178 protein-coding genes, 1 tRNA gene and 2 pseudogenes (1 of these 181 only partly in view) are annotated in these 212315 nt (G+C 64.4%); 99 read left to right on the forward strand and 82 right to left on the reverse strand.

What is annotated here, in order from left to right:
- Positions 1–99, reverse strand: partial view of a 3-oxoadipate enol-lactonase gene (pcaD, locus tag AC4FWB_RS07815; protein ID WP_491025372.1) — the 5' end (the start) only. It extends 714 nt beyond the left edge of the window; the window shows 99 of its 813 coding nt (coding positions 1–99); it begins with the start codon at positions 97–99; its stop codon lies beyond the left edge, outside the window.
- Between the two features lie 119 nt (positions 100–218).
- Between pcaD and AC4FWB_RS07820 the strand changes: the two genes are divergently transcribed.
- Positions 219–1880: a sulfatase-like hydrolase/transferase gene (locus AC4FWB_RS07820; RefSeq protein WP_491025373.1), complete on the forward strand. Its 1662-nt coding sequence runs from the start codon at positions 219–221 to the stop codon at positions 1878–1880.
- Positions 1881–1888: 8 nt separating this feature from the next.
- Here AC4FWB_RS07820 and AC4FWB_RS07825 read toward each other — a convergent pair whose 3' ends face one another.
- From AC4FWB_RS07825 to AC4FWB_RS07845, 5 genes are all read right to left on the reverse strand, one after another.
- Entirely contained in the window at positions 1889–2743 is an 855-nt protein-coding gene (locus tag AC4FWB_RS07825; RefSeq protein ID WP_491025374.1) for a sugar phosphate isomerase/epimerase family protein, read from the reverse strand.
- Between the two features lie 4 nt (positions 2744–2747).
- The gene (locus tag AC4FWB_RS07830) at positions 2748–3524 is read right to left on the reverse strand and encodes an ATP-binding cassette domain-containing protein (protein ID WP_491025375.1); all 777 of its coding nucleotides are present in this window, start codon (positions 3522–3524) and stop codon (positions 2748–2750) included.
- Positions 3521–4513 carry an ABC transporter permease gene (locus tag AC4FWB_RS07835; protein ID WP_491025376.1) on the reverse strand — a complete coding sequence of 331 codons (993 nt, stop codon included), beginning with the start codon at positions 4511–4513 and terminating at the stop codon, positions 3521–3523. Before AC4FWB_RS07835 ends, AC4FWB_RS07830 begins: the two co-directional genes overlap by 4 nt.
- A 134-nt stretch (positions 4514–4647) precedes the next feature.
- A complete protein-coding gene (locus AC4FWB_RS07840; protein ID WP_491025377.1) occupies positions 4648–5637 on the reverse strand; it encodes a sugar ABC transporter substrate-binding protein in 990 nt (329 codons plus the stop codon).
- A gap of 76 nt (positions 5638–5713) precedes the next feature.
- Complete coding sequence (locus AC4FWB_RS07845; RefSeq protein ID WP_491025378.1) at positions 5714–6787, reverse strand: LacI family DNA-binding transcriptional regulator; 1074 nt, start codon at positions 6785–6787, stop codon at positions 5714–5716.
- Positions 6788–6931: 144 nt separating this feature from the next.
- On the opposite strand from AC4FWB_RS07845, the gene AC4FWB_RS07850 reads away from it, so the two are divergent.
- A complete protein-coding gene (locus tag AC4FWB_RS07850) occupies positions 6932–7963 on the forward strand; it encodes a hydroxyacid dehydrogenase (protein WP_491025379.1) in 1032 nt (343 codons plus the stop codon).
- Between the two features lie 61 nt (positions 7964–8024).
- Here AC4FWB_RS07850 and AC4FWB_RS07855 read toward each other — a convergent pair whose 3' ends face one another.
- The 7 genes from AC4FWB_RS07855 to AC4FWB_RS07885 form a co-directional block, all read right to left on the reverse strand.
- Positions 8025–8993 carry a homocysteine S-methyltransferase family protein gene (locus AC4FWB_RS07855; RefSeq protein ID WP_491025380.1) on the reverse strand — a complete coding sequence of 323 codons (969 nt, stop codon included), beginning with the start codon at positions 8991–8993 and terminating at the stop codon, positions 8025–8027.
- A 10-nt stretch (positions 8994–9003) separates the two neighbouring features.
- Positions 9004–9852, reverse strand: a complete 849-nt coding sequence (locus AC4FWB_RS07860; RefSeq protein WP_491025381.1) for an amino acid ABC transporter permease — start codon at positions 9850–9852, stop codon at positions 9004–9006.
- Complete coding sequence (locus tag AC4FWB_RS07865; RefSeq protein WP_491025382.1) at positions 9842–10669, reverse strand: transporter substrate-binding domain-containing protein; 828 nt, start codon at positions 10667–10669, stop codon at positions 9842–9844. Before AC4FWB_RS07865 ends, AC4FWB_RS07860 begins: the two co-directional genes overlap by 11 nt.
- A 289-nt stretch (positions 10670–10958) precedes the next feature.
- A complete protein-coding gene (gene otsB, locus AC4FWB_RS07870; protein WP_491025383.1) occupies positions 10959–11738 on the reverse strand; it encodes a trehalose-phosphatase in 780 nt (259 codons plus the stop codon).
- Positions 11735–13528, reverse strand: a complete 1794-nt coding sequence (locus AC4FWB_RS07875) for an alpha,alpha-trehalose-phosphate synthase (UDP-forming) (RefSeq protein ID WP_491025384.1) — start codon at positions 13526–13528, stop codon at positions 11735–11737. The genes otsB and AC4FWB_RS07875 overlap by 4 nt, the downstream gene beginning before the upstream one ends.
- A gap of 240 nt (positions 13529–13768) precedes the next feature.
- Positions 13769–15931 (reverse strand): amylo-alpha-1,6-glucosidase, encoded by a 2163-nt coding sequence (locus AC4FWB_RS07880; RefSeq protein ID WP_491025385.1) that lies wholly within the window; start codon positions 15929–15931, stop codon positions 13769–13771.
- 40 nt (positions 15932–15971) lie between these two features.
- Positions 15972–17030 carry a glycosyltransferase family 4 protein gene (locus tag AC4FWB_RS07885; protein ID WP_491025386.1) on the reverse strand — a complete coding sequence of 353 codons (1059 nt, stop codon included), beginning with the start codon at positions 17028–17030 and terminating at the stop codon, positions 15972–15974.
- 431 nt (positions 17031–17461) lie between these two features.
- Here AC4FWB_RS07885 and AC4FWB_RS07890 point away from each other — a divergent pair, with 431 nt between their 5' ends.
- From AC4FWB_RS07890 to AC4FWB_RS07900, 3 genes are read left to right on the forward strand one after another with little or no spacing between them, the layout of a single operon-like run.
- On the forward strand, positions 17462–19171 hold the full coding sequence (locus tag AC4FWB_RS07890; protein WP_491025387.1) for a thiamine pyrophosphate-binding protein: 1710 nt from the start codon (positions 17462–17464) through the stop codon (positions 19169–19171).
- 44 nt (positions 19172–19215) lie between these two features.
- Positions 19216–22062 (forward strand): peroxidase family protein, encoded by a 2847-nt coding sequence (locus AC4FWB_RS07895; protein ID WP_491025388.1) that lies wholly within the window; start codon positions 19216–19218, stop codon positions 22060–22062.
- A complete protein-coding gene (locus AC4FWB_RS07900) occupies positions 22059–23462 on the forward strand; it encodes a hypothetical protein (protein WP_491025390.1) in 1404 nt (467 codons plus the stop codon). Before AC4FWB_RS07895 ends, AC4FWB_RS07900 begins: the two co-directional genes overlap by 4 nt.
- A gap of 59 nt (positions 23463–23521) precedes the next feature.
- Here the strand turns inward: AC4FWB_RS07900 and AC4FWB_RS07905 are convergent, their stop codons facing one another.
- The 7 genes from AC4FWB_RS07905 to AC4FWB_RS07935 all read right to left on the reverse strand — a co-directional run bounded on the left by AC4FWB_RS07905 (position 23522) and on the right by AC4FWB_RS07935 (position 30327).
- A complete protein-coding gene (locus tag AC4FWB_RS07905) occupies positions 23522–24292 on the reverse strand; it encodes an L-iditol 2-dehydrogenase (RefSeq protein WP_491025391.1) in 771 nt (256 codons plus the stop codon).
- A gap of 41 nt (positions 24293–24333) precedes the next feature.
- A complete protein-coding gene (locus AC4FWB_RS07910; protein ID WP_491025392.1) occupies positions 24334–25092 on the reverse strand; it encodes an SDR family NAD(P)-dependent oxidoreductase in 759 nt (252 codons plus the stop codon).
- A gap of 36 nt (positions 25093–25128) precedes the next feature.
- The gene (locus AC4FWB_RS07915) at positions 25129–25857 is read right to left on the reverse strand and encodes an SDR family oxidoreductase (protein ID WP_491025393.1); all 729 of its coding nucleotides are present in this window, start codon (positions 25855–25857) and stop codon (positions 25129–25131) included.
- A 39-nt stretch (positions 25858–25896) separates the two neighbouring features.
- Positions 25897–27150, reverse strand: coding sequence for a sugar ABC transporter permease (locus tag AC4FWB_RS07920; protein ID WP_491025394.1), 1254 nt, complete (start codon positions 27148–27150; stop codon positions 25897–25899).
- The gene (locus AC4FWB_RS07925) at positions 27147–27959 is read right to left on the reverse strand and encodes an ATP-binding cassette domain-containing protein (protein WP_491025395.1); all 813 of its coding nucleotides are present in this window, start codon (positions 27957–27959) and stop codon (positions 27147–27149) included. Before AC4FWB_RS07925 ends, AC4FWB_RS07920 begins: the two co-directional genes overlap by 4 nt.
- 195 nt (positions 27960–28154) lie before the next feature.
- The gene (locus AC4FWB_RS07930; RefSeq protein WP_491025396.1) at positions 28155–29222 is read right to left on the reverse strand and encodes an ABC transporter substrate-binding protein; all 1068 of its coding nucleotides are present in this window, start codon (positions 29220–29222) and stop codon (positions 28155–28157) included.
- Positions 29223–29448: 226 nt separating this feature from the next.
- Positions 29449–30327 (reverse strand): helix-turn-helix domain-containing protein, encoded by an 879-nt coding sequence (locus AC4FWB_RS07935; protein ID WP_491025397.1) that lies wholly within the window; start codon positions 30325–30327, stop codon positions 29449–29451.
- Between the two features lie 279 nt (positions 30328–30606).
- Between AC4FWB_RS07935 and AC4FWB_RS07940 the strand changes: the two genes are divergently transcribed.
- From AC4FWB_RS07940 to AC4FWB_RS07985, 10 genes are all read left to right on the forward strand, one after another.
- Positions 30607–31209, forward strand: a complete 603-nt coding sequence (locus AC4FWB_RS07940; RefSeq protein ID WP_491025399.1) for an ANTAR domain-containing response regulator — start codon at positions 30607–30609, stop codon at positions 31207–31209.
- A gap of 2 nt (positions 31210–31211) precedes the next feature.
- A complete protein-coding gene (locus AC4FWB_RS07945) occupies positions 31212–32450 on the forward strand; it encodes a CmpA/NrtA family ABC transporter substrate-binding protein (protein WP_491025574.1) in 1239 nt (412 codons plus the stop codon).
- A 347-nt stretch (positions 32451–32797) separates the two neighbouring features.
- On the forward strand, positions 32798–34114 hold the full coding sequence (locus AC4FWB_RS07950) for a CmpA/NrtA family ABC transporter substrate-binding protein (RefSeq protein ID WP_491025400.1): 1317 nt from the start codon (positions 32798–32800) through the stop codon (positions 34112–34114).
- Positions 34115–34229: 115 nt separating this feature from the next.
- On the forward strand, positions 34230–35120 hold the full coding sequence (ntrB, locus tag AC4FWB_RS07955; RefSeq protein ID WP_491025402.1) for a nitrate ABC transporter permease: 891 nt from the start codon (positions 34230–34232) through the stop codon (positions 35118–35120).
- Positions 35121–35130: 10 nt separating this feature from the next.
- Positions 35131–35928 (forward strand): ABC transporter ATP-binding protein, encoded by a 798-nt coding sequence (locus AC4FWB_RS07960; protein ID WP_491025403.1) that lies wholly within the window; start codon positions 35131–35133, stop codon positions 35926–35928.
- Between the two features lie 428 nt (positions 35929–36356).
- Positions 36357–36530: a twin-arginine translocation signal domain-containing protein gene (locus AC4FWB_RS07965; RefSeq protein WP_491025404.1), complete on the forward strand. Its 174-nt coding sequence runs from the start codon at positions 36357–36359 to the stop codon at positions 36528–36530.
- Positions 36531–36594: 64 nt separating this feature from the next.
- A complete protein-coding gene (locus AC4FWB_RS07970; RefSeq protein ID WP_491025405.1) occupies positions 36595–37896 on the forward strand; it encodes an MFS transporter in 1302 nt (433 codons plus the stop codon).
- Positions 37897–37913: 17 nt separating this feature from the next.
- On the forward strand, positions 37914–40364 hold the full coding sequence (gene nirB / locus AC4FWB_RS07975) for a nitrite reductase large subunit NirB (protein ID WP_491025406.1): 2451 nt from the start codon (positions 37914–37916) through the stop codon (positions 40362–40364).
- A gap of 232 nt (positions 40365–40596) precedes the next feature.
- Complete coding sequence (gene nirD / locus AC4FWB_RS07980; RefSeq protein WP_491025407.1) at positions 40597–40926, forward strand: nitrite reductase small subunit NirD; 330 nt, start codon at positions 40597–40599, stop codon at positions 40924–40926.
- A gap of 3 nt (positions 40927–40929) precedes the next feature.
- Positions 40930–43599 carry a nitrate reductase gene (locus tag AC4FWB_RS07985; protein ID WP_491025408.1) on the forward strand — a complete coding sequence of 890 codons (2670 nt, stop codon included), beginning with the start codon at positions 40930–40932 and terminating at the stop codon, positions 43597–43599.
- Here the strand turns inward: AC4FWB_RS07985 and AC4FWB_RS07990 are convergent.
- The 6 genes from AC4FWB_RS07990 to AC4FWB_RS08015 form a co-directional block, all read right to left on the reverse strand.
- The gene (locus AC4FWB_RS07990; protein WP_491025409.1) at positions 43584–44333 is read right to left on the reverse strand and encodes an ABC transporter ATP-binding protein; all 750 of its coding nucleotides are present in this window, start codon (positions 44331–44333) and stop codon (positions 43584–43586) included. The two genes, AC4FWB_RS07985 and AC4FWB_RS07990, sit on opposite strands and share 16 nt — an antisense overlap.
- The gene (locus AC4FWB_RS07995; protein ID WP_491025410.1) at positions 44333–45097 is read right to left on the reverse strand and encodes an ABC transporter ATP-binding protein; all 765 of its coding nucleotides are present in this window, start codon (positions 45095–45097) and stop codon (positions 44333–44335) included. The genes AC4FWB_RS07990 and AC4FWB_RS07995 overlap by 1 nt, the downstream gene beginning before the upstream one ends.
- Before the next feature lie 2 nt (positions 45098–45099).
- Positions 45100–46059 (reverse strand): branched-chain amino acid ABC transporter permease, encoded by a 960-nt coding sequence (locus tag AC4FWB_RS08000; protein WP_491025411.1) that lies wholly within the window; start codon positions 46057–46059, stop codon positions 45100–45102.
- Positions 46059–46970, reverse strand: a complete 912-nt coding sequence (locus AC4FWB_RS08005) for a branched-chain amino acid ABC transporter permease (RefSeq protein WP_491025412.1) — start codon at positions 46968–46970, stop codon at positions 46059–46061. Before AC4FWB_RS08005 ends, AC4FWB_RS08000 begins: the two co-directional genes overlap by 1 nt.
- Positions 46971–47102: 132 nt before the next feature.
- Positions 47103–48215 carry a branched-chain amino acid ABC transporter substrate-binding protein gene (locus AC4FWB_RS08010; protein ID WP_491025413.1) on the reverse strand — a complete coding sequence of 371 codons (1113 nt, stop codon included), beginning with the start codon at positions 48213–48215 and terminating at the stop codon, positions 47103–47105.
- A 156-nt stretch (positions 48216–48371) separates the two neighbouring features.
- Complete coding sequence (locus AC4FWB_RS08015) at positions 48372–49007, reverse strand: RraA family protein (RefSeq protein WP_491025414.1); 636 nt, start codon at positions 49005–49007, stop codon at positions 48372–48374.
- A gap of 234 nt (positions 49008–49241) precedes the next feature.
- Between AC4FWB_RS08015 and AC4FWB_RS08020 the strand changes: the two genes are divergently transcribed.
- The 5 genes from AC4FWB_RS08020 (at position 49242) to AC4FWB_RS08040 (ending at position 54092) form a co-directional block, all read left to right on the forward strand.
- Entirely contained in the window at positions 49242–50018 is a 777-nt protein-coding gene (locus AC4FWB_RS08020; protein WP_491025415.1) for an SDR family NAD(P)-dependent oxidoreductase, read from the forward strand.
- 5 nt (positions 50019–50023) lie between these two features.
- A complete protein-coding gene (gene pxpB, locus AC4FWB_RS08025; RefSeq protein ID WP_491025416.1) occupies positions 50024–50689 on the forward strand; it encodes a 5-oxoprolinase subunit PxpB in 666 nt (221 codons plus the stop codon).
- Positions 50686–51666 carry a 5-oxoprolinase subunit C family protein gene (locus AC4FWB_RS08030; RefSeq protein WP_491025418.1) on the forward strand — a complete coding sequence of 327 codons (981 nt, stop codon included), beginning with the start codon at positions 50686–50688 and terminating at the stop codon, positions 51664–51666. The genes pxpB and AC4FWB_RS08030 overlap by 4 nt, the downstream gene beginning before the upstream one ends.
- 174 nt (positions 51667–51840) lie before the next feature.
- On the forward strand, positions 51841–53013 hold the full coding sequence (locus tag AC4FWB_RS08035; protein ID WP_491025419.1) for an epoxide hydrolase family protein: 1173 nt from the start codon (positions 51841–51843) through the stop codon (positions 53011–53013).
- Between the two features lie 44 nt (positions 53014–53057).
- Entirely contained in the window at positions 53058–54092 is a 1035-nt protein-coding gene (locus tag AC4FWB_RS08040) for an Ldh family oxidoreductase (protein ID WP_491025421.1), read from the forward strand.
- 39 nt (positions 54093–54131) lie between these two features.
- Here the strand turns inward: AC4FWB_RS08040 and AC4FWB_RS08045 are convergent, their stop codons facing one another.
- Genes AC4FWB_RS08045 through AC4FWB_RS08065 form a run of 5 tightly spaced genes read right to left on the reverse strand, consistent with a single transcriptional unit; the run spans position 54132 to position 58362 of the window.
- Entirely contained in the window at positions 54132–54911 is a 780-nt protein-coding gene (locus AC4FWB_RS08045) for a LamB/YcsF family protein (protein ID WP_491025422.1), read from the reverse strand.
- A gap of 38 nt (positions 54912–54949) precedes the next feature.
- Positions 54950–55345, reverse strand: a complete 396-nt coding sequence (locus AC4FWB_RS08050) for a biotin attachment protein (protein ID WP_491025424.1) — start codon at positions 55343–55345, stop codon at positions 54950–54952.
- The gene (gene accC, locus AC4FWB_RS08055) at positions 55342–56709 is read right to left on the reverse strand and encodes an acetyl-CoA carboxylase biotin carboxylase subunit (RefSeq protein ID WP_491025425.1); all 1368 of its coding nucleotides are present in this window, start codon (positions 56707–56709) and stop codon (positions 55342–55344) included. Before accC ends, AC4FWB_RS08050 begins: the two co-directional genes overlap by 4 nt.
- A 5-nt stretch (positions 56710–56714) precedes the next feature.
- A complete protein-coding gene (locus tag AC4FWB_RS08060; protein WP_491025426.1) occupies positions 56715–57155 on the reverse strand; it encodes an acetyl-CoA carboxylase biotin carboxyl carrier protein in 441 nt (146 codons plus the stop codon).
- Positions 57156–57159: 4 nt separating this feature from the next.
- Positions 57160–58362, reverse strand: coding sequence for a pyridoxal phosphate-dependent aminotransferase (locus tag AC4FWB_RS08065; RefSeq protein ID WP_491025427.1), 1203 nt, complete (start codon positions 58360–58362; stop codon positions 57160–57162).
- A gap of 200 nt (positions 58363–58562) precedes the next feature.
- Between AC4FWB_RS08065 and AC4FWB_RS08070 the strand changes: the two genes are divergently transcribed.
- Both AC4FWB_RS08070 and AC4FWB_RS08075 read left to right on the forward strand, forming a co-directional pair.
- Positions 58563–59741, forward strand: coding sequence for an NAD(P)/FAD-dependent oxidoreductase (locus AC4FWB_RS08070; RefSeq protein WP_491025428.1), 1179 nt, complete (start codon positions 58563–58565; stop codon positions 59739–59741).
- Positions 59742–59862: 121 nt separating this feature from the next.
- Positions 59863–60516, forward strand: a complete 654-nt coding sequence (locus AC4FWB_RS08075; RefSeq protein WP_217578740.1) for a GntR family transcriptional regulator — start codon at positions 59863–59865, stop codon at positions 60514–60516.
- A gap of 106 nt (positions 60517–60622) precedes the next feature.
- Here the strand turns inward: AC4FWB_RS08075 and AC4FWB_RS08080 are convergent, their stop codons facing one another.
- Genes AC4FWB_RS08080 through AC4FWB_RS08100 form a run of 5 tightly spaced genes read right to left on the reverse strand, consistent with a single transcriptional unit; the run spans position 60623 to position 64581 of the window.
- Positions 60623–61087 carry a VOC family protein gene (locus AC4FWB_RS08080; protein WP_491025429.1) on the reverse strand — a complete coding sequence of 155 codons (465 nt, stop codon included), beginning with the start codon at positions 61085–61087 and terminating at the stop codon, positions 60623–60625.
- 2 nt (positions 61088–61089) lie between these two features.
- A complete protein-coding gene (locus AC4FWB_RS08085; RefSeq protein ID WP_491025430.1) occupies positions 61090–61869 on the reverse strand; it encodes an SDR family NAD(P)-dependent oxidoreductase in 780 nt (259 codons plus the stop codon).
- 56 nt (positions 61870–61925) lie between these two features.
- The gene (locus AC4FWB_RS08090) at positions 61926–63404 is read right to left on the reverse strand and encodes an aldehyde dehydrogenase (protein ID WP_491025431.1); all 1479 of its coding nucleotides are present in this window, start codon (positions 63402–63404) and stop codon (positions 61926–61928) included.
- Between the two features lie 8 nt (positions 63405–63412).
- Positions 63413–64000 carry a thiamine pyrophosphate-dependent enzyme gene (locus AC4FWB_RS08095; RefSeq protein WP_491025432.1) on the reverse strand — a complete coding sequence of 196 codons (588 nt, stop codon included), beginning with the start codon at positions 63998–64000 and terminating at the stop codon, positions 63413–63415.
- A gap of 5 nt (positions 64001–64005) precedes the next feature.
- Positions 64006–64581: a thiamine pyrophosphate-binding protein gene (locus AC4FWB_RS08100; protein ID WP_491025433.1), complete on the reverse strand. Its 576-nt coding sequence runs from the start codon at positions 64579–64581 to the stop codon at positions 64006–64008.
- A 101-nt stretch (positions 64582–64682) separates the two neighbouring features.
- Between AC4FWB_RS08100 and AC4FWB_RS08105 the strand changes: the two genes are divergently transcribed.
- From AC4FWB_RS08105 to AC4FWB_RS08135, 7 genes are all read left to right on the forward strand, one after another.
- Entirely contained in the window at positions 64683–65618 is a 936-nt protein-coding gene (locus AC4FWB_RS08105) for a LysR family transcriptional regulator (RefSeq protein WP_491025435.1), read from the forward strand.
- A gap of 105 nt (positions 65619–65723) precedes the next feature.
- Positions 65724–66872: an acyl-CoA dehydrogenase family protein gene (locus AC4FWB_RS08110; protein ID WP_491025436.1), complete on the forward strand. Its 1149-nt coding sequence runs from the start codon at positions 65724–65726 to the stop codon at positions 66870–66872.
- An 11-nt stretch (positions 66873–66883) separates the two neighbouring features.
- Positions 66884–67624 carry an NAD(P)H-dependent oxidoreductase gene (locus tag AC4FWB_RS08115; protein ID WP_491025437.1) on the forward strand — a complete coding sequence of 247 codons (741 nt, stop codon included), beginning with the start codon at positions 66884–66886 and terminating at the stop codon, positions 67622–67624.
- Positions 67617–68747: a CaiB/BaiF CoA transferase family protein gene (locus AC4FWB_RS08120; RefSeq protein WP_491025438.1), complete on the forward strand. Its 1131-nt coding sequence runs from the start codon at positions 67617–67619 to the stop codon at positions 68745–68747. The genes AC4FWB_RS08115 and AC4FWB_RS08120 overlap by 8 nt, the downstream gene beginning before the upstream one ends.
- 12 nt (positions 68748–68759) lie before the next feature.
- Positions 68760–69599, forward strand: a complete 840-nt coding sequence (locus AC4FWB_RS08125) for an HTD2 family dehydratase (protein WP_491025439.1) — start codon at positions 68760–68762, stop codon at positions 69597–69599.
- Entirely contained in the window at positions 69593–70405 is an 813-nt protein-coding gene (locus AC4FWB_RS08130) for an HpcH/HpaI aldolase/citrate lyase family protein (RefSeq protein WP_491025441.1), read from the forward strand. Before AC4FWB_RS08125 ends, AC4FWB_RS08130 begins: the two co-directional genes overlap by 7 nt.
- 14 nt (positions 70406–70419) lie before the next feature.
- Positions 70420–71802, forward strand: coding sequence for an MmgE/PrpD family protein (locus AC4FWB_RS08135; RefSeq protein WP_491025443.1), 1383 nt, complete (start codon positions 70420–70422; stop codon positions 71800–71802).
- 32 nt (positions 71803–71834) lie between these two features.
- Here AC4FWB_RS08135 and AC4FWB_RS08140 read toward each other — a convergent pair whose 3' ends face one another.
- Both AC4FWB_RS08140 and AC4FWB_RS08145 read right to left on the reverse strand, forming a co-directional pair.
- Positions 71835–73052: an NAD(P)/FAD-dependent oxidoreductase gene (locus tag AC4FWB_RS08140; protein ID WP_491025444.1), complete on the reverse strand. Its 1218-nt coding sequence runs from the start codon at positions 73050–73052 to the stop codon at positions 71835–71837.
- Positions 73053–73060: 8 nt separating this feature from the next.
- Positions 73061–73825, reverse strand: coding sequence for an HpcH/HpaI aldolase family protein (locus tag AC4FWB_RS08145; protein ID WP_491025446.1), 765 nt, complete (start codon positions 73823–73825; stop codon positions 73061–73063).
- A 111-nt stretch (positions 73826–73936) separates the two neighbouring features.
- Here AC4FWB_RS08145 and AC4FWB_RS08150 point away from each other — a divergent pair, with 111 nt between their 5' ends.
- From AC4FWB_RS08150 to AC4FWB_RS08235, 18 genes are all read left to right on the forward strand, one after another.
- Positions 73937–74827: a 2-hydroxy-3-oxopropionate reductase gene (locus AC4FWB_RS08150; protein WP_491025447.1), complete on the forward strand. Its 891-nt coding sequence runs from the start codon at positions 73937–73939 to the stop codon at positions 74825–74827.
- A 4-nt stretch (positions 74828–74831) separates the two neighbouring features.
- Positions 74832–75644, forward strand: coding sequence for a shikimate dehydrogenase family protein (locus AC4FWB_RS08155; protein WP_491025448.1), 813 nt, complete (start codon positions 74832–74834; stop codon positions 75642–75644).
- A complete protein-coding gene (locus AC4FWB_RS08160; protein ID WP_491025449.1) occupies positions 75637–76443 on the forward strand; it encodes an SDR family NAD(P)-dependent oxidoreductase in 807 nt (268 codons plus the stop codon). Before AC4FWB_RS08155 ends, AC4FWB_RS08160 begins: the two co-directional genes overlap by 8 nt.
- A 13-nt stretch (positions 76444–76456) precedes the next feature.
- Entirely contained in the window at positions 76457–76804 is a 348-nt protein-coding gene (locus tag AC4FWB_RS08165) for a RidA family protein (protein WP_491025450.1), read from the forward strand.
- A gap of 77 nt (positions 76805–76881) precedes the next feature.
- Positions 76882–77670, forward strand: coding sequence for a FadR/GntR family transcriptional regulator (locus AC4FWB_RS08170; protein ID WP_491025451.1), 789 nt, complete (start codon positions 76882–76884; stop codon positions 77668–77670).
- A gap of 291 nt (positions 77671–77961) precedes the next feature.
- A complete protein-coding gene (locus tag AC4FWB_RS08175; protein ID WP_491025452.1) occupies positions 77962–78684 on the forward strand; it encodes an SDR family oxidoreductase in 723 nt (240 codons plus the stop codon).
- Between the two features lies 1 nt (position 78685).
- A complete protein-coding gene (locus AC4FWB_RS08180) occupies positions 78686–79435 on the forward strand; it encodes an SDR family NAD(P)-dependent oxidoreductase (RefSeq protein WP_491025454.1) in 750 nt (249 codons plus the stop codon).
- 83 nt (positions 79436–79518) lie between these two features.
- Positions 79519–80469 (forward strand): LysR substrate-binding domain-containing protein, encoded by a 951-nt coding sequence (locus tag AC4FWB_RS08185; RefSeq protein WP_491025455.1) that lies wholly within the window; start codon positions 79519–79521, stop codon positions 80467–80469.
- Positions 80470–80555: 86 nt separating this feature from the next.
- Positions 80556–81590, forward strand: a complete 1035-nt coding sequence (locus AC4FWB_RS08190; protein WP_491025456.1) for an amino acid ABC transporter substrate-binding protein — start codon at positions 80556–80558, stop codon at positions 81588–81590.
- Positions 81591–81728: 138 nt separating this feature from the next.
- On the forward strand, positions 81729–82892 hold the full coding sequence (locus AC4FWB_RS08195) for an ABC transporter permease subunit (protein ID WP_491025457.1): 1164 nt from the start codon (positions 81729–81731) through the stop codon (positions 82890–82892).
- Positions 82893–82895: 3 nt separating this feature from the next.
- Positions 82896–83975: an amino acid ABC transporter permease gene (locus AC4FWB_RS08200; RefSeq protein WP_491025458.1), complete on the forward strand. Its 1080-nt coding sequence runs from the start codon at positions 82896–82898 to the stop codon at positions 83973–83975.
- Between the two features lie 13 nt (positions 83976–83988).
- Positions 83989–84744, forward strand: a complete 756-nt coding sequence (locus AC4FWB_RS08205; protein ID WP_491025459.1) for an amino acid ABC transporter ATP-binding protein — start codon at positions 83989–83991, stop codon at positions 84742–84744.
- Between the two features lie 53 nt (positions 84745–84797).
- Positions 84798–86207: an FAD-binding oxidoreductase gene (locus AC4FWB_RS08210; protein WP_491025460.1), complete on the forward strand. Its 1410-nt coding sequence runs from the start codon at positions 84798–84800 to the stop codon at positions 86205–86207.
- Between the two features lie 254 nt (positions 86208–86461).
- Positions 86462–88132 carry a thiamine pyrophosphate-binding protein gene (locus tag AC4FWB_RS08215; RefSeq protein WP_491025461.1) on the forward strand — a complete coding sequence of 557 codons (1671 nt, stop codon included), beginning with the start codon at positions 86462–86464 and terminating at the stop codon, positions 88130–88132.
- Positions 88129–90225, forward strand: a complete 2097-nt coding sequence (locus AC4FWB_RS08220; protein ID WP_491025462.1) for a hydantoinase/oxoprolinase family protein — start codon at positions 88129–88131, stop codon at positions 90223–90225. The genes AC4FWB_RS08215 and AC4FWB_RS08220 overlap by 4 nt, the downstream gene beginning before the upstream one ends.
- Positions 90222–91838: a hydantoinase B/oxoprolinase family protein gene (locus tag AC4FWB_RS08225; protein WP_491025464.1), complete on the forward strand. Its 1617-nt coding sequence runs from the start codon at positions 90222–90224 to the stop codon at positions 91836–91838. Before AC4FWB_RS08220 ends, AC4FWB_RS08225 begins: the two co-directional genes overlap by 4 nt.
- Positions 91838–93040, forward strand: coding sequence for a pyridoxal phosphate-dependent aminotransferase (locus AC4FWB_RS08230; protein ID WP_491025465.1), 1203 nt, complete (start codon positions 91838–91840; stop codon positions 93038–93040). Before AC4FWB_RS08225 ends, AC4FWB_RS08230 begins: the two co-directional genes overlap by 1 nt.
- A gap of 3 nt (positions 93041–93043) precedes the next feature.
- Complete coding sequence (locus AC4FWB_RS08235) at positions 93044–93856, forward strand: NAD-dependent epimerase/dehydratase family protein (RefSeq protein ID WP_491025466.1); 813 nt, start codon at positions 93044–93046, stop codon at positions 93854–93856.
- Positions 93857–93998: 142 nt separating this feature from the next.
- On the opposite strand, the gene AC4FWB_RS08240 is transcribed toward AC4FWB_RS08235, so the two are convergent.
- Positions 93999–94982 (reverse strand): GlxA family transcriptional regulator, encoded by a 984-nt coding sequence (locus tag AC4FWB_RS08240; protein WP_320272327.1) that lies wholly within the window; start codon positions 94980–94982, stop codon positions 93999–94001.
- A 225-nt stretch (positions 94983–95207) separates the two neighbouring features.
- On the reverse strand, positions 95208–96584 hold the full coding sequence (locus AC4FWB_RS08245; protein ID WP_491025468.1) for an aspartate aminotransferase family protein: 1377 nt from the start codon (positions 96582–96584) through the stop codon (positions 95208–95210).
- Positions 96585–96807: 223 nt separating this feature from the next.
- Here AC4FWB_RS08245 and AC4FWB_RS08250 point away from each other — a divergent pair, with 223 nt between their 5' ends.
- Positions 96808–97929: an NAD(P)/FAD-dependent oxidoreductase gene (locus tag AC4FWB_RS08250; RefSeq protein WP_491025469.1), complete on the forward strand. Its 1122-nt coding sequence runs from the start codon at positions 96808–96810 to the stop codon at positions 97927–97929.
- Positions 97930–98228: 299 nt separating this feature from the next.
- On the opposite strand, the gene AC4FWB_RS08255 is transcribed toward AC4FWB_RS08250, so the two are convergent.
- Together AC4FWB_RS08255 and AC4FWB_RS08260 are read right to left on the reverse strand one after the other, a co-directional pair.
- Entirely contained in the window at positions 98229–98774 is a 546-nt protein-coding gene (locus AC4FWB_RS08255; RefSeq protein WP_491025470.1) for a Crp/Fnr family transcriptional regulator, read from the reverse strand.
- 752 nt (positions 98775–99526) lie between these two features.
- Entirely contained in the window at positions 99527–100120 is a 594-nt protein-coding gene (locus tag AC4FWB_RS08260; protein ID WP_491025471.1) for a hypothetical protein, read from the reverse strand.
- Positions 100121–100562: 442 nt separating this feature from the next.
- Between AC4FWB_RS08260 and AC4FWB_RS08265 the strand changes: the two genes are divergently transcribed.
- The 11 genes from AC4FWB_RS08265 to AC4FWB_RS08315 all read left to right on the forward strand — a co-directional run bounded on the left by AC4FWB_RS08265 (position 100563) and on the right by AC4FWB_RS08315 (position 120708).
- A complete protein-coding gene (locus AC4FWB_RS08265; protein ID WP_491025473.1) occupies positions 100563–102659 on the forward strand; it encodes a GumC family protein in 2097 nt (698 codons plus the stop codon).
- A 20-nt stretch (positions 102660–102679) separates the two neighbouring features.
- Positions 102680–103243: a transcription termination/antitermination protein NusG gene (gene nusG / locus AC4FWB_RS08270; protein ID WP_491025474.1), complete on the forward strand. Its 564-nt coding sequence runs from the start codon at positions 102680–102682 to the stop codon at positions 103241–103243.
- Positions 103244–103752: 509 nt separating this feature from the next.
- On the forward strand, positions 103753–105240 hold the full coding sequence (locus AC4FWB_RS08275; RefSeq protein WP_491025475.1) for a hypothetical protein: 1488 nt from the start codon (positions 103753–103755) through the stop codon (positions 105238–105240).
- A 176-nt stretch (positions 105241–105416) separates the two neighbouring features.
- Positions 105417–106637, forward strand: a complete 1221-nt coding sequence (locus AC4FWB_RS08280) for a glycosyltransferase (RefSeq protein ID WP_491025477.1) — start codon at positions 105417–105419, stop codon at positions 106635–106637.
- A 239-nt stretch (positions 106638–106876) separates the two neighbouring features.
- A complete protein-coding gene (locus tag AC4FWB_RS08285) occupies positions 106877–108139 on the forward strand; it encodes a polysaccharide biosynthesis/export family protein (protein WP_491025478.1) in 1263 nt (420 codons plus the stop codon).
- Between the two features lie 553 nt (positions 108140–108692).
- The gene (locus AC4FWB_RS08290; RefSeq protein ID WP_491025575.1) at positions 108693–110474 is read left to right on the forward strand and encodes a type I secretion system permease/ATPase; all 1782 of its coding nucleotides are present in this window, start codon (positions 108693–108695) and stop codon (positions 110472–110474) included.
- A gap of 31 nt (positions 110475–110505) precedes the next feature.
- Complete coding sequence (locus tag AC4FWB_RS08295; protein WP_491025479.1) at positions 110506–111810, forward strand: HlyD family type I secretion periplasmic adaptor subunit; 1305 nt, start codon at positions 110506–110508, stop codon at positions 111808–111810.
- Between the two features lie 61 nt (positions 111811–111871).
- Positions 111872–112750, forward strand: a complete 879-nt coding sequence (locus AC4FWB_RS08300) for a sulfotransferase family protein (protein ID WP_491025480.1) — start codon at positions 111872–111874, stop codon at positions 112748–112750.
- 121 nt (positions 112751–112871) lie between these two features.
- Entirely contained in the window at positions 112872–114377 is a 1506-nt protein-coding gene (locus tag AC4FWB_RS08305) for a lipopolysaccharide biosynthesis protein (protein WP_491025481.1), read from the forward strand.
- Between the two features lie 133 nt (positions 114378–114510).
- Positions 114511–117627 (forward strand): RTX toxin, encoded by a 3117-nt coding sequence (locus AC4FWB_RS08310; RefSeq protein ID WP_491025482.1) that lies wholly within the window; start codon positions 114511–114513, stop codon positions 117625–117627.
- 201 nt (positions 117628–117828) lie between these two features.
- Positions 117829–120708: a metallophosphoesterase gene (locus AC4FWB_RS08315; RefSeq protein ID WP_491025483.1), complete on the forward strand. Its 2880-nt coding sequence runs from the start codon at positions 117829–117831 to the stop codon at positions 120706–120708.
- Between the two features lie 207 nt (positions 120709–120915).
- Here the strand turns inward: AC4FWB_RS08315 and AC4FWB_RS08320 are convergent, their stop codons facing one another.
- The 6 genes from AC4FWB_RS08320 to AC4FWB_RS08345 all read right to left on the reverse strand — a co-directional run bounded on the left by AC4FWB_RS08320 (position 120916) and on the right by AC4FWB_RS08345 (position 126795).
- Positions 120916–121158, reverse strand: a complete 243-nt coding sequence (locus AC4FWB_RS08320; RefSeq protein WP_491025484.1) for a hypothetical protein — start codon at positions 121156–121158, stop codon at positions 120916–120918.
- Between the two features lie 82 nt (positions 121159–121240).
- On the reverse strand, positions 121241–122236 hold the full coding sequence (locus AC4FWB_RS08325) for a nucleotidyltransferase family protein (RefSeq protein ID WP_491025485.1): 996 nt from the start codon (positions 122234–122236) through the stop codon (positions 121241–121243).
- Positions 122233–123387, reverse strand: a complete 1155-nt coding sequence (locus AC4FWB_RS08330; RefSeq protein WP_491025486.1) for a PqqD family peptide modification chaperone — start codon at positions 123385–123387, stop codon at positions 122233–122235. Before AC4FWB_RS08330 ends, AC4FWB_RS08325 begins: the two co-directional genes overlap by 4 nt.
- A gap of 65 nt (positions 123388–123452) precedes the next feature.
- Positions 123453–124457, reverse strand: a complete 1005-nt coding sequence (locus tag AC4FWB_RS08335; protein ID WP_491025487.1) for a hypothetical protein — start codon at positions 124455–124457, stop codon at positions 123453–123455.
- Positions 124458–124465: 8 nt separating this feature from the next.
- A complete protein-coding gene (locus tag AC4FWB_RS08340) occupies positions 124466–125299 on the reverse strand; it encodes a hypothetical protein (protein ID WP_491025489.1) in 834 nt (277 codons plus the stop codon).
- A gap of 68 nt (positions 125300–125367) precedes the next feature.
- On the reverse strand, positions 125368–126795 hold the full coding sequence (locus AC4FWB_RS08345; protein ID WP_491025491.1) for an O-antigen ligase family protein: 1428 nt from the start codon (positions 126793–126795) through the stop codon (positions 125368–125370).
- A 256-nt stretch (positions 126796–127051) separates the two neighbouring features.
- Here AC4FWB_RS08345 and AC4FWB_RS08350 point away from each other — a divergent pair, with 256 nt between their 5' ends.
- Positions 127052–127300, forward strand: coding sequence for a hypothetical protein (locus AC4FWB_RS08350; protein WP_491025492.1), 249 nt, complete (start codon positions 127052–127054; stop codon positions 127298–127300).
- A gap of 100 nt (positions 127301–127400) precedes the next feature.
- Here the strand turns inward: AC4FWB_RS08350 and AC4FWB_RS08355 are convergent, their stop codons facing one another.
- Positions 127401–128081 carry a sugar transferase gene (locus tag AC4FWB_RS08355; protein WP_491025493.1) on the reverse strand — a complete coding sequence of 227 codons (681 nt, stop codon included), beginning with the start codon at positions 128079–128081 and terminating at the stop codon, positions 127401–127403.
- Between the two features lie 362 nt (positions 128082–128443).
- Between AC4FWB_RS08355 and AC4FWB_RS08360 the strand changes: the two genes are divergently transcribed.
- Complete coding sequence (locus tag AC4FWB_RS08360; protein ID WP_491025494.1) at positions 128444–129526, forward strand: DNA-directed RNA polymerase subunit omega; 1083 nt, start codon at positions 128444–128446, stop codon at positions 129524–129526.
- Between the two features lie 131 nt (positions 129527–129657).
- Here the strand turns inward: AC4FWB_RS08360 and AC4FWB_RS08365 are convergent, their stop codons facing one another.
- The 3 genes from AC4FWB_RS08365 to AC4FWB_RS08375 all read right to left on the reverse strand — a co-directional run bounded on the left by AC4FWB_RS08365 (position 129658) and on the right by AC4FWB_RS08375 (position 133664).
- Positions 129658–130413: a helix-turn-helix transcriptional regulator gene (locus AC4FWB_RS08365; RefSeq protein ID WP_491025495.1), complete on the reverse strand. Its 756-nt coding sequence runs from the start codon at positions 130411–130413 to the stop codon at positions 129658–129660.
- A 628-nt stretch (positions 130414–131041) separates the two neighbouring features.
- Complete coding sequence (locus AC4FWB_RS08370) at positions 131042–132577, reverse strand: FAD-dependent oxidoreductase (RefSeq protein ID WP_491025496.1); 1536 nt, start codon at positions 132575–132577, stop codon at positions 131042–131044.
- A 202-nt stretch (positions 132578–132779) separates the two neighbouring features.
- The gene (locus AC4FWB_RS08375) at positions 132780–133664 is read right to left on the reverse strand and encodes a GNAT family N-acetyltransferase (protein ID WP_491025497.1); all 885 of its coding nucleotides are present in this window, start codon (positions 133662–133664) and stop codon (positions 132780–132782) included.
- Positions 133665–133900: 236 nt separating this feature from the next.
- On the opposite strand from AC4FWB_RS08375, the gene argE reads away from it, so the two are divergent.
- The 6 genes from argE to AC4FWB_RS08405 all read left to right on the forward strand — a co-directional run bounded on the left by argE (position 133901) and on the right by AC4FWB_RS08405 (position 140499).
- Entirely contained in the window at positions 133901–135025 is a 1125-nt protein-coding gene (gene argE / locus AC4FWB_RS08380) for an acetylornithine deacetylase (protein WP_491025498.1), read from the forward strand.
- A 13-nt stretch (positions 135026–135038) separates the two neighbouring features.
- Positions 135039–135962: a 2-hydroxyacid dehydrogenase gene (locus AC4FWB_RS08385; RefSeq protein ID WP_491025499.1), complete on the forward strand. Its 924-nt coding sequence runs from the start codon at positions 135039–135041 to the stop codon at positions 135960–135962.
- Between the two features lie 22 nt (positions 135963–135984).
- Positions 135985–136338 (forward strand): cupin domain-containing protein, encoded by a 354-nt coding sequence (locus AC4FWB_RS08390; RefSeq protein ID WP_491025500.1) that lies wholly within the window; start codon positions 135985–135987, stop codon positions 136336–136338.
- 167 nt (positions 136339–136505) lie between these two features.
- Positions 136506–137969, forward strand: a complete 1464-nt coding sequence (locus AC4FWB_RS08395) for an aldehyde dehydrogenase family protein (RefSeq protein ID WP_491025502.1) — start codon at positions 136506–136508, stop codon at positions 137967–137969.
- Between the two features lie 10 nt (positions 137970–137979).
- Positions 137980–139023 (forward strand): tartrate dehydrogenase, encoded by a 1044-nt coding sequence (locus AC4FWB_RS08400; RefSeq protein ID WP_491025503.1) that lies wholly within the window; start codon positions 137980–137982, stop codon positions 139021–139023.
- An 18-nt stretch (positions 139024–139041) separates the two neighbouring features.
- Complete coding sequence (locus AC4FWB_RS08405) at positions 139042–140499, forward strand: NAD-dependent succinate-semialdehyde dehydrogenase (RefSeq protein ID WP_491025504.1); 1458 nt, start codon at positions 139042–139044, stop codon at positions 140497–140499.
- A 65-nt stretch (positions 140500–140564) separates the two neighbouring features.
- On the opposite strand, the gene AC4FWB_RS08410 is transcribed toward AC4FWB_RS08405, so the two are convergent.
- Positions 140565–141839, reverse strand: a complete 1275-nt coding sequence (locus AC4FWB_RS08410; RefSeq protein WP_491025505.1) for an NAD(P)/FAD-dependent oxidoreductase — start codon at positions 141837–141839, stop codon at positions 140565–140567.
- Between the two features lie 16 nt (positions 141840–141855).
- Complete coding sequence (locus AC4FWB_RS08415) at positions 141856–142524, reverse strand: haloacid dehalogenase type II (RefSeq protein WP_491025506.1); 669 nt, start codon at positions 142522–142524, stop codon at positions 141856–141858.
- 318 nt (positions 142525–142842) lie between these two features.
- Here AC4FWB_RS08415 and AC4FWB_RS08420 point away from each other — a divergent pair, with 318 nt between their 5' ends.
- The 7 genes from AC4FWB_RS08420 to AC4FWB_RS08450 all read left to right on the forward strand — a co-directional run bounded on the left by AC4FWB_RS08420 (position 142843) and on the right by AC4FWB_RS08450 (position 151244).
- Positions 142843–143682, forward strand: a complete 840-nt coding sequence (locus AC4FWB_RS08420; protein ID WP_491025577.1) for a GNAT family N-acetyltransferase — start codon at positions 142843–142845, stop codon at positions 143680–143682.
- A gap of 14 nt (positions 143683–143696) precedes the next feature.
- Positions 143697–145070 carry an aspartate aminotransferase family protein gene (locus AC4FWB_RS08425; protein ID WP_491025508.1) on the forward strand — a complete coding sequence of 458 codons (1374 nt, stop codon included), beginning with the start codon at positions 143697–143699 and terminating at the stop codon, positions 145068–145070.
- A 240-nt stretch (positions 145071–145310) separates the two neighbouring features.
- Positions 145311–146033 (forward strand): HAD-IA family hydrolase, encoded by a 723-nt coding sequence (locus tag AC4FWB_RS08430; RefSeq protein ID WP_491025509.1) that lies wholly within the window; start codon positions 145311–145313, stop codon positions 146031–146033.
- 63 nt (positions 146034–146096) lie between these two features.
- Positions 146097–147707, forward strand: a complete 1611-nt coding sequence (locus AC4FWB_RS08435) for an ABC transporter substrate-binding protein (RefSeq protein ID WP_491025510.1) — start codon at positions 146097–146099, stop codon at positions 147705–147707.
- A gap of 86 nt (positions 147708–147793) precedes the next feature.
- Positions 147794–148744: an ABC transporter permease gene (locus tag AC4FWB_RS08440; RefSeq protein WP_126099041.1), complete on the forward strand. Its 951-nt coding sequence runs from the start codon at positions 147794–147796 to the stop codon at positions 148742–148744.
- Positions 148741–149592: an ABC transporter permease gene (locus AC4FWB_RS08445; RefSeq protein WP_491025511.1), complete on the forward strand. Its 852-nt coding sequence runs from the start codon at positions 148741–148743 to the stop codon at positions 149590–149592. Before AC4FWB_RS08440 ends, AC4FWB_RS08445 begins: the two co-directional genes overlap by 4 nt.
- Complete coding sequence (locus AC4FWB_RS08450) at positions 149589–151244, forward strand: ABC transporter ATP-binding protein (protein ID WP_491025513.1); 1656 nt, start codon at positions 149589–149591, stop codon at positions 151242–151244. The genes AC4FWB_RS08445 and AC4FWB_RS08450 overlap by 4 nt, the downstream gene beginning before the upstream one ends.
- A gap of 90 nt (positions 151245–151334) precedes the next feature.
- Here AC4FWB_RS08450 and AC4FWB_RS08455 read toward each other — a convergent pair whose 3' ends face one another.
- Positions 151335–151811, reverse strand: a complete 477-nt coding sequence (locus tag AC4FWB_RS08455) for an Lrp/AsnC family transcriptional regulator (RefSeq protein ID WP_491025514.1) — start codon at positions 151809–151811, stop codon at positions 151335–151337.
- 223 nt (positions 151812–152034) lie between these two features.
- On the opposite strand from AC4FWB_RS08455, the gene AC4FWB_RS08460 reads away from it, so the two are divergent.
- The gene (locus AC4FWB_RS08460; protein WP_491025578.1) at positions 152035–153360 is read left to right on the forward strand and encodes an NAD(P)/FAD-dependent oxidoreductase; all 1326 of its coding nucleotides are present in this window, start codon (positions 152035–152037) and stop codon (positions 153358–153360) included.
- A 23-nt stretch (positions 153361–153383) separates the two neighbouring features.
- Here the strand turns inward: AC4FWB_RS08460 and AC4FWB_RS08465 are convergent, their stop codons facing one another.
- The 5 genes from AC4FWB_RS08465 to AC4FWB_RS08485 all read right to left on the reverse strand — a co-directional run bounded on the left by AC4FWB_RS08465 (position 153384) and on the right by AC4FWB_RS08485 (position 160111).
- Positions 153384–154751 (reverse strand): FAD/NAD(P)-dependent oxidoreductase, encoded by a 1368-nt coding sequence (locus AC4FWB_RS08465; RefSeq protein ID WP_491025515.1) that lies wholly within the window; start codon positions 154749–154751, stop codon positions 153384–153386.
- The gene (locus AC4FWB_RS08470; protein WP_491025516.1) at positions 154748–155050 is read right to left on the reverse strand and encodes a (2Fe-2S)-binding protein; all 303 of its coding nucleotides are present in this window, start codon (positions 155048–155050) and stop codon (positions 154748–154750) included. Before AC4FWB_RS08470 ends, AC4FWB_RS08465 begins: the two co-directional genes overlap by 4 nt.
- Positions 155047–157032, reverse strand: a complete 1986-nt coding sequence (locus AC4FWB_RS08475) for a hydantoinase B/oxoprolinase family protein (RefSeq protein WP_491025517.1) — start codon at positions 157030–157032, stop codon at positions 155047–155049. The genes AC4FWB_RS08470 and AC4FWB_RS08475 overlap by 4 nt, the downstream gene beginning before the upstream one ends.
- A 4-nt stretch (positions 157033–157036) precedes the next feature.
- Complete coding sequence (locus AC4FWB_RS08480; protein ID WP_491025518.1) at positions 157037–159115, reverse strand: hydantoinase/oxoprolinase family protein; 2079 nt, start codon at positions 159113–159115, stop codon at positions 157037–157039.
- Between the two features lie 90 nt (positions 159116–159205).
- Positions 159206–160111, reverse strand: a complete 906-nt coding sequence (locus AC4FWB_RS08485; RefSeq protein ID WP_491025519.1) for a LysR family transcriptional regulator — start codon at positions 160109–160111, stop codon at positions 159206–159208.
- Positions 160112–160330: 219 nt separating this feature from the next.
- Here AC4FWB_RS08485 and AC4FWB_RS08490 point away from each other — a divergent pair, with 219 nt between their 5' ends.
- On the forward strand, positions 160331–161449 hold the full coding sequence (locus tag AC4FWB_RS08490; RefSeq protein ID WP_491025520.1) for an NAD(P)/FAD-dependent oxidoreductase: 1119 nt from the start codon (positions 160331–160333) through the stop codon (positions 161447–161449).
- A gap of 46 nt (positions 161450–161495) precedes the next feature.
- Here the strand turns inward: AC4FWB_RS08490 and AC4FWB_RS08495 are convergent, their stop codons facing one another.
- The gene (locus tag AC4FWB_RS08495; protein ID WP_491025521.1) at positions 161496–162596 is read right to left on the reverse strand and encodes a tartrate dehydrogenase; all 1101 of its coding nucleotides are present in this window, start codon (positions 162594–162596) and stop codon (positions 161496–161498) included.
- On the reverse strand, positions 162583–162816 hold the full coding sequence (locus AC4FWB_RS08500) for a hypothetical protein (RefSeq protein WP_491025522.1): 234 nt from the start codon (positions 162814–162816) through the stop codon (positions 162583–162585). The genes AC4FWB_RS08495 and AC4FWB_RS08500 overlap by 14 nt, the downstream gene beginning before the upstream one ends.
- 54 nt (positions 162817–162870) lie before the next feature.
- Between AC4FWB_RS08500 and AC4FWB_RS08505 the strand changes: the two genes are divergently transcribed.
- On the forward strand, positions 162871–163068 hold the full coding sequence (locus AC4FWB_RS08505; RefSeq protein WP_491025524.1) for a hypothetical protein: 198 nt from the start codon (positions 162871–162873) through the stop codon (positions 163066–163068).
- On the opposite strand, the gene AC4FWB_RS08510 is transcribed toward AC4FWB_RS08505, so the two are convergent.
- On the reverse strand, positions 163044–165125 hold the full coding sequence (locus AC4FWB_RS08510) for an oxidoreductase (RefSeq protein ID WP_491025525.1): 2082 nt from the start codon (positions 165123–165125) through the stop codon (positions 163044–163046). The two genes, AC4FWB_RS08505 and AC4FWB_RS08510, sit on opposite strands and share 25 nt — an antisense overlap.
- 72 nt (positions 165126–165197) lie before the next feature.
- On the opposite strand from AC4FWB_RS08510, the gene AC4FWB_RS08515 reads away from it, so the two are divergent.
- Positions 165198–166019 carry a LysR family transcriptional regulator gene (locus tag AC4FWB_RS08515; protein WP_491025526.1) on the forward strand — a complete coding sequence of 274 codons (822 nt, stop codon included), beginning with the start codon at positions 165198–165200 and terminating at the stop codon, positions 166017–166019.
- Between the two features lie 211 nt (positions 166020–166230).
- Here the strand turns inward: AC4FWB_RS08515 and AC4FWB_RS08520 are convergent, their stop codons facing one another.
- The gene (locus AC4FWB_RS08520) at positions 166231–167574 is read right to left on the reverse strand and encodes an IS701 family transposase (RefSeq protein WP_491025527.1); all 1344 of its coding nucleotides are present in this window, start codon (positions 167572–167574) and stop codon (positions 166231–166233) included.
- A gap of 362 nt (positions 167575–167936) precedes the next feature.
- Between AC4FWB_RS08520 and AC4FWB_RS08525 the strand changes: the two genes are divergently transcribed.
- The 10 genes from AC4FWB_RS08525 to apnL all read left to right on the forward strand — a co-directional run bounded on the left by AC4FWB_RS08525 (position 167937) and on the right by apnL (position 180898).
- Positions 167937–168959 carry an ABC transporter substrate-binding protein gene (locus AC4FWB_RS08525; RefSeq protein WP_491025528.1) on the forward strand — a complete coding sequence of 341 codons (1023 nt, stop codon included), beginning with the start codon at positions 167937–167939 and terminating at the stop codon, positions 168957–168959.
- A 74-nt stretch (positions 168960–169033) separates the two neighbouring features.
- Positions 169034–171517 (forward strand): ATP-binding cassette domain-containing protein, encoded by a 2484-nt coding sequence (locus tag AC4FWB_RS08530; protein WP_491025529.1) that lies wholly within the window; start codon positions 169034–169036, stop codon positions 171515–171517.
- On the forward strand, positions 171514–172542 hold the full coding sequence (locus tag AC4FWB_RS08535; RefSeq protein WP_491025530.1) for an ABC transporter permease: 1029 nt from the start codon (positions 171514–171516) through the stop codon (positions 172540–172542). The genes AC4FWB_RS08530 and AC4FWB_RS08535 overlap by 4 nt, the downstream gene beginning before the upstream one ends.
- A 105-nt stretch (positions 172543–172647) precedes the next feature.
- Positions 172648–173475: a phosphogluconate dehydrogenase C-terminal domain-containing protein gene (locus AC4FWB_RS08540; RefSeq protein ID WP_491025531.1), complete on the forward strand. Its 828-nt coding sequence runs from the start codon at positions 172648–172650 to the stop codon at positions 173473–173475.
- 258 nt (positions 173476–173733) lie between these two features.
- On the forward strand, positions 173734–174675 hold the full coding sequence (locus tag AC4FWB_RS08545) for a D-ribose ABC transporter substrate-binding protein (RefSeq protein WP_491025532.1): 942 nt from the start codon (positions 173734–173736) through the stop codon (positions 174673–174675).
- An 80-nt stretch (positions 174676–174755) separates the two neighbouring features.
- Positions 174756–175421 (forward strand): DUF2291 family protein, encoded by a 666-nt coding sequence (locus AC4FWB_RS08550; RefSeq protein WP_491025533.1) that lies wholly within the window; start codon positions 174756–174758, stop codon positions 175419–175421.
- Positions 175418–176962, forward strand: a complete 1545-nt coding sequence (locus AC4FWB_RS08555; protein WP_491025535.1) for a sugar ABC transporter ATP-binding protein — start codon at positions 175418–175420, stop codon at positions 176960–176962. The genes AC4FWB_RS08550 and AC4FWB_RS08555 overlap by 4 nt, the downstream gene beginning before the upstream one ends.
- Positions 176962–178026, forward strand: a complete 1065-nt coding sequence (locus tag AC4FWB_RS08560; protein ID WP_491025536.1) for an ABC transporter permease — start codon at positions 176962–176964, stop codon at positions 178024–178026. The genes AC4FWB_RS08555 and AC4FWB_RS08560 overlap by 1 nt, the downstream gene beginning before the upstream one ends.
- 2 nt (positions 178027–178028) lie before the next feature.
- Complete coding sequence (locus AC4FWB_RS08565; protein ID WP_491025537.1) at positions 178029–179063, forward strand: Gfo/Idh/MocA family protein; 1035 nt, start codon at positions 178029–178031, stop codon at positions 179061–179063.
- Entirely contained in the window at positions 179060–180898 is a 1839-nt protein-coding gene (gene apnL / locus AC4FWB_RS08570) for a D-apionate lactonase (protein ID WP_491025538.1), read from the forward strand. The genes AC4FWB_RS08565 and apnL overlap by 4 nt, the downstream gene beginning before the upstream one ends.
- A 106-nt stretch (positions 180899–181004) precedes the next feature.
- Here the strand turns inward: apnL and AC4FWB_RS08575 are convergent, their stop codons facing one another.
- Positions 181005–181718 (reverse strand): transcriptional regulator NanR, encoded by a 714-nt coding sequence (locus tag AC4FWB_RS08575; protein ID WP_491025539.1) that lies wholly within the window; start codon positions 181716–181718, stop codon positions 181005–181007.
- A 184-nt stretch (positions 181719–181902) separates the two neighbouring features.
- On the opposite strand from AC4FWB_RS08575, the gene oiaX reads away from it, so the two are divergent.
- The 6 genes from oiaX to dhaL all read left to right on the forward strand — a co-directional run bounded on the left by oiaX (position 181903) and on the right by dhaL (position 187562).
- Positions 181903–183153 carry a 3-oxo-isoapionate-4-phosphate decarboxylase OiaX gene (oiaX, locus tag AC4FWB_RS08580; protein WP_491025541.1) on the forward strand — a complete coding sequence of 417 codons (1251 nt, stop codon included), beginning with the start codon at positions 181903–181905 and terminating at the stop codon, positions 183151–183153.
- 2 nt (positions 183154–183155) lie between these two features.
- Positions 183156–184481, forward strand: a complete 1326-nt coding sequence (locus AC4FWB_RS08585; protein WP_491025542.1) for a four-carbon acid sugar kinase family protein — start codon at positions 183156–183158, stop codon at positions 184479–184481.
- A gap of 64 nt (positions 184482–184545) precedes the next feature.
- Entirely contained in the window at positions 184546–185304 is a 759-nt protein-coding gene (locus tag AC4FWB_RS08590; RefSeq protein WP_491025579.1) for a triose-phosphate isomerase, read from the forward strand.
- 11 nt (positions 185305–185315) lie between these two features.
- The gene (derI, locus tag AC4FWB_RS08595) at positions 185316–185771 is read left to right on the forward strand and encodes a D-erythrulose-4-phosphate isomerase (RefSeq protein WP_491025544.1); all 456 of its coding nucleotides are present in this window, start codon (positions 185316–185318) and stop codon (positions 185769–185771) included.
- A gap of 169 nt (positions 185772–185940) precedes the next feature.
- On the forward strand, positions 185941–186948 hold the full coding sequence (locus AC4FWB_RS08600; RefSeq protein WP_491025546.1) for a dihydroxyacetone kinase subunit DhaK: 1008 nt from the start codon (positions 185941–185943) through the stop codon (positions 186946–186948).
- Between the two features lie 5 nt (positions 186949–186953).
- The gene (gene dhaL / locus AC4FWB_RS08605; protein ID WP_491025548.1) at positions 186954–187562 is read left to right on the forward strand and encodes a dihydroxyacetone kinase subunit DhaL; all 609 of its coding nucleotides are present in this window, start codon (positions 186954–186956) and stop codon (positions 187560–187562) included.
- A 135-nt stretch (positions 187563–187697) separates the two neighbouring features.
- Here the strand turns inward: dhaL and AC4FWB_RS08610 are convergent, their stop codons facing one another.
- From AC4FWB_RS08610 to AC4FWB_RS08620, 3 genes and pseudogenes are all read right to left on the reverse strand, one after another.
- Complete coding sequence (locus tag AC4FWB_RS08610) at positions 187698–187997, reverse strand: hypothetical protein (protein WP_491025550.1); 300 nt, start codon at positions 187995–187997, stop codon at positions 187698–187700.
- Between the two features lie 288 nt (positions 187998–188285).
- Positions 188286–188378, reverse strand: a tRNA-Sec gene (locus AC4FWB_RS08615).
- Between the two features lie 129 nt (positions 188379–188507).
- Positions 188508–188942, reverse strand: a pseudogene (locus AC4FWB_RS08620) (selenocysteine-specific translation factor); the annotation flags it as partial.
- Between AC4FWB_RS08620 and AC4FWB_RS08625 the strand changes: the two are divergent.
- Positions 188826–189245, forward strand: coding sequence for a hypothetical protein (locus AC4FWB_RS08625; protein WP_491025551.1), 420 nt, complete (start codon positions 188826–188828; stop codon positions 189243–189245). The pseudogene AC4FWB_RS08620 and the gene AC4FWB_RS08625 overlap by 117 nt on opposite strands.
- 42 nt (positions 189246–189287) lie before the next feature.
- Here AC4FWB_RS08625 and selB read toward each other — a convergent pair.
- The 7 genes and pseudogenes from selB to fdnG all read right to left on the reverse strand — a co-directional run.
- Positions 189288–190334 (reverse strand): annotated as a pseudogene (selB, locus tag AC4FWB_RS08630) (selenocysteine-specific translation elongation factor); the annotation flags it as partial.
- Complete coding sequence (locus tag AC4FWB_RS08635; RefSeq protein ID WP_491025552.1) at positions 190331–191119, reverse strand: tetratricopeptide repeat protein; 789 nt, start codon at positions 191117–191119, stop codon at positions 190331–190333. The gene AC4FWB_RS08635 and the pseudogene selB, both read right to left, overlap by 4 nt.
- Complete coding sequence (gene selA / locus AC4FWB_RS08640; protein ID WP_491025553.1) at positions 191106–192527, reverse strand: L-seryl-tRNA(Sec) selenium transferase; 1422 nt, start codon at positions 192525–192527, stop codon at positions 191106–191108. The genes AC4FWB_RS08635 and selA overlap by 14 nt, the downstream gene beginning before the upstream one ends.
- A 7-nt stretch (positions 192528–192534) precedes the next feature.
- On the reverse strand, positions 192535–193452 hold the full coding sequence (fdhE, locus tag AC4FWB_RS08645) for a formate dehydrogenase accessory protein FdhE (protein ID WP_491025554.1): 918 nt from the start codon (positions 193450–193452) through the stop codon (positions 192535–192537).
- A 103-nt stretch (positions 193453–193555) separates the two neighbouring features.
- Positions 193556–194260, reverse strand: coding sequence for a formate dehydrogenase subunit gamma (locus AC4FWB_RS08650; protein ID WP_491025555.1), 705 nt, complete (start codon positions 194258–194260; stop codon positions 193556–193558).
- Complete coding sequence (gene fdxH / locus AC4FWB_RS08655; RefSeq protein ID WP_491025556.1) at positions 194247–195197, reverse strand: formate dehydrogenase subunit beta; 951 nt, start codon at positions 195195–195197, stop codon at positions 194247–194249. Before fdxH ends, AC4FWB_RS08650 begins: the two co-directional genes overlap by 14 nt.
- A 12-nt stretch (positions 195198–195209) precedes the next feature.
- On the reverse strand, positions 195210–198296 hold the full coding sequence (gene fdnG, locus AC4FWB_RS08660) for a formate dehydrogenase-N subunit alpha (RefSeq protein WP_491025557.1): 3087 nt from the start codon (positions 198294–198296) through the stop codon (positions 195210–195212).
- 213 nt (positions 198297–198509) lie between these two features.
- Between fdnG and selD the strand changes: the two genes are divergently transcribed.
- Positions 198510–199559, forward strand: a complete 1050-nt coding sequence (selD, locus tag AC4FWB_RS08665) for a selenide, water dikinase SelD (RefSeq protein WP_491025581.1) — start codon at positions 198510–198512, stop codon at positions 199557–199559.
- A gap of 107 nt (positions 199560–199666) precedes the next feature.
- Here selD and AC4FWB_RS08670 read toward each other — a convergent pair whose 3' ends face one another.
- The 6 genes from AC4FWB_RS08670 to AC4FWB_RS08695 all read right to left on the reverse strand — a co-directional run bounded on the left by AC4FWB_RS08670 (position 199667) and on the right by AC4FWB_RS08695 (position 207406).
- Positions 199667–201457, reverse strand: a complete 1791-nt coding sequence (locus AC4FWB_RS08670; RefSeq protein WP_491025558.1) for an alpha/beta fold hydrolase — start codon at positions 201455–201457, stop codon at positions 199667–199669.
- Positions 201454–203991 (reverse strand): glycoside hydrolase family 2 protein, encoded by a 2538-nt coding sequence (locus AC4FWB_RS08675; RefSeq protein ID WP_491025559.1) that lies wholly within the window; start codon positions 203989–203991, stop codon positions 201454–201456. The genes AC4FWB_RS08670 and AC4FWB_RS08675 overlap by 4 nt, the downstream gene beginning before the upstream one ends.
- Positions 203992–204025: 34 nt before the next feature.
- Positions 204026–205024: a DUF1839 family protein gene (locus tag AC4FWB_RS08680; RefSeq protein ID WP_491025560.1), complete on the reverse strand. Its 999-nt coding sequence runs from the start codon at positions 205022–205024 to the stop codon at positions 204026–204028.
- A 1-nt stretch (position 205025) separates the two neighbouring features.
- Positions 205026–205949: an amino acid--[acyl-carrier-protein] ligase gene (locus AC4FWB_RS08685; RefSeq protein WP_491025562.1), complete on the reverse strand. Its 924-nt coding sequence runs from the start codon at positions 205947–205949 to the stop codon at positions 205026–205028.
- Between the two features lies 1 nt (position 205950).
- Positions 205951–207090 carry an acyl-CoA dehydrogenase family protein gene (locus tag AC4FWB_RS08690; RefSeq protein WP_491025582.1) on the reverse strand — a complete coding sequence of 380 codons (1140 nt, stop codon included), beginning with the start codon at positions 207088–207090 and terminating at the stop codon, positions 205951–205953.
- 70 nt (positions 207091–207160) lie between these two features.
- A complete protein-coding gene (locus tag AC4FWB_RS08695; RefSeq protein ID WP_491025563.1) occupies positions 207161–207406 on the reverse strand; it encodes an acyl carrier protein in 246 nt (81 codons plus the stop codon).
- A gap of 442 nt (positions 207407–207848) precedes the next feature.
- On the opposite strand from AC4FWB_RS08695, the gene AC4FWB_RS08700 reads away from it, so the two are divergent.
- From AC4FWB_RS08700 to AC4FWB_RS08710, 3 genes are all read left to right on the forward strand, one after another.
- Positions 207849–210509, forward strand: a complete 2661-nt coding sequence (locus AC4FWB_RS08700; RefSeq protein ID WP_491025564.1) for an ATP-binding protein — start codon at positions 207849–207851, stop codon at positions 210507–210509.
- Between the two features lie 202 nt (positions 210510–210711).
- Positions 210712–211113, forward strand: a complete 402-nt coding sequence (locus AC4FWB_RS08705; RefSeq protein WP_491025565.1) for a hypothetical protein — start codon at positions 210712–210714, stop codon at positions 211111–211113.
- Between the two features lie 279 nt (positions 211114–211392).
- The gene (locus AC4FWB_RS08710) at positions 211393–211800 is read left to right on the forward strand and encodes a c-type cytochrome (protein WP_491025566.1); all 408 of its coding nucleotides are present in this window, start codon (positions 211393–211395) and stop codon (positions 211798–211800) included.
- A gap of 72 nt (positions 211801–211872) precedes the next feature.
- Here the strand turns inward: AC4FWB_RS08710 and gfa are convergent.
- On the reverse strand, positions 211873–212315 hold a 443-nt coding region (gene gfa / locus AC4FWB_RS08715; RefSeq protein ID WP_491025567.1), incomplete at its 5' end, for an S-(hydroxymethyl)glutathione synthase.

Below are 212315 nucleotides of genomic sequence, written 5' to 3' on the forward strand. Positions count from 1 at the left end.
GGTGCCGAGCGAATTGATGAAGACGATCGGACGCGCGGCACCCGTCGCTTCGAAGGTGCGGTAGTGAAGCGTGACGCCGCCTATGCTGACGAATGGCACGATTTCAATCCTCCACGGCGACATTGCACCAGTTGGCGGTTCAAGAAAATGATATTTGGCCGCGTTTCATTCACTTCGCCGTTCTGGCATTACCGTTCTTCCGAGAGCCACGCATAGCAATGACTTCAAAGCGCAACGTCCTTTTCATCATGTGCGACCAGTTGCGGTTCGACTATCTGAGCTGCGCCGGGCACAAGAGCCTGCAGACGCCGAACATCGACCGGCTCGCCGGCCGCGGCGTGCGCTTCACCAATGCCTATGCGCAGTCGACGGTGTGCGGTCCCTCGCGCATGAGCGCCTACACCGGCCGCTATGTCCGCTCGCACGGCTCGACCCATAACGGCGTGCCGCTGAGGGTCGGCGAGCCGACGCTGGGCGACCATCTGCGCGAGGTCGGCGTGCGCTGCGCGCTCATAGGCAAGACGCATATGGCCGCCGACGAGGAAGGCATGGAGCGCCTCGGCATCGCCAGAGATTCAATCATCGGCGTGCGCGTCGCCGAATGCGGCTTCGAGCCGTTCGAGCGCGACGACGGCCTGCATCCCTCGACCAGCTACGATCCCGATCCGGGCTACGACACCTATCTGCGCGAGCATGGCTTCGACGCCGAAAATCCCTGGGAGCATTGGGCGAATTCGGGCGAAGGCGAGAACGGCGAGAACTTCAACGGCTGGCTGCTCGTCCATGCTGACAAGCCGGCACGCATACCGGAGGAGCATTCCGAGACGCCCTACATGACGCGCCGCGCCATGCGCTTCATCGAGGAGGCCGAAGCCAAGGACGAGGCCTGGTGCGCCCATCTTTCCTACATCAAGCCGCACTGGCCCTATATCGTGCCGGCGCCCTATCACGACATGTACGGCAAGGCGGACATCCAGCCGCCGATCCGCAGCGAGGCGGAGCGCGTCTCGCCAAATCCGATTTTCGAGGCTTTCCAGCAGGAGCGCTACTCGAAGAACTTCGCGCGCGACGAGGTCCGCGAGACGGTCATCCCTTGCTATATGGGCCTGATCAAGCAGATCGACGACCAGCTCGGCCATCTGTTCGACTTCATGGAAAAACGCGGCCTGTTCGAGAAGACGCTGATCGTGTTCACGTCGGACCACGGCGACTATCTCGGCGACCATTGGCTCGGCGAAAAATACCTGTTCCACGATGTCGCGGCGAAAGTGCCGATGATCGTCTACGATCCGCGCCCGGAGGCCGAAGCCACGCGCGGAACGACTTCGGACGCGCTGGTCGAGATGATCGACCTCGCGCCAACCTTCCTCGACTATTTGGGCGGCAAGGCCAAACCGCACATCCTCGAAGGCCGCTCGCTGCTGCCTTTGCTTTCCGGCGAACGGAAGAGCCTGCGCAACTTTGCTGTCAGCGAATACGACTACAGCGGCGATGCCGCGCGGTTGAAGCTCGCCATACCGGTGTCGGATTGCAAGCTCTACATGGTGACCGACGGCCGCTTCAAACTCGTCCATGGCGAGGGCGTGGAGCCGATGTTCTTCGATCTGCGCGACGATCCCGGCGAGTTGCGTGATCTCGGCCGGGAGCCTTCCGCCGCCGGCGACATCGAGCGGCTGCGGAAGATGCTGATGCGCTGGCTGGCGCTGCCCAACAACCGCATCACCGTATCAGACGACTGGCTGACCGAGATCGACGACAAGATCGGGCATTTCGATCCGATCATCGGCTCCGGCGTGCTCATCGGCTACTGGGACGAGGCCGAGCTTGCCGAGCAACAGGAGGCGCGCCGCCGCTGGCTGGCGCGCCAAGGCAGCAAGTAGGTCCTCACCTATCCGAGGGTCAGCCCCGCCTTGCGCGCTTCCTCGCGCAGAAAAGGCAGCCCGACCTCGATGACGTCGCGCGGGTCTTCCGCCACCGGCCGCCACACGGCGAGCCCGCCGGCGATGTCGACATCGACATGGTTCATGCTTTCCAGCGTGATCGCGCCCTCGTAGCCGATATCGGCGATCGCCTTCATGCAGGCCGCCCAGTTGAGCATGCCGCGCCCCGGCACGCCGCGATTGGCCTCCGACACATGCACATAGCCGAGGTACGGCGCTGCCGCATCGAAACCGGAAGCAAAGCTCTCTTCCTCGATATGCATGTGGTAGGTATCGAGGTGGATGAAGATGTTGTCGGCGCCGACGCGCTCGATGATGCGCGCCGCGTCGATGCCGCGGTTGATGAGATGCGTCTCGTAGCGGTTGCACGGCTCGATGCCGAGCTTCAGGCTGCGGGACTTCGCCGATTTCGCCGCGCGCTCGAGGAAGCGGCACATGCCGTCGATCTCCCTCTGGGTCGGCGCCCGGCCGGTGGTCTTGCCGATCGTGCCGTAGGTGACGCCGCCGAGCGCCTCGGCACCCACCTCGTTGCAGACCTTGAAGGCCGGTTGCAGGAAATCGAGCGCTTCCTCCGGCCGCTCGACCACGTCGAGCGCGCGCGGCAGGCCGAGCGACGGGATCAGCTGCACGCCATAATGGTTGGCGAAGCCGCGCGTGCGCTTGGTGTCGATCTCCTCGGGGCGCAGCAGCGGGATCTCCATCAGGCCGATGCCGAGTTCCTTCAGCCTATCCATCTGCGGCTCGATGCGGGCCAGGTCCCAGACCGGGGCGATGGCGAAAGTGTGCAGTCCAAAGGTATTCATAAGCTCAGCCTCGTTGTTCATGCGCCGCCGCGGCGGCCGTGTCGCCACCGCCGACGATGCGGCTGACGACTTCGTTCATATTGGTCCTGGCGGTGACGAGATCGGCATCGGCGCGGCCATGCCTCAGCACGACGATGCGGTCGGTGACCGACAGCACGTCATTCAGCCGGTGCGAGATCAGGATGACGGCGATGCCTTCCGATTTCAGACGCCGGATGAGATCGAGCACGCTCTGCACCTCGCGCACGGCGAGCGCCGCCGTCGGCTCGTCCATGATGACGAGCTTCGGATTGAAGGTGAGCGCGCGGGCGATCGCCACCGTCTGCTGCTGGCCGCCGGAGAAGGAGCCGACCGAGCGGTTGATCGACGGCAAGTGCGCGCCGAGTCGCTCGACCATCCGCGCCGCCTGACGATCCATCTCCGCTTTGTCGACGAAGCCCGGAAACAGGCCGAACAGCCTTTTCGTCGGCTCGCGGCCAAGGAAGATGTTCGACGCGACGTCCTGCTGCTTGGCCAAAGACAGATCCTGGTAGATCATCTCGATGCCGAGGCGGCGGCGCTGGCCGGGGTCGAGGGCGAGGATATCCTTGCCGTCGAACTCGATCGAGCCGGTGTCGGCGCGGTAGATGCCGGTGATGGTCTTCATCAGCGTCGATTTGCCGGCGCCATTGTCGCCGACCAGCCCGACCACCTCGCCGGCAGCGACCGACAGGTCGACGCCATGCAGTACGTCGACCGCGCCGAAGCTTTTGCGGATTTTGTGCAGCGAAAGCAGGGTCATACGCGCGACTCCTTCCGCACCTGGTACTGGTCGATAAACACCGCGAGGATCAGCACCGCGCCGATCGCCATCTGCTGGTAGTAGGACTGCACGGCAAGCAGCGTCAGCCCGTTCTGCAGCACGCCCATGATCAGCGCCCCGATCATCGTGCCGAGGATCGAGGCGCGGCCGCCGAACAGATTGGTGCCGCCGATTATTGCCGCCGTGATGGCGGTGAGCTCGTAATTGATGCCGGCGGTCGGATCACCGGCATTGACGCGGGCGGTGAAGAGCAAACCGGCAAGGCCGGCAAGCGCGCCGGAAAGCGTGTAGATGATGCGTCGGTGATTCTCGACGCGGATGCCGGCGGCGCGCGCGGCACCCTCGCTGTCGCCGAGCGCCAGCGTGTGGCGGCCGAAGCGCGTATAGGCGAGCACGCAATGCGCGACGATCGCGGTCAGCACGAAGATGATCACCGGCATCGGAATGCCGAGCGGCCTCCCTTGCCCGATATAGACGATCTCGGCCGGCAGGCCGTAGATCGCCCTGCCCTGCGAGATGACCAGCGCCAGCCCGCGCGCCAGGCCGAGCATGCCGAGCGTGACGATAAAGGCGGGCACAAAGGCGCGGGTGACCAGTTGTCCGTTGATATAGCCGGCGATGCTACCTGCCAGAATGCAGGCGATCACCGCGAAGATCGAGGGCCAGCCGAGATTGACGGCGACGAAGGCGCCCGCCACGCCGGCGAGGCCCATGACCGAGCCGAGCGAAAGGTCGAGCCCGCCCGAGCCGATGACGAAGGTGGCGGCGATCGCCAGCACGCCGATCGTCGAGGTCGCGAGCAGGATGTTGAGGAAATTGCTGACCGACAGGAAGAAGGGCGACAGCAACGCCATCGCAGTGCTCAGCAAGACAAGCACCAGCAGCGACTCCAGCCTGATGTGGAGCCTCTCGACGGATGCGCGCTGCACCCGAGCCCAGAAACCGGGCTGCGCCGTTTCGGAAGCCATGTTTTTCACCCTTTGGGTAGGGAGTAGGTCAGTAGGGGAGTAGGGGAATGAGGTGGCTCGGACCAAGTCGGACGAGCGCAAACCGTCGCTCCCCCTACTCCCCTACTGACCTACTCCCCTACTCCCTTCTTTTCCTACTTCACATATTGCAGCATCGGCTCCTTGCCCGCGTCGAACACGTCCTTGGTCAGCACCAGGGTGGGCACGGCGATGCTTTCCTCGACCTTCTCGCCGGCCAGCGCCTTCTTGACGTTCTCCACCGCCTGCTTGCCGACCAGATACGGAAGCTGGGCGACGGAGGCGTTGAGGCGGCCTTCCTTGATCGACTTGACTGCATCAACATTGCCGTCGACACCGATCATCGTCACCTGCTGGCCCTTGCCGGCCGCGTAGACCGCTTCCACGGCGCCCAGCGCCATGGTGTCATTGGCGGAGAAAATGGCGACGAGGTCAGGATGGGCGGTCAGCGTGTCGGTGGCGATCGAAGCCGCCTTGCCGCGGTCCCAGTCGCCGGGCAGCGAAGCAACGACCTCGAGCCCCGGTGCCAATTCCTTGAGCTTGTCGGCAAAGCCCTTGGCGCGCTTCTGACCAGTGATGTTGCCAGACAGGCCCTCGATCACCAGCACCGGCCCCTTGGCGTCCTTGCCAAGCTTGGAAACGAGATATTCGGCCCCTTGGGCGCCGGCGGCGACATTGTCGGAACCGATATGGAAGGTCACCTTGACGCCTTCCTTGTCGAGCACCGCCTGGTCGAGATTGTTGTCGAGGTCGACGATCTTCATGCCCGCGGCCTGCGCCGACTTCAGGCAAGGCAGCAGGTTGGTCGAGTTGATCGCGGCGGTGATCATCGCCACCGGCTTGCGTTCCAGCATCGTGTTGCAGAGGTTGAGCTGCGGCTCGGCCGCCTGGTCGCTTTCAGCCGCCTGCTGGAAATATTTCACGCCGGCTTCCTTGGCGCCGTCCGCGACGCCCTGGGCCATCGCGCCCCAGAACGGATTGGCCAGCGTCTTCATCAGCACGCCATATTCGCCGTCCTCGGCCTTGGCCACGCCAATGGCTGAAAATGCCAGCGCCACGCCCAAGGCCAGCGTAAATCGATTTATCTTGGTGAAAAACGATGTCATTCCTTCCTCCGTTGATCTTGTACGCCGGATGCCTCGGCCAGGGCCGGCGCCTTTGCTCCGTTTTCGACAATGGGGGCTATTGTCGGTCTCCTCCCCCGGAATGCGGGACGCTGCCTGGCGAGCCAACGGATTCCCGCATCAACACCTTGCAGGGTTCGAGCCGCGCCGTTGGCGGGCCGCCCTCGCCTTCGATCCTGCGAAACAGAACCTCCATCGCATTGCTGGCGATCTCGCGCACCGGCTGCACCACGGCGGCGATCGCCGGCCAGGTCACCTGCATCCATTCGGCGTCGTCGAAGCCGACCAGCGAGATGTCATTCGGGCAATGCCAGCCGCGCCGCCGGAATTCCGACAGCGCCACCAGCGTGCCCTTGAGGAACAGCGAATAGACCGCCGTCGGCCGGTCGCTGCCTGCTTCCCGCTTGCTGAAATAGTCGCGAAGCAGCGTCCGCAAAGGCTCGACGTCGCTTTCGCAAAGCACGACGTCGATGCGGATGTCTGGCGCGAGCTCGAGCGCGGTGTTGCGAAACCCTTCGAGACGGGCGCGCACCGTCGCCGCCTGCTGGCCGAGGCCGACGACGAGGATATGGCGATGGCCCTCGCCGACCAGCGCGCGCGCCACTTCAGCGCTTGCGGCCGCGCTGTCGGCCGAAACCGTATCGAAGGCATCGTCGGCAAGCACCCGGTCGATCAGCACGCCGGTCATGCCGTTCGCCTTCATGAAACCGGCGGCCGGCCCGTGCTCGTTGCGCACCGGCGCCAGCACCACGCCGGCGACGCGCCAGTCATGCATACGGGCAAGGATCTCCTTCTCGCGCGCTTCCGATTCACGGCTGGAGGCGGCGACCAGCGTATAGCCGCGCTGCTCGGCCAGACCTTCGAGCTCGCTGACCATCTGGCCGAAGAACTCACTTTCGAATTCGGGCATGATCGCGCCGATGATGCGGCGCTTGGCCCGCCGCATGTCGGAGGCTAAAGGATCGACGCGATAGCCGAGCAGTTCGACCGCATCGAAAACGCGTTGTGCGTTTTCCGGCTTCACCGTGGTGACGCCGGCCAACACCTTGGAGACGGTGGCTGCCGACACGCCGGCATGGCTTGCCACGTCGTGGATCGACGGACGTCGCTGCCGGCCTTCCTGTTGCGCCATCAATCTCCTCCCGAGGGCAGCCGGCTGGCCTCCCTCTCATCAATGTAACCGATAAATCGATTTTTCTCTGTTGTAAATCGTTTCATCGGGAGTAAAAAACGCATATGTGATTGACGCGATCCAATCGCGCCGGGAGGAAACATCATGTCCAACAAAGCCTCGCCGCTGGTGATCAGCGCGCCCGAACCGCGCACGCTCGACCTGATCTTCACGCCGCCGCAGCTGGCGCTGTTTCGCAAAAAATATCGCATCGTCGAGACAACGCCCGAAGGCGTGGCGAAGTTGCCACCGGATGTGCTGGCCGAAGCGCGCTACATCGTCGGCCAGCCGCCGATCACGCCGGAAACGCTGGAGAAATTGAAGGCGCTGCGCTGCGTCTTCAATGTCGAGACCAACCTCATCAACAACATGCCCTATGAGACGCTGTTTGCCCGCGGCATCCACGTCGTCACCACCGGCCTGGTGTTCGCCGAGCCGGTCGCCGAGCTGGGCCTTGCCATGGCGCTCAACCTGGCGCGCGACATCGTCGATGCCGACCTCGCCTTCCGGCACGGCAAGGAACTGTGGGGCGGCGACGGCAACCAGACCGCCCGCCTTCTTTCCGGCGCCGATGTCGGTATCATCGGCTTCGGCGATCTCGGCCGCGCGCTCAATCGCCTGCTGACCGGCTTCCGCACCCGCACCAGGGTCTATGATCCCTGGCTGCCGCCTTCCGTGCTCACCGAACATGGCGTCGAGCCGGCCTCGCTCGACAAGGTGCTCTCGGAAAGCGATTTCGTCTTCGTCGTCGCTTCGGTGACCAGCGAGAACCAGGGTTTTCTGGGCGCGGACGCCTTTGCCAAAATGCGAAAAGGCGCCGCCTTCATCCTGCTCAGCCGCGCCGGTGTCGTCGATTTCCCGGCGCTGATGACGGCGGTGAAGAGCGGCCATATCGTTGCCGCCAGCGACGTTTTCCCGGAAGAACCGCTGGCCAAGGATCATCCCGTCCGTTCCCTCCCCGGCTTCCTGCGCTCGGCCCACCGCGCTGGCGCGCTTGACGTCGCCTTCAAACGCATGGGCGACATGGTGCTGGAGGACATGGACCTCGTCAACCGCGGCTTGCCGCCGATACGCTCCAAACGCGCCGAGCGCGAGACCGTTTCGCGGATGCGCTCCAAGCCTGTCGACAGGAACTGAGCCGGTAATCCGGCTTCAGGTCGAGAGTGCTGCCCTCATCGGTTAAGTGTTGGGCCTGTCATCAATGCGCATGATCCTGGCAGTGATCGTGGCCGGCATGGTTTTCCTTGCGGACAACGCCGTCGCGGCTGTCCCTGATCGCGGAGATGTGCTCTGGACCTATCCCGCAACAGCCGCCAACGATGGTCGCTCCCTCGCCGACCCACCGGCTGACCCATTTCAGGTAGTTCGGCGGATCGAGGTCCGCCCGGATCTGCGATATGCCGGCATAGGGCTCGTCCGAAGGCGGTTCCGGCACGAAGGCATTGGCGTAGACGCCAAGCCCGGTCGACGGATTGGCGGAAGCGTCGATTACCTGGCGGGCGGCAAGAATAGCCTCGCTCATCACTTCCGGCTGGCTGCAATTGAACAGGATCGCGCTTGCTCCTGCGTAAAGCGTCACCGCTACCGCATCGGTCACCGCTTCGCCCGAGCGCAGTTCCGGCGGGCCGGTGCGGCCATCCTCGTCCTTCAACGTGTAGGACACGAAGATTGGCAATCCGCTGCCCCGAACCGCATCGAGTGCAGTCAGCGCCTCGATGGTCGAACTTTGCGTCTCGATCAGCCAGACATCGATATGCGGCGCCAGTCCCGCAACCAGGCTTTCCAGGATGCCAGGCGCCTTGTCGGCGATGAAATTGGCCGGCCGGTAGCTCTCGAAAAGCGGCGGCAGGGAACCGGCGACCAGAACCTTGCGTGGCGACTTGTCCGCGACCTCCCGCGCTATGCGCCCTGCCCGGTCCGCCAGCACACGGCCTTCGGTTTTAAAGCGATGCTCGCCGATCATATGCGGCACCAGGCCATAGGAATTCGTGGTGATGATCTCGGCGCCGCTCTCCACGTAAGCCGCATGAGCCCGGGCCACGAAGTCCGGCGCTTCGATCAGGGACAGCGCCGACCATTCGGGTAGCCGGAACGGCGCCCCGAGGCGTTCGAGCAGACGCCCCATGCCGCCGTCCAGGACGGAGAAATTTTTTCGCTGGTCAGTCATGGTTTCTCCGTCAAGAGCGCGAGGATGCGTAGCCGCGGCCGAAGGTGCGTTCAAGTCGGTGCTGCACTAGCTCGAGGCCGATCGAAAGCACCCAATAAATCATCGCCGCGGTCAGCAGCATTTCCATATAGTGATAGGTGGAGCGCCCGTAGGACTGGGCGAGGAAGTTCAGTTCCCACAAGCCCATGATCGACACCAGCGAGGAATCCTTCAGCATCGAGATGAACTGGGCGCCGGCCGGCGGTATGATGAAGCGCATGGCCTGGGGCGCCACGATCTTCCAGGCGATCACCCTTCCCGACAGCCCGAGCGCCATGGCCGCCTCCCGTTGCCCGTTCGGCACTGAGGAAATTCCCGCTCTGATCGTTTCCGCCAGGTAGGCGCCGTAGTTGAGCGACAGGGCAAGGATCCCCGAGGTCAGGCCCGACAGGATTATGCCGAACTGCGGCAAAGCCAGATAGATCAGCAGCACTTGCACGAGAAGCGGCGTGCCGCGGAAAAAGGAAGCGTAGAAGGTCGCCACCCCGAAGGCCACGGGATTGGGCGACAGGCGGCCGAGCGCCGTCAGCACGGCCAGCAGCAGCGCGAGCACCATCGAGGCGACGGTTATCAGCAACGTCAGCATCACCCCTTGCAGAAAGCCGTCGGGCGACAGGTGCAAGCCCAGCATGAACGGAAGCTTGCTGCCGATGAGGCCGAAGTCGAGGCCGAAATGGTAGAGGGCCAGGCCAAGCAGGGCAAACAGCGAGGCCCAGGTCAGCCAGACCTTGACCCTGAAATCGCCCAGGCCGGCGGCCGGCACCGCCCGCGCCGCCTCTGCTCCGCCGGTTACCGCAGCGGCGCCGGTCTCAGTTGGCATATTTGGTGATGTCCACGCCGAACCACTTCTGGGATATCTTGGCGAGCGATCCATCGGCCTTGAGTTCCGTGATCACCCGCTTCACCTCGGCGTCCCATTCCGAATCGCCCTTGTCGGTGACGACGGCGTTCGGCTCGGCAAAGAGCGGCTCGCCCACCTGCTTCAGTTTCCCCGTGGCGTCGATCTGGCCCTTCGCCGTCCCCAGCGACGCCACGATGGCATCGAGGCGCACGCCGGGACCAAGGGCAAGGTTCTGGAAGTTGACGGTTTCGTCGCCGGGAACCGCCTGGACGTCCTTGAAGGGGAATTCGATTGCAGGCTGGCCCGGAATCGCGAAATTGCGGTTCACATAGGCCTCGTAGGAAGAGCCTGTGCCGACCCCAACGCGCTTGCCGGAGATATCGGCGACCGACTTGATCTTCTCTTCGTCCTTGTTGACGACGAGCACCGCCGGAACGCTATAGTAGATCGCCGGAAAATTCACGACCTTGGCGCGCTCCTCGGTCGGGGTCGCGGAGGAAATCGCGACGTCCCAGCGACCCGCCCATTTGCCGCCGATGATGGTTTCCCAGCCCGGCGTCTCCAGCTTGAGCTTCACGCCGAGCTTCTCTGCGACGGCTTTCGCGACATCCACGTCAAAACCGTCGAGCTCGTTCTTGTCGTTGATGAAGCCGAAAGGGGGATAGTCGTTGACCAGCGCATCGACAACGACGCCATCCTTGCGGACACGGTCGAGCGTCTCGCCCGCCAGAACGGCCGAGATCGAAAAACCTGCGATGAGGATCCCGAGCGGCAGTGCATATCCAAATTTGCGCATTGTCCCCACTTCTCCTTGGTTGGGTCGAAAAGCCGTCGCGCGACGGCCGAGAATTGGGTGATATGCGCTTGGCAAACCCATCAAAAGCATGGATTTTCCAGATATTTAGAGGATTCTGAAAAAACCGGCCAGGCCTGCCGTAAGCCAAAGCTCGACCGAGGGCCGTCAGTGCGACCGGCTTTCCGCCAGACCTCCGATGGGTTTGAAGCAGGTCAAGAACGACCGGGAAGGATTCAGAATCTCTCCGGGTCCGTTCGATGGGATTATCGCCAACTCAAAACCCGCAATTCTAGGCAATGAGAGTGCTGCGGTCCGCCTGTTCAGCATCACTGAAATTCGCCTCGAGCCAGGCGATCGCGCTTGCGACATCGGCGATGGCGAAGCGTGCCGCGGTTTCGCCCTGCGGCTTCACGCGGATCGAAATCCCGCCCGCGGCATTGACGGTCTCAAAACCGTTTTCGTCGGAAGTGTCGTCGCCGAGGAATACCGGACGCCTGCCGGTGAACGGATCGAGCTGCATGAAGCGCCGGATCGCCGCGCCCTTGGCCGCTTCGAGCGGCATCAGCTCGACGCCGGCATTGCCGGCAATCAAGCGGTAGCCTTTCGGCAGCCGGGCAAGTGCCGCCTCGACCATCTCGGTCGCGCGGACCAGCAAATGCGGCGCGGCCCTTGTATGAATGGCGAGCACCGGGCCCTTGCGCTCGACATAGACGGCCTTGCTTGCCAGCTCCAGCTCGATTTCGTCGGCAAGTGCCGCCATGTCCGCCGGTTCGTCGGCGGCCTCGATCTGCCCGTCCGGCGTCAGCCTGTGCTCCAGCCCGTAGAGGCCGGCGATCCGCAGCTTCAAGGGATCAAACAGGTGATCGACGGCGGCGATCGAGCGGCCGGTGATGAAGGCGAGCGCGCCATCCAACCGGCTTTCGATTGTCTCCAACAGCTGGCGAAGGTCGTCGCTGACCGAAACGCTGTCCGGATGGGCGGCGTGCTCCAGCAGGGTGCCGTCAATGTCTAGGAAGAGCGCCCACCGGCCGTCGGCAAGGCGCGGCGCCAAATCTGTCTGGATATTCATCGGTACCCGGCTGCCTGTCTGCGTTCGAATATGGAGACGACATTGTCGCCGTTGGTGTTCGCGGGCCGTTCGGATAATGCGGTGACGCGGTCGAGCTCGCCGCGCTTCCTCAGCCGCGCCGCGTCGAGCAGCATGCTGCCGGCCCAGCGATAGACATTGTTGTCGCGAACGATTTCGCGCATGCGCCGCATGCGCTCGCGCTGTTCGTCCGGCCCCATGATCAGCGCCTGCAGCATGACCTCGCTCATCATCGCCGCGTCGTAAGGATTGACGATCAGCGCCTCCAGCAGCTCGCGCGACGCGCCGGCGAAGGTGCTGAGCAAGAGCACGCCTTGCTCGTCGTCGCGCGCGGAGACGAACTCCTTTGCAACCAGGTTCATGCCGTCGTGCAGGCTGGTGACGAGGCAGATGTCCGCGGCGCGATAGAGTTCATAGACTGCGGCCTGCGGGTGATGCTCGGCCACCAGCACGACAGGGCGGTAATTCTCGTTGCCATAGCGCTCGTTGAGCTCGTCGGCCAAACGCAGGCATTCCTCATGCAGATGTTTGTAGGCCGGCAACGAGCCTCGGCTGGGCGCGGCGATCTGCAGGAATACCACCTTGCCGATCATTTCGGGGTGACGAATGAACAGCTCCTCCAGCGCGTGGAAGCGGTCGAGGATGCCTTTGGTGTAGTCGAGGCGTTCGACGCCGACGCACAGCTTGGCATCGGCTGGAATGCCGAACCGCTCGCGGACGTGTTGTCGGGATTCCTCGATCGAAGGCAGGGCCTTCAAAAGCTCGACCGGCCACTCGATCGAGATCGGATAGGCGTGCACCAGCGTCACCTGGCCGCCATAGGAGACGGCGGCATCGGCACGCTCGATGCGGCTCTCCATGAAGCGGTCGACGCTTTCGGTGAAGTTGTTGGCGTGGAACTGCGTATGGAAGCCGATGATCGAGCTGCCGAGCAGGCCATCGAGGATGCGCTCGCGCCAAGGGCAGATGCTGAACACCTCCGAATTCGGCCACGGGATGTGCCAGAAGGTGATGACGATCGCCTCTGGCAGCCGCTCGCGGATCATGCGCGGCAAAAGCGCGAAGTGGTAATCCTGAACGAGCACGATCGGCCGCTCGTTGCGCGCCTCCGCGACCACCGTATCGGCGAATTTGCGGTTGACCGCCTCGTAGGCGTCCCAGTCGGAATCGCGGAAGGTCGGTCGCGTGAAGGCGATATGGCAGAGCGGCCACAGACCCTCATTGGCGAAGCCGAGATAGTAGCCCTGATATTGCTCGTCGGTCAGCCAGACCCGGCGCAGCGTGTAGGAGGGATTGCGGGGCGGCACCTGCACCCGGTCGTCCGCGTCGACCACGGTATGGTCGGCGCTGCCGCCGCCATAGGCGATCCATGTGCCGGCGCAAGCGCGCGTGATCGGCTCCAGTGCCGAGACCAGTCCGCTCGCCGGCACGACGAGTTCGACATCGCCGTTTTTGTCCTCGTTATGGATGTAGGGCTCGCGGTTGGAAACAACGATGACCTGCGCATCGGGCAGATCCTCTGTGAGGATCTTGCGCAGCGTCTCCGGCGACCAGGTGACGAGGGCGGCGTCGACCGACTGTCCGTTCTTCTCGAATTCGCGCAACACCTTGCGCGCGGTTTCCGAGGCAACGTCGTCGCCCGAAGCAGGCATGCCCGCCGCGCTCTGATGCTGACTGCGGTGCCGGAATATTGAAACAAAGATCGCGAGAGCGGAAAGTCCGAGACTTGCTAGAATGAGGACCCACAAGAGGTCGACGTCATATTGTGTCATTGAATGCCAGGCTGCCTCCGGATGTCCGCTATTTTGTTTTTCGTTCTTGCCGGCTGCGGACCGGAAGGCCGGTTCGAGTTTGCAAACGCACAAACCGGCCATCGGTTCCGACATTTTCCGATTGTTGAACGCGTGGTTGCAGAACTCTGCTCAAGTGCAATTCCAGGAACGGGATGCAGCGGCTTTCTGCCCGGAACTGCATAAAAACAAATAGTTAGATAGCTTACCAATCCTGCTGCTCTAAGTCCGCACAATCAGCGGCACCATGCCCTCGTGCCGGTCCGAAAGGAAGGCAACGACCCTGTCGCCGACCCGCTGGAAGGTGAGGTCGACCGATTTGTCGCCGACGGTCAGGTGCCGGAGCATGAGGGTGTCGATACCGATCGGCAGCCTTGGGCGGGTGACGTGCAACTCGCCTTCCCAGCCATCGATTTCCAGGCCGAGGCAGGCCTGCATCAGCATGAAGGTGGAGCCTGCCGACCAGGCCTGCGGCAGGCAGGCGACCGGATAGGCGATCGGCGCCTCGCCCGGCGCCCGGGTGAAGCCGCAGAACAATTCAGGCAACCGCATGTTGAAATGCACGGCGGACTCGAAAGTGCCGCTCATCAGCCGCACCACGCTGTCGCGCTCGCCATAGCGCGCCAGGCCTACGCCGCAGAGCGCGGTGTCGTGCGGCCAGATCGAGCCGTTGTGATATGACATCGGGTTGAAGAAGATCGCGTCGTCGGCGAGCGTCCTCAGCCCCCAGCCGGAATGGAAGGAGGCCGACTGCAATTGCTCGGCGACGATCTTGGCGCGCTCCGGCTGCGGCAGCCCGACATAAAGCAGATGCCCGGCGTTTGACGTTCGCACCTTGCAAGGCTGGCCTTCGCCGTCGATGGCCAAAGCGTAGAAGTTGAGATCCTCCATCCAGAAGTCGCGCTCGACGGCCAGTCGCATTTCTTCGGCGCGGTTTTCCCAATGCTCGGCATCGGCGAACTCGCCACGGCGGCGCGCCAGCGCGGCAAGGCCCCGGTAGGCGGCGAAGACATAGCCCTGCACCTCGACCAGGGCGATCGGCCCTTTCGGAATCCGTCCATCGGCGTGGAAGACAGAGTCGATACTGTCCTTCCAGCCCTGGTTGGCGAGGCCTGACTCGGCCGCGCGCTGATAGGTGACGAAGCCCGTCGCCCGGCTGGCCTCTTCCGTCCATTCGGCCGCCGCTTTGAGCGACGGCCAGAGCGTGTCGAGAAAGGCCATGTCGCCGGTGCGGTCGGCATAGGCGCAGGCGAGATGAATGTAGAGCGGGGTGGTGTCGACACCGCCATAATAGCGGCCGAAGGGAAGCTCCCGCAGCGCCGCCATCTCGCCCTTGCGTGTCTCGTGCATGATCTTGCCCGGCTGGGAATCGATGAAGGGCGACGTCTCCGTCGCCTGGTGTTCGGCAAGAAACGCCAGCACGCCGCGCGCCAGGCCCGGATTGAGCCACAGCATCTGCAGCCCGGAGATCACGCCGTCGCGGCCGAAGGCCGTCGAGAACCAGGGGATGCCCGCGTAGGGATAGGGCCCGGTCGGCAGCTCGGTGGTGAGCAGGGCGACATCGGCGCGCGCGCGCTCGACCCAATCGTTGAAGACACGGCCGGAACTGCGCATCGTGGCGCCATGCCGGCGCTTGGCCCGCATGCCGAAACGCGCGCGGGCGGCGGCGGCCCGGAAGCGGTCGCGGTCGGGTGTGTCGGCGATCTCCGGACCGACTTCGACATAAAGCACCTTGCTGCTGCGCTTGGTGACCGCGACCAGGAAGTCGGCGCGATTGTCGCTCAGCTGGTCAGGCGTCTGCGAGAAGGAGATCGCCGACAGGCGCGGCAAGCCGTCGAGGCCGTCATAGCCGAGCAGCACCGATGCCTTGTCGGTCCTGGCGACATGGACCGTTCCGCGCTTCGGCCGCGTCGTGCCGCGCACCTCGAACATGTCGCGGAAATCGGCGGCGAAATGCAACGAGACGGTGATGGTGGAATGCTCGCGGCTGTAGTTGGAGAGCGTGATGCGCTCGAACAGCCTATCCTGCCAGATCAGCCTGACACGTTCGATGTGGATCGCGCCTTGCGGGATATCGCGGCCGGCGGCACTGTGGATCGGCAGATTGGTCAGGTTGCTGATGAACAGCACATTGTCCTGGCTGAGCGAGGCGCCGAGCAACGACATCTGCCTGCCACCGATGGTCAGCCGGAATTCGGACAGCACACGCGTATCGTCGCGGAAGAAACCGTCGCCGGCGCCCCTGATGTCGCCATAGGCGTCCGTGACGGCAAAACAGTCGCCCTGCTTGAGCGCGAACAGCCGGTGTGGCTCCCGCGGCGCCGTTTCGTCGAGCGAGGCAAGAGCCACCGCGGGATCGAGCTTGCGCTCGTCGAGCTCCATCATTCGTCACCTCTCGTTTGTCCCGCCCGTAAGACAATGCCGATCAGGAGGCTCTCGCCTCCCGGATGCCGATCAGCCGCATATAGGCGGCTTGATAGTCGCGCGCCATCCTGGCGACAGAAAAACGCTTTTCGAAGACTGCCCTCACCTGCCTCCGGTCAAGCTTCAGAAGCGCGGGCACCGCCGCGACCGCATCGTCAACCGTATCGACGACAAAGCCTGTCACGCCCCGATCGATGATCTCCGGCAAGGCACCGCAGTTCCAGGCGATCACCGGCGTGCCGCAAGCCATGGCCTCGACCGGAGCGAGCCCGAACGGCTCCGGCCAGTCGATGGGAAACAGGAGGCCCGCGGCCTTCCCGAGAAACTCGGCCTTCTCGTCCTCCGCGATCTCGCCAACATAGTCGACGCGGTCGCCGTCGATGAGCGCCTCGATCTCGTCGTGAAAGTAGGCGCGGTCGTCGTCGCCGATCTTGGCCGCCAGCTTCAGCTTCAATCCAGAACGCCGCGCGATCTCGATCGCCCGATCCGGCCGCTTGTCGCGCGACAGGCGCCCGAGGAAGGCGAGGTAAGGCTCCTCGGACGACGGGCCATATATGGGCGGATAGGCGTCGACCGGTATCCCGTGATGGATCGTCGCCAGCCAGTTGGCGTCGGGCAATCCTCGCTTCTGGCTGTGCGAGATGGAGATCATCGGAAAGCGCGGGAAGCGCTTGTAGGCCGGCGCCAGGTCGACATAGTCGAGCCTGCCATGCGGCGTCGTCACCGTTCGTCCCGCGATGTGCTCGAAGAACGGAAAATGCACGAAATGGCTGAGATGGAAATGGATGACATCGAACTCGCCGGCCCGCTCGCGCACATCGCAGAGCATCGCCAGATGCGCCGCGATCTCCGACTTCTTCGGCCGCGGGTCGAGACGGATCGCCTGGTCGCGGCCGGGCACCAGCCGCGCCGAGGTCGCGCTGTCACCGCTCGCGAACAGCGTCACATCGTGCCCCAGTTCCACCAGCGCTTCGGTGAGATAGGAGACGATGCGCTCGGTGCCGCCATAAAATCTCGGGGGGACGGATTCATAGAGCGGCGCGACATGGGCAATGCGCATGGATTCCCTCAAACTGTTGACGGGAACCAAAATGCGTGAGCCGCGAGATCGTTCCTCTCGATCGGCTGCAGGCGGCAGGCCGACCCGCTGCGACAGGCGATCGACGTGCTCGAAATGGCGCTCGACCCTGAGACCATGATGCTCGGCGCGGCCGCCCTGCCGGTCTCATCGGAGACCAATTCGCATTCGAAGCGCCAGAGATCGGTCGACTGAAGCGCACCTTTCTTTCGCGTCGGAGATACTTGGCTTCTCTGCCTTGAGCTTCGCCTCCATTTTCCACGAATGTTAGCTGCTTCACAGTCAACGCCCGGACCGCAGGACAAATTACCGGGGTCTGTTTGATTTCATTTGCAAATACTTTTGCCCATACCGGCTGACCGGCATCGAGGCCGCTCGATTGATGGGCCGCGAGGGCAATGGGGGCGTTGCCGATGAGGGTCTACGAGGCAATCGTCAAAGGGCTGGAAGGGATCGGCGTCGGCGCCGCGTTCGGCGGCGCTGGCGAGAATGCCGCCGGACTGATGCTGGCGCTGAAACACTCCAAGTCGATACGGCCGGTGATCACCCGGCATGAGCAGGCGGCATCCTTCATGGCCTGCGGCTATGCCATGTTTTCAGGCCAACTTGGCGTCTGTTTTGCAACCGCCGGGCCTGGCGCCTTCAACCTGTTCTCCGGCCTTGCGGTCGCGATGTCGGACTCCTATCCGGTCCTTGCGATCTCCGGTTTTGCCTCGCGCAAATGGACCGGCAAGGGTGCGCTGAACGAGACGTCAGGCGCAAGCCGCACCCCGGACTCGCCGGCGATGTTTGCCGCGACGACGAAGAAGTCCTTCCTGCTCACCGATGCCGCGAAAACCTGCGACGTGCTGGAAGAAGCCGTCAACATCGCCTTCGCAGGCAGGCCGGGTCCCGTGCATATCCATGTCCCGGAAGACCTCACCGATCACGGTGTCTCGGTCGACAATTTTCGCCCGATCGACCTCCAGGTGAAACCTTTCCTCCCGGACCCAGCGCGGGTGCAGGACGTGGCTGAAACGCTCGTGGAGGCACTCCAGAAGGGCAAGAAAATCCTGGCGCTGATCGGCTTCGGCGCGGTGAAGAGCGGCGCCGGCCACGAGCTGAAGCAGCTCATCGAGCGCTACCAGATCCCGTTCGCCACCACACTTGACGGCAAGGGCATCATTTCCGAGCGCCATCCGCTTTGCGTCGGCGTCTTCTGCGACAGCGGCCACAGCGCCGCCTGGCAAGCTTTCCTCGATGCCGACCTCATTCTCGCCGTCGGCAATTCCTTTGCCCAGCATGCGACGTTCGGCTTCCGCGACGATCTGTTCACGGACCGCAAGCTCCTCCACATCAACGTCGACATCGGCGAGATCGACAAGGTCTACAAGGTCGACGGAGCCATCATCGCCGATGCGAAACTGGCGGTCGGCGCGCTGCTCAACAGGATGTCGGACATGCTCGAGCCGAGCGTCCCGGCGGACCGCGAGGCGACCGACTACAGCGACGAGCCCATCCATCACCTTACCGGCAAAATCCATCCTGGACAGATGACGCAGTCGCTGTCGAAGCGCCTGCCAGACAATGCCATCGTGCTTGCCGACGCCGGCGCGCATCTCGCCTGGCTCGGCTACTATCTGCAGATCGCGCCGGGCCAGAATTTCCGCAAACCCGGCGGCTTCGGGCCGATGGCGGGCAACGTCAACGGCGCGCTCGGCGTCAAGCTTGCCCATCCCGAGCGACCGGTGATCGTCGGCTGCGGCGACGGCTGCTACCTGCTCTCGGGCTTCGAACTGCTCACCGCCGTCCAATACGACATCCCGGTGATCTGGATCGTCTTCAACAATGCCGAGTTCCAGCTGATCAAGCTCTATCAGCTGCAGTCCTATCACGAATACGGGCTGGTCGATTTCGGCAACCCCGACTACGTCGCCTACGCCCAATCCTGCGGCGCGAAGGGTTATCGCGTCGAGACGCTGGACGAATTCGAAGCCGCGCTCGACAAGGCGCTGGCGCTCGGCAAGCCCGCAATCATCGACGCCCACATAACGCGGCTGGCGCTGCCGCATTACAGCGCCTCGCCCGAGGGGGTGGTTGCGGGCGTCGCCGAAATGATCGCGGAACGCATCCGCTCTGACTGATCCGGAGGCACATCGTGTTGATGCAAGCTGGCAAGCAAGCAACAGTGAGTTGGCGCGAAATACCTCAGGGCTCCGCGGAGGAGGAGCGCCTGCTGTTCGAAAAGCTGGCGCAGGACATGATGCATGTCCAGTTGAAGACCAGGCAGCGCTCCAAGGCAGCGAGCATCCAGCGCGCCTTCCACGCCAAGCCGATCTTCGCCTCCATCGACGCGATGCTGCGCTTCAATGACGACCTTCCGGCCGATTTTCGCGCCGGCTTCGCCCAGCCCGGCAAGTCCTATCCGGCGATCGTTCGCTTCTCCAACGCGAACGGCTCGGGCCAGGCCGACTACAAGCCTGACCTGCGCGGCGTAGCGCTGCGCATCAAGGTCTCGGACAAGGAGCAGCACGACCTGCTCGCCACCAACTTCCCGGTTTCGCATGCCCGCGATGCCGCCCAGTTCGTCGCCTTCGCCAAGGCAACCGCCGGCGGCACGATCGGCAAGATCGTCGGACTTGTCGGCCTCGCCTTCCGCTTCGGTCCGGCTGAAGTGATCCGCATGCTGAGGAACATCTCCGCGGGCCGCAATCGCAAGGTGCGCGGCGTCGCGTTGGAGACCTTCTGGAGCCGCGGCGCCATACGCTGGGGCGAGACGCTCGCCGTGCGCTATCTACTGCGGCCGGTGCCGAGCGCCGCGCCCGCGCCGGATCCCTCACAAACGGATGCGAGCTATCTGTCGAACGAGTTCGCCGCGCGGCTTGTGGCGGGCGACATCCGTTTCGAGCTTTGCGTCCAGCCCTTCATCGACGAGCGCTCGACGCCGATCGAGGATACCGCGGTCGAATGGACCGAAACCGTCTCGCCGCCGGTCAAGGTGGCGGAGCTGACCATCACCCAGCCTTCGGCCGGCACCGCTGAAGCCCTCACCAACACCAGGGTGATCGACGAGCTCGCCTTCAACCCGTGGAACACGACGGACGAATTCCGTCCGCTCGGCAATCTCAACCGGGCGCGCAAGGTCGTCTATGACGCAAGCGCCGCCCATCGCCTCGCCTATCGCTGGCGCACGGAAGCGCCGCTGCGCAACCGCGTACTGGGCGCCATCGCGCGCCAAGCCTTCGTCGCCATCAACCGCCGCGTCGAATGGCACAAGCTGCCGCTTCGCCTCAGCCTGCTCAATCTCGACGCCTTCCGCTACGTGCTGCGGCAGAAGAACCTGATTGGCACCGAAGTTGTCGAGGCGCCGCCGCAGGCGCGACCGGAGCCGCAGGCGCCGATCCCTGAGATGGTGCGCCAGACGCGCACCTATGATGGCACCTATAACGACCTCTCGGCGCCGCAGATGGGCGCGGTCGGCGCACCATTCGGCCGCAACCTGGCACCGGCCTACGCGCCCGATCTGTTCGACACGCCGAACCCGGTCGTCGTCGCCGAACAGTTGCTGCATCGCGAGACTTTCATCCCGGCGCGCTCGCTAAATATTCTTGCCGCCGCGTGGATCCAGTTCCAGGTGCATGACTGGGTGAACCATGCCCGCAATCCGCTCGGCAAAAACGATATCGTGGTGCCGCTGCCTCCTGGCATGAAGTGGACGAATTCGGTCGGCGGCAAGCCGGAAGAGATCATGCGCATTGCCGACAACCAGGCACTGGACCGAGGCCCCGGCTGGCCGCCGATCTATTTCAGCAATGCCGCCTCGCACTGGTGGGACGGATCGGAAGTCTACGGTCCGAACAGCGCCAAGGCGAGCATGCTGCGCGAGGGCGCCAAGATCAGGCTGGTCGACAACCACCTGCCGGTCGACATCAAGGGCTTCGAGGTCACCGGCTTCAACGAGAGCTGGTGGCTCGGCCTCAGCGCCATGCACACGCTGTTCGCGCGCGAGCACAACCTGCTCTGCGACGAATTGCGGTCGCGCTACAGGAACTGGGACGACGAGCGCATCTATCAGACCGCGCGCCTTATCGTGTCGGCGCTCATCGCCAAGATCCATACTGTGGAATGGACGCCGGCAATCCTCGCCACAAGGGCGATCGAGGTCGGCTTGTCCAGCAACTGGAACGGCCCGCCGGCCAATGACTGGGTGACCAAATTCGGTCTGTGGCTGCTCGACGAGCATGCGTCGACCGGCATCCCGAAGACGATGCCGGACCACCACACCGCGCCCTATTCGCTGACCGAGGATTTCACCACCGTCTACCGCATGCATCCGCTGCTGCCGGACGACTATTGCTTCTATCACCACCGGTCAGGCGAGAAGATCACCGAGAAAGGTTTCCTCGACATCCAGGGCGCCGACGCCGACGACATCATGCGCTCCTTCGGCCTGCGCAACACGCTCTATTCCTTCGGCGTCGCGCATCCGGGCGCCATCGCCTTGCACAACTTCCCGAGGTCGCTGCTGAAGCTTGAGCGCGACAACGAAATCATCGACCTCTCGGTGGTCGACATCGTGCGCACCAGGCGGCGCGGCGTGCCGCGCTACAATGATTTTCGCGCAGGCCTGCACCGGCCACGCATCAGGAGCTTCGAGGAGGTCACGGCGAGCCCCGAGGACGCGCGGCTGCTCAAGCAGATATATGGCGACGTCGACAAGATCGATACCGTCGTCGGCCTGCTCTCCGAGCCGGCGCCGGCGGGCTTCGGCTTCAGCGACACCGCCTTCCGCATCTTCATCCTGATGGCGTCGCGGCGGCTGCAGAGCGACCGATTCCTCACCATAGACTACCGGCCGGAAATCTACTCGCCTTTCGGCATCGACTGGATCGCCAACAACGGCATGACCAGTCTCATCCTGCGCCACTGCCCCGACCTCGCCTCGGTGCTGCCGAGGACGCAAAGCGCCTTCGCGCCCTGGCGGCCGATCGTGCCGGCCAGCACCGATCCGGCCATGGCGGGAGCAAAGCCATGACGGCGCCGCTCAAGCCGACCACGGCCGTGAATGGGAGCGTCGCCTCGGAGCTCGATGTGTTGCTGAAACGGCCGCTCGTCGAGACGATCTTCCGCCGCCGCACGCATCGCGTCAGCCAGGGCAGCTCGGTGCTTGCCGGTAGCATGAGCTACGAGTCGCAAGAGCCGCGCGAGCCGCTGTCGGAACTCGAGGAAGCGGTGCTGATCGCCATGACCGGCTGCACCGGCCTCACCATGCCCGACCGGCCCTTCGAGGATCCGGCGACCAAGCAACCGATCATGGCAAAGCCCAACCTCACCATGGCCGGCCGCACCGCGGGCAGCCCTGACAACGCGCAAGGCACGCACTTCTTCCTGATCAACGACAGCGGCACCTATTTCCTGCGCAAGCTGCTGCCTCCCGCCGACGGCAACATCGCTTTTACCTCTGACCGACTGTTGGAGCGAGCGCGCGAAGCCAAGGTGAAAATCCTCGACAGGCGTCTCGACGTCGCCGAAGGCCAGCGCGACTTTCCCGCCTATCTCGATTCCAACCGTTTTCTCTCGAACCTGCCGGGCACGACGATCCTTTTGCCGGTCGTCGATCTCTCGCGCCAGTACATCAACGGTATGATGTACCTGCTGACCCAGCCCGACGGCGCGCGGCCGAACATCGTCGACGACCGCAATTTCTATCGCTCGGCCGGCGTCAAGCGCTGGGTCAAGAACGGCTTCCTCAACAAGGACCTGAAGATCCCGCTCGGCGCCATCGGCTCGCTGCGCACGCAGATCGAGGCGGATCTCTTGCTGCAAAACGTCTTTCTCGTCGCAGACGCCATGGGGCTCGGTGCCTGGATCCACGGTTCGATCAGCCCGCCGGTGCTGCTCGGCGATCCGAAATTCTCGAAGACCTATGGCGCCATGCTCGGCTTCGACGTGGCGGTGCCGCGCTGGCGCCTGATGGACCTGTTGCGCTGGCACGTTCCGCTGCCCAAATACTCCAACCTGCGCAGCAACCCGATCGGCCTGCGCTTCAAGGGCGAGCACCTGATCAAGGGCATGTCGCCGCCCTATTACGACTCGATGGCAGACGCCGTCGCCGAAGTGGTCGAGGAAAAGTTCGGCAAAGACGGCCTCTACGCGGACGAAAAGCTGTTCTCGGAAATCTACAAGGGCGACTATGGCCACCGTTATCTCAGCGAGGCGGCGGTCTACACGCAGGACGTCATCGACTGCGTGCGCGACATCTGCACCTACATCTACGAAACCCACGGTCGCTTCCCGGCGCATTGCGACGCCATCCACGTGCCCGGCATCTGGCTGCAGGTGCATCATATCGATGTTGGCTACTACCAGCGCTTCTTCCGCAACGGCCTGACCGACGCGCATCTCAACCACGCGCGCGACTGGCACCGATCGTGACGGCATGCACCGTAGCGCTCGCCAGTGGTCTTAGGGGCAACCAGCGTCGAGGGCGTTGATCAACTCATCCAGTTGCCGCCGTCGACATTGAGCGTCTGCGCCACGACATAGTCGGCATCGCTCGACGCCAGGAAGACGGCCGCGCCCCGATAGTCGTCGGGATCGCCCATGCGTCCCGCCGGCACCGCCAGCCCGACCTGCCGCTTCTTCTCGCCGACCGGCAGCTTCTCGTAGCGTGCGAACAGCGCGTCGACCTGGTCCCACATCGGCGTGTCGACCACGCCCGGCGCAATGCCGTTGACGTTGATGCCGTGCTTGATGAGCGCAAGGCCCGCCGATTGCGTGATGCTGATCACCGCGGCCTTGGTCGCGCAGTAGACGGCGACCAGCGCTTCGCCGCGCCGTCCGGCCTGCGAAGCCATGTTGATGATCTTGCCGCGGCGCCCTTGCGCGACCATGCGCTTGGCCACCGCCTGCAACGTGAACAACAGGCCTTTCACATTGACCGAGAATTGCAGGTCGAAACTCTTCTCCGATATTTCCAGAAGCGGCCCCATGTCGAAGACGGCGGCGTTGTTGACCAGGATGTCGATGCCGCCATGCGTCCGTGTTACCTGATCGACCATCGCTTCGATCGAGGCGAGATCGCGCACGTCGAGCCGGACGGCAGTCGCCTTGCCGCCCAGTTCGCCTGCCAGCGCGTCCGCTTTGTCGACAGCCATATCGGCGATGACGACCTGGGCGCCCTCGGCAACGAAGCCGCGCACGATGGCCGCCCCGATGCCTTGCGCGCCGCCGGTGACGACGGCGACCTTGTCTTTGAGTTTCATGCCGGTTCTCCTGTCTAAGCGCCCTGTCTTAGCGCCCCATCTCAGCGCGTTGTATAGCCGCCATCGATGACCAGCACCTCGCCGGTCACATAGCTCGATGCTGGAGAGCACAGGAAAAGTGCGGCCGCCGCAACCTCTTCGGGCTGGCCGACGCGGCCCATCGGCGTCATGCCGCGCCAGATCGGGAACCATTCCGGATTTTCGATGCCGCCGCGCGAAAGATCCGTTTCGATATAGCCGGGCGCGACCGCGTTGACGCGGATATTCTCGGCCGCGACCTCGCTGGCGAGGCTCCTGGTCATCATATGAACCGCCGCCTTGGAGCTGTTGTAGGCGACCTGGTTCTGCGGAATGTTGGAGACGATGCCGGAGATCGAGCCGACATTGAGGATCGCGCCGCCGCCCTGACGCCGCATCGGCGCCAACGCCGCCCGGCAACACCGGAACACGGCATCGACATTGATCGCCATCGTCTGGCGCCAGATGTCCTCGGGATAGTCGCCGCTGTCGCCGTGGACTGCGATGCCGGCGCTATTGACCAGGATGTCGAGCCGGCCGGTCTTGGAAAGCGTATCGGCGACCAGCCTGTCCGGCGCTTTCTCGTCCAGCATTTCCGCGGCGAGGAAATCGAAGGCGAGGCCCGCGAGCTCCTGCCGTGCGTCATCCTTCATGGTCCGGCCCGCGACGACGACGCGCGCGCCGGCCTCGCCGAGCGCCTTGGCGATGGCGAGGCCGATGCCACGCGTGCCGCCGCTCACCAGCGCAACCTTGCCGTCCAGTCGGAAGCGGTCGAGGATCATGGTTGTCGTTCCATCGTTCGGAGTTGGAGGGACAGCTCAGATGTCCACGCTCTGCGGCAGGATGACGAGGTCGCGGATAGTGACGTTGCGCGGCCGCGTCAGCATGAAGAGCACGGCGTCGGCCACCTCCTTGGGCTCCATCAGGCTGCCGGCGGCCAGCGCTTCTTCCATCTTGGCCTTCGGCCAGTCGCTGAGCAGCGCCGTCACCACCGGACCGGGCGCGACGGCGCCGACGCGGATGCCGTGCTTCAGCACCTGGCGGCGAAGCGTATGGACGAAGGCCTGCACGGCGAATTTCGACGCGGTGTAGATCGGCTCCCAGACCACGGGAACGAAACCGGCGACGGAGCTGGTGACGATGATGTCGCCGCTTTTCTTCTCGATCATATGCGGCAGCACGGCGTGCACCGTGCGGAACACGGCGTTGATATTGAGGTTGAGCATCTTGTCCCACTGGTCGGGATCGCCGGACGCCACCTCGCCGCCGACATAGGCGCCGGCATTGGCATGGAAGATGTCGAGCCGGCCGGCCTTTTCCAGGATCTCGGGCATCATGCGATCGACGCTCGCCGGGTCGAGCAAGTCGGTGACCACGGCGCAAGCATTGTCGCCGAGCTCGGCGACGAGCGCCTTCAGCCGATCCTCGGCCCGATCGACCAGCACGACTTTTGCGCCGGCGGCGAGCATGGCTCGGGCGCATTCCAGCCCGATGCCGGAGGCAGCACCAGTGATTGCGGCAACCTTGCCGGAGAGACTTTCAGACATTGCGATCCTCTTCGATGAGCCGTCTTCTTGATGAAGCCGTTAGGCGCGGCCGTGTGAGACACGCGAGCGGCGGGCGAGAGAATCGACGATGACCGCGATCGCCAGCACGCAGCCGGTGATCATGTACCGGAGCGAGGACGACAGATCGAGCAGCGTCAGGCCGCTTGCGATGGATTGGATGACGATGATGCCGAGCAGCGCCGAATAGGCGCTGCCGCGGCCGCCGAACAGGCTGGTGCCGCCGATGACGGCCGCCGCGATGGCGTTGAGGTTGACGTCGCCTGTGCCGGCCTGCTGGCTGGCGGTGGCGAGACGTGCGGCGGACAGCAGGCCGCCGGTCGCCGCCAGCGTGGCGCAGAGCGCGAAGGCGCTTGCGTAGATCAGCCGCACATTGATGCCGGCGCGGCGCGCCGCCTCGCGGTTGCCGCCCACGGCGGTCATCGAGCGGCCCCATTGGGTCCGCTTCAGCGCATAGTTCATCGCCACGACCAGGCCGACGAACAGCGCGAACATCCAGGGCACGCCGCGCGACTGGTTGAGGTAATAAGTCACCAGCTCGAGCGCGATGGTGATCACAACGGCCTGGAGCAGAAGTCCCCCGAACGAACGCGACGACAATCCGGCGGCCTGACGGCGCTGCGCCTTGCGGTAGCCGAGAACTAAGGCGAGCACGCCGGGCACAACGGCCAAAGTGTGCGACACCCAATGCGGCATCACCAGGAGCTGGCCGAAGTTCACCAGCGGTGAATCGTAAGGCAGGTTGATCGAGCCGGTCGGGCCGAGGATGTAGAGCTGCAGCCCGAGGAAGGCGAGCAGGCCCGAAAGCGTCGACACGAAGCTCGGCATTCCGAGCCGGTTGAGCAGCAGCGCATAGACGCAGCCGGTCACGAACCCGACCGCCATGGCCGCCACGATGGCAAGCGCCACCGGCCAGCCCCACTGGACCCAAAGCACGCCGAGCAGCGCGGAAGACAGGCCGCTGACGGAGCCGACGGACAGGTCGATCTCGCCGACCATCAGAACGCAGACGATGCCGAGTGAGATGATGCCGACCGTCGAACAGTCGAACAGCAGGTTGACCAGGTTGTTCGGCTGCAGGAATACCGGGTTCAGCGTCTGGAAGATCGCGCAGATCAGCACCAGCCCGACAACCACGGGCAGCGAACCGAGATCGCCGGACCGGACGCGGTCGAGAAAGCCCCTGATGGCGCCCTTCGCGCCGCTGCGGTCCTTCAGCCGCTCGTCGCTGCGGTCGAGCAGCGCGCCGGAATTGCGGTCGGAAGCCGTCGTCATGGCTGATCTCCTTGCGCCTTCTCGGCGGCACGCCTGCCGCGCCGCGAGACCGCGTTGTCGTCGGCGCCGGTTATCGCGGTCACCAGTTCCTGGTTGGATGCGCCGGGCAGGAAGATGCCGTTGTTGCGGCCGAGCCTCAGCACCACGATGCGGTCAGCGACGGCGCGCACATCCTCCATATTGTGGCTGATCATGACGACGCCGAGCCCGCGGTCGCGCACGCGCTCGATGAGGTTGAGCACCTCGGCGGTCTGCGCGACGCCGAGCGCGGCGGTCGGCTCGTCGAGGAGAATGACCCTCGGCTCCATCAGCAGCGAGCGGGCGATCGCAACCGTCTGCCGCTGGCCGCCCGACAGCGACGCCACCGGCTCGCGCACGCTGGGTATGCGCGCCGACAGCTCTTTGAGCAGCGTCCAGGCGCGGACCTCCATCGAGACTTCGTCCAGGCGGAGCGGATGGAGCTCGCGGCCGAGGAAGATGTTGGCCACGACATCCAGATTTTCGCAGAGCGCGAGATCCTGGAAAACGGTGGCAATGCCGAGTTTTAATGCCGCGGCCGGATTGGCCAATGTCACCGGCTGGCCGTCGAAGGTGATCGAGCCGGAGCTCGGCATGTGCGCACCGGCAAGGATCTTCACCAGCGTCGATTTGCCTGCGCCGTTGTCGCCGACCAGGGCGACGATCTCTCCGGCGTTGATGTCGAGATCGACATCGGTGAGCGCCGACACCGCGCCGAAATTCTTCGAGATGCCGCGCAGGCTGAGCACCGGCTGGCGGCTAGTCGTGGACGGCGTGTCGGGTATTGCCATGGCCTGTTTCTCTTCCCGCGTTTTGGTCGGTATGTCCGGCCGCCAGGAGGGTAGCGGCCGGACACGCCCGGCTGTGGCTTTGGCAACGTGCCGAGCATATCGCAGACGACGCGGTTTGTGCCGTGTCGCTTTAGAGGGACGATGCGCTTGAGCCGCATCGCTTCTGGAGACGACGCGGCCGCGCCGCGTCGCTCCTTATTCAATGCCGAGCTTCTTGCAGCCTTCGGCGTAGCGGTCGGTGCAGAGCTGGGCTGCGGTCTGGATCTTCTTGTCGATGATCTCGGCCTTGAGGTTCTCCTGCGTCACGACGGCCGGCACGAACAGCTGCGATGGCGTGTCGTAGAGCGTCGTCTCGGCTTTCGGAGCATCGCCCTTGAGGAGCTGCACCGCAACGTTCGCGGCTGCCGCGGCGACAATCTCGCTCGGCTTGGAGATAGTATTGTACTGGTCGCCGGCAATGATGAGCTGCAATGCGGCGATCGTGGCGTCGTTGCCCGTCACCGTCGGCACCGGATCGACGCCGGCGGCCTTGAACGCGGCGATAGCGCCGCCGCCCGTGCCGTCATTGGCGGCGACCACGCCGACGATCTTGTTGCCGAAGCGCGAGATCTGCCCCGCCGCCCATTGCTGGGCATTCGACGGCGCCCAGTTCGGCGTGTCGAACTCGGCGAGCGTCTTGTAGCTGCCGGTCTTGAGGCCTTCATGGATGCCGTCCTTGATCAGGCCCGCCGCGGCGTCGGTCGGCGAGCCGTTGATCTGCAGCACGCCGACATCGCCGTCGCTCGAAACGCCCTTGGCCTTGAGGTGCTCGACCAGCGAGGCGGCGATCGCCTTGCCGATGGCCTTGTTGTCGAACGACACGTAGAAATCGGCCTTGGCGTCCGGGATCGGACGGTCATAGGCGATGACCTTGACGCCTTGCGCCTGCGCGTTGTGCACCAGCGAGGCTGCCGCCGCGGAGTCGACCGGATCGAGTACGACCACCTTGGCGCCCTGGGTGATCACCGAATTGAACTGCTGCTGCTGCTTGGTGACGTCGGCGTCGGCGTTGAGGTAGAGCACCTTGCAGCTGTCGCAGAGCTTCTTCATCTCGGCGACGAAGCCGGGATGATCGTGCTCCTCGTAGCGGGTCGAGCCCTGGTCGGGCATCAGGAACGCGACCGTGGAACCGGCAATATCTTGCGCATTGGCAAAAGTCGCGCCGAGTGCGAGGCCCGAGACGGCCAATGCGGCCGCAGTCAATCTGGACATGTATCTGGACATAAGGTCTTCTCCATTCCCGTTGTTTGAAGTAATAGACCTCGACATCAGGCTGCGGATGTCTTGATTCCGCTGCCGGTCGGAAGTCTAGCGAACTCGTGCACCAACCTCACGGCGTCCTCCCGCTGGCATGACACGAGGAAATACTCATCCGTCGCTGGCTCGCATGCGCGACCCATCGCTTCGTCTTGGTTCTTAGCTAGGCTTGTTTTTCCTCCCGAGCTCCTTTCTATGCGGCGCGCGCGGCCGCGAAATTGTCCGCAACCAATCGCCTGAACTGCGAAGGCGGCATGCCCTTCTCCGCCAGGAACTGGCGGTTGAAGTTCGACAGATTGTTGAAGCCGACCTCGAAGCAGATGTCCGAAATCTGCGCTTGCTCGTCGCTCATCAGGATCTGGCAGGCGAGATTGATGCGCAGGCGCTTGATGTATTGCAGCAGCGACATGCCGGTGTGCTTGCGAAACGATCGCGAGAAGGCGCTCGGCGTCTGCCCGGCGATCGCGGCGAGATCGCCTTCGTTGAATTGCTGCGTCAGGTTCTCGCGGATATAGGCCAGCGCCTGGTTCATGCCCGCCGACATGTATCCCGACGGGTCCGGCAAATAATTTTCGCTGGCGAGCACGCGCGGCGCGCTCTCGCGGCTCAGCGCTTCCATGATCGACATGAACAGGCTGATCCGGTGCACGCCATAGGCGTGCGTGATCTCCGCCAGCAACGGCATGACCTGCCTGCTCACGCCCTTGCCGAACAGGACGCCGCGCCGCGCCAGGTCGAGCAGCGGAGAAACGGCGCCGAGCTCCGGAAAGGTGGTGATCGCGCCGCCGATGAATTCTTCGCTGAACTGGATCAGCCTGCAGCGCAGCGGAACCGACTCCGGAACCTCGCTGATCCAGTTGTGCGGCAGGTTCGGACCGGTGAGCACGAGATTGCCGATCTCGAACTCGCCGATGAAGTCGCCGACGAAATAGCGGCCTTTGGTCGCGACGATCTGGTGCAGCTCGTATTCCGGATGAAAGTGCCAACGGACCGTATGGTACGGATAGCCATGCCATTTCACCGCGAACGACTCGCCAGGCCTTATCTGTATGACTTCCAGATCGGGTCCCATTGCTTCCTCCCGGAGGCTGTCGGGTGTTTCAGCCTTCGAACCGCGGCCGTTGTTTTGGCTCATCTAGGGTCAGGATAACGGCGGCCAAGCATGTCCGCCACCTCGCCACGCCGCGCCGACTGATACGTTTTTGACCATTTTGGCCCAGCGAAAAACGTGTCTTCGAAAATTAGAGACCTCGAATATCCGGGATTGGCCAACAGCGCCTATGCGCAGGAAAGTTCGCTTCGGACCACGCTACCGCATTGCACAATTCCGGTCGGACTGCACAATAGGCGCATGTCCGCCGGTTCGTTGACCATCCTTGTTATCGACGAGAACCGCATCCGTGCCTCGATCATCGAGGCCGGATTGCGGGACGCCGGCCATCGGCATGTAACGGTGGTCCACGATGTCGCCGGCATCGCCCGGCGCATCGCCGAACTCGAGCCGGATGTCATCGTCATCGATCTCGAAAACCCCAACCGCGACATGCTGGAGAACATGTTCCAGCTTTCGCGCGCGGTGAAACGGCCGATCGCCATGTTCGTCGACCGCTCCGACCAGGCTTCGATCGAAGCGGCGGTCGATGCCGGCGTGTCTGCCTATGTCGTGGATGGGCTGAAGAAGGAGCGCATCAAGCCGATCCTCGACATGGCGATCAGCCGCTTCAACGCTTTCTCGCGTATGGCGCGCGAGTTGGAAGAGGCGCGCAGCGAGCTCGAGAACCGCAAGGTCATCGATCGGGCCAAGGGCATCTTGATGAAGTCGCGCGGCCTGAGCGAGGAGGCCGCCTACGCGCTTCTGCGCAAGACCGCCATGAACCAGAACCGCAAGATCGCCGACATCGCCCAGAGCCTGGTGACGGCGGCGGGATTGCTGGGTCCGCTGGAGGGCGAATGAGCATGACTGCTGCGCATCAGATCACCGCCGGCTTCATGCCGCTCTTCGACAGCGCCGTTCTGGTCGCGGCCAGCGAGATGGGCTTTGCCGCCCGTGAGGGCATCGAGCTCAAGCTGCAGCGCGAGACCTCCTGGGCCAATATCCGCGACCGCATCGCCATCGGCCATTTCGATGTCGCCCATATGCTGGGACCGATGCCGCTCGCCTGCAGCCTCGGCCTCACGCCGCTTGCCTCCGAGACCATCGTGCCCTTCTCGCTCGGACTCGGCGGCAACTGCGTCACGGTCTCCAATGCGATGTGGGAAGGCATGGCTGCGCATGGCGCCGCGCCCGATCTCGATCCGGCTCGTGCGGGGGCGTCACTTAACGCGCTGATCCGTGAGCGGGCGACAACCGGCCGCGAGCCGCTGCGCTTTGCGGTCGTGCACCCGCATTCCGGGCACAATTACGAGCTGCGCTACTGGCTCGCCGCCTGCGGCATCGATCCCGACCGCGATATCGAGATCGTCATCGTGCCGCCGCCCTTCATGGCCGACGCACTCGCCGCCGGCCGCATCGACGGCTATTGCGTCGGCGAGCCCTGGAACAGCGCCGCTGCTGCTGCCGGCACCGGCCGCATCGTCACCGTCAAGGCGCTGTTGTGGCGCAACAGCCCGGAAAAGGTGATCGGCGCGCGCCGGGCGTGGGCCGAGGAAAACCCGGAGGCGCTGGCGGCGCTGCTGAGGGCGCTGCATCATTCCGCCCGCTGGTGCCAGGACCCGACCAATCGCGACGAACTGGCAGCGCTGATGGCCCGGCCCGCCTTCCTCGGGCAGCCCGAGGCGATCCAGATGCCGATCCTCACCGGACTGCTTCAACTCGGCGGCGGCGTAGAGCGGCACGTCGAGGATTTCTTCCTTCCCTTCGACAAGGCGGCGAACTTTCCCTGGAAGAGCCACGCGCTCTGGTTCTATACGCAAATGGTACGCTGGGGGCAGTTGCCGCACACGCCGCAAAACCTCGCCATCGCCCGCGACTGCTACCGGCCCGACCTTTATCGCTCGGCGCTGAAGCCGCTTGGCGTGGCGCTCCCCGGCGCCAATGCCAAGGTCGAGGGCGCGCTGAAGGTCGCGACGCCGGTCGGTTCCGCGGGGGCAAGTCTTGTGCTTGGCCCAGACGGATTCTTCGACGGCCAGATCTTCGATCCGGACCAAGTCGACGCCTACATCGCAAGCCAAAAATCGGCCCGAGCATCGGCCTGATCATTTCCGCGCCATTCTTGTGCATTGCACAAAAATTGTGCCTGCAATTGCTCTAATGAACCATCTTTGGCCCGCTCGCCTTGCCGCCTTGTGTGGCTATGGCGGGCGTAGACCACTGATTTAATTTATATTTTTCTTCCAACACAAAAACTGGCACGCTTCGTGCTTTGGAATAGTCAATAGAACAGGCGTCCAATGGCGGGCGCCACAGGCAAAGCTGCCGCTCAGGTCAACACGCGATCCCGGATGGACGGACGCGAGAGGGCCTGGACGGCGGCTTTTTGTTTTTGGACCCGAACACGCAATCGACAGCGCCGATCGCAAGCGGCGCCCAACCGGAGACGACGATGACGAAACGGATCGCAACTGCCACAACGCTCAAGGGTTTCACCCGCCGCGATTTTCTGGCCAGCAGCGCCCTGACGGCGGGGCTGTTCGTCGCCGCGCGCACGCTGTTTCCCGTCGGCGCCCAGGCCGAAGGCAATGGTCCCGAAGTGACCGGCGCCAAGCTCGGCTTCATCGCGCTGACCGACGCTGCACCGCTGATGATCGCCAAGGAGAAGGGTCTGTTCGCCAAATACGGGATGCCCGATGTCGAGGTAATCAAGCAGGCTTCCTGGGGCGCGACGCGTGACAACCTCGTGCTCGGCGGCGAAGCCAACGGTATCGACGGCGCCCACATCCTGACGCCGATGCCTTACCTGATGCATACCGGCAAGGTGACGCAGAACAACCAGCCCTTGCCAATGGCGATCGTGGCGCGGCTGAACTACGACTGCCAGGGCATTTCGGTCGCTCAGGAATATGCCGCCACCGGCGTCGGTCTCGATGCCTCCAAGCTGAAGGAGGTCTTTGCCGCCAAGAAGGCCGCGGGCAACGAGGTCAAGGCCGCCATGACCTTCCCGGGCGGCACGCATGATCTGTGGCTGCGCTACTGGCTGGCCGCCGGCGGCATCGATCCAGACAAGGACGTCTCGACCATCGTCGTGCCGCCGCCGCAGATGGTCGCCAACATGAAGGTCGGCAACATGGACGTGTTCTGCGTCGGCGAGCCGTGGAACGAGCAGCTCGTCCACCAGGGCATCGGCTTCACGGCCGCCACCACCGGCGAGCTGTGGAAGGGCCATCCGGAAAAGGCGCTCGGCCTGCGTGCCGAATTCATCGAGAAGTATCCGAGAGCCGCCAAGGCGATCGTGATGGCCGTCATGGAAGCCCAACAATGGTGCGAGGCCATGGAGAACAAGGAGGAAATGGCCGCCATCATCGGCAAGCGGCAGTGGATGAACGTGCCCGTCGCCGACATCGTCGGCCGCCTCAAGGGCGACATCAATTACGGCAACGGCCGCGTCGCCAACGGCTCCGACCTCTACATGAAGTTCTGGAAGGGCGGCGTCTCCTATCCGTTCAAGAGCCACGACGCATGGTTCCTCACCGAGAACATCCGCTGGGGCAAGCTCGCGCCGACCACCGACGTCAAGGCGCTGGTCGACCAGGTCAATCGCGAGGATCTGTGGCGGGAGGCAGCCAAGGAGCTCGGCGTCGCCGCAGGCGACATCCCGGCCTCGTCCTCGCGCGGCGTCGAAACCTTCTTCGACGGCAAAACCTTCGATCCGGCCAACCCGTCGGCCTATCTCGACAGCCTGAAGATCAAGGCTTCGGCTTAGGCGCAAACGGCGCCAAGGACGCCGTTTGTCGCTCGCAACGCAAACGACGCCCCCCCAAGCGCAGCGGCACTTGTGCCGTTGTCGCTCAGAACCGACCACGAAGGTTTTCGAAGATATGTCCACCCAGACCATTGAAGGCACCAAGGTGAAGGCGTTTCCGGCCAAGCCCGCTGAAGTCATCGCCTTCACCGCCAAGGCGAGACGCCGTATCGATGTGCTCGCCATCGCCGGCAAACTGGCGACGGCGCTCACCCCGCCGGTCGTTGTCATCGCCATCCTGCTTATCGTCTGGCAGGTTGCATGCTCGTCGCCGACCGCCAGCCTGCCGCCGCCGAGCCAGGTGTGGAACGAGGCCTATGACCTGATTGCGCATCCCTTCTTCGACAACGGCCCGCAGGACATCGGCCTTGCCTGGCGGGTGCTGATCTCGCTGCAGCGCGTCGCCATCGGCTTCGGCATGGCGGCGGTGGTCGGCGTGGCGTTGGGCGCGCTGGTCGGGCAGTCGGTCTGGGCGATGCGCGGCCTCGATCCGGTCTTCCAGATCCTGCGCACCGTGCCGCCGCTGGCCTGGCTGCCGCTGTCGCTGGCGGCGTTCCGCGATTCGAACCCATCGGCGCTGTTCGTGATCTTCATCACCTCGATCTGGCCGGTGATCATCAACACCGCCGTTGGCGTGCGCAATATCCCCGAGGACTACCGCAACGTCGCCCGCATCCTCCGGCTCAACCAGCTCGAATTCTTCATCAAGATCATGGTGCCGGCTGCCGCGCCCTACATCTTCACCGGCCTCAGAATCGGCATCGGGCTCTCCTGGCTGGCCATCGTCGCCGCCGAGATGCTGACCGGCGGCGTCGGCATCGGTTTCTTCATCTGGGACGCTTGGAACTCGTCCAGACTGCCCGACATCATCGTCGCGCTCGCCTATATCGGCGTCACCGGCTTCTGCCTCGACCGCCTGGTCGCGGCGGTCGGCGCCTTCGTCACCCGCGGCACAACGGCAAAGTGAGGAGTGCAAGATGACGGCCTATCTCAAGCTCGACCATATCGACAAATCCTTCGCCCGCGGCGGCAAGGTCAGCGAAGTGCTGAAGGACGTCAAGCTGACCATCGACAAGGGCGAATTCGTCTCCATCATCGGCCATTCCGGCTGCGGCAAGTCGACCTTGCTCAACCTGATCGCCGGCCTGACCAAGGTTTGCTCGGGCGCCGTGCTGCTCGAGGACAAGGAAGTCGACAGCCCCGGACCCGAACGCGCCGTGGTGTTCCAGAACCACTCGCTGCTGCCGTGGCTCACCGTCTACGAGAACGTCAATCTTGCGGTGTCGAAAGTCTTCGGCCGCAGCAAGGGCAAGGCCGAGCGGCATGACTGGATCATCCGCAACCTCGACCTCGTGCAGATGGCGCATGCCAGGGACAAGCGCCCGGCCGAGATTTCCGGCGGCATGAAGCAGCGCGTCGGCATCGCGCGCGCGCTCGCCATGCAGCCGAAGATCCTGCTGCTCGACGAGCCGTTCGGCGCGCTCGACGCGTTGACACGAGCGCATCTGCAGGACGCGGTGATGGACATTCATTCGCGGCTGGGGTCGACGATGATCATGATCACCCACGACGTCGACGAGGCGGTGCTGCTCTCCAACCGCATCGTCATGATGACCAACGGCCCGGCGGCGACAATCGGCGAAGTGCTTACGGTGCCGTTGGCGCGCCCGCGCCGGCGCATCGAGCTGGCGTCGGACCGCACGTTCCTGCGCTGCCGCGAGGCGGTGTTGAAATTCCTCTACGAACGCCACCAGTTCGTCGAAGCCGCGGAGTAGTGTCATGACCCGGGAAACTCGTCATCATCGGCAACGGCATGGCCGTTGCCGGCCAAAAACGCGCCTGATCATTTGCGCGCCATTCTTGTGCATTGCACAAAATTTATGCGCGCTGCCTATGGTCATTGATTAACGTTTGATCGCGACCCCACTCGGCCGGGTCAGCACTCGATGTGCCTATCGCGCTGATTTTCCTTGAAATTCACCTTCTACGCAAAACTGGCACGCTTCGTGCTTTGAAATAGGCGAGCCCTTCGTGGGCAATAGAACAGGCGTCCAATGACGGGCGCCACAGGCAAAGCTGCCGCTCAGGTCAACACGCGATCCCGGATGTACGGACGCGAGACGCCTGAACGGCGGCTTTTTTGTTTTTGGACCCGAACGCAATCGACGGCGCCGATCCCAGGCGGCGCCACCCGGAGACGACGATGACGAAACGGATCGGACCTTCGCTCAAGGACTTCACCCGCCGCGACTTCCTGGCAAGCAGCGCGCTGACGGCAGCGCTGTTCATCGCTGCACTCCTGTTGTTTCCCATCAGTCACGAAACAGAGGGCAACGGTCCGCAAGTGACCGCGCAAGCCCCGGCCTCGTCGCGCTGACCGATGCCGTGCCTCTGATCAACCCAACACGCGGTGCCTCCCACGCCGCAAACCGGAGCTGACCATGACCTCAAACCTCCCAGCCGAGCCCAGCCAGGACAATGCTCCCCGGCAGGCGCTCGTCATGTCCACCATCGCCTTCACCGTCTGCTTCGCGGTGTGGACGATCTTTTCCATCATCGGCGTTCGCATAAAGCAGGAGCTTGGGCTGAACGAGACCGAGTTCGGCCTGCTCGTCGGCACACCGATCCTCACCGGCTCGCTCGTGCGCATGGTGCTCGGCGTCTGGACCGACCGCTATGGCGGCCGGCTGGTCTACACCGTGACCATGCTCGCCGCGGCGGTCGCGACCTTCCTGCTCGCCTTCGCGCACACCTATGAGCAGATGCTGGTCGCGGCCCTCGGCGTCGGGCTTGCCGGCGGTTCCTTCGCGGTCGGCGTCGCCTATGTTTCGCGCTTCTTCCCCGCCGGCAAACAAGGCACCGCGCTCGGCATCTTCGGCGTCGGCAATGTCGGCGCCGCGGTCACCAAGTTCCTGGCGCCGTTCGTGCTGCTTTCCTGGGGCTGGCAGTCGGTCGCGCTGATCTGGGCGGCGGCATTGGTCATCATGGCAGTCGTCTTCTGGTTCACGACCGGCGACGACCCGGTCATCCGCGAGCGCCGCGCCGGCAAGGCCGCACCCGTGAGAAGCTTCTGGCAGGAATTCGCGCCGCTGAAGAACCTGCAGGTCTGGCGCTTCGCCTTCTACTATTTCTTCTCCTTCGGGGCGTTCGTGGCGCTGTCGCTCTGGCTGCCGCGCTACCTGATCGGCGTCTACGGCTTCGGCATCGCCACCGCCGGCATGATCGGCGCCGCCTATTCGATTCCCGCGAGCGTCTTCCGCGCCTATGGCGGCGTGCTTTCCGACCGCGTCGGCGCCCGTACAGTGCTCTACTCGACCTTCAGCGTCTGTGCCGTCGCGACCCTCGTTCTGTCTCTCCCCTCGGCAGACTACGTCGTGCGCGGCATCAGCGGGCCGATCCCGTTCCATTTCGAGATCGGCCCGATCGCCTTCATCGGCGTCGCCTTCGTGCTCGGCTTCTTCATGAGCCTCGGCAAGGCCGCCGTCTACAAGCACATCCCCGTCTATTATCCGCAGAGCGTCGGCGCGGTCGGCGGCGTGGTCGGCATGATCGGCGGCCTCGGCGGCTTCATCCTGCCCATCGCTTTCGGCGCGCTGAACGACCTCACCGGCGTATGGTCGAGCTGCTTCATGCTGCTGTTCCTGATCGTCGTCTCCGGCCTGGTCTGGATGCATCTCGCCATCCGCCGGATGGAGCGCGCGGCCGGAGTCAAGACCTCAGCCCTCTCCTACGCCGCCGAATAGATCGGAGCAGACCGGATATGAGCGAAAAACTTGTCATCATCGGCAACGGCATGGCGCCGGGCAGGATGCTCGAGCACCTGCTGGAAGCGGCGCCCGACCGCTACGCCGTCACCATCTTCAACGCCGAGCCGCGCGTGAACTACGACCGCATCATGCTGTCGCCAGTGCTTTCCGGCGAGAAGGCGTTCGAGGAAATCGTCATCCACGGCGACGGCTGGTACATCAAGCACGGCATCACCCTCTACAAGGGCCACAGGATCGTCGCCATCGATCGGGAGGCAAAGACCGTCACCTCCGACCACGGCGTGACCGAGAGCTACGATCAACTCGTCATCGCCACCGGCTCGGTGCCTTTCATCATTCCGGTGCCCGGCAAGGATCTGCCCGGTGTGCTCACCTATCGCGATCTCGACGACGTCAACGCCATGCTGCTTGCCGCCCAGTCGCGCGCCAAGGCCATCGTCATCGGCGGTGGCCTGCTCGGCCTCGAGGCCGCCGCCGGCTTGAAGGAACGCGGCATGGACGTCACCGTGCTCCATGTCATGCCGACGCTGATGGAGCGTCAGCTCGATCCGGCCGCCGGCTACCTGCTGCAGAAGGCCGTCGAGGCGCGCGGCATCAAGGTCATGACCAAGGCCAACACCAAGACCATTTTCGGCAACGGCAAGGTCGAGGGCGTCGAGCTCATGGACGGCACGATCATCCCGGCAACGCTGGTGGTGATGGCGGTCGGCATCCGGCCAAGCAGCGCCCTGGCAAAGGAGGCCGGGCTGGAGGTCAATCGCGGCATCGTCGTCGACGACCGCATGCGAACCTCCGATCCGGCGATCATGGCGCTCGGCGAATGCGCCGAGGTCGGCGGCCATGTCTACGGGCTGGTCGCCCCTCTCTATGAGATGGCGCGGGTCGCGGCAGCCGGGCTCGCGGACGGCGAGGACAAGCGCTTCGTCCACTCCGACACGCCGACCAAGCTCAAGGTCACCGGCATCGACCTCTACTCGCTGGGCGACTTCGCCGACGGCGACGATCGCGAGGAGATCATCCTGCGCGATGCATCCGCCGGCATCTACAAGCGCGTCGTGCTGCAGGACAACCGCATCATCGGCACTGTTCTGTTCGGCGAGACGGCCGACGGCGCCTGGTTCAACGACCTGAAGAAGAAGGCGACCGATATCTCGGAGATGCGCGACACGCTGATCTTCGGCCAGGCGTTCCAGGGAGGCGCTTCCTCGGACCCTTTGGCGGCCGTTGCGGCACTGGCGGATGATGCGGAAATCTGCGGCTGCAACGGCGTCTGCAAGGGCAAGATCACCGGCGCGATCACGGCTAAGGGGCTGACCGGCCTTGACGACGTGCGCGCTCACACCAAGGCCTCGGCCTCGTGCGGCTCGTGTACGGGTCTCGTCGAGCAGCTGCTGAAACTCACGCTGGGCGACGCCTACAATCCGGCGGCGGTGCAGCCCATGTGCGGCTGCACCAGCCTCGGCCATGACGATGTGCGACGCCTGATCAAGGCGAAGGGCCTGAAGACTATCCCCGCCGTCATGCAGGAACTCGAATGGAAGACCTCCTGCGGCTGCGCCAAGTGCCGGCCGGCGCTCAACTACTATCTCGTCTGCGACTGGCCGGACCAATATGCCGACGACTACCAGTCGCGCTTCATCAACGAACGCGTGCACGCCAACATCCAGAAGAACGGCACCTATTCGGTGGTGCCGCGCATGTGGGGCGGGGTCACCAGCGCCAATGAATTGCGTGCCATCGCCGATGTGGTCGACAAATTCCGCATCCCGACGGTGAAGGTCACCGGCGGCCAGCGCATCGACATGCTGGGCATCCGCAAGGAGGACCTGCCGGCGGTGTGGGCCGATCTCGGCAAGGCCGGCTTCGTCTCCGGCCATGCCTATGCCAAGGGCCTGCGCACGGTGAAGACCTGCGTCGGCTCGGACTGGTGCCGTTTCGGCACCCAGGATTCGACCGGGCTGGGCATCCGCATCGAGAAGTTCATGTGGGGCTCCTGGACGCCGGCCAAGGTGAAGATGGCGGTGTCGGGATGCCCACGCAACTGTGCGGAAGCGACCTGCAAGGATGTCGGCGTGGTCTGCGTCGACAGCGGCTACGAGATCCATTTCGCGGGTGCTGCCGGCCTCGACATCAAGGGCACCGAAGTGCTCGGCCTGGTGAAGACCGAGGACGAGGCGCTGGAGGTGATCGTCGCGCTCGTCCAGATGTATCGCGAGCAGGCCCGCTACCTGGAGCGTATCTACAAATGGGCCAAGCGGATCGGCACCGCCGAGATCAAGCGGCAGATCCTGGACGATGCCGAGCGCCGCCGGAGCCTCTTCGACCGCTTCGTCTTTTCCCAGAAATTCGCGCAGGTCGATCCCTGGTCCGAGCGCGTCTCCGGCAAGGACAAGCACGAGTTCCGGCCGATGGCGTCGGTGGGTTTTGCCGAGGCGGCGGAGTGATGGAGATGCATCTCACTTTGGCGCCCAGTCGTACCGACCCCCTCTGGCCTGCCGGCCATCTCCCCCTCAAGGGGGGAGATTCGCGGTTTCGGCCTTGCCGCTCGTCCTGCAACCTTGGCGATTGGCGAAAGCGTAGCCGCGCGGGAATCTCCCCCCTCGAGGGGGAGATGGCCGTCAGGCTAGAGGGGGTCGGTACGACCGGGCTCGATTCACAACAAAAGGGTGTCGCCACATGAATTGGATCGCCATCGGCTCCATCACCGACATTCCGCTGCGCGGCGCGCGTTGTGTTGCGACTCCGCAAGGCAAGATCGCTGTCTTCCGCACCGCCGACGACCAGGTCTTCGCCATTGACGACCACTGCCCGCACAAGGGCGGCCCGCTCAGCCAGGGCATCGTCCATGGCGCGGCGGTGACCTGCCCGCTCCACAACTGGGTGATCTCGCTGGAGACCGGCAAGGCGCTGGGCGCGGATGAAGGCTCGGTCCGGACGATACCGGTCAAGGTCGAGGGCGAAAGGCTCTTCATCGCGCTTGAAGCATCTGCGGCGAAAGCGGCCTGAGGCATGGAAGAAGCACGCGAGGTGAGGACCACCTGCCCCTATTGCGGGGTAGGCTGCGGCGTGCTGGCCGAGATCGCCGCGGACGGCAAGACAACCGTCCGCGGCGATCCCGAGCATCCGGCCAATTTCGGCCGGCTCTGCTCGAAGGGGTCTGCCCTCGGCGAGACGCTTGGCCTTGAGGGCCGCCTGCTCCAGCCGGAAATCCAAGGCAGGCAGGCGAGTTGGGATGAAGCGCTCGATCTTGTCGCCGCGAAATTCTCGCAGGTGATTGCCGAGCATGGGCCGGACTCTGTCGCCTTCTACGTCTCTGGCCAGTTACTCACCGAGGACTATTATGTCGCCAACAAGCTGATGAAGGGCTTCATCGGCTCGGCCAACATCGACACCAATTCGCGGCTCTGCATGGCTTCGTCCGTCGCCGGCCATCGCCGCGCCTTCGGCGAGGACATCGTTCCCGGCGTCTACGAGGATTTCGAGCACGCCGATCTGATCGTGCTCACCGGCTCCAACACCGCATGGTGCCATCCCGTACTCCACCAGCGCATGCTTGCGACGCGGAGCGAACGTGGAACCAGGATCGTGGTCATTGATCCTCGCCGCACCGCGACCGCCGACGAGTGCGATCTGCATCTGGCGCTCGATCCCGGCACCGATGTGCTGTTGTTCAATGGGCTGCTCGCGCATCTGGTGCAAACCGGAAAGATCGATGCCGATTTCATCCGCGACAGCACGACCGGCTTCGACGCCGCAGCTGCGCTGGCCAGCGCCGATGCGCCGTCGATCGCACGCGTTGCGAAAGGCTGCGGGCTGGCGGCCGCCGATGTCCAGGCCTTCTACGACCTCTTCGCCGGCACCGAGCGGACCGTCACCGTCTATAGCCAGGGTGTCAACCAGTCCGCGCACGGCACCGACAAGGTCAACGCCATCATCAACTGCCACCTCGTCACCGGGCGCATCGGCAAGCCCGGCATGGGACCGTTCTCGGTCACCGGACAGCCAAACGCCATGGGCGGCCGCGAGGTCGGCGGTCTGGCCAACCAGCTTGCCGCGCATATGGACTTTGCAAATGAGGCCAACATCGACCGGGTCTCCCGCTTCTGGAAGGCGCCCAACATCGCGCGCCGCGGCGGCCTGAAGGCGGTAGACATGTTCCAGGCGGTCGCCGACGGCCGCATCAAGGCGCTGTGGGTCATGGGCACCAATCCCGCCGTCAGCATGCCGGATGCTTCGCGTGTGCGCGCCGCTATGTCCAAATGCGATTTCGTCGCCGTCTCGGATGTGACCCGCACCGACACCACGCGCTATGCCGACGTGCTGCTGCCGGCCGCCGCCTGGGGCGAGAAGGACGGCACGGTCACCAATTCGGAGCGGCGCGTCTCGCGTCAGCGGCCATTCCTGCCGCCGCCGGGCGAAGCGATGGCCGACTGGCGCATCATCTGCGAGGTCGCCGCGCGCATGGGCTTCGGCGATGCCTTCGCCTTCCAGACGCCGGCAGAAATCTTTCGCGAGCATGCCGCGCTTTCCGCCTTCGAGAACGATGGCGAGCGCCTCTTCGATCTCGGCGGCCTCGCCGATCTCAGTGACACGGACTACGCCGCCTTCCCTCCGCGCCATTGGCCTGCGCCTGAGCGGCGCGAGCGGCAGACAAGACTGTTTGCCGATGGTCGCTTCCCGACGCCCGACAGCCGCGCGCGTTTCGTGCCGGTGCGGCAAGAGGCGACGGCTTTCGCGGTCGATGCCGACTATCCGCTTGCCCTGAATACCGGCCGGTTGCGCGACCAGTGGCACACCATGACGCGCACCGGAAACGTGCCGCGCCTGATGGCGAACGCGCCAGAGCCCGCCGTCGACCTCAATCCGGCGGATGCGGCCGCGCACCATCTCAAGGACGGCGACCTGGCGCATCTTTCGACACGCTTCGGCTTCGTCCGCGCCAGAGTGCGCGTGGCCGACGCGCAGCGGCGCGGCCAGGCCTTCATGCCCATGCATTGGAGCGGCCAGTTCGCAGCCAAGGCCGCGGCCGGCCTGCTGTCCTCGCCGGTCACCGATCCGCATTCCGGCCAGCCGGAGCTCAAGCATGTCCCGGCGAGAATCGTGCGGGAAGACACCGGCTGGGCCGGCGTGCTGATCACACGACGCGATCTCAGGCCGACAGGTTTCGTCCATTGGAGCCGACATGCGGTCGAGGGTGGCTGGGTCTACGAACTCACCGGAACCGAGCCGCCGGACCAGGGCATTCTCCTGGCGCGCAAGCTGCTCGGCGTCCAGCGGCAGGATCAGCTCCTGGAATACACCGACCGCCGCGGACTCGCCTATCGGGCAGCGGCCATCGACGAAAGCGGCGCCATGGCCGAGGCCCTGCTGGTCGCCGCTCCCGACCAACTGCCGACGCAGGACTGGCTGGTGTCGCTTCTTGCCACCCGCCAACCGCTGTCGGCCGCCGACCGCCATGCGCTCCTGTCCGGACGCTCGCCAGTGCCCATGCCAGCGATCGGGCGGGTCGTGTGCTCGTGCTTCCATATCGGCGCCAACCAGCTCGCTTTGGCGGTCGCTTCGGGATGCGACAGTCTGGAAGCGATCGGCGCGACGCTGCGCGCCGGCACCAACTGCGGCTCATGCCGCTCCGAGATAAGGGCAATCATCGACGCCCGCCAGGTTCAGGCCGCCGAGTGAGCGGCCGCGGAATCGACGCCGCCCAAATAGGCGCCGATGACCGCATCGTTGCTCGCAAGATCGCTGCCTGAGCCCTCCAGCACGATGCGCCCGGCCTTCAGGACATAGCCGTAGTCGGCGAACTTCAGGGCGACCTTGCTGTTCTGCTCCACCAGCAGGATCGTCACGCCCTCGCGATTGAGGCGCTGCACGATATTCATGACCTCCTTGATCAATTGCGGCGCCAGCCCCATTGAAGGTTCATCGAGCAACAGCACTTTCGGGGCCGCCATGAGGGCCCTGCCGATCGCCAGCATCTGCTGCTCTCCGCCGGACAGGTTCCTTGCGTCGCCATTCTGCCTGCGCGCCAGGATCGGGAACAGCTCGAACACATGATCAAGCCGCCGGCGGCGCTTGACATCGTCGGCCAGCGTGAATGAACCCAGGTCGAGATTCTCCCTGATCGTCATGTCGCCGAAAATGCGCCGGCCCTCGGGAACATGAACGAGACCGCGGTGCGGCAGGCGATGGGCCGGGACCCTGGTTATGTCCTCGCCCAGGAAGCGGACACTCCCGGAGGAGGCCGCGACGAGACCGGACAGCGTGCGCAACGTCGTGCTCTTGCCGGCGCCGTTCGCGCCGAGCAGCGCCACGATCTGACCGCGCCTGACCGAAAGGCTGACGCCATGGAGCGCTTCGATGCCGCCATAGCGGGTGACGATCCGGTCGGCCGAAAGGACAATATCGGTGTCCATCAATCCTCCGTGCCGAGATAGGCTTCGATGACTTTTGGATCGGCGCGTACGGCCTCCGGCGGCCCATCGGCGATCTTCTGGCCGTAGTCGAACACCACGATCCTTTCCGACACCTGCATGACCAGGCCCATATCGTGCTCGATCAGCAGCACGGTGACGCCGGTCTCGTCGCGAATGCGGCGGATCAGATGCACCAGATCGAGCTTCTCACGCTCGTTCAGGCCGGCGGCGGGCTCATCCAGCAGGATGAGCTCCGGCGTCGAGGCCAGGGCTCTTGCAAGCTCGAGCCGTCGCTGGTCGCCGTAGGAGAGCCCGCCGGCAAGACGATGCGCGTGCTCCGCGATGCCTACGAAATCGAGCCAGCGCATTCCCGCCACGCGTATTCGCTCTTCCTCGCGCCGCTGCGACGGCAAATGCAGGATTGCCGAGACAAGGCCGTGACGGCTGCGGCAATGCTGGCCGGACATGGCATTCTCCAGCACCGACATTTCCTTGAACAGCCGGATGTTCTGGAATGTGCGGGCAAGGCCGAGCGCGGTGATGCGATGCGGCGGCAAGCCGGTGATCGGCCGGCCGCCCAGCCTGATCGAGCCGCCCTTCGGCTTGTAGAAGCCGGTGAGGCAGTTGAAGAGCGACGTCTTGCCGGCGCCATTGGGCCCGATGAGGCTGTTGATGGCGCCCTTCTCCACCGAGAAGGAAATGTCCTGGAGTACTTTCAACCCCCCGAAACTGAGACGCAGGTGGCGGACTTCGAGCAAGGCCATGGTCACACCCGCTTGTCCGGCCACAGGCCGTTCGGCCTGAACAGCATGATCGCCAGCAGCGCGACAGCCGTGACCAGCGGACGATAGGTGCCCGCGCCGCGCAGCACCTCCGGCAAAAGGGCCACGAGGACGGCGCCCAGCACGACGCCGGGAATGCGCCCCATGCCACCGAGGACGACGCCGAGCAGGATCAGCAGCGACTGGTTGAAGGTGAAGCTTTCAGGCGAGATGGCAGTCATCTTCGCGGCATAGAGGCACCCCGCCACCGAAGCGATCACCGCCCCCATCATATAGGCCTGCAGCTTTGCCGAGACGCGATTGATGCCGATACCGGCGGCGGCGTCCTCGTCATAGCGGACATAGAACCAGGCCCGCCCCATACGCGAGCGCTCGACGCTCAGGCAGACGAAGACGGTGAGCAGCGCGAGCGCCAGGAACGCGTAGTAGAAATGCTGCACCTGCATCAGCCGAAAACCGAAGATCTCCGGCCGCTCGATGCCGACGAGACCGCTGGCGCCGCCTGTGATATCGAGGTTGCGGGCGATGATGCGCACGATCTCGCCGAAGCCCAGCGTCACGATCGCCAGATAGTCGCTGCGCAGCCTCAAGGTCGGCGCGCCGATGATAATGCCGGCGACGCATGCCGCCGCCATGGCGACCGGAATGGTGAGCCAGAAGTTGAACCCGAATTCCGCGGTCAGAATGCCGGTCGTGTAGGCGCCGACCGCGAAGAAGGCGGCATAGCCGAGATCAAGCAGGCCGGCGTAGCCGACCACGATGTTGAGGCCGAGACAAAGCACGACGTAGAGCAGCGCCGTGGTCGCCACCTCCGTCACATAGGCATTGGCGAATTGCGGCAGAACCAGCGCGCAAGCGAGCGCGGCGAGACCCGGCAGCAGAAGAGACCAACGCAGCAATGGCGGCTGCGCGGCGGCGGGCAAGATCCTCACTCCGTCGCTCATCACACCCGCTCCACGACCGAGCGTCCGAGGATGCCGGTGGGCTTGAAGACCAGAAACAGGATCAGCGCGCCGAACACGAAGACGTCGCGCCATTCCGATCCGACGAAGGGCAAGGACGACCCGTAGGCCTCGAGCAGGCCGAGCAGCAGGCCGCCGAGCATGGCGCCGGGCACGCTGCCGATGCCGCCGATGACGGCCGCGGTGAAGGCCTTGAGCCCCATGATGAAGCCCATGAAGAAATGCACGCTGCCATAATAGGCGCCGGCCATGACGCCGCCGCCGGCCGCGAGCGTCGACCCCATGAAGAAGGTTAGCGCGATCACCTGGTCGACATCGATGCCCATCAGGCGGCTCGCCCCCATGTCGATCGAGACGGCGCGCATCGCCTTGCCGTACATGGTGCGCGAGACAAAGGCCTGCATGCCGGCCATCAGCAGGATCGAGGCGGCGACGAGCACGATTTGCGTGTAGGTGATGTGAACCGCCGAAACGTCGACGCCAGCAAAACCAAGGTCGGTGTTGAACGCGAAATGCCGCCCGCCGGTGAGCGCGAGCGCGGCGCCGTTCAGCACCATCGAGGCGCCGAGCGCCGTGATCAGGATCGAGAGGCGCGGCGCGGCGCGCATCGGCCGATAGGCGAAGCGCTCGATAACGACGCCGAGCAGGCCGACGGCCAGCATAGAGACCAGCAAAGCGCAGACGACGCCCAGCCAGCCATTGCCGACCCATATGCCGACGAAGGAAAACACGATGAGGCCGACGAAGGCGCCGCTCATATAGATATCGCCATGGGCGAAATTCAGCAGCTTGATGACGCCGAAGACCATGCTGTAGCCGAGCGCGATCAAGGCATAGAACGAGCCGACGATGAGGCCGTTCACCAGTTGCTGAATGACAAGGTCGAGCGTCATTGATGCTCCGGTTGCAGGTATTGAAAAAGTCGTGCCTGGGCAGCATCGATGCGCGCCAGACAACAGGCCCAGACAGCAGACAACGACGCCGCGGCTGGCGCGGAGCCGCCGCGGCGTCAGCCTGTTTCGCCGTTACTCGGCGGCGACCCATTTGCCGCCCTTGGCAACCACCGGGCGGAAGTTCGACGTCTGCAGCGTGTTCTTGTCGGTGAACTTGATCTCGCCGGCCAGGCCCTTGAAATCGCTGGCCTTGAGCGCTGTCACGATGGCCTTTTGATCCGTCGACTTGGCCCGCGCGATGGCATCGACGATCAGATCGCCGACATCATGCGAGAGAGCCGCATAGGCGCCGGCGTCGCGGCCATAGGCTTCCTTGTACTTGGCCTTGAAGTCGGCCGCGCCGGAGAGTAGGTCGACGGTCGGCGGGGACAGGAGATAGACGCCCTCGCCGGCCGAACCGGCGATCTCCAGATATTCCGGCGAATTGTTGCCGTCGCCGAGCACGATGCCGCCCTGGAACCCGGCCTGGCGGAGCTGCTTGGTAAGCAGCGCGCCGCCGGCATGGTAGGCGGTCCAGAAGACCGCGTCCGCGCCGCTTGATTTCACCTTGGTGACGACCGCCGAATAGTCCTGCTCGCCGGCGGTGGTGGTTTCCCTGGCGGCGATCTCGCCGCCCGCGTTCTTGAAGGCTTCGGCGGTCAGTTTCGCGAGGTCAGACGAATAGGCGTCGCCTTCGTCTATGACGGCGATTTTCTTGTAGCCGTTCTTCTTGAAGAGCTCGACGGCCGTCGTCGCCTGCATGTCGCCGGTCGAGTTGGCAAGGAAGGCGTTGCCCTGATTGGCGGCGACCAGCTTGGTCGAATTCGCCCCGATGATGACGAAGGGAACGCCGGCGTCGCCATAGATCTTCAACGTCGGAAGGACCGCGCCCGAGCAGTAGCCGCCGACGATCGCCGTCACCCCTTCCGAGACGAGCTTGCTGCCGGCGGTGACGGCCTGCTGCGGATCGCAGGCGTCATCCGCGGTGGTCGTGGTGATCTTGTCGCCATTGACGCCGCCCTTCGCATTGGCGGCATCGATCGCCATCTTCACCGCGTTCTCCATGTCCTGTCCTTCGCTGGCCAACTGGCCGGTCATCGGCGCGACGATGCCGATCTTGATGTCGGCAGCAGCCGCCGTCGTGGTCATGGCCAGCCCGGCAAGGGCGGTGGCGCAGGCAAGCCTCTTGAAGGAAACAACCATCATTCTCTCCATTTTCCCCTGTTGGCGCATCCGGGTCACTCCCCGGAATGCATTCTGCTTAGTTGCCGCCAGACCGCCCGAGAGCGGTCTGGGCTGGTTACGCTCCCCTTGGACGCGGAGTGCTTGAAAGCGATCGCTCAGCAGGACCGACCATGCAGATCAATGGCTGCCGGCCGAGGCCTGGGCATAGGCTCCCCGGTAACGGTTCTCCCTGATGCTTTGCATGATGTTGGCCTCGCGGGCTTCCTGCGCCTTGACGGCGGCCAGCAAGGCCGCGGCCCCGTCGAGCGGAAACGCCACCACGCCGTCCTCGTCGCCGACGACGATGTCGCCGGGACCGACGACCATGCCGCCCACCGAGACCGGAACGTTGATGGCTCCGGGACCGTCCTTGTAGGGGCCGAGATGGATGGCCGACCGCGCGAAACAGGGAAATGCGTTACGGCCGATGGCGCCAACATCGCGGATGGCGCCGTCGATGACAATGCCCGTGGCGCCGCGCGAGGCCGCAACGCTCGTCATGATCTCGCCGACCAGCGCCCGCCCCTCGTAGCCGCCCCCGTCGACGACAATGACGTCGCCGGGCTGCACCAGGTCGAGCGCGCGATGGATGAACTGATTGTCGCCGGGGCGCGTCCTGACCGTCAGCGCCCTCCCCGCCATGACGCCACTCACCTTGTGGAACGGCCGCAGCCCGACCGCGCCGGGCACGCGGCCAAGGTTGTCGCTGATCAGCGGCGTGGCAAAGGCGCGGAACGCGTCGATCAGTTCGCTTTCGCGAGCCCCACCTGCCATCTTCCGTCCTCCAGCGGCTCGATTTGTGAATATATTATCCAATCATCATTCGATTGGAAAAGTCAACCGGCTTGCGGCAGGCCTGCCGGAAAAAGCAAAAACCTTGAGAATTAGGCGATATGCCGTCCCGCCGGGCCGCTTCGCAGCTCCTTGTCCGGGCTTGCAATGGATCGGAAAGTCGCGATAAGTTGGATAACATATCCATAAATAGCGCGATCGTGAAAAGGATTCCTCGTGAAGCATGCAGGCAAAGTCGTGATCATAACCGGGGCGGCGCAAGGCCTGGGCCTTGCCTGCGCCGAGCGCTTTCATGCGGACGGAGCCAATGTCGTGCTTGTGGATGTGAAAGCCGATCGTGGCCGCGAGCTTGCCGAGCGTTTTGGCGAGCGCGCCGTCTGGCTCACAGCGGACCTCTCCGAATGCACGGCGGACATGGCTGCCGGCATCATTGCCGAGGCCACGGAGGCTTTCGGCGGCGTCGACGTCCTGATCAACAATGCCGGCGTCATTCATCTCGACGATTTCGTCGACTTCCCCGAAGAGGCCTTCGACTGGGTCCAGCGCGTCAATCTCAAGGCGCCCTTCCTTCTCGGCCAGGCGGCGGCGCGGGCCATGATCGCTCAGGGGCGCGGTGGCTCGATCATCAACATGTCGTCGATCAACGCCATCCTGGCCATTCCCAACTCCGTCGCCTACGCAGTGTCCAAGGGCGGCATCAAGCAGCTGACCGCGGTGATGGCGGTCGGGCTCATCCCGCACAATATCCGCGTCAACGCCATCGGCCCCGGCACCATCCTGACCGACATGGTCAAGAGCTCGGTGATGGCCAGCGAGGCGCAGCGCCAGACCATCCTGTCGCGCACGCCGAGCGGACGCTGCGGCGAACCGTCGGAGATCGCCAGCGTCGCCTCCTTCCTCGCCAGCGACGACGCCTCCTACATCGTCGGCCAGACCATTTATCCCGACGGCGGCCGCCTGATCCTGAATTATACGGTGCCGGTAAAGGACTGACGTCCATGGCCGTCGCTCGAGCGCCGCGCATCAGCCTTGCGGGATCAGGCGCGCTGCTTCTCGATGGCGCGCAGGCAAGCTTCGACGAAGCCACCCAGGAACTGATCTGGGCTGTGGCCAACGCGGCACGGACCCTCGAAGGCGTGCGCGAGACTGTCCCCGGCATGAACAACCTGCTGGTGCTGTTCGACCCGCTCGCCACGGACGCGCTGAGCATCGGCGAGCAGCTGAAATCGCTCTGGGCCGACACCGACGCCCAGGCGGTTGCCGGCACGCTGCATAAAATCCCCGTCTGCTATGGCGGCTCGCGCGGCGAGGATCTCGCCGGCTGGGCCACGCATTGCGGTTTGTCCCAGGAGGAAATCGTCAGCCGCCACGCAGCCGCCACCTACACCGTCGCCGCGATCGGCGCCATGCCGGGCTTTCCCTATCTCTCGGGTCTCGATCCGCAACTCGCCTGGCCCCGGCGCGGCAGCCCTCGCCTGAAAGTGGCCGAAGGCGCCGTCATCATCGGCGGCGCGCAGGCAGGCATCATGCCGATGACCGCGCCATCCGGATGGCACATCATCGGCCACACGGATGCCAGGCTCTTCGACGTCGAGGCGCAATCGCCGGTGCTGCTGAGGCCCGGAGACAAGATTCGGTTCCAGATCGTTGGGATCGAGAGATGATCGAAATCCTCACCACCGGCCTTCCGAACACGGTCCAGGACCTCGGCCGGCCCGGCTATCTGGCGCTGGGGATCAGCCATGGCGGCGCCATGGACGGCCAAGCGCTGGCGATCGCCAACCTGATGCTGGGCAACGCTGCATCGGCCGCGGGAATCGAGGTCGCGCTTTATCCTTTTCGGTTGAAAGCACATGTCGACATTTCTCTCGCCATCACCGGCGCCGACTGCCCGATCAGCATCGGCGGCCGGCGCTGTCCATCCTGGTGGGCAACCACCGTCCATGCCGGCGAGACGCTTCTCCTCGAAGCGCCGCGGGCGGGCGCGCGGTCCTATGTCGCCGTCGCCGGCGGGCTCGACCTGCCGCCCGTCTTGGGTTCGCGCGCGACGGATGTGAAGGGCGGTTTCGGCGGGCTCGCCGGGCGCGGCCTTTCCCGCGGCGACCGGCTCCGGCTCAACGCCGCGGAGTGCCCTCTGCCCGCGGGCGGCCTTGGCGCGGCACTGGAAGAGCGGCAGGCCACGAGCAACGGCGCCGCCTCCCCGATCGAGCTCAGGGTGCTCCCGGCCGCCGAGTTCCATGCCTTCACACCGGAGGCGCATGCGGCCTTCACCGGCAGCGACTGGAGTATCACCAGCGACGCCAACCGCATGGGCTATCGCCTGTCCGGAGAAACGCTCTCGCTCGTCTCGCCCTTGGAATTGCTCTCGCATGGCATCGTGCCGGGTACGGTTCAGGTGCCGCCGTCCGGCCAGCCGATCATCCAGCTTGCCGATGCCAACACCTGCGGCGGCTACCCGAAGATCGCGACCGTGATCGACGCGGATCTATGGCGGCTGGCGCAGGCGCCGGTCGGCGCACGCCTGCTTTTTGTGCCGGTCTCGATCGAAACGGCGACCGAAGCGCTGCAGGTGGCCCGACAACAGCTTGACGCGTTTGCCGCCACGCGGAACATCAGGGCTGGCCGCCTCCGAACAGGGTGACGGCCGGCGCGGCCACGGAGCCGCAACGATACCCACGTCCGGCTTGGAGCAATTCCAGGAAAAGTGTGAGACGGTTTTCCGTCCGGAATTGCGTCCCAACAAAGAGGTAGAGCGGTTCGGCGTTTCCGTGAAACGGTGAACAGCTCTACGTTCAACTCATATCGGCGAGCGAACATGTCCACGGATATCCGCCCCTTCACGATCCAGATTCCCCAGGCCGAAATCGACGACCTGAAGCGGCGCATCTCGACTTGGCGCGAGCCGGACCAATTGCCGGGCATAGGCTGGGCCCAGGGAACGGAGCAGGAGGAGCTGAGACGATTTGTGCAGCGCTGGCGCACGGGCTTCGACTGGCGCGAGCAGGAGGCCGCCTGGAACGCCCTTCCGCACTATCAGACGGACATCGGCGGCCAGACCATCCACTTCATCCATGTCCGCGCCGCTGTTCCGACCGCCAGGACGGTCATACTCACCCATGGCTGGCCGGGCAGTTTTTGCGAATTCATCAAGCTAATTCCGCTGCTCGCCGATCCGGTTCCCCATGGCGGGGAACAAGAGGACGCCTTCAACGTCGTCATCCCGTCGATCCCTGGATACGGCTTCTCGAGCCGACCGAGCACGCCCGGTCTCAACCTGTTTGCCGTCGCCGACCTCTGGTCCGAATTGATGAGCCGCCTCGGCTACGAGCGCTACCTGGCTCAGGGCGGTGATCTGGGCGCCAGCGTGGCGACAATTCTGGCGCACGCCCATCCAGATCATCTCGCCGGGGTGCATCTGAATTTCATCCCCGGCTCATACTCGCCCCCACATGACGCAGGCCCCGCTGGCGACCTCACGGCGGAAGAACGCGCCTTCCTTGCGAGGAAAGCCATGTGGGCGGACCTTCATGGCGCCTACGGCCATGTTCAGGGAACACGCCCCCAGACGCTTGCCTACGGGCTGACCGATTCGCCGGTCGGACTGGCGGCGTGGATGATCGAGAAATTCCGCGACTGGAGCGATTGCGACGGCGACCTGGACAATGCCGCGTTCTCGCGCGACGACATCCTCGCCAACATATCGCTTTATTGGTTCACTCGAACGGTCGCCTCGTCCATGCGTCTCTATTGGGAAACGCGCGCTCGGCCGCTGGCATTCCCACCTGGCGCGAAGATCGACGTTCCGCTTGCGGTGGCGCTTTTCCCGAAGGAGCTGCCGATGCCCCCGAGGAGCTGGGTCGAGCGGGTTTTTCGCGACGTTCGCCGGTGGACAACGATGCCACGCGGTGGGCATTTTGCAGCCTTCGAGCAACCCGGCCTGCTCGCGCAGGATCTGAGAGCCTTCGCGAGCGAGCTGAAATTTTCTTGACGCTGCGGAGACTCGCCCCCGCAGCCAGATCGCGAAGGCCGCAAATGAGCGACACCATTATCCTCACCATCGATGCCCTCCATCAGCGCGTCGAGGCGATTTTCAGCAAAGCGGGGCTGAACTCCGTCCAGGCCGCCGCCATCACGCGGGTGGTCGTCGCGGGGGAACGCGATGCCTGCAAGTCGCACGGGATCTATCGTATCGAAGGCGCATTGCGGACCATCAAGGCCGGAAAAGCCGACCCAAAGGCGGTGCCCGAATTGCTGCCGCAGGATGCTCCGGCGATCGTCAAAGTGGATGCGAAAGGCGGCTTCGCCAATCCGGCCTTCGAATTGGGCCTGCCCGTGCTGGTCGAGCGGGCGCGCTCGAGCGGCATAGCGGCGCTGGCGATCAACAATGCCGTCCATTTTTCGGCCCTTTGGGTCGAGGTCGAGGCGTTGGCCCGCGCCGGCCTTGCCGGCCTGGCCATGTGCCCGAGCTACGCGACGGTGGCGCCGACCGGAGGCTCCAGACCGCTGCTCGGCACCAATCCCTTCGCCTTTGGCTGGCCGCGCCAGGACCAACCGCCCTATGTCTTCGACTTCGCGACCTCGGTCGCGGCGCGGGGCGAAATCGAGCTCCATCGCCGTGCCGGCAAACAATTGCCGGAAGGCTGGGCCATAGATTCGCACGGCAAGCCGACGACCGATCCCGAAGCGGCGCTTGCCGGCGCCATGCTTTCCTTCGGCGGGCACAAGGGCTCCGCCATCGGCACCATGATCGAGCTGCTCGCAGGCGCCATGCTCGGCGATCTGACGAGCCGCGAGGCCCTCGATCAGCTCGGCACCACCACGCTGTATCCGAAGCACGGAGAGCTGATCATCGCCCTGCCGCCGGAAGCCTTCGCGGCGGGCCGCCCTAGAAGTCCGTTCTCTCGTGCCGAAACGTTGTTCGAGGCGATCATCGGCCAGGGGGCACGCCTGCCCTCGCAGAGGCGGTTCCTCGCCCGCGCCCAATCGGAGCGGGACGGCATCAGCCTCTCGCGCCAGGAGATGGAGCAGCTCGATCGTTTCCTCGAACAGGGGCTCGACGCCGTCTGAGCTGCCCCATTCCCGCCATCGCTCAATCTCTGAAGGCGTTCAGACCATCGCGGCGAACGCCTTCACGCTGACGCCGCTCTCTTCCAGCCGCGCCCGCACGCGGGCGGCAATGGCGACTGCCGCCGGCGTGTCGCTATGGACGCAGATCGAGTCGATCGGCGTCTTCAGCAATTGTCCAGAGATCGTCTCAATGGCCCCTTGCCTGACCATGCGGACGACCCGCTCCGCCGCCTGCTCCGCGTCATGGATGACAGCGCCCGCCAGCGTGCGCGGGACCAAGAGCCCCTCTTCCGTATAGGCGCGATCGGCGAAGATCTCGGACTTGACCGTCAGGCCCGCATCGCGCGCGATCCTGTCCTGGGAACCAAGCGCGATCACCAGGCAGATCAGGCCGGGATCGACGGCCTTGACCGCGCGCGTCACGGCTTCGGCGACAGCGCGATCGGTCTGGGTCAGGTTGCCCAATGCGCCATGCGCCTTCACATAGCGGATCGGATGCCCCGCATAGGCGGAAAGCGCCTGCGCCGCGCCGATCTGGTATGCGACCGACCTTTCGATCTCGTCCGCCGAATGCGGAATGGTGCGGCGTCCGAACCCCCAGAGATCAGCGAAGCTCGGATGCGCGCCGACGGCGACGCCTTTCGCCCGCGCCATCGAGAAGGTGGCCGCCATGATCTCCGGGTCGCCGGCGTGAAAGCCGCAGGCGACATTGGCCGAGCTCACGATATCGAGGATCGCCGCGTCGTCGCCGAGCCTGTAGGCGCCAAAACCTTCGCCCATGTCCGAATTGATATCGATTTCCAGTCCCCGGTCCGCCATGGCGTCTTCCTCAAAGTCTCAGCGATCGCATCTTGTCGTCACAGCAACTCGTAGAGCGGCGTGCCGTAACCGACGACCACGCCGTCCTCGACCAGCGCCTGGCCCAGCACCCCGTGAGCGGGGGTGACAACGGCCTTCAGGCACGGCCCGATCTGCAGGACGCCGACCGTCTCGCCCTTCCGCACCGGCTGGCCTGGCTCCACGACCGGATGGCCGGTCGTCGGGTGAGCGAGACGGAACACCCCGACGCCCGGCGCACGCACGCCCTTGAAGGCTGCCTCGGCCTTCGGCGCTTCGGCCACGGTCGCGCCTGGCTCGGCATTGCCGGCTTGAATGCGCAGGCGAAGCGAGAAGCCGGTCTCCGCCAGCTCGATCTCACTGACGCCCGCGGCCGCGCACCAGGCGGCCAATCTCTCGATCTCTTCGGCCGTCATCGCTGCCCTCGCCCTTCGAGCAGGCCGCCTTCGATCAGGCGCTCGAGATGGTGGATATCGAAGCCTCCCGCCGCGAAGCCAGGCTCCTCCATCAGCATGCGGTGCAGCGGCGCGTTGGTGGCGATACCGGCCGTTTCCATCTCGGCCAGCGCCCCGCTCATGCGCCGGATCGCCTCAGCCCGCGTCGCGCCATGCGCGAGCAGCTTGGCGACCAGGGAATCGTAGTGTGGCGGCACGCTGTAGCCGGAATAGAGATGCGACTCGACCCGGATCCCCGGACCGCCCGGCGGCGTCCAGCGTTCGACCCGCCCCGGATGCGGCCGAAAGCTGTAAGGGTCCTCGGCGTTGATGCGGCATTCGACAGCGTGGCCCTCGAGGCGGATGTCTTCCTGCTTGAAGGACAGATGCTCGCCCTGGGCGATCCGGATCTGCTCGCGCACGATGTCGATGCCGGTCACCAGTTCGGTGACCGGATGCTCCACCTGCACGCGGGTGTTCATCTCGATGAAATAGAAGCGCCCGTCCTCGTAGAGGAACTCGAACGTGCCGGCGCCGGTGTAGCCGATCGCCAGGCAGGCGCGGGCGCAGAGGTCGCCGACCTCGGCGATCGCCTCGCGGGCGATGCCCAGTGCCGGCGCCTCCTCGATGATCTTCTGGTGGCGACGCTGCATGGAGCAGTCGCGCTCTCCGAGCCAGATGGCATTGCCATGCCGATCGGCGAGAATCTGGATCTCGACGTGGCGGGGGTGCTCGAGGAATTTTTCCAGATAGACCTGCGGGTTGCCGAAAGCCCGCCCGGCTTCCTCGCGCGCCAGCGCCACGGCTTCCGCCAGCGCGCCTTCCGCCCGCACGATGCGCATGCCGCGCCCGCCGCCGCCGCCCGCCGCCTTGACGATGACCGGATAGCCGATGGCTTCAGCGATGGTACGCACCGATTGCTCGCCCTGCGGCAGCGCACCTTCCGAGCCCGGAACGCAGGGAACGCTGGCAGCCATCATCGCCCGCTTGGCCGCAACCTTGTCGCCCATGGTGCGGATCGCTGCCGCGGATGGCCCAATGAAGGCGAGGCCGGCATTTTCCACCGCCTCGGCGAAAGCGGCATTCTCCGACAGGAAGCCGTAGCCGGGATGGATCGCGCCCGCGCCGGTGAGCTGCGCTGCCGTGATGATCTCGGCAATGTTGAGATAGCTGTCGGCCGAGGCCGCCGGCCCGATGCAGATCGCCTTGTCGGCCAGTGCGACATGGCGAAGGCTCGCATCGGCTTCCGAATGGGCAGCCACCGTCTTCAATCCGAGGTCGCGGCAGGCGCGCAGGATGCGCAGCGCGATCTCACCCCGGTTGGCGATAAGCACGGTGTCGAACATCGCGCTCAGCCCGCCTCTTCCAGGACGAACAGCACGTCGCCGGACTGCACGGCTGCGTGGTCACCGAAAGCGATCTCGACGATCCTTCCAGCGCGATCGGCTTCCACGACGTTGAATGTCTTCATGGCTTCGAGGACGCCGATCTTCCGCCCCTCCTCCACCACGTCGCCCACAGAGACGAGCGGCGGTTCGCCCTCGCCGGCGGAGCGATAGAACACACCTGTGAGCGGCGCGCGGATCGAATGCCGTGGAGTGGTCGAGCTCGCACCCGGAGGGACGGCCGCGCTGGAAGCCGACACAGGTTGCGGCGACGATCCGGTCTGCAATGCGGGTGACGACACCTGCTTGGCAATGCGGACGCGAAGTCCATCGCGCTCGATCTGCAATTCGCCGATGGGCGAACGCGAGACGATATCGATCAGCGTCCGGACAAAGTTCAGGTCCATCGCTTCACCGCAGCGCCTGGACTGCCTCGGCGATGCGCCCGATCGCTTTCTCGATCAAGTCCATCGACGTGGCTATGGAGATGCGGAAATGCGGCGACAGGCCATAAGCCGAACCCTGCACCACCGCCACGCGCGCCCGATCGAGCAAATAGAGCGAGAGATCGTCGTCGCTGCCGACAACGGAACCGTCAGGGCGCTGGCGGCCGATCAGGGCCGAACAGTTTGGATAGAGATAAAAAGCCCCTTCCGGCGTCCGGCAGGTAAGGCCGGGGATTGCCCGCAGCAGTTCCAATGCGCGATCGCGTCTGGCCTGGAACTCGAGCGCCCGCGGGCGCAGGAAATCCTGCGGGCCGCAGAGTGCTGCTATGGTCGCGGCCTGCGAGATCGATGACGGGTTCGACGTGCTCTGGCTCTGCACGGTCGCCATGGCGCGGATCAGCGGTTCCGGCCCGCCGGCATAGCCGATCCGCCAGCCTGTCATGGCATAGGCCTTCGACACGCCGTTGACCGTCAGCGTGCGTTCCTTCAGCCGCGGCTCGACGCCGGCGATCGTGTGGAAGCCGCGCCCGTCGAACAGGATGTGCTCATAGATGTCGTCGGTGAGCACATGAACATGCGGATGGTCGAGCAGCACCGCAGCCAGCGCAGCGAGCTCGTCGCGGCTGTAGACGGCGCCTGTCGGGTTGGAGGGTGTGTTCAGGAGCAGCCATTTCGTGCGCCCGGTGATGGCTCCTCGCAAAGCTTGCGGCGAAAGTTTGAAGCCAAGCTCCTCTCCACAGGGCACGACCACGGGCCTGCCTTCGCCCAGAAGCACGATATCGGTGTAGGAAACCCAATAGGGCGCGGGGACGATCACCTCGTCGCCAGGCGCGAGCGTTGCCAGCAAGGCGTTGTAGATGATCTGCTTCGCCCCGCCCGCGACGCTTACTTCGGACGGCCCATAGTCGAGGCCGTTCTCGCGCCGGAACTTGTCGGCCACCGCCTTCTTCAGCGCCGCCGTGCCGTCCACCGCCGTGTAACGCGTCTCTCCCCTGCGCATCGCTTCATAGGCCGCCTCGACGACATGCGGGGGCGTCGGGAAATCCGGCTCGCCGGCGCTCAGGCTGATAACGTCGATGCCGGCCGCCCGCATTTCGATCGCGCGAGCGGTGACCGCCATGCTCGGGCTTGGCTTGATGACATCGAGACGGGGAGCGATGAGGCCCACGGAACATTCCTCGGGATGACTGCGCGGCCATGCCGGCAAGCGATACGCAAAATTGGATAATGTATTCTGTTTTTCGCGTCAAACCCCTTTTTCTCGCGAGAATGCTGGAGTATGTCTCCTGAAAGAGGTGGATCGATGGAGAAAAGTATCCAATTTCCACAGGAAGCACGAGATTTTTGAGACAGGGAACGCGACTTGAAATGAGCGCAAATTACGATGTGGTGATCGTCGGCGGAGGCGTCGTCGGCAGCGCGATCGCCTATTTTCTGTCCGCCAATCCGGATTTCGATGGCAGCATCGCCGTGATCGAACGCGACCCCTATTACACGGCTTCCTCGTCCTCATTGTCGACCAGCGCCATACGCCAGCAGTTCGGCACTCCGCCGAACATCGCCATGTCGAAGTTCAGCCTCGACTTCCTGCGCGAGGTGGGCACGCGGCTCGCCGTCGGCGACGAGCCGGCGGACATCGGACTGCACGAGCCCGGTTACCTTGTGCTGGCGACGCCCGAACGGGCCGAGGCGCAGCGTGCCAAGAACCGCGTTCAGCGCGACATGGGTGTCGATATCGAGCTGATCGAGCGGGCCGACCTGGCGCGACGCTTCCCCTGGCTCAACACGGACGACCTGGCGCTCGGCTCATTCGGCCACGGCTGCGAAGGCTGGTTCGACGGCCCGGGACTGATGCAGGCGTTCCGCCGAAAGGCGCGCGTCCAGAAGGTCGACTACCGTGCCGCGACCGTGACCGGACTGACCATGGCTTCCCGCGACAAGGTCGGCGAAGTCGTGCTGGACAATGGCGAGAAGCTTTCCGCCGGCACGGTGATCAACGCGGCCGGACCGTGGAGCGCGGGCATTGCCCGGATGGCCGGCGCCGACCTGCCGGTCGTCCCCAGCAAGCGATGCGTGTTCGTTTTCGAAAGCCCGGCGCGGATCGACAATTGTCCCTTCGTCTTCGACAGCAGCGGCTTCTGGCTGCGGCCGGAGGGTCAGCTCTTCCTGTGCGGCATCCCGCCGGTCCGGGAGAACGATCCGGACGATTTTGGTCTCGATGTCGACTACGACCTGTTCGACGAATTGATCTGGCCGGCGCTGGCGCATCGCGTGCCCGGCTTCGAACAATTGCGCATGCTGCGCGCCTGGGCGGGGCTCTATGAGTACAACACCTTCGACCGCAGCGGCATCATAGGGCGTCACCCAGAGATTTCGAACTTCGTGCTGGCCACCGGCTTCAGCGGCCATGGCATGATGCACGCGGCGGCAACCGGCTCGGGCGTCAGCGACTTGATTGCCTATGGCGAATACCGCTCCATCGACCTCTCGGCCTTCCGCTATGAGCGTATCGCCGGCAACCAACCCATCGAGGAACATGTCTACTGAAGCGGAGACGATGGGCATGGCATCGGAGTGACAACAACCTGCGAGCGATGCTATGCGTCGGTTTCTTCAATCAAAATGGCGCCGCAAGCAAGATAAAGGCGCCGTCGCCCTAGGCTGATCCATGCTCGTACAGAAGAAAACCATATCGGCCCAGGTCGCCGACGCCATCAGGCAGAAGATCCTGGTCGGCGAATACGAGGCCAACGCTCAGCTGCGGCAGGAGCATCTGGCGACCGAGTTCGGCGTCAGCCGGATACCGGTGCGCGAGGCATTGCACCAGCTTCATTCGGAAGGCTTCGTCACGCTGGTCTCCCACAAGGGCGCCGTCGTCTCCTCGATTTCGCTCGACGAAATTCTCGAGCTTTATGAATTGCGCGCCCGCATCGAGACGTGGCTGCTTGCCCTCGCCATCCCGAGAATGACCGACGACGATCTTGCGCTTGCCCGGGAACGGGCAAAGCAGCATCAGGAACAGGGCAAGACCGGCGAATACTCCAACCAGCTCAATTGGAACTTCCACGCCGCCCTCTACGCGCCGTCCGGCCGCAAGGCGACGATCGAGCTGGTGGGACGCATCTACCAGCAGCTGGAGCGCTATACCCGCATGATGGTGTCGCTCACCGAAATCCAGGTGAAGTCCGATCGCGACCACTGGCAGCTCATCGAGCTGTGCGAGGCCAAGGATACGCTGCGCGCCGTCAGCCTGCTGGAAATGCACATCATCACCAGCGGCAGATTCCTGGTCGACAGGCTCCAGGAATTGCGCGGCGACTGACGCATGTCGCCCAAAAGTGCGCAGCGGTTTTGGGAGAACGACATGCATCAAAACAAAGACTAGGCCGCATCAGTCTGCCCACGCGGCGCTTCATATCCTCGGTGGATCATTTGCCCGGCAAATTGGTCGCCCGGGTCAACAGGATCACGCCCGCCTTGTCGGCGGTGTCGTAATAGGTGAAGCCGGTGCGATTTTCCCGGCGCCCACGCATCAGCACGGAAAGGCCGTCGCCCTCGGCCTTGGTTTCGGCTGCGTCCGCGTCACGGACTTCAAAGCCGATGTGGAAGACGCCCTCGCCTTTGGTGTCCAGGTGGATCCGCTGCGGTGAAGGATCGTGGCTCGGCTGGCAGAGCTGCATCTGGACATTCGGCAAATTGCAGATCCGGTATTGCATCGTCATGAAGCCCTTTGGGCTCGGCACCTGCAGCTCCTCATATTCGGCCAGCGGCGGATAGGCTTCCCATGGGCCGATACCGATGGAGTCGTAATAGGCCTGCGCCTTGTCGATATCGTGCACGACGATGCAGATGTGATGCAGCTTGTCGAAATTGCCCATTACCTTGTTTCCCATTCTCACTCCTTGACCGGGACCGTGTAGTTGAGCACGCGGCGTCCGCCGTCGGGGTAGATCGTCTCGCCGGTGATGTAGGATGCGTCGTCGCTGGCGAGGAACGCGACGACGGAGGCGATCTCGGCTGCCGTGCCGAGACGCCCGAGCGGCGTGCGCGAAAGGATCGCGCGCCGCATTTCCTCGGAATCGATGAACGTGCCGTCCATCACCATCTCCGTGGCGATGGTGCCCGGCCCGACCCCGACCACGCGGATGCCGTAAGGTGCGAAGGCGACGGCGGCGGTGCCGGTGACCTGGTTCATGCCGCCCTTGGAGATCGCGTAAGTGGCGACGCGCGGGTTGGCGAGCCTCGAATTGATCGACGACATGTTTATGATGACGCCGCCTTCGCCCTGGGCGATCATCTGGCGGGCCGCCGCCTGGGTGCCCATGAAGGCGCCCTTGAGATTGACGGCGAGAACCCGGTCGTAGTCGGCCTCGCTGATGTCGAGAAAGTCTTGGACCGGAGCAATGCCGGCATTGTTGACCATGATGTCGACACGGCCGAACTCGGTGACCGCCGCCGCGACCAGCGCGTCGACCTGATCCTTCCGGCTGACATCCGTGACCACGGCCAGCACGGTCTCCGGCGTGCCGATTTGAGCAGCACACTTCCTCAGCTCCCCGGCATCGATATCACCGAGCACGACCTTCGCGCCCTCTGCCAGGAAACGTTCCGCGCATGCGCGCCCGATGCCGCGTGCCGCGCCGGTGACGACAGCCACCTTACCTGCCTGTCTCATGTCCAGTTCCCTCGTCGTTTTGAAATGGGCCATTGCCTTCAGGCCCCTTTCTTAGCTTAGCGGATCACGAAGGGATTTGCGGTTTTGCCGGCCGTGTCTATCCACACCGTCTTGGTCTGCAGATAGGCGTTTATCGCCTCTTGCCCGCTCTCGCGGCCGATGCCGCTTCGCTTGTAGCCGCCGAAGGGCGCCATGTAGGAGACCGCGCGGTATGAATTGATCCAGACCATGCCCGCTTCCATCGCCGCCGCGCCGCGCAGCGCCCGGCCCATATCGCCAGTCCACAGCCCTGCCGCCAGCCCGTAGGGACTGTCATTGGCAATCGCGAAGGCTTCTTCCTCGTCGTCGAAGGGAATAACCGACAGGATCGGCCCGAACACTTCTTCGCGCGCGATGCGCATTGCGTTGTTCACGCCGGTGAAGATGGTGGGCTCGACGAACCACCCTTCCGCCAGCTTGTCCGAGGCAGGCTTGCCGCCGCCCAGCACGCACAACGCGCCTTCGCGGCGCGCGATGCCAAGATAGGAAAGCACCTTCTCGCGCTGCGCCTGCGTGGTGATCGGCCCGACTTGCGTCTCCGGCAGCGCCGGATTGCCCATTCGGGCGCCGGCGGCAAGCGTGATCACATCCTCCACGAACTGGTCGTGGATCTTGCGCTGGACCAGCAGCCGCGAGCCTGCGATGCAAGTCTGGCCGCTGGCGGCGAAGATGCCAGAGATCGCGCCGTTGACCGCGCTGTCGAGATCGGCGTCGTCGAAGACGATGTTGGCCGACTTGCCGCCGAGCTCCAGGGTGACCGTCTTCAACCCTTCGGCGGCGGCGCGGTAGACCGCGAGCCCGCCCGGCTCGCCGCCCGTGAAGGCGATCTTGGCGACATCGGGATGGGCGACGAGCGGCACGCCGACGTCCTGCGGCATGCCGGTGACGGTGTTGACAACGCCCGGCGGAAAGCCCGCCTGCGCGAACAGCTTGACGAATTCCAGCGTCGAGGCCGAAGCGTGTTCCGAGGGCTTGATGACGACGGTGTTGCCTGCCGCCAGCAGCGGCGCGAGCTTCCAGGTCAGGAGCAGCAGCGGCGAGTTCCAGGGCACGATCGCCGCGATGACGCCGAGCGGCTCATGGCGGGTGAAGGCGAACATGCCCGCCTTGTCGATCGGCAACACCGACCCTTCGATCTTGTCCGCAAGGCCGCCGAAATAGCGGAACCACTCCGGGATGTAGCGCAGCTGCGCCGTCATCTCGGTGATCAGCTTGCCGTTGTCGCGCGTCTCGATCGCGGCGATGCGCTCGGCACTCTCGGCGATCAGCTCGGCCACCCGCACCAGCAGCTTGCCGCGCGCGGTGGGCGTGATGCCGGCCCAGTCCTTCGACCGGAATGCCGCTTTGGCGGAGGCCACGGCCGCATCCACTTCGGCCCTGCCGCAGCGTGGGATCAGAGCCCATGGCCTGCCGGTGAACGGATCGTAGCTCTCGAACGTGTCGGCGCCCGATTGCAGCCGACCGCCGACCGTGTTCTGGAAGCTGACCAGCGGCATGTCGGTCCTCAACAGGTGGCAAAGCCCAGATGGGCGCGAAAGCGGTTCTTGACCGCGACGGCGTCGCGCGGCGGCAGCGAGCGCGGCAGGTTCTCGGCGGCGATCTTCAGCACGAACAGGCGCGGGCCCTCGGCGGGGCGGCGCAGCCTTTCGCACAGCGCGTCGACCTCCTCCGGCGAGCGCAGCTCGGCGACCTCGGCGAAACCGCAGGCGGCGGCGACCTTGTCGAAGCCGATGCCGCGGCCGGTATGGCTGGACTGCATGCCGGTCTCGCCGAAATGCTGGTTGTCGAGCACGATCAGGTCGAGGTTTTTCGGCCGCGCCACCGAGATCGTCGCTAATGAGCCGAAAGCCATGAGCTGTTCGCCGTCCCCGGTGATGACCATCACCCTCCTCTCGGGCTGCGCCTGGGCAAGCCCGAGACCGACCAGCGCCGCGCCGCCCATCGCGCCCCAGAGATAGTAGTTGCCGTCGTGGTCGCCCGCGGCATGCACGTCGTAGCTCGGCGAGCCGAGCCCGGTCACCACCAATGCGCCGTCGCGGGCATCGAGCAATCTCTTCACCGCCTCACGGCGGTCCATTGTCGGCAAGCTCATGTCGTTCACCACTTCTTCTTGCCGAGCAGGCGCTGCCCGATCAGCACGGCGATCTGCTGATCGGCGTCGAAGGCCATCGCGGCCGCTTGCGCCACAGTCTCCACCAGATCCGGACCGGTCTCGGCCCGCAGCACCCTGAGGCCGATCGCCTTCAGCGAGGCCTCCGTCGCCTGTCCCATCGGCACTTGCCATGGGTTGAACTCGGCCCATTCGCCGCGCATCGTCACCAGGACGAGCAAGGGAAAGCGCGCCTGCACCGGCAGCGACAGCATGTTGATGCAGTTGCCGACACCTGAGGACTGCATGAGCACGACGCTGCGCTTGCCGCCGAGCCAGGAGCCGGCCGCAATGGCGATGCCCTCTTCCTCGGTGGTGAGCACATTGGTGACGACCTCGGGATCGGCGCTGAAGCGGCGGATCAGCGTGGTGTGGCCGGCGTCGGGGACATAGGACATCTGGCTGATGCCCGCGACTTTGAGTACGTCATAGACCTGATCAGGCCACTGTGTTTCAGATGCCGCCGGAAGAGCTGCTGGAGCAGCGGTTTCCGGATGTTTCGCCTGTAGGCTGCTCGCCGTCACTTTGGACCCCCGAGGGTTGGATATGGCAGCAGACTACCCCGGTTCTCCGATCCAATCTTCGTCTCTTTCTTGTGATCAGATATAATGATATTCGATAGCTTATGGAGCTATCGCAGCTGCGCACCCTGATCCATGTCGCCGAACTCGGCAGCCTCAGCAAGGCTGCCGACCGGCTGCACATCGCGCAGCCGGCGCTGAGCCGCCAGGTGCGCATGCTGGAGGAGGAACTGGGCTTTGCCCTGTTCCTGCGCCACGGGCGCGGCATGGTGCTGTCCGAGCAGGGCAATCAGGTGCTGGCGCATGCCATCCGCGTCCTTGCCGAGATCGACGAGATCCGCGCCACCGCCACGCCGGCCGACGCGCCGCTGACCGGCGAGGTGGCGATCGGCCTGCCGCCTACGGTCGCCGACATCATCTCGCTGCCGCTGGCGGCTGCCTTCGGCAAGGCACATCCCAAGGCAAAGCTCAGGCTGGTCAGCGCCTATACCGGTTATTTGCTGGACTGGCTGCATCGGGGCGAAATAGACGTCGCGGTTCTCTATGATCCACGCATGGCGCGGTCGCTCCGCTCCCGGCCACTGCTTCTGGAAAACCTCTTCCTCATCGGCCCGCCCGACGCCGGCTTCTCGACCGTGCGCGCGGTGCCGTTCGCCTCGCTCGCCGGCAAGCGGCTGCTGCTGCCCAGCATAAAGCACGGACTGCGCATCATCGTCGAACGCTGCGCCGCCGAGACCGGCATCTCGCTCGATGTCGGCATCGAGGCCGACACCTACTATGTGCTGAAGGACCTCGTCCGCAATGGTCATGGCTGGACGATCCTGCCGCTCGCTCCCATCCATGCCCATGTCGCCGCCGGCCTGCTCACCGCCGCGCCGTTGATCGATCCTGTGCCCGTGCGCCGCCTCATCCTTGCCTATCCGGCGGACCGGCCGGCTTCGCGGCTGGCGCGGTTTGCCGGCGAGGCGATCGAGGATACCGCGCGGGATCTTGTCGAGCGGGCCGTATGGGTCGGGCAGCTTCTCGGCCCGGCGCCATGAGGATTTTAATTCCGGCATAGCTGATCACGCCAGACTTGCATTGCTGCCAAGGCGTGCCCGCGTGATAATGCACGCCGGAGCGAGACGAAAGGCCGGGCAACCTTCATGGAACTCTATCAGGACATTCGGGACGCCGTCGCAAAGCTCTGCGCGCGCTTTCCCGGCGAATACTGGCGGGCGCTCGACCGGGATATGGCCTATCCTCGCGAATTTGTCGAAGCGCTGACGGAGGCGGGCTGGCTCTCGATCCTGATCCCCGAGGAGTATGGCGGCTCCGGCCTGCCGCTTTCGGCCGCGGCGGCCGTGCTGGAGGAGATCCAGCGCGCCGGCTGCAATGGCGGCGCCTGTCATGCGCAGATGTACACGATGGGCACACTGCTTCGCCACGGCTCGCAAGCGCAGAAGCAGCGCTATCTGCCGAAGATCGCCACAGGCGAATTGCGCCTGCAGGCTTTCGGCGTCACCGAGCCGACCAGCGGCACCGATACCGGCGCGCTCAAGACCACCGCCCGGCTCGACGGCGACCATTACGTGGTCAAGGGTCAGAAGATCTGGACCAGCCGCGCCGAGCACTCCGATCTGATGCTGCTTCTGGCGCGCACCACGCCGCTGAAGGACGGCATGAAGAAGACAGACGGTCTTTCCGTCCTTGTGGTCGACATGCGCGAAGCCCTCGGCAACGGCCTGACCACCCGGCCGATCCGCACCATGATGAACCACGCCACCACCGAGGTCTTCTTCGATGACTTGCGCGTGCCCGCCGAAAACCTCATCGGCGAGGAAGGAAAGGGTTTCCGCTACATCCTCTCCGGCATGAACGCCGAGCGCATCCTGATTGCCTCCGAATGCGTCGGCGATGCCAAATGGTTCATCGAAAAGGCGAGCGGCTACGCGAAGGAACGCCATGTGTTCGGCCGGGCGATCGGCCAGAACCAGGGCATCCAGTTTCCGATCGCCAGGGCCTACGCCAACATGCGCGCGGCCGAGTTGATGGTGCGTGAGGCGCTGACCCTCTACGAAGCCGGCAAGAACCCCGGCGCCGAAGCGAACATGGCCAAGATGCTGGCGGCGGACGCCTCGAACGAAGCCGCCAATGTCTGCATCCAGACGCATGGCGGCTTCGGTTTCGCCGAAGAATATGACGTCGAGCGCAAGTTCCGCGAGACGCGCCTCTATCAGGTCGCGCCGATCTCCACCAACCTCATCCTATCGTTCCTGGCCGAGCATGTGCTTGGCCTGCCGCGTTCCTACTAGCAGGGGTCTTCGTGAACATCCTCATCGTCTATGCGCACCCGGAACCAAAATCCTTCAACGGGGCCATGCGGGATCTCGCCGTCGAGACCTTGGCGGGCGCGGGCCATGAAGTCGTGGTCAGCGACCTCTACGCCATGGGTTTCAACCCGGTCGCCGGCCCGGGCGACATGACCGGCGGGCGCAACGATCCGGATTTCTTCAGCCTGCAGCGCGAGCAGACCGCCGCCTATGAGGCAGGCCGGCTGTCGGCCGACATCAATGCCGAGATCGAAAAAGTGAGATGGGCGGCCTTCGTGCTCTTCCAGTTTCCGGTCTGGTGGTTCGGCATGCCGGCGATGCTCAAGGGTTGGGCCGATCGCGTCTTCGCGCGCGGCTTCGCTTATCTGCCGGGCCGCAAATACGACACCGGCATGTTCAAGGGAAAGCTTGCCATGGTGGCCGCCACCACCGGCACCTCGTCCGACACCTACGCGCCCGACGGCATCGACGGCGACATCCTCACGGTGCTGTGGCCCGTCCACAACGGCCTGTTGCGCTATGCCGGCTTCGACGTGCTGCCGCCCTTCGTCGCCTACATGCCCGGCCGTGTCGGCGAGGAAGGCCGCAAGGCCTACCTGGAAGCCTACCGCAAGCGGCTCGAGGAAATCGACGACACCCCGCGGCTGTTTTTCCATCCGGCCGAAGACTACGGCGGCAACGAGCGGCTGAAGCCGGGCGTACTCGCCCGTTCCGGGGTGCAGCGCAATGTCTGACACCGCCCGTCCGCTGGAAGGCTTGCTTGTCGTTTCCATCGAGCAGGCGGTCGCCGCGCCCTTGTGCACGGTCCGCCTCGCCGACGCCGGCGCGCGTGTCGTGAAGATCGAGCGCCCCGAAGGCGAGACCGCGCGCCACTACGATAGCGCCGTGGAAGGCATGTCGGCCTATTTCGTCTGGCTGAACCGCGGCAAGGAAAGCGTGGCGCTCGACCTGAAGGCCGACGAGGACCTTGCGCTGTTGCACCGCATGGTGGCGCGGGCGGATGTGCTGGTGCAGAACCTCGCGCCCGGCGCGATTGATCGGCTCGGCCTCTCCGCCGAAATGATTGCAGAGAAATTTCCCCGGCTGATCGCCGTCAACATTGTCGGCTATGGGCAGGACACGCCCTACGCGTCAATGCGCGCCTACGACATGCTGGTGCAGGCCGAAAGCGGCATCTGCGCGGTGACCGGCACTGCCGAGACGCCGTGCAAGATCGGTGTTTCCGCCGCCGACATCGCGACCGGGATGAACGCCCATGCGGCGATCCTCGAGGCGCTTCTGGCGCGCGGCAAGACCGGGCGCGGCCGCATAGTCGAGATCGCTATGTTCGACGGTATGGCCGACTGGATGGCGGTGCCGCTGCTACATTACGAATATGCCGGACGCGAAACCGGCCGCTACGGCTTGGCGCATGCCTCGATCTATCCCTACCGGCCCTATGCCTGCCGCGACGGCGCCGTGGTGGTCTCGATCCAGCAGAACAGCGAGTGGAAGCGCTTCTGCGCCATCGTGCTGCAAAGACAGGATCTGTTCGCCGACGAGCGCTTCGCCACCAATGCCTGGCGGGTGGCCAATCGCACCGCGCTCGACGCCGAGATCGAGCCGGTTTTCGCGGCGATCGATTGCGAGGAAGCCATTCGCCGTCTTGGCGAGGCGCAGATCGCCTGGGGTCGCGTCAGTGAGATGCACGACCTTCCGCGCCACAAGGCATTGCGCCGGACGGAGATCGAGTTGCCGGACGGCAAGCGCATCGCCCTGCCGATGCCTGCGGGGCGGCCGGAAGGCTTCGATAAAATCCCCACGGTTCCTGCCCTTGGCGCCGATACGGATCGGATCCGGTCCGAATTCGCGGCCTGAGGAGGACGTCACATGAGCCTGGATTCGGGCGCGACGCTGCAGAAATGGATCGGACGCACCCGCGAGGTCGAAGACATCGTGACCCCTCGCCTGCTCGCCAGCTTGGAGGCCACGCTCGGCCCTCACGCGATGCGCCGCGACGAGACCCCGCCCGGCCTGCATTGGTGCCTGGCGCCCGACATCGCCGATGCAAGCGAACTGGGTCCGGACGGACATGCCGCCAAGGGCGGGTTCCTGCCGCCGGTGCCGCTTCCGCGCCGCATGTGGGCGGGCAGCGACGTGCGTTTTCTGGCGTCCATCCGCAGCGGCGACACGATCCGCCGCCGCTCGAGGATAAGCGCCGTCGAAGACAAGCACGGCCGCACCGGACCGCTCACTTTCGTCACCGTCCGTCACGAATTCGCCAATGCCGCCGGCCCGGTGGTCGAGGAGGACCAGATCATCGTCTACCGAGCGCCGGAAGTCGGCGCTGCACCCCCGACGCAGCCGGCCGGTCCTAAGCCGACCGCCTCGCACGAGCGCATCGTCGACGTCGATCCGGTGCTGCTCTTTCGTTACTCCGCGCTGACCTTCAACGGGCATCGCATCCACTACGACGCGCCCTATGCAACGGGCGTCGAGCACTATACCGGGCTCGTCATCCATGGGCCGCTCCAGGCGACGCTGCTCATGAACTTCGCCGCCGTCATTGCCGGGCAGGCGCCGCGCCGTTTCTCCTTTCGCGGGGTGCGTCCGGCGATCGGCCCGCAGACCCTGCTTCTGAGCGCAACGGCCCGCGGAAAGGACGAGATGGAAATGGAAGCGCGGGCGTCCGACGGGCGTGTGACGGTGAAGGCCACGGCGCAATGGTAAGCTTCGTCACGCCCGTCGTACCGCTTTTGGTGCCGGGCTTGCGGCCGGAGAGGTTTGCAAAGGCCGACGCCAGCGGTGCGGACGCGGTCATTCTCGACCTCGAGGATGCCGTCGCGCCGACCGACAAGGACCAGGCCAGGGAAGCTGTCGCTGCGCGCGCCGGCGCGCTGAAATCTCCTGTGATGGTGCGCGTCAACGCCGCCGGCACACCCTGGCATGCCGCCGATATCGACGCCGTGCGAGGCCTCGACGGCATCGCCGTCATGCTGCCCAAGGCCGAGCGCCCCGAAGACATCGCCGGCATGACCAGGCGCATCGGGCGCGACGTCAATGTCATCGCCCTGGTCGAGAGCGCCGCCGGACTGGCAAATCTGTCGGACATCCTGGCCTCGCACGGCGTCGTTGCCGTTGCCTTCGGTTCGCTCGACTTCGCGCTCGATCTCGGTTGCGCGCACGACCGGTTGACACTGCTCGCGGCGCGCAGCGAAATCGTCTGGCGCTCGCGCGCGGCAAACCGCTCCGCCCCGATCGATGGCATAACCGCCGATCTCGGCAGTCCCGAAGTCGCGGAAGACGACGCGCGCCATGCGATGAAGATGGGTTTCGGCGGCAAGATGGCGATCCACCCGAAGCAGGTCGAGCCGATCGGACGCGCCTTTCGTCCGAGCGGGAAGGAAATTACCTGGGCTCGCGGCATCGTCGAGGCCACCTCTTCCGTCGGGGCCGTCCAGGTGAACGGCGAAATGGTCGACAGGCCGGTCATCGAACGGGCAAGGCGCATACTTCGTCTTGCCGCCGCGGCTTAAGGGAGAAAAAGCAGATGGCGACGGAGAGAAATGATTGGCCGACCGCCAGACTTTGCGCCTTCGTCGCCGAGCTCGACTTCGAGCAAATTCCGCCGCGCGTCGTTCAGTTTGCAAAGGGACTGATGATCGACTGGCTGGGCTCTGCCCTCGCAGGTAAGGGCGCCCCGCAGGTCGAGATCATCGAAGGTTTCGCTTGTGCGATGGGGCCGGCCGACGGCCCGAGCACCGTTATCCCGACCAGGCGGCGCACCAGCCCCTATTTCGCGGCGATGGTCAACGCCGCCGCCTCGCATGTCGTGGAGCAGGACGACGTCCACAACGGCTCCGTCTTCCATCCGGCGGCCGTGATTTTTCCAGCCGTTCTGGCCGTTGCCGAGGCGGAGGGAAAGACCGGGCGCGAGATGCTGACGGCCTGCGTCGCGGGCTATGAGGTGGGCATCCGCGTCGGCGAGTTTCTGGGCCGCTCGCATTACGAGATTTTCCACACGACGGGCACGGCCGGCACGGTGGCCGCGGCAGCGGCCGTCGGAAAGCTGATCGGGCTGGATGCTGCGCATCTCAACCATGCGCTCGGCTCCGCCGGCACCCAGGCCGCGGGCCTCTGGGAATTCCTGCGCGATGCCGCCGACTCCAAGCAACTCCATACAGCGCGCGCCGCCGCCAACGGCCTGACCGCAGCCTATCTGGCGCGCGATGGTTTCAAGGGCGCCGCGAGAATCCTCGAAGGGAAAAAGGGCATGGCGGCCGGCATGTCGAGCGATGCCGATCCGGCGCGGCTGACGGATGGTCTCGGCAGCCGCTGGGCAACGGAAGAGACGTCTTTCAAATGGCATGCCTCCTGCCGGCACACCCATCCCGCCGCCGATGCCCTTCAGTCTCTCATGCGCCGCGAAGGGCTTGGCGCCGGCGACATCGCGGAGGTGGTGACCCATGTCCATCAGGGAGCGATCGATGTCCTTGGCGCGGTGGACATTCCGCAGACTGTCCATCAGGCGAAGTTTTCCATGGGCACGGTGCTGGGCCTGATCGCCATGCACGGCGTCGCCGATCTCGACGCCTTCGAACGCCACGCGCTTGCCGACAATGGGGTTGCGGCTTTCCGCTCGAAGGTGCGCATGGAATTCGACCGAGAGGTCGACACGCTCTATCCGAAGCAATGGGTCGGGAAGGTAAGCGTCACGACCGTTGACGGTCGCAAGTTTTCCGCCCGCATCGACGAACCCAAGGGCGATCCGGGCAATACGCTCGCCAGGCAGGAGCTGGAAGCCAAGGCTATAAGGCTTGCGGAATTTCGGGGCGGCGCCACCGCCGACGAGATGCGCGCCGCAATAGCGCGCATCTGGGCTCTGGACCATCCCGAAAGCACGGCGGATATCGTCGCGCGCCTCCCGGCTTGAGCCGATCGACAGCCGGGATCCGCTGGAGCCGCTCAGATAACCGCTTCTTCGAGGAACGGTTCGTTGCGCTGGATGCGCTCGTAGCAGAACGGCGACAGGTCGAGCGTCTGGAAGGCGCCGTGGACGATCAGCTCCGACACGGCCCGGCCGACCGCAGGCGACTGCTGCAGGCCGTGCCCGGAAAAACCATTGGCGAACATGAAGTTCTTCACCTCGGGGTGGAAGCCGACGATGCCGTTGTGGTCGAGCATGTTGTATTCGTAATGGCCGGTCCAACTGGTCTGGACCTTCAAGGCGTCGAAGGCCGGGATGCGGTGCCACAGCGCCGGCCAGATATACTCGTCGAACTCCTCGAAATGCATTTCGAAGTCGTCGTAATCGGCCGGCCCGTCACCTTGCGGCGTGTTGCCGGTGAGGAAAAGCTCGCCCTCGGGGCGCACGAACGTGCCTGAAAGATCGATGACATTGGGCATTCGCCCGGGGATCGGATTGGCGCTGGCGAAGACGAAACTGTAGCGCTTGTAGGGCGCGACCGGGATCGAGAGTCCGGCCATGGCCGCGACCTGCTGCGCCCGCGGGCCAGCGGCGTTGACCAGTGTACCGCACGCTACCGTCTCGCCGGTCGCGAGGCGGGCCGAGACGACGCGCCCATCTGCGAGATCAAGTCCAGTCACGGCGTTGTCGATATATTCCACGCCGCTGGCGCGCGCCGCGCGGCGGAAGCCGTTCATCATGCCCATGGAATCGAACCAGCCCTCTTCGCGGGAACCCCACGAACCGCCGCCGAGATCGTCCACATTGAGCCACGGGAAGCGTTCCTTCAGCGCGCCCGGGTCGAGGAAGACGGTGTGCGCGCCGAGGCTGCGCTGCAGTTCGACCCGCTCCTTGGCCGCTTCCACGCCCTCGGGCGAGCAGCAATAGAGATATCCGTGCTCCTTGAAGCCGAGATCGGGCGCCGGCTCGTCCTTGTAGAAAGGCGCCATCCGCTCCTGGAAGCCGCGGATGATCTCTATGCCGAACTGGCTGATCTTCACATTGATCGGATTGGAATATTGCTGACGAATGGCGCTGGTGGAAAGCGCCGTCGAGGAAAACTCGTAGCTGCTGTCGCGCTCGACGACGAGGATCGACGCGCCGCTGCCCAATGCCTGGCTTAGCCAGTAGGCCGTCGACGAACCGATGACCGCACCGCCGACGATGACGATGTCGTACGCGCTGTGCGAAGGGGCCTTGTAAGGAGGGATCGCCATGACTTTTCCTACTGATTGAACGAGGCGATCAGGGCATCCGAGCCCCGTGCCAACAGGCCGAGGTCCGATCCGACGGCCACCATGGTGAAGCCGTCGGCGAGATAGCGGTCGGCGTCGGCCTTTACAGGCGCCAGGATGCCGCTGGCCTTGCCTGCCTCCGCCGCGGCCTTGCGAACGGATGCGATCGCCTCCTGCACATGCGTCGCGCCGGGGTTGCCCATCGCGCCCATGTTGGTGGAGAGGTCGCCCGGGCCGACGAAGAGAACATCGACGCCGTCAACCGACGCGATCGCCGCCGCGTTGGCGACGCCGGTTTCATCCTCGATCTGCACGGCCAGCAATTGCTGCTCGCGCGCCTTGGCATGATAGCCGGCGATGCGGCCGAAGGCGTTGGCGCGATGGCCGACCGAGAAGCCACGGAAACCGCCCGGCGCATAGGTCATCGCCGCGACGATGCTGCGTGCCTGATCCGCAGTCCGCACATTCGGGATCATCAGGCTGCGGGCGCCTACGTCCAGCGCCTGCTTCATCAGATTCGCGTCGTCCGACGGCAGACGCACCACGGCTTCGCAAGGAAACGCCGCCGCGACCTGAAGCTGCGCCATGATGCTGCGCAGATCGTTCGGACTATGCTCGCCGTCGATCAGCAGCCAGCCCGTTCCGGAGCCGGCGACGACCTCGGTGGTGAGCGCTGAAGCCAGCGAACACCAGATGCCGATATGAGCCTGGCCAGCCGTCACGGCTGCCTTCAGCGAATTGACGCGCTCCTGCATTTTGCGATCGGCCTCCAGTCGGAAAGAAGATGCATTGAAATTTGTATGATGTCCTATATCATACGCCTTACTTGAGCTGCAAGGCGCTCTGATGCCGAACGGGAGTTGCGCATGAAAATTGGCTTCATCGGGCTTGGTGTCATGGGTGCGCCGATGGCGCGGCATCTAGCCGACGCTGGGCACGAGATCGTCACGGTCCTTAATCGCTCTCCTCTGCCGAAGGATCTCAGAGCATCGGTCGCCGCCTCCCCCGCCGAGGTGGCAAGGACGTCCGAAATCGTCATCACCATGCTGCCGGACACACCCGACGTCGAGCGCGTCCTGCTCGGCTCGAGCGGCGTGCTCGAAGGCATTTCGGCCGGCAAGCTGGTCATCGACATGAGCTCGATCAGCCCGATCGCCACGGCCGAATTCGCGGCGAAGTTTAGGGAAGCCGGAGCAGGCTATCTCGATGCGCCGGTTTCCGGCGGCGAGGTCGGCGCCAAGGCCGCGAGCCTCACCATCATGGCCGGCGGGCCGGCCGCCGCGTTCGAACGCGCGTTGCCGATTTTTGAGAAGCTCGGCAAGAACATCACCCTGATCGGCGAACAGAACGGCGCCGGCCAGACCTGCAAGATCGCCAACCAGATCATCGTCGCGCTCAACATCGAGGCCGTCGCCGAAGCGCTCGTCTTCGCCAGCAAGGCCGGCTGCGACCCAGCGAAGGTGCGCGCCGCGCTGATGGGCGGCTTCGCCTCGTCGCGCGTGCTCGAAGTGCATGGCGAGCGCATGATTGCTCGTACCTTTGCGCCAGGCTTCCGCATCAAGCTGCACCAGAAGGATCTCAATCTCGCGCTCGAAAGCGGCCGCGCGCTCGGCGTCTCGCTGCCGAACACGGCGACGGCGCAGCAACTGATGAACGCCTGCTCGGCTCGAGCAGGTGGCGCGGACGCCGACCATTCGTCCCTCGTTCGGGCTCTCGAGGTGCTGAGCGATCATGAACTGTCAAAGGAAAAGGAGTGAACCGATGCGCGGAACCGGTAAGGCCGAAATCTTCGTGATGCTGGCCCATCCAGTCGGGCATGCCAAGAGCCCCGGAATCTTCAACGAAATCTTCGAGCAGAAGGGGCTCGACAGCCTGATGGTGCCGCTGAGCTGCCGTCCGGAAGATTTCGACACTTTTTGGGCTGGCATCACCGCGGCGGAGAACATCCGGGGCGTGATCATCTCGGTGCCTTACAAGACGGCGGTCTTTCATAAATGCGCCGCCGCCCATGACCGCGCCGCGCGCGTCCAGAGCGCCAACTCGGTGCGCAGGCAGGCGGACGGGACCTGGTATGCCGACAATTTCGACGGCGTCGGCTTCATCGACGGGCTGAAGGCGGGCGGACATCAGATCGCCGGCAAGCGCATCCTCCAGGTCGGCGCCGGCGGCGCCGGTTCATCGCTGACCTATTGCCTGGCCGAAGAAGGCGCGGCGGAAATCCGCCTGGCCGACATTGACAGAGACCGCGCCGCTCAGCTTGCCTCGCTGGTCAACAAGTCGTTCCCCAATTGCCGCATCGAGGTCGGAGAACCCGACCCGTCCGGAATGGACATGGCGATCAACGCCACGCCGTCAGGGCTGAAAGCCAGCGACCCGCTGCCGATGGACGTGAGCAAGCTGGCGCCTGAGATGACGGTGGTCGACATCATCATGGAGCCGGCCGAGACGGCGCTGCTCGAGGCGGCGAAGAAGATCGGCTGTCGCATCCAGCCCGGGCGCCCGATGATGGATTTCCAGGTCGAGGCCATGTCCGAATTCTTCGACATCGAGCGGAAGGATCGCGGCCATGGCTGATGCAACAACCGCCGTCGTCATCGGCGGCACGTCCGGCATCGGCCGCGCGATCGCGCTGCGCTTCGCCGAGGATGGCTACCAGGTGGTCGTCGCAGGCCGGGATGCGGTTCGAGGCAAGGAGGCGGCCGGCGCTTGCGAAAGTACCGGCGCCCCGCGCGCCCTCTTCATCCAGACCGACGTCGCCGATCCCGCCTCCGTCGAGGCGCTGGCGCAAGCTGCGGGCGATGCGTTCGGTACGCCCCACGTAGTGGTCAACTGCGCCGGCATCCTGCAGAGCGGCAAGCACGTGCTCGATCAGGATCTCGACGAGGACGAGAAGATGTGGCGGATCAACTATCGCGGCACGCTGCTTGGCTGCCAGGTGTTCGGCCGGCTGATGTCGGCCGCCGGGCGCGGCGCCATCCTGAATGTCGGGTCCCTCGCCTCCTTCGCGCCGCTTTCGCTGCCGGCCTACACGCCAGGCAAGCACGCGGTCCTGGCCCTGACGCAGATGTTGGCGGCCGAGCTCGGCCCGCATGGGGTTCGGGTCAACGCCGTGGCGCCGGGCTACACGCTCTCCGACGGGCTGAAAGCGAAGATCGCCAAGGGCGAACGCAACCCGGAAGCCATACAGGCCACCACCGCATTGCGCCGTTTCGTCGAGCCGCGCGATGTCGCCGAGGCGGCCTTGTTCCTCTGCTCCGACCGTGCCGCGTCGATCACCGGCGTCACCCTGCCCGTCGATGCCGGCTGGCTCGTCCAGGCGCCTTACGCGCAGTACCTGCAGGGCAACCCCATCCGGCAGACGCCGGCAATCTGACAAGGAAAATCCAGTGAGCGATATCCAGCGCTTCGACTTCGACACCCGCATCCATCACGGCGTCATCCACAACGGCACGCTCTACCTCACCGGCCAGGTCGCGAGACCCGGCCAGTCCGCGACCGACCAGATGCGCGAGGTGCTCGGCAAGATCGACGCGCTGCTCGCCAAGGCCGGCACCGACAAGACCCGCATCCTTCACGTCCAGATGTGGCTGGACGACGTACGGGATTTCGACGAGGTCAACACGGTCTGGGACGCCTGGATGCCGAAGGAGCACGCACCGGCGCGCTCTTCCGGCGAGGGTCGGATGGCCAAGCCTGGAATGCTGGTTGAATTGATCGTCACCGCGGCGGTTTGAATGGTCTTGCCGGTTCGGGCATCATCCCGAATCTCAACTTGAACGGCCCGAATCTGGACTTGAACGGAAGGACCTAAATGACGAAGCGCAAGCCGCTTTCCACCGTCGTGGCGGAGAGCCTGGCCGAAAAGATCCGCTCCGGACAGTTGCAGCCCGGCGCGCAACTGCCGACCGAGGCGGAGCTCTGCGCCGAATATGATGTCAGCCGCACCGTCGTGCGCGAAGCGGTGGCGCGGCTGCGCTCGGAGGGCATGGTGGTGCCGCAGCAGGGCCGCGGCATGTTCGTCAGCGAAACGCCCGTGCCGCGCAATTTTTCGATTCCGGACGAGGCTTTGAGGACGCTGCCGGAAACCATCGCTTTGCTCGAACTCAGGTTGAGCGTGGAGGTGGAGTCCGCCGGGCTCTGCGCCGAACGGCGCACCGACAAGGAAGCGCGCGATATCCGCGCCATGATGGAACAGGTTGACGCCCAGCAGGCGGATCCTGCCGTCGTCCAGATCCACTACGACTACGACTTCCACCTCGCGATCGCCAAGGCCGCGCGCAACGAGTTCATCCACGGCTTCCTGAGCTATCTCGGGCCGATGATCGTGCCGCGTTTCCAGCTCGGCTACGTGGTCGAACCTGCGCTCAAGGACAGCTATTACGCGCGCATCCACAGCGAGCACAAAGCCATCGTCGATGCCATTGAAAGGCAGGACGGTGGCAAGGCTCGCCAGGCCATGCGCAAGCACCTGCACAACAGCCTGGGGCGCGTACGCGCCCTGGCCCGGGCTTCAGGCGTAGAGGCGACGGATGTCGATCAGAAAGCGGCCGCGGCCTCTCTTTTCAAAGGCATGAAGAGGCCTGCCTCGACAGGTGCGTAAGGGGCTCCACGTTCGGGGACTTTTTGCGTGATCGGCTTCGCGGCCTACCAAGCATTGCGAAAGCCATGTTTTTGCTCCGCTTGCCGGCAGCGACCGTTGCATCGCGGCTGAGCCCGTCGCTTTCCCGCCGTTTCTTGGGATTTGCGGCTTTTCTCAATCGCGCTGCCAGCTCGAAAAATTCCGAACGCAGGAACCAATTACGAAAGTTTATCTTTCCTTTTTGCTGGTTTTCTTGGTTTCGCGGCATCGGCCAAGGCCGCAAACTGACGCCAGGCAATTGGGGAAGCCCACATGACGACAGCCTTCATCACAGGAGCGACGAGCGGCATAGGGCGAGCCATCGCCATCGCGCTGAGCGATGCGGGCTATGACGTCTATGCCGTCGGCCGCAGCCAGGCGGCGCTGAAAGAGCTGCAGGCCGAGCGTCCAGGCATCGTCCCGATTGCCGTCGACGTCACCGACCGCGAGGCGCTGGAAGCGGTGGTGGCGGATCTCACCATCGACGTGCTGATCAACAACGCCGGCATCATGCCGCCGCTCGGCAACTTCGCCGACATGAAGATCGCCGACATCGACACCGCGCTGGAGATCAACCTCAGCGCCGCGATCCTGCTCACCCGGCTCGTCGTGCCGCAGATGCGCGAGCGGCAGTCGGGGCACATCCTGTTCACCGGCTCTTCCGCCGCCCACGCGGCCTTCCCCAATGTCGCCGTCTATTCGGCGACGAAGGCGGCCATCGCCGGCTTTGCCGCCGCGTTGCGCGCCGATCTCTCGCAATACGGCATTCGCGTCACCGAGATCGTACCCGGCCGCGTCGAGACGCAGCTCTACAAAGACATACTCGACGCCGAGGCGCGCGCGGCGATGTACGCCGGCAATGTCGCCGTGCAGCCGGACGACGTGGCCAAGATGGTCGTTGCCCTGCTCGGCCTGCCCGCATGGGCCGACGTAACCCGTTTCGACATCATGCCGACCCGGCCGACCAGCCCAAGCGGCAGCAAGCAAGGAAAATAGGATGAAAGACCTTTCCGTTCTGATCGTTGGTGGCGGCGCCGGCCTCGGCGCCCTTCTCGCCCGCATGGCCGTCGAGGCCGGCGCGGCCAAGATCGGCATCATCGACATCAACCAGGAAGCCGCCGAGAGCGCGCTCGAACCGGCAAGGGCCAAGGGGCTGCCGACCGCCGCCGCGGCTTGCGACATCCAGGTCGGCCCGCAGTGCCATGCGGCCTTCGACGCCATCGCCTCGAAGCTCGGGCGCGTCGACACGCTGATCAACTGCGCCGCGATCTACCCCCGCCGACCCCTCCTCGAGATCACCGACGCCGAGTGGGACGCCTCCAACGGCATCAACATCAAGGGCACCTACCACATGATGGTGGCGGCCGTTCGCCACATGCAGGCGCAGGAGCCGAAAGCCCATGTGCGCGGGCGCATCGTCAACCTGACCTCGGTCGACGCCTTCAAGGCGCACCCGCAGAACGCTCATTACGCGGCGACCAAGGCCGCCGTCGTCAGCCTGACCCGCTCCTTCGCCCACCATGTCGCCAAGGACGGCATCCTGGTGAACTCGGTGGCGCCGGCCGGCATGGCCACGGAGAAGGCAAAGGCCCTCGGCTTCCTTGAGGAGCTGGCCAAGGCGAGCCCGCTCGGCCGCGGCGCCGAGCCGACCGAGATCGCCGAATGGGTGCTGATGACCGGCGGCCCGAAGAACACCTACATGACCGGCGAAAACGTAATTGTCTCAGGCGGTTACATTTACGCGTGAATCAATCTTCAGAAGCCGGCGGCGACTGAAATACGGCAGTGCATGATCAACGGAGTCGCGAACGAAAGGAGGCGGACTTCACCATGACCGGCAAGCTTCGCCTTCCTTCGCTGAATGCGCTTCGGGTCTTCCACGCCGTCGCGCAGCACAAGAGCTTCCGGCAGGCGGCCGACGAGCTTCTGGTCACGCCCCAGGCCGTCGGACAGCAGATCAAGCTCCTGGAAGACACGCTTCAGGTGACGCTGTTCGAGCGCAAGGGCCGGTCGATCGAACTGACGGAGTCGGCGATCCTTCTGTCGCACTACGTGAAAGCCGGTTTCGACGAATTCTCCGAAGGCGTTCGCCGTGTCACCAAGTCGAACTACCGCGACCGCATCAACCTGAATGCCAGCCCCTACTTCGCCACGCACTATCTGCTGCCCAGGCTTTCGCTGTTCCGCGAGATCCTGCCGGGCGCCGACCTGCGCCTGACGACGATGGTCGACCTCCCCGATTTCGGGCGTGACGACATCGATATGACGGTGCAGTGGGGCTACGGCAACTGGCCGGACTACGAGACCACGCTGCTGGTGCCGGACCCGAAGATCATCTGCTGCACGCCGGCGATCGGCGAGAAGATCAAGTCGGCGCAGGACCTGACGCGGTTCACCCTGCTCGACACCGTCAAGTCCAAGCGGCTGTGGCCCGACATATTGCGCCACCTCGCCGTCGAGAAGACTGAGGGCGACCGCAGCATCGGCTTCGACGACGCCGCGACCATGCGCCGGGCGACCCTGCAAGGCATCGGCATCGGACTGGTCTCGGTCATCGATGCCGAGGAGGACTTCAGGTCCGGCGCGTTGGTGGCGCCGCTTGGCCGTGATGCCCTCTCGGACATGAAGCCCGAGGAAGTCCCAGGCTTCTACCTGATCGTCCCGCGCGGGCATCTGCGCGTGAAGGCGGTGGCCGCCCTGCACCGATGGCTCGTCCAGCAGGACTGGGGAAGCGACCTGAAGATTTCCTCCGTGCCGAAACCGACCCCGCTCTCCGACTAGGAGCGGCTTCGCGACCGAGGTCCGAAAGCCTTCTTTCGGAACTCCAAAAACAAGAACCAAACAACCTCAACAGTGGAGACAACAACATGAACATGATGAAATGGGGGGCCGCGGCCATGGCCCTGGGCCTGGTGCATTTCGCGGCGCCTGCGGAAGCCGCGGGCGGCAAGACGCTGGAGGCCGTGAAGGCGCGCGGCGTGCTCAACTGCACCGGCCATGACGGCTCCTATCTCGGCTTCGCCGAGGTGGACGACAAGGGCAACTGGAAAGGCATGGACATCGACCTTTGCAAGGCGGTGGCGACCGCCGTGTTCGGCGATCCGGCGAAGCTCAAGATCGTGCCGATCAGTTGGGCGCAGCGTTGGCCGTCGCTGCAGTCGGGCGACGTCGACATCATCATCAAGGCCTCGGGCGGCACGCTCAGCCGCGACACCGAGCTCGGCCTGCAATTCTCCATGTCCTATTACCTCGGCACGACCAAGGTAATGGGGCACAAGGAGCTCAACCTGAAGTCCCTCAAGGATGCCAATGGCGGCACGATCTGCATCCCGGCAGGCACAACCATCGAACAGCAGGTCGCGGCCTACAGCCAGAAGATTGGAATCAAGCTCGAGCCGGTCGTCATCGAAAAGACCGAAGAGCTCGAACAGGCTTACTTCTCCGGCCGTTGTGACCTCTATGCGCAATGGGGTCCCGTCCTCGCCATCGCGCGCGTGGCCAAGGGCAAGGTCGAAGACCACGTGATCCTGCCTGACGTGATCGCCGTCGAGCCGGAGGTCATGATCGTGCGGCAGGGTGACGACAATTGGGTCGACGTCGCCAACTGGACGCTCAGCGCCCTGCTCTTCGCGGAACAGGAAGGCATCACCTCCAAGAATGTCGACGAGATCAAGGCCAAGCCGACGTCGCCGGCGGTGGCGAAATTCCTCGGCGCCACGCCGGGCATGGGCAAAGGTCTCGGCCTTGCCGACGACTGGGCCTACAACGTGATCAAGAAGGTCGGCAATTACAGCGAGATCTTCGATCGCGATCTCGGCAAGGAGTCGCCATACAAGATGGATCGCGAGCTGACCAACCTCTGGAACAACGGCGGCGTCCTGTTCCCGCTGGTGATCGACTGATCCGCCTAAGCGTTTGTTTTTACGCAATTCCGGGCGGAAAGCCGCTGCACACTTTTCCGGAATTGCTTAACGCACCCCGCTTTGAGCTCCGCCCGGCGCCTGCCGGGTGGGGCCGGCGACAATTCGGGAAAGATCCTGATGATCAGCCTGCTGAGAAATCAGAGGGTCCGCAACGCGCTGTTGCAGGTCCTTTACGTCGGCTCGCTTGCCGGGATGGTTCTTGCCTGCGTGATGATCGCCAGGCGGAACCTGGCGGAGCAAGGCATCACCTCCGGATTCGACTTCCTCTTCAAGTCGACCGGCTGGGACGTGAACTTCTCGCTCCTGCCCGCCACGGCCAATGATCCCTACTGGTGGTATTTCCTGATCGGCATCATCAACACGCTGTTTCTGGGAAGCACCGGGCTGATCCTGGCGACGATCGTCGGCACGATCGTCGGCCTGGCGCGAACCTCATCGAACGAGTTGGCGCGGCTGCTTGGCCGGACCTATGTGGACATCTTCCGCAACATCCCGCTGATCCTCCAGGTCTTCTTCTGGTACGCCGTCATCACACACCTGCCGACGCCGCGCGCCGCCCATGAGGCATTTGGCGTGTTGCTGACCAGCCGCGGCCTCTACGTGCCGATCCCCAATGTCGGCGGCGTTGCGTTTGCGGCGGCGGCAATCGCCTTGATCGCGGCAATCGCACTTCCGGCTTGGCTCGGACGGACATCGCGCCTCAATCAACCGGTCGGCGAGCGTCTCGGCATCCAGCTGACCGGCGCGGCGGCGGCGCTGGCCTGCGCCGCCGTGATCCTGACGGTCGGTAGGTTGCCAAACCTGCCGCTGCTCGACTTTCCTGCTTTGCAGGGCCTCAACCTCAAGGGCGGCCTGCGCATTCCACCCGAGTTTTCCGCACTGGCGGTCGCCATCGCCATCTATGGCGGCTCCTACATCGCCGAGATCGTGCGCGGCGGCTTCAAGGCTGTCGGCAAGGGCCAGGTGGAGGCGGCACTTTCGCTGGGGCTCAGCCCTTGGCGAGTCTTCACGCTGGTGCGTCTGCCGCTGGCGCTGCGCGCCATGCTGCCGATCCTCGCCAACCAGTATGTCTGGCTGATGAAGGCGACGACCATGGGCATCGCGGTGGGCTTCACCGACTTCTTCATGATCGTGGCGTTGACGATCAACCATTCCGGCCAGACCCTCGAGGCGATCGGCATCCTGATGGCGGGCTTCCTCGCCATCAATCTCAGCCTGGCCGCGATCTTCAACCGCATCAACAAAGCCATTGCCCTCAAGGGCAATCAATTGAGGGGGTGAGAGATGGAGATGGTCGTTGTCGCTCCTCCTGCTCCGGGAAAGATCGAGGATCTGAAGCGGCGCTTCTTCGCGACGCCGCTTCAGGCGCTGTTGTCGCTGATATCCCTGGTGATCATGGTTTTCGTCGTCTGGAAGCTGCTCAACTGGGCGATCTTCTCGGCCGTGTTCACGACGAGCGGCGGGCCCGAGGCCTGCCAGGCCGCGGCCGGAGCCTGCTGGTCGGTCATCGCTGCCCGGTGGCGCATCATCCTCTTCGGCCTCTACCCCTTCGAGGAGCAATGGCGCTCGGCGCTGGCCTGCCTTGCCGTGGTGGTGATGACGGTGCTGAGCTGCATCCCGGCCTTCTGGACGGGACGGCGCATTGCGCTGGTCTGGGGGGCCGGGACAGGCCTCTATTACGTGCTGATGAAAGGTGGCGTGCTTGGTCTTCCCTATGTCGGTGAGGAAGCATGGGGCGGGCTGGCGCTGACCCTCTTCATCTTCGTCACCACCTGCCTGATCGGCTTCCCCCTGGCGATCTGCCTGGCATTGTTGCGAAGATCTGACCTCCCTTGGATATCGAGGACCACCGGCCTGATCATCGACGGAGTGCGCTCGCTGCCGCTGATCTCGATCCTGTTCACCTTCGCCATCGTCCTGCCCTTCGCGCTGCCGCAATGGCTGGTGGGCGACAAGCTCTACCGCGTGATCCTGGGCTCCGCCCTGTTCTTCTCGGCCTATCAGGCGGAGATCGTCCGGGGCGGCATGCAGGGTGTTCCCGGCGGGCAGGAAGAGGCCGCCATGGCCCTCGGCATGGGCTACTGGCAGCGCATCGGCCGCATCCTTCTGCCTCAGGCCATGCGCAACGCGTTGCCGGCGACGATCAACCAGTTCGTGGTCGCGTTCAAGGAGACTTCGCTGGTGGTGATCGTCGGCTTCTTCGAGATTCTGGCCTCGGGCAACGCCGCCTACGGCACCGGCGAATGGCGCTTCGCCTATGTCGAGGTCTATGCCTTCATCGCCATGATCTATTTCGTCTTCGTCTTCAGCCTGTCCCGCTACGGCGCCTTCCTCGAGCGGCGCATGTCGGTCGGCGAACGATAGGGAGGTCCGCCAAGTGAATTCGACGCAGTCACCCGGGCCCGCGGTTCGTATCGAGAACCTCGACAAATACTACGGCTCGTTCCACGCGCTGCGGAAGATAAACCTGTCCGTGGATCGCGGCGAAAAGATCGTCGTCTGCGGTCCGTCCGGCTCCGGCAAGTCCACCATGATCCGCTGCATCAACCGGCTCGAGCAGCACAATGGCGGCCGCATCACCGTGCTCGGTACCGAGCTCAACGACGATGTCGGCAACATCGACGGGATCAGGCGCGAAGTCGGCATGGTGTTCCAGCACTTCAACCTGTTTCCGCACATGAACGTGCTGGAGAACTGCATGATCGCGCCGATGATCGTGCGCAAAAAGCCGCGCGCGGAAGCCGAGGCGACGGCCCGGCGCTATCTTGAGAAGGTCCGCATCCCCGAGCAGGCGATGAAGTTTCCCGGGCAGCTCTCTGGCGGCCAGCAGCAACGGGTGGCGATCGCGCGCGCCCTTTGCATGCAGCCGCAGATCATGCTGTTCGACGAGCCGACCTCGGCGCTCGATCCGGAAATGATCGCCGAGGTACTGGACGTCATGGTCACGCTTGCCTCGGAAGGCATGACGATGATCTGCGTCACCCACGAGATGGGCTTCGCGCGCCGCGTCGCCGACCGGGTGGTTTTCATGGACGGAGGCGAGATCGTCGAAGAAGCGCCGCCGGAGGAATTCTTCACCTCTTGCCGGAACGTGCGCACGCGGCAATTCCTGTCGCAGGTCCTGGGTCATTGAGCCGGGCGCCGCTACTGTCTATACGCGGCGTGCCACACATTGCAGGTATCCCGATGACCGATCCCGTCACCACTCTGAGTGAGAGTCTCGGACCGAAAGGCTGGCTTTCGGGCACCGATGCCGAGCCCTACCAGCGCGACTGGCTGAACCGATATGGTGTCGCCCCGCTGGGCGTTGCCAGGCCCGCGAACACCGCTGAAGTAGCGGCAGTCGTCAAGGCATGCCGGGAGGCGAGCGTGGCGGTGATCCCGCAAGGCGGCAACACGGGCCTGTGCGGCGGCGCCGTCGCCGATCGGCCGAACGCTGTGATCGTCTCGCTTTCGCGCATGACGGCGATCGGCGAACCGGATCCGGAGAGCGGGTCGATCCTCGTCGACGCGGGCGTCGTGCTTGCCGCGCTGCACGACGCGGTTGAGCCGCATGGCCTGATGTTCCCGATGCATCTCGGCGCCGAAGGCAGCGCCAGGATCGGCGGCCTGATCGGCACCAATGCCGGCGGCAGCCAGGCTTTCCGATACGGGATGATGCAAGACCTTGTGCTTGGCCTCGAGGTCGTGACGCCGGACGGTACGGTGTGGGACGGGCTGCGCGCGGTGCAGAAGGACAATGCCGGCTACCAGTTGCGCAAGCTTTACTGCGGCGCCGAAGGCACGCTGGGTGTCGTGACGCGCGCGGTGTTGCGGCTCTATCCCACGCCAAAGCAGCAGGCGAGCGCGCTGCTGGTCATGTCCGACTTCGCCGCCGCCGTGTCGTTCGGCGCCTACCTGCGCGGCGAGGCGGGCGAGTTCCTCGCCGGCCTCGAATTCTTCTCCGATGTCGGCCTTGCGCTGGCGCTCAAGCACCTGCCCGACCTCGCCTATCAATTGGAGACGCGGGGCGACGTCTATCTGCTCGTCGAAATGGCATCGGGCTCGACGCGCGTTCCCCTCGACGAGATCCTGGCTTCGGCGCTGGAGTGGGGCATGGAGCAAGGCCTGGTCGCGGACGGAGCCTTAGCCAATTCAGGCGCGCAGCGGGCGCAGTTCTGGCGCCTGCGCGAGGAACAGCCCGAGGGCCAGCGGCTGGAAGGCGAGCAGCTCAAGCACGACATCTCCGTGCCGCCGGGCGCGATCGCCCGCTTCATCGAGGCCGGTGCAAAGATCTGTGACGACATCCTGCCCGGCGTGCGGATCAACCCGTTCGGGCATCTCGGCGACGGCAACATCCACTACAATCTGTCGCCGCCGGAAGGCCGCACCGATTTCGACGGCAAGGCAGGACAGTTCGCCGAGGCGCTGGCTGCACTTGCCACGGAGATGGGCGGCAGTTTTGCGGCCGAGCATGGGCTCGGGCGGGCCAAGATCGCCATAGCGGAGCGAAACCGCAGCATCGTGGAGCGGGAACTGATGGCAAGGTTGAAGCGTGCGTTCGATCCATCGGGCACGATGAATCCCGGCGTTCTGGTGCGCCCCAAGGCGTGTTGAGATTCAGGTCAGGCCGAGACGAAATTGACGGTTACCGAGAACCGGAGCGGAGCGTACTCAAAGTACGTGAGCACCGGAAGCGCAGGAAAGCGGCATTTGCAGGCCGGCCTCACCTGAATATCAGCACGCCTGCTCAGTAAAGAAAAACTTTCGATTAGACCGCATTTCTTGATTTCGTCGCGGTCCGCCAGCGTGCAGGTATAGATCGAAGGGCAGGCTCAGTCCGCTTGCCGACACAGCGGGGTGTTCGAAGCATGATGCGCAATGGCGGTCGCCTTCTTGTCGAGTGCCTGATCGCGCTCGGCGCGACCAAGAGCTTCGGCGTTCCCGGCGAAAGCTATCTGGCCGTTCTCGACGCGCTGCACGACACCCACGGCAAACTGGATTATGTGCTCTGCCGCAACGAGGGCGGCGCGTCATTCATGGCGTCGGCCTATGGCAAGCTGACCGGCACACCGGGCATTTGCTTCGTCACCCGTGGGCCGGGCGTCACCAACGCCAGCATCGGCGTGCATACCGCGATGCAGGACAGTTCGCCGATGATCCTGTTCGTCGGCCAGGTCGGCACCGACATGAAGGGCCGTGAGGCCTTCCAGGAAATCGACTACCGCGCGGTATACGGTACGGTCGCCAAATGGGCGGTTGAGATCGATGACGTCGAGCGTCTTCCCGAGATCGTGGCGCGGGCCTGGACCACCGCCTTGACCGGACGGCCCGGCCCCGTCGTGGTCGCGCTGCCGGAAGACATGCTGACGACCGCGACCGAAGCCGCTCCGCTCAGCGGGCCGGCAGCCATTTTCGAAGCCGCGCCGGCGCAGGATGCGATTGCCGCGACCCTCGGTATGCTGGCGTCGGCCGAGAGGCCGGTCCTGCTGATGGGCGGCGCTAATTGGACGGCCAAAGGACGCACCGCGCTCCAGGCCTTCGCCGAGGCTTCGGACATCCCGGTCGTGGCGGCCTTCCGCTACCAGGACCAGTTCGACAACCACTCGCCGGTCTTCGTCGGCGAGGCCGGCGTCGGCATGGTGCCGCATGTCAAGAACCTGATCCGCGACGCCGACGTGATCCTGGCCGTCAATGTTCGCTTCGGCGAGATGACGACGGACGGCTACACGCTGCTCTCCGTGCCCGTGCCGCATCAGAAGCTGATCCATGTCCACGGTTCCGATCGCGAGATCGGCAAGATCTATGTGCCCGCGATCGGCATCCATGCCGGCCCGAATGCCTTCGCCGGGGCGCTGACACCCGTCAAGGGCGGCTGGGCCGACTGGCGCGCGGCGGCGCGCAAGGCCTATGAAGGGACCTTCGCGGCCCCCGTCCAGCCCGGCCCGGTCGACATGGTCGCCGTCAGCGCCTGGCTGCGCGAGACCTTGCCGGCCGACGTCATCCTCACCAATGGCGCCGGCAATTTCACGGTATGGCCGAATAAGTTCTTCAAGTTCGGGCCGGACGCGCGGCTGCTTGCCCCGCAATCCGGCGCCATGGGCTACGGCTTGCCGGCCGCGGTCGCCGCCAAGGTCGCCCACCCGAAGCGAACGGTCGTCTGCTTTGCCGGCGACGGTGACTTCCAAATGAATTGCCAGGAACTCGGAACTGCCATGCAAGCGGGCGCGCAGCCGATCGTGCTGATCATCAACAACGGCATCTACGGCACGATCCGCGCGCATCAGGAGCGCAACTATCCGGCCCGCGTCTCTGGAACCTCACTCGAAAATCCGGATTTCGTAACGCTGGCAAAGGCCTACGGTTTCCACGCCGAGCGGGTCGAAGCCACGCAGGATTTCGCGGCTGCGTTCGAGCGGGCACTGAAGTCCGAAACAGGCGCCGTCCTCGACATCGCCGTCTCGCCCGAAGCGCTGACGCCCCGGCAGACCCTCTCCCAGATGCGCGACGCCGCGCTCGCTTCCCAGAAGGCCAAGGCATGACCTCCAGAACTGACGACATCCGCCTCGGCGCGGACATCGGCGGCACCTTCACCGACATCGCCCTCGACGTCAGGGGAACGATGTTTTCGACCAAGGTGCTCACCAACTATTCGGCGCCCGAACAGGCGATCCTCGACGGCATCGCCATTGTCATCCGCGATGCCGGGATCTCGCCCGCCGAAATCGGCATCATCATCCACGGCACGACGCTCGCCACCAACGCGCTCATCGAGCGCCGCGGCGCCAGGACCGCGCTGGTCACGACGGAAGGGTTCCGCGATGTCATCGAGATGCGCACGGAAAACCGCTTCGAGCAATATGACCTCAACTTGCAACTGCCGACGCCGCTGATCCCGCGAGAGGATCGCTTCACGGTCAAGGGCCGTATCGGCGCCGAAGGGCAGGAGCTGCAGCCGCTCGACGAAGCCGCCCTGGAGGAAATAGCCGAACGGATCGCCACCGGCGGCTTCGGCTCGGTGGCGATCGGCTTCATCCATGCCTACGCCAATCCCGACCACGAGCGCCGGGCGCGCGAGATCCTTGCACGAAAACTCAGCATCCCGATTTCGATCAGCGCCGAAGTCTCGCCGCAGATGCGCGAGTTCGAGCGCTTCAATACGGTCTGCGCCAACGCCTATGTGCGGCCGCAGATGGCCGACTATCTCGCCCGCCTGCAGACGCGCCTGAAGGACATGGGCGCCGACTGCCCGGTCTTCATGATCCATTCCGGCGGCGGCCTGATTTCGGTGGAAACCGCGTCTGAGTTTCCGGTGCGGCTGGTCGAATCCGGCCCGGCCGGCGGCGCCATCTTTGCGGCCGACATCGCCAGGCGCTTCGGTCTGGAAAAGGTCGTCTCCTATGACATGGGCGGAACCACCGCCAAGATCTGCCTGATCGAGGATTACGCGCCGCGCACTGCGAGAACCTTCGAGGTGGCGCGCACCTATCGCTTCTCGAAAGGCTCCGGCATGCCGATCTCGATACCAGTGATCGAGATGATCGAGATCGGCGCCGGCGGCGGCTCCATCGCCTGGGTCGACGCCATGGGCCGCATCCAGACCGGACCCGAAAGCGCCGGCTCGGAACCCGGCCCTGCTTGCTACGGCCGCGGCGGCAAGCGTCCGGCCATCACCGACGCCGACCTGGTGCTCGGCAAGCTTGATCCCGACAATTTCGCCGGCGGCGCGATCAGGCTCGACACGTCCGCTTCCGAACAGGCCATCCTGCGCGATGTCGGCGAGCGGCTTTCGTTGAATGCCATGTCGACGGCCTTCGGCATCTGCGAGGTGGTGGACGAGAACATGGCCAACGCCGCCCGCGTCCATGCCGTCGAGAACGGCAAGAACATTTCCGACAATCTGATGATCGCCTTCGGCGGCGCGGCCCCGCTCCACGCCGCAAGGCTCTGTGAAAAACTCGGCATCGACCAATGCATCGTCCCGAAGGGCGCCGGCGTCGGATCGGCGATCGGCTTCCTCAAGGCGCCGTTCGGTTACGAAGCGCTGGCCTCGAAGCTGACGCGCCTGTCGCGGTTCCAGCCGGCCGAGGTCAACGCGCTGCTCGCCGACCTCAAGGCCTCCGCCGAGGGCTTTGTGCGCACCGGCGCCAGCGGCAGGATCGTCTGCGAGATCACCGCCTTCATGCGCTATGCCGGCCAGGGCTGGGAAATCCCCGTGCCGCTGGCGGATGAGCCGTTCGGCGACTATGCCGTCGCCAAGCTCAAGGATCTGTTCGAGGAGAACTACCAGCGCTTTTTCGGCCGCGCCATCGAAGGGCTCGACGGGCTGGAAATCGAGATCGTCACCTGGTCGGTCAAGGCAACCGATGTTCGTCCCGCCGTCGTCAGGCACGAACTCGCCGCCGGCAAGAAATCGAATGAACCCACAGCGACGCGAGAGGTCTTCGATCCGGTCAGCGGCGCGCCGCGCAGCTACGGCATCGTCGAGCGCGACACACTTTGCGCCGGCGATCGCGTCGCGGGTCCGGCAGTCATCGTCGAACGCGAGACGTCCACCGTCGTCACCACCAGCTTCGACGCCGTCATCCAGAGCGACGGCGCCATCCTCCTGATTCGCAAAGGCAGCCAGGCATGAGCGATATTGGCGAAATCCGCATGCAGGTCATGTGGAACCGGTTGATCTCGGTGGTCGAGGAACAGGCGCTCACCTTGCTGCGCACGGCCTTCTCGACCTCGGTGCGCGAATCCGGCGACCTGTCGGCCGGCGTGTTCGACCCGCGCGGCCAGATGCTGGCGCAGGCGGTGACCGGCACGCCCGGCCACGTCAACACCATGGCCGAGGCCGTGCTGCATTTCATGAACGAGATCCCGCGCGAGAACATGTTCGAGGGCGACACTTACGTCACCAACGATCCCTGGCAGGGCACGGGCCATCTGCACGACATCACCATGGTGTCACCGTCCTTCCTGAACGGCGAGCTCGTGGCCTTCTTCGCCTGCACGGCGCATGTCGTCGATGTCGGCGGTCGCGGCTTCGGCGCCGACGGCAAGTCGGTCTACGAGGAAGGCATCCAGATCCCGATCATGAAGTTCGCGGAAAAGGGCAAGGTCAATCTCGACTTGGTCAGGATCCTGCGCGCCAATGTCCGCGAGCCCAATCAGGTGGTCGGCGACTTCTATTCGCTCGCCGCCTGCAACGAGGTCGGCCATCGACGCCTCGTCGACATGATGAAGGAGATCGGCCTGACCTCGCTCGACGGGCTCGGCGAGTTCATCTTCTCGCGCACCCGCGACGCCATGCTCGAACGCATCGAGGCGCTGCCGAAGGGAAGCTGGTCGAACGAGCTGGTGACCGACGGCTACGACGAGCCGGTCAAACTCGCGGCCACGGTTTCGGTGCGCGACGACCATGTCGAGGTCGATTTCACCGGCACCGACCCGATGAGCCGCTGGGGCATCAACTGCCCGATCATCTACAGCAAGGCCTATGCCTGCTATGCGCTGAAATGCATGGTGGCGCCCGACATCCCGAACAATGCCGCCTCGCTCGCCTTCTTCACCGTGTCGTCGCCGGTCAACATCCTGAACGCCGTGCGGCCGGCGCCGGTGGCGCTGAGGCACATTTTCGGCCACATGGTTCCCGATCTGGTGCTGGGGGCGTTTTCCAAGGCGCTACCCGGCAAGATTCTCGCCGAAGGCGCGGGCGCGCTGTGGAACATTCACATTTCGGCGCGGCCTGTCGCCGGCGCATCCGGCCGCCGCGCCGAAGTGCTGATGTTCAACTCCGGCGGCATGGGCGCCCGCCCCGAACTCGACGGCTTGTCGGCGACGGCTTTTCCGTCCGGCGTGCACACGATGCCGATCGAGGCGACGGAGCACACCGGGCCGATCGTCATCTGGCGCAAGGAGCTGCGCCCGGACTCGGGCGGCGACGGCGAATTCCGCGGCGGCCTGGGTCAAATCATCGAAATCGCCGCGACCGAGGGCCATGAGTTCGATTTCTCCGCCATGTTCGATCGCGTCAACCACCCGCCGCGCGGGCGCAATGGCGGCAAGCCCGGCGTCGCCGGCGTGGTCAAGCTCGATGACGGCACCAAGATGCGACCGAAGGGCTGGCAGCACGTTCCTGCAGGGCGTCGGCTGATCCTGGAGCTGCCGGGCGGTGGCGGCTATGGCGATCCGGCCAGGCGCAGCGCCGAAGCGAGAGCCAACGACCGGTCCAAGGGCTATATTTCGGAGAACGACTGATGAGCTATGTTGCCTCGCGTCTGTCGGTGGTGAAGCCTTCGGCTTCGATGGCGGCTTCGCAAGCCGCCAAGGCGCTGCGCGCCAAGGGCGTCGACGTGATCGACCTCGGGCTCGGCGAGCCGGATTTCCCGACGCCCCTCCACATCATCGATGCCGCCCATTTCGCGGCGAAAGCAGGACAAACCCTCTACACCGCCGCTGCCGGCACGGCCGAGGTGCGCGAGGCGGTGGCCGGCAAATTCCGCCGCGAGAACGGACTCGACTATACGGCCGACGATATTGTCGTGGCCAACGGCGCCAAGCAGATCATCTTCAACGCGCTGATGGCGACGCTGGAGACCGGCGACGAGGCGATCCTGCCGGCGCCCTATTTCGTCTCCTATCCCGAGATGGTGAAGCTGCTCGGCGGCACGCCCGTCGTCGTCGAATGCCCGGAGACCACGGGGTTCCGGCTGACGCCGGCCCTGCTGGAAAAGGCAATCACGCCAAGGACAAAGTGGCTTTTCCTCAACATGCCCGGCAACCCGTCCGGCGCGGTCTACTCGCAATCCGATCTCACGGCGCTGGGCGCGGTGCTGGCAAAGCACCCGCAGGTGCTTATCCTCTCCGACGAGATCTACGAGCACATCCTGTTCGACGGGCGCGAATTCGTTTCTTTCGGCAAGGCGTGTCCCGAACTCAAGGAGCGCACGCTGATCGTCAACGGCGTATCGAAGTCCTATGCGATGACCGGTTGGCGCGTCGGCTATGCGGCGGGACCCGCGCCGCTCGTCAAGGCGATGTCGACGATCCAGAGCCAGTCCTGCACCTCGGTGTGCTCGATCGCGCAGGCCGCAACCGTCGCCGCGCTCAACGGCCCGCAGGACGAGGTCGCGCGCTTTCGGCAGGCTTTCGAGGCGCGCCGCAATCTGGTCGTGGACGGCATCAGGAAGATCAATGGATTGACGCTGTCGCCGCCTGAAGGCGCCTTCTACGCCTATATCGGCTGCGCCAGCCTGATCGGCCGCAAGACACCCAAAGGTGTTACGCTGGAGGACGATGCGGCTGTGGCAAACTATCTTCTGAACGAAGGACGCGTGGCCTCGGTGCCGGGCGTCGCCTATGGACTATCACCCTATTTCCGCATCTCGACGGCGACCAGCGAAGAGGTGCTGACCGAAGCGATCGCGCGGATCAACGCCGCCGTCGCGCAAGTGGAGTAAAGAATGCCGCACTACGAACGAATCCTCATCACCGGCGCCGCCGGCCGGCTTGGCTCGGAACTGCGCAAAGGGCTTGTGCCGCTGGCAAAGACGATCCGCCTGGCGGGGCGTCACCCGTTCGGCGATCTTGCGCCTCACGAGGAGGAAGCGGTCTTCGACCTCGCCGACATGGAGGCGACGATCGCCGCCACCAAGGATTGCGACGCGATCGTGCATTTCGGCGGCGCGCCGCTCGAATGCGAGTGGCAGACCATCCTCGATTCCAGCATCCGCGGCTCCTACCACATCTACGAAGGCGCCCGGAAACACGGCGTGAAGCGTGTCATCTACGCCTCCTCTGTGCATGCCATCGGCTATCACGAGATCGAGGCGCATATCGGCGTCGACGCGCCGGTGCGCCCCGACAGCCTGTACGGCGTTTCGAAGAATTTCGTCGAAAGCCTCAGCCGGCTCTATTGGGACAAGTTCGGCATTGAGACCGTGTGCCTGCGCATCTTCTCGTCCTTCCCGGAACCCGCAGACCGCCGCATGCTGTGGTCCTATCTCTCCTTCGCCGACTGCGTGCGCCTGGTCGAGGCGTCGCTCACCGCCCCGCGCGTCGGCCACACGATCTCGTTCGGCCTCTCCAACAATAAGCTGAAGATGGTCGACAACAGCGGCGCCGACCACCTCGGCTTCATTCCGCAGGACAGCGCCGAACCGTTCCGCGCCGCCGTCGAGGCGAAGACGCCCGTCCCCGACCCGACGAAGCCGTCGGTGAAATATCTCGGCGGCTGGTTCTGCGAGCTTGGCCACCCGGACGACAAGCCTGCGTGACCTTTCTTTCCGGCTGCCGCAATTCCAGGAAAAGTGTGGAGCGGTTGGGCTCGGCGCCTTCGCCCTAGCCTTCCGTCCGGAATTGCGTGAAAACAAAGAGATAGAGCGGTTCGGCGTTTCCGTGAAACGGTGAACCGCTCTGTCAGTTTGGCATTGCCGACCTGACCTTGCTGGGCGGCACGCCGAACGTCTCGCGAAACGCCCTGGAGAAATGCGAGGCGTTCTCGAAGCCGACTTCGATGGCGATCTCGACCATCGGAACGCTGGTCTCGAGCAGCAGCTGCTTCGCCCTCTCGAGGCGCACTCTCTTGTAGACGAGTGCCGGGGAGCTCTTCGTTTGCTCCATGAACAAACGCTCGAGTTGCCTTCGCGATAAGCCGACCGATGCCGCCAGTTGGGGAATGGAGATCGTGTTCTCGATATGGCTCTCCATCATGATGAGCGCCGCCTGGAGCCGCGGATCGTCGCATTCGATGGCAAGCGGCCTGCGCGGCTGGATGTGCAAGGCCGAGCGCGCCTTGTCGATCTGCAGCACTTCGAGCGCATTCCGCTCCGCCCGCTCGCTGATGTGGCGTCTCACGATCGATGCCGCCATGTCGGCCGCGCTGCTGCCGCCGGCGCATGATCCCCTGGTCCGATCGAGGTTGAAAATGCGGTCGGCCCGGACCTCGTGATCGGGGAAACGCTGGCGGAACGCCTGATAATGCAGCCAGCTGACGCAGGTCCGGTGGTACTTCATCAGGCCGGCGTCCGCCAGGATGAAGGTACCCGTACAAACTCCGATCAATGGAACCTTGGCTGCCGCGGCTTTCTTGAGGTAGCGGACGGTTTCGTCGTCGACCGGGAATTCATTGTTCAGCAGTCCGCCGACCACGACGATGTAGTCGAACAGGCCGGGATCGACGAAATCCGATGTCGGCGCGACCTGCACGCCGCAGCTGGCAGTGATCAGGTGTCTGGTGCTCGCCAGAACCTGCCAGTCGGCAAAGACCCTGCCGGATCTGTCCGCTTCGTCGCTGGCCAGGCGCAGCGTGTCGACGAACAGAGCAAACGCTGAAAGCGTGAACGAACGGGCGAGAATGAAACCGATTTTCAGCCGGCTGGTCTCCGGAACCGCTAATTTCATACTTGCCTCGCTCCTGTTGGCGGACAATGCGCGCACTCTGAAGCGCTATTTCCAAACCGGCGCTGATCTCGCCGTCAACACCTTTTCACGCATGGTAAGATGCCAGCCGCTGGCGCCCTCGGATAGTCCATCAACGACTTGGCCGTCTCGGAAGGAGACGCGCCGTCGGGCCCGGATCGTCCCGCCAGCCGGATCGCAGCGCCGGCTGACGCGAAGCGTGGCGTCTCAGCCCTGCGGCCGGACCTGTGGCAGGGCGGCGTCGAGCGCCCGCTCGAACGCATCGACCAAAGCGTCGACCTGGGCCTCGGTGATGATCAGCGGCGGACAGAAGGCGATGGCGTCGCCCATGTTGCGCGAGATGACGCCGTTCTGCTGCAGCAGGCCGTTGACCAGCGCGCCGAGCGCGGCGGGCTTGCCCCACGGCGCCTTGCTCGCCTTGTCGGCGACAAGCTCGACGGCGGCGATGAGGCCGACGCCGCGCACTTCGCCCACTAGCGGATGCGAGGCGAGCTTGTTGAGCCGCGCCTGCAAATGCGCGCCGACCTTGCGCGCATTGCCGACGAGGTCGCGTTCCTCGATCAGCTTGATGTTTTCCAAAGCGACGGCCGCGGCGACAGGATGGCCGCCGCCGGTGAAGCCGTGGCCGAACGTGCCGATGCGGTCGCTCTCGTCGGCGATCGGCTCGAACACCTTGTCGTTGATGATAAGCGCCGAGATCGGCAGGTAGGAGGATGAGATCTGCTTGGACAGCACCATGATGTCGGGCTTGATGCCGAAGGTCTGCGAGCCGAACATCTCGCCGGTGCGGCCGAAGCCGCAGATCACCTCGTCGGCCACCAAGAGGATGTCGTATTTCGACAGCACCGCCTGGATCTTCTTCCAGTAGCCGGCAGGCGGAACGACGACGCCGCCGGCGCCCATGATCGGCTCGCCGATGAAGGCGGCGATGGTCTCCGGCCCTTCGGCGAGGATGAGCTTCTCGAGGTCGTCGGCCAACCGGCTGGAAAACTGTTCCTCGCTTTCGCCGGGCTCGGCCTCGCGCCAGTGATGCGGCGTCGACGTGTGCAAGATATTGGCGATCGGCAAGTCGAAGGACAGATGATTGTTCGGCAGCCCGGTCAGGCTGGCGGCGGCGATGGTGACGCCATGGTAGCCGCGCTTGCGGCTGATGATCTTCTTGCGCGCCGGCTGGCCGAGCGCGTTCGACCGGTACCAGATCATCTTGATCGCCGTGTCGTTGGCCTCGGAGCCCGAATTGGTGAAATAGGCCTTGCTCATCGGCACCGGCGCCATCTGCACCAGCTTCTCCGCCAGGTCGATCAGCGGCGAATGCGCCTTCGAGCCGAAGTCGTGATAGAAAGGCAGCTTCGACATCTGCCGCGTCGCCGCCTCGACCAGCCGCTTTTCCGAGAAGCCGACGGCGACGCTCCACAGGCCCGCCATCGCTTCGATGTAACGGTTGCCGGCAATATCCTTGACATAGACGCCGTCGCCCTTCTCGATGACCAGCGGTCCGGTCTCCTGATGCTTGCGGGCATTGGTGTAGGCATGCAGATGGTAGCGGATGTCGCGGGCTTCAGGGGAATTCGGTCTGGCGTCCATGATGGCTCCTGTCTGCAGGCTCGAAGCGAAAATAGGACTGCCTCCCTTAAAGAGAAGTCCGGACAATCCGCCTCGCGTCTGTACTGCTGATGCATCATGGCGCGATGCCGCCGCAAGAGCCGCTGTGTCACAATCGATAGCGCCATGAGGTTTTCGAGGTGGACAGAGACTGTATGGTTGCGGAGCTTTGGCGCAGCGCATGCGCAACCGGAGGGAACGTGGCATGGAACAGGTCGACTGCGTGGTTGCCGGCGCCGGCATCATCGGACTTGCGGTTGCGCGCAGCCTTGCGGCGAAGGGCCTCGATACGCTGATCCTCGAAGCGGCGGATGCCATAGGCACCGGAACGAGCTCGCGCAACTCGGAAGTCATCCATGCCGGCATCTACTATCCCGAGGGCTCGCTTAAGGCTCGCCTTTGCGTCGCCGGCCGCGACATGCTCTACCGCTACTGCGCGGAGCGCTCGATCCCGCACAGGCGCTGCGGCAAGCTGATCGTCGCGACCAACGAGGCACAGGAGCCAGTGCTTGCAACCATCCGCGCCAATGCCGCCGCTTGCGGCGTCGGCGATCTGCGTTTTCTTTGCGCTGCCGAGACGCAGGCACTGGAGCCGGCGCTGCATTGCACGAAGGCGCTATTCTCGCCCTCAACCGGTATCATCGACAGCCACGCCTTGATGCTGGCATTGCGCGGCGACGCCGAGAACAGAGGCACGATGCTGTCATTCAACACGCACGTTGCTTCGGGGCACATCGAGGCCGCCCGCATCGTTCTGCAGACAACCGACACGGCAACCGGCGAAGGTTTCGAGATCGCGACAACGCATCTTGTAAATGCAGCGGGCCTCGGCGCTGTCGCCCTTGCCGGCTCGCTTGCAGGATTTGACCGGCAATTCCTGCCCACGCTTCGTTACGCCAAGGGCAACTATTTTTCGGTAGCCGGACGCGCGCCCTTCTCGCGGCTTGTCTATCCCGTGCCAGAACCCGGCGGCCTGGGCGTCCACCTGACGCTCGACCTCGGCGGGACAGCGCGTTTCGGGCCTGATGTCGAATGGACTGATGCACTGGACTACCGCGTCGATCCGGCGCGCGGCGAGCGCTTCTATGATGCGATCCGCAAATACTGGCCGGAGCTGGCCGACGGCAGCCTGCAGCCGGCCTACAGCGGGATCCGGCCGAAACTCTCCGGGCCAGGCGAAGACAACAGCGACTTCGTGATCCAGGATGCGGCGACCCACGGAGTCGAGGGCCTGGTCAATCTGTTCGGCATCGAAAGTCCCGGGCTGACCTCGAGCCTGGCGATCGCCCAGCATGTGACGCGCATTCTCACGCCGGAGCGGCGCTGATGGACGGCTCGATCCGCAGTTGCCCGCTATAGATACGGGAGCCGGCATGATGGTGCATGACGCGCGGCAAGGGCGAGGTGCTGATCGCCGGGACATGCGAATGGATCATGGGCCTCAAGCGCGGCGACCGCTTCACCGAGCAGATCACCCGCAACGTCCCCGGCCGTTTCACGAACCCGCGAAGGCTCCGGGCGCCTCCGCGGTGTCTTGCATGCCGCAATCTGGAGAACCGAATGGCAGTCCGCTCGACCGCTGTAATCGACTTCTCCAAATCGCTTCCCGCAGCGCCGATTGGAACGTCAGCTCGAAATGTAGGACCGATCAAATCCAGCTGTTTCGATCAGTCCCGCATGGTCATGCAACTCGACCACGCCGTTGCGGAATGACGCCAGCCCGGTCTCCCGCAATGCCTTCAATACGCGGCTGACATGCACGGCCGAAAGCCCGAGCGCGTCGCCCAGTTCCGCCTGGGTCAGCGGGCATGCAAAGCGGTCCGGATAACTCGTTGCCGATCGATGCACGCGGCAGGCCAGCTCGAGAAGAAGATGGGCCGTGCGCTCCACGGCCCCCCTTCTGCTGGCCCCGGCCAGATGTTCCGCGAGCCTTGAGTATCGGCTTGCCTGAGCCACCAGGATAGCCTCGCAAATCGACTGCGGGTAGCGCGAAAAACAAGCATGGACAGGACCGGCCAGCTCGATCGCGGCCACGTCCGATAGAGCCGTTACCGTCTCGCCGGCTTCTCCAGCAAATTCGATCATGGCAATTTCGCGAGGAAGCGCAAAATCGACGATGAGACGCGAACCGTCCGGCAACGTTTTGGCGAAAGCCGCCCACCCGGCAGTCATGATCAGTACACAGGATCTGGCCTGATACTCGCCTGCAATTGTCGTGTTGGCCGGATAGGTGCGGCGTATAGCTCCCGGCAGTAAAGATATACCCCGTTCCCAACTTGCCTCAGCAAGCGTAGGTCCCCGCGCCAATCCAAGAGCCCGCTTTGATAAGCTCATTTTGTTCTGAGCACCCCAACGCGTTGACCACCCCCTGATCAACCTCAAGCTGCAACCATCAACTACACAAAAGGTTCCATCTGCCATTTCATCCGAATTGCGACCCAGTCTACCACCTTTAGGCATAGGCTTACTACCCGGGGTGATTGGACCTTCCACCTTGGATGGCTACCGTGGCTCCCGGGACAACACGACAATGCAGCGGCTGGCATTGGGCAAACGTCGCGGCAAACCGACACGACATGCGTCGGGCCAGACATCGATCTTCGTCCGCGCGGCGCCTTCGCTCGGGCGGCAGAGGCCGCGTGGTCATCGGTAAGTTTCTTGGGAAACCAGCTGTCTTGTCGGCGCAGCACTGCTGCCCGCGCCAGCTTCCGCATCGGGATGAAAGTCGTATCAAAATGCCGGCCGTCCCGGCCATGATCGATGGCTGCTCTTACAATCCCGCCTACTGGACCGGCGTCGGCAGGTTTCCCGTGGGCTCTGCAGCAAACCGATGGTTCCCACGGCCGAACCTATCCTTAGGGTTGCGGTCCGACGACGTGCTTGCGGCTACTTCAACCGGCTCGAACCACCACCGGCATAATTGTTCAACCCGATCGCAACCCTTCTTTGACGTTCTTCGAAAGCGGATCGCGTTCTGCCGGTCGAGTTGATGCCGGAAGCGCGGAGTCCAATCGGGCGTCGAGCGCTTGTAGCTCTTGCCAAAGCGGACCGGGGATCGACTGCCCCTCTCTTCCGGGCCTCTCCGCCGCGCTGACCGAAGCGGTTTGCTCCATTGTTGCGGCCGGCCGCTTCCTGCGCGACTGAAACCGCGAGACCGTGGGATGCTTGGCGCTGTAGGTCTGCCGTCTTTCCTCGGCAACTTCCAGGTCGCCGAGCGTCGACATGACCGATGCGAGGCGATCTTCGATTTGCTTCAAACGCCTCCGGGTGGAAAGCAGGGCAACTGAAACCAGCAAACTGTAGGCGAGAAAGACGATGACTGCTCCGGCCGGATTATCGATGCCGAAAGAGATCAATGTGACAGCCCCAACAAGCACGGCAAGGGCGCCATAGCCCAGCAGCCGGCCCTTCTGCAAAAGGAGCATCAACGGCAAGGCTGCTGACAACATTAGAATAGCTTCCGGCCTGTTGGTGATCCAATCCGCAAATTTCACAACGATTTCGCTGTAAGTGTCCATATCAACCTCGGACTCGCCATCAGCCTCAGACCCGCCGGAGGCCAACCGCTTTTTCTTGTCGTCCAGGGCACAGGGTTATCCTGCGAGACGCTACACGTCAGCAGTGTTGTGGACCTCTCGGAAGAGCGGTAGGCAAGGTATCCAGGCACGTTCCAAAGCTCTGAAAGGCCTGCCGGGTAGACCAGATCGACCTTTAGCCGATTTACTACTCAATAATGGTAATGGCGAGGATGTCCGCGAAGCTGATATGTTTCGGACTGACCGGTGACGCGATCGGTCAGGTGGGTGGAACAGCGATTTGGACATGCCGGCGGGGCACAAAGGCCCGCGCGATGAATTTGAGCGCGCCTAACAGCTAACTACCCGAACCTTTTGGAAAGAAAGCCATTTCAGCCGACGCTGAAGGGGTGGGCGTTGTGCTGTTGAACGCAAGGATTCGGAGATGGCAAGTCCAACTGACAATCCGACGATGATCCGGGAGTTTTTGCCGCTCGACGTCAGGGAAGTTGCTGATTTCTTTCTCCGGCGATGGAAGCTTGTATGCAGTATTGCAGCACTCACCTTTTGCCTATTTGTGGCTGCCGCCTATCTTCTCCCCGCATCGTACACGGGCGTGTCGCAAATCTTACTTGACGCCCCGATCGACTATATGACTCCGCAAGACTATTCCAATTCTGATTTTTCCGACAACCCAACATTCATCGAAAGTCAGATTGCAGTCCTGAGGTCTGCCTCACTTCTTCAGCAGGTCGTCGACAGCCAGAAGCTGACGGAAGACCCCAAGATCGGGCCGGCGGCATTGATATGGCTCCAGAACGCGCTGGGAGTCTCGCGCGTCGGGCTTGGCAACGTCATTGAGCTTGATGTCAGCATGTACGATCCAGAAAAAGCGGCATCGCTCGCCAATGCAATTGCCCAGGCCTATGTCGCCGATCGCATAAAGTCCCGTTACGAAGGGGTCCAAAAAGCCTCCACATGGCTTAGCGACCGGGCCTCGTATTTGCGGGCGGAGCTCAGCCGTTCGGAACAGGCTGTCCAGAAATTCCGGATCGATCACAATCTGCTGGCGACGCCGGCGGGCAGCTTGACCGACCAGCAGATGTCCGAATTGAACGTCGCTTTGATCAACGCGCGCGCCGAACTATCGGAGAAACGGGCGCAATATCAACAAGTCGACAAACTGCAGGCTGCCGGAGGCGACATCCAGTCGATGCCCGACGTCTTGCAATCCGTTGTGGTCACCGCACTTCGATCACAACTGTCCCTGGTGAGCCGGAAGGAAGCAGATCTTAGGTTGAAATATGGCGAACGGCATCCCGAGGTCATGGCGGCCCAGGCCGAGCGCCACGACATCGAGGGGCAGATTGCCGCTGAGGTGCAGCGTCTTATCGGCAATCTGAAGAATGAAGTCGACTCGGCTGAAGCCCGCGAGGCTTCCCTGGCTCGGGCCTTGGGTTCGGTATCCAACCAATCCGAGATCGAGGGTCAGGTTGGCGTCCAGCTGCGCGACCTGGAGAGGATTGCCGCCGCGAACAAGGAACTCTTCGAGACGTTCCTGTCACGTGCCAAGCTCACCGAGGAAAAATCCACCCTTCTCAACAGCGGTGTGCATGTGATCACCGCTGCCGTTGTTCCGATCTCACCGAGCTTTCCGAACAGGACTCTGTTCGCGGCTCTGGGTTTGGTCTTCGGCATATTCTTTGGCGGCGCCGGCGCCGTTCTTCGCGAACTTTTCGCTTCCGGCTTCATGGCAAAGAAGCAGATCGAGGACGAACTGGCCGTTCCGGTCCTTGCGTCCATGCCAAGGATGTCGGGCTGGTCGAAAGACGCCCAGTCCCAGGCGCAGCCGGTGGCCTATCTCGAGCGCAAACCACTATCCAGATACAGCGAAGCGGTGCGGCGGCTCCGCCTCGGCCTGGAGGCGACGCCGGAATGGGACCGTTCGCCGCGCGTCATGCTCGTGACGTCGGCGATGCCCGGCGAAGGAAAGACAACTCTGGTGTTGAGCCTGGCCTGCTCCGCCGTGGCCGACGGCAAACGGGTTCTGGTCATCGATGCGGATTTGCGGCTGTCCGCTACCACTTCCTTCTTCGGCATGGCGGACAAGGTCGGATTGGTCGACCTTCTCACTTTGCCGGTGAAGGCTGCAAACGCAATTCACCTGGACGAACGCTCGGGGATTTCCCTTCTGCCTGCCGGCGCAAGGACCCGCAACCCGCCCGCCCTTCTCGCTTCGGCGCGAATGCGCTCCATTCTCGATGAGCTTCGCGGAAAATTCGACACGGTGATCATTGACGCGCCGCCCGTTGGACCCGCGGCCGATGCCACGATCCTGTCGAGGCATGTCGACAAGGTCGTGTTTGTCGTGAAGTGGCGCGAGACCTCGCGCGAGGCCGTTGCCGAAGGAATTCGACATCTCGGCGGTCGGTCCAGGATTGCCGGTATCGCCTTGACAATGGTGGACGAACCAAAACTGCCGAGATACGGCCGTTACACGTCGCTCGAAAGCAGTGTCTCGGACAGTTACTATCTCAATTAGGAAAGAGACAATATTTCGCCATGCTGAACGGTGACTTATACCACAATCGGCCCCTGGAGCCGGCAGGACAAAGTCACGACGGCGAACCTGCCCGCTGGTGTGTGGTCCAGACGCATCAGCATTCCGAAAGCCTCGCCGAAAGGCACCTGCTGTCGCAAAGCTTCCGAACCTATCTGCCCAAGCGAAGGCGAACTGTCCGGCACGCGCGCAGTGTCAAAACCGTCTCCAGTGCATATTTCGACTGCTATCTGTTCGTCTCGCTGGCCGTTCATCAGCAGAGCTGGTACCCGATCAACTCGACCGTTGGCGTCCGAAAGCTGGTCATGAGCAAAGGAATGCCGATACCAGCGCCCTATGGTGTGGTCGAGTCTCTGATATCGGCAACCGACGACGACGGAATTTTGCATCCGGACATACTGTTGAGGCCAGGTCAAAGAATCAGGATCATAGACGGACCGTTTTCGGACCAGCTGGGGATTCTTGACCATGTCGGAAGCGCTGGGGCGGTCAGGATTCTTCTTGATATTATGAACCGTTCAATTCCGATCACTATCGGCAGAGATAAACTATCGGTAATCTCTTAATACTTATTGCGAACTTTGATTTGCTGTTTGCTGGTGGGAAAATAGCCGAACCCACTCGACGGAATTGGCACCCAATTCACCCTGGGTGCGGCAGCTTGCAAAAGACAACATCCGAACTTGCAGGCCCGGCATTGAGAATGCTTGATGCCGCAACGCTGCAGCGAAGTCAGCCGCCAAAGATTGGACATGCCTCACGTCATCCGACGACGTCGAGCGAATGACGCCAGCCGCGACGAATTGCGGGAACTCCCTTGCAGCCTTCACCCAAATCCAAATCAGGAAGCTACCGCCCCGACGGGCCCGGGGAGCTTCACGATGGCCTGCGGCCGCATCAGTATCGTCGCTGGTCCCCGAACGCCAAGGCAAGGATGGTGACGGAAGCGTTGGCGCCGGGAGCGAATGTCTCGGCGCCAGCCCCTTCGCTTGGCCTGGGCCCGTCGGGCAGCCAAGCAGATGCGAGGCCATCTCAGGCTGACGGAAGCGGTTTGCGGCCCCGCGAAACGGCACCGGTGCTGCCGATTGCCGTCGAACTGTTTGGAGCGTTCAATAAAGCCGGCCTGAAATACGGAATAATTCAGGATCTGGCATCTCTACATGACGGCCTGTCCGGCCGGGACGATCTGGATGTCCTCTTGGACAAGCACGACTACCCGGCCTTCTGCTCGATCGTAAGTCAGCTGCACGGCCGTCGCAGCGTCAGCCTGTCGTGTTACGACAATGTCTGCGCCGGACGGGAAGACTGGTTCCTGCCTGATTTTTCGCGTGGCCGCTATCTCCATCTCGACATGCATATCGGCGGCCGCGTCGGCAGGGAATTTCGCAAGCGCTATCCGGTATTCGATTATCCGGCGATTACGGGCTGGGGGTCAATCAGCATCGACGGCGTGTCGATTCCGGTGGTCTCACCTGAAGACGAGCTTCGAATAACGATAGCCCGTTTCGCCTTCCGGGCCGGGGCGCCGCCGTGGAGGCAATGGATCGCCGTCGGCGATGGTTGGAAGGACCAAATTGCACGCCTGCCGTTTCTGTCCAGCGAATCCGGATTGCGCGTCGTGGAATGCGAATTGGGCGGCGGGAGAACGGTGAACTGCAGGTTCCTGCAAAGCGGCGACGTTTTGGCCGCCCACCGCGGGGATCTCGCCAGGCTGCGGCGTTCGATCCGGGAAATGTCCGGTTTCACGGGACGCTATGCAGTGGCCGATGCCGCGGTCCATCTGACCCGCAAGACCTCATATCTCGCCCTGAGGCTCCTTCAGCGCTGGATGCCAGGCAGCTTTCCACCAAAGAGACGGCCCGCGGCCGGTGGATTCGTGGTGGCGCTGATAGGTCCCGACGGCATGGGCAAGAGCACCCAGGCTGATCGGCTGACACAGATTTTCCGATGGAAATTCGGCTGCGCGCAAGCCTATGTCGGAACCGGCGATGGCGATGGATGGTGGCTTCGCAAGGCGCTGCAGGCCCTGGTGTTCCCCCATAGACGCCGCCTCAAGTCCCTGGCCCGCCACGATGGCCAGGATCCTCTCGGCAGCAGCGGGGCGAAGGAAGGCCTTGCCGCCGCCGCATTGGCATTGTGGGCGGTCTTGATCGCGTTTGAACGGTACGCTGTCGTGAAACGCGCGCATCGATGGGCGACGCGCGGCCTGATCGTCATTTGCGACAGGTGGCCGCAGGCGCTCCGAAGGGGATATCTGGACGGGCCGACCATTCCACCGCACCTGTTCTCCGTCCCAGGCCTGTCAACCCTCGCCCGGCTCGAGCAGCGGCTCTACCAGAAGATGGCGGAGTGCCGGCCGCATCTCACTTTGCACCTCGTCTCAGATTTTGCCGTCTCCGAGCAGCGAAAGCCGGGAGACATCAAGAAGGAAGCGTTCGATGCGCGGCTGTCACTGATGGCGGAGCTGCGAGCCGGGGACAAGAACATCCGAACCGTTGACGCCAGCACGGACGTGGAGGCCGTCGGCCGGGAACTGTTCAGGCACATTTGGCTGTCTTTGTAAGAGGCAGAACGCGCGGCTCTCGGCCGGGTACCCATCCCCACAATAAACGCGGACAGCAGCTTTTCGCGATCGCGGCAGGCGACCCCAGCCATACGCGCGAGCCGCCAAGCACCCCACTCGATGCACTCGATCCTTCACCCGAGCCCGGATTTCACATCCCGCTGAGGTATAGGCAAATGAAGATCGTTCATGTGCTCACCCGCCTGCTTCGGGCAGGCTCCGAAGAGAACACATTGGCTTGTTGCCTCGCTCAGGCGCGGCACGGCCACGAAGTGCTGCTGGTTCACGGCGAGGAATACGACCCGAGTCTACGGTTGTCCGTCGCCGGAGCGCTTCGAGTGGTGACGCTCGGAAAACTCATCAACTCGATTTCGCCGTCCCGCGACGTTTCCGCGTTCGGGCAACTGACGCGCCTTATGCGCGATTGGCAGCCCGACATCGTGCACACACATCAAAGCAAAGCCGGTATCGTCGGTCGTCTCGCCGCCAGGGAAGCCCATATCCCAGGCATCATACATGGCGTGCACATTTTGCCTTTCGTGCATGTGGGCAACGCGCAGAAGCTGATATTCCTGGCCGCCGAACGCCTGGCCGCGAGGTTCACGCGCGCTTACATCGATGTCAGCCAGGCCATGCGCGACATTTGCATCGCCAATCATCTGGGCCGCCCCGATCAGCATCATGTCGTCCACTCCGGCTTCGATCTGGCACGTTTCGCGAACGCGAAATGGCCGCAAGAACCGCATCTGCTCTTGGGGACGGCGGCCGGGGAGCCAAAGCCGCCGGTGGTCCTTATGTTGGCCGCGCTGGAACCGAGGAAACGCCACGTCGAGTTCATTGAAGCATTCGGGCAGGTCGTTGACCGGATTCCGAACGTGCGACTGCTCGTGGCCGGTGAAGGCTCGGCGCGAGCCGCAGTTGAATCGGCGGTCGAACGATCCCCGTTCGCGAACAACGTTCGCATGATCGGCCATCATCGCGAGCCGGAACGGCTGATCAGCCTGGCGGACGTGTGCGTGCTGACGTCCATGCGAGAAGGGTTGCCCCGCGTCATGATGCAGTATCTGGCGGGGGGTCGAGCGAGTGTGATCTCTCACCTGCCCGGAGTGGAAGAGGTTGTGAAGCATGGTGTGAATGGAATTGTGACGCCGGCGGAAGACGTGGGCGCCGCCGCGGCGGCGGTCGCCGATCTTCTCGAGAACCAGCACTATCGCGCTCGACTGGCTGACGGCGCGAAACTCACCGATCTTTCGTCCTGGGGACTGGATTCCATGTGCGAAAGGGTCGAGCTGATCTATCAATCCGTCCTGGAGTCCGCCCCTGCAGCCGCAGGGCCAAACGAGAGGCGAATTCGCGACGGCCTGGCCAAGCAAACCATAGGGCTGCCCGGATTTTGATCGCCCTTTCGCTCCTTCGAACGAGCGGAGCTGCAAGCTTATTTTCTCCAACCGAGCGAATTCCCTGCTGTCGCGTTCCAGTCGACCAATGTCGACCGGTCGTGACGGCAGCTATCAAGGCAAGCGGAGTACAGACGATGTGTTTGCGTGCTGACCAGCAATTTCCATCCCGGCCTTTGCGAAACGGGCGCCGACGGCTCTTTACCGGATTCGAACCCGCGGCCGGCCGCGCGTTCGCAATGATCGCCGGTCTCGCAATGGCCTTTGTCCTGCTCACCGCGCATGCATCCCGCGCCGATGGCTATGCTTTCGACACCGGCGACGTCTTGCGGATATCCGTGATCGGCGAGGCATCCTATCCGCTGGATGCGGTGGTCGATGAGCGGGGCTCGATATCGCTGCCTATGGTGGGCGATATCCAAGCACGTGGTCTCACCACCGTTGCTCTCGCGCAGGCCATTGGACAGGCATTTCGGCAGCAAAAGCTCATCCTCGAGCCCTTCGTCAAGGTGGAGATCGGTCAATACCGGCCGTTCTTCATTTCCGGCACTGTAGCTCACCCCGGATCGTACCCGTTTCAACCGGGAATAACGGTTCGCCACGCGCTCGCCATAGCGGGCGGCTTTAGGGCTAGCGCAGTTGGAAACACGGAGCCGGCCCTGCAAATAGCCGATCTGCGCAGCACTCGCGCAAATCTGGCGATCGAGGAATATCGCCTCAAGGTTCGGCTCGCCCGGCTCCAGGCGGAAAGCCGCGAAGACAAAACCTTCGTTGCGCCGCCGGATCCGCCGGTCGAGTTCGGCGGAAGCCTGATTGCCGACATCATCGCGTCCGAACAGGCACAGTTGAACGCGCGGCTTGCCGCGTATCAGGATGACATCTCCTTCCTAGAGGCCTCGCTGGATAGGGCGAAGAAGGAAGCTAAGATGGTCGCCGCCAGCAGAGACGAACGGGAAAAGACCGCGAATCTCCAACTTGAAGAATTGCAGTCTGCTCGCTCGCTGCGGGAAAAGGGCCTGATAACGAACACGAATGTCATTACGGCGGAAAGAGCCCAAACCAGCTATCGGGCTGAACTGGCGCAGACGGAACTGCAGCAGGAGCAGATACGACAGGAGATGCTGAACTCGGAGAGCGAGCTGCGCAAAAAGCACCAAAGTCATGAAATGGACTTGATCGCGCAGACCCAGGACACGCAGGTCGAGCTTGGAAAAACACAAAGTCAAATCAGATATGTCGCCGACAAGCTTCTGTTTATCTTTACGTACGGCGAACAGAGGACGTTCGACGATCTGCAAGGCTCGGTGAAGATTTCGATTTTCAGGCGCGACCAGAAGATCGCCCACGACCTCCTCGCCGACGAAAATACGGAAGTGAAAGCCGGCGACGTCATCGAGGTCTCGCTTGTCGCCAACAAGGGGTTCTACGCTCCGGACTCCGGAACAATGGCGCCTCCCAAGACGGACGGTGCGGCCGCCCAGCCCGGCATCATTGGCCAATAACAGGAGCACATGGCTCGCTTTCTCAAGCAGGGCAGTTTCCGGCCCGCTGTCGCCGTTCCGCAAGACTCTCGGTTCGTTGCGCTTGGCGGGGCGGAAATCGGGCCGGCCATCGCACCTTAGGGGTCAGGACCTCATCTCAGGAACTTTGATTGTGATACTTGGGGCAGCACTGACGGCCTTGGGGGGCCGACTCCACCGGGCGAATTCCCGCGCCGAAACGGAGCAGAGGCCGCTCAGCCTCCTCCGTGCGACGGCGCGCCGCAAAACGTCGCGCCCCGCCCCGCGCCGCCGCCTCATCGTCCGATCGCGCATTCCCGGGGCAATCCTCCTCGTCCTTGCGCTGGCGGGAGCCGATCTCCTGTCGCGCTTCATCGATTTCGGCAGAATCTCGCCGGCGCGGCCCTGGGGCGACCTCGGGGCCGGCTGGCGCTATTTTTCCGATCCGCTGGCTTTGCTGGCCGGTCCGGACGCGCTCCCGATTTGGCTGGCTATCGCAACCCTGGCCCTGCTCGTGGCGGTCGCGCGCTACGCAAGGCGGAAACGGAGGGGCAACTTGCCAGGCGCGTTCGCGAACGCCGGCGCCCAGTCCTCGCTCGCGGAGCCGGCGCCCGGTTCGGAACTCGCCGATGCATTGCGCTCCTGCAAGGCAGCGTTCGCGGGCGTCGCGCTCTTCAGCGGCGTGAGCAATATCCTCATGCTGACCGGCGCGATGTTCATGTTGCAGGTCTACGACCGCGTGCTGCCGAGCCGCAGCGTCCCGACCCTGATAGCCATGGCGATGTTGGCCGGCATTCTGTTTGTCGGGCAGGCCCTCATCGACCTTGCGCGCGGCCGCGTCATGACCCGGATCGGCGCCGAGCTGGACGACGCGGTTGGCGGACGTGTCTTCACCGCTGTTTCAAGGCTGCCTCTCTACATCGGCCAGCAGGGCGATGGGTTGCAGCCGCAACGCGATCTCGACAACATCCGCACATTTCTGTCGAGCGCGGGGCCTGGCACGCTTTTCGACCTTCCATGGCTTCCTTTTTATCTGGCGATCATCTGGTGCCTTCATCCGACCCTTGGGATCACCGCCATGTGCGGCGCGATCCTGTTGGTGACGCTGACGCTTGCAACCGAGGTCTTCACGCGCAAGCCGATAAGCGCCGCGGCCGCGACTGGCGTGCGGCGCAACAGCCTCGCCGAGGCCAGCCGCCGCAACGCGGAGGTGCTTGCGGCGATGGGCATGGGCAAGCGGCTGCACGACCACTGGCGGGAGGCGAGCCTTGAACATCTGGCGCAGCAGCAGCGTGTCAGCGATATCGTGGGTGGCTTTGGCAGCTTCGCCCGCGCGTTGCGGCTGATGCTCCAGTCGGCAATGCTGGGCGTGGGCGCCTGGCTGGTGATCCAGGGCGAGGCGACGTCCGGGATCATCATCGCCGGCTCCATCCTTGCGGGCCGTGCGCTGGCGCCTGTCGATCTCGCCATCGCCCATTGGCGCAACTTCGTGGCCGCACGCCAGAGCTGGGGCAGGCTGAGCAAGTTGCTCGCCAGATTGCCGGCGGACGCGCAGCCGATGGCGCTTCCGGTTCCGGGTACGAATTTGACGGTGGAGCGCATCGCGATCGGCGCGCCGGGCGCGCAGCGGATCATCGTGCAGGGTGTGGAGTTCAGCCTGGACGCCGGCTCGGTGCTCGGCATCATCGGACCAAGCGGCTCCGGCAAATCGAGCCTGGTTCGTGGGCTGGTCGGCGCGTGGCGGCCGCTGGCAGGCCGCATCAAGCTGGACGGCGCGGCACTCGATCAGTGGTCGTCGGAACGCCTTGGCCGCTACATAGGCTACCTGCCGCAGGACGTCGAACTCTTCGCCGGAACGGTCGCCGCCAACATCGCCCGCTTCGATCCCGGACCGGACCCGGAGGCCATTGTCGCCGCCGCCCGCGCGGCGGGCGTCCACCAGCTGATCATCGGTCTTCCCAACGGCTACGAGACGCAGATCGGAGAGGGCGGAACCGCGCTTTCGGCAGGGCAGCGCCAGCGCGTTGCCCTGGCACGCGCGCTCTATCGCGATCCGTTCCTGGTCGTCCTCGACGAGCCCAACTCCAATCTCGACAGCGAAGGCGAAATGGCGCTTGCCGCAGCCATCCTCGGAATCAAGGCCCGCGGCGGCATCGTGGCGATCGTGGCGCATCGGCCGAACATTCTGACCACGGTGGATTTCCTGCTGCTGATGAAAGAGGGGCAGATGCAGATCTTCGGTACCAGGGAGTGCGTCCTGTCGAAGCTCCTGCCGATGCCACAAGTCAGTGCCGAGGGCCTGCAGCCGGTACCAAGCGCGCCACAATTGCGGAACTGAACACAGGACTCGGGCAAGCAAGGCGACGGACTTGAAGCGGCCCTCTTCCAACCGGCGTTCCATTCGCCGCAATCTGCTTGGCGGAACAACCGTCGTCGCGCTGCTGGTCGGCGGCGCGGGAGTCTGGGCCGGCACTGCGGATATTTCCGGAGCCGTCATTTCGCGTGGCGCGGTGGTGGTCGAGACCAGCGAGAAGAAGGTGCAGCATCCGACCGGCGGCGTTGTCGGCAAGATCTTCGCGCGCGACGGCGACCATGTCCGCGCCGGAGACATTCTGGTCCAGCTCAGCGACACCATTCCGCGTGCCAGCCTGGCCTACGTGACGAAGAACCTGGACGAGCTTTATGCACGAAAGTCCCGGCTCGAGGCCGAGCGTGACGGCAGTGAGCGGATGGTGCTTCCTCCCGAGCTTGCCGCGCGGATGAACGACCCCGAGATTGCGGCCACGGTGGCCAGCGAGCAGCGTCTGTTCGATCTTCGCCGGGTCGAGCTGTCCGGCAACAAGGCACGCTTGCGCGAGCGCATCGAGCAACTCGGCAAGCAGATCGAAGGCTACTCGGCTCAGGAATCGGCAAAGGCGAAAGAGATCGAGCTGATCAACGACGAGCTCGTCGACATCCGCAGCCTTGTCGAAATGAAACTCACCCTCAAGTCGAAGCTGACCGAATATGAACGCGAGGCGACACGCATCGAGGGCGAGCGGGCGCAGCTTGTTGCGAGCATGGCACAGGCGAAGGGGGCCGTCGCCGAAGTCGAGCTGCAGATCCTGCAGTTGGACAAGGAGTTCTCTAGCCAGACGGGGAGCGAACTGCGCGATGTCGAAGCCAAGATCGCCGAGTTCGAGGACAAAAAAGTCGCCGCCGAGGACCAGCTGTCGCGCATCGATATTCGCGCCCCCTCCAGCGGCACGGTCTATCAGTCTTCAATCCATACCGTGGGGGGCGTGATCGGTGCAGGAGAGCCGATCATGCTGATCGTGCCCGACACCGACACGCTCACGGTCGAGGTGAAGGCCGCCCCGCAGGACATCGACCAGCTCTTGATCGGCCAACGCGCGCTTCTTCGCTTTACCGCCTTCAACCTCCGCACCACGCCCGAAACCGAAGGTGTGGTCTCCATGATCTCGGCCGATGTGACGCGCGATCAGCGCACCAATGAAGTCTACTACGTGGTGCGCATCGCCCCCGACCCAAAAGACCTGAAGAAGCTCGGCCCTGTTTCGCTCATTCCCGGCATGCCGGTGGAAGCGTTCATCCGGACCGGTGACCGCAAGGTGTTCTCCTACCTGATGAAGCCTTTGACGGACCAGATGATGCGCGCGTTCAGAGACCAGTAGCGGCGCAGCTTGTCGTGTGGATCGCGCAATCCTGACTCACCCTTAGCGACGGAGACTTGTCATGATGACAACCGAGCTGAAACCCCCGATTTTTCTGATTGGCAACTATCGGTCGGGCACCACCATTGCGCAGAAATTGATTGGGCTGCACCCCGACATCGTTACCTGGTACGAGCCAAAAACCGTGTGGCTCTATGCCGATCCGGCCAGGCGTCATGACGAATTTGGCGAAATCGATGCCACGGAAAAGGTCGCTCGCTACATTCGCGGCCGGTTCCTCGAATATCAGTCGCGGCACGGCGGCCGGCAGATCATGGAAAACACGCCCGCCAATGTCTTGCGCGTGCCGTTTGTCCACGAAATCTTCCCGGAGGCCATATTCCTATACATTACGAGAAATCCGTTCTCCTACATAAGCTCGATGGAACTCAAGTGGCAGCGAGCCAAGTCATTCAAGGGACTTCTGCGGCTCCTGAAAATGACTCCCGTCACCCAGATTCATTACTATGCCAGGGATCTTGCAAAACAAATCATCGCGAAAAGAATATTAGGCAGAAAATACACCTCGATCTATGGCCCTCGCTACAACGGGATAGATCGGGATTTGAAGGAGCAAGAGAAGCTGACGGTGATCGCGCGCCAATGGGCGCGCGGCAATCGGAAGGCTCGAGAGGATCTCGCCAGGCTGGGCAACGGCCGTGTGCTGTCGTTTCGCTATGAGGATCTGATCCAGGACCCCGAGCTGGTCTTGCGGCGCATCTTTGACCATTGCGGGCTGAACTGCACCGACGACATCGTTCGCACGGCCAAGGAGATGATCGATCCCGGCCGCCAGCAGAAATGGCTGCGCCTCGACCGGAAGGAACTGACGGCAATCATTCCGGAGATCCGGGATGAGATGGAGTTCTACCGCTACGAAATCCCTTCGCTGCTCCGGTAGGCATGGCACGGCAGGCAGTACCGGAACCGAGGTCCTCATGGTCGATGGGATCGTGACATCGTGCAGGCGCAGATGCGTTGATGCGATGGCAGCCCGGTCGGCCGAGTAAGTGGAGAAAGACGTGAGCAACGACCGGCGCGGCCTGGCGAAACACAGTGTCGTGGGCATGTTCTGGACGGCCCTGTCCATGGGCGCCCTCGCCGTCGCTGAGCTTGTCGCCCTCCTCATACTGGCCCGGCTGCTCTCGCCCAACGAGTTCGGCCTTTACTCCGCGGCCCTGATCGTCATCAAATTTTCAGCCATCTTCCAGGGACTTGGAATTACCCCCGCGATCGTGCAGCGACCCGCGCTGGAGGAGCGGCATCTTCGGGTCGGGTTCACTCTGTCCTGCCTGCTCGGGCTCGCCGTGACCGCGCTGGTTTGGGAGATGGCTCCAGCCATTGCCGGCCTGCTTCGGCTTGCCGATCTGGCTCCGGTCGTGCGCGCGATCTGTTTCGTGTTTCTCTTCCAAGGGGCTTCCATGGTGGCGTTGGCCGCGGCCCAGCGCGCGCTGCGGTTCCGTTGGCTGGCGCTCGTCGATGCCTGCGCCTTTGCCGCCGGCTATGTCCTTGCCGGTCCGCTTCTGGCTTGGCTCGGCTTCGGCATCTGGGCGCTTGTCGGCGCGCTCTTGATCCAGCAGTTCATCCGCATGATCGTGCTGCTCGCCGGCCAGAGGCATCCGATGCGGCCTCTGCTGGAGCGGCGCGCCATCGTCGAACTGCTCTATTTCGGCAGCGGCTTCACCATTGCCCGGGTGTTCAATTACCTCGCCACCCAGGCGGACAGGCTTGTCGTGGGCCGCTGGCTCGGCGCCGATGCGCTCGGCCTGTACGGCCTGTCGTCACAGCTCATGACGACGCCTGCGGTCATCGTCGGCCAGGTTCTCGACCGCGTGCTGTTCCCGACCATGGCACTGGTCCAGGAGCAGCCCGCGCGGCTTGCCCGCGCCTATCGCAGCGCTGTCGCAGGCTGCGCCCTGCTTGTCCTGCCGGCCAGCGTGGTCGTGGCGATCGTCGCGCCCGAGTTGGTTCTGGTTATCCTCGGGAAGGGATGGCAAGGCGCTGTCGCTCCGCTGCAGATCCTGGCGTTCAGCATGCTGTTCCGCACGAGCTACAAGCTTAGCGATTCCGTCTCGCGCGCGACGGGCACGGTCTACGCCCGCGCCTGGCGCCAGGCCGTTTTCACCATCGGTGTCTTCGTCGGGTCCCTCATAGGCCAACGCTGGGGCGTGGAAGGCGTGGCGTTCGGCGTCGGCGCGGCCTTCGGGATCAACTTCTTCCTCATGGCACAGCTGAGTCTCCGCGTGACCGGAATGACATGGGCGGATTTCTTCCTGATCCACCTGCCCGGCCTCGCGCTCGCCTGTGTCGTCGGCGCCGGCGTCTGGGCATTCGTGGCATGGCTGCGCGAGTTCCAGCTATCTCCGCTTCCGTTGCTCATCGATACCGCATTGCTGGCCTCTGCCGGGGGCCTGCTGCTGTGCTGGATCCTGCCGTCGCTGTTCCTTGGACAGGACGGGAAATCGCTGCTGCGCTTGCTCGCCGCGGTCGCGCCCGCCTGGCCCAGGATGAAGCAGGCAACAGACTGATCAAGGACGGAAATCGACATCTTTGCCCGACCGCCAGGCCGTGGATTTTCGGCCAGGCTTTCACGCCTGACGCCCTGTCGGGCGTGTCGAGCTTCCGGTCATAGTCGAGGGAAATGCGCAAAGGAGACCTGGCATGGCTAAACTGTCTCAGCTTCCCGACAGCGGGACTATCGCGGAACTCTCGATAACGGAGCTCGGCACCGCCGGCACGACGGGCGGTTGGCTGGTCAGCGACAGCGGGAGCCCACCGATCGCAACGGCGAGCGGAGACCACCCAACCTCCGAGCTATCCGATGATGGCGACGGCCTGAGCGCCGAAACCGGCAACGGTAACGATATTCACGGCTTGGACCTGGCCATCGGCAATATCAGCAGCCTCGTCTCGGGGGACGGCATTACTTCAGGCCAGGCACCGCAGACTGCCGCCGGAGCAGGCATTCACCTCGACAGCGCCTTGCTCCACTCCGTAGCGACGAAAGTCTCCGCCGTCTGGCAGTTTGCGGGAACGGGCTATACCGGCAGTGATGTCGCCGACACTCCTGTCTTCCATACAGCCGCCGGCTCGGCACCGACAAGCACCGTGACCTCGAACAGCCTCCTCGCCGCCGACTTAAGCGCGATCGACCCGATCTTCGAAACGAGGGTGGCGAGCGCCGGCGACGATGTCGAGGAGAAGGGCTCGGGAACGATTTCGGGCAACATCAGCGACCTGGAGCTGGGTTATGACAGCAGCACCCGCCAGACGGTCGGCATCCGCTTCACCGGCATCGACATTCCGAAGGGCGCCATCATCACCAGCGCCTATATCCAGTTCCAGGCCAACGAGGTAAAGACTGGCGCGGCCTCGCTGTTGATCCAGGGCGACAATGTCGACGACGCCAGTCCCTTCACCACCGCCAGCTTCAACGTGTCCTCGCTTCCTCGGACGACGGCGTCCACGGCCTGGACGCCGGACCCGTGGAACACGATAGGCGAACAGGGCCTGGCCGAGCGCACCCCGGACCTCACTGCGATCGTGCAGGAGATCGTCAACCGCTCGGGCTGGGCCGCGCTCAACGACATGGCGTTCCTGATCACCGGCACCGGCACGCGCACGGCTGATTCCTACGAGTACAATCCGGCCAGCGCGCCGCTGCTCCATGTCGAGTATACCCTGCCCGGCCCGCCCAGCGCTCCGGTGGCTTTCAACACGCCGCCCGATGCCGACCCCGCCACCAACCAGATCGCCGAGCTCGCCGCGGCCGGCGACCCGACCGGGATTACCGCTTCGGCGACGGATCCCGACGCCGGATCGACCGTCACCTACAGCCTCGGCGACGCGCGCTTCGCTATCGATGCCAGCACCGGCGTCATCACGCGCTCGGCCAACGGCACGCTCGACTTCGAGACCCAGTCGTCGATCAATCTGACGGTGACGGCAACTTCGTCCGACGGCAGCACCGCCAACCAGACCTTCACCCTCGCCGTCCTCGACAGCCCGGAGCCGGTTGCGTTCAACACTCCGCCAGATGCCAACACTGCGGCCAATCAGATTGCCCAGAATGCCGCCGCGGGCACTGCTGTCGGCATCACCGCTTCGGCCAAGGATCCCGATGCCGGTTCGACGGTCACCTACACAATCGATGACACGCGCTTCGCCATCAATGCCAGCACCGGCGTCATCACGCGATCGAGCACCGGCACGCTCAACGCCCAGTCCGAGCCGACGGTCACCCTCACCGTCACCGCCACCTCGTCCGACGGCAGCATCGACACTCACGCCTTCACCGTCAGCGTCACGGCCAGCCAGCAGCCGGTGGCCTTCAACACGCCGCCGGATGCCGACCCCACCACCAACCAGATCGCGGAGCTCGCCGCGGCGGGCGCACCGACAGGGATCACCGCTTCGGCCACGGACCCCGATGCCGGATCGACCGTCACCTACAGCATCAACGATGCGCGCTTTGCCATCAATTCCAGCACCGGTGTCATCACGCGCTCGGCCACCGGCACGCTCGACTTCGAGACCCAGTCGTCCATAAACCTGACGGTGACGGCGACCTCCTCCGACGGCAGCACCGCCAACAAGAGCTTCACCCTCGCCGTCCTCGACAGCCCGGAGCCGGTTGCATTCAACACTCCGCCCGATGCCAACACTGCCGCCAACCAGATTGCCCAGAATGCCGCCGCGGGCACTGCTGTCGGCATCACCGCTTCGGCCAAGGATCCCGATGCCGGTTCGACGGTCACCTACACGATCGACGACACGCGCTTTGCCATCAATTCCAGCACCGGCGTCATCACGCGATCGAGCACCGGCACGCTCGATGCCCAATCCGAACCGTCAATCAATCTCCACGTGACAGCGACCTCGTCCGACGGCAGCATCGCCACCCACGCCTTCACCGTAGACGTCACCGCCAGCCAGTTGCCGACATCGGTGACCTTGGCGCATACCATTCTGACGTCGCAGTGGTCGCCGCCAAGTCCCGATCCAACGGATATCGTCTATATCTCTCATCTCGGCACGCTGCTGGTTGCCGACAGCGAAGTCGATGAAATGTCCATTTTCACCGGCAAGAATCTCTACCAGATGAATCTGAACGGCACCCTGGCGGGCACGCTCACCACCATCAATTTCTCCGATGAGCCGGCCGGGGTCACTTACAATCCGACGAACCACCATCTCTTCTTCTCGGACGACACCGGCACGAAGAGCGTCTACGAGTTGAACCCAGGCAAGGACGGCCTTTACAACACGTCCGACGATATCGTGACCTCATTCAAGACGTCCGCGTTCGGCAGTTCGGATTCGGAGAGTCTTGCCTACGACACAAAGCGCGGAGTGCTCTATCTCGAGGATGGCTCAACCCATACGATTTACACCATCGCTCCGGGCCAGAACGGCAAATTCGACGGCGTCCCAAGCACGGGCGGCGATGATGTCGTGACGAGCTTTTCCGTACAATCGCTCGGAACCCCTTCTGACGGGGGCATCGCGTATGATCCGGTCCACGACCTGCTTTATGTCATCGTGTCACGCAACTCGGTGGCAATGGTGACGCCAACCGGGGACCTGCTGGGCACGCTCGATATCTCCGCCGCCAACGCGAAAAAGCCATCGGGTTTGGCGCTGGCGCCGAGCAGCGATGATCCGGCACACCATATGAGCCTCTACATCACCGATCGCGGCGTGGATAACGATTCGAATCCGACCGAGAACGACGGCAAGATCTATGAATTCCACTTGAACGATTGGCTGCTCGCCTGATCCGGCGGGCACTGGACGCATCGATGCCGCCTCGGCGGCAATTGGCGGACCGCGGGCAGCCAAGTACATCGCCGACACCGAGGCGACCCATCCCTCTGACCATCGACGCCCTCGATCGCGACAGACTGGAGACGGCCGTGACGTTTACCTCCGGCCCTGTCGAGGCCCAGGCTCGGAAAACAGCGGCAAAGGAAATCTGATATGTCCAAACCACCTCGCATTCCAGACAGCGGCAATTCCCCGGGACCGGCCACTGTCGAGCTCGGCTCCGCGTCCTCCCTCAATAGCCTTCACCTGATAGATGACGGCTCGCCGGCCGGAACCGGCGAGCCGAACATCGCGGAGCACGACGAGGATGCCGCGCCGGAAGCTTCCATGACATGGGAAGCGAGTATCGGCGACGGCTTTGGCGCCGAAACCGGCAAGCCCGGTGACAGCCACAGCGCCGATCAAGCTGCGATCAAGATCGCCAGCCTCATCTCCGAGCACGAGATCACCCCGACCTGGGCGGGGGACGGCGGACTGAAACTCACCGGCCTCGCCGAGGCCGCCGCCAGAATTGGTATTCATCTCGACGGCACCTTCCTCGACAGCGCGACTGCGAATGCCTTCGGCTTCTGGCACTATGCGGGAGAGGGCAATGCGAACAGCGCTTACGCCGCCACCAGCCTCGATAAGGCCGCCGGCACCAGCACGACCGCGACGGCGACCACGCTCACCGTCAGCAGTGCCTCTGGCACCGACCCGATCTTCGAAACGAGGGTGGCGAGCGCCGGCGACGATGTCGAGGAGAAGGGCTCGGGAACGATTTCGGGCAACATCAACGACCTGGAGCTGGGTTATGACGGCTCCACCCGCCAGACGGTCGGCATCCGCTTCACCGGCATCGACATTCCGAAGGGAGCCATCATCACCAGCGCCTATATCCAGTTCCAGGCCAACGAGGTGAAGACCGGCGCGACCTCGCTGCTGATCCAGGGAGACAATACCGACGACGCCAGTCCCTTCACCACCGCCAGCTTCAACGTGTCCTCGCTTCCTCGGACGACGGCGTCCACGGCCTGGACGCCGGACCCTTGGAACACGATAGGCGAACAGGGCCTTGCCGAGCGCTCGCCGGACCTCTCGGCGATCGTTCAGGAGATCGTCAACCGCTCGGGCTGGGCGGCGCTCAACGACATGGCATTCCTGATCACCGGCACCGGCACGCGCACGGCCGATTCCTACGAGTACAACCCCGCGAGCGCGCCGCTGCTCCATGTCGAGTATACCCTGCCCGGCCCGCCCAGCGCTCCGGTGGCTTTCAACACGCCGCCCGATGCCGACCCCGCTACCAACCAGATCGCCGAGCTCGCCGCGGCCGGCGACCCGACCGGGATTACCGCTTCGGCGACGGATCCCGACGCTGGATCGACGGTCACCTACAGCCTCGGCGACGCGCGCTTCGCCATCGATGCCAGCACCGGCGTCATCACGCGCTCGGCCAACGGCACGCTCGACTTCGAGACCCAGTCGTCGATCAATCTGACGGTGACGGCAACTTCGTCCGACGGCAGCACCGCCAACCAGACCTTCACCCTCGCCGTCCTCGACAGCCCGGAACCGGTTGCCTTCAACACGCCGCCGGATGCCGACAGTGCGATCAACCGGATCGCCCAGAACGCGGCTGCGGGCACGACGGTCGGCATCACGGCGTCGGCCAAGGATCCCGATATCGGCTCGACGGTCACCTACACCGTCGATGACCCCCGCTTTGCCATCAATTCCGCTGGCGTCATCACGCGCTCGGGCACAGGGACGCTCGACGCAGCCTCGGAGCCGTCCATCAACCTCCACGTCATCGCAACTTCGTCCGACGGGAGCACAGCCGCGCAAGACTATACGCTCGGCGTGGTTCCGACGTCCGCACCGCAGGTATTATACCGGTACGCGGTCTTTGGAGATTACGGCGACACCGATCTCTCCGGCGAGAAGGCCGTGTCGGCGATGGTCCATGCCTGGAACGTCGATTTCATCCTCACGATAGGCGACAACGCATATTCACCACAGGTGTTCGACACCGCCGTTGGCCAGCAATACCAAGACTACATTGGTAACTACCATGGCTCCTACGGCAGCGGCAGCACCATCAACCGCTTCTTTCCTACGCTGGGCAATCACGAATACAACGACGGCTACTACTCGACTTACCTTGATTACTTTACGCTGCCCGACAACGAGAGGTACTACGACTTCCAGATCGGGCCGGTGCATTTCTTCGGCCTGAACAGCAACAAACAGGAGCCGGACGGCCGCAGCTCCACGTCAGTGCAGGGTCACTGGATGCAAAACCTGCTCGCGAATTCCGACGCGAGCTTCAACGTGGCGTATTTCCATCACACGCCATACAATCCGAGCGGCGGCGCTGCCATCATGCGGTGGCCCTTCGAACAATGGGGCGTGGATGCGGTTTTTGCCGGCCATCAGCACAATTATTATCGGGAGAATCGAGACGACAACGGCGACGGCGTCTTTCTTCCCTACACGACCACCGGCCTTGGCGGAGCCGGCCGCAGCATTCCCAACGTCGGAGCGAACCTCGTCACGGTCACTGACCAGGGCATGCTGATCGAGTTCTACAAGGTGAGCAGCTTCAACGGGACGACCGCAACCAGCGTGCTGACGGACTCCTACTTTGTCCCGACGCCGGCGGGCCGCGCTCCGACAATCTCCAACGGCGGCTACGTCCTGAACGGCACTGCCGGCGCCGACTATCTGTGGGGTCTGGGCGGAAACGACACGCTGATCGGCGGACGCGGAAACGACACGCTGGTTGCCGGCAACCAGCACAATCTGTTCGTGTTCGCCCGCGGTGACGGTCAAGACACGGTTATGAATTTCCTACCCGGCGCCGGCACCGGTGACGTCCTCGATCTCAGGGCCTTTGGCATAAACAATGCGAGCCAATTCCAGCAGGTGGCAACGAACCAGGGCTCGAATGTCGTGGCATCCCTGGGCGGCGGGGATCAGATCACACTGACCGGCGTTCACGTGGATCAGTTCCACGACGACAACTTCCTGAGCTCTCTGCTGCTCGCCTAGGACCGCTTTCGGCTGGACGCGCGAGCGCGGCACGTTGCAAGCGCGAGACTGGCCGCCGCCGGCAAAACTGGCGTGCGCAAGCGATCCGGGCTTTCAAGTAAAATCAAATAATTAGAGCACTTTGCCGTTTCCGTGAAACGGCAAACTGCTCTAAAATCCCTATGTCCTCAAATCGCTGTTTTCAGCGATCATGCAGGTCGAAGAGGCCTACGATTGGCCGGGAGGGCCAACGTGAATGTGGTTCTTGTCCCCCCAGCCATTGCCCGGCTTTGATCCTCCCGACTGGGCGATCGCCTTGGAGCTCAAGCTCGTGCCGAGCAGGAGCGTTATGGCCGGCGGAGTCACCGCCGCAAAACGCCCCGCTTTCTTGAGAAAGTCCCGGCGCGCCTGAGACTCTGAAACCAGGGTTTCGGCTGTCCGTTTCGAGCGTTTTGTGCTTTCGGTAGGCATGTCAAACCTCCCCACAACGTTTCTAAATTTTACGGATTTTACTTTATGCTTTCTGGTTTGGCGCACTAGTTCTCCAAAAGGCTTAGATTTTCGCGCGGGAACTCGCGAGCGTGCGAGCGGCGCGGCGCGCAAAGTCGATCGAGCCCCGGCGCGCCAAGCCGTCGGCCCGCGAAAACCGCCATGTGCCCCACGTCAAATTGCCGACCAGGCGCAACGGAGCGCCGATGATGGGGTGGGTCGCCGTGAATATCCGCCTCCAGTGCTGGAAACGGACGATCGGGCGCTGTGAACATTTTGCCGGAATCTTGGTTCCGAAGAAATGCTGCAAGGCCAGGAGTTGGGTATCGAGCGCATTGCGGGCGCCTCGATCCGCCATGGATGCCCGCAGCGCCGTCCAGTTCACGTCCTCGCTTTCCGCCAGTCGTGCCAGATCGTGAAGGTGCCGCAGATCAATCCTTCCGCGCCAGTAGTCCCCCTCCTTAAGGAGATCGTGCACGATCCAATGCAGGGCGCGGGACTGGACAGGCGGAATGTTCACCCGCAGACCGTTTCGCCGGACGAGCTTGGGCGGCTCAAAGCCGTTGCCACTGCTCGGCCGCAGCTCCAGCATTCCAACGTCCTGCTGCCGGACCATGCCTCGGGCGCCCGCCATCTCGACGTAGCCAAGCTCTTCAAGACAGGCTCGCGCGGCTGTCTCTTCGGCTGGCTCCACGGCCAGGTCGAGGTCACTGGTCATCCTGCTGGGAACCCGACCCGTCCGGGAAAGGAACAGGGGAACGGCCCCTTTGAGCAGGAGCGGAACGATACCGCGGCCGTTGAGGGCTCCGACGGCTTCATGCAGTTGGGCGCGCAAGCGCAGGTTTCGTTCCCGATTGCAGCCGTGAACGAACCGAAGATACTTGCGCACGTCGCGCGGGAGCCGGCTGATCTGGCCGGCCCGCAACAGGGACGAGAACAGGTCCGGCGTGAGCAAGGTGCGATTGGCCAGGGCAATCACTGCGCGCCAGTCGGCCGTGTCGGCCGCACAGCCGCGAAGTCCGGCGACCAATGCCTCAAGCGTGTTCCCTCGGCGCTTCATCGGCAGGCTTTCGCGATCAGCTCAATTGCGTCATCGAGCTTTGAATAGGTCAGGCGGTAGGTCTCCGCCGATCCGATGAGTTGGGTCAATACCTCGAACGCGGTGCCGCTCAGCTCCCGGCCAGGCGCAAACGCGCCGTTGAGCAGGACGCGCAATGCGCTGGCCGGCTCGACCGGCTCCAGGCAGGCCTTCGCGTCGCGACCTCGATGAAGCTGGATCACACTGCCGATGGGTAGCGGAGAAGGCGGCACGAACTGCCTTGGCACGGCAAACCGAACGCGCCTGCGGTCGGGGCGGCGACAGACCGGAACAGCGTCGAGCCCGGGGTAATATTCGGCCACAAGCGGCCATGCTCCCGCTTTGACCGCGGGGGCAAACGGAAGCCCCACGCCATGCCCCTTGGCGTCCAGCAGCGTCACGTCATCGGATGCGAACCGGAAGCCTGCATGAACCAGCGCCAAGGTCAGCGTTGTCTTGCCCGCGCCCGGATTGCCGCAAACAAGCACGAGGCGTTCATTGCCGACCAGCGCGGCCGCGTGCAGGGCAAGTTCGTAGGCGCCGTGATCGAGAACCTCGGTCAGCAATTGCCCTTTCAGCATGACGGGCAATTCGTCGGGCGAACAAGACAGGATCCAGTCGCCGTCCCGGAACAGGTGGACCCGCCCCTCGTGTTCAACCACCTGGAGCAGAACGTCGGCAGTCTCTCTTCGGACCTCGAGATGGCGAAATACGGAGACGGCGGGAAAGGCGCGAGCGGCCGGATAGACGATGCGTATGGTAAGGCCCGCAACGGCGACCACCTGGCTCACGGGCTCTTGAGCCGATGATGGAGGCAACGGCGCGCGCGGCCGTATCAGGCTCAGCCGTTGCCAATCCCAAAGCGCTGCCTCGACGTGCCTGTTTGCCTCAAGCCTATCGACGCCGCTGCGGGCCATCTCGACCGAGATGGCTTGCGGCGATGTGCCTTCCTCCAGAGAGCGCCAGATGTCGGCAGCAGTATCGTTGACGGCGAAAATGGCTTGCTGGGATGGACTGAACAGGATGTTTTGCCCCCTGACGCGCGCCAATCGCCCTTGGGTGACAAACCGCGCAGCACTGCGATCGGCGGAGCCTTGTGCCATGGTTTCGTCGATCGGCTTGTCCTGACTCATCGTGTCCGCTCCGTCACCAAAGCGCGATGACGGCCCATGCTGTTCGCTGCAAGGCAGGGAAGCTCTCAAAGCGCTTCGTCGGTGAACCGCGCCACGTCCTGATGCGACGCGACCCACAGGCGATACACCTTGTTCCAGTATTCGCGAGCATCGGCGCCCGTCAGCACCTTGAACCCGGACGGCGGCAGCGGGAATTTGAACGGGATTGGTTCGTCGGGCAGCCACAGCAACGTGTTGTCGCGACTTTCGATCGTCAGCCCCCAGGTTCTTTCGAGGCGACGCAATCCGCGCATGTTTGCCGAAGTCAGCGCGAAGACCGATCCCGTTATCCTCAATCTGGGTGACTGATCGACAGCCTTGACCGGCGCTTGATGCGTGATTTCGCCTTTGGAAAGAAAGGCGTGCATACGGATCAGGGTTCGGTCGATCCGCACGGTCTCCCCTGTTCCGTCCCGTTCGTTTGACGCAGGATCCACGCTGATCCCCGAGAAACATCCGTCGAACAGGCAATCCTCGACGATCCCGCTGAGGAGATAATCGTTCTCCACCGCATCATCCCTGACCTCGCTGAGCCAGCACCCTTTCAGGTGAAAGCCATCGGCCTGCTCGGCGAAGCGGATAGCATCCCAGCAGCGGCGCACACGCACGCCTTCTATCGTCGCATTGGTGGATCCGTCCCTGACGAGCAGAGCCGCGCTGTTGCAGTAAGTGTCCCGCCAGTCGGATGTCAGCGGCACCTGGCCGTCGAAGCGCCCTCCGATGAAGTGGACGCCAGGGCAGTTGCGGAGGACGACTGGATAGCGATTGATCGGCAACGTCCCCTCGTCGCAGCCCGCGATCGCGCTGGGATTGCTGTTTCTGCTGTTGGCGACTGTGAAGGAAGCATTGCGGGCGTCGATTGTTGCTCCGGCCTCTAGATCCCGAATTAATTGTTTCTCGTAGCCATACTCACCTTTCAGAATGAGCTGCTTGCCCCCCGGCGTCTGTCCGCCTTCCGCCTGGCAGAAGTCCGGCAGCAGAGCAAATACCGGATACAGACCGGCAAGGCCTATGAACGAGCGGCGATCCATCTCCATTCTCATCGATCAGCGCAATCGCATAGCCGATGTCGTTCCAGGCAGGCCAAAAGCACCGCCTCCAGCGCTCTTTCAGCCACATCCTCGGGCGACACCAGCCTTTCCACGTCGACTGTCGCCAGCAGGCCGACATGATCGTCCGTTTCTATTTCCCTCTCGAGACCGGCCGTCAGCTCGCGGCAAATTCGATCCGCCGCCGACCAGAGATCGCGGTCGCGGTTGGGAGATGCCTTTTGCATCCGCGAGGACCGATCAGCCCTCTTCAGGAGTCGATCCCGTGCCACGCCGGTTTCAGCGCGCAGATGGATGAAAAGCATATCATCGACGCCAATGGCGGACAGGATATCAAACCAGTTCTCGGAAGTTGCCCGACGCTTGCCTTTCAGAAATATAGACCAGAAACCCTGCAGCAATCCCTGATCCATAATAATTATAGTATTTTTCCTTGGCCTCTCGCTCTGTATATAGGCGACCAATACGGACATGTTCCAGATCACCTTGACCGTATCGGTAAACGACGATTGTCCACTTTCGATGACAAAGCGGGCTATTCGTACCAGAAGCGAGCGAAACTCACGGTCCTTAAATCTTGGGGCAACGATACAGATCCTATGGATCTGCCGGCTGAAGAAGTTTCTTGTTCCCCACGCCATTCGCACGTCACCGACCAGCGGGCCGCACCGTCGCAAGCCATTCGCCAACAGGCCGGAGGCGGTTGTTTTTCCGACCCCAGGGAAACCAAAGAATTCCACAAATCGGATGTCTGTTTGAAGCGCGCGTGCTTCGAAGCTCGGCGGCAGGCCTGCCGCCAGTTCACGAACCGTGTGCGAAGTCATTGGATTCGGGTGGGTAAGGTTGGATCGCGGAAGATCAAAGAAACAGGAAGAAGCTCTTCGCCTTTTTCTCAATGCTGGAATAGCTGGAGTCCGGTCCCGGCATTTAGCCTTGGCCTCTCGTCAAGCCCGGTCTGCAGTGATCGCTGCATGCCGCGGTAGAATATGAGCAAAGCCAGTGGCAGCCAGAAGAAAGCTGCGGTTGAAGGGCCGAAGGAATCGCTCATCTGGTTTGCGACGATGTAATTCAACACCGAAACCGACGCTCCGAGCACCATCACATCCGCTTTTGTCACATCCTCGCTCGTGCCGGTTCCAATCAATGTACCAAGGACGGCGCTCGTCAGATATGTCGTGACCAGCAGAACGATGACCGTTACCAGCGCAGCACCGGGCACTCCCAGCGTTCTGAAGTAATCAATGAACAGGTTGTGGCTATGGGGGGCTATGTCGAACACCCACTGCCCTGCACCCACACCCCGGAACGGATGCGCCAAGCCCAGATCGATCGATATCGCCCATAGTCGCTCCCGCGATACCACCGAATGCGCTTCGCCCCCGGAAAGCTGAGTGAACAACAGGCCGTAAGCCCGCGGATTAAAGTGCTGCAATGTCCGCAAACTCGCCAGAAGCAATATTGGAGCCACGACTATCCCAACAATCGTTGTTACAGGCCGCTTCCTCCTTCTCACGAGATAAATACTGTACAATCCATAGAAAATTCCAAGCCCTACAACGCCGACGACGAAATTGGTCTTTGAACCCGATTTCACCAAACCAAAGAGTACCGCCATGAGGCAGCCCACGAGAACAATTCGAAGCCTGCGGGAAACCGTCAGCCTCGCGGCAACAAGAGGCAGGCCCGCCGACAGGGCAATTCCCAGTTGGTTCGAATGCTTGAAGTATCCTGCGGCCCTGTCGGCGAACCTGGCACCGCCCAGCCCAACTGTCACGAGGCAGGATGTTACGACGCTCATGATGATCATGGCCGTTACAATCCTTTCAACCGCATCGGGACCCTTGGGCCTCGTAGAGATCGCCGCGACCGCCGGGATAACGGCGAAACCAAAAAGCTGCGCGAAAATCGCTCGCCCGGTCCTGATCGGATCGTCCGCGTAGGTCATCGATAGCAGGGAAAGAACAATGATGAGGGCAGATACCGTCAGCACGGCAGTCGCCAGGGCCGCTTCGGTCCGATGCAGGCGTTTTGCCACCTCACCGTAGGAGGCGACGCTTACCAGAGCGCAGAACAGAGCTAACAAGAAGGAAATCGAGCCGTCAGATCCGCCAATCCGCGCGGCGCCGGGGAACCATGTCGACACGATAAGCAAGAGGATGGATGCTTGTAACATAGATGGGACGTCACGCTGAAGCGCTATACGGTAAATGCGCGCCGACACTGCCCTGCCCGCTGAGCAACGTCTGGCGGCACCTTTTTTGTCCTGATTGGCTGCACCGGAACAGGGCTCCATGCCACCATTCAAGACATGCTGCCGCACCGCGGGTGAATGTTCCGCGTACCTATTTCATAAGCAGCGTAGGCTGAGCGCCTGGACAAGGAAATGAGCGAAAACGCGTCATTGGGAGAAGGCGTCCTACGCCTTTTGTGCAAGCGGTGGAGTTGCAGCGATTTCCCGCCACCTGGTTGAGGGCCGTCGGGCTGTGCAGCCGAGATTGAGTGTTGGTACGGATTCGCGGATGTGGGAGACTTGGGACACGGCACATTTTGAGTCTTCCACATCATAGGAGATCGCCGTGCTTTGGGGCTTTGTCGCCGTCGGCGCGATCGGCATTTTGCTGGGATTTCATGTTCGCGCGCCTGCGCTTATCGTCGCGACCGCGGCGATTGTCGTGGTCGGCGCCGTTGCAGGTGGCATTGGCAGTTTGCTTCATTGGCACCGCCTGCTTTCGATCCTGCTTCTCGTCGTCACGCTGCAATGCGCCTACCTGCTCGGCCTCTTCCTCGGCGTCATCTGGCGTCGCGGCATGACCCCCGAGCAATGACGGCGGCTGACATTTCCGTCGCCGCCGGACTCATTCGCCGCTAGTGCCGCAGGGTACTTCGGTAAGGACATGCATGAAGAAGAATTTGCGATCCGCTTGATCAGGACGCATGGTCGAATTTCATCACGGCGAAAATCGTCCGCACAAGAATGACGACATCGGCCCAAATGGACCAGTCTCGCACGTAGCGGCTGTCGATGGAGACGCGGCTGGGATAGTCGATTGCGTCCCTGCCCGTCACCTGCCAGAGGCCGGTCAGCCCCGGCCGGGTTCGGAGATAGTCGATCGCGCAGGCGCCATAGCGTTGCAGTTCGTCGGGAACGACTGGCCGAGGGCCGACACAACTCATGTCGCCGCGCAGCACGTTGATGAGCTGAGGCAACTCATCGAGGCTTGATTTCCTGAGAATGTGCCCAAGGAATGTGATGCGCGGGTCGTTCTTGAATTTCCAGTTCTGCTCCCACTCCTTGGCGGCTTCGGGATTGTTCGCAATATAGTCGGCAAGAACCTGATCGGCGTTGGCGACCATTGTCCTGAACTTGTAGCAGGCGAACCGCTTGCCGTTGAAGCCGACCCGGGTGTGGGAGAATATCGCCGGCGCGCCGTCGGTCACCAATATCAGCAGGGCAATCGCCAACATGACCGGAGCGGCGAGGACAAGCGCGATCGATGCGACCGTCACGTCCATGATTCTCTTGCGACGCCCCCCTAGTGGGCGATGGTTTTGACCCACGCGGATGCCGGGTCTGCGGGGATTCATGTCAAATGCGCTGATTGTCATGAGTTTCGCCAAGGAACACGGCTGGTTTTCCGCCCTCAACTTCACAGCGGCTGGTCATCCTCGGCAAGAGCCGCAAAGGAGGTAGCGCCGCACCCGACCCTGATTACCCGTTCGCCTGATCCGCGCCTTGCAGGCATGATAGCAATAAGCCTTCTGATCAAATGACGTGTCACCAAACACCCGTTTTCTGCAGTAGCAGTTCGGGCGGGTTCGGCTGTATTGCGGGAGCGACGCAGGCTGCAAAAGGCGTCCGCCAACGCAATGCATGAAAAAGCGTGCGCATCGCGTCCGGACGAGATCCGGCAGGACAGTTTGTTCCGCGTCAGGGATGTGAGCCTATCTGACAGTGGAGACCGCGCAACGTGGCGCCCAGCCTGAAGCCTTCGCCCCGCGATTTCCCTGCAAGGCCGCCCGCTCGTCATGCTGCCGAGATCGACCATGCGGAAGCATTGGCTATCGTGCGCAGGCAAATTGCCCTGCTCGATCTCGATCTCTCTGGCCTCACTGTGGTCGTTGGCGCTTCGACAGGATACCACGCGGTGACTGCGACAGCCGCGGCGCTCGCCAATGCCAACCGTGTCATTGCGCTCGCTCGCATATCCGCCAGACATCCGAACCTGGCGGCGGCCGCAGACTCGACATTGGCATTCAGCAAATACGCCAAGGTCTCCGCGCGCGTGGAAGTCGCACACCGCATCGACAGCCGCAAATGGCAGGACGTGGACGTCCTCACGAACTGTCCGCAGGTCGCGCCGATTTCGAGATCGCTCATCGAACTCTTGCCCTCCCGTGCGGTTGTTTCGCTGATGGCTGAACCATGGGAGCTTTGGCCAGGCGCTGTCGACTTCGACGCCTGCGACGAGGCCGGCATCAAAGTTGCGGCTCCCAATCTTGGCCATCCGGCCATAGACCTGCTGCCGGAGTTCGCGCGGCTGTGCTGCGCCTTTCTTGATGGTGCAGGCGTCGATCAACGTGACGCGAGGGTAGCCATCGTCTGCGACACGCCCTGCGCGCCGTTCCTCGAGCATATGCTGCGCGAAGGCGGGGCGAGGGTCAGCGTTTTTTCGCACCCGGCGCTCCTAAGCGACGAAGCATGGGACGTGATCGTCGTCGCGATGCGACCCTCCGACAAACCACCAATGGACATCAACTGCCTCGGCCGTATTGCCAGGAACTCACGCCGTGCGCTGCTCGTGCAGTTCAGCGGCGGGATCGATCGCTCGGCCGCCAGCTATTTCGGCCTCGGGGTTTGGCCGCCGAAGCGGCCCGCCCGCGGTCAGCTGGGCCTGCCGCTCGACCTGCTCGGAGCCGCTCCGGTAATCCGCAGACTGACGGGAGGGCTGAAAGCCGCCGAAGCCGCATACCGCAACGCGGAGTTGGGCGGAGACAGCGTTGGATTTCTGGTGAAGGCAGGACCCGAGACGGTTGGCCGGAAACGTGCCTGAACACTCGCCCGGACTTCCTCAATCTCGGATCGGAGCATCGGATGTCGAAAAGGTCCGCAACTCCGATCCAAGGCAATGGTGCCAGGCAATTGTGTTCCCGAGGCCGGCAAGCAGAGACCGGTCGAGGAGCTTCAAAGCATCATCTGTCTGAGCTTGTAGGCTACCTCCGTGCGGTTCGTCGCCTTCAGCTTCTTCATGATGTTGCGGATATGGACCTTGACGGTACTCTCGCAGAGGTTGAGCTCGTAGGCGATTATCTTGTTCGCCTTGCCTTTCCTCAGCGCCTCCACAACCGCGGCCTCGCGTGCGGTGAACATGCCGGTGAGCGGGCGGGCGCCGTTTGCCGTCGAATGGATGATCTCGCGAAGCGCCAGCACACAACTGGCGGGCACAAAGATACCCCCGGCGCGAGCCAGACCAATGGCCTCGGCGGCGACCTTCACCTTCACACTTGTGGGAATGTAGCCTCGGGCGCCGCATTCAAGAGCCGCCAGGATTTCCCCCGGCTCATCGGAATCCACCACGACAATTACCGGTACCGCGCCGACCTCGCCTATGAAATGCACGAGCTCCGCCCGAACGCTTTGATCGGTAACCTTTCTGGCCCCCAGGATGACGAGGATCGCGGATGGCTCCACCTCGCCGTCAATGTGCTGGATCTCGTCAAGCGATCCTACCGCGCTGACGCGCAAAGCGGGATTGTGTTCGATAAGGCCACGAGCAAGGCATTCGCGCTCAAGTGCCCGCTTGTCGACAATTACAACCAGGCCTTCGCTTGGCTGTCCTTCTTCATCGGACCTGTTAAGGCCGGCAGTGCTCGGCAGATGCCCATTTGGCACCGGTCCTGTTGCGTCGTTCCAAAAATCGGAAATCTGAGGATGTCCCATCGCCTTATTACTCCTCTCCGCCGCCGACCTGCTTTCTCCCTTTTTTTATTGGCTCCCGCGCAAAGCCATGTCGAAGGCATGAACTGATACGCTCGTCTACCCTGTGGCAGGCTGCCTAAATGTTGACTGGGGATTCTGGGAGTAGAGCACACGCCTGCCCAACGTTCAGACGTATGGCACCCCCGCTCCATTGAGGTAACTCAGCCTGAGAGGCATACTACGATGCTGTGGAAAACGCGCATTAATCCCGGTTAACAATTTGGTAATTATATCTTAGGTGGCTAATATGTCCGAAAGGATTACAATCTGAAGTTGCTAGCATATAAAGAAACACTAAAGAGACGAAAGCGAGATCGCCACGATCCGAGAGCGGAACCTTGCGATTTGGGGGAAACGGGGCCACAATTTTTGAAGACCTATTGACCTCGGCTGTCAGTGCCCCCCACCCAACCGCTGCAGCCGAGGTTCCTTTTTGACCGTACGCAGCGTTACCCGCAGGGCAAAATGGCACCAGCGGATAGCTCGCTACGATCAGACCTCCGACACACCGATCGCCTTCGGCTGACAGCTGTCTCTGCCGTGTGACCAGGTGCTCAATGCGCTCAGTCGTGGTGTCAGCAAGCCTCGGCTAGACAGGCACTGCGCGCTCCATGGCCAGCTCGGCTTCCAGGTTCTCGACATCCCGGAAGATCGAGGCGGCAGCCAAGGTGCGCCCTCCCCTCTTGAAACGCAGCAGGCAGTCCCTGGCGGCGATGTCGCCCTCAACTGCGATCTCGTCCCACCGTTCGGCATGACCGACATAGTTGATCGGGACGTCGTAATGCTGGCTCCAGAAAAACGGCACGGCAACGAACTTCTCGCGGTGTCCGAGCATGTTGAGCGCGGCGGCCTGCCCCTGTCTTTCGGCAACCACCCAATGTTCGACCCGGATAGTCTCGCCGCTGTGCGGATCGGGCCACCGCGCGATGTCGCCGGCAGCGAAAATCCCCGGCCCGCTCGTTTCCAGGAAAGCGTCAACAGCGACGCCGCGGTCAACGACCAGCCCTGCTTTCTCGGCAAGCCCGGTGCGCGGCCGCACACCAATGCCGGCGACGACGAGATCCGCCGCCAGAGTACTGCCGCCGCTGAGTCTCACCGTCCCGCCGTCGATGCTGCTTACGGTTTGCTCCAGATGGAACACGACACCGTGCTCTTCATGTAGGGCGCGGATGAAGTCGCCCATCTGCGGACCCAGGATACGCTCCATGGGCCGCTTCTCCGGCGCCACGACATGGACGTCGATAGCGCGCGCACGCAGAGAAGCGGCTACCTCGAGCCCGATGAAACTGGCGCCGACCACGACCGCACGGCTTGCGGTGGCAGTTCGTGCGATGATCTCCTTGCAGTCCACGAACGAGCGCAACATTCGGACATGCGGTTGGTCGGCGCCGGGGACGGTCAGGCGAACAGGTTCCGCCCCGGTCGCAAGCAGCAGCCTGTCATAGGGAATCCTGCCCTCGTCCGCGAGAACGACCTGCCGCGCACGGGCGTCGACATGCATGGCTTCCGTATCGAGCCGCAGGTCGATGTTGTTCTTGGAATAGAATTTCTCGCCGCGGAGCGGGATCCAATCCTCAGGGGCCTTTCCGGCGAGGTAGTCCTTGGAAAGGTTCGGCCGGTCGACGGGCGGCGACTGGTCGTTGCTGAGCATGACGATGCTGCCTTGGAACTGCTCCCGCCGCAGCATTTCAGCCGCTGCGAATCCCGCCGCGCCGCCGCCTATGATGACGATTTTCTCAGGCACCTGGCCGGAACCTCCGGAGCGCGGTTTCGGAGCCGTCCGTTTGAGTTTCTCGCCGACGAATATGCGGCCGTCCCGCTGTTCGACCGCCCAGCAGGCGAGAGGACTGAGTGCAGGGGCGCGCAACGCTTCGCCCGTCCGCAGATCGAAGCAGGCATGGTGCCAGGGACAGCGGACGGTATCATCCGCCACAAGGCCGTCGACGAGCGGCCCGCCGTAATGCGTGCATGTCGCACTGACCGCGAACACCTCGGTTCCGCGGCGCACCAGCAGCACCTGGTCGTCGCCACATCGGCCGACCAGCTTGCCGCCGTCAGGAAGGTCCGCAAGCGCGATGCCCTGAATCAGATCCGGTCCGGTCGACTTGCCTTGGTCCTGGGCCATTGCCTTCTCCCGCGGCGATCCAGGGTCGGAAGCGCCTTTTTGGGGTCGAGAAGCGGGAATTCCTTAAGATAGGCTCGGAATTCAACGGCAGTTTCTCGCCATTGGGGACATCCTGCAAACGAAATTAACCGGCAGTCGGGTGCAAATTTCATGATAGGAGCCGGACTGCTCGCGTTCGCCGTGCAGATCGCGCCTTACTGAACTACCCGAGAGTTTGGCTGGCAAGGGCATAGGTGGTTGCGCCGCCGACGGCGTAATCGGCGAGGCGCTTGCCCATCGACATGGTCAGCACCGTGTCGAAGACAGGCATTCCGCTGTGCGACAGAAAGGCGGCGAACTCGCCGCTCTCCATATGCGTGTCCACCCGCACGAAGCCGCCCGAATGGTCGGCCACATGCGGCCGGACCACCGCGACGGCATCGGCATCCCGCTGCGCCACGACCGGACCGATGACGTGGCCGCGGCCGAAGGGCCTGCACAGGGCAAAGGCCTTGAGCCCGCCCTCCTCGAACAGCCCGTAGCCGACGGACTGGTCGAACAGCTTTTGGACAAGTGCCGTTCTACGCACCCCGAAACCGGCCGCATCGAGCGCGATGACCGCCGGCACGTGCTCGGCCCGCAGCGGACGCACTTCGCCACGCGTCTTGTCTATTGCGATGGCGCGGGCGATTCCTTGGCACTGATAGACGGTCTTCTCCGGCTGGAAATCCAGCGAAAGATAAAGCCGCCTTGCCGCCCGGGTTGCATTGAGGCGCAGGTCGCGCCCGGCGACCTTATCGAAGACCCGCTTCATCAGCCACTGCCCTGCCCCCAGCGTCTGCAGCCGCGGCGAGGTGATGACCATTCCGACCGTCGCGAAATCGGCGCCATGCGGGAACCACATGGCCGAGCCGAGAACGCGGCCGATATCATCGAGCGCCACGAATCCGTGCCCGCATTCGCGCAGGAACTGCCAGTCTTCGGCTCGATGTGGCCATCCCACGGACAGGGAATGCGCGTGCAACCGGTCGAGATCGATGCCATCGATGTCGCCGATGCGCATCGAGAAGGTATCGATTTTCAAGCTTCCGGACGGCTTCAATTTCATGCCTCTGAAAGATTGCCTGACGGGTGCACGCAATGGCCGCTCGCGCCCTGCCAACGCTAAACAACCAGACCGATACGATTTGCTCGAAAGCCGCACGCCAACGCAAGATTCAACTGAAACACTTCCGCTTTCGGCACGCAATCGCGAAAGAAAGCCCACATCCTCTTCCGAATTGCTGCAGCATACGGTCGACGGCACCAATCCCGGCGCACCTGAAATGCTTTTTGAGGGCAGGAATGGACGTCCTAGACATCCTCGACCGTCTCGTCGCCTTTCCATCGGTCGCCGGCCAGCCGAACGGTGATATCGCCGGCTGGATCGAGGCCTATCTTGCGGAACGCGGAACCCAGGTCACCCTGCTTCCAGGGCCTGAAGGCGACCGTTCCAATCTTTTTGCCACGATCGGCCCTGCCGATGTCCCGGGCTACATCCTGTCCGGCCACATGGACGTCGTCCCCGCCGGCGAGCCGCAGTGGAGCTCTTCTCCCTTCGCGCTGCGCCGCGAGGGCGAGTGGCTCTACGGTCGCGGCACCACGGACATGAAAGGGTTCCTCGCCGCCGCGCTCGCGGCTGTGCCGCACCTGGCGGGCATGCGCCTGGCCAGGCCGATCCACCTTGCCTTCTCCTATGATGAGGAGGTGGGGTGCCGCGGCGTGCCGCATCTGATCGCCAGCCTGCCAGAACTTTGCGCCAAGCCGCTTGGCGTCATCATCGGCGAGCCAAGCGGCATGCGCGCCGTGCGCGGCCACAAGGGCAAGGCGGCCGCCCGTGTGATCATCAACGGCCGCTCCGGCCATTCCTCGCGTCCCGATCTCGGGCTCAACGCCATCCATGCCATGGCCGATGTCCTGAGCGCGGCGGTGAGCGAAGCCGAGCGGTTGACGCACGGTCCGTTCGACCCTGCCTTCGAGCCCGCCTATTCCTCGTTGCAGGCGGGCGTGATCGCGGGTGGACAGTCGGTCAACATCATCCCCGACACCTGCACGCTGGACCTGGAGGCGCGCGCCGTACCCGGCGTCGATCCGGCCGGCCTGCTCGCGCCCATCAAGGCAAGGGCCGAAGCCTGCGCATCCGAAGGCTTTCAGATCGAGTGGACGCCGATCAGCGCCTATCCGGCGCTATCGCTGCCGCAAGACTCTGCACTGGCGGCATTGCTGCATGGGCTTACCGGCGAAGAGCCGCTTGCCGCCGTCAGCTACGGCACGGAGGCCGGGCTTTACCAGGCCGCCGGCTTCGATGCGATCATCTGCGGCCCCGGCGATATCGGCCGCGCCCACAAGCCGGACGAATATATTCTCGCCAGCGAACTCGCCGCTTGCCAGCGGATGATCGAGGCGCTGGGCGCGCGCTGCGCAGCGTGAAGGAGCAGCCTCGATGACGTTCCTGTTCAATTCCGATGCGCGGCGCGGCGCGGTCTTCGCCGAGGCGTTTGCCAGGGAATTACCGGACCTTCCCTTCGCCATGGACGCCGCGACGGTGGATCCCGACGCCGTGCGCTATCTGATCACCTGGACCGTGCCCGATAATCTCGCCCGCTGCAAAAACCTCGAAATCCTGTTTTCCATCGGCGCCGGCGTCGACCAGTTCCGCTTCGACGCGGTGCCCGCGCATGTGAAGATCGTGCGCATGATCGAGGAAGGCATCGTGCGGATGATGCAGGAATATGTGGCGCTCGCCGTGCTTGCCCTGCACCGCAACCTGCCGGCCTATCTCACCCAGCAGCGCGCCGGCGAATGGCGCGACATCCCGCAGCTCCAGGCAGGGTCGCGCCGCATCGGCGTGCTCGGCCTCGGCCAGCTCGGCCAGGCCGTCCTCGATCGGCTGAAGCCCTTCGGCTTCCCACTCGCCGGCTGGAGCCGCTCGCCGCGGCAGATCGAAGGCGTGACTTGCCATCACGGCGAGCCCGGGCTGGATGAGATACTCGCCGTCAGCGACATATTGGTCTGCCTGTTGCCGCTGACCGAAGACACGCGCGGATTTCTGAATGCCGGCTTGTTTGCGAAACTGCCCAAGGGCGCGGCGCTCGTCCACACCGGCCGGGGGCCGCAGCTCGATCACGAAGCGCTTGTCGCCGCGCTCGACAGCGGCCGCCTCTCAGCCGCAATGGTCGACGTGACCGATCCCGAACCGCTGCCCGCGGGCCATCCTTTCTGGTCGCATCCGAAGATCATCCTCACTCCGCATGTCGCCAGCGTCACCCAGCCGGCGAGTGCCGCGCGGGCCGTCATCGACAACGTGAAACGTCATCGCGCCGGGCTCGATCCGATCGGGCTCGTCGACCGTTCGCGCGGCTATTGAACCCCAACGGAAAGGCCATCCTTTGTCCCTGCTTAAAACCGTCGATACCAACCCGGCCTTCCAGCCGCGCGAATCCAGGGCGCTACCCGAACGGCTGATTGCCGGCAATCCCGCCTTCAAGACCTGGGCACAGGATGTCGCCAAGGACGACCTCGTCCATACCGGCGTCTGGGAAGCGACGCCGGGCGAGACGCGCTCGATCAAGGGGGAGACCTTCGAGTTCTGCCACATCCTCTCCGGCGTGATCGAAATCACGCCCGACGCCAGCGAGACGGTGACCTACCGCGCCGGCGACAGTTTTGTCATGAAGCCCGGCTTCACCGGTGTTTGGAAAACCATCGAGACGGTGCGCAAGATCTACGTGACGGTTGGGTAACGAAATCCGCGTGAGGCGCTGGCCGGCACGGAAGATTTTGCCGTCCCTCGCGGCTGACACGCAACTTTCGTCGGCGGCAGATCGGCGAACAGCGCATGCTGCGCGCCGACACGCGCTAAGCTCGGACAAATGCTCGAAAGTGATCGCCCCATGAAGTTGAGCGTCGAATGAGCCTGAGCTTCAATCCCGACAAAATTCCCCTCCCCGTCGGCCATTTCATCGGCGGGGAACTGATTTCGGCCGAGGGCCGCATCGAGATGCACCGCCCCTCGGACGGCAAGGCATACACCGCCTGCCCGGTGGCCAGCGTCGATGTCGTCGACCGTGCGGTGGAGAGCGCCAAGGCGGCGCTGAAGGCGAGCAACTGGGGCGGCGTTCGCCCGCGTGAGCGCACCAGGGCGCTCCAGGTCTGGGCCGACCTGATCGAAGCGGAAGCCGAAGCACTCGCCAAGGTCGAGGCGCTGAGCTCGACCCGGCCCGTCGGCCAGGTGGTCGCCGGCGACATCGCCATCACCGCTGAGCAAATCCGCTTCTTCGCCGAATTCGCCGACAAGGAAGGCAGCGAGCTGGTGCCTACCGACGACGCCAGTCTCGGCATGATCGTGAGCGAGCCCTATGGCGTCGTCGGCGCGATCACGCCCTGGAACTTTCCGATCTCGATGGCCGGCTGGAAGCTCGGCCCGGCGCTGGCTGCTGGCAACGCTGTTGTGCTGAAGCCGTCCGAGATGACGCCTTTCTCGGCCGTCTACATGGCGCAGCTTGCCGTCAGAGCGGGTCTGCCGGCAGGACTAATCAACGTGGTTTTGGGCGACGGGCCAATGACCGGCACGGCGCTGACCGGCCATCCAGAGATCGCCAAGGTCAGCTTCACCGGCTCGACCCGCGCCGGCTCGGCCATCATGGAGAACGTCGCCCGCACCGGCGTCAAGCCGATGACGCTGGAGCTTGGCGGCAAGAGCCCGCAGATCGTCTTTGCCGATGCCGATCTCGACAAGGCGGCGACGGCGATCGCCGGCAGCGTCACCTTCAACGCCGGCCAGGCCTGCGTGGCCGGTACGCGCCTGATCGTCGAGAAGAGCGTGGCCGACAGGCTGACGGCCGCCATACTGGAGCGAATGAAGGCGGTGCGGCCCGGACCGACCTGGAACGAGGCGACACAGTATTCGCCGATCATCTCGGAACGGCAGCGGGCACGTGTCGATGAGATCGTCCAGGCCGCGGTGGAGGCTGGCGGCGAGTGCCTCACCGGCGGCGCCATCATGGACAACCCCGGCTATTTCTACGAGCCGACGCTGATTGCCAATGTCGGCCAGGCCAATCCTGCGATCGTCGAGGAGATATTCGGACCGGTCCTCACCGTCCAGAGCTTCGAGACCGAGGACGAGGCGCTGGCTCTGTCCAGCCATCCGACCTACGGCCTGGCATCCGGCCTGTTCACCTCCGACCTCTCCCGCACGATCCGTCTCGCGCGCAAGCTCGAAGCGGGCACCGTCTGGGTCAACCGTTACAGCCGCTCGCGCGACCACATCCTGCCGACGGGCGGCTACAAGCGCTCCGGCATCGGCAAGGACCTCGGGCGCGAGGCCTATCTCGCCAACCGCAGGACCAAGAGCGTCCTGATCAGCCTGTGAAGAGATGCCGATGAAGTCCTATTCGATCGCTCTGATCCCCGGTGACGGCATCGGCCGCGACGTGACCGCCGCCGCCTGGACGGTGCTGGAAACGGCGGCCAAACACTCCGGCTTCGCCCTGACGGGAACCGAGTTCCCCTGGTCCTGCCGCTTCTTCAAGGAAACCGGCCGCATGATGCCGGAGGACGGCATCGAGACTTTGCGCGGTTTCGACGCCATCCTTCTCGGCGCGGTCGGCTGGCCGGCGGAGGTGCCGGATTCCGTCTCGCTGCACGGCCTGCTTCTGCCGATCCGCAAGGCCTTCGTGCAATACGCCAACATCCGGCCGCACCGCCTGCTGCCGGGCGTGATGGGCCCGCTGCGGGCCGAGAGCTTCGATATCCTGTGCATCCGCGAAAACACCGAAGGCGAATATTCCGGCGCCGGCGGACGCGTGCATCAAGGCACGCTTGACGAGGTCGCGGTGGAAACGTCGATCTTCACCCGCGCCGGCGTCGAGCGCATCCTGCGCTTCGGCTTCGAGCAGGCGCGTGCGCGGCGGGGCAAGCTGGCCTCCGTCACCAAGTCCAACGCGCAGAAATACTCGATGGTCTTTTGGGACGAGATCACGCGCAAGCTGGCGGTGGACTATCCGGACGTCGATGTGACGAGCTATCACGTCGACGCGCTCGCCGCGCGCATGATCATGGCGCCGGAGAGCCTCGACGTGGTCGTCGCCTCGAATCTCTTCGGCGACATACTGACGGACATCGGCGCGGCGATCCAGGGTGGGCTGGGCTACGCCGCCTCCGCCAACATCAACCCCGACCGCTCGGCGCCGTCGATGTTCGAGCCGGTGCACGGCTCCGCGCCCGACATCGCCCATCTCGGCATCGCCAATCCGATCGCCGCCATCTGGTCGGGCGCCATGATGCTCGATCATCTCGGCGAAAAGGACGCAGCCGGCCGCGTCATGAAGGCGCTCGAAGCGACAACCGCTCGGGGCATTGGAACCATCGCCAGCAAGGACAGCACGGACGCCATCACAGCCGCCGTCGTCGCGGCGCTCAACTGATTGCAAGGTCGTTTTTCGATGAAAAGCCTGAAAGACAAAACTCTCTTCCGCGAGGCCGGCCTGATCGGCGGCAAATGGGTTGCGGCCGGATCCGGCAAAACGGTCGATGTCGTCGATCCGGCGACACAAGCCTCGATCGGCACGGTGCCGGACATGGCCGGTCCTGAGACCCGAGCGGCCATCGAGGCCGCGGCTTCCGCCTATCGGGCCTGGAAGAAGAAGACCCATGCCGAGCGCGCTGCCCTGCTGGAGGCCTGGCATGGCCTGATGCTTACGCATCTGGACGATCTGGCGCTGATCCTGACCACGGAACAGGGCAAGCCGCTGGACGAGGCCAGGGGCGAAGTCCGCTACGGCGCTTCCTTCGTCAAATGGTTTGCGGAAGAAGCGCGCCGCGTCAACGGCCACACCATCCCGGCGCCCACGTCAGACCGCCGCATCATCGTGTTGAAGGAACCCGTCGGCGTGTGCGGCATCATCACGCCGTGGAATTTTCCCAACGCGATGATCACCCGCAAGGTGGCGCCCGCGCTGGCTGCCGGCTGCACGGTGGTCATCAAGCCGTCCGAGTTCACGCCCTATTCGGCGTTGGCGCTTGGCGTGCTCGCCGAACGGGCCGGTATCCCCGCCGGCGTCATCAACATCGTCACCGGCATGCCGGCCGAGATCGGCAACGAGATCATGGCGAACGAGACCGTGCGCAAGATCTCCTTCACCGGATCGACGCGGGTCGGCTCGCTGCTGATGCGCGGCGCCGCCGACAGCGTGAAACGGCTCAGTCTCGAACTCGGCGGCAATGCGCCCTTCATCGTCTTCGACGATGCCGATCTCGATCTGGCCGTCGAGGGCGCGCTCGCCTCGAAGTTCCGCAACGGCGGCCAGACATGCGTCTGCGCCAACCGCATCCTCGTTCAGGCCGGAGTCTATGACGCCTTCGCCGCGAAGCTCAGCGCCCGCGTCAACGCGTTGACGGTGGGGCCGGGCACCCAGCCGGGCGTCGCCATCGGACCGATGATCAACATGGCAGCGGTCGAGAAGATCAACCGCCACGTCGAGGATGCGCTCGCCAAAGGCGCCGCGATCGTCACGAAGAGCCCGGCCTTGCCGGACGGCCCTCAATATGTCGCGCCGCTGGTGCTGACGGGCGCGACAAAGGAAATGCAGCTCGCCGGCGAGGAAACCTTCGGCCCGGTCGCGCCGCTTTTCCGTTTTGAGACCGAAGAGGAAGCGATTGCGCTGGCCAACGGCACCCCCTACGGCCTTGCCTCCTACTTCTACACCGAAAACCTGAAACGCGCCTGGCGTGTCGGCGAGGCGCTGGAGTTCGGCATGGTGGGGCTCAATACAGGCTCGGTCTCGATGGAGGTCGCCCCCTTCGGCGGCGTCAAGCAATCCGGCCTCGGACGCGAGGGCGCGCAAGCCGGCATCGAGGAATATCTCGAGATGAAGAGTTTTCATATGGGAATAGGGCATTAGGGGAGTAAGGCAGTAGGGAATAAGCGCCCTATACCTACTCCCCTACTCCCCTACTCCCCTAATGCCTACTGAACCCTGTCGAGCGCCTTGTAGTAGAGGCCGACCATCGGCAGGAACCAGGGCTTGCCGGAATAGCCGGGAATGGCAGGCCACTCGACACCCTTCATCGGATTGCGGTCCTCGCGGCCGAGCATGGCATCGGCCATGATCATGCCGAGATGGGTGGAAAGCTGCGCGCCGTGGCCGGAATAGCCCATCGCGTACCAGACCCCGTCATGGTAGCCGGCGCGCGGGAAGCGGTCCTTGGTCATGTCGACCAGCCCGCCCCAGCAATAGTCGATCTCGACCTTGGCGAGCTGCGGAAAGATCGCGGCGAGGCCTGCCCGCAATATCTGTCCGCTCTTGGCGTCGGAGCGCTGGTCCAAGGTCGCCGAGAAACGTGCGCGGCCGCCGAAGATCAGACGCTTGTCCGGCGAGGCCCGGAAGTAGTTGCCGATGTTCATCGAGGTCACGCATGTCCGGTTGCCCGGCATGGTCGCGGCGATCTCGGCGTCGCTCAACGGCCGGGTCGCGATGATGAAGCTGCCGACCGAGATGATCCTGCGGCGGAAATAGCCGAAATTCGGCGTCGTGTAGGCGCCGGTCGCCACCAGCACGTTGTCGGCGCTGATCCGGCCGCGGGATGTGGTCAACTCATGCCGGTTGCCGGCCTGCTTGCGGTCCGTCACCCTGGTGTCCTCGTGGATGATGGCGCCGTGGCGGGCCGCGGCCGTGGCGAGGCCGGCCACATAGCGGCCCATATGCATCATGGCGCTTTTCTTCGACAGCATCGCGCCATGGAAGGGCGAGCCGATCTCGGACCTGAGATCAGCCGCCGACAGCAGCGCCGTGTCCGGATCGACCTCGGCATGGATGGCTTCGAAATTGCGGGCGATGGCTTCGAAATGCTGCGGCTTGGAGGCGAGCTTCAGCTTGCCGGCGCGGCGGAAATTGCAGTCGATGCCTTCCTCTACGACCAGCGCCTCGATGGTGTCGACGGATGAGTCCAGCGCCCGGTAGAGCGCGATTGCCCGTTCCTTGCCGAGCTCCGCCTTGGCCGAAAGATAGCTGTGGGCGAGGCCGTTGTTGAGATGCCCGCCATTGCGCCCGGATGCGCCCCAGCCCACTCGCTCCGCTTCCAGCACAGCCACCTTGGCGCCGGCCTTCGCCAACTGGCGCGCGGCGGCGAGACCGGTGAAGCCGCCGCCGACGATGGCGGCATCGTAGTGCCCCTCGAGCGGGCCTTGCGCCGCGCCGGAAAAGACGGGGGCCGTGTCGTGCCAATAGGAGACCAGCTTCATCGGCAATCCGCCTGTTTCAAAGCCCGACCACGCCCGGCAATCCGGAAATGTTGGCGATCTCGACATAGCCGTAATAGGGGTTGGCCGGTTCGTGGCCTCGGTTGACCCAGACCTTGTTCTTGATGCCGAGATCGTGCGCCGACATCAGGTCGTAGCGGAACGAAGACGAACAGTGAAGGATATCTTCCGGGCCGCAGCCCAGCCTATCGAACATGTACTCGAACGCCTTGAAGCGGGGCTTGTAGGCCTGCGCCTGCTCGGCCGTGTAGACGGCATGGAACGGCGCGCCGAGCTTTTCGACATTGGACATGATCTGCGCGTTCATGGCGTTGGAGAGGATGACCAGCGGGATTTCTTTGGCGACCTTCGCCAGCCCGGCCGGGACGTCCGCGTGAGGCCCCCAGGTCGGGACACGCTCATAGACCATCCTGGCGTCGTCGGCACTGAAGGCGACGCCGTTGCGCTTGCAGGCGCGCTCGAGCGCATTATGGATGACGTCGGCATAGGGCTTCCAGTCGCCCAGGATCTCGTCGAGCCGGTAGGCCGCGAAGTTCTTGATGAATTCCAGCATGCGCGGCTCATCCAGCCGGCTGCCGTAGAGGTCGCGCGCTGCTTCCGCCATCTGGAAATTGGTCAACGTGCCGTAGCAGTCGAAGGTGATGTATTTGGGCCTGAAAGAAGCCATGTCCGTCGATCTCCGGTGGAAGCACATCCGCGTTGGATGTGTTTCATCATAGGCCGGCAGGCGGCGAGCCACCTGACCGAAATGGCCTTTCCGAAAGCAGAAAGTTCTGTATCCGCCGTCCGGTTTGGCACGCTGTAGCATCTTGCCTGTCGATGGCGGTGCCGTCCCGCGCCGTGAAGCGCATCCGCCGCAAGCAGTGCAGCACAAGATGCGGCGCGCGCCCCGCGCAACGGCGAATGATACCGCCGAAGCCGAAACCTTCAGACGATCTGCGGCGCGCCGATGGCCGAGACTTGGGCGCAGACGGAAGGGTGCTTCATGCAGCAGGACGAGATCGAACTCCGGGACTTCGGGTCCGACCATATCGAGGGCGCGGTGACGCTTTCTCGCCAGGAGAATTGGCCGCATCGCCCGCAAGACTGGCAGATGGCGCTGCAGCTCTCGAGCGGCGCGGTCGCGCTCGACGACCGGGGCCGCGTCACCGGGACCATCCTGGTAACGCCCTATGGCGCGGATTGCGCCATGATCAACATGGTGATCGTCGACAGGAACGCGCGCGGCAAGGGGCTCGGGCGCCGGCTCATGGAACAGGCCTTCGCCCTTGCCGGGAACCGTCCGCTGCGGCTCGTCGCGACGACCGACGGCATGCCTCTTTATCAGAAGCTGGGCTTCGTGCCCTCGGGTACCATCCTGCAACATCAGGGTACGGTGGCAGCGCTTGACGCGCGTGACGGCGTGGAAGCAGCAGGCACCGGCGATCTGCCGGAAATCAAGGCGTTGGACCGCGACGCCTATGGCGCCGACCGTGAAGCCCTGATCGATGCGCTGGCCGAGCGCGGCCAATTCGCCGTCATTCGCCGGCACGGCGTCATCGAGGCTTACGCGGCGATCCGCCCGTTCGGACGCGGCGAGGTGATCGGCCCGGTCATCGCGGGAAGTGCCTTGGAAGCCAGGGCTCTTATTAGTTTCTTCGCCTCAACCCGTCCCGGCGCCTTCCTGCGCGTCGACACCGACAGCAGGACCGGCATCGCCGGCTGGCTGAAGGAGATCGGCCTCGCCCATGTCGGCGGCGGAGTGGCTATGGACCGTCCGCCCAAGAAGGGCGCCGAACAGGTCAGGCCAAAAGTTTACGCACTCGCCAATCAGGCGCTCGGCTAGTTCGGAGGATAACAATGCTTGCCAATTCCTTGGTCGAACTCGACCGCGCCCATCTCATCCACCCGGTCTCCTCATACCGCGGCCATGAGGCGATCGGCGTGCGCGTGCTGAAATCGGCGAAGGGAGCGACGGTGACTGATGCATCCGGCCGGCAACTGCTCGACGGTTTCGCAGGGCTGTGGTGCGTCAATGCCGGCTACGGCCACGACAGCATCGTCGAGGCCGCGGCTCGCCAGATGCGCGAGCTTCCCTACGCCACCGCCTATTTCGACCTCGGCTCGGAGCCGGCCATCCGGCTCGCCTCGGAACTGGCCGAGCGCGCGCCGGGAGATCTCAATCACGTCTATTTCACGCTTGGCGGATCGGACGCGGTCGACAGCACGATCCGTTTCGTCCGCTACCACTGGAATGCGAAGGGCGAGCCGAAGCGCGACCAATTCATTTCGATCGAGCAGGGCTATCACGGGTCGTCAGTGGTCGGCGCGGGCCTCACCGCCCTGCCCGCCTTTCACGCTGGCTTCGGCATTCCCCTTGATTGGCAGCACAAGATCCCCTCCCCCTATCCTTACCGCAATCCGGTGGGCGAGGATGGGAACGCGATCATCGCCGCGTCGCTCGCCGCGTTGAAGGCCAAGATCGAGGAGATCGGGCCGGAACGCGTCGCCGCCTTCTATGCCGAGCCAATCCAGGGCTCGGGCGGTGTCATCGTCCCGCCGAAAGGCTGGATCAAGGCCATGCGCGAGCTTTGCCGGGAGTACGGCATCCTGTTCATCGCCGATGAGGTGATCACCGGTTTCGGCCGCACGGGACCGCTGTTTGCCTGCACCGACGAGGATATCGTTCCCGACTTCATGACGACGGCGAAGGGACTGACCTCGGGCTATGTTCCGATGGGCGCAGTGTTCATGGCCGATCATGTCTACGACGTCATCGCCGATGGCGCGGGCGCCTCGGCCGTCGGCCACGGCTACACCTATTCGGCCCATCCGGTCAGCGCCGCCGTCGCGCTCGAGGTGCTGAAGCTCTATGAAGACGGCCTTCTGGAGAACGGCGCCAGGGCCGGCGCTCGCCTGATGGCGGGGTTGACCGGCTTGAGCGACCATCCGCTGGTCGGCGAGGTGCGCGGCCGCGGCATGCTTGCCGCAATCGAGCTGGTGGTCGACAAGAAGAGGAAGACGCCGCTTCCCGCATCGGCCATGCCGGCGCGGCGCATCTTCGACAGGGCCTGGGACAACGGCCTCATCATCCGCGCTTTTGCGCACGGCGTTCTTGGCTACGCCCCTCCGCTCTGCTGCACCGACGGCGACATCGATGCGATCGTCGAGCGCACGCGCCGAACTCTGGATCAGACATTGGATGATCCCGATGTCCGCAAGGCGCTTGCATGAAGGGCGGCGAATTTTTCGCATCTCGAAATATCGCCGGGGCAGACGATTTCGCAATTTTGTGCCGCAGCCCCGCGCCTTTTCGGCGAATCCAGCGCGGGGGAAGTGCCAGACTGCTTTTAAAGACAAGGCCAGAAAGCCCGAATTTCCGGGCTTTTGAAGAAGATGGACGCCCTGAGCAGCACGGAATTTTGTTCTGTTCAGCACTAAGCAATTCAGCCGCGCGCAGAGGAGAGCTAGTTCTTGGCCAAGGCCTTTAGCGAATTCAAATACATGACCTTCGATGTGGTCGGCACGCTGATCGACTTCGAGGGCGGCATCACGAGCTGCCTAGCCGGGATTGCCGCCGAGGCCGGTGTTGCCGTCGACGGCGAAGAAGCGCTGGCCCTTTACCGGCAGGCCCGCTACATGCCCGATGCGGGTCTGTTCCCCGATGATCTCGCGCGTGTTTACATGGTCATCGCGCCGCGGCTCGGCCTGCCGGCCGAGGAGAAATACGGCGTCCGCCTGCGGGACTCGGCCAGCATCTGGAAGGGCTTCCCCGACAGCGCGGCGGCATTGGCCAGCCTTGCGAAGTCCCACAAGCTGATTGCCATGACCAATGCCCGGCGCTGGGCGCTCGATCATTTCGAGAAGCAGCTCGGATCGAGTTTCTTCGCCACCTTTACGGCCGACGATACCGGCACGGAGAAACCGGATCCGGCCTTCTTCCAGAAGGTCTTCGATTTCGTAGCATCCCGCGGCGACAGCAAGGACGACATCCTGCACGTCGCGCAAAGCCAGCATCACGACATCGGCATTTCGCGGGCGCTTGGCATGACCAACTGCTGGATCGAGCGCCGTCACGCCCAGAAGGGTTATGGCGGCACCATCGAGCCCGAGCGCTTCACCGTGCCGGACTACCACTTCACGTCAATGGCCGCCTTCGCGGCGGCCGTGCGGGAAAGCCTGAAGGAACCAACCTGAACCCAAGCCCGGAAAGCCGCAGCAAGACGAGCATACCGACCAACCAACAGAAAGGGGAATGACATGACCGACAAGATCACCAACTGGACCAGAGCCGACGATGCCATGGTCGAGAACGCTATCCGGCGTGGCGCCAGCCGCCGCGAGCTCCTCAAGATGCTGCTGGCCGGCGGCGCCGCGGTTGCCGCGGGCGGCGTGGTGCTTGGCCGCGCCACTCAAGCCGTCGCCGCCACGCCGGTTTCCGGCGGAAATTTCAAGGCGGCCGGCTGGTCGTCCTCGACCGCTGACACGCTCGATCCGGCAAAGGCGTCGCTTTCGACCGACTATGTCCGCTGCTGCTCGCTCTACAACCGCCTGACGTTCCTCGACAAGGATGGCGTCACGCAGATGGAGCTGGCCGAGAGCTTCGACAGCAAGGACGCCAAGACCTGGACCGTGAAGCTACGCAAGGGCGTCACCTTCCACGACGGCAAGGATCTCACCGCCGACGACGTCGTCTTCTCGCTGAAGCGCCATCTCGACAAAGCGGTCGGCTCCAAGGTCGCCAAGATCGCCGCGCAGATGACCGGCTTCAAGGCAGTCGACAAGTCGACCGTCGAAATCACGCTCGCCGATCCGAATGCCGACCTCCCGACCATCCTGGCGCTGCATCACTTCATGATCGTCGCCGACGGCACCACGGACTTCTCCAAGGGCAACGGCACCGGCGCCTTCGTGCTGCAGACGTTCGAGCCCGGCGTGCGTTCGGTGGTCGCCAAGAACAAGAACTACTGGAAGTCGGGCAAGCCTTACCTCGACTCCTTCGAATTCATCGCCATCACCGACGACAGCGCCCGCGTCAACGCCCTGATTTCCGGCGACATCAATTTTGCGGCCTCGATCAATCCGCGCTCGATGAAGCTGCTGGAGAGCCAGCAGGGCTTCGAGCTGTCGAAGACGACATCGGGCAATTACACGGACCTCAACATCCGGCTCGACATGGATCCGGGCAGCAAGGCCGACTTCGTGGCCGGCATGAAGTATCTCGTCAACCGCGAGCAGATCGTCAAATCGGCTTTGCGCGGCCTCGGCGAAATCGGCAACGACCAGCCCGTGTCGCCGGCGAACATCTTCCACAATGCCGACCTCAAGCCGAAAGCTTTCGATCCGGACAAGGCGAAGTTCCACTTCCAGAAGGCGGGCGTGCTCGGCCAGTCGATCCCGGTGGTCGCGTCCGACGCCGCCACCTCGTCGATCGACATGGCGGTGATCATTCAGGCCGCCGGCGCAGATATCGGCATGAAGCTCGATGTCCAGCGCGTCCCGTCCGACGGTTACTGGGACAACTACTGGCTCAAGGCGCCGGTCCATTTCGGCAACATCAATCCGCGCCCGACACCGGACATCCTGTTCTCGCTGCTCTACGCCTCCAACGCGCCCTGGAACGAGAGCCAGTACAAGTCCGAGAAGTTCGACAAGATGCTGGTCGAAGCGCGCGGCTCGCTCGACCAGGCCAAGCGCAAGGAGATTTACAGCCAGATGCAGGTCATGGTCTCCGAGGAGGCCGGCACCATCATCCCGGCCTACATTTCCAACGTGGATGCCCTCTCCAGCAAGGTGAAGGGTTTGGAAGCGAACCCGCTCGGTGGCATGATGGGCTACGCAATGGCGGAATACCTCTGGCTCGAAGCCTGAGAGGCGCCTGCCGGGGACCGGTCAGCCGGTCCCCGGCATTGCATTGCGCAAGATTGTTTGGCCGAACGCAACCGCAGGGATCTTCCATGAAGTCTGGGGTTCTAAACCTCGTGCTGAAGCGGTTGGCGGTCGCGGTCGTCACCCTTCTGATCGTTTTGTTCGCCGTGTTTTTCGCCACCAGCATGCTGCCTGGTGACACGGCGTCGATCCTGCTCGGCCAGGCGGCGACGCCCGAGGCGGTCGCCGGGCTGCGCGAGGCCATGCATCTCAACGATCCGGCGATCCTGCGCTTCCTGCGCTGGCTTGTCGGCCTGCTCCACGGCGATCTCGGCACCTCCTACGCCAACGACATGCCGGTGGCGGCGCTGATCGGCGGGCGCTTCGTCAACACCATGAAACTCGCCGGCATCACCACGCTGATCTCGGTGCCGCTGGCGCTGACGCTCGGCATCACCGCCGCGATGCTGCGCGGCTCCCTCTACGACCGCACCGTCACCGTGCTTTCGATCGGCGTCATCTCCGTGCCGGAGTTCATGGTCGCGACGCTGGCGGTTCTGCTCTTCGCCGTCTATCTCAGATGGCTGCCGGCGCTGTCCTCGGTCAACGAGGCGCATTCGCTGACCGACATCGTGCGCATCTATGCGATGCCAGTGATCACGCTCACCTTCGTCATCTCGGCCCAGATGATCCGCATGACCCGCGCCGCGGTGATCGAAACGCTCTCCACGCCTTATGTCGAGATGGCGCTTCTGAAAGGCGCCTCGCGCAGCCGCATGGTGCTGAGGCACGCGCTTCCCAACGCGCTCGGGCCGATCGTCAACGCCGTCGCGCTCTCGCTGTCCTATCTGGTCGGCGGCGTTATCATCGTTGAGACGATCTTCAACTACCCCGGCATCGCCAAGCTGATGGTCGATGCGGTCGCGACCCGCGACCTGCCGCTGATCCAGAGCTGCGCGATGATTTTCTGTCTCGGCTATCTCCTGCTCATCACGGCCGCCGACATCATTGCCATCATGTCCAATCCGAGGCTCAGATGACGATGGCGCGCGCGGCATCCTCCCGGCGGTCCTTCCTGGGCCACAGCTACAACCTCGTGGGCGTCCTGGCCTCGCTGGTCATCCTGGCGTGGACGCTCGTCGCGATCTTCGCGCCCTACATCATTCCCCACCCGATCGGCGACATCGTCGACGACGACTATTTTGGCCCGATGCGCCAGGGGCTATGGCTCGGCTCGGACTATCTGGGCCGCGACATGCTTTCGCGGGTTCTGATGGGCGCGCGCTACACCGTCGGCATATCGCTTGCCGCCGTCTCCATCGCCTGCTTTTCCGGCGTCGTACTGGGGATGATCGCGGCCGTCACCGGCGGCTGGCTCGACACTTGCCTCAGCCGCTTCCTCGACGCCATGAACTCCATCCCAAGCAAGCTGTTCGGCCTTGTCGTCGTCGCCGCGGTCGGCTCGTCGATCCCGGTGCTGATCCTGACGCTCGCTGTCATCTACATCCCGGGCGCCTACCGTTTCGCACGGGCGCTTGCCGTCAACATCAACACCATGGACTTCATGACCGTCGCCCGCGTCCGTGGCGAGAGCACCGTCTATCTCATCGGCTCCGAGATCCTGCCCAACATCATACGCCCGGTGCTCGCCGACTTCGGCCTGCGCTTCGTCTTCATCGTGCTCTTGCTCTCCGGCCTGTCCTTCCTCGGGCTAGGCCTGCAGCCGCCTTTAGCCGACTGGGGTGCGCTGGTGCGCGAGAACATAGGCGGCCTGCCCTTCGCGGCACCGGCCGTCATCGTGCCTTCGCTCGCCATCGCCAGCCTCACCATCAGCGTCAACCTGCTGATCGACAACCTGCCGCAGAAGATCAGGGATAGGGACGCATGACCAATCTCGTCGAGGTCAGGAATCTGCGGATCGAGGCGACGACCGACGCCGGACGTCTCGTCGAAATCATCAAGGGCGTCAGTCTCGACATCCCCGATGGCGAGATCGTCGCCCTGATCGGCGAGAGCGGCTCCGGCAAGACGACGCTGGCGCTCTCGCTGATGGGCCATGCGCGGCCCGGCTGCCGGATCACAGACGGCGAGATCAACGTGGGCGGCAAGGACATGGCCGCGCTTTCCGAGAAGGAACGCGCCAAATCACGCGGCACCGACATCGCCTATGTTCCGCAAAGCGCCGCCGCCGCCTTCAACCCGGCCGCGACCATCATGGACCAGGTGATCGAGGTCACGCGCATCCACAAGCTGATGCCGCCCGAGCAGGCGCGCCGGCGCGCGGTCGAGCTCTTCAGGGCCTTGTCGCTGCCGGATCCGGAAGGGATCGGCGCCCGTTATCCGCACCAGGTTTCGGGCGGGCAATTGCAGCGGCTGGCGGCGGCCATGGCGCTTATCGGCGATCCCAAGCTGGTCATCTTCGACGAGCCGACGACCGCACTCGACGTGACGACGCAGATCGACGTGCTGAAGGCGTTCAAGTCGGTGATGCGGGCGGGCGGGATAGCGGGTGTCTACGTCTCGCACGACCTCGCGGTCGTCGCCCAGATCGCCGACCGGATCGTAGTGCTGAAGGGCGGCGAAGTGCAGGAGACCGGCACCACGGCGGCAATACTTTCGGCTGCCAAGCACCCCTACACGCGGGAACTGCTGGCCGCCTTCGAACCGAAGCCAAGGCAGACGCAGGCGGATGGAGATTCGGGAGCGAAGCCGCTGCTTCGCATCGACAATCTGACGGCCGGATACGGACCGGTGAAACCTGACGGGCAGCCGGTTATCCGCGCGGTCGAGTCCGTCAGCCTGGTCGTGGAGAAGGGGCGCAATCTCGGCGTCATCGGCGAATCCGGCTGCGGAAAATCGACGTTGGCGCGAGCCATCGCCGGCATCCATCCGGCGGCCTCCGGCGACATCGTCTTCGACGGTAAGGCGCTGGAGCGCGCCGCGAGGAACCGCAGCCGCGACCAGCTGCGCGAGATGCAGATTGTGTTCCAGTATGCCGATACCGCGCTCAATCCGGCCAAGCCGGTCGAGGACATCGTCTCGCGGCCGCTGGCCTTCTATCACCGGCTCGACAGGCAGGCGCGCTCGAAGCGCGTCGACGAACTGCTCGACATGGTGCGCCTGCCGAAGGCGCTGCGCTACCGTCATCCGTCGGAACTCTCGGGCGGCCAGAAGCAGCGGGTGAACTTCGCGCGTGCTCTGGCGGCCGACCCCAAGCTCATCATCTGCGACGAAATCACCTCGGCGCTCGACACGGTGGTGGCGTCCGCCGTGATCGAGCTGCTCAAGGAGCTGCAGCGCGAGCTGGGTTTGTCCTACATCTTCATCAGCCACGACCTCTCGGTGGTCGAGGCCATCTGCGACCAGATCATGGTGATGTACAATGGCGAGCGGGTGGAGCAGATCACGCCGGACAAGGTGAAGGCGCCCACCCACCCCTATTCCAAGCTGCTGTTCTCCTCCGTGCCGAAGCTCGATCCGACCTGGCTCGACGGTCTCGTCCGCGACTCCGAGCTGGTCAGCCAGTACGGCCATCGCTAATGCATGTCGCCCAAAAGTGCGCAGCGGTTTTGGGAGAACGACATGCATCAAACAAAGACTTGAAACGCGTCGCCTGAAAGCGGCAGAACCTCACATCGGAAACAGGCTGGGCAGCGGCATGTGCGCCTTCACGATGGGAGACTTCAGCACCACGAACGAGAAATACTTGTCGATGCCGATATCCATATCGGTCAGCCGCTCCATGATCGTCTGGTATTCGCCGATGCCGGCGGTCACGAATTTCATCAGGTAGTCGTAGCCGCCTGACACAAGGTGGCATTCGATGACCTGGTCGATCTTCTCGACGACGGAGAGAAAGCGGGCGAAGTCGACCTGGCGGTGGTTCTTCAAGGTGATTTCGGTGAAGACGGTCAGCGTCTGGCCGAGCTTGCCGATATTGACCTGCGCCGAATAGCCTTCGATGTAGCCCTCCGACTGGAGTTTCTTGACCCGCATCAGGCATGGGCTCGGCGACAGGTGCACCAGCTCGGCCAGTTCCACATTGGTGATGCGGCCGTTCTTCTGCAGTTCGTAAAGAATCTTGATGTCGATCCGATCCAGTTTCACGGCCATCTCCACAGAACGCACGCCACAGCACAAAATGCCGCGTTGCCAATAACCATCGACACTACCACAGCCCGGTGGCCTGTCCATCAGAGCGGACACCGCTTTGAAACGCATCGACTCCCGATTTCAACCGAGCTGCCGGAATAAAATTCTGCTTCAGCCTCAACTGCGGCAGCGGCTGCCTTCGCAACGCGCTAGATTGGCGCTTCAAGGTGGAGAGACCATGCGCGCGCCGCTGCAGCAAATCGAGACATCCGGCGAACTGCCGCAATCCGCCGACGCGGTGGTGATCGGCGGCGGCATCGTCGGCGTCTTCGCTGCCTATTATCTGGCGCGGCGCGGCATGAAGGTCGCGCTTATCGAAAAGGGACGCATCGGCGCCGAGCAGTCTTCCCGGAACTGGGGATGGTGCCGTCAGCAAAACCGCGATGCCCGCGAGTTGCCGATGGCGACCCGAAGCCTGGATCTGTGGGAGCGCTTTGCGGCGGAAACCGGCGAAGATACCGGTTTTCGCCGCTGCGGCCTGCTCTACCTCAGCAATGACGAGGCGGAACTGGCCGGCTGGGCGCGCTGGCGTGACTTCGCCAGAACGGCCGGCGTCACCACGCATATGCTCGACAGCGCCGAGGCCAGCGAGCGGGGCCGCGCCACGGGCCGGACCTGGAAGGGCGGCGTCTTCTCGCCGACCGACGGCACCGCCGATCCGTCGCGTGCCGCGCCCGCGGTCGCTCGCGCCATCCTGAAGCTCGGCGGCACCGTCCACCAGAATTGCGCCGCACGCGGCATCGAGATCGAGGGCGGACGCCTGAGTGGCGTGGTCACCGAAAGCGGAACGATCCGGACGAAGGCGGCAGTGCTGGCCGGGGGCGCCTGGGCGTCTTCCTTTTGCCATCAGTTCGGCTTCCGCTTTCCGCAGGCGTCGATCCGCTCCTCCATCCTGTCGGTCTCGCCCGGTGCGGAAGGCCTGCCGGATGCGCTGCACACGGCAAGGATCTCGGCCACGCGTCGCGGCGACGGCGGCTACACGCTTGCGATCAGCGGACGCGGGCGCGTGGACGTGACGCCGCAGCAGTTGCGCTTCTCCTCGCAGTTCGTCCCGATGTTCCTGAAGCGGTGGCGAAGCCTCGCGCCCGGCGGCCTGCAGGGCATGAGCTCGGGCCACGAAACGCTGCGACACTGGCGGCTCGACCGGCCGACGCCGATGGAGCGGATGCGCATCCTCGATCCGGTCCCGGACCGGGCAACCATCCGCCTGACCCACGCCCGCGCGCTCGAGCTGTTGCCGGCGCTGCGCCAGACAACGATCAGCGCGGCCTGGGCCGGCTACATCGACAGCACACCGGACGGCGTACCGGCCATCGGCGAGATACAGAGCGTTCCGGGTTTCTTCCTGGCTGCCGGATTCTCGGGACACGGCTTCGGCATCGGGCCGGGTGCCGGGCACCTCGTTGCCGATCTGGTGACCGGGTCGCAACCGATCGTCGATCCGACATCCTATGACCCACGGCGCTTCGATGCTTCGGCCTGGGGAAAGGTTGCCGACTTCTAGATCGCGTGGCCTTCTGCTCCGCATCAGCCTTCCCGAAGAAAAGCGCCGACAGGCGCCGGTCGGACCGGAGCCTGCCCACGGAACCGGCCGACAGTATCGGGTGTACATCCGGCTTGCGCCGCAACGAGTTCGACGGCAGCCAATTGGCAATAGCGCCCCTGGCAGCGGCCCATGCCGACGCGTGAGAGCGATTTCACCCGGTTGGCCTCGCCGCCGCCGAAGTCCACGCCCTCGCGCACAGCTCCGGCAGTCACATTCTCGCAGCGGCAGACGATCGCGTCGTCGGAGAGTGCCCGTACCATCGCGGATGGCCAGGGAAAGGCGCGAGCCAGACCGCGGGCAAAGCGCTCGAGCCGCGCCAGCTTGCGCAGATCGGCACTGACGGGAGGCGCCTGACGTCCGAGATCGGAAAGGCACGCCGCAGCGGCAATGCGTCCCGCGATCTCCGCACCGTCCGCTCCGAGCAGGCGAACCCCGTCGCCGGCAAGGTAGACGCCGTTGCCGGCGCGGCCCACCCCGTCGGTCTTAGGCAGCCACTGCCGCCACTGTTCGTCATAGGTGAAGGCGCATCCCGTCAGGTCTGCCAGATGCGTTTCCGCCCGCAGGTGCCAGCCCATTCCGATCATGTCGCATGCGGTGAGACGCTCCCGGCCGCGGGCATCGCGCCAGCGCAGCGCTGTGACGCCCGTCTCGTCCGCCTCGATACTGTCCAGCGCCACGCCAGCTTGATAGCGGCGGCCAAGCCACGCCCGTAGGGCTAGGCCGCGCAGCGCCACGACCGGCCGGGCGGCAAGCCCCCGGAACCCCTGCATCTGCTGATGCCAGGACGAGGTGTCGAGCACCGCCGCCACATCCGCTCCAGCCTTGAGGAGTTGCGCGCCGACAAGCGTCAGCAGAGGCCCGGAACCCATCAGGACGATGCGTCGCCCGAGGGCCACGCCCTGCGCCTTGAGCGCGATCTGCGCAGCACCAAGGCTGTAGACGCCGGCGCGCTGCCAGCCTGGGACCGGAGCGACGCGGTCGGATGCGCCGGTAGCAAGGATCAGGCGATCATAACCGATCACCTGCACGCCGCCCTCCCCCAGCACGTGCAGCCGCCCCTCATGCGCGGCGATGACGGAGCTCAGCGCGCAATGGGTGAGGCGCCCCTCCTCGGCCAGCCGATCGAAGAGCGCATGCAGCGCGCGCGCCTTCGCCGCCTCGGAGTCATAGAGCTGTTCCGGCGTGCGGACGAAGCCGGCAGGCGGACGGCGATAGATCTGCCCGCCCGCGCGATACCCTTCGTCGATCACCACCGGATGGAGCCCGGCATCGACCAATGTCGCGGCGGCCCTTATGCCGGCCGGACCCGTGCCGACGATCACGACCCGCGGCAACGAGGTTTCGTTCACGGCCAGCCCTCCGGCGGCGTCGTGCGCAGCCGCATGCCCTCAACGATAGAAGTTGTGCACGCGCGCAGACGCGATCCCTCCTCCTGCCAGACCCAGCAATCCTGGCAGGCTCCCATCAGGCAGAAGCCTGCGCGCGGATCGGGTCCGAACTCCGAACTCCGTAGGGCGTGCCCCAACGCCAGCATGGCGGTCAGCACGGTGTCGCCCGCCAGCGCGCCGCGCATCTCACCGTCGAGAAAGAACTGCACTCCTGTCCGGTCGCGCTCGGCCAGCCGGACGATGCGCCCGGGCGCGATCATTCCGCGGCCTCTCGCACCGGGCGGGGACGAGGCAATTCGGGGAAGCGTTCGCAAACGGCATCGAAGGCCGCCTGAACGCCTTCCGGCCCTGAGCGCCCCTTTATGCGGCGGAAGATCTCCGTCTTGGCGAAGAACCGCCAGTGGATCGGCAAGGCGTCCAGCAGAGTGTGGAGCCGATCGTAAGCAGCCGGCGTCCATTGCGCTTCGTAGCCTTCACGCTCCGGACCGAAATGGAAATGGCCGGCTTCCGGCTTATGCCGCGCGCGCAGCCGCTCCGTCGCCTGCGCGTCGACCTCGCCGCCGCTGAGGACGACGCCATAGTCGCGCTCGGCCGCTCCCGCCGAGACATAGCCGCGCCGCACATCCTCAGCGACCCGCCAAGGCTCGCGTTGATGCGGATCGCCGCGCCCGCCGCCTCCGGCGGAGCGGATTTCCAGCACGTCGCCGGGCTGCAAGACTGCCGTGTCGATATTGCCCAGCCGCCGCTCGTGCTCGGTCCCCGGATTGACGACCATGTCCGACAGGCCGGCTGCCTTGCCGCCCAGCACGCCCCATGGACGGAAGAAGCTGCGGTCGCGGTTGCGCGCCGTGATCCTGGAGTCCGGGGCAAAGACGCGGAAGGCCATCTCGGTCGCCAGTCCGCCGCGCCAGCGACCCGCACCGCCGCTGTCCTTGGCGAGCCCGTATTTCACGAATTCGACCGGCGTCTCGGTCTCGGTGATCTCGATCGGCGTGTTCTTCAGATACGCGGCATCGGCGCCCGATCCGTTGGTGCCATCGCGATGCGGCATCGCGCCGCCGCCGCCGACCACCGGGTTCACCGCGGCGATGACGCTCCGGCTGCTGCGCTCGTCGATGGACATGACGTTGACGATGCAGTTGTTGCCGGCCGGTGCCGCGGGCAGCCGCTGCGGCACCGCTTGCGAGAACGCGCCGAAGATGACCGAGCGCAGCCGGGCGCAGGTGAGCGAGCGCATGCCGACGGCGGCGGGATGGACCGGGTTCAGCACTGACCCCTCTGGAGTGATGCAGGTAAACGGCCGGGTGAGACCCGTGTTGAGCAGGATCTTCGGGTTGAGCGTGTAGAGCACGTAGTAGACGCCGACCAGCAGCATCGTGTGGCGCGGGTCGCCGCCCGAAGGTACGTTGAGCGAGGAGCCGAGCTGCGGATCGGAGCCGGTGAAGTCGAGCACTGCCTCGTCGCCTTTGATCGTCAGCGTCAACTTCAGCCGGCAGGGATTGGCCTCGACCGAATCCTCGTCGGCATAGTCGGCGAATTCCCATGTGCCGTCGGGCATCGAGCGCAGCACGTCGCGTGCCTGCGCCTCGGCATGGTCGAGCAGAGCGGCAACGCCTTCGATGAAGCCGGCCTTGCCGAACTTCCTCACCATCGCCTGGATCTTGCGCTCGCCAGTGTTGAGCGCGCCGACCAGCGCCTTGATGTCGCCGATGTTGAGGTCGGGCTTGCGCACATTGGTGCTCATGATCCGCAGGATCGTCTCGTCGAAGACGCCCTCCCTCACCAGCTTCATCGGAGGAAAGCGGATGCCTTCCTGGTGGATTTCGGTCAGCGCCCGGCTGAGCGAGGCCGGCACCGCCCCGCCCATATCGGTGTTGTGGATGTGCCCTCCGGTCCAGGCGACGATCTCGCCCTCGACGAAGACCGGCTTCCACAGGTGCGTGTCGGGCGCGTGCGTGGCGACGTGGCCCGAATAGGGATCGTTGGTGAAAGCGACGTCGCCCGGCCGGTAATCATCGACCATCGCGATCGCGCGGTGGTACGAAAGCCCCGGATACCAGGTGGCGCCGAGTTCCATCGGGACGGCGAAGGTCGCCCCTGAACGGTCCATCAGCATCACGGTAAAATCCTGCGTCTCCTTGACGAAAGCGGAATGCGCGGTGCGGTGCAGCGTGTGGGCCATGTTCTCGGCTGCCGCGCGGGCATGGTTTGCGAGAACCTGCAGGTTTGTGCGGTCAAACAAGGCGTCACTCCGCGAAGGTCAGAAGAAGGTTGAGATGGCGATCGACCCTTGCCTGCGTTCCAGCGGGAATGGCAAAGGTGGTGTCTTCCTGCACCACCACGGCTGGCCCCTGGAACGTGCTGCCCGGCACGAGGGTCTGCCGGTCGTGGAGGTCGACCGTCTCGACGCTCAGGCCCGTGTAGACCGGGAGCCGGCGCGCCGGAACAGCCGGCGCGTTGATCTCGTCGATCTCCGGGAAGGAGAGCGCCGGGCCCGTGCCCACGGCGGACAACCGGACATTCACAAGCTCGATCGCACCGTCCGGGTCGTGGAAATCGTAGAGTTGCTCATGAGTGCGGTGGAAGGCTTGCTCGATTGCCTCCGCGCTGCCCTCCGCCAGCCATTCCGGTGAAAGGACGACCTCGATCTCATAGCTTTGCCCGACATAGCGCATGTCGCAGGAGAGGTTGAGTTGCGCGGCCGCATCGTGCCCCTGCGCCGCAAGCCAGTCGCGGCCCTCTTGCGCGAGTTCATCGAACGCCTGGCGAATTCCTGGAAGTGATGCACCCGAGAGCGGGCTGAATATGGTGCGAATGAAGTCTCCGCGCAGATCCGCCACCAGCCCGCCTAGCGCCGACACAAGGCCGGGGCGGCGGGGCGCCATGACACGCTTCATCCCGAGCTCGCGGGCAAGAAACGCGCCGAGCATCGGGCCGCCGCCGCCGAAGGGCATCAGCGTGAACTCGCGCAAGTCGACGCCGGCGCGCGAGGCGAGCTTCTCGACCTCGACGAACATCTCCGACACCGCGATGTCGAGGATCGCCTGCGCGGTCTGCTCGACCGGGCGGCCGAGCCGCGCGGCAAGCTCGCCGACCGCGCGATGCGCCAGTCTGGTATCGATCCGGAGCTGACCATAAGCCATCTCGCTGTGGCCGAGCCATCCGCACACCACCATGGCGTCCGTCACCGTCGCCCGCTCGCCGCCACGGCCATAGCATGCCGGGCCAGGCGTTGAACCGGCGGATTCAGGCCCGACGCGCAGCACGCCTTGAGCGTCGACACTGGCGATCGAGCCGCCGCCGACACCGATCGAGCTCACCGACACGGAGGGAATATGGAGCGGAAACTCGCCGATCAGCTCGCCGGTGCCGAACTGTGGCTCGCCGCTGATGATAAGCGCGAAGTCGGCCGAGGTGCCGCCGATGTCGAGGGTGAGAACCTTGTCCTCGCCGGCCTGACGCGCCAGCCACGAGGCGCCGATGACCCCGGAGGCCGTTCCCGACAAAAGCATGTTCACGCAGGCGCGTTTGCCTTCGGCGGCGTTCATCAGCCCGCCATTCGATTTCGTCAGCAGCGGGCGGGCCGGCACGCCGCGGGTTTTCAGCCGCGCTTCCAACGCTGTCAAATAGCCGGAGACGCGCGGATGGACATAGCCATTGAGAATGGCGGTCGAGCTGCGCTCGTATTCGCGGATGACCGGCCAGACCTCGGCCGAGGAGAAGACGAAAAGGTCGGGCGCAAGGCGCGCGATCGCCGCCTTCACCGAGGCTTCCTGGGCGGCGTTGCGCCAGGAGTGAAGGAAGGACACGATGATCCCGTGCGCCCCATTCGCCTTCGCCGCCTCGACTGCTCTCCCGACAACCGTCATGTCCGGCGCCTGGGACTCACTGCCATCCGCACGCATGCGAGCCGGAATGCCGAACACCATGTCGCGCGAGATCAGCGGGTCCGGTCGCGAACAGAACAGCGAATACATGTCCGGCATGCGAAGCCGCGCGAGCTCGATCACGTCCTCGAAGTCGGCATTGGTGAACAGCGCGAGCGGCGCGCCCTTGCGTTGGATGATCGTGTTGATGCCGACCGTCGTGCCGTGCACGAAACGCGTCATATGGGTCGGATCGAAGCCTTCGCGTTCGGCCAGAAGGGCGAGGCCCGTCATCAGCTCGGCGCCCGGATCTTCCGGCGTCGTCAGCACTTTCAGCGAGGCGACCCGCCCGGAACGGGCTTCCAGCGCGCAGAAATCGATGAATGTCCCGCCGATATCGACGCCGACCTTCCAGTCGGCTTCGTTCCGCGCTGCATCCGCCGCAATGGCACTATCCATGATGCGTCCCTTCCTGTCTGCCAAACAAATGCTGGCACGACCGGATCATCCGGGTCCAAGATGGATGACGGGCTAGGTTATAAGCCTTGCTTATACTCTTCCGTCTCGTTCGCCCAGGACAGCTGAGCATGCGGCGCGGATCTGATCGCGCATCATCTCATCGGCCCGCGAAAGCGCCCGTGTCCGCGATGTAAGCAGCGCGATCGGGAATTCCGGTCCCGCTGCCAGCGGCCTGACTTCAAGCCCGGCAAACTGCCGCCACGGCAGTAGCGCGTCGACCAGGGCGATGCCCATGCCGGCCTGGACAAAGCCGACCGCGGAGATCGATACGTCGATCTCGAGCGACGGCGAAAGCGTGACACCCTGCGCGCGGGCTGCGTGGGCCAGCTCGTCGGCCGGGCGGGTGTTTCCGCGGTAGGATATCAACTCCTGCCCGACGAGATCGGCGAGCGTCAGCTCGGTCTTCTTCTGCAACGCGTGCCCGGCGGGCAGCAGGCATGCGAAGCCGACGCTGCCCATCACCTCGGCCTCGATGTCGGGTGGCAGCCGGTCGTCCATGGCCACACCGAGGCTGGCATCGCCGGCGCGCAGCATGTCGACGATTGCAGCGATCGGCGCGCTGTGGGAACGCAGCAGAATATTGGGATGCTGCGCCCGGAATTTGGTGAATGCGCGCGGCAATATTGCCATGGCCGGCGGCGGCGAGGCCGCGACCCGCACCAGCCCGGTCCGGCCCAGCCGCAGGTCGGTGGTCTTGCGGCGCAAGCCCTCGAGCCCCGCCGACAGCCTTTCGGCATCGGCGAAGATTTCGAGCGCCTCCGGAGTCGGCCGCAGCCGGCCTTTCACCCGCTCGAACAGCGCGAAGCCGAGTTCGTCCTCGGTGTGGAGCAGGACCTGGCTGAGCGCGGGCTGGGAGATGTTCAGCGTCCGCGCCGCGGCGGTCACGGTGCCGGCGCGCATGACGGCGATGAACACTTCGAGCTGCCGCGCCCGCATTGCCACTCCATAGGTAAAGCTTATGGTTCTTGTCCAAACCCATCTTTGACGCAATGCCGCGGCGCGAACAAGATGGGCGCATCGATGGATCAGCCCGCTCTGCGCTAGAGCGGTTCACCGTTTCACGGAAACGGCAAACCGCTCTATCCCTTTGTTTTTACGCAATTCCGGACGGAAAACCGTTTCACACTTTTCCTGGAATTGCTTTGAGGAACGACTATGGATGTGATCGTGCTGGGCGGCGGATTGATGGGGACGGCCTCGGCCTATTTCCTCGCCAGGCGCGGCGCACGCGTGACGCTGATCGAGCGCAACCGGATCGGCACCGGCGCAACCGTCGCCTCCTTCGGCAACATCCGGCGCACGGGGCGTCATCTGTCCCAGCTTCCGCTGGCCCACCGCTCGCTCAGGCTGTGGGGCGAGGCTGAGAAGATGCTTGGCCGAGACGTGGAATTCCGCGCCACCGGCCATATCCGGTTGATCTTCGATGAAGGCAGTCTCGCCGACATGCGGGCCTATGCCGAGGCGGCGCGGCCCTGGGGGCTCGAGCTGGAAGAACTTGGTCCGCGCGAGATTCGTGCCCGTTTCCCCGGCCTCGGTCCCGACGCGATCGCGGCATCGTTCTCGCCGCATGACGGCAGCGGCAATCCGCGGCTGATCGCGCCGGCCTTTGCCGACGCTGCGCGCAAGCTCGGTGCAGACATCGTCGAGGGGGCTGAAGTCGAGACGATCAAGCCCACGGGCACCGGTTTCGTCGTCACCACTTCAAAAGGTTCATTCGCGGCTGAGTGCCTGCTCAACACTGCCGGCGCCTGGGGCGCGCGCATCGCCGCGCAGTTCGGCGAAGAGGTTCCGCTCGACGCCCGCGGCCCGCAGATGGGCGTGACCGAGCCACTGCCGCACCGTATCCTGCCGGTCGTCGGCATCTGGACGCGTGACAAGGACTATGGCGCCTACCTGCGTCAGGTCGAACGAGGCAACATCGTCTTCGGCGGAGCGGCCGAAAGAGTGCCTGTGGACCTCGATCCCGGCCATGCGGCGGCCGACCCCGTGCGCCTGCCGGGCCAGCTGCGCGCCGTCGCGCGGCTGCTGCCGGCGATCGCGCAGGTCGCGGTCATCCGCACCTGGTCCGGCTGCGAGGGCTATGTGCGGGACATGCTGCCGGTCATGGGACGCTCGGCGACCACGCCGGGCCTGTTCCATGCCTTCGGCTTCAGCGGACACGGCTTCCAGCTCGGCCCGGGTGTGGGCGACGCCATGGCCGAGCTCATCACGAGCGGCCGCTGCGAGACGCCACTCGATGATTTCAGGATCGATCGCTTCAGCCGCGCCGCCTAAAGGGCGGTTGAGGAAGTGGAAAGAGTTGCAACAGGTGTTGCGGCTTCTATCCGACCAGGCGCGATGAACTCGAGCTGTTTACGCCCGAGAGTGCGGCAATCACGGCAGCGGTGACCTCGGCAGTGTGCGCCGTGCCGCCAAGGTCCGGACTGAGATACTCTCCCCGGCCGGTCACGGTTTCAATCGCCAGCATAAGGCGACGCGCCGCGGCCTGCTCGCCAAGATGGTCAAGCATCAGGCTCGCCGTCCAGAACGACCCAAGCGGATTGGCGACGCCCTTGCCGGTAATGTCGAAGGCCGAGCCATGGATGGGCTCGAACATGGACGGACGCGCGCGCGACGGGTCGATGTTTGCGGTTGAGCCTATGCCCAGCGAACCACCGAGTGCCGCCGCCAGATCGGACAGGATGTCGGCATGTAGATTGGTCGCCAGCACCGTGTCGATGCTGCCGGGCTTGTTGACCATGCGCTGGGTCATGGCGTCGACCAGCATCCAGTCGACGGTCAGGCTGGGATAGTCCCGAACCACTTCACGCACGACTTCGTCCCAGAGCACCATGCCATGGCGCTGCGCGTTCGATTTGGTGACGACGGTCAGCAGCTTGCGCGGCCGCGACATGGCAAGATCGCAGGCAAAACGGGCGATGCGCTCGATGCCGGTGCGGGTGAAGACGGCGACATCCATGCCGACCTCGATCGGCAGGCCGCGATGGGCGCGGCCGCCGACGCCCGCATATTCGCCTTCGCTGTTCTCGCGCACGATCACCCAGTCGATCTGCTGGCCAAGCTCTTGCCGCAGCGGGCCGGTGAGGCCTGGCAAAAGGCGCGTCGGCCGCACATTGGCGTACTGGTCGAACCCCTGGCAGATGGCCAGGCGCAAACCCCACAACGTGATGTCATCCGGCAAGTTCGGGTCGCCGACCGAGCCGAAATAGATCGCGTCGAAGTCCTCGATCTGAGAGAGCCCATCCTGGGGCATCATGCGGCCGTTGCGGCGATAGTAATCCGAACCCCAATCGAAGCGCTTGAACTCGAAGGCAAGACCCGGTTCGACAGTAGCGAGCGCTTCCAGCACCTTGACGCCGGCCTCGACAACCTCCGGGCCGATGCCGTCACCGCCGATCACGGCGATCCTATGCAAGGACATTTTCAGCTTCCTTCTCGATGGCAGCGACGATGGCGCTGGTCATTCCTTCGGTGTTGGTGGTGCCGCGTATGTCGCCCGTCCGCGTTTCGGGCCGCGCGAGCGCGGCGATCGTGGCATCTGCCATGATCGACGACGCGGCGAGGGCTTCTGCTATGCCTCGGTTGTGGCCAAGCCACTCTAATAGCATGCGAATGGATTCGACATCATCCCGACCTACCATCTTCTCACCAACGTCACCCTCGGCTGGGGGCTGGAGAGCTATCACTGGTTCTTCATGGCGCAGAAGGCGCCCTTCCTCGAGAAGCTGATCTGCGCCGACCTCGACTACTGCATCAACTACAAGCCCAACAAGAAAGGCGTGGGCCTCGAGATATTCACGCCGGAAGCCTTCAAGGAATATGCACGACGCCGAATTGGCTTTCGATCGTGGCGGCGGCCGCGGCCCGTCTACAATTGCGAACAGAGACGGTAGGCCTCATAGATCGACGAATAGATATCGCGGCTGGCAACCGCGTCCCCTATGCGGTGCAGCTCGAACGATCCCGCGGTTGGGGGCTTCTTGCCCTCTTTCGCCCCTGCTCCGGTCATCAGCGCAATGTCGGTGACGCCGTTGTTGGAAGAGCGGGCACACAGTTCCTGAAAGACGTCCTCTACAGGGACCGTGCCACGCTCGATGACGAGTTGGGCCGCGTTCATCTCAGTTTCGGCACCGGTGAGCTCATGCCGGAACCTGGCGACAATGCCGTTGCCTTGGCGCACGACTTTGACCAGCCGGACGTCGCCGACGACCCGGATGCCGAGTTCCGAGGCGCGTTTGCGGAAGCTCACCCTGTCTGGATAAGGGGTCTCGATCGCCAGCGTATCGTCTGCAATGGCGAGAGCAACCGCACGCCCCAGGCGGGCGAGATGAAGGGCGCAGGAAACCGCGGCCTGGCGTCCGGTCTCGTCATAGATAAGAATGTCGTCCTTCGCCGGCACGACCACGGTCAGCACGTCCCAGACGCTGTCGCAATGTTCGGCGCCGTCCAGCCGCTCCATGTCCGGAATGCCGCCGGTGGCGACGATCACGGCGTCGGGCCTTTCGGCAAGGACGATCTCCGCATCTGCATAGGTGTTGAGGCGGACATCCACACCGAGGTGGGCGAGCTCTTCGACACGCCAGTCGACGATGCCGATGAGATCCTTGCGATCGGAAGCGGAGGCGGCGACCAGCACCTGGCCGCCAAGCCGCGCTCCGGCTTCGAGCAGAGTGACGCTGTGCCCGCGCTCGGCGGCGACCCGCGCCGCTTCCATCCCGCCCGGCCCGCCTCCGACTACCACCACCCGCCTCGGCGTTTCGGCCCGGTCGATGATGTGGCCGACGATCGTTTCGTGGCCGCTGGCCGGGTTGTGGACGCATTGGACCTTCTTGTAGAGGCAATAGGATGCGCCGATGCAGGGGCGGATGCGCTCCTCTTCTCCCCGTATCACCTTGTTGACGATATGCGGGTCGGCAATATGCGCCCGCGTCATGCCGACAAGGTCGACAAGGTTGTCGCGGATCGCATGCCGCGCCGTCGCTACGTCGCGAATGCCTGCCGCGTGGATGACGGGCAGCCTGGTTTCCCGCTTGAACTGCCCGACCAGCGGCAGGAACGGCGCGCTCTGGGTGAACATGCCAGGCATGTTCTGCTCGGCCAGGGCCAGGTCAGTGTCCATGCGGCCAAAGATGCAGTTGAAGAAATCGATATGCCCTTCCCGCTCGAACAGCCGGGCGAAGGCAAGGCATTCCTCGAAATCCGACCCATCCTCGACCGCCTCGTCGATCACGAACCGGATGCCGACGGCAAAGTCGTCGCCGACCGCCCGACGGATCGCCTCGTGGACCATCAAGCCGAAGCGCGCGCGGTTTTCGAGCGAACCGCCGAAGCCGTCCGTGCGCCTGTTGGTTCTGCGCGAAAGGAACTGACCGATCAGATGTCCGCCGGTGACCGTCTCGACACCGTCAAGGCCGCCATCGCGGCAGCGCCTGGCGGCGCTTGCGTAGTCGCCGACGATCCTGCCGATGTCCGAGGCATCCATCTCCTTCGGAAAATTCCGGTTTCGCGTCTCGCGCACACGCGACGGCGCCACCGGCGGGAGCCAGTTGCCGGCATAGGCGGTGGCGCGCCGGCCAAGATGCGATACCTGACACATGACGGCCGCACCATGGCGATGAATTCGCTGCGACAGCGACTGGAGGTGCGGGACGATGCGATCGCTGGAAAGGTCAAGCTGACCGCCACCCCAGCTGGAATCCGGCGACGTCATCGCCGAACCGCCCATCATGGTCATGGCGAGGCCACCGCGCGCCTTCTCCTCATGGTAGCGCTGGTAGCGCTCGAGCGGTAGGCCGCCATCGTCCAGCATCGAAGCGTGACTGGTGCTGACGACGCGGTTGCGCAGCACCAGTCCCTTGAGCCGGAACGGTTGAAGCAACGGATCCAGGGATGTCTCCCTACCCTTGGACTGCGGTGCCGCTAAGGTCACGTCCTGCTCCGAACCATTCATGACGGTTATAGTTAGCCATTTTCGGAGCCTTAGAAAGATTGAAAATTCTTTGGGGAGCTATACGCTGGGCGTATGGCTGACTTCGCAAGACTCGTTCCTTCCGCGCGCGGACTTCTGGTCTTCGAGGCGGCTGTCCGGCTGGCAAGTTTCACGGCCGCCGCGCGGGAGTTCAACGTCACGCAACCGTCCGTCAGCCGCAGCATCGCCCAGCTCGAGGCCGATATTGGCGTCGCTCTTTTCACGCGGAATTCGACGGGATTGACCCCGACCGCGGACGGCCGCGCGCTCTATGCGGCGGTGCGCGAAGGATTTGACGGGATCGAGAAGGTTATCCGCCAGATCAAGGAGAAGAATGCGGCAAAGCCGGTCGTCACGCTCTCGCTTTCAAGCTCGCTGGTGACGCATTGGTTCGTTCCGAGACTGGGAGCCTTCAATACAAGATTTCCGGACGTGGACCTGAGATTCGAACTGATCGCGGGCGTTCTGCGCGGCCCGGCCGAGAACGTCGACCTTGCCACCAGAATCCTGGCCGATGACGACACGAGCTATCACCGTTGGGCCTTCTCGCCGGAAATCATCGTTCCGGTGTGCAGCCCGTCCTATCGGTCGGCCCATGGCCGGTTGAAGCACGACGCGGACGGCGAAGGCCATGTCCTGCTTCACCTCACCGATGCCAAGCTGCAGTGGCTGGACGCTTGGGGTCATGTCGCCGACCGCAAGACCAGCAAGGCAAAGTGGCTCGAATTCTCGGACTACGCGGTTGTGCTCCAGACCGCGATGAACGGGGAAGGTGTCGCGCTCGGCTGGCTCAGCAATGTCTCGAGGGCCTTGCTTCAGGGACACTTGTCCCTGCATCGGACCGCCAGATCAACACCGGCCGGACCCATCACCTGATTGCGCCGCGCGCGAGGCCAGTGCGGCCCGTCGTCTCCGATATCTGCACCTGGATGATCGCTGAGATGCAAACCGAATTGAAGGCTTTGCATCCAATGTTGCGGCCGGACGTCTGGCGAAGGGCCGGCTCCAACTGATCGTAGGCTAATTCTACTGCGTCACAAAATATGATGGCGAGTGTTTTCGTTGGCAGCACGGACATCGCGTAAGGTTAGTTGCCAGGGCGACGATGAGCCGTTTTCGTAGGGTGGCGATGGAGTTTGGCACGTGTCGTTCGGGCCGGATCGGGGGCGCCCCTGGGTCTGGGACGGATGGGAACGGCAGCGATCTGGCGGATCGAGGCGGCTGAGGGGGGAAGGGCCGCTCGTTCGCGGATGAGGAAGCCGTAAGCTGCGATGGTGAGGGTTGCATGGTGGTGGAAGCCTCGCCATCCACGCCCCTCGTAGTGGGCCAACCCGAGTTCCGATTTCAGCTCCTGGTAATCGCGCTCGATGCGCCAGCGCAGCTTGGCCAGATCGACGAGCGCGGCAAGGCCGATGTCTTGCGGCAGGGTCGACAGCCAGTATCCGGTTGGCTCGGCCTCGCCTTCGGGCCATTCCACAAGCAGCCATTCGACGGGGCGCAGCGTGGCGCGCCGGGCCGCCGGGCGCACGCGCAAGGCGGCAAAACGCGAGGTGAGCGGCGTGTTCGACCCCTCGCGCCAAGTGACCGCGACGAAGGCTGAAGGCAGGCTCATGGCCAGGTCCTTGACCGAGACCGGGGCGTGTCCGGGGCCGCGCTGCAGTCGCGACGGCGGCCGCCCCTGTCCGCTCCACGGCCTGGCCGGCAAGGGCTCCACGTCCGGCGGCCAGACGCAGGCATTGGACTGGACGGCGAGCACGTAGGTCAGGCCCGCCGCCGTGAGAGCAGCGCGCAAGGCGCCGTTGCAGCCATAGGCGGCGTCCGCCAGGACAACGCCCGGCGCGATCCCGGCGTCCAGCGCGGCATGGATTTGATCGAGGGCGATCTGCGGCTTGGTCCTGAACCGCACCGTGGCCGGCACCCCCGCCCTGGCACGCCGGGCTTCATCTTCGGCCCAGGCTTCGGGCAGATAAAGCTGGTAGGCGACCGGCAGGCTCGCGGCATGGTTGGCCACCGACAGCGTCACCGCGACCTGACAGTTGTCCTGCTTGCCCAGGCGTCCGCAGTATTGCCGGGCCACGCCCACCGAATGCACCCCCTTCTTGGGCAGGCCGCTGTCGTCGATGATCCAGGCCTCGATGCCGCCGCTCTGTTCCAGCCAAGGCAGCACCAGATCGCGGACCTTGGCCAGCACCCGCGCATCCGACCAATCCGCCTGGCCAACAAAGTGCAGAAGCGATTGATGTTTTGCCGAAACCCGCTCCGGAGCCACCAGCGCTGCCATCGGCTCCACGCTCTTGCGCTCTCCCGGCAGCAACAGTCCGCGGCAATAATCATGAAAAGGCCGCGTTCGATCCGCGTGGCCAAAAGCGCCGCTCAACGCCCCGACATACGCCTCAAAGCGTTCCTCGATACCGCTCGCAACCTCTGTCATCCCGTCAATCCGCAAATTCAGCGAATCGACAAGCTAACAAATTCAATCAGTCATTGAATCTGCAAAATTTTCTGACTCAGTAGAACTAATGCATGTTGCCCGGAAGTGTGCAGCGGTTCTGGGGCAACGACATGCATCAAGACAAAGACTTAAAGCGCGTCGCCTGACTCCGTTTCAACGCGACGCGCTTTAAGGCCCGGCCACGCGTCGCGCTCGCAAGTTCAATCCCAACGAAGTGCCGGCTTGCCTATTTGGTATGCTGGTATAACATGTAGCTGGTATGGTGTCCTTTGGAAAGGGCGCCATCACGGAACAGCAGACGAGCCGGCCATGTTGGCCGGCGCTTTTGGGAGGAGATATCAATGAAGTTCGCAATCGTTGCGGCGCTCGCCAGCGCCGCGCTGGCTAGCGTTTCGGTTCTGCCGGCAATGGCGTCTCCGGACGCGCCGGTCATCGCGCTGGCCAACGCCTATTACGGCAACACCTGGCGGCACCAGATGGTGGAGGCCTTCGAGGCTTCGGCCAAGGAAGCCAAGGCCGCCGGACAGATCGCCGACTACATCGTCATGAACGGCGACGGCTCGGTCGCGCAGCAGAACAGCCAGATCGCCGAACTGATCCTGAAGAAGGTCGACGTGCTCGCCGTCGATGCCGCCTCGGAGACCGCGGTCAACGGCATCATCGAGAAGGCCTGCAAGGCCGGCATCATCGTGATTTCCTTCGATTCCGTCGCTTCGGCGCCCTGCAACTACCAGCTCAATTTCGACTTCAAGGGCTACAAGGCCACCCAGGCGGAAGCCGTGTTCAAGATGCTCGGCGGCAAGGGCAACGTCATCCAGGTCCGCGGCGTGAAGGGCTCGGCGCCGGACAACGACATGTTCAACGCGCAGCAGTCGGTGCTGGCGAAATACCCCGACATCAAGGTGGTGGCGACCGTCTACGGCCAGGCGACGGCCTCCGTGGCGCAGTCGGCGATCGCCAACGTGCTGCCCTCGCTGCCGCATGTCGATGCCGTGCTCGGCCAGGGCGGCAGCGACGATGTCGGCATCGCGCAGGCCTTCGTCCAGTATGGCGGCGAGTACAAGGACAAGATGCCGGTCATCGAAGGCGGCGGCGGCACCGACTTCGTCAAATGGTGGGCCGAGGAGAATGCCAAGAACGGCTACCAGACCGTGTCGATGAACACCACGCCGGGCATCGGCGGCGCCGCCTTCTGGCTCGGCCTGTCGCTGCTCAAGGGCGCCAAGGCGCCCAAGCTGATGATCATGCCGGTGGCAACCGTCGATGCCGGCAACCTCAAGGACTACGCGAAACTGCCGGGCGGCCAGATCATCAGCCCGAGCTATTCGCTGGACTGGGTCAAGCAGAACCTGCTCAGCAAGTAAGGCAGACCATTTAACGGATCGGGCGCCGCCCCACAGCGGCGCCCGATCTTCGCCTGCGAAGAAGCGGAGGACGAATGTCCCATCTTGCCGTTGCCGTACAGGACAGCGCCGCAGCCACGGCGCCTGCTGCCCCTGCCCAGCCAAGTGTCGTCTCGCTCAGCGGGATCACCAAGAGTTTCGGCCCGACGCTCGCCAATGCGGGGATCGATCTTTCCGCCCGTGCCGGCGACGTGATCGGGCTGGTCGGCGGCAACGGTGCCGGGAAATCGACGCTGATGCGCATTCTGTGCGGCGCGATGTGGCCGACGCTCGGCGCGATTTCCTTTGCCGGCACGGAGCTGGCTTTCGCCGGCTACGACACCGGCGAAGCGCAGCGGCGCGGCATCCGCATGGTGCATCAGGAGCTGTCGCTCTGCGCCAACCTGTCGGTCGCCGAAAACTTTTTCCTGGAAACACCGAGCGACGCCGCAAGCCGGCCTGGCTGGCGCGCGCTCTATCGCACCCGCGCCCGCGCGGCGCTCGACGCCGTCTTTCCAGGCAATACAATCGACGCGGACGCAGAGGTCGCACACCTCACCATCGCCGAACGGCAGATGGTGGAGATCGCGCGCGCGGCGGCGACGCCCGGCGTCAAGCTCATCGTGCTCGACGAGCCGACGTCCTCGCTCGATCTCGACCGCTCGAAGCAACTCAGGGCCTTCATTCGCGAGCGGGCGAAGGCCGGCCTCGCCTTCATCTTCATCAGCCACAAGCTGCAGGAGATCATCGACATCGCCACGGAGATCGTGGTGCTGCGCAACGGCCGCACCGCCTGGCAGGGCCATGCCGCGGACGCCTCGATCGGCAAACTGGTGCAGTTGATGGGCGGCGATGCCAATCCGGTCCACCAGCACGCCGTCGCGGCCGTATCCTCCCAGGATGTGCTGGTGCGGCTCTCCGGGCCGCTGACGGCCGAGTTCGGCCGCGACATCGACATCGTGCGCGGCGAGATCGTCGGGCTGGCCGGTCTCGAAGGCAGCGGGCAGAAGGAATTGCTGCACGCGATCTTCAGCCCGGACCGGAAGCAACACGCTGCCGTCACTAGGCATGCGGATGCGGGCTTCATCGCCGGCGACCGGCAGAAGGAAGGCGTGTTCCCGCTGTGGAGCGTGCTTTCCAACATCGGCATCGGCGCGCTTGCCCGCCGCCCGGCGCTGGGCGTCGTTTCCGACCGCGCCAGCCGGGATACCGCTTCGCGCGCCGCCAGCCGCCTGCGGCTCGACGACCGGCGCTTCCAGTCCAACATCACCGAGCTCAGCGGCGGCAACCAGCAGAAGGCGCTGGTGGCGCGTGCGCTGGTCGCCGAGACGCCGATCATCCTGCTCGACGATCCGACGCGCGGCGTCGACATCGCCACCAAGCAGGATTTCTACCGGCTCTGCGACGAGGTTGCGCGTAGCGGCCGCGCGCTGGTCTGGCACACGACCGAGGATGCGGAACTGCTCGCCTGCGACCGCGTGCTGGTCTTTTCCGGCGGCCGGATCGTGAAGGAACTGGCAGGTGAAGCGATCACGGAACAGGCCATCGTCGGCGCTTCCTTCGTGCAGCCGGAGGACAAGACCGCCAGCGCAGGGCGCAGGCAGACCGCCACGGCGGACCTCGCTCGCCGGCTGGTCAACGCGGCGCCGTTCATCGGGCTTGCCGCCGTGCTCGCCATCATGATCGCGATCAACCCGGCGGTCGCCTCCACCTTCGGGCTCGACCTGCTGTTGATGCCGGCGCTGTCGCTGGTGCTGGTGACCGCGGCGCAGATGTTCATCGTCGGCGGCAGCGAAATCGATCTCGGCGTCGGCGCCTTTGCCGGACTGGTCAGCGTGCTCAGCGCCACGCTGCTCTACGACCAGCCGTGGCTTGGCGCGCTGGCATTGGTGATGGCGGTCGCCGCCTATGCCGGGCTTGGCGGCCTGATCCAGGCGCGCAAGATCCCGGCAATCGTCGTCACGCTCGGCGCATCCTTCATCTGGGTGGGCATAGGCTATGCGCTGCAGCCGACGCCGGGCGGCGCCAGCCCCGACTGGCTGTCGGCGCTTTTCAACTGGTCGCTCGGTGTCGTGCCGACCTCGATCATCCTGATCGCCGCCGTGGCGCTGATCGTGCTGGTCATCGACAGGCTGCCGCTCGGCGTCGTGCTGCGCGGCTTCGGCAACAATCCGGCGGCGATGATCCGCTCGGGATGGTCGCCGACGCGCTACGCGCTGGTGCGCTATCTCATCGCCGGACTGTTCGCCGCCGCCGCCGGCCTGTCGTTGACGGCCATCAACACGGCAAGCGACATCAATTCCGGCAATTCCTACACCTTGCTCAGCGTCGCCGCCGTGGTGATGGGCGGCTGCTCGCTGCTCGGCGGCGTCATCTCGCCGATCGGCGCCGTCGCCGGCGCGGTGACGCTGTCATTGATCGGCGCGCTGCTCGGCACACTCAGCGTCAGCAGCGATTACAACGCCGCCACGCAAGGGCTGATCCTGATCGCGCTGCTCACGCTGCGCAGCCTGACCGCCGACCGCGGGAGCGAGCCATGAACGCATTCGCGAGCTTCGGCATCTGGGCGCAGCGCAACCGCTGGATCTGGTCGGCGATCGGCGTGCTGCTTTTGTGGCTGGTGCTGTCATTCGTCACCAACCGCTTCAGCCTTTCCAGCCTGTCCGGCGTCATTCTGTCGGCGTCCTTCCTGACGGTCGTCGGCATCGGCCAGATGTTCGTGGTGACGACCGGACGCGGCAACATCGACCTTTCGGTCGCCTCGGTGATCACGCTCAGCGCCTTTGTCGCCCTGCTCACCGTCAAGGGCCAGGACGCGAACCTCGCCATCGGCCTGGTCGCCGCCATCTTGCTCGGCCTTGCCGTCGGGGCGCTCAATTCGCTGCTCGTCGTCGGGCTCGGCATCCCGGCGATCATCGCGACATTGGCGACCGGCTATGTGCTGGCGACGGCGACGCTGCTGTCCAACAAGGCGATACCGGGCTTCGCTGTCAGCCCGGCGCTGAAGGAACTGGCGACGGGCCGCATTTCCGGCGTGCCGATCATGGTCATCATCGCCATCATCGGCGTGGCGGCGACGTCCTTCGTGCTGCGCTACACCGTATTCGGACAGCTCTTGTCGGCGGTCGGCCAGAACCGCGCCGCGGCGCGGCTTGCCGGCATCCGCAATGGGCCGGTGATCGCGTCAGCCTTCATCATCTCCTCAGTGCTGGCATCGCTCGACGGGCTGCTGCTCGGCGCCTATATCGGCGGCGCCTTCCTCGAAATGGGCCAGCCCTATCTCCTGCAGTCGATCGCCGCCGTGGTGCTCGGCGGCACGCTGATCTTCGGCGGCTCGGCGACGGCCTTGGGCACGCTCTTCGCGAGCATCCTGCTCATCCTCATCGTCACCACCATGCAGATCATCGGCCTGCCTCCGGGCGCGCAGGACATCGTGCAGGGCGTCGTCGTCATCTTCGTGCTGGCGCTGGCCGGACGCCAGGCTTTGGCGCGGCGTGCGTCTGTCGACCTTGCGGACGGCGACAGGGACCCGACGGCGAAAATGGAAGTGGCCCAGCCGAAATGACGGACAGACAACGATCCTCTTGCCAAAGTGTGGTAGAGTGATCATACCAGTATATAATATGACGATTGGCATGGGACGATCGTCTGAACATCAGGAGCAGGTTAGATGACGACGATCGCGCTGTTCGGTGCCGGTGGCAAAATGGGCTACCGCCTCTCGACCAATTTTCACGGTTCCCCCTATACGATCCGCCATGTCGAGATCAGCGAGGCGGGCAAGGAGCGCCTGAAGAGCGGACTTGGCATCGATACGGTGAGCGTGGACGAGGCGCTCAAAGGCGCCGAAGTGGTGATCCTTGCGGTTCCCGACACGCATATCGGCAAGGTCGCGGCTGGCATCGAAAGCAAGCTGGCGCCGGGGACGATGGTGATCGTGCTCGACGCCGCGGCGCCCTTTGCTGGTCATCTGCCGAAGCGTCCGGACCTGACCTACTTCGTCACCCATCCCTGTCATCCGCCGATCTTCAACGACGAAACCGACATGGCGGCCAAGAAGGACTTCTTCGGCGGCGTCAAGGCCAAGCAGCATTTCGTCAGCGCGCTGATGCAGGGGCCCGAGGAGGACTACGCCAAGGGGGAGAAGATCGCCCAGATCATCTGGGCGCCGGTGATGCGCTCGCACCGCGTCACCGTCGAGCAGATGGCGCTGCTCGAGCCAGGTCTCTCCGAGACGGTGTGCGCCTCGCTGCTCGTCGTCATGAAGGAAGCCCTCGACGAGGTCGTGGCGCGCGGCGTCGACCGGCAGGCGGCGCTCGACTTCCTGCTCGGCCACATGAATGTGCTCGGCGCCGTCATCTTCGGCGAGACCAAGGGCGTGTTCTCGGACGCCTGCAACAAGGCGATCGAGTTCGGCAAGCCGGTGCTGATGCGCGACGACTGGAAGCGGGTCTTCGAGCCGGAGGAGATCGCTGCCAGCATCCAGCGGATCACCTGAAATCGCTACTATCAGGTACACATCACCTGAATTAGTGATTGACTCATCATACCAGTTGGCTTTAGCTGTTCCAGCTCGGATTGCTGGGAAAATCCGAAGCGGACGAGTGGAGGAATGGCGGGGAGCGGCAGCGAGGGTCGGTTCGGATGAAAGCCGGTGAAGGCTTTCAAAATCCGAGCGGCGCGGCCGGCACCGCCTGACGAATTCAAACACAGACGATTGCCTCGATCGAGGCACGGTTTTCAACGGGAGGACTTCATGAAACTCACTCGCAGAATGACGCTTGCGGCTTTCGCCGGCGTGCTCGCACTGGGCACCGCCATGCCTGCCTATGCGGCGGACCTGATCGCCATCATCACGCCTTCGCACGACAATCCGTTCTTCAAGGCGGAAGCGGTGGGCGCCGAAGCCAAGGCCAAGGAGCTCGGCTACGACGCGCTGGTGCTGGTGCATGACGACGACGCCAACAAGCAGTCGGAACTGATCGACACCGCGATCGGCCGCGGCGCCAAGGCGATCATCCTCGACAATGCCGGTGCCGACGCCACCGTCGCCGCCGTGCAGAAGGCCAAGGACGCCGGCGTCCCCGCCTTCCTGATCGACCGCGAGATCAACGCTACCGGCGTCGCCGTGGCGCAGATCGTCTCCAACAATTACCAGGGCGCCCAGCTCGGCGCGCAGGAATTCGTCAAGCTGATGGGCGAGAAGGGCAATTTCGTCGAGCTGGTCGGCAAGGAATCCGACACCAACGCCGGCATCCGCTCCAAGGGCTATCACGACGTCATCGACGACTATCCGGACCTGAAGATGGTCGCGCAGCAGTCGGCCAACTGGAGCCAGACCGAAGCCTATTCCAAGATGGAATCGATCCTGCAGGCCAACCCCGACATCAAGGGGGTGATCTCCGGCAACGACACGATGGCGATGGGCGCCTATGCGGCGCTTGCCGCCGCCGGCCGCAAGGATGTCATCGTCGTCGGCTTCGACGGCTCGAACGACGTGCGCGACTCCATCACCTCGGGCGGCATCAAGGCGACGGTGCTGCAGCCTGCCTATGCCCAGGCGCAGATGGCCGTCGAGCAGGCCAGCGACTTCATCAAGAACAAGAAGTCGCCCGAGAAGGAAAAGCAGCTCATGGACTGCCTCCTGATCAACGGCGACAACGCTCCCAAGCTGGAGACTTTCGCGCTCAAGAACTGAGCCGGCGCGATAGAAGCTGCGAGGGACGAACGCGCGTTCGTCCCTCGCCTCCATTTCACTTTCGGGTATCCTTGATTGCCATGACCAAGCCGACTTGTCCGCTCAAGAAGAGTTGGCTGATCCTTGCGCTCACCGCCGCCGTCGGTCTGAGCGCCTGCAAGATCCTGCCGACACCCTCGGCGCAGGGTGCCGATAGCGGCAACGGCTCCGCCTTCAATCCCGACAAGAGGGTCGAGGAGATCTGGGCCTCGAAGGTCATCCCCTATTTGCAGCAGAAGGCGGGGACATTCGCAGAGGTCCATGCGCTGGCGAAGACCGATCCAGCCGCCGCCGGCGCAAAATACGGCAATCCGAAGAAGCAGGCGAATTCGCCGTGGACCTTCGCGGTGCACGTAGAGGGCAAGATCGTCGCCGCCAACACGCAATCGCGCGCGGCAACCATCGATGTCGACGTCGATGGCGACGGCAAGGCGGATGCGCGGGTGCAGATCGGGCCGGCCATGCGCGGTACCGCGCTGCGCGACAGCCTGGACTTCGTGCAGTTCAACGACTTCACCAACCAGATCGACTTTGCCCAGTTCGGCAAGGCCTTCAACGCCCAGGCCGACAAGACGGTGCTTTCCAAGTTGCCGCGCGATGGGCTGGAGGGCCGGACCGCGAAAGTGCTCGGCGCCTACACGATCGAAGGCGGCCAGGACGTGCCGCTAGTGACGCCGGCGGAGGCCGAGATCGGGCCAAAGCCATGAGCCCCTCGCCCGGTCACGACGTCATCCTCAAGCTGGAGGACATCTCCAAGGTCTATGCCGGCACCGTGGCGGTCAAGCACGCCAATTTCGAGGTGCGCAAGGGCGCGGTCAACGTGTTGGTCGGCGAGAACGGCGCCGGCAAGTCGACGCTGATGAAGATCATCGCCGGCGTCGAGCGGCCGACGGCCGGCCGCATCCTGCTCGACGGTGGCGAGGTTTCCTTCTCGTCCTCCGGGGACGCCGTCAGCCGCGGCATCGGCATGGTGTTCCAGGAGCTGAACCTGTTCGGCAATCTCTCGGTCGCGGAGAACATCTTCGCCACGCGCGAGTTGACCAACGCCTTCCGCAAGATCGACCACAAGGCGCAGGAGCGGCGCGCCGCCGAATTCCTCGAGCAGCTCGAAGCCGGGATAAGGCCCGACATGCTGGTCGAGGATTTGCGCATCGGCCAGCAGCAGCTGGTCGAGATCGCCAAGGCGGTCTCGCTCGACGCGCGCATCCTGATCATGGACGAGCCGACCTCGGCGCTGAGCGCGGCCGAAGTCGAGATCCTGTTCAAGGTGATCGCCGACCTCAAGGCGCGCGGTGTCGCCATCGTCTACATCTCGCACCGGCTGGAAGAGCTGATCCGCATCGGCGACTACATCACCGTGCTGCGCGACGGCCGCATCACCGGTCAGGAGGAGATGAAGAACGTCGACACGCAGTGGATCGTGCGGCAGATGATCGGCTCCGATGCCAAGGATTTCGCCAAGGCCGACGGCCATCAGCCCGGCGCGGAAGTGTTCCGCGCCGAGGAGATCTGCCTGCCGCGCGTCACTGGCGGACTGGCGGTCGACCATGTCTCGCTGTCGCTGCGCGCCGGCGAGATCCTCGGCATCTACGGATTGATGGGCGCCGGACGCAGCGAGTTGTTCGACTGCATCATGGGCCGCCACGGCCAGGCCAGCGGCAGGATCTTCATCGACGGAAAGCCGGTCAGGGAGCGCGATACGGCGCGGCGTATCCAGCGCGGCCTGGCGCTGATACCGGAAGATCGTCAACGCGAGGGCTTGGTGTCGATCCTGTCGGTCGCCAGCAACCTGACGCTGGCGAGCCTGTCGCGTTTCGTCAGCCTGTTCCACATCCGTGGCGGCGCCGAGCGGCAGGCCGTCACGCAGATGGTGCGCGAGCTGGCGATCAAGGTCGCCGATCCGGTGCAGGAGGTCTCGTCACTATCGGGTGGCAACCAGCAGAAGGTGGTGATCGGCAAGGCGCTGCTCACCGGGCCGAAAGTGCTTTTGATGGACGAGCCCAGCCGCGGCATCGATGTCGGCGCCAAGGCCGACGTCTTCCGCACCATGCGCAAGCTATCGCGCGATGGGCTGGGCATCCTCTTCGCCACCTCCGACCTCGACGAGGTGATGGCGCTGTCCGACCGCATCGCGGTGATGAGCAACGGAAAACTGACGGGCATGTTCGATCGCGCCGAGGCGACGGAAGCGGCGATCGTCGCCGCATCGGCGCTTGGCCACGGACCCGTGCATGGAGAGCAACGCTGATGACCGACATTCCAGCCAAGGCTGCCGCGCCATCCGCATCCAGCGGCTCCGTGCTCTTGACGCTGATGAAGCTCAGGACCTTCATCGCGCTGATCGCTGTGCTGCTGTTCTTCTCGATCGCGGCGCCGAACTTCCTCTCGGCCGCCAATCTGATCCTGATGGCCAAGCATGTTGCGCTCAACGCCTTCCTCGCCATGGGCATGACCTTCGTCATCATCACCGGCGGCATCGATCTGTCGGTCGGCTCGATCGTCGGCCTGTGCGGCATGGTCGCCGGCTATCTCGTGCTCAACGGGATCGACCTGCAGATCGGCTACACCGTCTATTTCAATGTCGTCGAGATCGCGCTGATCACGCTTGCCGTCGGCATACTGATCGGCGCCGTCAACGGGTTGCTGATCACAAGGCTGAACGTCGCGCCCTTTATTGCCACGCTGGGCACGCTCTATGTCGCGCGCGGCCTGGCGCTCTTGTCATCGGACGGCCGCACCTTCCCCAATCTCGTCGGCAAGCCGGACCTCGGCACCACCGGCTTCGGCTATCTCGGCGCCGGCAAGCTGCTCGGCCTGCCGGTCTCGATCTGGATCCTGCTCGTGGTGGCGCTGGGCGCGGCTTATCTCGCCCGCTACACCCCGCTCGGCCGCCACATCTTCGCCGTCGGCGGCAACGAGCGCGCGGCGCGGATCTCGGGCGTGCGGGTCAACATGGTGAAGATGTTCGTCTACATGTTCTCCGGCTTCTGCGCGGCGATCGTCGGCCTCATCATCTCGTCCGAGCTGATGGCCTCGCATCCGGCGACCGGCGAAAGCTTCGAGCTCAACGCTATCGCGGCAGCCGTGCTCGGCGGCACCTCGATGTCGGGCGGGCGCGGCACGATCGGCGGCACCATCGTCGGCGCCTTCGTCATCGGCATCCTCTCCGACGGGCTGGTGATGATGGGCGTCAGCTCGTTCTGGCAGATGGTTATCAAGGGCCTCGTCATCATCGTCGCCGTTGTCGTCGACCAGGCGCAGCGCCGGCTGCAGAGCCGGGTGACGCTGATGCAGATGGCGAAGGTGGGCTGAGCATGGCGGAATTGCGTGGGGCGCTGATCGGCTGCGGCTTCTTCGCCGTCAACCAGATGCATGGCTGGCGCGACATCGACGGCGCCTCGATCGTGGCTATCTGCGACCGCGATCCGGAGCGGTTGCGGATCGTCGGCGACCAGTTCGGCATCGAGCGGCGCTACAGCGATGCGGCCGCTTTGTTTGCTGGCGAGACGCTCGACTTCGTCGACATCGCGACCACCGTCGGCAGCCATCGGCCGCTGGTCGAGATGGCTGCCGCCAACCGCGTCCCCGTGATCTGCCAGAAGCCTTTCGCGCCGACGCTAGCCGATGCCAAGGCCATGGTGAAGGCCTGCGCCGACGCCGGCGTGCCGCTGATGGTGCACGAAAATTTCCGCTGGCAGTCGCCGATCCAGGCGGTGCGCGGAGTGCTCGACAGCGGCGAAATCGGCAAGCCGTTTTTCGGGCGCATCTCCTTCCGCTCTGCCTATGACGTGTTTTCGGGGCAGCCTTATCTTGCGACCGGCAAGCGGTTCATTATCGAGGATCTCGGCATCCACATCCTCGACATCGCCCGCTTCCTGCTCGGCGACGTGTCGAGCCTCACCGCGCGCACCACGCGCGTCAATCCCAACATCGCCGGCGAGGACGTGGCGACGATGCTGATGGAGCATAAAGGCGGCGCCACCTCCGTGGTCGATTGCAGCTATGCGACGAAGCTTGCGACCGAGCCATTCCCCGAGACGCTGATCGAGATCGATGGCAGCGACGGCACCATCCGGCTGGCGCAAGGCTACCGGCTCACCGTCACCGGCAAGAGCGGCACCAGCGTCACTGATGTCTCACCACCGCTGCTGCCCTGGGCGTCGCGGCCCTGGCACAACATCCAGGAAAGTGTGTTGGCGATCCAGAAGCATTGGGTGGACTGTCTGACGGCGGCCAAGGAGCCGGCCACCTCCGGCGCCGACAACCTCAAGACATTCGCTTTGGTCGAGGCTGCCTATGCCGGCGCCGCCAGCCGGCAACCGGTGCGGATCGACGAGTTGCTCAAATGACCGCCGATCCGTTCCTCCTCCACGGCACGCGCGCGGTGGAAGCCGAACCGGTCCGGCTCAGCGCCGGCCCGCTCAGCGCCGATTTCGTCAATGGCAATCTGCGCACCATCCGCCACGGCGGCATCGAGGTGCTGCGCGCCATCGCCTATATCGTGCGCGACCGCGACTGGGGCACCTACGAGCCGGCGCTGAAGGATCTGGTCATCGAACAGGACGGCGACCGTTTCTCCGTGCGCTATTCGGCAAGCTGTGAAGGGCCCGTCGGAAGCCGGCTCGGCTTCAGCGCTACGATCACAGGCCACGCCGACGGCCGCCTCAGCTTCGATGTGAGCGCGCTGCCCGAAAGCGATTTCGAGACCAACCGCTGCGGCTTCTGCATCCTGCATCCGATCGCCGGCCTCGCCGGCAGTCCGGTCAAGGTCGAACACACCGATGGCAGTTGGGTGGACACAAAGCTGCCTCTGCTGATCGACCCCTGGCAGCCGTTTAAGAACATGCGCGCCATCACTCACCAGGTCCGGCCGGGCGTCAGCGCCGAATGCCGGATGGAAGGCGACATCTTCGAGATGGAGGACCAGCGCAACTGGTCGGATGCTTCCTACAAGACCTATGTGCGGCCGCTGGCTCTGCCGTGGCCCTACATGTTGCCGGCCGGACAAACCAATCGTCAGACCATCAGCCTGCGCATCACCGGCGAGTCCAAGGTGACTGCCGCGACAACTGGCGCCGAACCTGTTCACGTCGAGCTTGGCGAGGCCGGAGCGAAGCTGCCCGATATCGGTGTGGTCATTTATCCGGAAGACGTCGAGGCCGCGCTTGCCAACCTTTCGATGCTGTCGAAGCTTGGCCCGCAGCAGCTTCTCCTTCACTACGACCTCACACGCGGCCATGGCTTGGACGCCTTGCGTGCCCATGCCAGTCTCGCTGCCGCCTTCCCCGCCGCGACCACGCTCGAATGCGTGGTCGCCTGTGCCGGCGACCTCGACGTTGAGCTCTCCGGCATTGCCGAGATGGTGCGCAGGGTGGGTCTGCGGCTCGATGCCATCGCGGTCTCGCCTTCGGTCGACCGGCAGTCGACGCCGCCCGGCAGCGCGTGGCCGGCCTGTCCGCCGCTCGAAGACGTCTATGCAGCCGCCCGCCGTGCCTTCCCGGGCATCCGCCTCGGCGGCGGCATGTTCAGCTATTTCACCGAGCTCAACCGCAAGCGCGTTCCGGCCGACGACCTCGATTTCGTCACTCATTGTACCTGCCCGGTCGTGCACGCGGCGGACGATCTCAGCGTCATGCAATCGCTGGAGGCGCTGCCGTTCATCACCCAGTCGACACGGGCGATCTATGGGGCGAAGCCTTATCGCATCGGACCCTCGACGATTGCCATGCGGCAGAACCCTTATGGCGGCGCGACCAAGGACAATTTTCACGGCCAGCGCATCGCCATGGCCAATCGCGATCCGCGCCATGCCGGGCAGTTCGCTGCCGCCTGGACGATCGGCTATGCCGCGCGCGTGGCACCGGCCGGACTGGAGATGCTGACGCTCTCCAGCTTCACCGGGACGTTCGGCGTGTTGGCGGAATCCGGGGAACCCAATGCGGAAGGAACGCCGCGCCCGATCTTCCAGGCCATCAAGGGGCTTTGCGAACTGGCCGGCCTTGCCCATGTTGCGGCGAAAACAAGCGACGAGACGCGGGTGCTGGCGCTGGCCGGACGCTCCGCCGCGGGCGAGACCGTTATGTGGCTGGCAAACTTGACGGCCGACAATGTGCCCGTCGACGTTTCGGCGCTTGGCCAAGGCGATCTCATGATGTCGCCTTACGCTGTTGTCCGGATAGGCTAAAGCATGTCTCCCGAAAGTGGGACCGGTTTCGGGGCAAAGACATGCGTAAAATCAAAAACCTAAAGCGCACGGAGCGAATCTGAAAGATCGCGACGCGCTTTAGGCGTCACTTATCCGAGGTCATCACATAGAGGGCGCGCGAGCGTTCGAGGTGTTTGATCATCGCCTTCTCGGCGCCTTCGGCGTCCTTCTTCTCGATGCAGCCGATGATCTCCTCGTGCTCGGTCAGCGTGAACTTTTCCTTGCCGGTCCAGATCAGCATCTCGGTGTGATATTCCTTCAGCCAGCCGAGCATCGCCTCGCTGACCGCGACATAGATCGGATTGCCCGATATCGCCGCGATCTGGGTGTGGAAGCGCATGTCGGCGGAGATGAAGGCCTCGGCATCGCCGCGCGCGGCGCGCTGCTCGGCAACCGTTGCTCTCAACCGCTGCACGTCCTCGGGCGTCGCCTTCTCGGCCGCTTCCTTGACCATGCCGCGCTCGAAGAAGATGCGCGCGCTCTTCAAATGCTCCAACGTGTCCTTCGACGACGACAGGATGATCTTGGCCGCGCCGTCGACCTGCTTGATGATCGACTTGGCGGTAAGCTGCAGCACCTTGGCGCGCTCGCCATGCGAGATGGCGACGAGACCCATGTTGCTCAGCGCCTGCATCGCTTCGCGGATCGCCGGCCGGCCGACCTCGAAGCGCTCCATCAACTCGCGCTCGGACGGCATGTCGTCGCCGGGCTGCAACTCGCCGCTGGTGATCAGCCGCTTCAGCCTGACAAAGACTTCATCGGAAAGCTTACGCCGGACGATCGGCTCCGAACGGTTCATCGCCGCGAATCACTCCGTTGACCCAGTCCTAATCTAACACCGCGACCGCAATTTCCGGAATGCCCGTCGCCTATGGCATGCCGTTCCGGCGGGCAGGATATTGCTTGCAATGCTTATGTACTCATTATACCAGATTTCGGGCGCAGGGAATTCATTTCCTGCCTTTTTCGACTGGGTAGCCGGCATGATCACCCTCACCTATCGCATCGAGACCTCGGGGAGCATCGAGGCGCTGGCGGCCAAGATCGCCAGCGACCAGTCGACCGGCACCTTCGTCGCGTTGCCTGCGGAAACTGAGGAATTGAAGGCGCGGGTGGCAGCCCGCGTGCTGGCGATCCGGCATTTGCCGGACGCGGCGCAACCTTCGATCCCCGAGGGCGGCAGCGGCCCCTTCAAACGCGCCGATGTCGACATCGCCTTTCCGTTCGATGCCATCGGCACCGATCTCGCGGCGCTGATGACGATTGCGATCGGCGGCACCTATTCGATCAGGGGGCTGTCCGGCATCCGCGTCATCGACATGAAGCTGCCGGAGGAATTCAGGGGCGTCCATCCCGGCCCGCAATTCGGCGTCGCCGGCAGCCGCAGGCTGACCGGCGTCGAGGGCCGCCCGATCATCGGCACCATCGTCAAGCCGGCACTCGGCTTAAGGCCGCATGAGACGGCCGAGATGGTGGGCGAGCTGATCGAGGCCGGCGTCGACTTCATCAAGGATGACGAGAAGCTGATGAGCCCGGCCTATTCGCCGCTGTCGGAGCGGGTGAAGGCGATCATGCCGCTGATCGACGACCATGAGCAGAAGACCGGCAAGAAGGTGATGTATGCCTTCGGCATCTCGCATGCCGATCCGGACGAGATGATGCGCAACCACGATCTGGTGCTCGAGGCCGGAGGCAATTGCGCGGTGGTCAACATCAATTCCATCGGCTTCGGCGGCATGGCATACCTCAGGAAGCGCTCCGGCCTGGTGCTGCACGCGCATCGCAACGGCTGGGACATACTCACCCGCCATCCCGGCCTCGGCATGGATTTCAGGGTCTGGCAGCAGTTCTGGCGTTTGCTCGGCGTCGACCAGTTCCAGATCAACGGCATTGCGTCCAAATACTGGGAGCCGGACGACTCTTTCATCCACTCCTTCGAGGCGGTGACGACGCCGCTCTTCTCGCCTGCTGATCGCGCCCTGCCGGTGGCTGGATCCGGCCAATGGGGCGGACAGGCGCCGGAGACCTATGAACGCACCGGGCGCACGGTCGATCTCCTCTATCTCTGCGGCGGCGGCATTGTCAGCCATCCGGACGGACCGGGCGCCGGCGTGCGCGCCGTGCAGCAGGCCTGGCAAGCGGCGGTCGAGGGCATTCCGTTGGCGGACTACGCTCGCCGTCACCCCGAGCTGGCGCGCTCGATCGAGAAATTCGCCGACGGCAAGGCGGCCTGAGCATGCAAAACCTGCTCCTCAGCTATTACGGCGACGACCTCACCGGTTCGACCGACGTCATGGAAGCGCTGGAACTCGGCGGCGTGCCGACCGTGCTTTTCATGCGCAAGCCGGATGCCGGACTGATGGCGCGCTTCGCGCATTGCCGCGCCGTCGGCCTTGCCGGCACCAGCCGCAGCGAGTCCCCGCAATGGATGGACACGCACCTCAAGGACGCCTTCGCCTGGCTGAAGACGCTTCAAGCCGGGATCTGCCACTACAAGGTCTGCTCGACCTTCGATTCCAGTCCGAAGATCGGCAGCATCGGCCGGGCGATCGAGATCGGTCGCGCGGTGTTCGCGCAGGACTGCGTGCCGCTTGTGGTCGGCGCGCCGCAGCTCAAGCGCTACACGGCCTTCGGCCACCTCTTCGCGGCCTATCGCGACAGATACTACCGCATCGACCGCCACCCGGTGATGAGCCGTCACCCGGCGACGCCGATGGACGAATCCGATCTTCTGGTGCATCTGTCGCGCCAGACGAACCTCGCCTCGGGCCTGCTCGACCTGGCGACGCTGCAATCGTCATCGCGATCGGACGCCCTGGACCGCCTTCTCAGGGAAAGCAGCATCGTGCTCGTCGATGTCGACAGCCGTGAAACGCAGGCGCTCGCCGGCAAGGAAATCTGGCGCACCCGCAAGCCGGGCGGATATTTCGTCGCCGGCTCCTCCGGCATCGAATATGCGTTGCTCGCCGAATGGCAGGGCAATGGAGGGGTCAGCGCGAGCTTCCAGCCGCCCGGCGCCGCCGACCGCATCGCGGTGGTGTCGGGCAGCTGCTCGCCGACGACGGAACGGCAGATCCGGCATGCGATGGGCGACGGCTTCGACGGCATCGAGGTCGATCCGGTCGAGCTGGTCTCGGAACGTTCCGACGAGGCGATCGCGCGCGCCGCGGCGGCCGGACGCGCCAGCCTGGAAGCCGGGCGCAGCGCGATCCTCTATACGGCGCTCGGCCCCACCGCCGACCGCGGCACCGAGATCGACCGCCAGCAAGGCGCCCGGCACAAGCTCGGCCGCGGCCTGGGCGAACTGCTTCGCGCATTGACCGCGGAGCAGAAATTGAAGCGGGTGATCATCGCCGGCGGCGACACGTCCAGCCATGCGCTCGGCCAGATGGGCGTCGACGCGCTGACGGTGAGGATGCCGCTGCCGGCATCGCCGGGCTCGCCGCTTTGCGTCGCCCATTCCAGCATCAAGGCGATCGACGGGCTGGAGGTCGCACTGAAGGGCGGACAGGTCGGAACCGACCGCTATTTCTCAGCCATCCGTGACGGTCTCGGCGGTTGACAGCGCCGTGCCGCACTCACCCGCATTCGGCTCGCTGTCGCCAAGGGACTGATCAATGACACAGATGCCTGAGGTCTGGATCGGCACGAGCTGGAAAATGAACAAGACGCTCGCGGAGGCGCGTGCCTTCGCCGGCGGGCTGCTTGCCGATCCCAAAGGCGACCCGCGGGTTCAGCGCTTCGTCATCCCGCCCTTCACGGCGGCGCGAGAGGTCAAGGCGATGCTGAGGGATACCTCCGTCAAAGTCGGGGCCCAGAACATGCATTGGGCCGACGAGGGCGCATGGACCGGCGAGATTTCGCCGGTGATGCTGAAGGATTGCAATCTCGACATCGTCGAGCTCGGCCATTCCGAACGCCGCGAGCATTTCGACGAAACCGACGAAACCGTCGGCCTCAAGACGGAGGCCGCTTTGCGCCACAGCTTAACGCCCTTGATTTGCATCGGCGAGACATTGGTCGAGCGCGAGGCCGGCCTCGCCCACGAAATTCTCGGCAGGCAGGTGCGCGGCGCGCTTTCAAAACTCAGCACCGCACAGAAGCGGGCGCCGATCCTGCTCGCCTACGAGCCGGTCTGGGCGATCGGCATCAATGGTATTCCGGCGACCTCGGATTATGCCGACGCGCGACAGGCTGAGATCATCGCTACCGCTGAGGACGTGCTCGGCCGCCGCGTCCCTTGCCTCTATGGCGGTTCGGTCAGCCCGGACAATTGCGCCGAACTCATCGCATGCCCGCATATCGACGGGTTGTTCATCGGACGCGCCGCATGGGCCGTCGAGGGCTACCTCGACATCCTGTCCAGATGCGCCGCCAAACTATGAGGGAGACGATCATGAAGCTCGCGGTTGCGGGGGACAGCGCCGGCGAAGGCCTGGCCAGGGTTCTTGCCGACTATTTGAAGGACAGGCACGAGGTCTCGGAAGTGTCGCGCACCGAAGCCGGCCCCGACCCGTTCTACGCCAATCTGTCCGACCGGGTCGCGAGCGATGTGCTGGCCGGCAAATATGACCGCGCCATCCTGATCTGCGGCACGGGGATCGGCGTCTGCATCTCGGCCAACAAGGTGCCTGGCATCCGCGCGGCGCTCACCCACGACACCTACTCCGCCGAGCGCGCCGCGCTGTCGAACAATGCCCAAATCATCACCATGGGCGCACGCGTGATCGGGCCCGAGTTGGCGAAGTCGATCGCCGATGCCTTTCTCAAGGAGACGTTCGATCCGCAGGGGCGGTCGGCCGGCAACGTCGCCGCCATCGATCAGATCGACGCCAAGTACAACGCGCGCTGAGCCTTCGACACGTCCCGCTTCGCGGCCTTGGACCAGAAGAAGACTGTTTCCACGCAGCCCCGAAACGCTCTATCTCTTTGTTTTCACGCAACTCCGGACGGAAAACCGTTTCACACTTTTCCTGGAATTGCTCTAGTCTCGCGACCGAGGACGATGCAGGGAGATGCGAATGAGCCTGACGCAGAAGCTGATCAATGACGGCAATGCGGCGGTCGACGAAATGCTGGTCGGCATCCTGGCTGCGCATCCCGAGCATCTCTGGCGCCCGGACAATGCGCCGCGTGCGGTCGTCGCCAGACACGGTCCGCGGACCGGCAAGGTGGCGCTGGTCATCGGCGGCGGCTCAGGCCATGAGCCGACCTTCCTGGGCTATGTCGGCAAGGGACTGGCGGATGCCGCCGCGATCGGCAACGTCTTCGCCTCGCCCCCTCCGCAGCCGGCGGTCGACGCGGCAATGGCCGCGAGCGGCGGCGCCGGCGTCCTGTTCATGTATGGCAACTATGCCGGCGACGTGATGAACTTCGACATGGCCGCCGAGCTTCTGGAGATGGAAGGCATCGAGGCGCGCACGGTGCTGACCACCGACGACATAGCGTCGGCGCCACGCGACCAACGGCAAAAGCGCCGCGGCGTGGCCGGCAACGTGTTCATCTTCAAGGCCGCGGGCGCGGCCGCCGACATGATGCTGCCGCTGGACGAGGTGGAGCGGATCGCCCGTCACGCCAACGACCGCACCTTCACCATGGGCGTGGCGCTCTCGTCCTGTTCCCTGCCGCAGACGCGGCGGCCAAGCTTCGATCTCCCCGTTGGTGAGATGGAGATCGGCATGGGCATCCATGGCGAGCCCGGCGTGCGGCGCGGGCCATTGCGTTCGGCCGACGATGTCGCCGACGAGATCATGGACGCGATCCTGGCGGAGATGCAGGCGCCGGCCGGCGACCGCGTCGCGGTGCTGGTCAACTCGCTAGGCGCGACACCGCTGATGGAGCTCTACATCCTGAACGCCCGGATCGCGGAACGCCTGAAGGCTGCCGGGCTGGTCGTCGACAAGACGCTGGTCGGCCCCTATTGCACGTCGCTCGACATGGCCGGGGCCTCGATTACCATCATGCATCTCGATGACGAATTGCAGCGCATGATCGATCATCCTTGCGACTGCGCCATGTTCCGGAGCTGAGCGAGATGGAGTTTACGACCGGGGATTTGAAAGCCCTTTTCGGCGCCTTCTCCGCGCGGATGGCGACCGAGCGCGACAGGCTCTGCGCGCTTGACGGGGTCATCGGGGACGCCGATCACGGCATCGCCATGGAACAGGGCATGAAGGCCGCGGCCGATGCGGCCCAGGCCGCCGAGGGCACTTTGCAGGACGTCTTCAACGCCGCGGCCAAAGGCTTTCTCAACGCGGTCGGCGCCTCCTCCGGACCGCTCTATGCGACCGCCCTTCTGCGCGCCGGCAAGGCCGCGGGGCCGCGCGGATCGATGCCGAGCGGCGAGCTGCGGACCGTCATTGCGGCGATGCGCGACGGCATCGTCCAGCGCGGCAAGGCGGAACCCGGCCAGAAGACCATGCTCGACGCCTGGGCGCCGGCCGCGGATGCGGCAGCCAGTGGCCAGAACGCCGATGCCATCGCCGCCGCTGCCCGCCAGGGAGCGGAAGCGACGCGCGATATGGTCGCAACCGTCGGCCGCGCCGCGCGTCTCGGCGAGCGCTCGCTGGGTCATCCGGACCCCGGCTCGGTTTCAGCCGCAATGCTTGTCGAGGAAATCTGCAATGCGATGAAGGGCGCCTAAACCATCTGTTGCGGGCTAGCCAGGCGCGTTCCTTGGCTTCGGACGACTTCCTGCCCAAAATGCGCGCCTTCTGAACGGCTCGCATTACCGGCGTGGCGCCGGCGTTCAGACCGAGGGCGGGGCGCGGCGTGCGCATCAAAAATCGACGACGGGCGTGTCCGGCATCTGCTGCTCGAACAGTGTCCAGAACACGGAGCCCCGGCTTTCAGAGTACCAGTGCTCGAAATCCGCTAGCGCGGCACGGATATTGGCGGACTGGTTCCCGTTCGTGTCCCGGAAGATTGCCAGCGCAACCGGCGCAAAATGCGAGATCACTTCCGAGCGCGCCTCGCTGTCTGCATTCCAGCCGAGGCTCGTACGCAAGGCGGCGAAGGCGCTCGCAACGGCGATATCCTCACTTTCGGCCGGAGCTATCGCATCGGCGATCATCTGCATGAAGTTGAGCCGCCTGAAAGCAAATGCGCGGTCCTGTTCCAGAACTGCGATCTGCCGTGCTGCCTCGTGCCGGAAACTCGTCTCCACAGCTTTGGCGGACTCGGCCGCAGTCCTCAGTTCAAGCAGAAAAGATGCTGGCATTGCGTCATCTCCCCGGAAAGATCCGACAGCCAATTCTAGAGCATGATCCCGAAAAGTGGGAACCGGTTTTCGGAAAAGATCATGCTACGACAAGGAGTTAGATCAGGATGGCGATTCAACCAATCGTCATCCTGATCTAGAGGACGGCGGAAGAGAGTGGGAGTCGAACCCACCAAGGACCGGCTCGCGGCCCCTCCCGGATTTGAAGTCCGGACGCCCCACCGGGGACGATGCTCCTCCAGAAGCTTTCACGATTGGCGGCCCGCTGTCGTCCTGGCGGCGAAACAGGTCCAGCCGATGCTTGTTGACGCGCCGCAGGTCGCCGCGTCGCAAGGTGACGCCGTGTCGGTCGAGAAATTCGAGGATGTGGACGGCGACCTTGCGCCCGCTGCCCGCACTGTCGCGAAACTGTGCGACGCTGAACCGTCCGTCATGCTCGGCCGCCAGATCGCAGACGATCCCGACGATCTCGCCCAGCACCGAGTGAAGGAAGAAGTGATCATGCGCAACCTCATGCACCATGCCGATGCGTCCGGAGAGCTTCAGGACCTTGCGGATTTCCGCTTCCGGCCGGGCAAGCTCGCTTGCGATGTCGCGCACTCTTGGCGGATGGAATTTCACCCGGCCAGCTAACCGTGGCTCGATCTCGCGCCAGAGAGCCTCTTCCCTGGCCGCGAGACGGACCTGATGTCCCGGAAGCCGTATCCAGGCGCCGTCAAGCTCGATCTGACCAACGCGGACCAGGCTTCGCACCGCAGCAGCGAAGGCCGGCGCAGGAAGACAGGGATCGAGCTGAAGGCGCAGCTTTTCCATTCCGATGCCCGGCAAGTCCGGGTTGCCGGCATGAAAGCTCTCCAGGATTTCGCTCAGGTCGCGCCTGAACCGAGCCCAACGCATCGACGAGACCACGAACGGCGTCTCCCCGACGGAAATCGTGGCAAGGCCGAGACGATCGATCAGGCTTGCGACCTCGCCGGCGCCGAGCGCCCGGTCGCGTGCGAAGGCTGCGAGGTCCAGATAGCGGGGCGGCGTGTCGAGCAGCGCAGCGACGGCCTTTTCCGGAGCCGGGATGGCGGATGCTTCGAGCACGGCCAGCCGTTCCGGTGAGCGGCGTTTCCGGCTCGGACCCCTGAGGTCGATGAAGCGTCCGCCGCCGATGGTTCGCTGCGCGGTGGTGTCGCGCATCACATAGGCGTCGCCGGCCGCAGCGGCGATCGGGCTCTCCAAAACAATCTGGACCCTGGCCGTGCCGCCCGGCGCAACAGGCTCGTCGCCGAGAAGCACGATCCTTGCCCCAACCTCGGCCGCGGCGTGATGGAGCCGCACCGGGAACCATTGCCCGATCGGCTTTGGCTCGCGGGGCAGCAGGCGCAACCGGGCGTCGATCCTGTCGGCCGGCGCGTGAAGCGCGGGATCGAGGATCACGTCTCCGCGGCGGATCGCCTCCTTGCTGATGCCGTCGCCGGTCAGACAGAGCGCGCAACGGTCTCCGGCTCGGCCGCGCTCTGCCACGCGGTCCTGAACGTGGATCGAGCGGATGCGCGCGACAAGCCCTGGTGGGCTCACCACCACGCTGTCGCCGACATCAATGCAACCTGAGAGGACGGTGCCGGTCACGACAGTGCCGATGCCGTGCAGGGTAAAGCAGCGGTCGACCGCCAATCGAAAGCGGCCCGCGGCTGAGCGCCCGGCAAAGCGCGATGCCTCTTCGAACAACAGGCGTCGAAGGTCATCGATGCCTTCGCCAGTGATGGCGGAGGCCGGGATAACCTGAGCCTCTTCCAAGGCTGTGCCGGCGAGGGCGGCGCTTATGTCCACGGCAACGGCTGCGCGTCGTGCCGGGTCGGCCAGATCGCACTTCGAGAGCACGACCAGCCCGCGCCTGACGCCAAGGAGATCGACGATCGTCAGGTGTTCACGCGTCTGCGGCATGACGCCGTCGTCGGCCGCCACGACCAACAGCACGAAATCGATGCCGCTGGCGCCGGCGACCATGGTGTGCACGAAGCGCTCATGACCGGGAACGTCTATGAACCCGACGACGTCCCCGCTCGGCGTCGGAAGATAGGCGAAGCCGAGATCGATCGTCATGCCGCGCGCCTTCTCTTCCTGGAGCCGGTCCGTGTCGACGCCGGTCAGTGCCTGCACCAGCGCCGTCTTGCCGTGGTCGACATGTCCCGCCGTGCCGACGATCATGGCGCAGGCTCCTCGAGCGACAGCGCGGCGCGGCGCTCGGCCTCGGCGATCTCGTCCGCGCTGAGCGTGGCGCGCGCCGCGTCCAGGTACCGGCCTGCGAGACCACTGCCGCCTGCCCGCGCACGCAGCAGCCAGGTACAGGCTTCGACAGCGTCGGCGGGAACGCCGGCCCCGAGATGGCAGGCGGCGCCGAGCATGGCCTGACCGTCCGCGTCGCCGCGCAATGCCGCCTTGCGCCACCAGCGAACCGCTTCGGCAGGATCGCGCGGCACGCCGAGCGCATCGTGATAGAGCATGCCGACACGGGTCATCGCCGATGCGATCCCTTGCCCGGCGGCTGCCAGCGCCCAGCGCCGCGCCTCGGCAATGTCGGGCTCGATCACCTCACCCTCGAGCAGCATCCAGCTCAGCATGTCCTGCGCCAGTCCGTCGCCCTGCTCGGCCGCGGCCCGATAGAGCTCGGCCGCGCGACGGTAATTCGGTTCGACGCCTTCGCCACGGAAACAGAGCGAGGCGAGGTTCCGCTGCCCGACCGGATCGCCGGCTTCGGCGGCGAGCGCCAGCCAGCGGAAGGCAAGACTGTTGTCACGCTCGACGCCGAGCCCCTCGGCGAAGCAGGCGCCGATATTGTTTTGGGCGCGAGCCGATCCGGATCGCGCCAGCGGCTCCCAGATGCCGAGAGCTGTGGCGTAGTCGCCCCGTTTGGCAGCGTCGAGGGCCGCGGCCAACTGGCCGGCCACAGATGCCGGGGCGGCCTTGTGCGCGAGATGATCAAGCCATCGCACCGCCGCTGTCTCCCGGAGAAAAGTGTGTGAGATTGGCCACAAAGCCGGCTTCGTCTTCAAGGCAACGCAGATCAAGCACGAGCGCCTGCTTTTCGACCCGCCCGATCACCGGGACAGGCAGCGCCCGCAAGGCGGCTGCAAGCGCTTCCAGAGCCTGACCGCTTCCTGAATGGGGGCTGATAGCAAGCCCGGCGCTCGGCAAGGTGTCGAGCGGCATTGCGCCCGATCCGACCTGGCTGCAGCACTCCGTCACCTGCACTGCAAATTGATCGCCCAAAGCATTGGAAAGCACGGGAGCCAGGCGCTGAGCCTGCGCGGCAATATCGACGGCGAGGCGTGCGAGCAGCCTCAGGGTCGGCAAACGCTCGGCCAGGCGATCCGGGTTGCGATAGAGCTTCAGCGTCGCCTCCAGCGCGGCCAGCCGGAGCTTGTCGACGCGGAGCGCCCTCTTCATCGGGTTTCGGTTGACCTCGGCAACAAGATCCTTCCTGCCGACGATGAAGCCTGCCTGCGGCCCTCCGAGCAGCTTGTCGCCCGAGAAGGTGACGAGATCGGCGCCGTCCGCAATCGCCTCGCCTACGGTCGGCTCGTGCCTGAGGCCATATTGGGTGAGGTCGATGAGCGTGCCCGAGCCGAGGTCGTGGACGAGAGGCACGCCGCGCTCCCTGGCGATTGCCGAAAGCTCGCGCGCCGGGACCTCCGCCGTGAACCCCTCGATCCGATAGTTGGACGTATGCACCTTGAACACCAGCCCGGTCGCCGGACCGATGGCCGACAGATAGTCCCTGGGATGCGTGCGGTTGGTGGTCCCGACCTCAACGAGCTTCGCGCCCGCGCGGACCATGATGTCCGGCATGCGGAACGCGCCGCCGATCTCGATCAGCTCGCCGCGCGACACGACGGCCTCGCGGCCAAGCGAGAGCGTGTTGAGGACGAGCAGGACCGCGGCTGCGTTGTTGTTGACGACGGTCGCGTCCTCAGCCCCGGTGAGCTCGCATATGAGCATGCGCAGATGATCGTCACGTTCGCCGCGTCTGCCCGTCCCGACGTCGAACTCGAGCGCCACGGCTTCGCGGGTAGCGACGCGCATCGCCTCGGCAGCTTCGGCCGCAATCAGCGCGCGGCCGAGATTGGTGTGCAGCACAGTGCCGGTCAGGTTGAAAACGGGGCGCAACGACGGGTGCTCGGCGGTCTTGAGCCGGACAAGTGCGTCGGCGGCGAGGTCGCACGGATCAGGCACTGCGGCCCCGGTGCGGCACGCTGCCCGCGCTTCTTCGAGCACATCGCGGATGGCGCGCGTCGTTGACTGCTGCCCGAAGCGCTCGACCGCCGCAGCCGCGAGCGGCGTCCTCAGCACCCGATCGACTGACGGGAGATCGCGCAGGCGAGTTGCGGGCAGACCGGACATCGCACCCTCAATAGCCGATCAGGAACGGGTTGAACGATCCGCGGCGATAGCCGGTTTCGCGCACGAGCATGTCGAGGCCAAGCGTTGCCACGTCGTCGGCGATCGGGTCGAGACCGGGATCCTTGTGCTGATGCAGGACCTTCACATACCGGCCGCAGGAATCGCAGGTCTCGGCCTTCACCGTGCCCGGCCCGTCCTCGATCTCCTGGTAGCCGATACCCTTGGTCGAGCCGCACAACGTGCATTTGATGCGCACATAGTTCCACAGCGTGCCGCATAGCGAGCATGCGCAGAAGCGCGCCCCATGAGCTCCCTGCCAGCCGACGATGATCGAGGATGCCGGCGGGGATCCGCAGGCGGGGCACGCGCCATCGCCTACCGGCACCAGCGCCGGAGCGTCTAGGCGGGCGGCGAGACGGGCGAAGTGAACCTGCAGCGCAGCGGCGGCATAGACGTGCTCGGCGAGCGCCTCCATCGGGATCGCACCGGCGAGCACATTGCGCATCATGCCGGCGCGCTTCGCCGGAGCGGCCTGCCTCAAACGGTCCAGCGCACCGGCCGCGGCGCCCGGCTTCTCGACCTCCGACGCCGCGGCGACCAGGCGGTCGAGCGTCTCGGCGGCCGTGTCGAGCGCGAGTTTGCTGCGGTCGAGCGGCGGCATTCCAAAACTCCGGGCGCGCTCGCGCGCTGCGGCATCAGGCATCTCTGGCTCCGGCAGGCCCTCCTGAATGCGGTGCTGCACATTGGCCAGAGCGGCAAGAAAGCGAAGATAGGGACCCAGCTCATGGCCTGCAGCCAGTGCGTTCCACCGCCGCGCGCGGCGAGAGAACAGACTTGCAGGCTCTGGAAGGCGGGCAAAGGGAGGGGCGGTGACCTCGCCGATGGCGGTGGGGTCGGAACCGGCCGGAATGATTTGTCTTGGCATTCGAACCTCACGAACCGCACGGGCCACGTGGTTGCCTGACCGGCACAAAAATCATGCGCAAACATCAAACTAGGGCGGGGAAGTCATCCGACCAGCGCCCGCTCTATTCGGCGGGCTTCGATCCTGATGATCCTGTTTCCTTGCGCGATTTGGTGACGAGCTCCCGCAGCCATTTGCGGTGATGCCGCCAGGCCCAACCACCGGTCACCCGCCCACGCGTCATGGCGGGAATGGTGCCGCGCACCCAGATGGCCGAGTAGAAATGGACGATCCAGACGCCGATGATCGCCACCGCCGCTATGGAGTGGACAAGTATAGCCACGCGCTTCTGATCGATTGTCGTATACTGGAAGAAATATTGATCCCATGCCACCAACCCGCTGGAGATGAGGATCACAATCAGCACCGACATAGACCAGAAGACGAGTTTTTGGCCGGCATTGTACTTGCCGACTTCGGGAACTTTGTCCTCGTGGTTGGTCAGCACGTCGCCGAAACGGCCGAGCCACGTCCCGTCGTCGCGTCTCCACAGATTGGCCTTCCAGAACCGAAGGAAAAGTCCAAGGAAGCTGAAGAAGAGCACGACGCCGATCCAGGGGTGGATGAAGCGCGTGAACTGTCCCCCGCCGAAAAGGCCGGACAGGAAGAACAGGCTCGGGTGGAACATCGCAAGGCCCGACAGGGCGAGCAGGACCAGGCTCGCCGCCGTGATCCAGTGGTTGATCCGCGCCCCCACCGTGTAGCGGTCTACGATCACCGGCTTGCCGGGATGGACCTGTTCGTTCGGCTTGAGGTCATCGGCGGCCATGGCTGTCGCCTTTCGTCAACTCTTCGGCGTGCTCCTCATCCGCCTCGGTTACCCTGTTCGGTCCCATGATCAAGTGGTGGAGCAAGCCGACGCCGGCCGCCACGCCCAACACCGTGAGGCCCGCATATTTGGTCACACCTTTCCATGCCTCCACCAACGGACTGATCTTCGGGTCCTTGGGCAGGCCGCTGTAAATCTCCGGCTTGTCGGCATGATGCAGCACATACATCACATGTGTCCCGCCGACGCCCGGCGGGTCATAGAGGCCGGCATTGGTGAAGCCACGCGACTTCAAGTCCTCCACCCGCTTGGCGGCCCAACCCTTCATCTCGTCCTTGGTGCCGAAGACGATCGCCTGGGTCGGGCAGGCCTTGGCGCAAGCCGGACCCTGACCGACCGCCACGCGGTCGGAGCAGAGCGTGCATTTGTAGGCCGTGTGGTCGACCTTGGAGATGCGCGGGATGTTGAACGGGCAGCCCTTGATGCAGTAGCCACAGCCGATGCAGTTCTCGTGGACGAAATCGACGATGCCGTTCGAGTACTGCACGATCGCTCCCGGCGCCGGGCAGGCCTTGAGGCAGCCGGGATCGGCGCAATGCATGCAGCCGTCCTTGCGGATCAGCCATTCGAGCTCGTTGGTCTCGGGATTGTCCCATTCGCTGTAGCGCATCAGCGTGAACATGTCCGGCGTCAGGTCGGGCGGATTCTCGAAGGCGCCGGCGAAGACGCCGACCTCCGGATGCGTGTCGTTCCACTCGATGCAGGCCGTCTGGCAGGCCTTGCAGCCGATGCATTTCGAGACATCGATAAGCTTGGCGACTTCCGTCAGTTGCTTCTCAGGGGCAGGCACGGTCGATGCCGAGCGGCGGATGAGGTCCTTCTCGGAAAAACGCGGGGCCGTGTCCGTTGTCGAAGGATTGGGAAGGGGAGGAAACATCGTTTGATCCTCCTATGCCACCGGCCCTGGAGCGGGCTCGATATTGACCAGGAACGCCTTGTACTCCGGCGTTTCGATATTGGCGTCGCCGACAAAAGGCGTCAGCATGTTCGGACCGAAGCCTTTCTTTGCCGCTCCGGTGAAACCCCAGTGCAGCGGTATGCCGACGATGTGAATGGTCTTGCCGTCGCAGGTGAGCGGCCTGATCCGCTTGGTCACCATGGCCTTCGCCACGACCGAGCCGCGCTTCGACCAGACGCGCACGTATCCGCCCTTGGTGATGCCCTTCTCGGCCGCGAGCTGTTCCGAAATCTCCACGAAGAACTCCGGCTGGATCACCGCGTTGACGATGACGTGCTTGGTCCAGAAGTGGAAATGCTCGGTCAAGCGGTAGGAGGTCGCCGCATAGGGGAACTCCGGCGAGGCCGCTTCGGCGAACTGGGCCATGTCGCCCTGGAACACCCGCGCGGCTGGATTGCCGCGGACCTTGGGCGCCACCGGATTGACGATCGGCGACTCGAACGGCTCATAGTGCGCCGGGAATGGTCCGTCGCGCATCATCCCCCGAGTAAAGAGACGCGAGACGCCTTCCGGGTTCATGATGAACGGGCCGACCTGATCGGGCTTGGCGGTAGGCACAATGTCGGGCACGTCGTAGCCAGACCACTTGGCGCCGTCCCATTCGATCACTTTGCGGCTCGGGTCCCAGGGTTTTCCAGTGAGATCCGCGGAGGCCCTGTTGTAGAGGATGCGGCGGTTGGCGGGCCACGAGAACGCCCATTTCGAATAGAAGCCGGCGTCGTCGGGGTCGCTCGTGTCCCGCCGGGCCATGTTGTTGCCGTTCTCGTTGAAGCAGCCGGAATAGATCCAGCAGCCGCAGGCGGTCGAGCCGTCGTCGCGCAGCGCCGCAAAGGCCGGCAGCAGCTTGCCGGGCTCGGCCAGCACCTTCGTCGGGTCCGCGGTGTCGGTCACCCTGGCGAGCGCCCTGCCATTGATCTCCTGGGCAAGTTCCTCGGCCTTCGGATCGCCCGGATCGGCATAAGGCCAGGCGAGCTTGACGATCGGATCGGCGAAGGCGCCACCTTCCTTGGTGTAGAGTTCCTTCAGGCGAAGATGGAGCTGCGCCATGATCCACGTGTCGCGCTTGGCCTCCCCGGGGGGCGTGCCGCCGGCCCAATGCCACTGCAGCCAGCGCCCCGAATTGACCAGCGAACCGTCATCCTCGGCGAAGCAGGTTGAGGGCAGTTGGTAGACTTCCGTCTGAATCTGCGACGGATCGACATCGTTGTACGGCCCATGGTTCTCCCAGAACCGCCCAGTCTCCGTGTCCAACGGATCCATGATCACAAGGAATTTCAGCTTCGAGAGCGACTCGATCACCTTCTTCTTGTTCGGAGCTGCCTGCAGCGGGTTGAAGCCCTGGCAGAAATAGCCGTTCATCTTGCCTTGGTGCATCAGCTCGAAGGCACGCAGCAGATCGTAGCCCGGCAGGTCGAGCTTCGGCAGGTAGTCATAGGCGAAGTCGTTCTCCAGCGTCGCCGCATCGCCCCACATCGACTTCTGGAAGCTGACGAAGAACTTCTTGTAGTTCTGCCAGTAGCTCATCTGGTTCGGCCGCAGCGGCTTGAAGCCACGCGTCGACATGTAGGTGGCGAGGTCCGGCTCCTTCTGTGTCGGCAGCGTGAGATAGCCGGGCAGCAGGTTCGACATCAGCCCGAGGTCGGTCAGCCCCTGGATGTTCGAATGACCGCGCAATGCATTCATGCCGCCGCCGCGAATGCCGATATTGCCGAGCACGAGCTGCAGCATGGCCATGGCGCGAATGTTCTGCGAGCCCTTCGAGTGCTGGGTCCAGCCGAGCGCATACATCGACGTCATCGCCTTGTTCGGCGCGGACGTTTCGGCAACCATCTTGGCCACCTGCAGGAATTTCCCCGCCGGCGTGCCGCAGATGCGTTCGACCATCTCCGGCGTATAGACCGCGACGTGGTTCTTGAGCAGGTTCCAGACGCAACGGGGATTGGCCAGGGTTTCGTCGACAACGGCGAAGCCGTCGGGCCCGATATCGTAATCCCAGGTGGACTTGTCGTAGTCTCGCTTCGCCTCGTCATAGCCGGAGAACAGGCCGTCCTTGTAAGTGAAGCCCTGCTTGACGACATAGGCCGCGTTGGTGAACGCCTTCACATAGTCCCATTGCACCTTGTCATTCTGGATACAGTAGTTGATGAGCCCGAGCAGGAAGGCGATGTCCGTTCCCTGGCGGATCGGCGCATAGACGTCTGACACCGAGGCTGAGCGGGTGAAGCGCGGATCGATGACGATGAGCTTGGCGCCGCGGTTGGCCTTGGCTTCCGTAACCCACTTGAAGCCGCACGGATGTGCTTCGGCGGCATTGCCGCCCATGATCACAACAAGATCCGTGTTCCTGATGTCGGTCCAGGAATTGGTCATTGCGCCGCGGCCGAATGTTGGGGCGAGACTCGCCACCGTCGGGCCGTGTCAGACACGTGCCTGGTTGTCGAACACCAGCATGCCTGCGCTGCGGACCACCTTGTAGGTCGCGAACGCGGTTTCATTGGTCGAAGCCGAGGCGGCGAGAAAGCCCGTGGTAATCCACCGGTTGACCGTCACGCCGTCGTTGTTCCTGGCGACGAAATTCTTGTCGCGATCGTCCTTCATCAGGCGGGCGATGCGATCCAGCGCCTCCTCCCAGCCTATCGGCTCGAACTTGTCGGACCCGGGCTTGCGGATCATTGGATGCTGCAGCCGGGTCGGAGATTTTACGAAGCCGAGCAGAGCCGATCCCTTGGGGCATAAGGTGCCGCGATTGGTCGGATGGTCGGTATCGCCCTCGATATGGGTGATATCGGCCTTTTCGCCCTTCCTGAGGTCGCCTTTCGAATACATGATGATGCCGCAGGCCACCGAGCAGTACGGGCAGGTGTTGCGCGTCTCGACCGTGGTCGCGAGCTTGAAAGGCCGTATCGCCGCCGCATGCGCGGCCTCGACGTCGGCGAAGCCGAAAGCTCCCAAAGTCGTGCCGGCGAGCCCCGCGCCTGCCGACTGCAGGAACGCGCGCCGTGAGAGTTCAACATTCATCTGGAGTTCCTCCCGAATTCCATGCCCATGGGGGCATCCAGAACCAAGGGATACGCACGTCATTTTGAGCCGAATTGGCGTAATGTCAAACACTTAGAGCGCAGATCAGATCAGGCAAATGTTTCGCGCAGGGAAAATGCGATTGACGTTTTTCGGAACGTGACCCTACAGTGAGGCGTGGTGTTGGAAACGGCTCCCGCGTGGCGGGGCGATATCACCGAAGCACCTCCGCGCCTGACCAGCCTTGCTCACGGCGGCGGCTGCGGCTGCAAGCTGGCGCCCTCCGTCCTTCAGCAGCTTCTTGCCGGGCAGGCGGAACCAAGCCCCTTCAGGCAGCTCCTTGTCGGCACCGAAACCGGGGACGATGCCGCCGTCTGGCAGATCGACGACACGACCTGCGTGATTGCGACCACCGATTTCTTCATGCCGATGGTGGATGATCCATACGATTTCGGCCGGATCGCCGCGGCCAACGCGCTCTCCGACGTCTATGCGATGGGCGGCCGGCCGATCATGGCCTTGGCCATCGTCGGAATGCCGATCGGGATATTGCCGACGCACACCGTGCGGGAAATCCTGAAAGGCGGCCGCGATATCTGCGCGTCAGCCGGGATACCGGTCGCGGGCGGCCATTCGATCGACTCACCGGAGCCGATCTACGGGCTTGCCGTGACCGGCATCTGCCGGCCGGCGGACATCCGGCGCAATTCGGGGGCCAGGCCGGGAGATGCGCTGATCCTGACCAAGGGGCTCGGCGTCGGGATCTATTCGGCGGCCATCAAAAAGCAGGCATTGTCGCCTGACGGCTATGACGAGATGATCGCTTCGACGACCCTTCTCAATCGGATCGGAGCGGAACTCGCCAAGGACGCAAGCGTGCATGCGATCACCGATGTGACCGGCTTTGGCCTGCTCGGACACGCCCTTGAGATGGCGCGCGGCTCAGCCTGCGAACTCGTGATCCGCGACCGCGACATTCCGGTCTTTGCGCAGGCCTCGTCGCTTGCAGAACAAAGCTTCGTCACCGGCGCGTCACGGCGCAATTGGGCAAGTTACGGCGATGCGGTGCGGCTCAATGAAGGCATGCCGCAGTGGCGGCGCGATCTTCTCACCGACCCACAGACCTCAGGTGGGTTGCTGATTGCCTGCGAGCCCGGCAGCGCCAGCGCCCTGGCCGAGAGAATCGTCGCAAGCGGCTATCCATCGGCCAGATTGATCGGATGTGTCAAACGCGGCCGACCTGCCGTAGCAATAGAGGAATGAACGTCAGGATCAGGCTAAGGGCCGAGCTGACGACCAACCGCCATCCAAATGCAGCGAAAGGCGCCGTGAACTAATTTGGCTCGCCGCCGCGATCGGCCCGACCCGCTTTAGGGCGTCACGAAGGAAGGGCTTGTCGTCGCGAGCAGGTTGTCGGAACGAACGTGGCCGTCGCGCCTGACGCCGCCGTGATCGATCAGGCGGGCGATCATGGCGCGCCGTGCGTGATGGGGTGTGAGCGTGTGGTCGGCGTTTGGCAGCGACACCCTGGTCACGCCACGAATGCTGTCGAGCCGCTCTTCCTCCGGGCCGAAATGGCGGGCGATCTCCTTCAGGCTCAAGTCGCCTTCCGAGGTCACCAGGAGAACCCGCACGCCCCGGCCGCAGAGGTCGCGCATCCAGCGTTCCACCCGCCGCTGTCCCGCCAGCGCGGCCGGATGCAGCATCGACAGCGTGGACTTGATCGCCTCCAGCCCGCGCCGGACGATCAGCCGGGCGTGGCGCGAAGCGATCCCGCGCCATGTCGGGGCGTCCGGGTCGCGGCTCTCCTCCATAGCGTCGCCGTTCCGCCCCGACACTGCTTTGGAAGTCTCGTAACTCTTCCAGACCGCCATCTCCAGCGCGTAGGAACTGTTCCAGGCGAAGCAGAGTGGGTTGATCATGGTCAGCGCGCGTATCCGCCCGTCGGCCCGCGCGGCGTGAAAAGCCTGGAAAGCGCCGGCGCAGACGCCGACCAGGCCGACAGAAGAATAGCCCGCCCGTTCCATCCAGTCGATCGCACGGCTGACATCATGGCGCGTACGCTCATCGTAGAGAAACAGGCGCCCTGGTTCGGTCTGACCGCTGAGGCCAAGTCCGGGCAGATCGATACGCAGCGAAGCCTGGCCTTCCGCCGCGAGTTCTCGCGCCGCTTCCACCGTGCCGCGCGCCCAGCCGACATGCGGCACGCCGCCCGCATTGAGGAAGATCACCGGCTCGGCCACAGCCGGGCGGCGGCGCGGCCGACAAAACACGCCGCAAATCTCGGGCTCCGGTCCGATCAGGACCGGCTCTTCCATATAGTGCGGACCGACCAGGACCTCCGCCGCGTCGCGCGGCCTGGCCTTTCCCGTGACCGCCTCGCCAATATGGCCGGCCATCCAGGCGGCGCAACGATCGAGAGCGGCGGCCGGAATCCGGTTGGCGGTCGGGTCGCACATCAACAGAGCATAGCCCTCGAACTCGGCCGTGGTGACATCCCCAATGTCCGACCCTTGGCCACGAATTTCGTCAGCGGCGAACGGCTTGCCGTTGGTAAGCACCAGCGTCGGCAGGGATGGAAGGTTTGCCGCGGCCTGCCGCCAGTCGAGCGCCGCAAGATCGGCCAGCGTCTCATGCGAAATCCGAAAGCCGGCCGCCTCGCGCCCCTCGGTGAAAGGCCTCTCGCCCGCCGAACCGCTGACCAGCCGCGCGTCGATCATGCGCGACATGGCGGTGATCTCGCGAACATAGGCCTTGCCTGAGGAAGGCGGCGCCAGCAGCACGAGACCGGCCACGTCGTTTCGTCCGGCCGCCGCCAGCGGCGCCAGCAGCGCGCCCAGCCGGAAGCCGACCAGAATGACGTCGGCCACGCCGCAATCCCGCTTCAGCCGGTCGATCGCGGCGCCGATGCTCGCCGTCCACGCGTGCACCTGATCGGGCGTTGAATGATCGCCGGCGGCGTTGCCGCAGCCGGGATAGTCGAACTGCAGCGCCGGCAGACCGCTTTCGACCACCTTGTCTGCGAGCAGTTTCAGGAAGCGCCGGCTGCACAGGTCCTCATGCCCATGCGCCCCGGCGATGACGACGCCACGGTTGCGCCCCACGGTGCCCTTGCCCTCATTGAGCCAGCCGATCGTGTCGGCGAAGACGATTCCCTTCATGCCATGCTCCTGGCGGGCTCGAACGCTCGTCTGATCCCTGCCCCGATTTCTGCATTGTCGGCTTGTGGCGCATCGTAGGCTATGTCGCGGTCGGCATTCAGCGCCGTCGCGGCGCCGGTCGGCATGGCCGAGGCCGGCCCGTCCAGACAAATTTCCTTCTCCGCACCCGGCATCAGGTGGAAGCCGTTCTCGCGCGGGGAGAACAGTTCGCCCTTGATGGCGACGTGATAAGCGGCGCGCTTGCAGGCGAGCCGCAGGCGCCAGCCGTCTTCTGCGCGCAGCAGCCGCGCCGACAGGCCGACATCGCGCCGCGCGGTCATGACGCCCGGAAGCACATGGAAGGCTTCCGCCAGGATTTCGCCGTCGCCGCCTTCGAGCCTCGCCACCGTCACCTCGTGACCGGCCGGACCGAAGCGATAGGCATAGGACAGGTCGAAAAAGGCGCCGAGCAGCGAGAACGCCGACAAAGACCGCGCCCCGCGCGCCTGCACAGTGACCGGCTGGCGCGCCGTCACCACCGGCGTGACGCCATCGCGCAGGCAGGCAAGCGACAGCGTCGCCTCGACGGCCTTTGCCCCGTCATTGACAAGATGGATACCGAGCCCGTTGACGCCTTCGTCGCTCAGCGTCAGCCTGAGCGGCGCAAAAGCGCGCCTGAGTGCATGCCAGACCGATTTCGGCCGTCCAGTGGAATCGACGACGCCCCAGCCGGCGCCCGGGCGCAGATCCTTCCAGAAGAACAGCAGCGCACCTGCCGTCGGCGAGGTTGGTCTGCGCCATTCGTCGATTGTGCGTTCAACCACCTCGGCGGTGACGGCGCGCGAGAGGTCGAGATAGCGCGCCGGATCCTCCATGCGCAGCCGGCGCGCGTCGACGCCGAACAGCGTCTCCAGATAGTGCTCGCGCACGTCCTCGAAATCCCACGACGCGCCCGCATCGCGCGGCACGCCGGCCTTCCAGCGCGGATCGTGCCCGGGGGGAACGGGCAGATGCCTATCCAGCGTCGCCTGTTCCGGTACGTTGGCGAAGGCGAGGCACTCGCTGGCGAAACGCACCTCGGCGCGGCGCGCGTCCTCGATCGGCCGGCAATAGGCGCCGACACCATAGTAGTGCGTCGGGCCGCCATCCGCGGCGAAGGGCAGGCTGCCGCCGGAAGGCGACGAGGGCACCAGCGAGAGATCGGGCAGGATCGCCTGCGCGGCCGGACGCACGACCGCGTCGAACCAGGGCGTCGGATCCATCGCCGCCGGCATGCCGAGCATTGCCGCCTGCTGCGCCACCTCGCTGCCGCCGCACAGCACCGCAAGCGAGGGTGAATGCCGAAGCCGCTTCAGCAGGTTTTCCACCTCGTGCGACAGCGCCGTCCGCCAGGTCTCGTCCTTCGCCGGATAATCGAAATTGGCGAGCATCAGATCCTGCCAGACGAGGATGCCCATCTCGTCGCACAACTCATGGAAGGCATCGCCCTCGTAGATGAACGTGCCGCCGACCCGCAGCATGTTGACGCCGGCCTGGCGCACGAGGTCGAGGTCGGGCTCGATTTCGTGCCGCTCGCATGGCAACCGCACAGGATCGGACGGCGTCCAGACCGCGCCGCGGCAGAAGACAGGCACACCGTTGACGACCAGACGGAAATCGCGCCCGTCGGCGCCGCGATCGATCTCGATGCGCCGGAAACCGACCCGGCCCAGCCGGCTGCGCACCGCCCCGAGCGTCGCCGTCACCTCGTGCAGCGCCGGCTCGCCATGACTGTTCGGCCACCACGGGGCGACATCGGCAATGTCAAGCTCCGCCGTCAACCGGGTCGACGTCTCGACCTTGAGGCGCGCGCGCGCTCCGGCGCAGCTGACATGCGCCGTTTGCGCATCGTCGAAGGGTTCAGCAAGGGTGATCGCAACGGCAAGGTGCCCGGTGGTGCCGTCGAGCTTGGCGCGCATGTCGGCATCGAGGATGCGCTGCCCGCCATTCTCGCGGATCAGCTTGACGGGACGCCACGGCCCGACGACGTCGAAGTTCGGACACCAGCCCGGCATGTGGCCGATCAGTGTCGTGCGCACCAGCCGCAGCCGCAGGTCGTCAATCATGCGCGGACGCCAGCGGGCGCGCGGACCCGTCGCCGTTTCCAGATAGCGGTCGAGGCTGCGCAGGGCGATGCCAAGCTGTTCGCCGCCTGAAAGCGTTACCGCAGCCTCATGGCGCTCGAACATCGAGGTCGAAGTGAACAGCAGCCGGTCGCCAAGCCAGACCTCGGCGATGGTCGCCAGACCGTCGAACACCAGCCGCACCGGGCCGGTCATGTCGAGCCTGCGGCTGTACCAGACATCGCGGTCGTGCAGCGGGGTCGGCTGCGCGCGGTTCCAGCGGCCATGCGCTTCCAGAGTGCCCGCCGCCGTGCCGGGGCAGGCAGCGTCCAGCCATTCGGCGTTAGCGTCGATATCACCAGGCGAAGCCCAGGCGCCGGCCGCCGAGACAGCCATCCGCCAGCCCCGGTCCAGCAATTCGACAGCGTCGGCGGTCGACACCGTGGCGTCCATTCACACACCCCTGCCCAAATGCGCCCGACCGGCCCTACGCCGCCTTGGAGGCGACACCCGCCACGCGGGCGTCCAGCACGTCCATCATCGTTTCGTAGGCCTGCGCCATTGGCGTGATTGCCTCGGCCAGCCCCTCGAACCGCTGCCGCGCCATCGCGCGGGCGAGCTTGAACTGCATGACCTTGGCGCCGTCGGCAATGTCGCCGGCGGCTTGCGCCGCCTCGGCCAGGCAGGTTTCGCCATGCTGCCCCAGCCATTCGAGATGACTGCCCAGGAGTTCGAAATTCGCGCCGACCTGTCGCAGCGTGTTGAAGGCATAGGTGTGGAAATAGTCCGGCGTGCGGCTCGCCAGCGTTTCGGCGTGACGGCCGAACGCCGCCGCATAGGCGCCGAGCGGATTGCGCTTCGGCCGCCGCTTGAGGTGATGCGCGAGCAGCGCCGCCGCGGTCCCGACCGCGTCACGGGCCGGCCGCGTGACGTCGAACTTCACGAACTCCGCGTAAGGAAACAGCGGCAGGCCGCCGGCCGGCACATCGTTCCATTGACCGAAAATGCCATCATAGTCTTCGCCCTCGAGGGCGAAGTAGCCGTCGTTGTGGAAGTAGCGCATCCGCCGCCGCTCGGGATCGAGCGCATTGATGCCGACCGTGGTCTTGGAATGGCCGCTGCGATAGGTGATGCCCTTGGTGTCGGGCAGGTAGAAGGCATCGACCTCGACGAGCGGCAACCGGCCGAGTTCGACCTGGGCCAGCACATGCGTCTCCAGCCGGTCGAAGACCGCCAGTTCCTGGATGTCCAGCCCGGCCAGCCTCTGCAGGTCGGCGGTCGGGAACTTGAAGAAGGTGAACTGATCACCCTCGAAATCCTGCGCCACGGTGAAGCCGAGCGCCGCGACCGGATCGTGGCCCGTCGCGTGCAGAACCTCGATCAGGAGATCGACATAGCAGTTGGTCTGCGGCCAGCGCCGTTCCGGATCGTGCAGCTGGTGCGGCCGGTAGCTGGCCGGATCGATGCCGGCAATGGCGCTGCGCATGTCAGACGCCCCACAGCACGTCGCGGACCGCCGCCGGCCAGGCCTCGACGTCCGGCCCGTGATGGCGGAACAACGCCAGCGCCACGCGTTCCAGCCCGAAGCCGACGCAGGCCGAATGACAGGACCCCCCATCGGCGAATTTCAGGCCCCAGGTCTGGCCAAAATGGTCCTGGTGATAATTGAAGCTCAGACAGGCGGTCGGCTTCTCGATGCTGGTTACCGGGATCAGCAGCTCGAATTTCAAACCCTGGTCGCGCTGATTGTTGGCCATCATCTTGCCGCCGCGGCCGAAGAACGGATCGTTGGCGAGATCGACCTCGCAAGGAAGCTCCAGCGACTCGATCATCGCCTTGCCGCGCTTCAGCCAGCTTTCGCGGAACGAGCGCACCTGCTCGGCCGTGCCGATCTTGACGAATTCGCGCATGCGGAAGAGCTGCATGCGCGCCGGGTCCTTCGACGGCTCATGGCGGAAGCAATACGAGGAGAGTTCGAAAAGCAGGCCCTGCGCCGGCACCGGGCCGCGCGCGGCGACGGTGGGATAGAGCGGATAGCAGGCCGCCGGCGTCAGCGCGACATCCGTCGCCTTCTGCAACTCCGTCCAGTCCCCGCCATCCGCCATCATGCCGAGCAGTTGCACATGCCCGCGCTCGCCACCCATGAACGAGTGCACACAGCCGGCAAGCTGCGGAAAGCTCTTCATGTAGCCGCTCTTCTCCAGCGTCGCGCGGCTCATGCCCGGCGGAAAATGAATGCGGGTGGCCTTGTCCGGCGCGCCGAGCCGGGTGACGAGACGCTCGAACCGCTCGATCACTTCCTCGAATGCGCCCGAACGGCCGTAAAGCCCGTCAATGCCGGACTCGAACAGGATGCCGTTCTCGAACAGGCTGTCGAGCAGCGACTTGGCATCGAATGTCTTGGCGTCCATCTCAGCCTCCCAGGCCGGTGTCGAAGCGGCTCATCAGCATGAGCGTCGCGGTATTCGAAAGGATGCGGTCGTTGGAGATCATCACCGGCGCCGAGGTCACGTCGCGCAGATGCCGGCCGACGCTGAACGGCGTGCCGTTCTTGTAGCCGAGGATGCCGTTGACCAGCATGGCGAGACGCACCACCGCGCCCGCCTTCTCGCTGGCCGCGACCTTCAGCGCGTTGATCTCGGCGGCGAAGCCGATCGAAGACAGCGCGTCGTCGTCGCCCTTGGCCGCTTCGAAGCGGCGGATGGCGGCGGCCAGGTGCCCTTTCATCTCCTGCAAAAGGGCGGCCGCCTCGGCCAGCCTCAGCGCGCCCGGCGGCATCGCGTCGGGCTGCTTGCGCGCCGCCGCCTTGACGAAGGCCTGCGCCCGGTTGAAGGCGTCGGCCGCGACGCCGAACCAGGTCGCCGCCCAGAAGATGTGCGAGCTGGCCAGCATCGATTGCGCCGCGATCTCGGAGAACGGCTTCGGGAAGATCTGCGCCGCATCACCTGCGGCGACCAGATGAAAGCCGTCGGAGCAGGTGCCGCGCATGCCGAGCGTATCCCACACCGATGTACGGTCCAGCGTGCGGTTGCCATCGGCCGGGATCACAACCATCACCTGATCGGAGCTTGCCGCATCCGGAGCGCGCCGCGCGGTGGCGAGGATGGCGTCGGCATAGTTGCCGTAGGAGATGACGGTGGCTTCCTTGGTCAGCGCGAAGCGCCCGCCGGCGACCGCGACCGCGCAGATCGAATTGCGCAAATTGCCGCCGATGCCGGCCTCCGTGGTCGCCGAAGCCATCAGCAGCTGCTCGTCGGCGATGCGCCGCATATAGGCGCGGTGCCAGTCGCTGGCGCCGCCATGCGTGACGAAGCTCGACGTCTTGATCTGGTGCATGGCATAGATCATCGCGCTCGAGCCGCAGGCCTGGCCGAGCTGGACGATGAGATCGGCGATCTGCATCGTGCCGAGCCCCTCGCCGCCATGCTCGATCGGGATCGCCACGCCGAGCAGGCGCTCACGCTTCAGCGCCTCGATCGTTTCGGCCGGGAAGCGGCCTTCCTTGTCGACGGGGTCGGCATGGCTTGCGGCGATCTCGGCGACGCGGCGCATGCGTTCGGTCGCGGCTTCTGGCGCTTCCGCGATCGAAGCGGCCTCGATTTTTCTCAAGACGTTCATGGCGCTACGCCGCCTTGCGCGTCAGCTGCGAAACGGCGTCCGCGATGTTGATGAGCGAAGAGAAGGTGCGCCGCGTCAGCATCGTCTCGGGAAATTCGATGTCGAACTCCTCTTCGAGCGCCAGCATCATCTGCACCGAGGCGAAGGAAGTCAGCCCCGCGTCGTAGAGATTGGCGTCATCGGCGAGCGCGCCGAAATTCAGCGGAATCATCGGATGCTGCTCGAGCAGCGAGCGAATATGGTCGATCATGGATTGCCCCACCCTGGTGCTTGTTCAGGCGGGGAACATCGCAGAGGCGGAGCAACCGTTGCGTTAACGGCGCCGGGCAGTTTCAACCATGGCTAAGGATCGGTAATGGCCCGTGATACAATTTTATAGGCACTCGCAGGCGACGTCTGCTTTCAGCCAGTGAAACAGCCGATCTCTACGATCGAGATGAGGCATATCGCGGCCATTCGGTTTCGGCGTCGGCCACTCGCATGACGCCGGTACCCGGAAGTGATCGGGTCCGCCGGGATTCGGCCTTATTTTAAGCAATTCTAATGGAAAGCAGACCCAGTTGGGGTACACTCGCGGCTTGAAGCGCGTCGCGTTCGGACCGCCTTTTGTGAGGCGCTCCACTGTCTTGTTTTTAAGCATGTGGCAAACGCGGGGCATTCTTGGGCGACATGTTCTGGAAACGGTTGCGCCAATGCTGCTCGAGCGAGAGGGACCTCTCAAAACTTTGCTGGCAACCGCGGCCAGTGCCGCCGAGGGTCGGGGCGGCATCGTGCTGCTCGAAGGCGAGGCCGGGATAGGCAAGACTGCGCTGCTGCAGGAATTCACCGAGCGTGCGGGCGAAGGCTGTCGGGTGCTGTGGGGCTGGTGCGAGGCGCTTTTCACGCCCCGTCCGCTCGGGCCCCTGCAAGACATGGCGCGGGCGCTCGACCCCGAGGTCGCAGCGCTGCTCGACCAGGGGGCCGCGCCCGAGCGGCTCTTTCCAGCGCTCCTCGATGCGCTTCAGCACCGGTTGGAAACCACAGCACTCGTTTTCGAGGACGTGCATTGGGCCGACAATGCGACGCTCGATCTCATCCGATATCTCGGCCGTCGCATTTCCGTGTTTCGCGCAATGCTGGTGCTGAGTGCCCGCAGCGACGAACTGGTCGCCGACCATCCGCTCACGCATGTGAGAGGCGACCTGCCGGCGGCATCGCTAACCCGCATATCGCTGAAGCCGCTTTCGCCTCAGGCGGTCACGGCACTGGCCGAACAGTCGGGCCGCGCCGGCGCCGATCTTTACCAGATCACCGGGGGCAATCCGTTTTTCGTCTCCGAGCTTCTGGCGAGCAGCGAGGCGGAACCGGGGCATGTTCCCGATTCCATCCGCGACGCCGTGTGGTCGCGTCTGTCGCGCCTGACGGACGGCGAGCGCGAGGTGCTGGAGATGATGAGCATAGAGCCGGGCAGCGTGGAGCCGTGGCTGATCCGCGCCCTTCTCGGCGCCGAGGCCGACGCTGTCGCGGATCGCTGCGTAGTTCGCGGATTGCTGCGGCGGGACGCTCAAGGCGCCCTCACCTTCCGCCACGAGCTTGCCAGGCAGGCGACGCTCGAGCGGCTGTCGCCCAGCCTTCAGCGGTCGCTTCATGCTAAGGCGGAGGCAGCGATGGCAGGGCTTCCGGCGGCGCAGGCCGGCGCCCAGCTCGCACGCCGGGTGCATCATGCCGCCGCCGCCGACAACGGCGCGCGCGTTCTCGAACTTGCGCCGCAGGCCGCGGCGCAGGCCGCGCGGCTGGGGGCGCATCGCGAAGCCGCATCGCATCTGGCGACTGCCCTTAAATACATCGCGCAGGCGCCGCGGGCCGAGGCCGCCCAGCTCTACGAATCCTGGGCCTACGAAGCCGGACTGGCGCTGCAGGTCTACGACACGATCATCGAAGCGCGGCATCGCGCCATTCAGCTCTGGCGCGAGCTTGGGCGCCCCGACAAGGTCAGCCTCAACCTGCGCAACCTTTCCAGGCTGCACTGGCGCCGCGGCGAGGGCGAGCAGGCGGAGCATTTCGCCGGTGAGGCGGTGCGCGAGGTGGAAAACCTGCCGCCCGGGCCGGAACTGGCGATGGCCTACAGCACCTGCTCGCAGCTGCACATGCTGCACTACCGCTTCGACGAGGCGATTGAGTGGGGCCTGCGCGCGATCACCCTGGCCGACCGGCTGGGCGAGGTCGAAACGCGCGTCCATGCCTTGAACAATGTCGGCACCTCGCTTTTGTTCGACGACCGTCCGGGCGGTCGCGAACGGATGGAGGAAAGCCTGGCGCTCGCGCTCGAGCACGGGTTCCACGACCATGCGGCGCGGGCCTACACCAACTATGCCGAATATGCGGTGGTGTCCAAGGACTTCGCGCTCGCCGAGTGGCTGCTCTCCGAAGGCATCGTGTTCGCCGCCCGGCATGACCTCGATTCGCCGGCGCAGTATCTGCTCGGCCGGCAGGCGCAGCTTCGTATGGAACAGGGCCGCTTTCGCGACGCCGAGACCATAGCGCAGGGCGTGATGAAACTGGAACGCTTGCCGGTGGTCATGCACCTGCCGGCGCTCACCGTGCTTGGCAGGGTGCGCGTGCGGCTGGGCGAAGGAGGCGGCCCTGCCCTGCTGCAGCAGGCGCTGGAGGAGGGACTGCCGACTGGCGAGCTGCAACGCATCGTGCCGGTCCGTATGGCGCTGACTGAGGCCGCCTGGCTTGCCGGGGACCGCGCGGCCGGCCACGAGCAGCTGACGGCGCTGGCCGCGATGGACATCGCCAACTTCCGCCCTTCCGACCTCGGCGAACTGTCTGTCTGGTGGCGGCGATGCGGGATGGAGGAGCCACTGCCGGCGCCGACGACACGCATTCCGTGGCGGCGCGCGGTCGAACTTGGCGGCGATCCGTTGACCGCGGCCAAGGAATGGGAGCGCCTGGGCCTTCCATACGAGGCGGCGCTTGCGCTGATGCAGGTGCGGGGCGCCGATGCGGCGATGGCGTTGGCGAGCGCCGTGACAAGGCTGGAGGCGATCGAGGCGCGTCCTGCCGCGATGCTGGCGCGCAAGCTGGCGCAGCGCCTGGGGATCGCCGGCCGGCTGCCGAAGATGCGCCGGGGTCCGTACACGGCCGCCCGCCAGCACCCGCTCGGCCTGACGCAGCACGAGCAGCAGGTGCTTGCGCTGATCGCGGAGGGCAAGAGCAACAAGGAGGTCGCCCGGACCCTGTCGCGATCGCCGCGCACGGTCGAGCACCAGGTTTCCGCGGTGCTCGGCAAGTTCAACGCCGCCAACCGGATGGAAGTGCTGCTCAGGCTGCGCGGAGAGCCGTGGCTGCTCTCCACCGCCGCACCCTGAAGCGCGTCGCGATCTTTCAGATTCGAAGCCGGTTCCCACTTTCGGGAGACATGCTTTGATCCAGCGAAATTAGGAAGGCGACAGCCGAAATTTGGGTGATCGTACCGATGTGCGCGAAGACGGCAGCGCGTAGGCTCCAGTCAGCTGATATCCCGGCAGGCCACCTGTCCGGGAGTTCGCTGAACCGAAGGGAGAGATAGCGATGACCAGACGTTTTAGCGCATTTGCATTTGCGCTGCTCACCGCCACGGGTGGCGCGGCGGCATCGGAACTGGTACCGGGCAGCGGCCACAGCATCCAGCTCGGCAGCTTCAGCGGCGCCGTCTATTACACGATCGAGCAGGACGGCTACCGGGTCGTCGCGACCATGGCTTCCGGGGCCGAGCAGCAGCCGGTCCGCATCGTCTCCACGCTCGCGCCGGGCCAGCGCATGATGATCTCCGTGCCGCAGGCCGTCGGCCAACCGTCGATCGATTTCGAAATATTGCGCGACGGCAAGGCACTGCTCGTCAGCGACCCGAACTTCGTTCCGGCCGCCGCCGTAGAGAACGACCTGACGCTGGATAACGCGGAGCCGGTCAAGACGTCTGCCACCGCGCCCTGAATCGGGCTGGTCGGCACGTGCGGGGGCGCTCATTCCGTTGTCCGGGGGTGAAGCCAGGAGCGGAGCGACGCAGCGCAGCCCGGGATCCACGCCATGACTTCAGAGCGTTGTGACGGTGGTGTAGAGTTCTGTTCTGCCACGCTCTCAGGCGGAGGTTACGGCTTGGACCCACGGTCTCCACGATGGGGCTTCGCTCCTGTTTCGCCCATGGGTGACGAAGTTGGGAAGGTTTCGGCATGTCAATCCGGCGAATGGATCGCCGCCGCTATTGGACGACAGATGGGTAGCCTGCTGCAGGCGGTTGTCCTGGCTTCCGCTGTCCTGAGCTTCGCGACCGGCGCGGGCGCGGCGGGACCGGATGCCGCCGGAAAGTTCTACAGGGTCGTGGACGGCAAGGTCGATGCGCGGACCTATGACGGTTTCAGGCGTTACCATGCGGGCTGCGACCGCTGCCACGGCCCTGACGGCGTGGGGTCGACCTTCGCGCCGTCCCTGGTCAGCCGACTGCCCGACATCGAAGCCTTCCGGCGCGCCGTGCTCAACGGCCGTGCCGACGGCGGCTCGGTGATGAAGGGGTTCGCCGGCGATCCCAACTTCGCACCCTATGTGGACGAGATCTATGCCTATCTGCAGGCCCGCACCGACGGCTCGCTCGGCCGCGGGCGGCCCGGCAGACTGCAGCCATAGCAAGCCCTGGTGCGACCGCTTCAAGCCAGACTGATGGCGCGACTGCCACGGCCCCCGACGCGGCAATACGGACTATGCCGCCAAGGCGCCCGACTTCTTCGCCGTCCAGGTGGCGATGTAGTCCATCAGGCCGGGGTTGAGGCAGTCATAGGGTTCGAGCCCGATCGACTTCAACTGGCCGCGGATGCCGTCCATGCGGCTCGGGTCGACGCCGGATTCGATGATCGACGACACGAAGGCGGCGAAGCCCGGCGGCGACCAGCCATCCTCCTCGAAGCGCTCCGGATGGATGAAGGACAGGCCCTTGAAGGGATGGTCGCGCTCGACCGGGCCGTACATGTGCACGCCGCAGCCGGTGCAGGCATGGCGCTGGATCAGCGCTGCCGGGTCGACCACCTTCAGCTTGTCGCCATTCTCGGTGACGGTGACGTCGCCGGTGCCGGCAACGGCAACCACCGAGAAGATCGCGCCGTCCGGCTTCCAGCATTTGGTGCAGCCGCAGGCATGGTTGTGGG

This window comes from Mesorhizobium sp. LEGMi-168a (assembly GCF_058312955.1).

Coding starts and splice junctions, on each gene's coding strand:
- AC4FWB_RS08320 (WP_491025484.1), bottom strand. CDS start 121,158: ATGCCTACCGAAAGCACAAAACGCTCGAAACGGACAGCCGAAACCCTG.
- AC4FWB_RS08425 (WP_491025508.1), top strand. CDS start 143,697: ATGCTTGCCAATTCCTTGGTCGAACTCGACCGCGCCCATCTCATCCAC.
- AC4FWB_RS08075 (WP_217578740.1), top strand. CDS start 59,863: ATGCTCGTACAGAAGAAAACCATATCGGCCCAGGTCGCCGACGCCATC.
- ntrB (WP_491025402.1), top strand. CDS start 34,230: ATGTCCACCCAGACCATTGAAGGCACCAAGGTGAAGGCGTTTCCGGCC.
- AC4FWB_RS07845 (WP_491025378.1), bottom strand. CDS start 6,787: ATGGCGCAACAGGAAGGCCGGCAGCGACGTCCGTCGATCCACGACGTG.
- AC4FWB_RS08135 (WP_491025443.1), top strand. CDS start 70,420: ATGGCGACGGAGAGAAATGATTGGCCGACCGCCAGACTTTGCGCCTTC.
- AC4FWB_RS08095 (WP_491025432.1), bottom strand. CDS start 64,000: ATGAGCTTGCCGACAATGGACCGCCGTGAGGCGGTGAAGAGATTGCTC.
- AC4FWB_RS08440 (WP_126099041.1), top strand. CDS start 147,794: ATGAAGTCTGGGGTTCTAAACCTCGTGCTGAAGCGGTTGGCGGTCGCG.
- AC4FWB_RS08405 (WP_491025504.1), top strand. CDS start 139,042: ATGAAAAGCCTGAAAGACAAAACTCTCTTCCGCGAGGCCGGCCTGATC.
- AC4FWB_RS08550 (WP_491025533.1), top strand. CDS start 174,756: ATGACCAAGCCGACTTGTCCGCTCAAGAAGAGTTGGCTGATCCTTGCG.
- AC4FWB_RS07940 (WP_491025399.1), top strand. CDS start 30,607: ATGTCCGCCGGTTCGTTGACCATCCTTGTTATCGACGAGAACCGCATC.
- selA (WP_491025553.1), bottom strand. CDS start 192,527: ATGTCCGGTCTGCCCGCAACTCGCCTGCGCGATCTCCCGTCAGTCGAT.
- AC4FWB_RS07860 (WP_491025381.1), bottom strand. CDS start 9,852: ATGCCAACTGAGACCGGCGCCGCTGCGGTAACCGGCGGAGCAGAGGCG.
- AC4FWB_RS08450 (WP_491025513.1), top strand. CDS start 149,589: ATGACCAATCTCGTCGAGGTCAGGAATCTGCGGATCGAGGCGACGACC.
- AC4FWB_RS07920 (WP_491025394.1), bottom strand. CDS start 27,150: ATGACGACGGCTTCCGACCGCAATTCCGGCGCGCTGCTCGACCGCAGC.
- AC4FWB_RS08235 (WP_491025466.1), top strand. CDS start 93,044: ATGCCGCACTACGAACGAATCCTCATCACCGGCGCCGCCGGCCGGCTT.
- AC4FWB_RS08420 (WP_491025577.1), top strand. CDS start 142,843: ATGCAGCAGGACGAGATCGAACTCCGGGACTTCGGGTCCGACCATATC.
- AC4FWB_RS08685 (WP_491025562.1), bottom strand. CDS start 205,949: ATGGACGCCAAGACATTCGATGCCAAGTCGCTGCTCGACAGCCTGTTC.
- AC4FWB_RS08000 (WP_491025411.1), bottom strand. CDS start 46,059: ATGAGCGACGGAGTGAGGATCTTGCCCGCCGCCGCGCAGCCGCCATTG.
- AC4FWB_RS07945 (WP_491025574.1), top strand. CDS start 31,212: ATGACTGCTGCGCATCAGATCACCGCCGGCTTCATGCCGCTCTTCGAC.
- nirB (WP_491025406.1), top strand. CDS start 37,914: ATGAGCGAAAAACTTGTCATCATCGGCAACGGCATGGCGCCGGGCAGG.
- AC4FWB_RS08400 (WP_491025503.1), top strand. CDS start 137,980: ATGAAGTCCTATTCGATCGCTCTGATCCCCGGTGACGGCATCGGCCGC.
- AC4FWB_RS08340 (WP_491025489.1), bottom strand. CDS start 125,299: ATGACTTCGCACACGGTTCGTGAACTGGCGGCAGGCCTGCCGCCGAGC.
- AC4FWB_RS08255 (WP_491025470.1), bottom strand. CDS start 98,774: ATGACTGCCGGGTGGGCGGCTTTCGCCAAAACGTTGCCGGACGGTTCG.
- AC4FWB_RS08330 (WP_491025486.1), bottom strand. CDS start 123,387: ATGAGTCAGGACAAGCCGATCGACGAAACCATGGCACAAGGCTCCGCC.
- AC4FWB_RS07830 (WP_491025375.1), bottom strand. CDS start 3,524: ATGACCCTGCTTTCGCTGCACAAAATCCGCAAAAGCTTCGGCGCGGTC.
- AC4FWB_RS08415 (WP_491025506.1), bottom strand. CDS start 142,524: ATGGCTTCTTTCAGGCCCAAATACATCACCTTCGACTGCTACGGCACG.
- AC4FWB_RS08035 (WP_491025419.1), top strand. CDS start 51,841: ATGTCCACGGATATCCGCCCCTTCACGATCCAGATTCCCCAGGCCGAA.
- AC4FWB_RS08490 (WP_491025520.1), top strand. CDS start 160,331: ATGGATGTGATCGTGCTGGGCGGCGGATTGATGGGGACGGCCTCGGCC.
- AC4FWB_RS07995 (WP_491025410.1), bottom strand. CDS start 45,097: ATGGCCTTGCTCGAAGTCCGCCACCTGCGTCTCAGTTTCGGGGGGTTG.
- AC4FWB_RS08260 (WP_491025471.1), bottom strand. CDS start 100,120: ATGGACACTTACAGCGAAATCGTTGTGAAATTTGCGGATTGGATCACC.
- AC4FWB_RS08265 (WP_491025473.1), top strand. CDS start 100,563: ATGGCAAGTCCAACTGACAATCCGACGATGATCCGGGAGTTTTTGCCG.
- AC4FWB_RS08125 (WP_491025439.1), top strand. CDS start 68,760: ATGAGCCTGGATTCGGGCGCGACGCTGCAGAAATGGATCGGACGCACC.
- AC4FWB_RS08245 (WP_491025468.1), bottom strand. CDS start 96,584: ATGGACGCCAGACCGAATTCCCCTGAAGCCCGCGACATCCGCTACCAT.
- AC4FWB_RS08150 (WP_491025447.1), top strand. CDS start 73,937: ATGAAAATTGGCTTCATCGGGCTTGGTGTCATGGGTGCGCCGATGGCG.
- AC4FWB_RS08500 (WP_491025522.1), bottom strand. CDS start 162,816: ATGGTAGGTCGGGATGATGTCGAATCCATTCGCATGCTATTAGAGTGG.
- AC4FWB_RS07835 (WP_491025376.1), bottom strand. CDS start 4,513: ATGGCTTCCGAAACGGCGCAGCCCGGTTTCTGGGCTCGGGTGCAGCGC.
- AC4FWB_RS07850 (WP_491025379.1), top strand. CDS start 6,932: ATGTCCAACAAAGCCTCGCCGCTGGTGATCAGCGCGCCCGAACCGCGC.
- AC4FWB_RS08650 (WP_491025555.1), bottom strand. CDS start 194,260: ATGGCCGCCGATGACCTCAAGCCGAACGAACAGGTCCATCCCGGCAAG.
- AC4FWB_RS08010 (WP_491025413.1), bottom strand. CDS start 48,215: ATGATGGTTGTTTCCTTCAAGAGGCTTGCCTGCGCCACCGCCCTTGCC.
- AC4FWB_RS07905 (WP_491025391.1), bottom strand. CDS start 24,292: ATGAAACTCAAAGACAAGGTCGCCGTCGTCACCGGCGGCGCGCAAGGC.
- AC4FWB_RS08470 (WP_491025516.1), bottom strand. CDS start 155,050: ATGATCGCGCCCGGGCGCATCGTCCGGCTGGCCGAGCGCGACCGGACA.
- AC4FWB_RS08675 (WP_491025559.1), bottom strand. CDS start 203,991: ATGGACGCCACGGTGTCGACCGCCGACGCTGTCGAATTGCTGGACCGG.
- AC4FWB_RS08385 (WP_491025499.1), top strand. CDS start 135,039: ATGACGTTCCTGTTCAATTCCGATGCGCGGCGCGGCGCGGTCTTCGCC.
- AC4FWB_RS07910 (WP_491025392.1), bottom strand. CDS start 25,092: ATGATCCTCGACCGCTTCCGACTGGACGGCAAGGTTGCGCTGGTGAGC.
- AC4FWB_RS08535 (WP_491025530.1), top strand. CDS start 171,514: ATGAACGCATTCGCGAGCTTCGGCATCTGGGCGCAGCGCAACCGCTGG.
- AC4FWB_RS08410 (WP_491025505.1), bottom strand. CDS start 141,839: ATGAAGCTGGTCTCCTATTGGCACGACACGGCCCCCGTCTTTTCCGGC.
- AC4FWB_RS07960 (WP_491025403.1), top strand. CDS start 35,131: ATGACGGCCTATCTCAAGCTCGACCATATCGACAAATCCTTCGCCCGC.
- AC4FWB_RS07820 (WP_491025373.1), top strand. CDS start 219: ATGACTTCAAAGCGCAACGTCCTTTTCATCATGTGCGACCAGTTGCGG.
- AC4FWB_RS08710 (WP_491025566.1), top strand. CDS start 211,393: ATGGGTAGCCTGCTGCAGGCGGTTGTCCTGGCTTCCGCTGTCCTGAGC.
- AC4FWB_RS08200 (WP_491025458.1), top strand. CDS start 82,896: ATGGAGATGGTCGTTGTCGCTCCTCCTGCTCCGGGAAAGATCGAGGAT.
- nusG (WP_491025474.1), top strand. CDS start 102,680: ATGCTGAACGGTGACTTATACCACAATCGGCCCCTGGAGCCGGCAGGA.
- accC (WP_491025425.1), bottom strand. CDS start 56,709: ATGTTCGACACCGTGCTTATCGCCAACCGGGGTGAGATCGCGCTGCGC.
- AC4FWB_RS08050 (WP_491025424.1), bottom strand. CDS start 55,345: ATGACGGCCGAAGAGATCGAGAGATTGGCCGCCTGGTGCGCGGCCGCG.
- AC4FWB_RS08370 (WP_491025496.1), bottom strand. CDS start 132,577: ATGGCCCAGGACCAAGGCAAGTCGACCGGACCGGATCTGATTCAGGGC.
- AC4FWB_RS08575 (WP_491025539.1), bottom strand. CDS start 181,718: ATGAACCGTTCGGAGCCGATCGTCCGGCGTAAGCTTTCCGATGAAGTC.
- AC4FWB_RS08445 (WP_491025511.1), top strand. CDS start 148,741: ATGACGATGGCGCGCGCGGCATCCTCCCGGCGGTCCTTCCTGGGCCAC.
- AC4FWB_RS08705 (WP_491025565.1), top strand. CDS start 210,712: ATGACCAGACGTTTTAGCGCATTTGCATTTGCGCTGCTCACCGCCACG.
- AC4FWB_RS08585 (WP_491025542.1), top strand. CDS start 183,156: ATGCAAAACCTGCTCCTCAGCTATTACGGCGACGACCTCACCGGTTCG.
- AC4FWB_RS08130 (WP_491025441.1), top strand. CDS start 69,593: ATGGTAAGCTTCGTCACGCCCGTCGTACCGCTTTTGGTGCCGGGCTTG.
- derI (WP_491025544.1), top strand. CDS start 185,316: ATGAAGCTCGCGGTTGCGGGGGACAGCGCCGGCGAAGGCCTGGCCAGG.
- AC4FWB_RS07865 (WP_491025382.1), bottom strand. CDS start 10,669: ATGCGCAAATTTGGATATGCACTGCCGCTCGGGATCCTCATCGCAGGT.
- AC4FWB_RS08240 (WP_320272327.1), bottom strand. CDS start 94,982: ATGAAATTAGCGGTTCCGGAGACCAGCCGGCTGAAAATCGGTTTCATT.
- AC4FWB_RS08080 (WP_491025429.1), bottom strand. CDS start 61,087: ATGGGAAACAAGGTAATGGGCAATTTCGACAAGCTGCATCACATCTGC.
- AC4FWB_RS08310 (WP_491025482.1), top strand. CDS start 114,511: ATGGCTAAACTGTCTCAGCTTCCCGACAGCGGGACTATCGCGGAACTC.
- AC4FWB_RS08145 (WP_491025446.1), bottom strand. CDS start 73,825: ATGCAGGAGCGCGTCAATTCGCTGAAGGCAGCCGTGACGGCTGGCCAG.
- AC4FWB_RS08325 (WP_491025485.1), bottom strand. CDS start 122,236: ATGAAGCGCCGAGGGAACACGCTTGAGGCATTGGTCGCCGGACTTCGC.
- AC4FWB_RS08530 (WP_491025529.1), top strand. CDS start 169,034: ATGTCCCATCTTGCCGTTGCCGTACAGGACAGCGCCGCAGCCACGGCG.
- AC4FWB_RS08485 (WP_491025519.1), bottom strand. CDS start 160,111: ATGCGGGCGCGGCAGCTCGAAGTGTTCATCGCCGTCATGCGCGCCGGC.
- AC4FWB_RS08175 (WP_491025452.1), top strand. CDS start 77,962: ATGACGACAGCCTTCATCACAGGAGCGACGAGCGGCATAGGGCGAGCC.
- AC4FWB_RS07935 (WP_491025397.1), bottom strand. CDS start 30,327: ATGGGACCCGATCTGGAAGTCATACAGATAAGGCCTGGCGAGTCGTTC.
- AC4FWB_RS08040 (WP_491025421.1), top strand. CDS start 53,058: ATGAGCGACACCATTATCCTCACCATCGATGCCCTCCATCAGCGCGTC.
- AC4FWB_RS08170 (WP_491025451.1), top strand. CDS start 76,882: ATGACGAAGCGCAAGCCGCTTTCCACCGTCGTGGCGGAGAGCCTGGCC.
- AC4FWB_RS07950 (WP_491025400.1), top strand. CDS start 32,798: ATGACGAAACGGATCGCAACTGCCACAACGCTCAAGGGTTTCACCCGC.
- AC4FWB_RS08185 (WP_491025455.1), top strand. CDS start 79,519: ATGACCGGCAAGCTTCGCCTTCCTTCGCTGAATGCGCTTCGGGTCTTC.
- AC4FWB_RS07925 (WP_491025395.1), bottom strand. CDS start 27,959: ATGGCAATACCCGACACGCCGTCCACGACTAGCCGCCAGCCGGTGCTC.
- AC4FWB_RS08225 (WP_491025464.1), top strand. CDS start 90,222: ATGAGCGATATTGGCGAAATCCGCATGCAGGTCATGTGGAACCGGTTG.
- argE (WP_491025498.1), top strand. CDS start 133,901: ATGGACGTCCTAGACATCCTCGACCGTCTCGTCGCCTTTCCATCGGTC.
- apnL (WP_491025538.1), top strand. CDS start 179,060: ATGACCGCCGATCCGTTCCTCCTCCACGGCACGCGCGCGGTGGAAGCC.
- AC4FWB_RS08045 (WP_491025422.1), bottom strand. CDS start 54,911: ATGGCGGACCGGGGACTGGAAATCGATATCAATTCGGACATGGGCGAA.
- AC4FWB_RS08120 (WP_491025438.1), top strand. CDS start 67,617: ATGTCTGACACCGCCCGTCCGCTGGAAGGCTTGCTTGTCGTTTCCATC.
- AC4FWB_RS07880 (WP_491025385.1), bottom strand. CDS start 15,931: ATGATGGAGCTCGACGAGCGCAAGCTCGATCCCGCGGTGGCTCTTGCC.
- otsB (WP_491025383.1), bottom strand. CDS start 11,738: ATGAATATCCAGACAGATTTGGCGCCGCGCCTTGCCGACGGCCGGTGG.
- AC4FWB_RS08480 (WP_491025518.1), bottom strand. CDS start 159,115: ATGGATAGTGCCATTGCGGCGGATGCAGCGCGGAACGAAGCCGACTGG.
- AC4FWB_RS08395 (WP_491025502.1), top strand. CDS start 136,506: ATGAGCCTGAGCTTCAATCCCGACAAAATTCCCCTCCCCGTCGGCCAT.
- oiaX (WP_491025541.1), top strand. CDS start 181,903: ATGATCACCCTCACCTATCGCATCGAGACCTCGGGGAGCATCGAGGCG.
- AC4FWB_RS08355 (WP_491025493.1), bottom strand. CDS start 128,081: ATGACAATCAGCGCATTTGACATGAATCCCCGCAGACCCGGCATCCGC.
- AC4FWB_RS08590 (WP_491025579.1), top strand. CDS start 184,546: ATGCCTGAGGTCTGGATCGGCACGAGCTGGAAAATGAACAAGACGCTC.
- AC4FWB_RS08495 (WP_491025521.1), bottom strand. CDS start 162,596: ATGTCCTTGCATAGGATCGCCGTGATCGGCGGTGACGGCATCGGCCCG.
- AC4FWB_RS08600 (WP_491025546.1), top strand. CDS start 185,941: ATGAGCCTGACGCAGAAGCTGATCAATGACGGCAATGCGGCGGTCGAC.
- AC4FWB_RS08700 (WP_491025564.1), top strand. CDS start 207,849: ATGCTGCTCGAGCGAGAGGGACCTCTCAAAACTTTGCTGGCAACCGCG.
- AC4FWB_RS08070 (WP_491025428.1), top strand. CDS start 58,563: ATGAGCGCAAATTACGATGTGGTGATCGTCGGCGGAGGCGTCGTCGGC.
- AC4FWB_RS07890 (WP_491025387.1), top strand. CDS start 17,462: ATGAGGGTCTACGAGGCAATCGTCAAAGGGCTGGAAGGGATCGGCGTC.
- dhaL (WP_491025548.1), top strand. CDS start 186,954: ATGGAGTTTACGACCGGGGATTTGAAAGCCCTTTTCGGCGCCTTCTCC.
- AC4FWB_RS07970 (WP_491025405.1), top strand. CDS start 36,595: ATGACCTCAAACCTCCCAGCCGAGCCCAGCCAGGACAATGCTCCCCGG.
- AC4FWB_RS08190 (WP_491025456.1), top strand. CDS start 80,556: ATGAACATGATGAAATGGGGGGCCGCGGCCATGGCCCTGGGCCTGGTG.
- AC4FWB_RS08625 (WP_491025551.1), top strand. CDS start 188,826: ATGTCCCGGAAGCCGTATCCAGGCGCCGTCAAGCTCGATCTGACCAAC.
- AC4FWB_RS07930 (WP_491025396.1), bottom strand. CDS start 29,222: ATGTCCAGATACATGTCCAGATTGACTGCGGCCGCATTGGCCGTCTCG.
- AC4FWB_RS08515 (WP_491025526.1), top strand. CDS start 165,198: ATGGCTGACTTCGCAAGACTCGTTCCTTCCGCGCGCGGACTTCTGGTC.
- AC4FWB_RS08690 (WP_491025582.1), bottom strand. CDS start 207,090: ATGCGCCGCGTCGCCGAGATCGCCGCAAGCCATGCCGACCCCGTCGAC.
- AC4FWB_RS08460 (WP_491025578.1), top strand. CDS start 152,035: ATGCGCGCGCCGCTGCAGCAAATCGAGACATCCGGCGAACTGCCGCAA.
- AC4FWB_RS08555 (WP_491025535.1), top strand. CDS start 175,418: ATGAGCCCCTCGCCCGGTCACGACGTCATCCTCAAGCTGGAGGACATC.
- AC4FWB_RS08365 (WP_491025495.1), bottom strand. CDS start 130,413: ATGGGACATCCTCAGATTTCCGATTTTTGGAACGACGCAACAGGACCG.
- AC4FWB_RS08015 (WP_491025414.1), bottom strand. CDS start 49,007: ATGGCAGGTGGGGCTCGCGAAAGCGAACTGATCGACGCGTTCCGCGCC.
- AC4FWB_RS07985 (WP_491025408.1), top strand. CDS start 40,930: ATGGAAGAAGCACGCGAGGTGAGGACCACCTGCCCCTATTGCGGGGTA.
- AC4FWB_RS08520 (WP_491025527.1), bottom strand. CDS start 167,574: ATGACAGAGGTTGCGAGCGGTATCGAGGAACGCTTTGAGGCGTATGTC.
- AC4FWB_RS08005 (WP_491025412.1), bottom strand. CDS start 46,970: ATGACGCTCGACCTTGTCATTCAGCAACTGGTGAACGGCCTCATCGTC.
- AC4FWB_RS07825 (WP_491025374.1), bottom strand. CDS start 2,743: ATGAATACCTTTGGACTGCACACTTTCGCCATCGCCCCGGTCTGGGAC.
- AC4FWB_RS07900 (WP_491025390.1), top strand. CDS start 22,059: ATGACGGCGCCGCTCAAGCCGACCACGGCCGTGAATGGGAGCGTCGCC.
- AC4FWB_RS08695 (WP_491025563.1), bottom strand. CDS start 207,406: ATGATCGACCATATTCGCTCGCTGCTCGAGCAGCATCCGATGATTCCG.
- AC4FWB_RS08435 (WP_491025510.1), top strand. CDS start 146,097: ATGACCGACAAGATCACCAACTGGACCAGAGCCGACGATGCCATGGTC.
- AC4FWB_RS07885 (WP_491025386.1), bottom strand. CDS start 17,030: ATGCGCATTGCCCATGTCGCGCCGCTCTATGAATCCGTCCCCCCGAGA.
- AC4FWB_RS08315 (WP_491025483.1), top strand. CDS start 117,829: ATGTCCAAACCACCTCGCATTCCAGACAGCGGCAATTCCCCGGGACCG.
- AC4FWB_RS08610 (WP_491025550.1), bottom strand. CDS start 187,997: ATGCAGATGATCGCCGATGCGATAGCTCCGGCCGAAAGTGAGGATATC.
- AC4FWB_RS08670 (WP_491025558.1), bottom strand. CDS start 201,457: ATGAAGGGAATCGTCTTCGCCGACACGATCGGCTGGCTCAATGAGGGC.
- AC4FWB_RS08510 (WP_491025525.1), bottom strand. CDS start 165,125: ATGAATGGTTCGGAGCAGGACGTGACCTTAGCGGCACCGCAGTCCAAG.
- AC4FWB_RS08545 (WP_491025532.1), top strand. CDS start 173,734: ATGAAACTCACTCGCAGAATGACGCTTGCGGCTTTCGCCGGCGTGCTC.
- AC4FWB_RS08540 (WP_491025531.1), top strand. CDS start 172,648: ATGACGACGATCGCGCTGTTCGGTGCCGGTGGCAAAATGGGCTACCGC.
- fdhE (WP_491025554.1), bottom strand. CDS start 193,452: ATGCCAAGACAAATCATTCCGGCCGGTTCCGACCCCACCGCCATCGGC.
- AC4FWB_RS08215 (WP_491025461.1), top strand. CDS start 86,462: ATGATGCGCAATGGCGGTCGCCTTCTTGTCGAGTGCCTGATCGCGCTC.
- AC4FWB_RS08280 (WP_491025477.1), top strand. CDS start 105,417: ATGAAGATCGTTCATGTGCTCACCCGCCTGCTTCGGGCAGGCTCCGAA.
- AC4FWB_RS08060 (WP_491025426.1), bottom strand. CDS start 57,155: ATGGACCTGAACTTTGTCCGGACGCTGATCGATATCGTCTCGCGTTCG.
- AC4FWB_RS07855 (WP_491025380.1), bottom strand. CDS start 8,993: ATGACTGACCAGCGAAAAAATTTCTCCGTCCTGGACGGCGGCATGGGG.
- AC4FWB_RS07840 (WP_491025377.1), bottom strand. CDS start 5,637: ATGACATCGTTTTTCACCAAGATAAATCGATTTACGCTGGCCTTGGGC.
- AC4FWB_RS07965 (WP_491025404.1), top strand. CDS start 36,357: ATGACGAAACGGATCGGACCTTCGCTCAAGGACTTCACCCGCCGCGAC.
- AC4FWB_RS08375 (WP_491025497.1), bottom strand. CDS start 133,664: ATGAAATTGAAGCCGTCCGGAAGCTTGAAAATCGATACCTTCTCGATG.
- AC4FWB_RS08285 (WP_491025478.1), top strand. CDS start 106,877: ATGATCGCCGGTCTCGCAATGGCCTTTGTCCTGCTCACCGCGCATGCA.
- AC4FWB_RS08180 (WP_491025454.1), top strand. CDS start 78,686: ATGAAAGACCTTTCCGTTCTGATCGTTGGTGGCGGCGCCGGCCTCGGC.
- AC4FWB_RS08525 (WP_491025528.1), top strand. CDS start 167,937: ATGAAGTTCGCAATCGTTGCGGCGCTCGCCAGCGCCGCGCTGGCTAGC.
- AC4FWB_RS07875 (WP_491025384.1), bottom strand. CDS start 13,528: ATGACACAATATGACGTCGACCTCTTGTGGGTCCTCATTCTAGCAAGT.
- AC4FWB_RS08560 (WP_491025536.1), top strand. CDS start 176,962: ATGACCGACATTCCAGCCAAGGCTGCCGCGCCATCCGCATCCAGCGGC.
- AC4FWB_RS08155 (WP_491025448.1), top strand. CDS start 74,832: ATGCGCGGAACCGGTAAGGCCGAAATCTTCGTGATGCTGGCCCATCCA.
- AC4FWB_RS07915 (WP_491025393.1), bottom strand. CDS start 25,857: ATGTCTGAAAGTCTCTCCGGCAAGGTTGCCGCAATCACTGGTGCTGCC.
- AC4FWB_RS08030 (WP_491025418.1), top strand. CDS start 50,686: ATGATCGAAATCCTCACCACCGGCCTTCCGAACACGGTCCAGGACCTC.
- AC4FWB_RS08250 (WP_491025469.1), top strand. CDS start 96,808: ATGGAACAGGTCGACTGCGTGGTTGCCGGCGCCGGCATCATCGGACTT.
- AC4FWB_RS08210 (WP_491025460.1), top strand. CDS start 84,798: ATGACCGATCCCGTCACCACTCTGAGTGAGAGTCTCGGACCGAAAGGC.
- nirD (WP_491025407.1), top strand. CDS start 40,597: ATGAATTGGATCGCCATCGGCTCCATCACCGACATTCCGCTGCGCGGC.
- AC4FWB_RS08220 (WP_491025462.1), top strand. CDS start 88,129: ATGACCTCCAGAACTGACGACATCCGCCTCGGCGCGGACATCGGCGGC.
- AC4FWB_RS08505 (WP_491025524.1), top strand. CDS start 162,871: ATGGCGCAGAAGGCGCCCTTCCTCGAGAAGCTGATCTGCGCCGACCTC.
- AC4FWB_RS08565 (WP_491025537.1), top strand. CDS start 178,029: ATGGCGGAATTGCGTGGGGCGCTGATCGGCTGCGGCTTCTTCGCCGTC.
- fdxH (WP_491025556.1), bottom strand. CDS start 195,197: ATGTTTCCTCCCCTTCCCAATCCTTCGACAACGGACACGGCCCCGCGT.
- AC4FWB_RS08680 (WP_491025560.1), bottom strand. CDS start 205,024: ATGCGCAGCGCCATTGCCGGCATCGATCCGGCCAGCTACCGGCCGCAC.
- pxpB (WP_491025416.1), top strand. CDS start 50,024: ATGGCCGTCGCTCGAGCGCCGCGCATCAGCCTTGCGGGATCAGGCGCG.
- AC4FWB_RS08300 (WP_491025480.1), top strand. CDS start 111,872: ATGATGACAACCGAGCTGAAACCCCCGATTTTTCTGATTGGCAACTAT.
- AC4FWB_RS08230 (WP_491025465.1), top strand. CDS start 91,838: ATGAGCTATGTTGCCTCGCGTCTGTCGGTGGTGAAGCCTTCGGCTTCG.
- AC4FWB_RS08195 (WP_491025457.1), top strand. CDS start 81,729: ATGATCAGCCTGCTGAGAAATCAGAGGGTCCGCAACGCGCTGTTGCAG.
- AC4FWB_RS08160 (WP_491025449.1), top strand. CDS start 75,637: ATGGCTGATGCAACAACCGCCGTCGTCATCGGCGGCACGTCCGGCATC.
- AC4FWB_RS07990 (WP_491025409.1), bottom strand. CDS start 44,333: ATGGACACCGATATTGTCCTTTCGGCCGACCGGATCGTCACCCGCTAT.
- AC4FWB_RS08105 (WP_491025435.1), top strand. CDS start 64,683: ATGGAGCTATCGCAGCTGCGCACCCTGATCCATGTCGCCGAACTCGGC.
- AC4FWB_RS08110 (WP_491025436.1), top strand. CDS start 65,724: ATGGAACTCTATCAGGACATTCGGGACGCCGTCGCAAAGCTCTGCGCG.
- AC4FWB_RS08085 (WP_491025430.1), bottom strand. CDS start 61,869: ATGAGACAGGCAGGTAAGGTGGCTGTCGTCACCGGCGCGGCACGCGGC.
- AC4FWB_RS08090 (WP_491025431.1), bottom strand. CDS start 63,404: ATGCCGCTGGTCAGCTTCCAGAACACGGTCGGCGGTCGGCTGCAATCG.
- AC4FWB_RS08140 (WP_491025444.1), bottom strand. CDS start 73,052: ATGGCGATCCCTCCTTACAAGGCCCCTTCGCACAGCGCGTACGACATC.
- AC4FWB_RS08335 (WP_491025487.1), bottom strand. CDS start 124,457: ATGGATCGCCGCTCGTTCATAGGCCTTGCCGGTCTGTATCCGGTATTT.